The organism is Nocardia coffeae (assembly GCF_019890715.1).
In the GTDB taxonomy this organism is placed as follows: Bacteria; Actinomycetota; Actinomycetes; order Mycobacteriales; family Mycobacteriaceae; genus Nocardia; species Nocardia jiangxiensis.
Genome location: NZ_JAINZY010000012.1, coordinates 57,358 through 288,043 on the forward strand (window position 1 = coordinate 57,358; position 230,686 = coordinate 288,043).

Annotated in this window: 204 protein-coding genes, 1 tRNA gene and 1 pseudogene (2 of these 206 running past the window's edge); 62 read left to right on the forward strand and 144 right to left on the reverse strand. The window is 67.9% G+C overall.

The window, feature by feature from the left end:
• Together pheT and pheS are read right to left on the reverse strand one after the other, a co-directional pair.
• Positions 1-1,372: the 5' portion of a phenylalanine--tRNA ligase subunit beta gene (gene pheT / locus K7711_RS34100; RefSeq protein ID WP_222974716.1), read on the reverse strand. Its footprint begins 1,130 nt before the window's first position; the window shows 1,372 of its 2,502 coding nt (coding positions 1-1,372); it begins with the start codon at positions 1,370-1,372; the stop codon falls past the left edge of the window.
• A 74-nt stretch (positions 1,373-1,446) separates the two neighbouring features.
• Positions 1,447-2,595 (reverse strand): phenylalanine--tRNA ligase subunit alpha, encoded by a 1,149-nt coding sequence (gene pheS / locus K7711_RS34105; RefSeq protein WP_222974718.1) that lies wholly within the window; start codon positions 2,593-2,595, stop codon positions 1,447-1,449.
• Between the two features lie 182 nt (positions 2,596-2,777).
• Here pheS and hrpB point away from each other — a divergent pair, with 182 nt between their 5' ends.
• The gene (gene hrpB, locus K7711_RS34110; protein WP_222974719.1) at positions 2,778-5,255 is read left to right on the forward strand and encodes an ATP-dependent helicase HrpB; all 2,478 of its coding nucleotides are present in this window, start codon (positions 2,778-2,780) and stop codon (positions 5,253-5,255) included.
• Between the two features lie 66 nt (positions 5,256-5,321).
• Here hrpB and K7711_RS34115 read toward each other — a convergent pair whose 3' ends face one another.
• Together K7711_RS34115 and K7711_RS34120 are read right to left on the reverse strand one after the other, a co-directional pair.
• Positions 5,322-6,113, reverse strand: coding sequence for an N-formylglutamate amidohydrolase (locus K7711_RS34115; protein WP_222974721.1), 792 nt, complete (start codon positions 6,111-6,113; stop codon positions 5,322-5,324).
• Positions 6,114-6,180: 67 nt separating this feature from the next.
• Positions 6,181-6,744 carry a TetR family transcriptional regulator gene (locus tag K7711_RS34120; RefSeq protein ID WP_222974722.1) on the reverse strand — a complete coding sequence of 188 codons (564 nt, stop codon included), beginning with the start codon at positions 6,742-6,744 and terminating at the stop codon, positions 6,181-6,183.
• Positions 6,745-6,886: 142 nt separating this feature from the next.
• On the opposite strand from K7711_RS34120, the gene K7711_RS34125 reads away from it, so the two are divergent.
• Positions 6,887-7,762, forward strand: a complete 876-nt coding sequence (locus tag K7711_RS34125; RefSeq protein WP_222974724.1) for an SDR family oxidoreductase — start codon at positions 6,887-6,889, stop codon at positions 7,760-7,762.
• Positions 7,763-7,837: 75 nt separating this feature from the next.
• Here K7711_RS34125 and K7711_RS34130 read toward each other — a convergent pair whose 3' ends face one another.
• The 5 genes from K7711_RS34130 to infC all read right to left on the reverse strand — a co-directional run bounded on the left by K7711_RS34130 (position 7,838) and on the right by infC (position 10,663).
• Positions 7,838-8,065 (reverse strand): hypothetical protein, encoded by a 228-nt coding sequence (locus K7711_RS34130; RefSeq protein ID WP_235748212.1) that lies wholly within the window; start codon positions 8,063-8,065, stop codon positions 7,838-7,840.
• 257 nt (positions 8,066-8,322) lie between these two features.
• On the reverse strand, positions 8,323-9,198 hold the full coding sequence (locus K7711_RS34135) for a TrmH family RNA methyltransferase (protein WP_222974726.1): 876 nt from the start codon (positions 9,196-9,198) through the stop codon (positions 8,323-8,325).
• Between the two features lie 42 nt (positions 9,199-9,240).
• Positions 9,241-9,621, reverse strand: coding sequence for a 50S ribosomal protein L20 (rplT, locus tag K7711_RS34140; RefSeq protein ID WP_025348785.1), 381 nt, complete (start codon positions 9,619-9,621; stop codon positions 9,241-9,243).
• 88 nt (positions 9,622-9,709) lie between these two features.
• A complete protein-coding gene (gene rpmI, locus K7711_RS34145; RefSeq protein WP_040821367.1) occupies positions 9,710-9,904 on the reverse strand; it encodes a 50S ribosomal protein L35 in 195 nt (64 codons plus the stop codon).
• A 69-nt stretch (positions 9,905-9,973) separates the two neighbouring features.
• Positions 9,974-10,663, reverse strand: a complete 690-nt coding sequence (gene infC / locus K7711_RS34150) for a translation initiation factor IF-3 (protein WP_222975047.1) — start codon at positions 10,661-10,663, stop codon at positions 9,974-9,976.
• Between the two features lie 344 nt (positions 10,664-11,007).
• Between infC and K7711_RS34155 the strand changes: the two genes are divergently transcribed.
• The 3 genes from K7711_RS34155 to K7711_RS34165 all read left to right on the forward strand — a co-directional run bounded on the left by K7711_RS34155 (position 11,008) and on the right by K7711_RS34165 (position 13,011).
• Positions 11,008-11,355: a DUF1844 domain-containing protein gene (locus K7711_RS34155; RefSeq protein ID WP_040821554.1), complete on the forward strand. Its 348-nt coding sequence runs from the start codon at positions 11,008-11,010 to the stop codon at positions 11,353-11,355.
• Between the two features lie 124 nt (positions 11,356-11,479).
• Positions 11,480-11,704 carry a hypothetical protein gene (locus tag K7711_RS34160; RefSeq protein ID WP_222974727.1) on the forward strand — a complete coding sequence of 75 codons (225 nt, stop codon included), beginning with the start codon at positions 11,480-11,482 and terminating at the stop codon, positions 11,702-11,704.
• Positions 11,701-13,011, forward strand: a complete 1,311-nt coding sequence (locus K7711_RS34165; RefSeq protein WP_222974728.1) for a hypothetical protein — start codon at positions 11,701-11,703, stop codon at positions 13,009-13,011. Before K7711_RS34160 ends, K7711_RS34165 begins: the two co-directional genes overlap by 4 nt.
• Positions 13,012-13,060: 49 nt before the next feature.
• On the opposite strand, the gene uvrA is transcribed toward K7711_RS34165, so the two are convergent.
• Together uvrA and K7711_RS34175 are read right to left on the reverse strand one after the other, a co-directional pair.
• Positions 13,061-16,057 carry an excinuclease ABC subunit UvrA gene (gene uvrA / locus K7711_RS34170; RefSeq protein ID WP_222974729.1) on the reverse strand — a complete coding sequence of 999 codons (2,997 nt, stop codon included), beginning with the start codon at positions 16,055-16,057 and terminating at the stop codon, positions 13,061-13,063.
• Between the two features lie 177 nt (positions 16,058-16,234).
• Positions 16,235-17,377: a beta-ketoacyl synthase N-terminal-like domain-containing protein gene (locus K7711_RS34175; RefSeq protein ID WP_222974730.1), complete on the reverse strand. Its 1,143-nt coding sequence runs from the start codon at positions 17,375-17,377 to the stop codon at positions 16,235-16,237.
• A gap of 252 nt (positions 17,378-17,629) precedes the next feature.
• On the opposite strand from K7711_RS34175, the gene K7711_RS34180 reads away from it, so the two are divergent.
• Both K7711_RS34180 and K7711_RS34185 read left to right on the forward strand, forming a co-directional pair.
• The gene (locus K7711_RS34180) at positions 17,630-18,964 is read left to right on the forward strand and encodes a diguanylate cyclase domain-containing protein (protein ID WP_222974731.1); all 1,335 of its coding nucleotides are present in this window, start codon (positions 17,630-17,632) and stop codon (positions 18,962-18,964) included.
• Between the two features lie 116 nt (positions 18,965-19,080).
• A complete protein-coding gene (locus K7711_RS34185) occupies positions 19,081-21,381 on the forward strand; it encodes a HelD family protein (RefSeq protein ID WP_235748214.1) in 2,301 nt (766 codons plus the stop codon).
• Between the two features lie 84 nt (positions 21,382-21,465).
• Here the strand turns inward: K7711_RS34185 and K7711_RS34190 are convergent, their stop codons facing one another.
• On the reverse strand, positions 21,466-21,921 hold the full coding sequence (locus K7711_RS34190; protein WP_222974732.1) for a universal stress protein: 456 nt from the start codon (positions 21,919-21,921) through the stop codon (positions 21,466-21,468).
• 461 nt (positions 21,922-22,382) lie between these two features.
• On the reverse strand, positions 22,383-23,246 hold the full coding sequence (locus K7711_RS34195; RefSeq protein WP_308015077.1) for an AraC family transcriptional regulator: 864 nt from the start codon (positions 23,244-23,246) through the stop codon (positions 22,383-22,385).
• A gap of 77 nt (positions 23,247-23,323) precedes the next feature.
• On the opposite strand from K7711_RS34195, the gene K7711_RS34200 reads away from it, so the two are divergent.
• Positions 23,324-23,797 (forward strand): VOC family protein, encoded by a 474-nt coding sequence (locus K7711_RS34200; protein ID WP_222974734.1) that lies wholly within the window; start codon positions 23,324-23,326, stop codon positions 23,795-23,797.
• 182 nt (positions 23,798-23,979) lie between these two features.
• Here the strand turns inward: K7711_RS34200 and uvrB are convergent, their stop codons facing one another.
• Positions 23,980-26,151 (reverse strand): excinuclease ABC subunit UvrB, encoded by a 2,172-nt coding sequence (gene uvrB / locus K7711_RS34205; protein ID WP_222974735.1) that lies wholly within the window; start codon positions 26,149-26,151, stop codon positions 23,980-23,982.
• Between the two features lie 260 nt (positions 26,152-26,411).
• Here uvrB and K7711_RS34210 point away from each other — a divergent pair, with 260 nt between their 5' ends.
• Complete coding sequence (locus K7711_RS34210) at positions 26,412-27,020, forward strand: DUF402 domain-containing protein (RefSeq protein WP_235748215.1); 609 nt, start codon at positions 26,412-26,414, stop codon at positions 27,018-27,020.
• A gap of 45 nt (positions 27,021-27,065) precedes the next feature.
• A complete protein-coding gene (locus tag K7711_RS34215; protein ID WP_222974736.1) occupies positions 27,066-27,593 on the forward strand; it encodes a ribonuclease FAU-1 family protein in 528 nt (175 codons plus the stop codon).
• 3 nt (positions 27,594-27,596) lie between these two features.
• Here K7711_RS34215 and coaE read toward each other — a convergent pair whose 3' ends face one another.
• Complete coding sequence (gene coaE / locus K7711_RS34220; RefSeq protein ID WP_222974737.1) at positions 27,597-28,784, reverse strand: dephospho-CoA kinase; 1,188 nt, start codon at positions 28,782-28,784, stop codon at positions 27,597-27,599.
• Between the two features lie 308 nt (positions 28,785-29,092).
• Between coaE and K7711_RS34225 the strand changes: the two genes are divergently transcribed.
• Entirely contained in the window at positions 29,093-29,308 is a 216-nt protein-coding gene (locus tag K7711_RS34225) for a hypothetical protein (protein WP_222974739.1), read from the forward strand.
• A 110-nt stretch (positions 29,309-29,418) separates the two neighbouring features.
• Here K7711_RS34225 and K7711_RS34230 read toward each other — a convergent pair whose 3' ends face one another.
• Positions 29,419-30,948 (reverse strand): alkaline phosphatase family protein, encoded by a 1,530-nt coding sequence (locus K7711_RS34230; protein ID WP_222974741.1) that lies wholly within the window; start codon positions 30,946-30,948, stop codon positions 29,419-29,421.
• 203 nt (positions 30,949-31,151) lie between these two features.
• Here K7711_RS34230 and K7711_RS34235 point away from each other — a divergent pair, with 203 nt between their 5' ends.
• Positions 31,152-33,413 (forward strand): MMPL family transporter, encoded by a 2,262-nt coding sequence (locus K7711_RS34235; RefSeq protein ID WP_222974743.1) that lies wholly within the window; start codon positions 31,152-31,154, stop codon positions 33,411-33,413.
• On the opposite strand, the gene K7711_RS34240 is transcribed toward K7711_RS34235, so the two are convergent.
• Positions 33,359-33,991, reverse strand: a complete 633-nt coding sequence (locus tag K7711_RS34240; protein WP_222974745.1) for a TetR/AcrR family transcriptional regulator — start codon at positions 33,989-33,991, stop codon at positions 33,359-33,361. The two genes, K7711_RS34235 and K7711_RS34240, sit on opposite strands and share 55 nt — an antisense overlap.
• Positions 33,992-34,074: 83 nt before the next feature.
• Complete coding sequence (rpsA, locus tag K7711_RS34245; RefSeq protein ID WP_222974748.1) at positions 34,075-35,550, reverse strand: 30S ribosomal protein S1; 1,476 nt, start codon at positions 35,548-35,550, stop codon at positions 34,075-34,077.
• Positions 35,551-35,828: 278 nt separating this feature from the next.
• On the opposite strand from rpsA, the gene K7711_RS34250 reads away from it, so the two are divergent.
• Positions 35,829-36,707 (forward strand): class I SAM-dependent methyltransferase, encoded by an 879-nt coding sequence (locus tag K7711_RS34250; RefSeq protein WP_222974750.1) that lies wholly within the window; start codon positions 35,829-35,831, stop codon positions 36,705-36,707.
• 175 nt (positions 36,708-36,882) lie between these two features.
• On the opposite strand, the gene K7711_RS34255 is transcribed toward K7711_RS34250, so the two are convergent.
• The 4 genes from K7711_RS34255 to K7711_RS34270 form a co-directional block, all read right to left on the reverse strand.
• The gene (locus tag K7711_RS34255; RefSeq protein ID WP_222974752.1) at positions 36,883-37,644 is read right to left on the reverse strand and encodes a hypothetical protein; all 762 of its coding nucleotides are present in this window, start codon (positions 37,642-37,644) and stop codon (positions 36,883-36,885) included.
• Between the two features lie 202 nt (positions 37,645-37,846).
• On the reverse strand, positions 37,847-38,029 hold the full coding sequence (locus K7711_RS34260) for a type II toxin-antitoxin system antitoxin (protein ID WP_222974755.1): 183 nt from the start codon (positions 38,027-38,029) through the stop codon (positions 37,847-37,849).
• Complete coding sequence (locus K7711_RS34265; RefSeq protein ID WP_222974757.1) at positions 38,029-38,964, reverse strand: SPFH domain-containing protein; 936 nt, start codon at positions 38,962-38,964, stop codon at positions 38,029-38,031. Before K7711_RS34265 ends, K7711_RS34260 begins: the two co-directional genes overlap by 1 nt.
• 147 nt (positions 38,965-39,111) lie before the next feature.
• Positions 39,112-40,476, reverse strand: a complete 1,365-nt coding sequence (locus tag K7711_RS34270) for an FAD-binding oxidoreductase (RefSeq protein ID WP_222974759.1) — start codon at positions 40,474-40,476, stop codon at positions 39,112-39,114.
• 71 nt (positions 40,477-40,547) lie between these two features.
• On the opposite strand from K7711_RS34270, the gene K7711_RS34275 reads away from it, so the two are divergent.
• Positions 40,548-41,462, forward strand: coding sequence for a LysR family transcriptional regulator (locus K7711_RS34275; RefSeq protein WP_222974762.1), 915 nt, complete (start codon positions 40,548-40,550; stop codon positions 41,460-41,462).
• Here the strand turns inward: K7711_RS34275 and K7711_RS34280 are convergent.
• From K7711_RS34280 to K7711_RS34295, 4 genes are all read right to left on the reverse strand, one after another.
• A complete protein-coding gene (locus tag K7711_RS34280; RefSeq protein ID WP_222975053.1) occupies positions 41,459-42,211 on the reverse strand; it encodes an amino acid ABC transporter ATP-binding protein in 753 nt (250 codons plus the stop codon). The two genes, K7711_RS34275 and K7711_RS34280, sit on opposite strands and share 4 nt — an antisense overlap.
• A 41-nt stretch (positions 42,212-42,252) precedes the next feature.
• Complete coding sequence (locus K7711_RS34285; RefSeq protein ID WP_222974763.1) at positions 42,253-43,200, reverse strand: amino acid ABC transporter permease; 948 nt, start codon at positions 43,198-43,200, stop codon at positions 42,253-42,255.
• Between the two features lie 4 nt (positions 43,201-43,204).
• A complete protein-coding gene (locus K7711_RS34290; RefSeq protein WP_222974765.1) occupies positions 43,205-44,113 on the reverse strand; it encodes an ABC transporter substrate-binding protein in 909 nt (302 codons plus the stop codon).
• A gap of 149 nt (positions 44,114-44,262) precedes the next feature.
• Entirely contained in the window at positions 44,263-45,330 is a 1,068-nt protein-coding gene (locus K7711_RS34295) for an isocitrate/isopropylmalate dehydrogenase family protein (protein WP_222975055.1), read from the reverse strand.
• A 382-nt stretch (positions 45,331-45,712) separates the two neighbouring features.
• On the opposite strand from K7711_RS34295, the gene trxA reads away from it, so the two are divergent.
• The gene (trxA, locus tag K7711_RS34300) at positions 45,713-46,096 is read left to right on the forward strand and encodes a thioredoxin (protein ID WP_222974767.1); all 384 of its coding nucleotides are present in this window, start codon (positions 45,713-45,715) and stop codon (positions 46,094-46,096) included.
• Between the two features lie 67 nt (positions 46,097-46,163).
• On the opposite strand, the gene K7711_RS34305 is transcribed toward trxA, so the two are convergent.
• From K7711_RS34305 to K7711_RS34335, 8 genes and pseudogenes are all read right to left on the reverse strand, one after another.
• Positions 46,164-46,598, reverse strand: coding sequence for an alpha-isopropylmalate synthase regulatory domain-containing protein (locus K7711_RS34305; protein ID WP_222974768.1), 435 nt, complete (start codon positions 46,596-46,598; stop codon positions 46,164-46,166).
• Positions 46,599-47,277: 679 nt separating this feature from the next.
• Positions 47,278-50,013, reverse strand: coding sequence for a DNA polymerase I (gene polA, locus K7711_RS34310; RefSeq protein ID WP_222974770.1), 2,736 nt, complete (start codon positions 50,011-50,013; stop codon positions 47,278-47,280).
• 125 nt (positions 50,014-50,138) lie between these two features.
• Positions 50,139-50,834 (reverse strand): ABC transporter ATP-binding protein, encoded by a 696-nt coding sequence (locus K7711_RS47990; RefSeq protein WP_235748240.1) that lies wholly within the window; start codon positions 50,832-50,834, stop codon positions 50,139-50,141.
• A gap of 270 nt (positions 50,835-51,104) precedes the next feature.
• A pseudogene (locus K7711_RS49085) lies at positions 51,105-52,016 on the reverse strand (ABC transporter ATP-binding protein); the annotation flags it as partial.
• Positions 52,017-52,057: 41 nt separating this feature from the next.
• The gene (locus K7711_RS34320) at positions 52,058-53,293 is read right to left on the reverse strand and encodes a branched-chain amino acid ABC transporter permease (protein ID WP_222974774.1); all 1,236 of its coding nucleotides are present in this window, start codon (positions 53,291-53,293) and stop codon (positions 52,058-52,060) included.
• Entirely contained in the window at positions 53,290-54,324 is a 1,035-nt protein-coding gene (locus tag K7711_RS34325; protein ID WP_222974776.1) for a branched-chain amino acid ABC transporter permease, read from the reverse strand. The genes K7711_RS34320 and K7711_RS34325 overlap by 4 nt, the downstream gene beginning before the upstream one ends.
• 160 nt (positions 54,325-54,484) lie before the next feature.
• Positions 54,485-55,675: a branched-chain amino acid ABC transporter substrate-binding protein gene (locus K7711_RS34330; protein ID WP_235748241.1), complete on the reverse strand. Its 1,191-nt coding sequence runs from the start codon at positions 55,673-55,675 to the stop codon at positions 54,485-54,487.
• A gap of 237 nt (positions 55,676-55,912) precedes the next feature.
• On the reverse strand, positions 55,913-56,533 hold the full coding sequence (locus K7711_RS34335; protein WP_040821299.1) for an ANTAR domain-containing response regulator: 621 nt from the start codon (positions 56,531-56,533) through the stop codon (positions 55,913-55,915).
• A gap of 201 nt (positions 56,534-56,734) precedes the next feature.
• Here K7711_RS34335 and K7711_RS34340 point away from each other — a divergent pair.
• The 3 genes from K7711_RS34340 (at position 56,735) to K7711_RS34350 (ending at position 58,394) form a co-directional block, all read left to right on the forward strand.
• A tRNA-Leu gene (locus K7711_RS34340) sits at positions 56,735-56,821 on the forward strand.
• A 426-nt stretch (positions 56,822-57,247) separates the two neighbouring features.
• Positions 57,248-57,877, forward strand: a complete 630-nt coding sequence (locus K7711_RS34345; protein ID WP_222974778.1) for an arsenate reductase/protein-tyrosine-phosphatase family protein — start codon at positions 57,248-57,250, stop codon at positions 57,875-57,877.
• A gap of 154 nt (positions 57,878-58,031) precedes the next feature.
• The gene (locus K7711_RS34350; RefSeq protein ID WP_308015078.1) at positions 58,032-58,394 is read left to right on the forward strand and encodes a hypothetical protein; all 363 of its coding nucleotides are present in this window, start codon (positions 58,032-58,034) and stop codon (positions 58,392-58,394) included.
• A gap of 15 nt (positions 58,395-58,409) precedes the next feature.
• Here K7711_RS34350 and K7711_RS34355 read toward each other — a convergent pair whose 3' ends face one another.
• The 11 genes from K7711_RS34355 to K7711_RS34400 form a co-directional block, all read right to left on the reverse strand.
• Positions 58,410-59,306: an acyl-CoA thioesterase gene (locus tag K7711_RS34355; protein WP_235748217.1), complete on the reverse strand. Its 897-nt coding sequence runs from the start codon at positions 59,304-59,306 to the stop codon at positions 58,410-58,412.
• Position 59,307: 1 nt separating this feature from the next.
• Positions 59,308-60,729: a pyruvate kinase gene (gene pyk / locus K7711_RS34360; protein WP_083895567.1), complete on the reverse strand. Its 1,422-nt coding sequence runs from the start codon at positions 60,727-60,729 to the stop codon at positions 59,308-59,310.
• 81 nt (positions 60,730-60,810) lie between these two features.
• Positions 60,811-61,479 (reverse strand): amino acid ABC transporter permease, encoded by a 669-nt coding sequence (locus K7711_RS48000; RefSeq protein ID WP_235748218.1) that lies wholly within the window; start codon positions 61,477-61,479, stop codon positions 60,811-60,813.
• Between the two features lie 15 nt (positions 61,480-61,494).
• Positions 61,495-62,250, reverse strand: coding sequence for a transporter substrate-binding domain-containing protein (locus tag K7711_RS48005; protein WP_235748219.1), 756 nt, complete (start codon positions 62,248-62,250; stop codon positions 61,495-61,497).
• Between the two features lie 148 nt (positions 62,251-62,398).
• A complete protein-coding gene (locus K7711_RS34370; protein WP_308015079.1) occupies positions 62,399-62,899 on the reverse strand; it encodes a TM2 domain-containing protein in 501 nt (166 codons plus the stop codon).
• Between the two features lie 114 nt (positions 62,900-63,013).
• The gene (lgt, locus tag K7711_RS34375; protein WP_222975062.1) at positions 63,014-64,129 is read right to left on the reverse strand and encodes a prolipoprotein diacylglyceryl transferase; all 1,116 of its coding nucleotides are present in this window, start codon (positions 64,127-64,129) and stop codon (positions 63,014-63,016) included.
• A gap of 105 nt (positions 64,130-64,234) precedes the next feature.
• Complete coding sequence (trpA, locus tag K7711_RS34380) at positions 64,235-65,008, reverse strand: tryptophan synthase subunit alpha (RefSeq protein WP_222975064.1); 774 nt, start codon at positions 65,006-65,008, stop codon at positions 64,235-64,237.
• A 230-nt stretch (positions 65,009-65,238) separates the two neighbouring features.
• Positions 65,239-66,495, reverse strand: a complete 1,257-nt coding sequence (gene trpB / locus K7711_RS34385) for a tryptophan synthase subunit beta (RefSeq protein WP_222974782.1) — start codon at positions 66,493-66,495, stop codon at positions 65,239-65,241.
• Complete coding sequence (gene trpC, locus K7711_RS34390; RefSeq protein WP_040821282.1) at positions 66,492-67,316, reverse strand: indole-3-glycerol phosphate synthase TrpC; 825 nt, start codon at positions 67,314-67,316, stop codon at positions 66,492-66,494. Before trpC ends, trpB begins: the two co-directional genes overlap by 4 nt.
• 147 nt (positions 67,317-67,463) lie before the next feature.
• A complete protein-coding gene (locus K7711_RS34395) occupies positions 67,464-68,318 on the reverse strand; it encodes a Trp biosynthesis-associated membrane protein (RefSeq protein ID WP_222974784.1) in 855 nt (284 codons plus the stop codon).
• A gap of 1 nt (position 68,319) precedes the next feature.
• On the reverse strand, positions 68,320-69,891 hold the full coding sequence (locus K7711_RS34400; RefSeq protein ID WP_372460216.1) for an anthranilate synthase component I: 1,572 nt from the start codon (positions 69,889-69,891) through the stop codon (positions 68,320-68,322).
• A gap of 289 nt (positions 69,892-70,180) precedes the next feature.
• On the opposite strand from K7711_RS34400, the gene K7711_RS34405 reads away from it, so the two are divergent.
• From K7711_RS34405 to K7711_RS34415, 3 genes are all read left to right on the forward strand, one after another.
• Positions 70,181-70,489, forward strand: a complete 309-nt coding sequence (locus K7711_RS34405; protein ID WP_222974785.1) for a hypothetical protein — start codon at positions 70,181-70,183, stop codon at positions 70,487-70,489.
• 66 nt (positions 70,490-70,555) lie between these two features.
• The gene (locus K7711_RS34410; RefSeq protein WP_222974787.1) at positions 70,556-71,134 is read left to right on the forward strand and encodes a permease; all 579 of its coding nucleotides are present in this window, start codon (positions 70,556-70,558) and stop codon (positions 71,132-71,134) included.
• 145 nt (positions 71,135-71,279) lie between these two features.
• Positions 71,280-71,804 (forward strand): MarR family winged helix-turn-helix transcriptional regulator, encoded by a 525-nt coding sequence (locus tag K7711_RS34415; RefSeq protein ID WP_051192964.1) that lies wholly within the window; start codon positions 71,280-71,282, stop codon positions 71,802-71,804.
• On the opposite strand, the gene hisI is transcribed toward K7711_RS34415, so the two are convergent.
• Genes hisI through priA form a run of 4 tightly spaced genes read right to left on the reverse strand, consistent with a single transcriptional unit; the run spans position 71,795 to position 74,483 of the window.
• Complete coding sequence (gene hisI, locus K7711_RS34420) at positions 71,795-72,142, reverse strand: phosphoribosyl-AMP cyclohydrolase (RefSeq protein ID WP_040821516.1); 348 nt, start codon at positions 72,140-72,142, stop codon at positions 71,795-71,797. The two genes, K7711_RS34415 and hisI, sit on opposite strands and share 10 nt — an antisense overlap.
• 10 nt (positions 72,143-72,152) lie before the next feature.
• Complete coding sequence (gene hisF / locus K7711_RS34425; protein ID WP_222974789.1) at positions 72,153-72,926, reverse strand: imidazole glycerol phosphate synthase subunit HisF; 774 nt, start codon at positions 72,924-72,926, stop codon at positions 72,153-72,155.
• The gene (locus tag K7711_RS34430; protein ID WP_040821514.1) at positions 72,923-73,747 is read right to left on the reverse strand and encodes an inositol monophosphatase family protein; all 825 of its coding nucleotides are present in this window, start codon (positions 73,745-73,747) and stop codon (positions 72,923-72,925) included. Before K7711_RS34430 ends, hisF begins: the two co-directional genes overlap by 4 nt.
• Positions 73,748-73,751: 4 nt before the next feature.
• Positions 73,752-74,483 carry a bifunctional 1-(5-phosphoribosyl)-5-((5-phosphoribosylamino)methylideneamino)imidazole-4-carboxamide isomerase/phosphoribosylanthranilate isomerase PriA gene (gene priA, locus K7711_RS34435; protein ID WP_222974790.1) on the reverse strand — a complete coding sequence of 244 codons (732 nt, stop codon included), beginning with the start codon at positions 74,481-74,483 and terminating at the stop codon, positions 73,752-73,754.
• 290 nt (positions 74,484-74,773) lie between these two features.
• On the opposite strand from priA, the gene K7711_RS34440 reads away from it, so the two are divergent.
• Positions 74,774-75,286, forward strand: coding sequence for a hypothetical protein (locus K7711_RS34440; RefSeq protein WP_222974792.1), 513 nt, complete (start codon positions 74,774-74,776; stop codon positions 75,284-75,286).
• Positions 75,287-75,296: 10 nt separating this feature from the next.
• Here the strand turns inward: K7711_RS34440 and K7711_RS48645 are convergent, their stop codons facing one another.
• The 5 genes from K7711_RS48645 to hisD all read right to left on the reverse strand — a co-directional run bounded on the left by K7711_RS48645 (position 75,297) and on the right by hisD (position 79,382).
• Positions 75,297-75,419: a hypothetical protein gene (locus K7711_RS48645; RefSeq protein WP_268929580.1), complete on the reverse strand. Its 123-nt coding sequence runs from the start codon at positions 75,417-75,419 to the stop codon at positions 75,297-75,299.
• Positions 75,420-75,545: 126 nt separating this feature from the next.
• Positions 75,546-76,211, reverse strand: coding sequence for an imidazole glycerol phosphate synthase subunit HisH (gene hisH, locus K7711_RS34445; RefSeq protein WP_222974794.1), 666 nt, complete (start codon positions 76,209-76,211; stop codon positions 75,546-75,548).
• Entirely contained in the window at positions 76,208-76,852 is a 645-nt protein-coding gene (gene hisB / locus K7711_RS34450; protein WP_222975066.1) for an imidazoleglycerol-phosphate dehydratase HisB, read from the reverse strand. Before hisB ends, hisH begins: the two co-directional genes overlap by 4 nt.
• Positions 76,853-76,914: 62 nt before the next feature.
• Positions 76,915-78,039, reverse strand: coding sequence for a histidinol-phosphate transaminase (locus tag K7711_RS34455; RefSeq protein WP_222975068.1), 1,125 nt, complete (start codon positions 78,037-78,039; stop codon positions 76,915-76,917).
• 5 nt (positions 78,040-78,044) lie between these two features.
• Positions 78,045-79,382 carry a histidinol dehydrogenase gene (gene hisD, locus K7711_RS34460; protein WP_222974796.1) on the reverse strand — a complete coding sequence of 446 codons (1,338 nt, stop codon included), beginning with the start codon at positions 79,380-79,382 and terminating at the stop codon, positions 78,045-78,047.
• A 192-nt stretch (positions 79,383-79,574) separates the two neighbouring features.
• Here hisD and K7711_RS34465 point away from each other — a divergent pair, with 192 nt between their 5' ends.
• A complete protein-coding gene (locus tag K7711_RS34465; protein WP_222974798.1) occupies positions 79,575-79,976 on the forward strand; it encodes a PPOX class F420-dependent oxidoreductase in 402 nt (133 codons plus the stop codon).
• A 128-nt stretch (positions 79,977-80,104) separates the two neighbouring features.
• Here the strand turns inward: K7711_RS34465 and K7711_RS34470 are convergent, their stop codons facing one another.
• The gene (locus tag K7711_RS34470) at positions 80,105-80,692 is read right to left on the reverse strand and encodes a maleylpyruvate isomerase family mycothiol-dependent enzyme (protein WP_222975070.1); all 588 of its coding nucleotides are present in this window, start codon (positions 80,690-80,692) and stop codon (positions 80,105-80,107) included.
• A 104-nt stretch (positions 80,693-80,796) separates the two neighbouring features.
• Positions 80,797-82,353: a serine/threonine-protein kinase gene (locus K7711_RS34475; protein WP_222974800.1), complete on the reverse strand. Its 1,557-nt coding sequence runs from the start codon at positions 82,351-82,353 to the stop codon at positions 80,797-80,799.
• Between the two features lie 242 nt (positions 82,354-82,595).
• Here K7711_RS34475 and K7711_RS34480 point away from each other — a divergent pair, with 242 nt between their 5' ends.
• Positions 82,596-83,768: a winged helix DNA-binding domain-containing protein gene (locus K7711_RS34480; protein ID WP_222974801.1), complete on the forward strand. Its 1,173-nt coding sequence runs from the start codon at positions 82,596-82,598 to the stop codon at positions 83,766-83,768.
• A gap of 10 nt (positions 83,769-83,778) precedes the next feature.
• Here K7711_RS34480 and K7711_RS34485 read toward each other — a convergent pair whose 3' ends face one another.
• Positions 83,779-84,354, reverse strand: a complete 576-nt coding sequence (locus K7711_RS34485; protein WP_222974802.1) for a TetR/AcrR family transcriptional regulator — start codon at positions 84,352-84,354, stop codon at positions 83,779-83,781.
• A 93-nt stretch (positions 84,355-84,447) separates the two neighbouring features.
• Here K7711_RS34485 and K7711_RS34490 point away from each other — a divergent pair, with 93 nt between their 5' ends.
• On the forward strand, positions 84,448-85,173 hold the full coding sequence (locus K7711_RS34490) for a CPBP family intramembrane glutamic endopeptidase (RefSeq protein WP_222974803.1): 726 nt from the start codon (positions 84,448-84,450) through the stop codon (positions 85,171-85,173).
• 173 nt (positions 85,174-85,346) lie between these two features.
• Here the strand turns inward: K7711_RS34490 and nadC are convergent, their stop codons facing one another.
• The 3 genes from nadC to nadA are packed head-to-tail and all read right to left on the reverse strand — an operon-like array spanning position 85,347 to position 88,966.
• Positions 85,347-86,207, reverse strand: coding sequence for a carboxylating nicotinate-nucleotide diphosphorylase (nadC, locus tag K7711_RS34495; RefSeq protein WP_222974805.1), 861 nt, complete (start codon positions 86,205-86,207; stop codon positions 85,347-85,349).
• Between the two features lie 37 nt (positions 86,208-86,244).
• Positions 86,245-87,909, reverse strand: coding sequence for an L-aspartate oxidase (locus K7711_RS34500; RefSeq protein WP_222974807.1), 1,665 nt, complete (start codon positions 87,907-87,909; stop codon positions 86,245-86,247).
• A gap of 31 nt (positions 87,910-87,940) precedes the next feature.
• Entirely contained in the window at positions 87,941-88,966 is a 1,026-nt protein-coding gene (gene nadA / locus K7711_RS34505; protein ID WP_222974809.1) for a quinolinate synthase NadA, read from the reverse strand.
• Positions 88,967-89,044: 78 nt separating this feature from the next.
• Between nadA and K7711_RS34510 the strand changes: the two genes are divergently transcribed.
• Positions 89,045-89,803, forward strand: coding sequence for an NUDIX hydrolase (locus K7711_RS34510; RefSeq protein ID WP_308015080.1), 759 nt, complete (start codon positions 89,045-89,047; stop codon positions 89,801-89,803).
• A gap of 106 nt (positions 89,804-89,909) precedes the next feature.
• A complete protein-coding gene (locus K7711_RS34515) occupies positions 89,910-90,569 on the forward strand; it encodes a DedA family protein (RefSeq protein WP_222974813.1) in 660 nt (219 codons plus the stop codon).
• A gap of 24 nt (positions 90,570-90,593) precedes the next feature.
• Here the strand turns inward: K7711_RS34515 and K7711_RS34520 are convergent, their stop codons facing one another.
• The 3 genes from K7711_RS34520 to K7711_RS34530 form a co-directional block, all read right to left on the reverse strand.
• Complete coding sequence (locus tag K7711_RS34520; protein ID WP_222974814.1) at positions 90,594-91,790, reverse strand: dipeptidase; 1,197 nt, start codon at positions 91,788-91,790, stop codon at positions 90,594-90,596.
• Positions 91,791-91,995: 205 nt separating this feature from the next.
• Positions 91,996-92,178 carry a hypothetical protein gene (locus tag K7711_RS34525; RefSeq protein ID WP_222974816.1) on the reverse strand — a complete coding sequence of 61 codons (183 nt, stop codon included), beginning with the start codon at positions 92,176-92,178 and terminating at the stop codon, positions 91,996-91,998.
• Positions 92,179-92,289: 111 nt separating this feature from the next.
• Positions 92,290-93,249, reverse strand: coding sequence for a quinone oxidoreductase family protein (locus tag K7711_RS34530; protein WP_222974818.1), 960 nt, complete (start codon positions 93,247-93,249; stop codon positions 92,290-92,292).
• Between the two features lie 81 nt (positions 93,250-93,330).
• Here K7711_RS34530 and K7711_RS34535 point away from each other — a divergent pair, with 81 nt between their 5' ends.
• Positions 93,331-93,933, forward strand: a complete 603-nt coding sequence (locus K7711_RS34535; RefSeq protein ID WP_222974820.1) for a TetR/AcrR family transcriptional regulator C-terminal domain-containing protein — start codon at positions 93,331-93,333, stop codon at positions 93,931-93,933.
• A gap of 105 nt (positions 93,934-94,038) precedes the next feature.
• On the opposite strand, the gene K7711_RS34540 is transcribed toward K7711_RS34535, so the two are convergent.
• The 4 genes from K7711_RS34540 to bioB all read right to left on the reverse strand — a co-directional run bounded on the left by K7711_RS34540 (position 94,039) and on the right by bioB (position 100,367).
• On the reverse strand, positions 94,039-97,962 hold the full coding sequence (locus K7711_RS34540) for an nSTAND1 domain-containing NTPase (protein WP_222974822.1): 3,924 nt from the start codon (positions 97,960-97,962) through the stop codon (positions 94,039-94,041).
• A 379-nt stretch (positions 97,963-98,341) separates the two neighbouring features.
• Complete coding sequence (locus tag K7711_RS34545) at positions 98,342-99,031, reverse strand: DUF2567 domain-containing protein (protein ID WP_222974824.1); 690 nt, start codon at positions 99,029-99,031, stop codon at positions 98,342-98,344.
• Entirely contained in the window at positions 99,031-99,240 is a 210-nt protein-coding gene (gene bsaP, locus K7711_RS34550) for a biotin synthase auxiliary protein BsaP (protein ID WP_040821499.1), read from the reverse strand. Before bsaP ends, K7711_RS34545 begins: the two co-directional genes overlap by 1 nt.
• A gap of 107 nt (positions 99,241-99,347) precedes the next feature.
• Positions 99,348-100,367 (reverse strand): biotin synthase BioB, encoded by a 1,020-nt coding sequence (bioB, locus tag K7711_RS34555; protein WP_222974826.1) that lies wholly within the window; start codon positions 100,365-100,367, stop codon positions 99,348-99,350.
• 133 nt (positions 100,368-100,500) lie between these two features.
• Between bioB and K7711_RS34560 the strand changes: the two genes are divergently transcribed.
• Complete coding sequence (locus K7711_RS34560; RefSeq protein ID WP_222974828.1) at positions 100,501-101,103, forward strand: TetR/AcrR family transcriptional regulator C-terminal domain-containing protein; 603 nt, start codon at positions 100,501-100,503, stop codon at positions 101,101-101,103.
• Positions 101,104-101,189: 86 nt separating this feature from the next.
• Here K7711_RS34560 and bioD read toward each other — a convergent pair whose 3' ends face one another.
• The 3 genes from bioD to K7711_RS34575 form a co-directional block, all read right to left on the reverse strand.
• Entirely contained in the window at positions 101,190-101,873 is a 684-nt protein-coding gene (bioD, locus tag K7711_RS34565) for a dethiobiotin synthase (RefSeq protein ID WP_222974830.1), read from the reverse strand.
• A 32-nt stretch (positions 101,874-101,905) separates the two neighbouring features.
• On the reverse strand, positions 101,906-103,093 hold the full coding sequence (locus K7711_RS34570; protein WP_222974832.1) for an 8-amino-7-oxononanoate synthase: 1,188 nt from the start codon (positions 103,091-103,093) through the stop codon (positions 101,906-101,908).
• Positions 103,094-103,157: 64 nt separating this feature from the next.
• Positions 103,158-104,426 (reverse strand): adenosylmethionine--8-amino-7-oxononanoate transaminase, encoded by a 1,269-nt coding sequence (locus tag K7711_RS34575; protein ID WP_222974834.1) that lies wholly within the window; start codon positions 104,424-104,426, stop codon positions 103,158-103,160.
• A gap of 174 nt (positions 104,427-104,600) precedes the next feature.
• Here K7711_RS34575 and K7711_RS34580 point away from each other — a divergent pair, with 174 nt between their 5' ends.
• The 3 genes from K7711_RS34580 (at position 104,601) to treY (ending at position 110,273) form a co-directional block, all read left to right on the forward strand.
• Positions 104,601-105,539 carry a bifunctional helix-turn-helix transcriptional regulator/GNAT family N-acetyltransferase gene (locus tag K7711_RS34580; protein WP_222974836.1) on the forward strand — a complete coding sequence of 313 codons (939 nt, stop codon included), beginning with the start codon at positions 104,601-104,603 and terminating at the stop codon, positions 105,537-105,539.
• Between the two features lie 103 nt (positions 105,540-105,642).
• Positions 105,643-107,811 carry a glycogen debranching protein GlgX gene (gene glgX / locus K7711_RS34585; protein WP_222974838.1) on the forward strand — a complete coding sequence of 723 codons (2,169 nt, stop codon included), beginning with the start codon at positions 105,643-105,645 and terminating at the stop codon, positions 107,809-107,811.
• Between the two features lie 35 nt (positions 107,812-107,846).
• Complete coding sequence (gene treY / locus K7711_RS34590; RefSeq protein ID WP_222974841.1) at positions 107,847-110,273, forward strand: malto-oligosyltrehalose synthase; 2,427 nt, start codon at positions 107,847-107,849, stop codon at positions 110,271-110,273.
• A 248-nt stretch (positions 110,274-110,521) separates the two neighbouring features.
• Here the strand turns inward: treY and K7711_RS34595 are convergent, their stop codons facing one another.
• Positions 110,522-111,679: a T6SS phospholipase effector Tle1-like catalytic domain-containing protein gene (locus tag K7711_RS34595; protein ID WP_222974843.1), complete on the reverse strand. Its 1,158-nt coding sequence runs from the start codon at positions 111,677-111,679 to the stop codon at positions 110,522-110,524.
• Between the two features lie 233 nt (positions 111,680-111,912).
• On the opposite strand from K7711_RS34595, the gene dnaE reads away from it, so the two are divergent.
• Positions 111,913-115,458 carry a DNA polymerase III subunit alpha gene (dnaE, locus tag K7711_RS34600; RefSeq protein WP_308015081.1) on the forward strand — a complete coding sequence of 1,182 codons (3,546 nt, stop codon included), beginning with the start codon at positions 111,913-111,915 and terminating at the stop codon, positions 115,456-115,458.
• A 200-nt stretch (positions 115,459-115,658) separates the two neighbouring features.
• Here dnaE and K7711_RS34605 read toward each other — a convergent pair whose 3' ends face one another.
• Both K7711_RS34605 and K7711_RS34610 read right to left on the reverse strand, forming a co-directional pair.
• Entirely contained in the window at positions 115,659-116,606 is a 948-nt protein-coding gene (locus K7711_RS34605; RefSeq protein WP_308015082.1) for a LacI family DNA-binding transcriptional regulator, read from the reverse strand.
• A gap of 427 nt (positions 116,607-117,033) precedes the next feature.
• Complete coding sequence (locus K7711_RS34610) at positions 117,034-117,267, reverse strand: hypothetical protein (RefSeq protein ID WP_222974845.1); 234 nt, start codon at positions 117,265-117,267, stop codon at positions 117,034-117,036.
• A 172-nt stretch (positions 117,268-117,439) separates the two neighbouring features.
• Here K7711_RS34610 and ilvA point away from each other — a divergent pair, with 172 nt between their 5' ends.
• A complete protein-coding gene (gene ilvA / locus K7711_RS34615) occupies positions 117,440-118,795 on the forward strand; it encodes a threonine ammonia-lyase IlvA (RefSeq protein ID WP_222974846.1) in 1,356 nt (451 codons plus the stop codon).
• A gap of 251 nt (positions 118,796-119,046) precedes the next feature.
• On the opposite strand, the gene K7711_RS34620 is transcribed toward ilvA, so the two are convergent.
• Complete coding sequence (locus tag K7711_RS34620; RefSeq protein WP_222974848.1) at positions 119,047-120,297, reverse strand: serine hydrolase domain-containing protein; 1,251 nt, start codon at positions 120,295-120,297, stop codon at positions 119,047-119,049.
• A gap of 44 nt (positions 120,298-120,341) precedes the next feature.
• Here K7711_RS34620 and K7711_RS34625 point away from each other — a divergent pair, with 44 nt between their 5' ends.
• On the forward strand, positions 120,342-121,742 hold the full coding sequence (locus K7711_RS34625) for an alpha/beta hydrolase family protein (RefSeq protein WP_222974850.1): 1,401 nt from the start codon (positions 120,342-120,344) through the stop codon (positions 121,740-121,742).
• Positions 121,743-121,754: 12 nt separating this feature from the next.
• Here the strand turns inward: K7711_RS34625 and treZ are convergent, their stop codons facing one another.
• Positions 121,755-123,503 carry a malto-oligosyltrehalose trehalohydrolase gene (gene treZ, locus K7711_RS34630; protein WP_222974852.1) on the reverse strand — a complete coding sequence of 583 codons (1,749 nt, stop codon included), beginning with the start codon at positions 123,501-123,503 and terminating at the stop codon, positions 121,755-121,757.
• 301 nt (positions 123,504-123,804) lie between these two features.
• On the opposite strand from treZ, the gene K7711_RS34635 reads away from it, so the two are divergent.
• Positions 123,805-124,422 (forward strand): class I SAM-dependent methyltransferase, encoded by a 618-nt coding sequence (locus tag K7711_RS34635; protein ID WP_222974854.1) that lies wholly within the window; start codon positions 123,805-123,807, stop codon positions 124,420-124,422.
• Positions 124,423-124,432: 10 nt separating this feature from the next.
• Here the strand turns inward: K7711_RS34635 and K7711_RS34640 are convergent, their stop codons facing one another.
• Together K7711_RS34640 and K7711_RS34645 are read right to left on the reverse strand one after the other, a co-directional pair.
• Complete coding sequence (locus K7711_RS34640; RefSeq protein WP_222974855.1) at positions 124,433-125,128, reverse strand: response regulator; 696 nt, start codon at positions 125,126-125,128, stop codon at positions 124,433-124,435.
• Positions 125,125-126,867 carry a sensor histidine kinase gene (locus K7711_RS34645; RefSeq protein ID WP_235748220.1) on the reverse strand — a complete coding sequence of 581 codons (1,743 nt, stop codon included), beginning with the start codon at positions 126,865-126,867 and terminating at the stop codon, positions 125,125-125,127. The genes K7711_RS34640 and K7711_RS34645 overlap by 4 nt, the downstream gene beginning before the upstream one ends.
• 199 nt (positions 126,868-127,066) lie before the next feature.
• On the opposite strand from K7711_RS34645, the gene K7711_RS34650 reads away from it, so the two are divergent.
• The 3 genes from K7711_RS34650 to K7711_RS34660 are packed head-to-tail and all read left to right on the forward strand — an operon-like array spanning position 127,067 to position 129,800.
• Positions 127,067-127,873, forward strand: coding sequence for an ABC transporter ATP-binding protein (locus tag K7711_RS34650; protein ID WP_222974857.1), 807 nt, complete (start codon positions 127,067-127,069; stop codon positions 127,871-127,873).
• A complete protein-coding gene (locus K7711_RS48010) occupies positions 127,863-128,747 on the forward strand; it encodes an ABC transporter permease (RefSeq protein WP_222974859.1) in 885 nt (294 codons plus the stop codon). Before K7711_RS34650 ends, K7711_RS48010 begins: the two co-directional genes overlap by 11 nt.
• A 3-nt stretch (positions 128,748-128,750) precedes the next feature.
• Positions 128,751-129,800, forward strand: coding sequence for an ABC transporter substrate-binding protein (locus tag K7711_RS34660; protein WP_235748221.1), 1,050 nt, complete (start codon positions 128,751-128,753; stop codon positions 129,798-129,800).
• An 88-nt stretch (positions 129,801-129,888) separates the two neighbouring features.
• Here the strand turns inward: K7711_RS34660 and K7711_RS34665 are convergent, their stop codons facing one another.
• Together K7711_RS34665 and rarD are read right to left on the reverse strand one after the other, a co-directional pair.
• Entirely contained in the window at positions 129,889-130,287 is a 399-nt protein-coding gene (locus K7711_RS34665) for a VOC family protein (RefSeq protein WP_222975078.1), read from the reverse strand.
• Positions 130,288-130,406: 119 nt separating this feature from the next.
• Complete coding sequence (gene rarD, locus K7711_RS34670) at positions 130,407-131,315, reverse strand: EamA family transporter RarD (protein ID WP_372460217.1); 909 nt, start codon at positions 131,313-131,315, stop codon at positions 130,407-130,409.
• A gap of 221 nt (positions 131,316-131,536) precedes the next feature.
• Here rarD and K7711_RS34675 point away from each other — a divergent pair, with 221 nt between their 5' ends.
• A complete protein-coding gene (locus tag K7711_RS34675) occupies positions 131,537-131,950 on the forward strand; it encodes a group I truncated hemoglobin (protein WP_222974863.1) in 414 nt (137 codons plus the stop codon).
• A 275-nt stretch (positions 131,951-132,225) separates the two neighbouring features.
• Here the strand turns inward: K7711_RS34675 and K7711_RS34680 are convergent, their stop codons facing one another.
• A complete protein-coding gene (locus K7711_RS34680) occupies positions 132,226-132,801 on the reverse strand; it encodes a TetR/AcrR family transcriptional regulator (protein ID WP_222974865.1) in 576 nt (191 codons plus the stop codon).
• Positions 132,802-132,896: 95 nt separating this feature from the next.
• Between K7711_RS34680 and K7711_RS34685 the strand changes: the two genes are divergently transcribed.
• Positions 132,897-133,943 (forward strand): beta-ketoacyl-ACP synthase III, encoded by a 1,047-nt coding sequence (locus K7711_RS34685; protein WP_222974867.1) that lies wholly within the window; start codon positions 132,897-132,899, stop codon positions 133,941-133,943.
• Between the two features lie 11 nt (positions 133,944-133,954).
• Here K7711_RS34685 and K7711_RS34690 read toward each other — a convergent pair whose 3' ends face one another.
• The 5 genes from K7711_RS34690 to lspA form a co-directional block, all read right to left on the reverse strand.
• A complete protein-coding gene (locus K7711_RS34690) occupies positions 133,955-134,773 on the reverse strand; it encodes a PhzF family phenazine biosynthesis protein (protein WP_222974869.1) in 819 nt (272 codons plus the stop codon).
• 65 nt (positions 134,774-134,838) lie between these two features.
• Positions 134,839-137,262 carry an HAD-IC family P-type ATPase gene (locus tag K7711_RS34695; protein ID WP_222974871.1) on the reverse strand — a complete coding sequence of 808 codons (2,424 nt, stop codon included), beginning with the start codon at positions 137,260-137,262 and terminating at the stop codon, positions 134,839-134,841.
• A 159-nt stretch (positions 137,263-137,421) separates the two neighbouring features.
• Positions 137,422-138,129, reverse strand: coding sequence for a hypothetical protein (locus K7711_RS34700; protein ID WP_308015083.1), 708 nt, complete (start codon positions 138,127-138,129; stop codon positions 137,422-137,424).
• Positions 138,077-139,003, reverse strand: a complete 927-nt coding sequence (locus tag K7711_RS34705) for an RluA family pseudouridine synthase (protein ID WP_222974873.1) — start codon at positions 139,001-139,003, stop codon at positions 138,077-138,079. Before K7711_RS34705 ends, K7711_RS34700 begins: the two co-directional genes overlap by 53 nt.
• Positions 139,000-139,566 (reverse strand): signal peptidase II, encoded by a 567-nt coding sequence (gene lspA, locus K7711_RS34710; protein WP_372460218.1) that lies wholly within the window; start codon positions 139,564-139,566, stop codon positions 139,000-139,002. The genes K7711_RS34705 and lspA overlap by 4 nt, the downstream gene beginning before the upstream one ends.
• A 222-nt stretch (positions 139,567-139,788) precedes the next feature.
• On the opposite strand from lspA, the gene K7711_RS34715 reads away from it, so the two are divergent.
• From K7711_RS34715 to K7711_RS34725, 3 genes are all read left to right on the forward strand, one after another.
• On the forward strand, positions 139,789-140,739 hold the full coding sequence (locus tag K7711_RS34715) for a hypothetical protein (RefSeq protein ID WP_245567749.1): 951 nt from the start codon (positions 139,789-139,791) through the stop codon (positions 140,737-140,739).
• On the forward strand, positions 140,736-141,485 hold the full coding sequence (locus K7711_RS34720; RefSeq protein WP_222974877.1) for a sensor domain-containing protein: 750 nt from the start codon (positions 140,736-140,738) through the stop codon (positions 141,483-141,485). Before K7711_RS34715 ends, K7711_RS34720 begins: the two co-directional genes overlap by 4 nt.
• 205 nt (positions 141,486-141,690) lie before the next feature.
• On the forward strand, positions 141,691-141,867 hold the full coding sequence (locus K7711_RS34725; protein WP_222974879.1) for a hypothetical protein: 177 nt from the start codon (positions 141,691-141,693) through the stop codon (positions 141,865-141,867).
• Positions 141,868-141,938: 71 nt separating this feature from the next.
• On the opposite strand, the gene K7711_RS34730 is transcribed toward K7711_RS34725, so the two are convergent.
• The 3 genes from K7711_RS34730 to K7711_RS34740 all read right to left on the reverse strand — a co-directional run bounded on the left by K7711_RS34730 (position 141,939) and on the right by K7711_RS34740 (position 147,320).
• Complete coding sequence (locus K7711_RS34730) at positions 141,939-145,202, reverse strand: arabinosyltransferase domain-containing protein (protein ID WP_235748262.1); 3,264 nt, start codon at positions 145,200-145,202, stop codon at positions 141,939-141,941.
• A gap of 151 nt (positions 145,203-145,353) precedes the next feature.
• Positions 145,354-145,863, reverse strand: coding sequence for a WKL family lipoprotein (locus K7711_RS34735; RefSeq protein WP_222974884.1), 510 nt, complete (start codon positions 145,861-145,863; stop codon positions 145,354-145,356).
• A gap of 101 nt (positions 145,864-145,964) precedes the next feature.
• A complete protein-coding gene (locus tag K7711_RS34740; RefSeq protein ID WP_235748263.1) occupies positions 145,965-147,320 on the reverse strand; it encodes a DNA polymerase IV in 1,356 nt (451 codons plus the stop codon).
• Between the two features lie 257 nt (positions 147,321-147,577).
• Here K7711_RS34740 and K7711_RS34745 point away from each other — a divergent pair, with 257 nt between their 5' ends.
• Entirely contained in the window at positions 147,578-148,456 is an 879-nt protein-coding gene (locus K7711_RS34745; RefSeq protein ID WP_222974888.1) for a UTP--glucose-1-phosphate uridylyltransferase, read from the forward strand.
• An 18-nt stretch (positions 148,457-148,474) separates the two neighbouring features.
• Here the strand turns inward: K7711_RS34745 and K7711_RS34750 are convergent, their stop codons facing one another.
• The 4 genes from K7711_RS34750 to pruA all read right to left on the reverse strand — a co-directional run bounded on the left by K7711_RS34750 (position 148,475) and on the right by pruA (position 153,779).
• Positions 148,475-149,092, reverse strand: coding sequence for a C40 family peptidase (locus K7711_RS34750; protein WP_235748222.1), 618 nt, complete (start codon positions 149,090-149,092; stop codon positions 148,475-148,477).
• A 361-nt stretch (positions 149,093-149,453) separates the two neighbouring features.
• Positions 149,454-150,815 (reverse strand): MFS transporter, encoded by a 1,362-nt coding sequence (locus K7711_RS34755; protein WP_222974890.1) that lies wholly within the window; start codon positions 150,813-150,815, stop codon positions 149,454-149,456.
• Positions 150,816-151,086: 271 nt separating this feature from the next.
• Entirely contained in the window at positions 151,087-152,127 is a 1,041-nt protein-coding gene (locus K7711_RS34760; protein ID WP_222974892.1) for a proline dehydrogenase family protein, read from the reverse strand.
• Positions 152,124-153,779, reverse strand: coding sequence for an L-glutamate gamma-semialdehyde dehydrogenase (gene pruA / locus K7711_RS34765; RefSeq protein ID WP_222974894.1), 1,656 nt, complete (start codon positions 153,777-153,779; stop codon positions 152,124-152,126). The genes K7711_RS34760 and pruA overlap by 4 nt, the downstream gene beginning before the upstream one ends.
• A gap of 88 nt (positions 153,780-153,867) precedes the next feature.
• On the opposite strand from pruA, the gene K7711_RS34770 reads away from it, so the two are divergent.
• Entirely contained in the window at positions 153,868-155,535 is a 1,668-nt protein-coding gene (locus K7711_RS34770) for a PucR family transcriptional regulator (RefSeq protein WP_308015084.1), read from the forward strand.
• 19 nt (positions 155,536-155,554) lie between these two features.
• Here the strand turns inward: K7711_RS34770 and K7711_RS34775 are convergent, their stop codons facing one another.
• The 23 genes from K7711_RS34775 to K7711_RS34885 form a co-directional block, all read right to left on the reverse strand.
• Positions 155,555-156,118: a 3'-5' exonuclease gene (locus K7711_RS34775; RefSeq protein WP_222974898.1), complete on the reverse strand. Its 564-nt coding sequence runs from the start codon at positions 156,116-156,118 to the stop codon at positions 155,555-155,557.
• Between the two features lie 300 nt (positions 156,119-156,418).
• Positions 156,419-159,604 carry an isoleucine--tRNA ligase gene (ileS, locus tag K7711_RS34780; RefSeq protein WP_222974900.1) on the reverse strand — a complete coding sequence of 1,062 codons (3,186 nt, stop codon included), beginning with the start codon at positions 159,602-159,604 and terminating at the stop codon, positions 156,419-156,421.
• A 325-nt stretch (positions 159,605-159,929) separates the two neighbouring features.
• Positions 159,930-160,130: a hypothetical protein gene (locus K7711_RS34785; protein WP_040821458.1), complete on the reverse strand. Its 201-nt coding sequence runs from the start codon at positions 160,128-160,130 to the stop codon at positions 159,930-159,932.
• A 105-nt stretch (positions 160,131-160,235) separates the two neighbouring features.
• Entirely contained in the window at positions 160,236-161,072 is an 837-nt protein-coding gene (wag31, locus tag K7711_RS34790) for a DivIVA-like cell division protein Wag31 (protein WP_222974902.1), read from the reverse strand.
• A 73-nt stretch (positions 161,073-161,145) separates the two neighbouring features.
• Positions 161,146-161,448 carry a YggT family protein gene (locus tag K7711_RS34795; RefSeq protein WP_222975084.1) on the reverse strand — a complete coding sequence of 101 codons (303 nt, stop codon included), beginning with the start codon at positions 161,446-161,448 and terminating at the stop codon, positions 161,146-161,148.
• A 124-nt stretch (positions 161,449-161,572) separates the two neighbouring features.
• Entirely contained in the window at positions 161,573-162,355 is a 783-nt protein-coding gene (locus K7711_RS34800) for a cell division protein SepF (RefSeq protein ID WP_222974904.1), read from the reverse strand.
• Between the two features lie 183 nt (positions 162,356-162,538).
• Positions 162,539-163,291 (reverse strand): YggS family pyridoxal phosphate-dependent enzyme, encoded by a 753-nt coding sequence (locus K7711_RS34805; protein ID WP_222974906.1) that lies wholly within the window; start codon positions 163,289-163,291, stop codon positions 162,539-162,541.
• A 134-nt stretch (positions 163,292-163,425) separates the two neighbouring features.
• Positions 163,426-164,253 carry a peptidoglycan editing factor PgeF gene (gene pgeF / locus K7711_RS34810; RefSeq protein ID WP_222974908.1) on the reverse strand — a complete coding sequence of 276 codons (828 nt, stop codon included), beginning with the start codon at positions 164,251-164,253 and terminating at the stop codon, positions 163,426-163,428.
• Between the two features lie 121 nt (positions 164,254-164,374).
• Positions 164,375-165,601, reverse strand: coding sequence for a cell division protein FtsZ (gene ftsZ / locus K7711_RS34815; RefSeq protein ID WP_222974910.1), 1,227 nt, complete (start codon positions 165,599-165,601; stop codon positions 164,375-164,377).
• A 364-nt stretch (positions 165,602-165,965) separates the two neighbouring features.
• Positions 165,966-166,640, reverse strand: a complete 675-nt coding sequence (locus tag K7711_RS34820) for a cell division protein FtsQ/DivIB (RefSeq protein WP_083895572.1) — start codon at positions 166,638-166,640, stop codon at positions 165,966-165,968.
• A 5-nt stretch (positions 166,641-166,645) separates the two neighbouring features.
• The gene (gene murC, locus K7711_RS34825) at positions 166,646-168,151 is read right to left on the reverse strand and encodes a UDP-N-acetylmuramate--L-alanine ligase (RefSeq protein ID WP_174435026.1); all 1,506 of its coding nucleotides are present in this window, start codon (positions 168,149-168,151) and stop codon (positions 166,646-166,648) included.
• The gene (gene murG / locus K7711_RS34830; RefSeq protein ID WP_308015085.1) at positions 168,148-169,311 is read right to left on the reverse strand and encodes an undecaprenyldiphospho-muramoylpentapeptide beta-N-acetylglucosaminyltransferase; all 1,164 of its coding nucleotides are present in this window, start codon (positions 169,309-169,311) and stop codon (positions 168,148-168,150) included. Before murG ends, murC begins: the two co-directional genes overlap by 4 nt.
• Positions 169,308-170,726 (reverse strand): putative lipid II flippase FtsW, encoded by a 1,419-nt coding sequence (gene ftsW / locus K7711_RS34835; protein WP_308015086.1) that lies wholly within the window; start codon positions 170,724-170,726, stop codon positions 169,308-169,310. Before ftsW ends, murG begins: the two co-directional genes overlap by 4 nt.
• Positions 170,727-170,790: 64 nt before the next feature.
• Positions 170,791-172,239: a UDP-N-acetylmuramoyl-L-alanine--D-glutamate ligase gene (gene murD / locus K7711_RS34840; RefSeq protein WP_222975090.1), complete on the reverse strand. Its 1,449-nt coding sequence runs from the start codon at positions 172,237-172,239 to the stop codon at positions 170,791-170,793.
• A 49-nt stretch (positions 172,240-172,288) separates the two neighbouring features.
• Positions 172,289-173,365: a phospho-N-acetylmuramoyl-pentapeptide-transferase gene (gene mraY / locus K7711_RS34845; protein WP_040821139.1), complete on the reverse strand. Its 1,077-nt coding sequence runs from the start codon at positions 173,363-173,365 to the stop codon at positions 172,289-172,291.
• Positions 173,362-174,918 carry a UDP-N-acetylmuramoyl-tripeptide--D-alanyl-D-alanine ligase gene (locus K7711_RS34850; RefSeq protein WP_222974912.1) on the reverse strand — a complete coding sequence of 519 codons (1,557 nt, stop codon included), beginning with the start codon at positions 174,916-174,918 and terminating at the stop codon, positions 173,362-173,364. Before K7711_RS34850 ends, mraY begins: the two co-directional genes overlap by 4 nt.
• Entirely contained in the window at positions 174,915-176,606 is a 1,692-nt protein-coding gene (locus K7711_RS34855; protein ID WP_308015087.1) for a UDP-N-acetylmuramoyl-L-alanyl-D-glutamate--2,6-diaminopimelate ligase, read from the reverse strand. The genes K7711_RS34850 and K7711_RS34855 overlap by 4 nt, the downstream gene beginning before the upstream one ends.
• Positions 176,607-176,781: 175 nt before the next feature.
• The gene (locus K7711_RS34860) at positions 176,782-178,584 is read right to left on the reverse strand and encodes a peptidoglycan D,D-transpeptidase FtsI family protein (protein WP_222974914.1); all 1,803 of its coding nucleotides are present in this window, start codon (positions 178,582-178,584) and stop codon (positions 176,782-176,784) included.
• A 98-nt stretch (positions 178,585-178,682) separates the two neighbouring features.
• The gene (ftsL, locus tag K7711_RS34865) at positions 178,683-179,546 is read right to left on the reverse strand and encodes a cell division protein FtsL (protein WP_222974916.1); all 864 of its coding nucleotides are present in this window, start codon (positions 179,544-179,546) and stop codon (positions 178,683-178,685) included.
• Positions 179,547-179,583: 37 nt separating this feature from the next.
• The gene (gene rsmH / locus K7711_RS34870) at positions 179,584-180,567 is read right to left on the reverse strand and encodes a 16S rRNA (cytosine(1402)-N(4))-methyltransferase RsmH (RefSeq protein WP_235748267.1); all 984 of its coding nucleotides are present in this window, start codon (positions 180,565-180,567) and stop codon (positions 179,584-179,586) included.
• A 163-nt stretch (positions 180,568-180,730) separates the two neighbouring features.
• On the reverse strand, positions 180,731-181,162 hold the full coding sequence (gene mraZ / locus K7711_RS34875; RefSeq protein WP_040821130.1) for a division/cell wall cluster transcriptional repressor MraZ: 432 nt from the start codon (positions 181,160-181,162) through the stop codon (positions 180,731-180,733).
• A 443-nt stretch (positions 181,163-181,605) separates the two neighbouring features.
• A complete protein-coding gene (locus K7711_RS34880) occupies positions 181,606-182,028 on the reverse strand; it encodes an SCO2097 family morphological protein (protein WP_222974920.1) in 423 nt (140 codons plus the stop codon).
• Positions 182,029-182,151: 123 nt separating this feature from the next.
• Positions 182,152-182,583 carry an SAV_6107 family HEPN domain-containing protein gene (locus tag K7711_RS34885; protein ID WP_235748224.1) on the reverse strand — a complete coding sequence of 144 codons (432 nt, stop codon included), beginning with the start codon at positions 182,581-182,583 and terminating at the stop codon, positions 182,152-182,154.
• A gap of 176 nt (positions 182,584-182,759) precedes the next feature.
• On the opposite strand from K7711_RS34885, the gene K7711_RS34890 reads away from it, so the two are divergent.
• The 5 genes from K7711_RS34890 to K7711_RS34910 are packed head-to-tail and all read left to right on the forward strand — an operon-like array spanning position 182,760 to position 187,792.
• The gene (locus tag K7711_RS34890) at positions 182,760-183,416 is read left to right on the forward strand and encodes a GNAT family N-acetyltransferase (RefSeq protein ID WP_222974922.1); all 657 of its coding nucleotides are present in this window, start codon (positions 182,760-182,762) and stop codon (positions 183,414-183,416) included.
• Positions 183,413-184,975: a phytoene desaturase family protein gene (locus K7711_RS34895; protein ID WP_222974924.1), complete on the forward strand. Its 1,563-nt coding sequence runs from the start codon at positions 183,413-183,415 to the stop codon at positions 184,973-184,975. The genes K7711_RS34890 and K7711_RS34895 overlap by 4 nt, the downstream gene beginning before the upstream one ends.
• The gene (locus tag K7711_RS34900; protein WP_372460215.1) at positions 184,969-185,790 is read left to right on the forward strand and encodes a carotenoid biosynthesis protein; all 822 of its coding nucleotides are present in this window, start codon (positions 184,969-184,971) and stop codon (positions 185,788-185,790) included. Before K7711_RS34895 ends, K7711_RS34900 begins: the two co-directional genes overlap by 7 nt.
• 27 nt (positions 185,791-185,817) lie before the next feature.
• Complete coding sequence (locus tag K7711_RS34905; protein ID WP_222975097.1) at positions 185,818-186,555, forward strand: LppM family (lipo)protein; 738 nt, start codon at positions 185,818-185,820, stop codon at positions 186,553-186,555.
• 55 nt (positions 186,556-186,610) lie between these two features.
• Positions 186,611-187,792 carry a glycosyltransferase family 2 protein gene (locus K7711_RS34910; RefSeq protein ID WP_222974926.1) on the forward strand — a complete coding sequence of 394 codons (1,182 nt, stop codon included), beginning with the start codon at positions 186,611-186,613 and terminating at the stop codon, positions 187,790-187,792.
• Positions 187,793-187,968: 176 nt separating this feature from the next.
• On the opposite strand, the gene K7711_RS34915 is transcribed toward K7711_RS34910, so the two are convergent.
• Together K7711_RS34915 and K7711_RS34920 are read right to left on the reverse strand one after the other, a co-directional pair.
• Positions 187,969-188,691, reverse strand: coding sequence for a hypothetical protein (locus tag K7711_RS34915; protein ID WP_222974928.1), 723 nt, complete (start codon positions 188,689-188,691; stop codon positions 187,969-187,971).
• 102 nt (positions 188,692-188,793) lie between these two features.
• On the reverse strand, positions 188,794-189,789 hold the full coding sequence (locus tag K7711_RS34920) for a methylenetetrahydrofolate reductase (protein WP_222974930.1): 996 nt from the start codon (positions 189,787-189,789) through the stop codon (positions 188,794-188,796).
• Positions 189,790-189,899: 110 nt separating this feature from the next.
• On the opposite strand from K7711_RS34920, the gene K7711_RS34925 reads away from it, so the two are divergent.
• The 4 genes from K7711_RS34925 (at position 189,900) to K7711_RS34940 (ending at position 195,385) form a co-directional block, all read left to right on the forward strand.
• On the forward strand, positions 189,900-191,063 hold the full coding sequence (locus K7711_RS34925) for a polyprenyl synthetase family protein (RefSeq protein ID WP_222974932.1): 1,164 nt from the start codon (positions 189,900-189,902) through the stop codon (positions 191,061-191,063).
• Positions 191,060-192,652 (forward strand): phytoene desaturase family protein, encoded by a 1,593-nt coding sequence (gene crtI / locus K7711_RS34930; protein ID WP_222974933.1) that lies wholly within the window; start codon positions 191,060-191,062, stop codon positions 192,650-192,652. Before K7711_RS34925 ends, crtI begins: the two co-directional genes overlap by 4 nt.
• A gap of 130 nt (positions 192,653-192,782) precedes the next feature.
• Positions 192,783-194,444 carry an alpha-(1->6)-mannopyranosyltransferase A gene (locus K7711_RS34935; RefSeq protein WP_222974935.1) on the forward strand — a complete coding sequence of 554 codons (1,662 nt, stop codon included), beginning with the start codon at positions 192,783-192,785 and terminating at the stop codon, positions 194,442-194,444.
• A complete protein-coding gene (locus tag K7711_RS34940) occupies positions 194,441-195,385 on the forward strand; it encodes a phytoene/squalene synthase family protein (protein ID WP_222974937.1) in 945 nt (314 codons plus the stop codon). The genes K7711_RS34935 and K7711_RS34940 overlap by 4 nt, the downstream gene beginning before the upstream one ends.
• A gap of 11 nt (positions 195,386-195,396) precedes the next feature.
• Here K7711_RS34940 and K7711_RS34945 read toward each other — a convergent pair whose 3' ends face one another.
• A complete protein-coding gene (locus tag K7711_RS34945) occupies positions 195,397-195,765 on the reverse strand; it encodes an Rv2175c family DNA-binding protein (protein ID WP_222974939.1) in 369 nt (122 codons plus the stop codon).
• Between the two features lie 115 nt (positions 195,766-195,880).
• Here K7711_RS34945 and pknB point away from each other — a divergent pair, with 115 nt between their 5' ends.
• Positions 195,881-197,815 (forward strand): Stk1 family PASTA domain-containing Ser/Thr kinase, encoded by a 1,935-nt coding sequence (pknB, locus tag K7711_RS34950; RefSeq protein WP_222975099.1) that lies wholly within the window; start codon positions 195,881-195,883, stop codon positions 197,813-197,815.
• Here the strand turns inward: pknB and K7711_RS34955 are convergent.
• From K7711_RS34955 to K7711_RS34965, 3 genes are all read right to left on the reverse strand, one after another.
• Complete coding sequence (locus K7711_RS34955) at positions 197,790-198,290, reverse strand: hypothetical protein (protein WP_222974941.1); 501 nt, start codon at positions 198,288-198,290, stop codon at positions 197,790-197,792. The genes pknB and K7711_RS34955 overlap by 26 nt on opposite strands.
• Positions 198,291-198,435: 145 nt before the next feature.
• Complete coding sequence (locus K7711_RS34960; RefSeq protein ID WP_040821110.1) at positions 198,436-198,735, reverse strand: hypothetical protein; 300 nt, start codon at positions 198,733-198,735, stop codon at positions 198,436-198,438.
• Between the two features lie 26 nt (positions 198,736-198,761).
• Positions 198,762-200,147 (reverse strand): class II 3-deoxy-7-phosphoheptulonate synthase, encoded by a 1,386-nt coding sequence (locus K7711_RS34965; protein WP_222974942.1) that lies wholly within the window; start codon positions 200,145-200,147, stop codon positions 198,762-198,764.
• Between the two features lie 90 nt (positions 200,148-200,237).
• Between K7711_RS34965 and K7711_RS34970 the strand changes: the two genes are divergently transcribed.
• The gene (locus K7711_RS34970) at positions 200,238-200,726 is read left to right on the forward strand and encodes a polyadenylate-specific 3'-exoribonuclease AS (RefSeq protein WP_222974944.1); all 489 of its coding nucleotides are present in this window, start codon (positions 200,238-200,240) and stop codon (positions 200,724-200,726) included.
• 46 nt (positions 200,727-200,772) lie between these two features.
• Here the strand turns inward: K7711_RS34970 and K7711_RS34975 are convergent, their stop codons facing one another.
• From K7711_RS34975 to K7711_RS35020, 10 genes are all read right to left on the reverse strand, one after another.
• Positions 200,773-201,498: a lysophospholipid acyltransferase family protein gene (locus K7711_RS34975; RefSeq protein WP_222974946.1), complete on the reverse strand. Its 726-nt coding sequence runs from the start codon at positions 201,496-201,498 to the stop codon at positions 200,773-200,775.
• Positions 201,499-201,632: 134 nt separating this feature from the next.
• Positions 201,633-202,715 (reverse strand): ROK family protein, encoded by a 1,083-nt coding sequence (locus tag K7711_RS34980; protein WP_222974948.1) that lies wholly within the window; start codon positions 202,713-202,715, stop codon positions 201,633-201,635.
• Positions 202,712-203,272: a hypothetical protein gene (locus K7711_RS34985; RefSeq protein ID WP_222974950.1), complete on the reverse strand. Its 561-nt coding sequence runs from the start codon at positions 203,270-203,272 to the stop codon at positions 202,712-202,714. The genes K7711_RS34980 and K7711_RS34985 overlap by 4 nt, the downstream gene beginning before the upstream one ends.
• Positions 203,269-204,543: an ArsA family ATPase gene (locus tag K7711_RS34990; RefSeq protein WP_308015089.1), complete on the reverse strand. Its 1,275-nt coding sequence runs from the start codon at positions 204,541-204,543 to the stop codon at positions 203,269-203,271. Before K7711_RS34990 ends, K7711_RS34985 begins: the two co-directional genes overlap by 4 nt.
• A 74-nt stretch (positions 204,544-204,617) precedes the next feature.
• Entirely contained in the window at positions 204,618-205,055 is a 438-nt protein-coding gene (locus K7711_RS34995) for an SRPBCC family protein (protein WP_040821103.1), read from the reverse strand.
• Positions 205,056-205,101: 46 nt separating this feature from the next.
• A complete protein-coding gene (locus K7711_RS35000) occupies positions 205,102-205,500 on the reverse strand; it encodes a polyketide cyclase / dehydrase and lipid transport (RefSeq protein WP_222974952.1) in 399 nt (132 codons plus the stop codon).
• 10 nt (positions 205,501-205,510) lie between these two features.
• Positions 205,511-206,674, reverse strand: coding sequence for a glycosyltransferase family 4 protein (locus tag K7711_RS35005; protein ID WP_222974954.1), 1,164 nt, complete (start codon positions 206,672-206,674; stop codon positions 205,511-205,513).
• A 119-nt stretch (positions 206,675-206,793) separates the two neighbouring features.
• The gene (locus K7711_RS35010) at positions 206,794-207,801 is read right to left on the reverse strand and encodes a peptidase MA family metallohydrolase (RefSeq protein ID WP_222974956.1); all 1,008 of its coding nucleotides are present in this window, start codon (positions 207,799-207,801) and stop codon (positions 206,794-206,796) included.
• A 30-nt stretch (positions 207,802-207,831) separates the two neighbouring features.
• Positions 207,832-208,872, reverse strand: a complete 1,041-nt coding sequence (locus K7711_RS35015) for an NlpC/P60 family protein (RefSeq protein WP_308015090.1) — start codon at positions 208,870-208,872, stop codon at positions 207,832-207,834.
• Positions 208,873-209,029: 157 nt separating this feature from the next.
• Positions 209,030-209,614: a C40 family peptidase gene (locus K7711_RS35020; RefSeq protein ID WP_222974959.1), complete on the reverse strand. Its 585-nt coding sequence runs from the start codon at positions 209,612-209,614 to the stop codon at positions 209,030-209,032.
• A 540-nt stretch (positions 209,615-210,154) separates the two neighbouring features.
• Between K7711_RS35020 and K7711_RS35025 the strand changes: the two genes are divergently transcribed.
• Positions 210,155-211,966, forward strand: coding sequence for a DEDD exonuclease domain-containing protein (locus K7711_RS35025; RefSeq protein ID WP_222974961.1), 1,812 nt, complete (start codon positions 210,155-210,157; stop codon positions 211,964-211,966).
• A gap of 60 nt (positions 211,967-212,026) precedes the next feature.
• Positions 212,027-212,302: an Lrp/AsnC family transcriptional regulator gene (locus K7711_RS35030; protein WP_040821092.1), complete on the forward strand. Its 276-nt coding sequence runs from the start codon at positions 212,027-212,029 to the stop codon at positions 212,300-212,302.
• Between the two features lie 83 nt (positions 212,303-212,385).
• Here K7711_RS35030 and qcrB read toward each other — a convergent pair whose 3' ends face one another.
• The 4 genes from qcrB to ctaE are packed head-to-tail and all read right to left on the reverse strand — an operon-like array spanning position 212,386 to position 216,754.
• Entirely contained in the window at positions 212,386-214,017 is a 1,632-nt protein-coding gene (qcrB, locus tag K7711_RS35035) for a cytochrome bc1 complex cytochrome b subunit (protein WP_222974963.1), read from the reverse strand.
• A complete protein-coding gene (gene qcrA, locus K7711_RS35040) occupies positions 214,014-215,219 on the reverse strand; it encodes a cytochrome bc1 complex Rieske iron-sulfur subunit (RefSeq protein ID WP_268929582.1) in 1,206 nt (401 codons plus the stop codon). The genes qcrB and qcrA overlap by 4 nt, the downstream gene beginning before the upstream one ends.
• Positions 215,216-216,088: a cytochrome bc1 complex diheme cytochrome c subunit gene (gene qcrC, locus K7711_RS35045; protein ID WP_222974965.1), complete on the reverse strand. Its 873-nt coding sequence runs from the start codon at positions 216,086-216,088 to the stop codon at positions 215,216-215,218. The genes qcrA and qcrC overlap by 4 nt, the downstream gene beginning before the upstream one ends.
• Positions 216,089-216,142: 54 nt before the next feature.
• Positions 216,143-216,754 carry an aa3-type cytochrome oxidase subunit III gene (gene ctaE / locus K7711_RS35050; protein ID WP_222974967.1) on the reverse strand — a complete coding sequence of 204 codons (612 nt, stop codon included), beginning with the start codon at positions 216,752-216,754 and terminating at the stop codon, positions 216,143-216,145.
• 271 nt (positions 216,755-217,025) lie between these two features.
• Here ctaE and K7711_RS35055 point away from each other — a divergent pair, with 271 nt between their 5' ends.
• Both K7711_RS35055 and trpD read left to right on the forward strand, forming a co-directional pair.
• A complete protein-coding gene (locus K7711_RS35055) occupies positions 217,026-217,442 on the forward strand; it encodes a hypothetical protein (RefSeq protein WP_222974968.1) in 417 nt (138 codons plus the stop codon).
• 95 nt (positions 217,443-217,537) lie between these two features.
• On the forward strand, positions 217,538-218,593 hold the full coding sequence (trpD, locus tag K7711_RS35060; RefSeq protein WP_222974970.1) for an anthranilate phosphoribosyltransferase: 1,056 nt from the start codon (positions 217,538-217,540) through the stop codon (positions 218,591-218,593).
• A 107-nt stretch (positions 218,594-218,700) separates the two neighbouring features.
• On the opposite strand, the gene K7711_RS35065 is transcribed toward trpD, so the two are convergent.
• The gene (locus K7711_RS35065) at positions 218,701-222,573 is read right to left on the reverse strand and encodes an NACHT and WD repeat domain-containing protein (protein ID WP_222974972.1); all 3,873 of its coding nucleotides are present in this window, start codon (positions 222,571-222,573) and stop codon (positions 218,701-218,703) included.
• A gap of 339 nt (positions 222,574-222,912) precedes the next feature.
• Here K7711_RS35065 and K7711_RS35070 point away from each other — a divergent pair, with 339 nt between their 5' ends.
• The gene (locus K7711_RS35070) at positions 222,913-223,569 is read left to right on the forward strand and encodes a YdcF family protein (RefSeq protein ID WP_222974974.1); all 657 of its coding nucleotides are present in this window, start codon (positions 222,913-222,915) and stop codon (positions 223,567-223,569) included.
• Positions 223,570-223,580: 11 nt separating this feature from the next.
• Here the strand turns inward: K7711_RS35070 and K7711_RS35075 are convergent, their stop codons facing one another.
• From K7711_RS35075 to cysC, 8 genes are all read right to left on the reverse strand, one after another.
• Positions 223,581-224,033, reverse strand: coding sequence for a MaoC family dehydratase (locus K7711_RS35075; RefSeq protein WP_222974976.1), 453 nt, complete (start codon positions 224,031-224,033; stop codon positions 223,581-223,583).
• A gap of 43 nt (positions 224,034-224,076) precedes the next feature.
• Entirely contained in the window at positions 224,077-224,679 is a 603-nt protein-coding gene (locus tag K7711_RS35080; RefSeq protein ID WP_222974978.1) for a TetR/AcrR family transcriptional regulator, read from the reverse strand.
• Between the two features lie 9 nt (positions 224,680-224,688).
• Positions 224,689-225,867 carry an MFS transporter gene (locus K7711_RS35085; protein WP_222974981.1) on the reverse strand — a complete coding sequence of 393 codons (1,179 nt, stop codon included), beginning with the start codon at positions 225,865-225,867 and terminating at the stop codon, positions 224,689-224,691.
• A gap of 128 nt (positions 225,868-225,995) precedes the next feature.
• Positions 225,996-226,919 carry a hypothetical protein gene (locus K7711_RS35090; protein ID WP_222974983.1) on the reverse strand — a complete coding sequence of 308 codons (924 nt, stop codon included), beginning with the start codon at positions 226,917-226,919 and terminating at the stop codon, positions 225,996-225,998.
• Positions 226,920-227,068: 149 nt separating this feature from the next.
• The gene (locus K7711_RS35095; RefSeq protein WP_222974985.1) at positions 227,069-228,202 is read right to left on the reverse strand and encodes a sulfotransferase family protein; all 1,134 of its coding nucleotides are present in this window, start codon (positions 228,200-228,202) and stop codon (positions 227,069-227,071) included.
• A 13-nt stretch (positions 228,203-228,215) separates the two neighbouring features.
• Complete coding sequence (locus tag K7711_RS35100) at positions 228,216-229,010, reverse strand: SDR family oxidoreductase (RefSeq protein ID WP_372460219.1); 795 nt, start codon at positions 229,008-229,010, stop codon at positions 228,216-228,218.
• Between the two features lie 38 nt (positions 229,011-229,048).
• Positions 229,049-230,266 carry a hypothetical protein gene (locus K7711_RS35105; RefSeq protein ID WP_222974987.1) on the reverse strand — a complete coding sequence of 406 codons (1,218 nt, stop codon included), beginning with the start codon at positions 230,264-230,266 and terminating at the stop codon, positions 229,049-229,051.
• A gap of 42 nt (positions 230,267-230,308) precedes the next feature.
• On the reverse strand, positions 230,309-230,686 hold the 3' end of the coding sequence (cysC, locus tag K7711_RS35110) for an adenylyl-sulfate kinase (protein WP_222974989.1). Its footprint extends 1,455 nt past the window's final position; 378 of the gene's 1,833 nt are visible here — the last part of the coding sequence; its start codon lies off the right edge, out of view; its stop codon occupies positions 230,309-230,311.

Consider the following 230,686-nt stretch of genomic DNA (forward strand, 5'->3'; position numbering starts at 1 on the left):
GACCGTGCCCGCTCTCGCTGACGTCCACATCGACCGCGCAACCGATCTGCGACAGCCGGCGCGCGGCGGTTCCGGTCGGGTAGCTCACCCCGGCGGTGCGGTCGGGCAGGTCCAGATCCATCCGGATCGGCGCGGTGTCCGGCACCGGCAGCCGAACATCGGTCAGTGCGGATTCGACTGTGCCACCGGCGATCTCGGCCAGCAGCGCGGCCGCGCGGTCGAGCGCGGCGACGTTCACCTCGGGATCGACCACCCGCTCGTAGCGGCGGCCCGCCTCGGACACCACCTTGTGCCGCCGCGCGGTGCGGTAGACCGCGAGCGGATTCCAGGTGGCGGCCTCGAGCAGGATGTCGGTCGAGGCCGAACTCACCTCGGTCGACGCGCCGCCCATGATCCCGGCCAGCGACACCACACCCGAATCGTCGGCGATGACGGTGTCCGCACCATCCAACACCCGCTCGGTCTCGTCCAGGGTCCGCAGCGTCTCACCCTTGTTGGCGCGCCGGACGACCAGCGGCCCGGTGACTTTCGCGGCGTCGAAGGCGTGCAGCGGCTGGCCGAGTTCGAGCATCACGTAGTTGGTGACATCGACCGCGGGCGAGATGGGCCGCACTCCGGCCAGCAGCAGCCGCCGCTGCAACCACCACGGGCTCACCGCGGACGGATCGATGCCGGTGACCCGCCGCGCGGCGAAACGCGTACAGCCGGAATCGGGTTCGACCCGAATCGTCCACGCCTCGGCCTCGTCGCCGGGCAGGGTGCGCACCGCCGGGTCGGCGTATTCCAGATCGAAGCCGCAGGCGAGTTCGCGGGCCAGGCCGCGCACCGAGAAGCAGTAGCCGCGGTCGGGGGTGATGTTGAGTTCGATCACCGTATCGTCCAGGCCCAGCAGCTCGTTCGCGTCGGCGCCGGGCTCGGCGGTACCCGGTTCGAGCACCAGGATGCCTGAATGATCCTTGCCGATACCGAGTTCGGCGACCGAGCAGATCATGCCGTTGGACACATGCCCGTAGGTCTTGCGCGAGCTGATCGCGAATCCACCGGGCAGCACACCGCCGGGCAGCACCACGACGACCAGATCGCCGACCGCGAAATTCCGTGCACCGCAGACGATCTCCTGCAGCTCCGGCTTGCCCACCTCGACCTTGCAGAACCGGATCGGCTTCTTGAACTCGGTCAGCTCGGTGATCTCGGCGACGCGGCCCACCACCAGCGGATGGTCGATATCACCGGTGATCGGCTCGAGTTCGTCGAGCTCCTCGACCTCCAGACCGACCCGGACGAAGCCCGCATCGAGCTCCTCCGGCGTCACCGACCAGTCGGGGGTGGTGCGCTGCAGGATTTCCGTCAGCCAGGACTGCGCTACTCGCACTGGACTTTTCGCTTTCTCGTGTGCCCGCCTCTCGCGGGTTCGTATGGTGTGCGGGGTGTTGCGGACCTCGACGGTCAGGACTGGATGCCGAAGGGCAGCGTGAACCGCACGTCGCCCTCGACGATGTCGCGCATATCGGGAATACCGTTGCGGAACTGCAGGGTTCGTTCCAGGCCCATGCCGAAGGCGAAACCGCTGTACACCTCGGGGTCGATTCCGCTGGCGATCAGCACCTTCGGATTGACCATGCCGCAGCCGCCCCACTCGACCCAGCCGGCCCCGCCCTTCTTGTCCGGGAACCACACGTCCACCTCGGCCGAAGGTTCGGTGAACGGGAAGTAGTTGGGCCGCATACGAGTTCGCGTCTCGGGGCCGAACAGTGCCCGCGCGAACGCGTCCAGCGTGCCGCGCAGATGAGCCATGGTCAGGCCCTTGTCCACGGCCAGGCCCTCGACCTGGGAGAACACCGGAGTGTGCGTGGCGTCGAGCTCATCGGTGCGGAAGGTCCGGCCCGGACACACCACATAGATCGGCAGCTCGCGCGAAAGCAGCGAACGCACCTGCACCGGGGAGGTGTGAGTGCGCAGGACCTGACGTGAGCCCTCTGCGTCCGAGGCGTCAGGGCCGGAGGCGGTAGCGGAGCGTGACCCCGCAGGCCCAGCCTCGGGCGCCCAGGTGAAGCGCGCGACATGGAAGGTGTCCTGCATGGTGCGGGCGGGGTGGTCGGGCAGGAAGTTCAGCGCGTCGAAATTGAAGTGCTCGGTCTCGACCTCGGGCCCCTCGGCCACCTCCCAGCCCATGCCGACGAAGACATCGGCGACCTGCTCGGAGATGACGGTGATCGGATGCCGTGCGCCGACCGGGTCGCGACGGGCCGGCAGCGTCACGTCGATGGCCTCGGCGACCAGGACAGCCGCGTCGCGCTCGGCGAGCAGTTCGGCGCGGCGCGCCTCGAACGCCTGGCTCACCCGGGTACGCGCGACGTTGACGCGCTTACCGGCGTCAGCCTTGTCCTGCTTGGGCAGCGTGCCCAGCGATCGCTGCGCCAGCGAGATCGGCGACTTGCCGCTCATATGCTCGGTCTTCGCGGCCGCGAGCGCGTCCAGATCCGCGGCCGCGGCGAATGCCTTCTCCGCCGCCTCGGCCGCGGCGCTCAGCGATTCCTCGCTCAGTCCCGCCTGCGGTGCCGGATCCTGGTCGGCTCGTGCGTTGTCCTCGGCCACGATGGTTCGTCTCTCCCCTTGGTTCGGGTCTGTACTCACATGGGTCTGCACTGACATTGTTGCTGGTCGAATCGTAAGCGATGCGATCGGCCCGGTTCACCCGACTTTTCCGGCGACGACCAGGTGCGCATCGGACCCGCGATATGGCGTGCGCTGCCATCGGCCCGGCACACTGGTCGGCGATGGAATTGCCCGAACTTCCCGATCTGCCGGTCCGCGAGGTCCTCGACCGCATCGTCGAGACGCTGGCGCAGCGCGAGACCGCCGTCCTGGTCGCCCCACCGGGCACCGGAAAGACGACGCTGGTCCCGCTCGCGCTGGCCGCGGGGACGACCGGCCGGGTGCTGGTGGCCGAGCCGCGGCGCCTGGCCGCACGGGCCGCGGCCGCTCGAATGGCCGAACTGCTCGGCGAAACGGTGGGCCGGACGGTCGGATACTCGGTGCGCGGCGATCGGCGAGTGAGTGCGGGCACTCGCATCGAGGTGGTCACCTCCGGGTTGCTGGTGCGACGGTTGCAGAGCGATCCCGAACTCGCCGGGGTGGACGTGGTCGTCATGGACGAATGTCACGAACGTCATCTGGACGCGGATCTGCTGCTGGCCCTGCTGCTCGACGCACGGGCCGGGCTGCTGCCGGATCTGCGGGTGCTGGCCACCTCGGCCACCGTGGCCGCCGATCGGCTCGCGACGCTGCTCGGCGACGGCGAACCCGCACCCGTGCTCGAGGTGCGGGCGCGGACCTATCCGGTGGATATCGCCTACCTCCCCGCACTGCCGCGCGAACGAACCGAGGCACAGGTGGCCCGCGCCACCCGCGACGCGCTCGACGGGACCTCCGGTGACGTGCTGGTCTTCCTGCCCGGTGCGGCCGAGATCCGCCGAACCACCCAGTTGCTGTCCGATCTGCACGATGTCGACGTGCTCGCCCTGCACGGCAGGCTCTCGGTTGCCGGACAGGACGCCGCACTGCGCCCCGGCCCGCGCCGCCGGGTGGTCCTGTCCACGGCCGTCGCCGAATCCAGCCTGACGGTGCCGGGCGTGCGCGCGGTGGTGGATTCCGGACTCGCGCGGGTGCCGCGCATCGATCGCGGTCGCGGACTGTCCGGCCTTGCGACGGTTCGGGTTTCGGCGGCGGTCGCCGAACAACGTGCCGGTCGCGCCGGACGGCAGGCTCCCGGCCGGGCATGGCGCTGCTGGCCCGAACACGAGCACTCCACCCTGCCCGCCTATCCCGAACCGGAGATCCGCACCGCGGACCTGACCCGGCTGGCCCTGGAACTGGCCTGCTGGGGCACACCCGACGGGCGCGGCCTCGCATGGTGGGACGATCCGCCGCCCGGCGGACTGGCCGCGGGCCGAGAAGTGTTGCGCGCGTTGGGCGCGGTGGACGTGGACGGCACGGTGACCGACCGCGGGCGGGCGTTGTCCCGGGTGGGCCTGCATCCGCGGCTGGCCCGCGCCCTGTTGGACGGCGCGACCGCGGTCGGCGCGCGGACGGCAGCCGAGGTCGTCACGCTGCTCGACGATGAAACACTCACTCCCGCCATAGATCTCGTCGCCGCTCTGCGCACGCTGCGCCGGGAACGCCCGGACCGCTGGCGGCGTGAGGTCGAGCGGCTGACCCGGCTCGCGGGCGAGATTGCCCCCCAGCAGACCCGCGCCGGAGACAGGTCACCCGTGCAGGCCGATGATCCGGCGTTGATCGTCGCACTGGCCCAACCGGAACGTCTGGCGCGACGACGTAGCGCAGGCTCGGCAAGCTATCTCATGGCCAATGGCACGGCGGTGGCGTTGCCGCCCGGTTCCGGCCTCGGCGACGCGGAATGGCTCGCGGTCGCGGTGGCGACCCGGGATCCGGGCCGGGCCGAGGGGCGGATCCGCTCGGCCGCCGTCGCCGACGAGCAACTCGCCCGCGAGGCCGCGCCGAATCTGTGCACCCGCGATGACGAAGTGGACTGGGTCGACGGCGAGGTCGTCGCTCGGCGGATCGAGCGGCTCGGTGCGATCACCTTGTCGGAGCGACCTCTTCGCAATCCCGACCCGCACATGCTCAGCACGGCAGTATATTCCGGGCTCCGATCGGCCGGACTAGGCCTGTTGCACTGGAATTCGGACGCGACCGATCTGCGCGACCGCCTGGACTTCCTGCATCGCACCCTCGGCGCACCCTGGCCGCGCGTCGACGATGAGGCCCTGCTCACCGACCTCGACGCGTGGCTGAGCCCCGAACTGGCCACCGCCCGCCGCCGCGCCGATCTCGAGCGCATCGATGCCGGACAGGCGCTGCGCCGGCTACTGCCCTGGCCCGACGCGGCGCGACTGGACGAACTCGCACCCGACCGCATTCAGGTGCCCTCCGGCAGCCGGCTGCGACTGGACTATGCCGCCGATCCGCCGGTACTCGCGGTGAAGGTGCAGGAGGTCTTCGGCTGGACCGATACCCCGCGCCTCGCCGACGGGCGGGCGCCGATCCTGCTGCACCTGCTCTCACCGGCGCAGCGCCCGGTCGCGGTCACCGCCGATCTGGCTTCCTTCTGGCACACCGGCTGGCCGCAGGTCCGTGCCGACCTGCGCGGCCGCTACCCCAAACATTCCTGGCCCGAGGACCCCGGCACCGTCACGGCACATCGCGGCACGGCCCGCAACGCGCGCCGCACCTGACCCGTCCCTCGCCCTGGTGGGTCGAGTCGCATCGGACTTCGAATCCACGGTCGATCTCGCCCGCAATCAACTTGCAGCCCAACTGATCTCATCCAACAGATCGGTCAGCGCGGATACGAGCACAGGCAGACCCGCATGCGGATCTCCGCCCGGTTCGATCATGTAGGTGTCGCGACGAATCTCCACCATCAGCGCGGAGACGTCCGGACTCCGGCCGTAGTGCCGCAGCGGGACATAGGTTCCGGAGAACGGCGAGTTCACCTCGACCTCGAAGTCGGCGAACGCATTCCGGGCAGCCGCGAGCAGCCGGGCCGGAGTGTGGAAAGGGTCCGTCCCCAGACAGACCTGCGGGCGCGGCCCCGCACCGTGCAGTTCGTACGGCAGCGCCACGCTCGGATAGGAATGCAGGTCCACGGTGATCGCCTGTCCGGTGGCCGACACCCGGCTCTCCACGGCCTGGGTCATCGCCGCCGCGTAGGGCTCGTAATATCGTGCAAGTAAAGCCTTTTCGTGCTCCGGGTCTTCCCGCCGGAGTCGAGCGCCGTGGGACGTCCGGGTGTACACGGCCCCCATGCCGACCGCGCGCATCTCCTCCCGCTCATCCGGGAACCGTTCGGGATCCACCACCAGACGTGAGAGTTCGTTGACGAACAGCCACGGCCGCACCCCGGCTCGTGCCGCCGATTGTTCCGCGAGCATCGCGGTATGCGCGTCGGTCATCCGGGACAGTTCGGCCGACAACTCCACATCGTCCAGCAGGATGTGCGTACGCACCTGTGCCGGAATCACCCGTGAATCGTGCGGAACATGAATCAGCACGGGCGAATCCGCCGCGCCCGGAATCACTGTGTACCGCATCAGGGGAGTGTCGCTCGGACCGCCGGAAACCCCACGTCCGAACCTCCGACGCCACGCGGAGCCTCGATCATCTTCCGGCCGTGACCGTTTCGAGCACCTGCAATGCCTCGGTGACGAATTCGGTCAGTTCTCGATCCTCGGCCTGGATCCAGCGGGCGAACGCGATGCGGAACGCCGCGAGCCCGGCCTCGGCGGCCAGGCTGGCGGCGGGCTCGGTGACGCCTCGATCGCGCAGTGCGGACGCGGCAGTCGCGGCGAGGGAAGTGAGTTTGATCAGCTCGCGTTCCTGGAGCGAGGCGTTGGCGTCGATCACGATCTGCCGCTGCCGGGCGAAGTCCCGGCGCTGCGCGAACAGTTCGGCGAACGCCGTCAGTGCGGCGCCCATCGCCACCATCGGTGCAGCCGAATCAGGCTGTTCAGCAACAGTCTTCGAGATGAGTTCGTGCAGAGCCTCTTGCCCGCCGAACAACACCTCGCGTTTGTCGCCGTAGTGCCGGAAGAAGGTGCGCTCGGTGAGCCCGGCCCGTTCGGCGATCTCCGCCACCGTCGCCTGATCGAATCCACGCTCCAGATACAGCTCCAGCGCCGCCTGTGCCAGGCGGCCGCGCGCATCCGGTTCCCATCGAGCCATCTGTTCATGATAAGTGATGTCACCCACTGACTTCACATGATGACAGCGGCTGACATTACTGCTAAATTGATGTCATCAACTGACATCAGTACCCGAAGGGCGTCCCGGATGCCCGGACGGTTACACAGGAGGTGTTCATTCCATGCGTCTCTTCGTCACCGGTGCATCCGGATGGGTCGGATCCGCACTCGTTCCCGAACTGATCACCGCAGGTCACGAAGTCGTCGGCCTGGCCCGGTCGGACGCCTCGGCCGCAGCCCTGACTGCCGCGGGCGCCCAGGTGCAACGCGGCGATCTGCACGATCGGGACAGCCTGCGAGCGGGCGCCACGGCCGCCGACGGCGTCGTCCACCTGGCCTTCATCCACGATTTCACCCGGTTCGAGGAAAACCAGCGCATCGACCGCGAGGTGGTCGACCTGTTCGGCGACGCACTCGAGGGCTCGGACCGCCCGCTGGTCATCGCCTCCGGACTGGTCCCGCTCGACACCGGCAAGCCAGGGTCCACCAACGGCCCGATGATCCGCCACGCCACCGCCGCCGCGACGATCCAACTGGCCGACCGGGGGGTGCGCTCGGTGGTGCTCGGACTCCCGACCACCGTGCACGGTGAGGGCGACCACGGCTTCATCCGCCGCCTCGTCGACACCGCCAGGGAGAAGGGCGTTTCCGGCTACATCGACGACGGTGCGCACACCTGGCCCGCGACCCACCGGCTCGACGCCGCGCACCTGGCCCTCCTCGCGGTGGAGAAGGCCCCCGCCGGAACCGTCGTGCACGCACTCGCCGAACCGGGCATCCCGACCCGCGACATCGCCGAGGCCATCGCCCGCAAACTCGACATCCCCGCCGTCTCCATCCCCAGTGAGAAGGCCACCGACCACTTCGGCTGGCTGGCCGCCATGTGGGGCACGAGCATCACCGGAGACAGCGGTCCCACCCGCGAACTACTCGGCTGGGAGCCGACCCACCCCACACTGCTCGAGGACCTGGCCCAGCCCTACTACTTCGAGAACTGACCCGCACCCCATACCAATCCGGTCGGCTCCTGCGCAATCACGCACGGGCCGACCGGATTTCGCGTGCCGGATTGCTCATTTCCCGTCGGAAACCCCGCTGGACACCCGAACCACAACCTTGTCCTCGGTAACCTGCTGCACGGTCACCCCCACGCCCGAAGCCGACCGCGTCTGCCCGACCGGCACCGAAACCTCCTGCCCCGCCACCGACAACACCACCGTATCCCCGTTGACCGCAACAAGTTTCGCATCCACCCCCAACACACTCGCCTTGGCGCTCACCCCGCGGTCGAACGTGATCACACACCCGTCGACCTGACACTGACTGGTAGCACCACCCCCGGACACGGTGCACCCGACAACCCCCACCACAGCGGGCGCGGCAAACAGAGACATGATCAGCAACCGTCGAAAACGCACCCCGCGCAGTGTAGGGCACCCGCCGGTTTCGCCCGAGTTTTCCGGAATACGCACCGTACGAACCAGAGCCGCAGTCGATCACGAAATATCGGTGTGCGCATCCGAACCAGTTGCCCCGTAGTCCGGCCGACGACGATCGGTCAGCGGTGCTGGACTCGCGCGCCCGCGTAGAGGCAGATGGCCGCTGCGGCAGCGAGGTTCAGGCTTTCGGCGCGGCCGTGGATGGGGATGCGGATACGGTGGTCGGCGCGGGCGGCCACGGCGGGATCCAGGCCGTGCGCCTCGTTGCCGAACAGCCAGGCCACCGGGCCGGAAAGGATGTGCTCGGCGTCGTCGAGGTCGACCTCGCCGCGAGCCGTGGTGGCCAGGACGGTGATTCCGGCTTCGGACAGTGCGCCCAGGACCGCGTCGATATCGCGTTCGCGGGCCAGCGGGACGTGGAAAAGGCTTCCGGCGCAGGCTCGTACGCATTTGCCGTTGTGCGGGTCGACCGAATCACCGGCCAAGACCACGCCGTTCGCGCCGACGGCGTCCGCGACGCGGATCAGGGTGCCCGCATTACCCGGATCGGAGATCTCGACGGGCACCGCGAGCATCAACGGCCGGGGCGTCGGTGTGACCTCGCCGGGCGTACCGTCCGTGCCCTGCGCCGCCCGTCCGGTCTCCGCCGACCCGCTCACCGCACCCGGCGAAAGCACCTGCGCCAGCGGCACATCCACCTGACGGCAGACCGCGACCAGACCGGGCGGGGTGACCGTCTCGCCGAGCAGTTCGGCGGCGCGCTCGCTCACCAGCGTGGTCCGCACCCCGGTCGCGGCGGCTCCGGCCACCAGCTCGTGTTCACGTTCGGCGGCCCGGGGCGAGTAGAACAACTCGTCGATCCGGTCGGTATCCAGCGCTGCGGTAACCGAATTCGCGCCCTCGGCGAGGAACAGCCCGGTCTTGCGGCGATGTGCGCCGCGATGCAGCTTGACAGCGGAAACGACCCGCGGATTGCGCTCGGAGAGCGCGTCCACGGGTCGTTCCCGATGCTGAGTGGTCAAGTGCCGGTTGCCGAATCAGGCGGCCGGGGCGTTGACGTCCTCGGGCAGCGCGGCCTTGGCCACCGCGACCAGGCCGGCGAAGGCCTCGGCGTCGGAGACGGCCAGCTCGGCCAGGATCTTGCGGTCGACCTCGACACCCGCGGCCTTGAGGCCCTGGATGAAGCGGTTGTAGGTGATGTCGTTCAGCCGCGCCGCGGCATTGATGCGCGCGATCCACAGCTTGCGGAAGTCACCCTTGCGCGCGCGCCGGTCGCGGTAGGCGTAGGTGAGCGAGTGCAGCTGCTGTTCCTTGGCCTTGCGGTACAGGCGCGAACGCTGCCCGCGGTAACCCTTGGAAGCCTCGAGAACGGAACGGCGCTTCTTCTGAGCGTTGACGGCCCTTTTGACGCGTGCCACTGGTCAGTCCTTGTTAGATCGTGGGGCGCTCGCTGCGCCCGGAGGTGGTCGGTTGTTGGCGTCCGAGAAAACGGATCGCGAGGCTGACTCAGATACCGAGCAGCTTCTTGACGCGACGGACGTCGGCGGGCGCGACGGCCTCCGTGCCATCCAGACGACGAGTCCGGCGGCTGGACTTGTGCTCGAGCAGGTGGCGCCGGTTGGCCTGCTGGCGCAGCAGCTTGCCGCGACCGGACACCTTGAATCGCTTCGAGGCGCCGCTGTGGCTCTTCATCTTCGGCATGGATTCCTCAGTTCTGTCTCGTGCCGGTGGCAGCGGCGAACTAGCGCTGCCACCGGAGCTGTATCGGTTCTACTGCGGGTTCGCCGCTTGCGCCTCGGGCGCGGCCGCCGCGGTCTCCGGCGCGGCCGGACGCTGCTGCGCAGCGTTCGACTGCTGAGAAACCGTCTGCTGAGCCTTGGCCCGCGTCTTCGCGCCCTTGTGCGGCGCGAGGACCATCGTCATATTCCGGCCGTCCTGCTTGGCCGACGTCTCCACGAAACCCAGATCGGCCACATCGGCAGCCAGACGCTGCAACAGCCGGAACCCGAGCTCGGGCCGCGACTGCTCGCGACCGCGGAACATGATGGTGACCTTGACCTTCGACCCGGCTTCGAGGAAGCGCATCACGTGGCCGCGCTTGGTCGCGTAATCGTGGTCGTCGATCTTCGGGCGGAGCTTCTGCTCCTTGATCACTGTCTGGACCTGGTTCTTCCGGGACTCGCGCGCCTTCTGCGCGGTCTCGTACTTGAACTTGCCGTAGTCCATGATCTTGCACACCGGCGGGCGCGCGTCGGGCGCGACCTCGACCAGGTCGAGATCTGCCTCCATGGCGACGCGCAGTGCATCTTCAACACGCACGATCCCAACCTGCTCGCCACCCGGTCCGATGAGGCGGACCTCGGGTACGCGGATGCGATCGTTGATGCGGGTCTCAGTGCTGATGGGGCCTCCTAGGTCAAGCGGTGTCGTCCAACGACCGCGCTGTAATGGCAACCCCATATCCAACACGAAAGCCCCGTCACGGTATTTCACCGCCACGGGGCCCGATGTCGACCGGCCATCGATGCACACACTCGTCACATCGGCCGTGTACTGGGAAAACCAATACACGGAAACTCATCCATCACGATGAGTGACCGGACCGCTTTGCCTGGCGTGTCGGCCGGCAGGCGGTGGGAGTCGGGCTCCACTTACTGCCCCTTTACCGTGTGATCCGGCCATTCGGGCCGGAAAAGCACAGGTAGGGACGGTCGTTGCCGTACACCATAGCATCACGGGGCGGCGAACTCACAATCGGCGTCCCCGTGACCTGCGACGCCGTGGAAAGTGGGATGCTACCGGACATGAACGACGCCGCCCCGATCGAACCGGATGTGCGCGAACTGGCCGACATCCCCGCCGTCGAGGTGATCAGCCGGGCCGCGGTCATGCTGATGAGCTCGGCCGCCGAGAAGCTCGGCCTGGCCGATCCGGACCCGGACACCAGCCCCCGCCGCGACCTGGACGAGGCCCGCCGGGTGATCACCGCCCTTGCCGGTCTGATCACCTCCTCGGTGGAATACCTCGGCCCGCACGCCGGTCCCCTGCGCGAGGGATTGCAGTCGCTGCAGCGCGCATTCCGCGAATCCTCCGCACACCCCGACGAACCGGGCACAGGGCCCGGCGAGAAGTACACCGGCCCGGTCTACTGAACCGGGCAGTGACCACTATCACGCCGGGCGCGATGATTTCCGACAACGAAAGTGGTTGGTACTCCTATGATTCGTGTGCGCGTACATGGGTAATCCCGGGCCCAACGCGTAAATCAGGAGAAATATGAGTGCCAGAACCGATCTCGCGGCGGAATTGGACAGTCACGTCGCGGCTTTGGACGTCCTGTCCGAACAAGAGGCGGCCGACCTGCTGGGCCTGTTCCGCAACGCACGCCGGACCGAGACCACAGCGCTGAACGCGGCAATCGACGATATGGTCGGTGTGCTGCCCAAGCCGTTCCGCGGCGTGACCAAGCGAATCATGTTCGGAGACATCGCCGGACAATGACCAATCTGGTAACTCGCGCTCAGATCGTTCTCTTGGCTCGCACCCTGCACGTACCGCCGGAGCGGCTCACGCATCTGGAACGGCTCGGACCGGACCGGCTGCACGAACTCCAGGAACGCATGTCCCGCGTCATCTTCGACGACCACGGCGAAACCTTCCGGCGCATCAGCAGACTCGTACCGTTCATCCCATTGGGCGTCTCGATGCCGCTGATCCAGCGCATCGTGCCGCCGGCCATGACCGGCCGCGCCGCGGGAGCCGTCGGCGCCGACCACCCGAAGAAGGCCGCGGAGACGGTCGCGCTGCTGGGCACGTCGTACGCCACGGACTGTGTGCCCTACATCGATCCGGTGACCGTCGGGCACCTGGCCGACGGGGTGCCGCCCGAGCCGCTGGTCCAGGTCGTCAACGAGATTCTGCGTCGCGGCGACTACATCACGGTCGGGCCGTTCCTGGACTATGCGACGCCGACGTTGATCGAGGCGCTCGAACTGGGTGCGCGCGACGACGAGGGCCTGATCCACGCGACCGCGTACGCCTACTCCTCCGAGGCCGTCAGCGCCATCGTGCGGCAGCTGCTTTCCGGTCCGTCGCAACGGGTTCCGCGACTGGTCCGCACGGTTCTGGCCGGATCGCCCGAACTGCAGCGCGCGGGACTGTCGATCTTCGCGCGATGCGAGCCGGAGCTCGTCCGCGCCGTGGGCGAGATCCTGTTCTCGGTCGGCTCGCCGCCGGCCATCGGGAATCTGATCACCAACGCGATCCGGATCGGCTCGGTCCCGGACATGCTGACCTTCACCGGCAATCTGAGCCGCCAGGCGCTGGGGCGAATGGCCGGCAATCCGGTATTCGGCGATCAGGGCGTGATGGCGGCGATCGTCGCCTCGCTCAGCGGCCGCACCGAAGCGAACTACTGGCGCGGCTTCTTCGCGCTGGCGGCACGGACCAGCACCGAGATCCAGCAGCGGACCGTGCGGCTGCTCGCCGAACTGCCGGATGCGAACGTGGTGGATCTGCCGATGCGGGCCACTGAATCCGACGGCTGGCCGATGCTGCTGCAGCTCATCGCGATCGCCGATCCGGCTGTGCAGCATCGGTTCGGCACGGCCTGGGCCGCACTGTCGGCCGAACGACGGGCCGGATTGCAGTGGCACATCCACGAACACCACCTCGATGCCCGGCTCGCCGCGATCACCGAGGCCGCGCCGACCCTGTCGGTGGAGGAAGTGTTCTACAAGCGCCGCCAGGCGCGGCGGCATCTCGGTGCCGCCGGGACCGGGCCCGGCGACACCTGGAATCCCTGGTAGGAACTCGCGCCGGGGCGGCCCGACATGACCGCCCCGGGAGCGCGAACGCTCAGCGCAACGCGGCTGCCCTGCGCCGGGCCGCGGCGGCCTTCTTGGGATCCTTGTCCGCGGGCTTCTTCGCCGCGGTCGACGACTTCTTCACTGCGGCAGCCTTTTTCGACACCGTCTTGCGCGCCGGCGACTTCGGCGCGGGGAGGGCGAGCGTCTCCTTCAGGAACTGCCCGGTGTAGCTGTCGGCAACGGCCGCAACCTCTTCCGGAGTGCCCTCGGCGACCACGGTGCCGCCGCCCGAACCGCCTTCGGGGCCCATATCGATCACCCAGTCGGAGGTCTTGATGACGTCCAGGTTGTGTTCGATGACGATGACGGTGTTGCCCTTGTCGACCAGGCCGTTGATCACCTTCAGCAGTTTGCGGATGTCCTCGAAGTGCAGGCCCGTGGTCGGCTCGTCCAGGATGTAGACCGTGCGGCCGGTGGAACGCTTCTGCAATTCGGCGGACAGCTTCACACGCTGGGCCTCGCCGCCGGACAGCGTCGGGGCGCTCTGGCCCAGGCGGACGTATCCCAGCCCGACGTCGACCAGTGTCTTCAGATACCGGTGGATCGAGGTGACCGGCTCGAAGAATTCCGCGGCCTCCTCGATCGGCATATCGAGCACCTCGGCGATGGTCTTGCCCTTGTAGTGCACCTCGAGCGTCTCCCGGTTGTAGCGCGCGCCGTGGCACACCTCACACGGGACGTACACGTCGGGCAGGAAGTTCATCTCGATCTTCAAGGTGCCGTCACCCGAGCACGCCTCGCAGCGCCCGCCCTTGACGTTGAACGAGAACCGGCCCGGCTGATAGCCGCGCACCTTGGCCTCGGTGGTCGCGGCGAACAGCGTGCGGATCTTGTCGAACACGCCGGTGTAGGTGGCCGGATTCGAGCGCGGGGTGCGGCCGATCGGGGACTGGTCGACCTGGACCAGCTTGTCCAGGTGATCCAGCCCGTTGACGCGGGTGTGCCTGCCCGGCACCTGGCGCGCGCCGTTGAGCTTGTTCGCCAGAACCGTCGCCAGGATGTCGTTCACCAGGGTGGACTTACCCGATCCGGATACGCCCGTCACCGAGGTCAGCACGCCCAGCGGGAAGTCCACCTCGATGCCGCGCAGGTTGTGCTCGGTGGCGCCGACGACGGTGAGCTGCTTCTTCTTGTTCACCGGACGCCGCACCAGCGGTACTTCGATCTGCTCCCGGCCCGACAGATAGGCGCCGGTGAGGGAGTTGGAGTCGCTCAGCAGACCGGGATAGGGGCCGCTGTAGACCACCTGGCCGCCGTGCTCGCCGGCCAGCGGGCCGATGTCGACCACCCAGTCCGAGGCGTGGATGGTGTCCTCGTCGTGTTCGACGACGATCAGGGTATTGCCCAGATCCCTGAGCCGCGTGAGGGTTTCGATGAGGCGGCGGTTGTCGCGCTGATGCAGGCCGATCGAGGGCTCGTCCAGCACGTACAGCACGCCGACCAGACCCGAGCCGATCTGGGTGGCCAGCCGGATGCGTTGCGCCTCACCGCCGGACAGGGTCGCCGCGGCCCGTGAGAGCGTCAGATATTCCAGGCCGACGTCCAGCAGGAAGCCCAGGCGCGCCTGGATCTCCTTGAGCACCTGCCCGGCGATCGCCGCCTCACGCTCCCCCAGCCGCAGGCCGTTGAGGAATTTCGCGCAATCCCGGATGGACAGATCCGACACCTCGGCGATGGACCGGCGACCCTCGCCGGAATCCATTGTGACAGCGAGGATTTCGGGCCGGAGGCGGGCGCCGTTGCACACCGGGCACGGCACGTCGCGCATGTAGCCGTCGTAATGTTCCTTCATCTGCTCGGACTCGGTGTTCTCGAGCCGACGCTGCAGGAACGGCATCACGCCTTCGAAATCGGCGTAGTACGAACGCTTGCGGCCGTACCGGTTGGTGTAGGAGACGTGGACCTGATCGGAACTGCCCTCCAGCACCGCCTTGCGCGCCCGCACCGGCAGCTGATGCCACGGGGTGTCCATCGAAAAACCGATGGCCTCGGCCAGACCCGAGAGCAGTCGGGTGAAGTATTCGGCGGTCTGACCGCGCGACCAGGGTGCGATGGCGCCGTCGTTCAGACTGAGCTCGGTATCGGGCACGACCAGATCCGGATCGACCTCCTTGCGGATGCCCAGGCCGGTGCAGTCCGGGCAGGCGCCGTAGGGCGAGTTGAACGAGAACGAGCGTGGCTCGAGATCCTCGATGTCCAGCGGATGCGCATTGGGGCAGGCGAGCTTCTCGGAGAAGCGGCGCTCCCGATCGTGGGCGTGCTCATCGCGATCGACGAAGTCGAGTACCACGATGCCGTCGGCCAGGCGCAGCGCCGTCTCGATCGAATCGGTCAGGCGCTGTTTGGAACTCGGCTTCACCGCCAGGCGGTCGATGACCACCTCGATATCGTGCTTCTCCTGTTTCTTCAGCTTGGGCGGATCGGTCAGCGAATGCACCACCCCGTCCACGCGAACGCGCGAATAGCCCTGGGAATTCAGCTGATCGAACAGGTCGACGAATTCGCCCTTGCGGGTACGCACCACCGGGGCCAGCACCTGGAACCGGATGCCCTCCTCCATGGCGAGCACCTGATCGACGATCTGCTGCGGGGTCTGCTTGGCGATCAGCTCACCGCAGACCGGGCAGTGCGGGGTGCCCGCGCGCGCGTAGAGCAGACGCAGATAGTCGTGTACCTCGGTGATGGTGCCGACCGTGGAACGCGGATTGCGGTTGGTCGACTTCTGGTCGATCGAGACCGCGGGCGAGAGGCCCTCGATGAAGTCCACATCGGGCTTGTCCATCTGGCCGAGGAACTGGCGCGCGTACGCCGACAGCGACTCGACGTAACGACGCTGCCCCTCCGCGAAGATGGTGTCGAACGCGAGGCTCGACTTACCCGATCCGGACAATCCCGTGAAGACGATGAGACTGTCGCGCGGCAGGTCGATATCGACCCCTTTGAGATTGTGCTCCCGCGCTCCGCGCACCGTCAGGCGATCCGCCACAGGTCGTCCCTTCCCATTCGTATTCCGGCGTCCACTGGTACCCCGGCCGCCATGCTAGGCACACCCACCGACAAGTTTCGTCGAGCAGCGCACACCAGGCGCCCGGACCAGGGGATTTCGGTCATCCGCGGCGAACACCGCCACTCCCGCGACCGATCCACCCCAGCCTACTTGCCCTCAGATCGAGCCCAGGACGATCACCGAATTGTGCCCGCCCATGCCCAGCGACGTCTTGACGGTGACCCCGCCGGTGCACTCGGTCGGCCCGTCCAGCAGACGCGGATGCGCGGGCGCGACGATCGGCGGGGCCGGTACGACCCCGCGCTCGTAGGCCAGCGCGGCCACGGCGACCTCGACCCCGGCCGCCGCGCCCTGACAGTGACCGGTCAGCGGCTTGATCGAGTACAGCGCCGGACGGTCGTCGAAAATCGTTGCCAGAACGTCGGTTTCGGCTTCATCGCACTGGCGGGTGCCGGGGCCGTGCGCGTTGTAGTAGCGGACCTGATCGGGTCGTACCCCGGACACGTCCAGCGCCTGGCGGACACAGTCGAGGATCTGCTCGTGGGACGGATCGACCGACACCACGTGATAGCCGTCGTTGGACATCGCACCGCCCAGCACCCGGGCGTACGGCCGCTCGACATCGCGGGTGAGCACGAAGGCCGTGGACGCCTCCCCCATGCTGAAACCGCGGCTGCCCTGCTGGAACGGGCGGCAGGCATCGAGCGGTTCGGTATCACCGACCGCCGCGCCCAGCCCGACCATGTGCTCGAGCAGTTCGGGGCTCGCCGACAGATCGGTGTTCACGCACAACACGTCGTCGGCCATGCCCTGGGTGAGCCACAACTGCGCGGTGATCAGGGCGACGTTCGCCGAACTGCAGGCGGCCGAGACATCCATCGACGGGCCGTGGAAACCGAACTCCTGCGCCAGCATCGCGATCGGCGTCGAGGGCAGCAGCGACATGAATCCGCGCGAACGGCGATGCCCCTCGTCCACGAGATAGAAGTCCCGCCAGTTGCGGACGTCGCCGAGCACGATCGAATGCAGGATCCCGACGGTGCGGCCGGGCCGCCAGCCGCGGGCACGGGCATCGTCGATCGCCTCCCGAGCGGCATCCTGCACGGCCCGTCCGTAGCGGCTCGGACCGACCTCGGCATCGCCGCCCTCGGGAATCAGGGCAACCCAGGCGCGCTCATCACGCCCGGCCCCGTACCCTGGATGGAGCCGAGCGGCGGACTTCGCGCTGAGCAAACCACGCCACAAGGCCTCGCGACCCCAGCCGTAACCGGAGACGACGCCGATTCCGGCAATCGTCATATGATCTTGGTGTCTCGGGTTACAGCCTGGCATCGCCTCGCTCCTTCACCGGTTCGAGCAGAATAGCGAATACTCCGCCATCGCTGAGCAAACCCTTTGCCGTAAAACTGTCCGATCAATGCTCGAACGAATGCTCGAACTGTGACCGATCCGACAACGTCGGCGCTGCGATCTTCCACACGCCGACAGCAGGATGATCCCATGCTGAAATTGACATAGATAGTCTTTGATCAGGGGGTACGCGTGGCTGACATGAGCGACGAGAAAGGCGACGGCGCGGTAGACGCCGAGCAATTGGCACAAAGGTACCGGTCGCTGGTCGATCACAGCCCGGACGGTGTTGTCGTGCACGAGGGCGGCAAACTCGTTTACGCCAATCCGGCAATTGTTCGGTTACTTGGCGCGAATGCGGTCCGGGATATTCTCGGCCGCCCGGTGACCCAGTTCGTCGCACCGCGCGACATCGGGCCGATGCTCGCGCGGATCGCCCGCCTCAACGCCACCGGAGACGCCTCCGAACCCGCCGAGATGACCCTGATCCGGCTCGACGGAGGCACGGTCGACGTGGAAACCGTCTCGGTGCTGACCATCTGGCAGAAGCGCCGTGCGCATCAGGTGGTCATCCACGACCTCACCGCCCAGCGTCGCGCCGAGCACGCCCAACGTCGCGCCGAACAGCACTTCACCACCGTCGTCTCGCAACTGGAGGAAGGTGTGGTGGTGATCGATCGGGGCGGATGTATCGAGTCGATCAATCCGGCCGCGCTGCGGATCTTCGGGCACGCCGGCGGGGATCTGGTCGGCACCGCGATCGCAGCGCTGCCGCTGGCGCTGTTGGATCCCAACGGGCAGCCGCTCTCGGCGACCCGGCATCCGGTCGCGCGCACCCTCGCCACCGGCGAGACCATCGCGCGCTACGTCTTCGGGGTCGACCGTGCCGACGGGCAGCGCCGCTGGCTGTCCGGTTCGTCCCGGCTGCTCAATCCCGGTGATCCGGAATCGCCCGCCGTCTCGTCCTTCAACGACATCACCGAATTCCGTGCCAGCCGCAGACAGCTGGAATATCAGGCCACCCACGACCCGCTGACCGGTCTGGCGAATCGGTCGCTGGTGCTGTCCCGGCTGGCCGGGGCGTTGGGCACCAGCGAGGATCTGCCGGTCTCGACGGTGCTGTTCATCGATCTGGACGGATTCAAGTCCATCAACGACACCCTCGGTCACGCCATCGGCGATACCGTCCTGCAGATCGTGGCCCAGCGCCTGCAGCGCAGCCTGCGCCAGGACGACGTGGTCGGCCGCATCGGCGGTGACGAATTCCTGGTGCTGCTGTCGGGCGGCACGTTGCCGGTGGATCTGGACGGCCTGGTCACACGCCTGCGTCAGGCGATGGCCGAACCGATCATCGCGCGCGGACACCGCATCCACGTCGACGCATCGATCGGGGTCACACCGCTGCATCCGGGCGATACCCGCACGCCCGAGGCCGTGCTGCACGACGCCGACGTCGCGATGTACCAGGCCAAACCTGCCGCACATCACGAGGGTCCTGGCTCGATGCGCCGACCGAACAATACCCACGCCTCGTGAACTGGCGTTCACCTGCGGTTACAGCGAGTCACCCCGAGGCCAACTAGACTCGACAACTCTGTTTTCCCTTCGTACGCGGCCTCGCCCGGCCGACCGTGGTGACAAGGAGTTCCGTCTTGCCCGACCGCCTCACCGAGGATCTCCCGGCGACCGGCCACGCCGCCGAACTGGCACGCGAACAGACCAATCTGACAACGCTGTACGAGCGTCTGGACGCGATGCGCGAATACGCGCAGCGACGTTTGCGCACGGTGCTGCTGGAGACCGGCGGCACCCCGCAGGCCCGCAGCGAACGCGAATCGTTCACCCAGCTGTACAGCGAGGACCTGGCCAAATACGACGCCGCCGAGCACGGCCTGTGCTTCGGCCGGATCGATCTGTCGGCGGGCGTGGACGGCGACGCGGAACAGCGCTATATCGGCCGACTCGGCATCCTCGACGAGGACGACGACTACGCCACCCTGCTGCTGGACTGGCGCGCCCCGCTGGCGCGGCCGTTCTACCTGGCCACGACCGCCACTCCGGACGGCGTCACCCGGCGTCGGCACCTTCGCTCCCGCAATCGCCGGATCACCACGGTGACCGACGAATACCTGGACCTGGATCTGGCGCAGGCGGAGGGCGCGATCGAGTCCGATGCCGGAGTCGGCAGCGAGAGCGCCCTGCTGGCCGCGTTGAACGCGGCGCGCACCGGCCAGATGACCGACATCGTGGAGACCATCCAGAGCCAGCAGGACGCGATCATCCGGTCCGAGCACAAGAGCGTGCTGGTCGTGCAGGGCGGACCGGGTACCGGTAAAACGGCCGTCGCACTGCACCGCGCGGCATATCTGCTGTACACCTACCGCAAACAGCTGGACAAGGCCGGTGTCCTGATCATCGGCCCGAATTCGACCTTCCTGGACTACATCGGTCAGGTGCTGCCCTCACTGGGCGAGACCGGGGTGCTGCTGTCCACGATCGGCAACCTGTATCCGGGAGTGCAAGCGAGACTGGAGGATTCGCTGCGCGCGGGCGAGCTGAAGGGTTCGCTGGAGATGATCGATGTACTGAAGAAGGGCGTGCGCGACTGGCAGCAGACGCCGCCCGAGCCCATCCGGCTGACCTTCGACGGGTACGAGGTCATCCTGGACCGCAAGATCGTCAGCAAAGCGCGCGGACGGGCGCGTTCCTCACGGCGGCCGCACAATCTGGCCCGGCCGGTCTTCGCCGCCTCGGTGGTGGACGCACTCACCGATCAGCTCGCCCAGACCATGGGCAAGGACCTCACCGGTGGCCAGAATCTGCTGAGCCAGGCGGATCTGACCGAGATCCGCGACGAGATGCGCGCGGACGCCGAGATCCAGCGCGCGATCGCCGGGCTGTGGCCGATCCTGACACCGCAGGAGGTGCTGGCCGGTCTGTGGGCCGATCCGGCGCGCCTAGCTCGCGCCGCCGGCGGATTCTCGCCCGAGGATCGCAAGGAGCTGTTCCGTCCCGACGACGGTAATTTCAGCGCGGCCGACACGCCTCTGCTGGACGAACTCGCCGAACTGCTCGGTGTCGACGACGCGGAGGAACGCGAACGTTCCCGGCGTCGCTGGCGCGCCCAGCTGGCCGAGGCCCAGGACGCGCTGGACATCCTGACCGGTTCCGCCCCACAGGATCTGGAGGACGATCTCGACCCGGAGATCCTGATGGCCTACGACCTGATCGACGCCTCGCAGCTGGCCGAGCGACAGAACGTGCGCGCCCACCAGACCACCGCCGAACGCGCCGCCGGAGATCGCACCTGGACGTACGGGCACGTCATCGTCGATGAGGCACAGGAACTTTCGGAGATGGCGTGGCGAATGGTGATGCGGCGCATCCCGAATCGCTGGGTCACCATCGTGGGCGACGTCGCGCAGACCGGCGACCCGGCCGGCGCGTCGTCCTGGCAGCAGATGCTGGAACCCTATGTCGCCCAACGTTGGAAGCTCACCGAACTGACCGTCAACTACCGCACTCCCGCGGAAATCATGGCCGTGGCCGCGGATGTGCTGGCGGCCATCGACCCCGACGCCACCGTCCCCCGCTCGGTACGCGAATCGGGTTGTCCGCCCGAGGCGCGGCATGTCTCCCCCAGCGAATCGGTCGCCACGGTCGCCGAACTGGTGGCCGCCGAGGCCGACCGCCCTGGCATCACCGCGATCCTGGCCCCCCACGCTGTCCTCGGCGACTACACCGACCTGGCGAGCGACTCGGTCCGCGTCCTGACCGTCACCGAGGTGAAGGGCCTCGAATTCGACACGGTGATCCTGGTCGAACCCCAGGACATCCTCGACGAATCCCCCCGGGGCCTCAACGACCTCTACGTAGCCCTCACCCGAGCCACCCAGCACCTGTCGGTGGTCTACTCCGGCGAACTACCGGAAGTATTGGGCGCATTGAACTGAACAGAGCAGAGCGGCCGTGAACAGTACGGAACTGCTCACGGCCGCTCTGTTGCGACAGCGCCGCGCGGGTGAAGATCTACTACTTCATCGCACGGTGTGGACGATCAAGACGTCCGAGCGGGACTTGCGGGCGACGTCCGAGGGCACCGAGCCGAGCAGACGACCGGCGAGGGTGTTCAGGCCGCGGTTACCGACGACCAGCAGGTCGGCCTGCACCTGTTTCACCAGATCCAGCAGCGATTCGACGGGCTCGCCGACGATCGCCTTCTCCTGCACGTCGGTGGCACCCGCCGAGTGGGCCTTGTCCCGCGCGACGCGCAGGATCTCGTTCGTGGGCGCCGAGCCGTGGACCTGGTAGGCCTCGTCCTTGAGCACATCGCTCGCGGCGGCCACGTCGCGGTCGTCGGTCGGGTAGTAGGCACAGGCGACATACAGGGTCGCGCCCGAGGCCCCGGCCAGGGCAGCGGCCTTCTCCACGGCGACGTACGACGAGTCCGAGCCATCGGTACCGACGACAATGGACCGGTAGGCGGTGGTCATCTTTCCTCCAAACGTACAAGTGGTCGGATGCCGGCGCATGACGTCCACGACTGCGGGCGCCGCGCGGCAACTGCGCTAGACCATAACCGCTACCGAGTCGGAAAAATCCGAAATTGCATCACATCACATCCGCACGCCGTGTAGCGCATGCCACACATTCGCCGGTACCTTCCGCGAGGACCCGAACTACCAGCGCGGATCCGGACATCTCCGGCCGTCATGGCGACGTACGCCGCAATCGCGAACGGTCTTGCGGCCCTGGGATTCTCATCACAGTTGCGCTGTTCGGCGCGCCGCCTGGGCCCTACCGTAGGTATGCCCGGCGACCGCGGTTCCGGGCCGGGAGTGAACAGCATTTACCTGCTTCACCACGGCAGCTGGTAGTTCGCCCGGAAATCCCGGGTAATTGTCGTGAATTGCACCAAAGATTCGCCGTACTGCAGAAATGCGTCGCGCGACAGTCAAACCGCCGATCGCGCGTATTCCAGAGGCGCCATTCCCACCTCCAGGGCGAACTCGCGAGAGAAGTGAGCCTGATCGAAGTAGCCGAGGTCCAACGCCAGGGCCGCGAGATCCTCGGTGCGGCCGTCGGCGAGCAGTTGCGCGCCGTCCTGCAGACGATAGCGGCGCAGCACCCACTTCGGATTCGCGCCGACATAACGCCGGAACAGGCGTTGCAGGGTGCGGATCGGCACGCCGAAACGTTCGGCGACCTGATCGACGCGGAGCAGATCGCGGTCGGACTCCATGGCCGCGATCATCCGCAGCAGCAGCCGGTAGTTGTCGTCGACGACGGCCGTACGCGCCTGTTCGGCGAAGAAATCCTCGACCACATCACGACGCCGCTCGGCGGTGGGCACGGCGAGCACCCGCTCGGTCAACCCCTCCGCCTGCGGCAACACCTCGATGAGGTCGATCGCCGAATCGCGGAACGAGGCCACATCGAGCCCGGTGAACGCGCCGAAACCGCCGGGCCGGAACTTCACCGCGAAGGCCTCGCCCTCCTCGGCCAGCTCGCGGGTGAACTTCGTGGTGCACACCCCGTTGACGAAACCGCCGGTGCTCGCGGTCGTGCGTTCGAAGGTCAGATTGACGCTCGGGAACGGCAGCACCTCGGCCACGAAGGGCGGACAACCGCGCAGATCCCACCGCACCTCCCAGTACCACTCCACGAACCGGGACATCTGGGCACTCGCGGGCACCCTGGTCAACCGGCGGTGCCGAGCCTGCGTGCGGGGGTGCAGGATCCCCTTGGCGACCTCCGGCGGCGGAATCGGAACACGTTCCAGCGCGGGATCTTTCGCATCCCGACCGACGGCGTTCACCAGCATGCTCCGTTCACTCGGGCGAGCTGTCGCGTACTTACAAGATCCACTGCGGGCGAACCGGCAGAGTCGTGCCCATGACGAGCACCGTGAATCCGATCCCCGAGGGCTATCACTCCATCAACTGCTTCCTGGCCGTACCCGATGCCAATGCCGCGATCGAGTTCTACGGCGCGGTTTTCGGCGCGGAGGTGCTGAGCCGCAACGACCTTCCCGACGGCCAGGCCGCGCACGCCGAACTGAAGGTGGGCGATTCGACCTTCCAGATGGGTATGCCGATCCCCGCGGAGGGGGTGCTGGCTCCCGCGGCCGACTGGGTGCACACCAGCATCGTGCACTACTGCCCCGACGTGGACGCGGTCACGAAACTGGCCCGTCAGCACGGCGCCAAACGCGTCGGGGAACCGCAGACCTTCGTCACCGGCGACCGCTACGGCCTGGTCATGGACCCGTTCGGACATCGCTGGGTGGTCATGACCCGGGTCGAGGACATCTCGCGCGAGGAGGGCGAGCGCCGGGTGAACGAGTGGATGGCGAACCAGTCGAGCTGATCCGCCGCACCGGGCACAGCCCGCACCGCCATGGCGGACACCGGAACCCAGGCACACCTTCCCTGTGCGCACGACCGCGTGCACGTGTGCCTGGGCCCCGGACTCCGCCGGGACGGCGTGCCCCGCGACGACCGGAAATCCGGGCGATGCGGGAACCGAGCCGAAACCCAGTGGAACGGTACTCATTTCAACCCGGCCGCGTCCATTCCGCGTAGTTCCTTCTTCAGATCGGCGATCTCGTCGCGCAATCGACCGGCGAGCTCGAATTGCAGCTCACGTGCGGCGTTCATCATCTGGTCGGTCATCTCCTTCACCAGATCGGCCAGTTCGGCGCGCGGCATGGACTTGATGTCGCGCCCCTCGTAGACGCCCGCGCTGACCGCCCGGCCGGGTTCGCCCTGGGCACGACGGCCGCGGCTGGCGTTGCGGCCGGAACCGCCGATCTCGACCTCCGTCTCGTCGGCCTCGCGGTATACCTGGTCGAGGATGTCCGCGATCTTCTTGCGCAACGGTTTCGGGTCGATCCCGCGCTCCTCGTTGTAGGCGACCTGTTTGGCGCGACGCCGCTCGGTCTCCCCGATGGCGTTGCGCATCGAATCGGTGACCTTGTCGGCGTACATGTGCACCTCGCCCGAGACGTTGCGGGCCGCGCGGCCGATGGTCTGGATCAGGCTGGTGGTACTGCGCAGGAAGCCTTCCTTGTCGGCGTCCAGAATCGCCACCAGCGACACCTCGGGCAGGTCCAGGCCCTCGCGCAGCAGGTTGATGCCGACCAGGACGTCGTACTCCCCCAGGCGGAGCTGGCGCAGCAGTTCCACTCGACGCAGCGTATCGATCTCCGAGTGCAGATATCGCACCCGCACGCCGAGCCCGAGCAGATAGTCGGTGAGATCCTCGGACATCTTCTTGGTCAGGGTGGTGACCAGTACGCGTTCGTCGCGTTCGGCCCGCATCCGGATCTCGTGCACCAGGTCGTCGATCTGTCCCTTGGTCGGTTTGACCACGACGTGCGGATCCACCAGACCGGTCGGCCGGATGACCTGTTCGACGAACTCCCCGGAGGTCTGCCCGAGCTCATACGGGCCCGGGGTGGCCGACATGTAGACCGTCTGACCGATGCGATCGGCGAACTCCTCCCAGGTCAGCGGGCGGTTGTCCACCGCGGACGGTAGCCGGAAGCCGTATTCGACGAGGTTGCGCTTGCGCGACATATCGCCCTCGTACATGCTGCCGATCTGCGGGACGGTGTTGTGCGACTCATCGATGATGAGCAGGAAATCCTCGGGGAAGTAGTCGATCAGCGTGGCCGGGGCCGATCCGGCCGCGCGGCCGTCGATATGCCGCGAATAGTTCTCGATCCCCGAGCAGAAGCCGACCTGACGGATCATCTCCAGGTCGTACTGGGTGCGCATGCGCAGGCGCTGCGCCTCGAGCAGTTTGCCCTGACGCTCGAATTCGGCGAGGCGATGCTCGAGTTCGACCTCGATATCGGCCACGGCCCGCTCCATCCGCTCCGGACCGGCCACATAGTGCGTCGCGGGGAAGATCCGGACCATATCCACCTGCCGCACCACGTCACCGGTCAGCGGGTGCAGGTAGTAGAGCGCCTCGATCTCGTCACCGAAGAACTCGATCCGGATCGCGAGCTCCTCGTAGGACGGGATGATCTCGACCGTGTCGCCGCGCACCCGGAACGAGCCGCGGGTGAAGGACATGTCGTTGCGGGTGTACTGCACATCGACCAGCAGCCGCAGCAACCTGTCCCGGTCGACTTCGCCGCCGACCTCGAGCTGCACGGACCGGTCCAGATAGGACTGCGGCGTGCCCAGACCGTAGATGCAGGACACCGAGGCGACCACCACCACGTCGCGGCGAGACAGCAGACTCGACGTGGCCGAATGCCGCAGCCGCTCGACATCGTCGTTGATCGAGCTGTCCTTCTCGATATAGGTATCGGTCTGCGCGATGTACGCCTCGGGCTGGTAGTAGTCGTAGTACGAGACGAAGTACTCGACCGAGTTGTTCGGCAGCATCTCGCGCAACTCGTTGGCCAGCTGCGCGGCCAGGGTCTTGTTCGGCGCCATGACCAGCGTGGGACGCTGGGTGCGCTCGATCAGCCAGGCCGCCGTCGCGGATTTACCGGTGCCGGTGGCGCCCAGCAGGACCACATCGCGCTCCCCGGCCCCCAACCGGCGATCGAGCTCCTCGATCGCGGTGGGCTGATCGCCCGCGGGCCGGTGCTCGCTGATCACCTGGAACCGCCCGTCGGCCCGCTCGATCTCGCCGATGGGCCGGAACTCCGAATGCGCCAGCGGTGTGTTGCCCTCGGCGGGCAGCTCGGATGCGAAAGCCATGATTCACAGCGTAGGACCACCCACCGACAACATTCACCGCTCTATACGCGCGCCCGCGGGCCCGGCGCGCCCCGGCGGCCACCCCCGGCCACCTGGGAATGATCAACGAATGTCCGAAATGTCCGGTGCCGCAAGGAAGTTCGCCCTCGGTGCCGAATTCGTCACGACGCGCGAGAAGTGTGTTTACGCTCCCGCGCGGCAGGCAATCCCGGTGTACTGTCGACCCGGTTTCCCAGGCAGTTCCAGATAGGGGCAGTGCAATGACGAGTCTCAACCCATTGCGCAATGCAGCACGCAACCTGCTCTCCACCGTGCACACGCACGGCACGTCGCAGAATACGGGTCCTGCCGGTGCACCGGCGCGCACCGCGCGCAAACCGTCGATCGAGTACTTCGACATCGCCGACTGCACCAAGACCGACGCCCGCGGCTTCGTGCGCGCCGTGGAGAGCTATCACGCCGAGCCGTGGGGCCTGTACCTCGTGCGCGCGGCCGACACGCCCCCCGATCGGTTCACCGAGACCTGGTTGCTACCGGATCCCGCGGTGCGGATCACGATGAGTCACGCCAACAACGCACACGATCGCGATCCGATCTACCACGTCCACGTCGGCGAGTACACCCGCCTCGAGCCCAAGCGCTGGCGCGCGATCTACCACTACATCGATATCGTCTCGCGCAACGGCCACACCCCCGAACTTCACGGTCTGGACGACCTGTTCGCCGCGCACGACGCGGGTTACGTCGACGCCGCCGAGGCCCAGCGCATCATCGAACGCGCCAATTCGGTGGTCTCCGGCATCGTCGCGCACGACCGCCACGTCGAGCGCTGGCTCGGGTCCAAGGGGATAACCCTCACCTGGTTGTAGCGGGAATCCTGAACTACCGGGCGATGCCCGGTAGATTCTCAGGATATGACCCAGGTGCCAGCGGTTCATCTGCATCGACCCAAGGTCGAGTACTTCGATGTCGGCGAGCTCACCAACACCGACCCGAAGGGGTTCGTGCGGACCGTGGAGCGGTATCACGTCGAGCCTTGGGGTCTGTACATGGCCCGCACGGCCGACCATCCCGAATTCCACTACCTGGAGTCCTGGATCCTGCCCGCGGTGTCGTTGCGCGCCACCGTCTTTCACTACACCCCCGCACACCGCCGGGATCAGGACTACTACATCGATATCGGTGAATTCGCCGAGATCGAACCGGGCCGGTGGCGTTCGATCGACCACTATCTGGATCTCGTCGTGCGCACCGGCCGCGACGTGCGGCTGCTCGATGTGGACGAACTCCTCGCCGCGCACGCCGCCGGATATCTCGGTCCGGTCCAGGCGCAGCAGGCGATCGAGGTCGCCACGACCGCGATCGACGGCATCGCCCGGCACGGGCACGACTTCGGCAGCTGGATCGAAGAGTCCCAGGGCGTCACGCTGACCTGGCTGTAACGGTCAGCCCGCCTGCTCGGCCCAGGTCAGCACGCGGGGATAGACCTCGTCGAACCACGGGGTCTTCCCGTCGATGTACGCCGCGATCGCCGCGGCGCCGGTCAGCCCCGCCGCACTCGCCTCGGCCTTGCGCTTGACCGCCAAGTACTCCTCGCGCGCGGCGGGTTCGGCACGCAACCAGTCCCGGAAGGCGAGGGCGAAGCGCTGTCCGGGCCAGCCGTCCACCCGGATGTGCACATTGGCCGGTCGGCCCGGGTCGGCATTGCCGTGAATCCGTTTGGCCCACAGCGCCGGATCGGTACCCGCCTTCGGATCGTCGGTGAGATACGGACCGCGCGGAAACCCGGCGTCCTGCAACGCATCTCGAAGCCCGTCCGCGGTCTCCAGATCGGCCACGGTGATCTGGATGTCGACGATGTCCTTGGCGGGCAGTCCGGGCACGGCCGTCGAGCCGATGTGATCGATGCGCAGCGCGGCGGCGCCGCAGGCCAGGGCGAGCCGGGCGCTGATCCGCTGCGCCTGCGCGGGCCACGACGGATCCGCGGCGACCACCTGCACCGCACCGCGCTCGGGCAGGGTCCGGGTGCGCAGGTTGTGTTCGAACGGCACCAGCCGCTCGTCCCACAGCGCATTCACCTGCGGCGCCAGATCCTCCGGAACCCCCGAATTGTCCAGCAGCACATCGGCGACCGCTCGCCGCTGCTCGTCGGTCGCCTGGGCCTTGATCCGCGCCAACGCATCCTCGCGGGCGATCCCGCGGAACTCCTCGAGGCGGTGCACCCGCGTCTCCAGCGCCGCCTCGACCACGACGACCAGGTTGGTCATCGCCCCGAGCCCGTTCTCGACCAGCAGCGGAACGTCCTGCACCACGATGCCGTCCGCGGGCGCGGCGGCGATGATCTCGGCGGTGCGGGTACCGACCAGCGGATGGGTGATCGAGTTCAGCGTGCCCCGGGCCTCGTCGCTGGCGAATGCCTTGGCCGCCAGTGCCGGACGATCGAGACTGCCGTCGGCGGAGAGGATGTCGGCCCCGAACGCATCGACCAGCGCGGCCAATCCCGGGGTACCCGGTGCCACCACCTCGCGGGCGATCGCGTCGCTGTCGACCAGGACCGCGCCCCGCTCCACCAGCAGCCGCGCCACCGTCGACTTACCCGCTCCCATGCCTCCGGTGAGACCGATACGCAACATCGGACCAGTTTCGCATCCGGTCGGCGCGCCGACCCGCCCGCCCCGGTCCCGTCCGGCGGCGACATCGGCGCAAACAGGCCGATTACCCACACGGGCAACGTATTTCACGCGACCCCCGGTACATTTCCCATTCCGTGACGGCAGCGATATCAATCCGCAACTTTTTCCACCCGATACCGACCTGTGGTTCGAGAATTTCCGACACGCAAGGACACAAGTCGATCAAAATCGCCGATCACACACTTTCGTTCCGCTAATCTTTCGCCGCAGGCGATCCATGCCGCAGACGAGCAAGCGAAGGAACAGCATTGGGCATCCTGAAAATCCAGACGGGTCGCCACCGACTGGGCACGCCGGGCGGGGTGCACTGCCTCGAAATCCCCGCCGTCGCGACCGCATTGGCCGCATACCGCCGCACCTGGCTCACCGCACTGATCAATCCGGCCCGGCACAGCTGGGCGGCCATGCGACGCCGCACGACCCTGGCCGCGGTGCCCTGGGTACCCGCGACCGCGATCGGCTGACGAATCCGGCTCCTGCCGTTCACCTTCCCATTCACCACCGATGCCCGGCGCGCACTCGGCGCACGCCGGAACAATGATGGAAATACCGCCGCAATGGCGACCGCCGCGAATTACACCAGCCCGCTCGGCCGACGTCGAGTGCCCGGCTGCTGCGTGGGCATCGCATTGGGCGGCACCGGATAGGGAGCACCCTTGTCCTGCGTGCCCAGCGCGATATTCGGACCGCACTGCGCCAATGCCGCGGCCGTACGGGAATTCGGGTCGGAGATTCGCGGCCGAGCCTTGTTCGGTGCGGAGGCGAAATCGAAGGCCGAGGTCATATCGCCGACTGTCCGGCGACGCCAGGCCGTCAGGTTCGGTACGTCCACGCCGAAACGCCGCTCCAGCAAACGCAATTGGGAGGTGTGGTCGAAGGTCTGCGAGGCGACCAGCCCACCACGTGAGTACGGCGAGATGACCATGCACGGTACGCGGTAACCCAGGCCGATCGGCCCCGCGACGCCCTTGGCCGCGGGCACCCGCTTCAGATCGGCGGTCAGATACTCCCCCGCCGTGCCGGGCGGCGGCGTCGGCGGGGTCACGTGGTCGAAGAATCCGCCGTTCTCGTCGTAGCTGACGATCAGCGCGGTCTTCTCCCACACCCGCGGATTCGAGGTGAGGATGTCCAGCACCTGCATGATGCCGACCGCGCCGAATGCGGGCGGCAGCGCCGGATGCTCGCAGTTCATCAGCGCCGGGATCACCCAGGACACCGACGGCAGTGTGCCGGCGGCCACGTCGGCGGCGAACTCGTTCGGGAACGTCGGGGTCTTACCACGCCGCGCGAGTTCGGAATTCGGATCGGCGGCCTGTTTGAAGCAACCCAGCATGCCGTCCAGGAAGACCGAGGAGATCGGGCCGATGTCGCGGTTGTTGTACATCTTCCAGCTGACCCCCGCGTCGGAGAGGTTCTCCGGCATGGTGCGCCAGCTGTAGACGTTCTGCGGCAGGATCGTGGGCGTCTCCACCAGCGGGCCACCGGCCACGCCCTCGGGATCGATGTGCGCGGACATCCAGTACAGCCGGTTCGGATCGGTCGGGCCCAGAACCGAGCAGTGGTAGTGGTCGCAGATCGTGAACGCGTCGGCCAGTTCGTGATGGATCGGGATGTCCTCGCGGGTGTAGTAACCCATTGCGGCAGGACCGTTTCCGGCGCCGACGCTCGCGATCGACATCGGCATCCACCGGTCGTTGCGCCCGCCGTTCCAGGACTCGTGCATGCCGGGCCAACTGTGGTCCGGATCGTTGATGCACTCCCCGTCCAGGCTCGCGCCACGGGTGGTGTCGAGCCGGAACGGCAGGATGAATCCGTTCGCGGTCGGTCCGACGCCCGGCGCATAGCCGTGCTGCCGCCAGGCCGTCGACTTGTCACCGAAGCCCCGAACCCCGGACATCGTCCCGAAGTAGTGGTCGAACGAGCGGTTCTCCTGCATCAGCAGCACGATGTGCTCGATGTCGCCGAGCCCTCCCATACCGGCCGGATCGGCCGCGTACGCGCGCTCGATGATCGGATTCGCCAGCGAGGCCAGCGCCGCGACTCCGCCCGCCGCCATCGCCTTGGCCAGAAAGTCACGCCGATTGATGCCGTCGAACAGACCCATGCCGCCCAGAAACCTTCCGAATTGTGAAATTACACAGTTTCAATTCTGCCGATAACGCTATCCGACAACCTATCCCGTCGCCACGCCGCCCACGCACGCGATTCACCTCGGGATTCCTGACAGTCACTTGCATGTATCCCCGGCGGGTCCCTATGGTGGGACACACCTGATAGTGACTTTCAGGTATTCACCAGGGAGGGGCGATGACACATTCCGCCACGTCGGATCGGCCCGAGACGGCCACCACCGAACCCCGGCTCCGCGCTGCCGGGCGATGGGGCAGGTTCATCGCGCGCCATCACCGGATCGTCCTGTGCGCGTGGCTGCTGCTGGCCGTACTGTGCGGCGCGGGCTATCCGGCCCTGCACGAACGCCTCGGCGCACCGGACTACGCCCTGCCCGGATCGGCCTCACAGGCCGTTGACCACGTTGTCGCACAGCATTTCTCGCGAGCCGGGGTCGAGCAGGATCTGATCGTCTTCCACTCCGGTGGATACACCGCCGACGCCCCGGAGTTCCGAGCCGCGATCGACCGGACCCTGCCCGTGGTGCGCGGCGTGGCCGGAGTGGTGAGCGCGATCGGGCCGTTCGAGGGTTCGACGGCCATGCAGATATCCGCGGACCGGCACACCGCCTTCGCCGTGATCGGCATCGACGGATCGATGTCGGCGCGCAGCGAGGTCGCCCAGCACCTGCAGAATGCTGTTGCGGCCGTGTCGGATTCGACGGTGCGGATCTCGGTGACCGGATACTCCCCCGTCCAGGTGGATCTGATGCGGACCGAGACCGCCGACATGTCGCGCGCGGAGGCCATCGGCGTGCCCGTCGCCGCCGTATTGCTCGCCCTGGCACTCGGCGCGGTGACCGCGGCCATGATCCCGATCACGGCGACCGCGGCCGGGATCGCGCTCGCGGTCGGAATCCTGTTCGGGCTCACCGTATTTCTGAGCTTCGACTCACTCGTGCTGTCGGTGGCGACCATGATCGCCACGGGGACCGCGATCGATTACGCGATGTTCATCGTGAGCCGCTTCAACGAGGAGCTGACCCGGCGCGGCGTGCGCGGCCGACGCGAGCGCGAGGCGATCGGCCAGGCCGTCGGCATCGCCATGGACACCGCCGGGCGAACCATCCTGGCCTCGGGGCTGATCGTGGCGATCTCACTGTGTTCGCTGGTCGTGGTCGGCCTGCCCATGCTCAACGGTGTCGCAGCCGGGGTGCTCGCGGCGCTGTTCGCCACACTCACCAGCGCGTTCACCCTCCTCCCGGCCGCAATGGGACTGCTGGGACCGGCGATCAACCGCGGTGCGCTGCCTGCTCGGCTGCGCCCGGCCGAAACCCGGTCGGCGACGGCCTCCCGCGGCTGGGCACGGTGGGCGCATACGGTCATGCGCCGTCCCGTGCTGTTCGGGCTGACCGGTGTCGCGGTGCTGGCCGTGGCCGCGCTGCCGCTCACCGGATTGCGCTACGGCGTCGACATGGGCCTGCGGTCGGTGGCCGACCAGCCCTCCGGCCAGGCCACCCGGCTGGTGCAGGAGAACTTCGGGCCCGGCCTGCTCGCACCGATCGAGGTGGTCGCGAGCGGTCCGGACGATTCGGTGCTCACACCGGCCGGCCTGAGCGCTGCCGACACCTTCGTCGGCGCACTGTCCCGCGATCCGCGTATCGCGAAGGTGCTGTCCCAGCCGAGTGAGGGCAGGCTGCTCGCCGTCGTGGTGCCGCGAGAGTCGTTCGACTCCACCGCGGTTGCCGGGATCGTTTCCGATATCCGTTCCCGCGCAAAGGATGTCGACTCGGCGCAGATCCTGGTCGGCGGCACGACAGCCACCTTCGCCGACGTGTCCGCGCGGATCACCAGCCGATTCGGATGGGTGATCGCCCTGGTACTGATCGTCTCGCTGATCTTCCTGGTGATCGCGTTCCGCAGTATCGTGCTGGCGCTCAAGGCGATCGCGCTGAATCTGCTCGCGACCGGTGCGGCGCTGGGCCTGACCGTCCTGGTCTTCGAACACGGCGTCGGCGAATCCGTACTCGGTTTCCACAGCACCGGCTTTCTGCAGGTCTATCTGCCGATGCTGGTGTTCGCGGTGTTGTTCGGGTTGTCGATGGACTACGAGGTGTTCCTCATCCGCCGTATGCGCGAGGCGTGGGATCGCCACCCGGACAACGCATCCGCGGTCGCCGAGGGCCTGGAGCGCACCGCGCGCCCCATCACCGCGGCAGCGGCCATCATGGTGGCCGTCTTCGCCAGTTTCGTCACCGCCGATGTACTCGAACTGAAGCAGATCGGCTTCGCCCTCGCGGTGGCCATCGCCCTCGACGCGCTGATCGTGCGGCTGATCCTGGTCCCGGCGTTCATGCGACTGTTCGGACGCTGGAACTGGTGGCTGCCGCGGCTACCGGCACGCCGTCAACGGAAGATGGCCTCGACCGCATCGATGATAGAACCCACCGCATCCCGGTAGACGTCCCGCAACCGAGCCTGGAATCCCGTTGCGGCCCAATGATCCAGGGCCGCCGCACCTCCCCAGATCGCGGTCGCGGCGGCCAAGCGAACCCGCAGATCGTTGCGATCGCGGCCCGAGCGGTCCGCGAAGAGGATCCGGACCTCGTCCACCATCTCCCGCATCTGACGCATCTGGCCGTCCCGCACCTCGGCGATCGTGCGAACGTAGTGCAAACTGCGGCGCACCCGCTGCTCGGTGTCGTCGGTGACCAGCGCATCGACCACCGCCGGAACCAGGCTCCGGGCCAGGGTGATCAGGGCGGAAACCTCGAAGGTCGCACCTCCGCCCGCCGTCCGCAGCACGTCGAGCAGCTTGGGATCGGCCTCGTCGTAGAGGACCAGCATCTCCTTGGTGCCGAAATACCGGTAGACCGAACTGGGCGAGACGCCCGCCGCGGCGGCGACCCGCTCGACGGTCACCTCGCGATAACCGTTCTCGTCGAACAGATCCAGCGCAACCTGCTGGATACGGGTCATCGCCTCGTACTTCCGGCGCTCCCACAGGGTCGGTGCGGATTCCGCGGCAGACTCGGACATGTCATCGCCGAGAATACCGGGACGCCCCCGAAAACGGGCGAAGGCCCCGGTCGATGGACCGGGGCCTTCGTCGGATGCGCGAATTACGCGTTGCCGGACAGCTTCTCGCGCAGCGCGGCGAGCTGCGCGTCGCTGGCGAGCGAACCACCGGTCGACTCCGAAGAGGAGGACGACGACGACGCGTTCGACTGCGCGCCGCTCTCGGAGGAGTAGTTCGACGAACCACCGTTCGCGGCCTCGGCGGCGGCGTCGGCGGCCATCTTCTCCATCTGCGCGGTGTGCATCTTGTGACGACGCTCGGCCTCGGCGTAGCGGCCTTCCCACTCCTCGCGGACCTTGTCCGAACCCTCGAGCCATTCGTTGGTCTCGGGGTCGAAGCCCTCGGGGAAGATGTAGTTGCCCTGCTCGTCGTAGCTGTCGGCCATGCCGTACTTCGACGGGTCGAACTCGGCGTGGTAGTCCTCGTTCGCCTGCTTCAGCGACAGCGAGATCCGGCGACGCTCCAGGTCGATGTCGATGACCTTGACCATCGCGTCGTCGCCGACGGCGACAACCTGGTCCGGCACCTCGACGTGGCGCTCGGCCAGCTCGGAGATGTGCACCAGGCCCTCGATGCCCTCTTCGACGCGCACGAACGCACCGAACGGAACCAGCTTGGTGACCTTGCCGGGCACGATCTGGCCGATGGCGTGGGTGCGGGCGAACTGACGCCACGGGTCTTCCTGAGTCGCCTTGAGCGACAGCGAAACCCGCTCGCGGTCCAGGTCGACGTCGAGAACCTCGACGGTGACCTCCATGCCGACCTCGACAACCTCGGACGGGTGGTCGATGTGCTTCCAGGACAGCTCGGAGACGTGCACCAGACCGTCGACGCCGCCGAGATCGACGAACGCACCGAAGTTGACGATCGAGGACACGACGCCCTTGCGGACCTGGCCCTTCTGCAGCTGGTGCAGGAACTCGCTGCGGACCTCGGACTGGGTCTGCTCCAGCCAGGCGCGACGCGACAGAACGACGTTGTTGCGGTTCTTGTCCAGCTCGATGATCTTGGCCTCGATCTCCTTGCCGACGTACGGCTGCAGATCGCGGACCCGGCGCATCTCGACCAGCGACGCCGGCAGGAAGCCGCGCAGGCCGATGTCCAGGATCAGACCGCCCTTCACGACCTCGATGACGGTGCCCTTGACGGCCTCGTCCTTCTCCTTGAGCTCCTCGATCGTGCCCCACGCCCGCTCGTACTGCGCGCGCTTCTTCGACAGGATCAGGCGGCCTTCCTTGTCCTCCTTGGTGAGAACGAGGGCCTCGACCTCATCACCCACGGAAACGACCTCATTCGGGTCGACATCGTGTTTGATGGACAGTTCGCGGGAAGGGATGACGCCTTCGGTCTTGTAACCGATGTCGAGCAGAACCTCGTCGCGATCGACCTTGACGATGGTGCCTTCAACGATGTCTCCGTCGTTGAAGTACTTGATCGTCTTGTCGATGGCGGCGAGGAAGTCCTCGGCGGAGCCGATGTCGTTGACGGCTACCTGCGGCGAGGTGACGGTGGTGGGCATATGTTGGGTTGCTCCGGACGGATTGTGGTCGGTAGTGGACATTGGAACTTTCGGTTTCGCTGCTACTCACAGCCACGGGAACTACGTTGGACCTGCACAGCACATCGCCGCGACACAGCACAACGCTGTACTCATTACCTGGACTCACAGCTCACGAGTGACATCAGCAATCACGTACCAGGTACGCGAGCACTGAAGACACTCGCGGGAAACAGCGTACGCGACGTGCGTTGTACCAAGCAAACAAGGGTCCCCCGGTATGTCGATACCCTTCCATCATGCCTCGAGACCGCCCCGATTTCTCGCCCGAAGATCGCCACGCACAGGCCAACGCCCTGCTCGGCACCGCCGGAGTGAGCCGTACCCGCATCGATTCCGACGCCAGCGCTCGGGCGAGTCGGGCCTGGTGGGACGCCGATGCGGAGCAGTACCACGACGCACACGCCGACTTCCTGGGAGTGGACTCGCTGGACGGCGAATTCATCTGGTGCCCCGAGGGATTGCACGAGGGCGACTGGCATCTGCTCGGCGATATCGCGGGTAAGCGGATCCTGGAGATCGGCTGCGGATCGGCCCCGTGTTCGCGATGGCTGGCCGCGCACGGCGCCCGACCGGTCGGCCTGGACCTGTCCCGCGGGATGCTCGAACGTGGGCTGGCCGCGATGGCACGCGGTGGTCCGCGGGTGCCGTTGGTACAAGCCGGTGCGGAGGAGTTGCCGTTCGCCGACGAATCGTTCGATCTGGCGTGCTCGGCATTCGGCGCGGTGCCCTTCGTCGCCGATTCGGCGCGCGTCATGCGCGAGGTGGCGCGAGTGCTGCGACCGGGCGGGCGCTGGGTGTTCTCGGTCAACCATCCGATGCGCTGGATCTTCCCCGACGACCCGGGCCCGGACGGATTGCGCGCGACCATGCCGTATTTCGACCGCACCCCCTACGTGGAGGTCGACGACGAGGACAACCCGACCTACGTCGAACATCACCGCACGGTGGGCGACCGGGTTCGCGAGATCGTTGCGGCCGGACTCGTCCTGGTCGATCTGATCGAACCGGACTGGCCGGAGTGGCTCGACCGCGAATGGGGCCAGTGGAGCCCCCTTCGCGGCGAAATATTCCCCGGCACAGCCATTTTCGTTACTGCCCGACCCGCCTCTCCGTGACTTCAGCGTGTCGTTGGGTTCCTCGCGACTTTCGCTTCGCGCCGGCCGGTTGGGAGAGCAATCAGCTGTTGGGCGTGCCCTGGGAGTTACCCATGTTCTTGCTGAATCAGGCGTTGCGTTGCGCGAGGAAACAGCGTGAACGTTGTGGTGGTTGGTGTGGGTTTCGTTATGTCCCTCAGGCTTTGGGGATCGGCATTGTTTCCGGGGAGGCCGGTGCGGAGGCGATCGGCATCGCTTCGGTGGGGGCGCTTTCGCTCGGTGCGTCGGTCGTCATCGTCACACTCGAGCTGGAGCTGGAGCTGGAGCTGCTGCTCGCATCGGCTGTGCTCACGCTCGCGCTGACGGCGGACGGGCCGGTGAACGCGGGCAGGGCGGCGTAACGAGGGTCGATCTTGGCGGTACGGCTGGCGTGCACGATCCAGGCGCGGGCGCGGCTGAGGGCGTGATCGGGGAACATCGAGTCCCAGCGCATGTCGTCGGCGGCGTTGTAGGGCAGCTTGCCCCGGACGTCCGGTGCGTACGGGTGCGGCGGGAACATGTTCGGGAAGCCGACCTTGGGCACGACCGCCGCCTCCCGCGCGCCGGGCCGCCCGTTCTCCGGACACATGATCTTCAGGATCGCGCTGCAGGTGGCCTTGGGCACCACGATCCCGGCGGTGAATCCGAGACCGGATTCGCGGTCCGGCAACGGGAACTTCTCCAGCCGCAACAGCGCGGGCTGACCGTTCACCGTGATGGAGTGCGCCTCGAGCAGACAGCCGAACTCGGCCTGTAACTCGGTGAGCCGACGGCGCAGCCTGTCCTCGTCCTCGAGTGGCGCAGGCAGATCGGGCACCGCATCGATGTACGTCAGCGTGATGATGTCACGTGTCTTCGGATCCCCCCAGGTGTTCTGGTCGAGCTGTTGCAGTCCCCCGGTTTCGAACGAGATTGGCACGCGACCACGCTACCTATCCGTGATGTCCATGCATGTCCTGGGGCGTTTTGTGCTCAATACGTGACGTGTTGGTAACCAATCCTGGACAAAACCGACGTTTAGTTTGTTTCCTCCCCGGGCAGGTCGCGCCCCAATCGCGCGCATGCCGGTGGGCCGTGGTTCGCGAACCACGGCCCACCGGCTTCTTCGCACCCGTACCCGATCAGTTCTCGCCCGGCGCGGCGCGCGGTTTGGGCGATCGGCCCGCCTGCTCGAGGGCCTTTCGCAGCGCGTACTCGATCTGGGCGTTCACGCTGCGCAGATCGTCGGCCGCCCACTTGGCGATCGCCTCGTGGACGGCCGGATCGAGCCGCAGCAACACCTTCTTGGGCTCGCGCGCGACCATCAGGAGTACAGCGTCCCGGTGTTGACCACCGGCTGCGCGGCACGATCGCCGCACAGCACCACCAGCAGGTTCGACACCATCGAGGCCTTGCGTTCCTCGTCGAGCTCGACCATCCCCTCGTCGGACAACCGCTGCAGGGCCATGCCGACCATGCCCACCGCGCCGTCGACGATGCGGCTGCGCGCCGCGACCACCTGACTGGCCTGCTGACGCACCAGCATGGACTGGGCGATCTCCGGCGCGTAGGCCAGATGGGTGATCCGGGCCTCGAGGATGTCGATACCGGCCATCTCGGTGCGTTCACGCAGTTCGGCGGTCAGCTCCTCGGCGACCTCGGCGCCGTTGCGCAGGCTGGTGCGCGACGGGTCGGCAGCGGAAGCCTCGGCCGTCTGCGTGACCAGGTGCGAACCCGCATCGGGCGCGGCGTCGTACGGGTGCGTGGTCGCCAGATGCCGGACCGCGGTCTCGGACTGGGTGCGCACGTACTCCTCGTAGTCGTCGACCGAGAACGCCGCCTTGAAGCTGTCCACCACTCGATAGACGACCACTGCCGCGATCTCCACCGGATTGCCGTCCGAATCGTTGACCTTCAGCTTCTGCGTCTCGAAGTTGCGCACTCGCAACGAGATTCGCCGCTTGGCCGTCAGCGGCACCACCCAGAAGAATCCGGCATCGCTGACCGAGCCGATGTACTTCCCGAAGAACTGCAGCACCTTCGCCTCGTTCGGCCCGACGGTCGCCAGACCCGTCAGCCCGAGCACCGCCACGCCCAGCACGATGTACCCGATCACGGCGCCGGCACTCGCCTCGGCGCCACCGCCGTTCGCGGCCGATCCCGATGCGGTGATCCCGCCGATCAGCCCGGCCGCCCCCACGATCAGCAACACCACCAGCATCAAGAACCCGTTGACCCGAAAGGCCCGCCGCAACTCCATGACATCCTCCCAATATTGAAGTGATATCACTACAATAGCGTTCTGATGTCTCAACTGTCCAGTGGCGGCGACGCCCCGAATCACGGGGGCAGCACCGCCGGGCACGACATCTCCACGGTCACCGGGGCGGCGCAGCGCACCGATCGATCACGAACGATCCGGACGGATGTTGCGGTTGAAGCGGAACAGGTTGGCCGGGTCGAGATCGGACTTCAGCGCGGCCAGGCGGCGGTAGGTGGCGGGGGTGTAACCGGCGCGGGTCTGGGCCTCGCCGGCTCGATCGCCCGCACCGTAGAGGAAGGTGGGGCTGTGGCCGATGGCCCAGGAGGACAACGCTTTCGCGATCAGATCGTGGTGGTCGTCGACCGCGGTGCCGCCGGTGTCGGGTCCGGTGATGAATCGGGCGAGATATTCCGCGTCGCGATGATCGACCGCGACGTTCGCCGGCCCCGGACGGCGCAGCGCACCACCGAGATGGCGGATACCGGCGACCACCGGCACCGGGCTCGCCGGACCCGCGACATCCAGAAACGCCTGTGCCGCATCGGCGGTCAGCTCCGGCAGCAATGCGTTGGTCGCGGCGTAGGCGTGCGGGAAGGGCGGGTCGCTGTGGATCGTGTGGGTGTCGGTGTAGGGCATCACACGCAGGTCGTCGGTCAGGCGGGGGCCGATCGCGCGCAGCGGCGCGACGAGGCGTTCACCCTCGCTGCCCGAACCGGTGTACGCGATGTTGACGGTGGCAATGTACCTGCCGCGCAACGGTTCCGGGATCACCGGAAGATCGGGCATGGCCATCACGGTGATCGCCGAGGTCATCTCCTCGGGCAGATCCCAGGTCCACTGCCGCCATCCCTCGAGGGCCGGTTCCACGAGTCCGGTGTCGAAGATCAGCCGACCACCATAGACGGTGGTGATCGGGAAGAGTTCGACCTCGAGCGCGGTGACCACGCCGTAATTGCCGCCGGTGCCCAGGACCGCGCCGAACAGATCCTCACCCGGAGTGAGGCGGCGCAGTCGTCCGTCGGCGGTCACCAGTTCGATCGCCCGGACATGGTCGGCGGCATAGCCGAAGGTCCGAGCCAGGATGCCCAGGCCGCCGCCGAGGTGATAACCCACCACCCCGACACTCGGCGAGGATCCGTTCAACGGCGCGAGACCGTGTGCCACGGCCGCCTCGATCAGCGCCTCGGCCTGCACACCCGCACCCACCCGCGCGGTGCGAGCAGCCGGCTCGACGGTGATCTCCCGCATCCGCCGCGTACTGATCAGCACGCCGTCGTCGGCAGCCACCGACAGTCCGTGCCCGGTCGCCTGCACCGACACCGGAAGACCGTGCCGCGCAGCGTATTCCACCGCACTGCGGACATCCTCGGCGTGCAGTGCGCCGACCACCAGGGCCGGCCGGTGGGCGTAGGCGGTCTGAAAGCCCGCGACCTCCTCGTCGTATCCGGGTGTGCCCGGACGGAACAGCGGGCCGGTGACTTCGGGAAGTTCGGGAAGCCTGTTCGTCATATTTGGAACTCTGCCCGCGCCCGAATCAGAAGTACAACAGATAGTTTTTCTCGAAGATATAATTATCAGTTATGGAACTGCGACAGCTGCGTTACTTCGTCACCGTGGTCGAGGAGGCCAACTTCACCCGGGCCGCGGCTCGCCTGCACCTGACCCAGCCCGGTCTGTCCGCCCAGATCCGGCAGTTGGAGAAGGAGGTCGGCCAACCACTGCTGGACCGGTCCGGCCGGTCGATCACCCCGACCGCGACCGGCGCCGCGGTCCTGCCCCATGCGCGCGCGGCATTACAAGCGGCACAGCAGATTTCGCACACCGTGGACGAATTCACCGGCCTGCTGCGCGGTCACGTCCGGATCGGGCTCATCTCCGGCGCGGCGCTCGGCGAGGTGGACATCGCCGCGGTGCTCACGACCTTCCACCGCGATCATCCGCAGGTCGGGATCAGCCTCACCGAGGACACCTCCGAACGCATGCTCGCCGCGGTGGTGCGCGGAGATCTCGATATCGCGCTGATCGCGTCGACCGGCGCGGAACCGGATCCCGGCCTGGGTATGGACATCGTGTTCGACACCCGGATCAACGCCGCCGTCGCCGCCGACGACCGGGAATTCGGCTCCCGGACAACACTTTCGGACCTGCGCGACCGGCCGCTGATCTGCCTGTCCCGCGGCACCGGCATCCGCGGCGTCCTCGAACGTGCCTGTGCTGCGGCAGGTTTCGAACCACGCGTCGAATTCGAGGCCGCCGCACCACCGCTGCTGGTCCGTCTCGCCGCCGGTGGTCTCGGCGTCGCCGTGGTCCCCGATCTCACCCCCGAACACGCGGCGGCCGAGGGCGTCCGCATGGTCGAGATCGAACCCGAACTACGCGGCCGCCTCGCCCTCACCTGGCGCGCGGACCGACCGGCCGCGCCCGCCGCGAAAGTGCTGCTCGGTCAACTCCGCATCGCACTCGCTCCGCGCGCGGCCATCCGCACGCCGAGCTAGAGGATCCGGGACAGGAACGCCTTGGTGCGCTCGTGCTGCGGATCGGACAGCACGCTGCGCGGGTTGCCCGACTCCACGACGACTCCGCCGTCCATGAACACTAGCTGATCGGCGACCTCGCGGGCGAAACCCATCTCGTGGGTGACCACCACCATGGTCATACCCGAGGCGGCCAGCTCGCGCATCACGCCCAGTACCTCACCGACCAGTTCGGGATCCAGCGCCGAGGTCGGCTCGTCGAACAGCATCAGCTTGGGGTCCATCGCCAGTGCCCGCGCGATCGCGACACGCTGCTGCTGACCGCCCGACAGCTGCGCCGGATACGAATCGGCCTTGTCCGCCAACCCGACCCGGTCCAGCAGTTCCTTGGCACGAGTGATCGCCTGGGCCTTGCGGATCTTCTTCACCTGCGTCGGCGCCTCGATGACGTTCTCCAGGGCCGTGCGGTGCGGGAACAGGTTGAAATGCTGGAACACCATGCCGATATCGCGCCGCTGGCGCGCGGCCTCCCGCGGATGCAGCTCGTAGAGCCGTCCACCCTTCTCGCGATAGCCGACCAGATCGCCGTCGACGTACAGCCTTCCGGCATTGACCTGCTCGAGGTGGTTGATGCAGCGCAGGAAGGTGGATTTGCCCGAGCCCGACGGGCCGATCAGGCACATCACCTCCCCGCGCACCACTTCCAGCGAGATGCCCTTGAGCACCTGCAGGGTGCCGAAGTTCTTGCACACCTGCTGGGCGCTGATCATCGAGGCACTCTGGGTTCCGGCGGAATCAGTTGCGGCGGAGGTCATTTGGCCACCTCTCCCAGAGTGGTCGTCTCGGCCATCGCACGCAGCTGACGAGCGGTCAGCCGCCGGGTCACCCCACGCGAGTAGTACCGCTCGAGGTAGTACTGCCCGATCATCAGCACACTGGTGATCGCCAGATACCAGGTCGCGGCGACCAGCAGCAGCGGCACCGGCTTGAAGTTGACGCTCGAGATGTCGTGCGCCCGGCCGTACAGATCGGTGGTGAGCGGAATGGCCGTCACCAGCGACGTGGTCTTGAGCATGCTGATCAGCTCGTTACCCGTCGGCGGGATGATCACCCGCATCGCCTGCGGCAGTACGGTCCGCCACATGGTCCGCGACCAGGACATGCCCAGCGCGTACGAGGCCTCCCGCTGCCCCTCGTCCACGGAATTGATTCCCGCGCGCACGATCTCGGCCATGTAGGCCGACTCGTTCAGGCCGAGGCCGATCATCGCGAACAGGAAGGGCGCCTGCCACTGCTGCACGTTCCAGTGCGTGAAATGCGGTCCGCCGAACGGGATTCCGAGCTCGATAACCTTGTACAGCGACGGGAACAGGCCCCAGAAGAGCAATTGCACGTAGACCGGCGTCCCGCGGAAGATCCACAGGTAGCCCCACGACACCGAGCGCAGTACGGGATTCGGCGACAACCGCATCACCGCCAGGGTGACGCCCAGTACCACGCCGATCACCATCGCCAGCACGGTCAACTCGAGCGTGACCAGCGCGCCCTCGGTGATCCGTACGTCGAACAGGTAGTCGCGGTAGGTGCTCCACTGGTAGCCGTCGTTGGTGGCCGCGCCGTAGATGAACAGTGCGAGCAGGATCGCGATGACGATCGCGGCCACCCACCGGCCCGGCCGCCGCAGCGGCACCGCCTTGATCGGTGCGGGCTCGGTGACTGCCCCGGCGGCGTGCGTGTTGTCCGGGTCCGGTGAACTCACCAGCTCAGCCCTTGGCGCCGTTGATGACCGACTTGGTGATCACACCCTGTTCGACGCCCCAGTTCTGGGAGATCTTGCGATAGTCACCGGAGTCCATCAGATGCTGCACCGCGGCCTGCAGGACCGGGCCCAGCGGGGAGCCCTTGGCCACCGGCCAGCCGTACGGCGCGGAGGCGAAGATCGGACCGTCCGTCTCGATCTTGCCCTCGTTCTGCTTGACCGCGTAGGCGGTCACCGGCGAATCCGCCGAGAAGGCGTCCACCTGGCCCAGCACCAGCGCGTTCGCCGCGGCGGCCTGATCGTCGAAGGCGACGATATCGATCTTGGCCTTACCGGCGTCGGTGCACGCCTTGCTCTTGGCCGGGAGTTCGTCGGTCTGCTGCACGGTGGTGCGCTCGACCGCGACCTTCTTACCGCAGGCGTTGTTCGGGTCGATGGACGCGCCCTTCTGCTGGGCCCACTGGCTGCCCGCGGAGAAGTAGTCGACGAAATCGACCGACTTCTCACGATCGGTGTTGTCGGTGAACGAGGACATGCCCAGGTCGTAGGTGCCCGCCTGGATGCTGGGAATGATCTTCTCGAAATCGGCCTGCTGATAGTCGGCCTTCAGCCCCAGCGTGGTGGCCACCGCATCCATCAGATCCACATCGAAACCGACGATCTTGCCCGACGAAGGATCGCGGAACTCGTTGGGCGAGTAGGGGATATTGACCCCGACCACGAGTTTGCCTGCCTGCTTGACCTTCTCGGGCACCTGCGCCGCCAGGGCGTCGACCTTGCTGACCTGAACCTTGGCCACCGCCGGGGTGGTGCTCTCGGTGTTCTTGGTACAGCCCGTCAGCAGCAATGCACCGCCGGCGACAACACATGCGGCTCGCAGAATGTACCCGCGAGCTCCGGATCGAACAGACACAGCAGCCCTCCATGTTTGGGTGAGCGATAACACGACATCGCCCGCCGTTCGAAATGTATGCGATTCGGACCGACTGTGCCGGTCGGTTACCGAAGGTTAATCCTCGCCGGGTGCGGCGAGTACCCATACACGCCGAATCCGGGACCCTATCACCAGCGATGCACGCGCGCCCGGACCTGCTCGGTGAACTCGCTGGTGGAGGCGAGCCCGCCCAGATCGGCCGTCGCGATACCGGCCTCGAAGACGGCCGCCACCGCGCGTTCGATACGTTCACCCGCATGCGTGAAGGTCGGATCCGCGCGATGGGATCCCAACCAGCGCAACAACATTGCCGTAGACAGTTGCAGCGCCGCCGGATTCGCGCGGTTGCGTCCGGCTAGCACCGGCGCCGCACCGTGCACGGCCTGGGCCATCGCCTGGGTGCGTGAACAGTTCAGCGAGGCGGCGGTGCCGAGCGATGCACCGAGTTCGGCGGCCAGATCGGACAGGATGTCGCCGAACAGGTTCTCGGTGACCAGCACGTCGTAATCACCCGGCGCGCGCACCAGATGGGCGGCGGCCGCGTCGACGTGCTCGTCGTCCACTCGCAGGTCCGGATAGCCCGCGGCCACCTCGTAGCACACGTCGCGGAACAGTCCCATCGTCATGGGCAGCACATTGGCCTTGTGCACGATGGTCAGATGTCTGCGGCGGGCCGAGGCCAGCGCACATGCCTCGTGCGCGATCCGCGTACATGCCTCGCGCGTGATCACACCCACCGACATCGCCACGTCGGGCGTCGGCCGGAACTCGCCCGAACCGGCGAACATATTGCGATCGGCGTAGAAACCCTCGGTGTTCTCCCGCACGATCACCAGATCCGTCTCCGGCGCGACCGCCCGCACCCCGGGGAACGCCCGCGCGGGACGGATGTTCGCGAACAGGCCGAACCGCTTGCGGATCGCCCCGCCCGGTGGTGCGAATGTGCGGAATTCCGGTGCGTACGAGGCATTGTCGTGCGGACCGAGAATCCATCCGTCCAACTCTGCGAGCGCGTGGAGCGTCACCAACGGCAGCGGATCGTTGAACTCATCGATCGCACCCTGCCCCATCGGCAGCCGCACCCACTCCGCCGCCGGAGCCCCCGCCGCCGCCAACGCCTCGTCGGCCACCTCCCGGGCAGCCCGCACCACCTCCGGCCCGATACCGTCCCCGTCGATCAACCCCAGCCGAACCATCTCCGAAGTCACCACCCCATCCTCGACGCCCACCCGCCCCCGGCAACACCCGGGTCACCCCTCCCCACTCTCAGGCAACCCACCGGCAAGCAGTGATCGGCACCCACCCGCCCGCAAGCGTGCAATAGGTCACCCTCACGCGATAGCGTGCAACTGCGGCGCGAGCCGCCCCCGCAACGATTGATCTCGTGAGCACATGGGTAACTCCCCGGGAACGCCCGAAACCCAACCACGCTCCCAACCGCCGGACCGACGCCCAACACTTCGAGGCACCCAACGACACGCTGAATTCCCGGGGAGGCGGGACCGCATTCCCGGGGAGGCGGAACAGCCGGGGCATGGTTTTGCGTTGTAATGGGCGATACCAACAGGAGAGGACCCCATGGCCACCCAGACATTGACCGCTCAGAACTTCGATGAGGTCGTCACCGGAAACGACGTCGTACTCGTCGATTTCTGGGCCGACTGGTGCGGACCGTGTAAGCAGTTCGCGCCGACTTACGACAAGTCCTCGGACAAGCACCCCGACGTGGTGCACGGCAAGGTCGACACCGAGGCCGAGCAGAGCCTGGCCGCTGCGGCCAACATCCGCTCGATCCCGACGATCATGGCGTTCCGCGAAGGCGTGCTGGTGTTCGCACAGCCCGGAGCGCTGCCCCCGGACGCCCTCGAGGATCTGGTGACCCAGGTGAAGGAGCTCGACATGGACGACGTTCGCAAGCAGATCGCCGAACAGGCCGAACAGGGCGCCGACCAGGCCGAGTAAGACTCGACCCATCGCACGCATCTCGCCCCCGCCGCGTCGTACGCGGCGGGGGCGAGTGCTGTGGGTATCAGTTGGCGAACGAGTTGATGCCCGAAAGCATCGCTCGCACAGAGGATTCCGCGCCGTCGTCGGCGAGGGCGGCGCCCCAGCCACGGCGACCGTTGACCTCGCAACGGACGAAAGTCGCTATGCCCGAAGCGGTTTGCCGCTGGTGGAACTGCAGGATCTCGACCGGATAACCCTCGTCGTAGAGGGCCGAGGTGAGTGCGGCCACCGGGTTGCCCGCGGACACCACGGTCCGCAGGTGGCCGTTGAATTCGAGTGTGGCGGTGTAGGTTGCCGAGGCATGTCGCTGCCCGGCCGGTATCCATTCGCCGAGCTTGACCGGGCCTGCGAGGTCGCAGTACCGCTCGTGGAACTCGGCGGGGGTCAGGCCGTCGCTCTCGGCGCGCAGGGCGCGAGGGGCGGCAGTGATGAAGGCAGTGTCGATGGTCAGTGTCATGATGACTAGGTCTTCCCGAGGCGTGTCGTGTCCGATTGACAGAGGGGACCAGCTCAGTAATTAGGTTCTACGGCCGCAGCGAGGGGCCGGTCCGAATCAGACCCCGCTACGGCGGAGAACTACGAGAAGTCGACCGGTAGCCACCATCGCGGTCAGCGGCATTAGCGCCACGCGGTCGCGGTCGGCGACATTGCGAGCGGCGCTGTGGCTAGCGGCGGGATTCGGCACGATTCGAGAATATGGACTGTCACGGCCGATAGCAACCACATCGGCGCGGAACCGATGGGTAACTTCGTCACAATCGTCCGTAAACAGCGAACCAACGGCCGACGATGCGCTCAGCAACCCGATCGACGAGCGGAAATCAGCGCTTGCACGCCCAGCGGGACACATGGGCAATCTTCAGGCAATCAGATTCTTATGTCCGTTTCGCCGGGATTCAGCGCCCTGATCCGGCCTCGGACCGGGCACGGTCACCGCCGCCGGATGACGTTCTCAGCCTTCTCGAAGGTCGCTATCATCCGCCCGTAAGGCGGGCGACGCACGATAGATCTGGTAACGAGCCATACCGGAACGGGCCCACCGGCCCGACCGGATCCGGCGCCGCGATGCGCCGACCGACTCCGTGGCCGCCGGGCGTCCCCCTCATCCGACCGGCGGCCACGGTTTTTCTTCGTCGCTAGTGCGCGGCGGCATCCCAGCTGCGCCCGACTCCCACCGAGACCTCGAGCGGCACCGACAGCTCGATCGCCTTCGACATATGTTCGCGCGCAAGGGCTTCCAGCTGCTCGCGCTCGCCCGGGGCGACTTCGAAGAGCAGTTCGTCGTGGATCTGCAGCAGCGTGCGCGAGGCGAGTCCGGCCTCCTGCACCGCATGCTGCACGTTGATCATCGCGACCTTGATGATGTCGGCGGCGGTGCCCTGGATGGGCGCGTTGAGCGCCATGCGCTCGGCCGCCTCGCGACGCTGGCGGTTGCTCGAATCCAGATCGGGCAGATAGCGGCGACGACCGAACAGCGTCTCGGTGTACCCGACCTTGCGGGCCTGCTCGACCGCCTCGTGCAGATAGTCGCGAATCGCGCCGAACCGGGAGAAGTACACCTCCATCTGCGCCTTGGCCTCCTCGGCGCTGATCTTGAGCTGCTGGGACAACCCGTAGGCCGACAATCCGTAGGCCAGGCCGTAGGACATCGCCTTGATCCGGCGGCGCAGCTCCGGGTTCACCTCGGTGATCGGGATGTCGAAGGCCTTGGAGGCGACGAAATTGTGCAGATCCTCCCCCGAGTTGAACGCCTCGATCAGGCCCTCGTCCTTGGACAGGTGCGCCATGATCCGCATCTCGATCTGGCTGTAGTCCGCGGTCATCAGCGACTCGCAGCCGGGCCCGACGACGAAGGTGTCGCGGATGCGACGGCCGGTATCGGTGCGGATCGGGATGTTCTGCAGATTCGGCTCGGTCGAGGACAACCGGCCCGTCGCGGCGATGGTCTGGTTGAACGTGGTGTGGATGCGGCCGTCGTCGGCGACCGATTTGAGCAGGCCGTCGACGGTCACCTTCAGCCGGGTCGCATCGCGGTGCGCGAGCAGATGCTCCAGGAAGGGATGCTGGGTCTTCTCGAACAGCGACTCGAGCGCATCGGCGTCGGTGGTGTATCCGGTCTTGGTGCGCTTGGTCTTGGGCATCTCGAGCTCGTCGAACAGCACCACCTGCAACTGCTTGGGCGAGCCGAGGTTGATCTGCTTGCCGATCACCCCGTAGGCCGCGCTCGCGGCATCGGCGACGCGATCGGCGAATTCGGATTGCAGCTGCTCGAGTTCGGCGACGTCGACGCCGATACCGGCCTCCTCCAGTTCGGCCAGCACCCCCAGCAGCGGCAGCTCCATCTCGGTGAGCAGCCTGGTGGACTCGATGCGCTCCAACTCGACGCCCAGCGCCTCGGCCAGATCGGCCACCGCGCGGGCACGCAGGATCTCGGCCTGGGCCAGTTCGGCGTCGACCGAACCCTCCTCGTCGAGCAGGGACAGCTGTGGCTGCTCGTCCGATTCCACGCGCAGCTCGCGCGAGAGATAACGCAGCGACAAATCGTCCAGATTGAAGGTGCGCTGGCCGGGGCGGACCAGATAGGCGGCCAGCGCAGTGTCGCTGGCCAGTCCGGCCAGCCGCCAGCCACGCCCGCGCAGCGCGTGCTTGGCGGCCTTGGCCTCGTGCACGGCCTTGGGGATCGCCGGATCGGCCAGCCATGCGCCCAGCGCCGCCTCGTCCTCGGGCGTCAGCCCTACCGCGTCGAAATAGCCGCCCTCGCCGTCGGCGGCGGAGATCGCGATCGCGGTGACGTCACCGTTCACCGGAGTTCCGGTGCCGACTACCGAAATACCATGGCGCACACCGGCTTTGGCATGCTCGGCCAGCCAGTCGGCAGCCCCGCCGGGCTCGACGGCCCCGCCGCTGATCTCGAATCCGCCGTCGGCCTCGGGCTCGGGCGCCGCGAGGGTGTCGAACAGCCGATCGCGCAGCACCCGGAATTCCAGATCGTCGAACAGGCGGTGGATCCGGTCCCGATCCCACGGCTGCTGAGCCAGCTGATCGGGGGTGTACGGCAGCGCGACGTCCTTGACCATCTCGGTGAGCTGGCGGTTGAGCACGACGCTGGACAGGTTGGCGCGCAACGCATCACCCACCTTGCCCTTCACCTGATCGACACGTTCCACCAGGGTGTTCAGATCGCCGTATTCGCGCACCCACTTGGCGGCGGTCTTCTCCCCGACGCCCGGAATACCGGGCAGATTGTCGCTCGGGTCGCCGCGCAGGGCCGCGAAGTCCGGATACTGGGCCGGGGTCAGGCCGTACTTCTCCTGCACCGCCTCGGGGGTGAACCGGGTGAGTTCGGAAACGCCCTTCTTCGGGTACAGGACCGTGACGTCGTCGGTCACCAACTGGAGCGAATCCCGGTCGCCCGTGACGATCAGCACCCGGAAACCCTGCGGCACGGCCTGGGTGGTGAGGGTCGCGATCACATCGTCGGCCTCGTAGCCGTCGATCGCCATCACCGGAATGCCCAGTGCGCCCAGGACCTCCTGGGTGATCTCCACCTGGCCGCGGAACTCGTCGGGCGTCTGGGCGCGATTGGCCTTGTACTCCGGATACGCCTCGGTGCGGAAGGTCTTGCGGCTGACGTCGAACGCGGCGGCCACGTGGGTGGGCTTCTCGTCGCGCAACAGGTTGATGAGCATGGCGGTGAACCCGTACACCGCATTGGTGGTCTGCCCGGTGATCGTCTTGAAGTTGTCCGCGGGCAGGGCGAAGAACGCGCGATAGGCCAGCGAATGCCCGTCCAGCAACAACAGGGTCGGCCGCTCGCCTTCGGTGGCTGCGGGCACGGTGCTCGGGCGCTGATCGCTGGTGGCTGAAGTCACGGCACAGAGTCTAGGGACAGGCACCGACAAGCGTTGCCGGACCTCCGCGGATCCCGCGCGCCGCGACCGGATGAGGCGGTTCGTCGGGATCCGGCCGCGCATCGCACGGCCGGATCCCGCACCGGTTACGCGACGCCCAGATACGCCGATTTGACCGCCGGATCGGTCAGCAGCGCGCGGCCGCCGCCGGTCTTGGTGATCTCACCGGTCTCCAGGATGTAGGCGCGGTGACTGCGGGTCAGCGCCTGCTGTGCGTTCTGCTCGACCAGCAGTACGGTCGTGCCGTTGGCGTTGATCTCGCTGATGATCCGGAAGATCTGCTGGATCACCATGGGAGCCAGACCCATGGACGGCTCGTCCAGCAACAGCAGCTTCGGCCGGGCCATCAGCGCGCGGCCGATCGCCAGCATCTGCTGCTCACCGCCGGACATGGTGCCGCCCACCTGTTTCCGGCGTTCGGCCAGCCGCGGGAACAACTCGAACACCCGCTCGAGGGTCTGCCCGTACTCCGCCCGCTGCTTGAACGGCCGTGCGTGACAACCCATGTCGAGGTTCTCCTGCACGGTCATGCCCGGGAACACCCCGCGGCCCTCGGGGGCCTGGATCAGACCCTCGACCACCCGCTCGTGCGCCCGCATCCGGCTGACGTCCTTGCCCGCGAACGTGATCCGCCCGCGCCCCAGGGGCAGCAGCCCGGACAGCGCGCGCATGGTGGTGGTCTTGCCCGCACCGTTCGCGCCCAGCAGGGTCACCAGCTCACCCTCCGCGACCTGCAACGAAATACCGTGCAGCGCTTGGATTCTGCCGTAGCTGACGACCATGTCCTCGACCACGAGCAGCGGTTCGGAGCCGCCCTGCCCGGGACCGCCGGTGGTCAGCGCGGCGGGTGACACCGCGCCGGATCCGCTCGCCGCGCGCTCGGATCCGGTGCTCTCGGGGACCCGGAACGGCACATCGGGATCCGCGCCGGCGGCATCCGCCGGACGGTGATCCTCCTCCCGGTAGACCGGCAGCACCGCGGTATCGGCCACCGCGGCCGGATTCACGAATACCGAGGATTCGGATTCGGCGGCGGCATCGGCCAATTCCGCCGCCGCCTCCTCGTCCGGCACACCCAGATAGGCCGCGATCACCGCCGGATCGTCGCGGATCTGCTCGGGCAGCGCGTCGGCGATCTTGCGCCCGAACTCCAGCACCACGATCCGGTCGGTGACACCCATGACCAGCCGCATATCGTGCTCGATCAGCAGCACCGTGAACCCGTCGTCACGGATCTTGCGGATCAGATCCATCAGCGCGGACTTCTCGCTCGGATTGAATCCGGCCGCGGGCTCGTCCAGGCACAGCAGCTTCGGCTCGGTCGCCAGCGCGCGGGCGATCTCCAGCCGGCGCTGATCGCCGTAGGACAGGTTGCGCGCCTTCTCCACCGCCCGCGGCGCGATGCCGACGAACTCCAGCAGCGCCATACCGCGTTCGATCGCGTCGCGCTCCTCGCGACGATGCCGCGCGGACCGGAACACCGCACCGGGTACCGAGGTGTGGTGCCGGGCGTCGGTGCCGACGACCACGTTCTCCAGCGCCGTCATCTCCCCGAACAACCGGATGTTCTGGAAGGTCCGGGCGATGCCCAGCCGGGTGATCTGATTGCGCTTGGTCTTGGTCAGCGGCTTGCCGTCGAAGAACACCGTGCCCGCCGACGGCCGGTACACACCGGTGATGGCGTTGAAGCAGGTCGTCTTTCCCGCGCCGTTGGGCCCGATGAGTCCGAGGATCTCGCCGCGGCGAATCTCGAAACTCACCGCGTCCAGTGCCGTCAGACCACCGAACCGCATGGTCAGCCCGTCGGTGCGCAGCAGCGGCTCGCCGACCGCCGTCTCGATTTCCCGGTGTGGTGCAACGACTTCCGCGACGACCTGGGTATCGGCCAGTTCCGGGAGCACGGCGCCGACATCGACGACACCGGCCGCACCCACCTCCTGTTCCTTGGCATATCCCGCCGACATGTCCTCGTTGTCGAACAGCGCGCCACCCGCACCCGGCCCGGTCATGCGCCCGCTCCCGTCGCCTCGGCGGCCTGCGCAGGCCGCCGCACCGCTCGATACACCTGCCTGGAATAGGCGAGCAATTTCTGCCGCGCCGGGAACAGCCCCTGCGGACGGAAGATCATCACCACCACCAGCGTGAGACCGAAGAACAGATATTTGAAGTCGCCCAACGACTGTCCCGCCACGTTCACCGACATGAACCGGTTCGGCAGGTACACGATCAGGAACGCGCCGACGATCACGCCGAGTTTGTTGCCCTGACCGCCCAGCACCACCGCGCACAGGAACAGCATCGAGTTGATGACGTTGAATCCGGTCGGATTGATGAACTGCACCTGACCGGCGTACAGCGCGCCGGACAGGCCGCCGACCGCCGCGCCGATGGTGAACGCCCACAGCTTGAATTTGAAGGTGGGCACGCCCATGATCTCCGCGGCGTCCTCGTCCTCGCGGATCGCGACCCAGGCGCGGCCGACGCGGCTGCGCTCCAGATTGCCGACCAGGATCAGCACCACGACCACCAGCAGCATGCCGATCCAGAACCACCAGACCCCGGAATTCGCGCGGTCCAGCAGATTCCCGGAATTCCGATCGCCGAGGTTACCCGACGAGAAATAGCCGCCGGTATGGGTTTTCGACTCGCCCAGGTGCGGATACGCGATGCCCGCCAGGCCGAGGCTGCCGTTGGTGACCCCGCCCAGGTTGTCGGCGAGCAATCGGACGATCTCACCGAATCCGAGGGTCACGATCGCCAGGTAGTCACCGCGCAGCCGCAGCGTCGGGGTGCCCAGAATCAGGCCGGAGGCCGCGGTCGCCAGGATCGCCAGCGGCACGCACAGCAGCCACGCCCATTTCGAGTCGAAGACACCGGAATTCGAATGGAACGGGCTGTTCGGACTGGTCAGGATGCCGACCGTATACGCACCGACCGCGTAGAAGCCGACATAGCCCAGATCCAGCAGACCGGTCTGGCCGACCACGACGTTCAGGCCGATCGCGATGAGCGCGTACATCGCGAACTGCGCCATCACCCCGCCGAAACTCGTACCCGGGGTGTTGATCAGCGGCGGCGGGAACAGCGCGATCAGCCCGAGCACGATGACCGCCGGCACGCCGAACGCCCATTGCGCGGGCCGGGACAACCCGCCCCACCAGCCGCGAATCGCATCACCCACACCGCGCGGACGCTGTTGCGGCGCAGTGGAAGTCACCGGAACTTTCGTAGCCTCACTCATACCCGGGCCTTTCCGAGACTCTCACCCAGAATGCCCGTGGGACGGAGCATCAGCACCGCCACCAGCACCACGAACGCGACCACGTCACGCCACTGGGTACCGAACAGGATCTGGCCGTAATCCTCGGCCAGGCCCAGCAGCAGACCACCCAGCAGCGCGCCGCGCAGGTTGCCGATACCGCCGAGCACCGCGGCGCTGAACGCCTTGACGCCCAGGATGAATCCGCCGTTGAAGACGATTCCCTGCGGCACCTTCAAGGTGTAGAGCGTCGCGGCGGCACCGGCCAGCAGACCGCCGATCAGGAAGGTCAGCATGATGACCCGCTCGCGCGAGACGCCCATCAGCGTCGCGGTGTCGGGGTCCTGGGCGACCGCGCGGATGGCGCGGCCGAATCTGGTCCGGTTGATCAGGATCTCGGTGAGCGCGGCCAGTGCGACCGCGGCCAGCACGATCACGATCGCCACATTCGTCACCGACGCTCCGAACAAGGAGAATTCCTGTTTGGGTTCGACGAGTTTGATCGGCTGCTGCGGATTGGTACCGCCCAGCCCGGACACGATTTTCGGCAGTACGTAGTGCACGAACTCCTGCAGCACGAAGGACATGCCGATCGCGGTGATCAGGAAGATCAGCGGTTTGGCGCCGCGTTTGCGCAGCGGCCGGTAGGCCACCCGCTCCAGGCCGACGGCGGTCGCACCGGACACCGCCATACCGATCAGCATCGCCACCAGCAGGTAGACGATCGTCAGCAGGACACCCTGGGAGTAGACATTCCCACTGGCGGAGAATCCCAGCAGCTCCAATCCGACATACTGTCCGAACATGCCGAGCATGAAGACCTCGGAATGGGCGAAGTTGATCAGCCGCAATACGCCGTAGACCAGGGTGTAGCCGACGGCCACAAGCGCGTAGATCGCGCCGTAGCTCAATCCGTCGACGGTGAGCTGCCAGAACTGGTCGACCACCCCGGAAATGTTGAAATCAATGGTCCCGGCATACAGCGCGGGATCCGCCAATACGGTTACAGACATTCGACACTCTCGTCATCGTGGGAAACAGCGTGCCCGGGTCCCGATGCGGACCGCCGGAGCGGAGATCACGGGTGCCCCCAGCCAAGGTGATGGAAGGGGCGTGCACCGGGACGATGGGTTCGCCTTCCGGTGCACGCTGTTGCCGATACGGGGTAGGTCCCTACTTGACCTGGTACATCCAGATCAAGGCGTTCGACAATTCACCCGTGCTGTCCCACTTGTAGTGCCGAGCCAGGCCCTGGCCGTCGTAGTTGCGCACGTAATCGAGCACCTCGGGGCGAGTGACCTTGCCCGCGTCGATCGCCTTCAGCACGATCGTGGTCAGGTCGTACGCCTCGACCGAGTACACGCCCGGCTCCTGGTTGTTCAGGGCCTTGTAGGCGGTGGCGAAGGTGTCCGGCGCCGGACCACAGGGGCAGGACAGCAGCGCGCCCTTGCTGGAGTCACCGGCCTGCTTGACGAACTGCGGGTCGTTGGTGCCGTCGTCGGAGACGAAGGTCGCGCTCACCCCGGCCGAGTGCAGCTGCTCCACCAGCGGAGCCGCCTCGGCGTAGTACCCGGAGTAGAAGATCGCGTCCGGCTTGGCGGAGGACAGCTTCGAGACCGTCGCGGAGAAGTCCTTGTCACCGGTCTTCACCTGGGCCGCGCAGGATTCGTCGGCCGAGGAGCCGAGCGCGGCGATGACCGACTTGGCAAGGCCCACACCGTAATCGGAGTCGTCCTGCACCACGCAGATCTTCTTGAACCCGCCCGCGCCGGTCAGATAATGCGCGACCGAGGGACCCTGCAGATCGTCGTTGGCCAGGCCGCGGAAGAAGGTCTTCCAGCCGTTCTTGGTCAGCGAGGCGTTGGTGGCCGAGGAGGTCAGCGCCGGAAGTCCGGCGTCGCTGATGATCTGGCCGGTCGCCTTGGTCTCACCGGAGAACGCCGGACCGATCAGCGCGGTCACCGACTGATCGCTGATCACCGTCGGGATGACCTGGCTGGCCTTCTGCGGATCACCCTCGGTGTCGAAGGGCTTGAGCTGCACCTGGCAGTCCGGGTTGGCCTTGTTGTGCTGCTGGACAGCGAGTTTCACGCCATCCTCGATGTTGATGCCGAGCGCGGAATTCGCCCCCGTGAGCGCACCCGCCATCGCGATCGCCGTGGTGGGCGCGCACTTGGCCTTGCCGTCACCCGCGGGATCGGCGGCCTGGGCCGTACCGGTCTGGGTCACCGCCTTGCCCTGGCTATCGATCTGCACCAGCGACTTGATCGACAGACCGGTTCCGCTCCCGCCACCGGCGCTGTTCGACGTCGATTTGCTGCTGCAACCGGCTACGGCCAGCACGGCCGCCGCCCCGATCACCAACGCACCGCGAACCACACGAGTCCGCGTGGTGCTCCGCGTTATTGAACCAAGCACGATTCACCTCTATGTTCCTCGATCCCCCGGGGTTGCCGAGAGGGCCGACCATGTCGGCCAAGCTCAGAACATAGCGTTGTGACGTTAGCTCCGCATCACATTCGGGCCATCGGTCCTACTTCGATCCCGAATATTCGTCACGATCGCGTTACCACTGTGTTAATGGTGGCAAATGCATCGCTACTACGACTTGGGGGCGAGGTTCTCCAAAACCACCTCGGCAACCGCCTTCATCGTCGTGCGGCGGTCCATCGCGGTCCGCTGTATCCACTTGAATGCCTGCGGCTCCGACAGACCCTGCGTCTGCATCAGCACACCCTTGGCACGCTCGACGAGTTTGCGCGTCTCGAGCCGCTCGGACAGGCTCGCGACCTCGCTCTCGAGTGCGGTGATCTCGTGGAAACGGCTGGCCGCCAGCTCGATCGCCGGTACCAGATCGGATTTGGTGAACGGTTTCACCAGGTAGGCCATCGCACCCGCGTCCCGGGCCCGCTCGACCAGGTCGCGCTGACTGAATGCGGTCAGGATCACAACGGGTGCAACACGATTGGTCGCGATCTCCGCCGCGGCGTCGATGCCGTCGCGCCGCGGCATCTTCACATCCATGATCACCAGATCCGGTCGCAGCTCCCCGGCCAGATCGACCGCCTGCTGACCATCGCCCGCCTCGCCGACGACCTGATAGCCCTCCTCGGTGAGCATCTCCACCAGGTCCATCCGGATGAGCGCCTCGTCCTCGGCCACGACCACACGCTTGGCGGCGGTCGCCCCATCCTTCTTCGCGCCCCCTGTTGACGTTCCCATAGACAGACCCCTCGTATTCCGATGCCGACACCCGATGCTCCGATGCGGTCCGACGCCGCCCTCGACGGACCGCACGCATCCGAGTTCCCTGAAGCGTACCGTTCGACACCGTCGAGAACCCACCTACCCAGCATGAACCGGGGCAGTATCACACCGATTCGGTTCCCGGGAGGGTCACCGGCTATGATTTGCACCCGGTGCGCCGAGTTGGCGGAACAGGCAGACGCGACGGTCTCAAAAACCGTTGTCCGAAAGGACGTGTGGGTTCGAGTCCCACACTCGGCACCAGATAAGCCTCCCCCTTCTCGGTCGGCTCCCCCATTCTCTCGCGCGGATCTGTCCGAATATCCGGATCCGGTCGTCATCCATCCGGGCATACGAGTCGTACTTCCCGCGCGGCGGGATCGACACCATGTACGACGATATGACCACTCCGACCGGGTCGCACCGACGGCGACGATGCGCGGACGACTGTTCTCCCCCGCGGACGCGTCGAGAGCGCGACCCCGAAAGCCGACCCGGCGGTCGAAGAAACGACACATCATACCGAAGATTCCGGACGGAATTGATTTACCGATTTCCGGGCCGTTCAGCGACTCGCAGGCAAACGGCTCACGCGCGACTCGCTACACGGAAATGAACATCTGGCGACAATGGCTGTTTTCCGCTATTGCCGTCTTCTCGTCGCGCCCGTGGACGCATACCGTACCTGCCATGCATGTCCTGTTCGTCTGCACCGGCAATGTGTGCCGCTCGGTGATCGCCGAACGCCTCACCCGCGCGCTGGCGGACGAACACGGACTGTACGACGAACTGACCGCGGAGAGCGCCGGAACCCGGGCATTGGTCGGATTCGGTGTGGAACCGCTTGCGGCACAGACGATCACCGGACTCGGCGCGAATGCGAGCGGCTTCCGCGCCCGCCGCCTCAAACCGGAGATGGTCGACCGCGCCGATCTGGTCCTGGCCATGACCGAACAGATTCGCGACGATATCGTCGCGCACGTCCCCGGCGCCCGGCCGCGCACCTTCACACTGCTGCAGGCGTACCGCATCGCCAAGGTCAGCGGCGCTCGCACCGTCGCCGAGATGGACCGCGCCCGTAACGATCTGGCACTGGTGGGCCGGGAGAACATCGCCGATCCGGTGGGCCTGTCCCCGGAGAAATACTGCGAGGTCGGCGACCGGATCGCCGAAAATCTCGCGCCGCTGCTGCTGTGGCTGTGCATGCCGGCCGGGCACGCCACCGACGACCGCGGCCGCCCGCATCTGGTGGTCCTGCCCGGTGGACGGCGGGACGTACCGCCGGTGACCGACACCACTCGAATCGGCCGACAGGCCTGAGGAATTCGCGCCGACGCTCCAGGCGACGGAGGTGTCCTCCCCATTTCCTGTGGGAGCGACTACACTGCCGGGCGAATGGCTCCGCCAAAGGTTCGACACAAGAACAGGACTCGACATGCCGAAACGCATTTCGGATGTTTCACTCCATGTTTACGTGACACCCGAAACCCTCGATCGTGTCGTGGCCACCGTCCGCAAGGTGGTCGACGAACACGTGGCCGATCGCGATCTGTTCGCGTGGCGATTCACTCTGCCGGTCGATGCCGATCAGCCGACCCACGCGGTACTGGAAACCCAATGGCGACTGGATAATCCGGACGAGGACCCCGGCGACAGACGCACCTACGAGATCGCCCTGAGCCTGGTCGGTGACGCGAAGCTGCTCACCGAGACCAACCTGGCCCAGTTGGAGCGCCGCCTGATGCTGTGCATCTCCGCACAGGACGCGGTCCCCTACGAGATCCACACCCTCCACCGGGAGAGCTTCGACCTCGAAGAGAACCGCGAACTGATCTAGTACTCCCCGGAGGGCTCAGCGCCTGGCCGGGAAGTGCCGGATGACGCCCTCTTGGACAACTGTCGCCAGCAATTCGCCTGCGCGAGAATAGAAATGCCCCATCGCCAGGCCGCGCTGCCCGGCGGCGACGGGCGACTGGGTCGCGTACAGGGCCCACTCGTCGAAGCGGAACGGGCGGTGGAACCAGATCGAGTGGTTCACCGTCGCCGCGACGATCCGGTCGAAGCCCCAGGACAAGCCGTGCGTGGTGATGATCGAATCCAGCACCGTGGTGTCCGACGAATAACCCAGCGCCGCAACGTGAATCAGCGGATCCTCGGGCAGGGTGCCGTCGGCCTTCATCCACACGCGGTTGTGGTTGAGGGTTTCACCGGTGCCCTTGAGGATCCACGCCGGGTCGTTGGTATACCGCATATCGATCGGATGCGGAGCCTGGACGAACATCTGCAGCCGGTCCTCGAGTCCCTCGAAGGACTCCTCGACCCGGGGCAGACCGTCCGGATCGGGCACCTGCGGCTGCGGAGTGGCGTGCTCGAGGCCCTTGCCGTAGTCCTGGAAGGCCGCCAGCATGACGAACAGCTCCTGATCGTCCTGATAGGCGGTGACGGTGCGATTGGCGAAGGCGCGGCCGTCCCGGTGACGTTCCACCCGGTACTCGATCGCCTTCTTCACATCGCCGCCGCGCACGAAATGCGCGTTGACCGCGTGCACCGGACGCCCGGGGCCGACGGTACGGCCGGCGGCGATGATCGCCTGCGCGACCAGCTGCCCGCCGAAGGTCCGGCTCCACACCTTCTCCGGGTGCTGCCCGAGGAACGTGTCCTCACCGGTCTGCTCCAGGTCGAGCAGACCGAGCAGCACCTCCAGATCGCCTGTTCCCGTAGACACCGACTCGCCCAGTGACGCGCTCAACTCAGTGGTCCTCCTCGCCTATCCGATGCACGTGAATCAGGTTGGTGGAACCGATGGTTCCCGGCGGGGAGCCGGCCACGATGACCACCAGATCGCCCTTGGCGTACCGATTCAGCGACAGCAGTTCCTTGTCGACCTGACCGATCATCTCATCGGTCGTGCGCACGGTCGGCACGATGAACGTCTCCACGCCCCAGCTCAGCGAGAGCTGGCTGCGCACCTCCGGCAGCGGGGTGAACGCCAGCAGCGGCAGCGGGGTGTGCAGCCGGGCCAGGCGGCGCACGGTGTCACCGGACTGGGTGAACGCGACCAGCGCCTTCGCGTTGAGCCGCTCGCCGATGTCGCGGGCGCCGTAGGAGATGACACCGCGCTTGGTGCGCGGCACGTGCGTCAACGGCGGTACCCGCGTGGAGGTTTCGGATTCCACGGCGTGCACGATGCGTGCCATCGTGCGGACCGTCTCGATCGGGTATTCGCCGACCGAGGTCTCGCCCGAGAGCATCACCGCGTCCGCACCGTCCAGCACCGCGTTGGCGACATCGGAGGCCTCGGCGCGGGTCGGGCGGGAGTTGGTGATCATCGACTCCAGCATCTGGGTCGCCACGATCACCGGTTTGGCGTTCTCCCTTGCCATCTGGATCGCGCGCTTCTGCACCAGCGGCACCTGCTCGAGCGGCAACTCCACGCCCAGATCGCCGCGGGCGACCATGATCGCGTCGAAGGCCAGCACGATCGCCTCGAGGTTGTCGATCGCCTCGGGCTTCTCCAGTTTGCCGATCACCGGCACCCGGCGGCCGACGCGATCCATCACGTCGTGCACCAGTTCCACATCCGCCGGGGAGCGCACGAACGACAGCGCGATGAAGTCCACGCCCAGCTTCAGCGCGAACTCCAGATCGGCAATGTCCTTGTCCGACAAGGCCGGCACCGAAACATCCATACCGGGCAGCGACACGCCCTTGTTGTTCGACACCGGGCCGCCCTCGGTCACCCGGCACACGACGTCGTCGCCCTCGACGCGCAGTACGGTCAGCCCGACCTTGCCGTCGTCGACCAGCAGCCGGTCGCCCGCCTTGGCGTCGGCGGCCAGTTCCTTGTAGGTGGTGGAGACCCGGTCGTGGGTGCCCTCCACGTCCTCGACGGTGATGCGCACCTCCTCACCGGTGGCCCACATCGTCCGGCCGTCAGTGAACCGGCCGAGCCGGATCTTGGGGCCTTGTAGATCGGCGAGGATGCCGACGGCGCGACCCAGGTGATCCGCGGCCTTCCGCACCTTCTCGTAGTTCTCAGCGTGATCGGCGTGTTCGCCGTGACTGAAATTAAGCCGGGCCACGTCCATGCCGCTTTCGACAAGTTCGCGGATCCGGTCCTCGGAGGCTGTGGCCGGCCCGAGGGTGCATACAATCTTTGTCCGTCGCATCACGGCTCGAGCCTAGTCCTGCTCGATGCGCTTCGCCGAGTGGGCATACCCTTCGCTATCAATAGGGCGAGCCTATTGTGCGGCTCACCCCACGAGATGTCTGGCCAGCCGGGTCTCGACACGAGTTTGCGCAAATCCGAGCACCAGACAGATCACCCAGTAATAGACGGCGGCCACACCGTAGAGCGCGAAGAAATCGAAGGTCGGAGCAGCCGCCAATTGCGCCACCCGCAACAGTTCGGTTACCAGAATCGTGGATGCCAGCGAGGTGTCCTTCACCAACGAGATGAGGGTATTGGACAACGGCGGCACCGCGATTCGCGCGGCCTGCGGCAGCACGATCAACCGCAGCGTCTGCGGATAGGACAACCCGAGCGCCTCCGCGGCCTCCCACTGCCCGCGTGCCACCGACAGGATGGCCGCCCGAATCACCTCTGCGGCATAGCCACCCACGTTCAGACTGAACGCGATCACCGCCGCCGGAAACGGATCGATGACGATGTTCAACTCGGGCAGCGCGTAGAAGACGATGAACAGCTGCACCAGCAAGGGCGTGCCGCGGATGATCGAAATATAGAACCGTGCCACCGCGGCGACCGGGCGCACCGACGACATCCGGGCCAGCGCCACGAACAACGCGAGGACCAGGCCGATACCGAAGCTGATCGCCGTCAGCGGCAACGTCTTGGTGACCGTCGCGACGAGCATCGGCTCGAGATTGTGACGGATCAGCTCCCAGGTCGGGGAGTCCATGGATCGGCAACCGACCTATCTGCTGACGTCGGAGCCGAAGTATTTCACGGAGATCCGGGCCAGCGTGCCGTCCGCGCGCAACTGGTTCAGCGCGTCGTCGATCCGGCCGATCAGCGCCCCGGAATCCTTGCGGGCGGCGAAGGCCTGCTTACTGGTGTCGCTGGTCTTGGCCGCGACCTGCACGGCGGTGTCGCCGGTCTTCTTCGTGTACTCACCCACCGCGAGAGTGTCGTTGACCGTGGCGTCCACGCGGCCCTGTTTCAACAGCTGGATCGCCTGCACGAAACCCTCCACGGCCTCGACCTTGCAGCCCGCCGCGGCGGCCACCTGACTCCAGTTGCTCGTCGAGGACTGGGCGCAGGTCTTACCGCGCAGATCGGGCAGCCCGTGCACCGAGTGATCGTCGGCGCGGGTGACGATGACGCCTTCCGAAGTGGTGTACGGCTTGGACAGGGCGTACTTCTGCTGCCGATCCGGATTCACCGTCACCTGGTTGGCGACCAGGTCGAATCGCTTGGACGTCAGCCCGGCGAAGATCGAATCCCAAGGGGTCTGGGTGAATTCGACCTTCTTACCCAGCTTGCCGGCCACGGCCTGCGCGACCTCGATGTCGTATCCGGTGAGCTTGCCATCGCTGCCCTGATAGCTGAACGGCGCGTAGGTGCCCTCGGTCCCGACCTTCAGTACGTTCGGATCGCTGCTGCTGCACCCGGCGGATGTCCCGACGATGGCAGCGAGCGCGAGCACGGCGGCGAACAGCTTGCGGCGCAATGGATTACCTCTCCAGCAGACAGGTCTCCTCTCCTCGGGCCCGAGGAGAGGAGAACCGGCACAGACTACGGTATGCGCGCACGTCGTCCGGAGGATTTCGCTCGCGATGAGCCGAATTCCCGCGAGGTATCGCCGCTCGCCGGCGCCGTCAGCTTTCCTGTAGCGGGCGGCCGTACGGGTCGGGGACGTTGCCGATGAAGATCATGATCGCGTCGATGAGTGGCCAGATGCCACCCAGACCGCAGGTGAAGATGGTGACCAGCAGCTGTGCGACGGCAATCCCGTTGTAGCCCAGGTAGAACCGGCCGGCTCCGAAGCCGCCGAGGAACAGTTGCAGCAGGCCCGCCACCAACTTCGACTTGTCCGAGTAGGGCATGCCGTACATGTCGCGGCCGAACGGCGCCTGGGGATCCATCCCGGGCTGGCCGTACGGACCGGCCGGATAGCCGGCTTGCGGGTACCCGCCCGGCTGCTGCGCGTACACCTGCTGGTTGTACGGGTTGGACTGGCCGTAGGCGTCCTGCGGCTGACCGTACGCGTCCTGCGGACCGTACTGCGGTTGGCCGTACGGCTGCCCGCCCATACCCGGGCCCGTACCCGGTGCGCCGTACTGCGGCCCATAGCCAGGCTGCTGATAGGGGTCGGTCACTGCCGCACCCCGCTGTGCTCGATCATCCTGTCCTCCTCGTCCGCGGGGCGCACCACGCCACCCCACCTCACCCCGTCCCGCCGCATCGTGGCGGATCGGATATCGCTGCCGGTCCTACTCGGCGGATTTCGACGGTGTCCCCGTCGACTCCGCCGCGGCGGACACCGTCGACTCGTCATCGTCGGCGGCGTCGTTTTCGCTACCGGAGGTTTGCTCGTCCGTCCCGGATTCCTCCGACGAGTCCTCGGGCTCAGCGTGCTCCGGTTTCTCGCTCGACGCATCCGATTTCCCGGGGTTCTCGTCGGAACCCTGCGCCGACTCCGCGCCGTGCGTGCGCAGAGCGCCGAACTGCCAGGGCCACGGGCGTTTCCCGCCGGGCTGCAATGCCTCGGCGGCCTCTCGGCCCTTGGTTGCGAGCAGGAAATAGGCGATGGCGCAGACGAATACGATCGTCGAGGTGAACGAGTTGATCCGGATGCCAAAGATGTGCGTGGCGTCGTCGTCGCGCAGCAACTCGACCCAGAACCTGCCGAAGGTGTAGACCGCGACGTACAGCGCGAACAGCCGCCCGTGACCGATCCGCCAGCGCCGGTCCGCCCAGATCAGCAGCACCACCCCGATCAGGTTCCACACCAGCTCGTACAGGAAGGTCGGCTGCACGATGCGCTGGACGACGCCGGTGGACACACCGTTCATCATGTCCAGCTGGCCGTTGTGGTCGAAGCGCAGGTAGATCTCCAGGCCCCACGGCTTGGTGGTGTCGTGGCCGTACAGTTCCTGGTTGAAGTAGTTGCCCAACCGGCCGATCGCCTGCGCCAGCAGAATGCCGGGCGCGATCGCATCGCCGAAGGCGGGCAACGGAATTCGGTAGACCCGGCAACCGATCCAGGCGCCGACGCCGCCCAGCAGCACCGCGCCCCAGATGCCCAGGCCGCCGTCCCAGACCTTCAGCGCGTCCCAGGGATCCTTGCCGGTGTCGAAGTACCGGTACCAGTCGGTGCACACGTGGTACAGCCGCCCGCCGACCAGACCGAACGGCACCGCGAACATCGCCACGTCCAGCACCGCGCCCGCGCGGCCGCCGCGCTGCTGCCAGCGCCGCTCACCCCACCAGATCGCGGCGATGATGCCGATGATGATGCACAACGCGTACGCCCGCAGCGGTAACGGGCCCAGATTCCAGACCCCACGCGGCGGACTCGGAATATAGGCCAGCACGGAGCCGTGCATGGCACTGTCGACAACACTCTCGGCCAGGACTCGGTAGGTCACGCGCCCCACCGTAACGGAAACCACTCGCGCCGCATTCGGCGCGGTCGGCCGGACATCGGCGAACTAGGAGGCGACGGCCGCCGAACGCACGCCCTCGGCCAGTTCCGTGGTCAACGCCCGGACCTCGGCCAGCCCCTGACCAGCGGCGGTGACCAGGGCCGAGCCGACGATCACACCGTCGGCGTAGGCGGCGATCTCCGCGGCCTGCGCACCGCTGCGCACACCCAGGCCGACGCCGATCGCGATATCGGAGTGCGACCGGATCCGCGCGCACAACTCCGGCGCCATCGAGGACACCGCGGCGCGCGCACCGGTCACGCCCATCGTCGAGGCGGCGTAGACGAATCCGCTGCTGGCCTCGATGGTCTTGACCAGGCGCTCCTCGGTAGAGGACGGCGCGACCAGGAAGATCCGGTCCAGGCCGTGCGCCCGGGAGGCAGCGAACCAGTCGTCGGCCTCCTCCGGAATCAGATTCGGGGTGATGATGCCCAGGCCGCCCACGGCGGCCAGATCACGCGAGAACCGGTCGACGCCGTATTGCAGCACCGGATTCCAGTACGTCATCACCACGGCCTTGCCACCGGCCCGGGTGATCGCCTCGACCACGGCGAACACGTCCCGCACCCGTACTCCGCCGCGCAACGCCTGGTCGGCGGCGGCTTGGATGGTGGGTCCGTCCATCACCGGATCGGAGTACGCGACACCGACTTCGATGACGTCGCAACCGGATTCGACCATTGCGGTGCAGGCGGCGATGGAACCTGCCAGATCCGGGTAACCGGCGGGCAGATAACCGATCAGCGCGGCCCGGTCCTCCTCGCGGCACGCCGCGAACATCTCGGCCAACCGGCTCACTTCTGCTCCTCCTGCATGGTCATCGCGCGTCCTCGTCGAACAGGCCGAACCACTTCGCGGCGGCGCTCCTCAAAGCCACTGCCATGTCCTTGTCGCCGCAACCCGCAATCATGGTCATCACACGTCCTCATCGAACAGGCCGAACCACTTCGCGGCGGCGCTCCTCAAAGCCACTGCCATGTCCTTGTCGCCGCAACCCGCAATCATGGTCATCACACGTCCTCATCGAACAGGCCGAACCACTTCGCGGCGGTGTCCATGTCCTTGTCGCCGCGGCCGGACAGGTTCACCAGGATGACCGATCCCTCGCCCAGCTCACGTCCCAGGGTCAGCGCGCCCGCCACGGCGTGCGCGGACTCGACCGCCGGGATGATGCCCTCGCGGCGGGACAGCAGCAGCAGCGCGTCCATCGCCTCGGTATCGGTGATCGGCCGGTATTCCGCACGGCCGATGTCCTTGAGGTAGGCGTGCTCCGGGCCGACGCCCGGATAGTCCAGACCCGCGGAGATCGAGTGCGACTCGATCGTCTGCCCGTCCTCGTCCTGCAGCAGATACGAGTACGCGCCCTGGAACGCGCCCGGTGTACCACCGGTGAACGTGGCTGCGTGCCTTCCGGTTTCGACACCGTCACCCGCGGCCTCGTAACCGATCAGGCGCACGCCCGGGTCGTCGATGAAGGGATGGAAGATGCCGATCGCATTGGATCCACCGCCCACGCACGCCGCGACCGCATCGGGCAGCCGCCCGGCCTGCGCCTGGATCTGCGCCCGCGCCTCGAGCCCGACCACGCGCTGGAAATCGCGCACCAGCAGGGGGAACGGGTGCGGGCCCGCGGCGGTGCCGAAGGCGTAATAGGTGTCGTCCGCATTGGTGACCCAGTCGCGCAACGCCTCGTTGATCGCGCCCTTGAGGGTCTGCGAACCGGTGGTCACCGAGACGACCTTCGTGCCCAGCAGCCGCATCCGGGCGACGTTGAGCGCCTGGCGGGCGGTGTCCACCGCACCCATGTAGACCACGCAGTCCAGGCCCAGCAGAGCGCACGCGGTCGCGGTGGCGACACCGTGCTGACCCGCGCCGGTCTCGGCGATGACCCGGGTCTTGCCCATCCGCTGGGCGAGCAGGGCCTGGCCCAGCACGTTGTTGATCTTGTGCGAGCCGGTGTGGTTCAGATCCTCGCGCTTGAGGAAGATGCGCGCTCCGCCGGCGTACTCGGCCAGACGCCGGCATTCGAACAGCGGCGAGGGACGTCCGGCGTAGTCGCGCTGCAACCGGTCCAGTTCCCCGAGGAAGTCCGGGTCGACGCGGCACTTGTCGTACTGGGCGGTGACCTCCTCGATCACCGCCATCAACGCCTCGGGCACATGCCGCCCGCCGTAGACGCCGAAATGGCCGCCCGCATCGGGTTCGTGGCTGCGCTGGGTCACACCCTCGCTGGCCTGCGGCAGCACCGGCTCCTGCGTCCGGGTCATCGGGCCGCACCCCGGCGCAGCGGGCGCGGGCAGGACGGGTGGGTTCCGGCGGTCGCCAGCTCGGACACCGCCGCACGCGGATCACCGCTGGTCACCAGGCTCTCGCCGACCAGCACGGCATCCGCGCCCGCACCGGCGTAGGCCAGCAGGTCCGCGGTACCGCTGATACCGGACTCCGCGACGCGGATGACCTCGGTGGGCAGGCCGGGCGCGATCCGCGCGAACACGTCGCGATCCACCTCGAGCGTCTTGAGGTTCCGCGCGTTCACACCGATGACCGAGGCTCCCGCCTCCAGGGCCCGATCGGCCTCCACTTCGGTGTGCACCTCGACCAGCGCGGTCATACCCAGCGATTCGGTGCGATCGATGAGCGAGGACAGCACGTCCTGCTCCAGGGCCGCGACGATCAGCAGGATCACGTCCGCACCGTGTGCGCGCGCCTCGTGGATCTGGTAGGGACCGACGACGAAATCCTTGCGCAGGATGGGCAGGTCGACGACCGCGCGCACCGCGTCGAGGTCGTCCAGCGAGCCGTTGAACCGGCGCCGCTCGGTGAGCACGCTGATGATCCGCGCGCCGCCGTCCTCGTACGACTTCGCCAGACTGGCGGGGTCCGGGATGTCGGCCAGATCACCCTTGGAGGGGCTGGACCGCTTCACCTCGGCGATCACTCCGACACCGTCCTGGTGCAGCGCGGCGAGCGCGTTGCGTGGGGACGGGGCCGCCGCGGCGGCCTTCTTGACGGCCTGGAAATCCAGGTGGGCTTCCCGTGCGGCCACATCCGCGCGGACCCCGTCGAGAATCGAGTCGAGTACCGTCATCTGGCTCGAATCCTTTCTGGGGAGACGGAGTTGATGCCTGAGAATCCCCCCAGGCCGTTGTCTCTCACCGAACTTGATAAAGAGTAAATGGCTATGTTCGCGACGCCGACGGCGGGGTGTTCCGCGTCGCACCTGGGCGGATATGACTCACCGGTCACGTTCGGCCCCGTCGTCGGTGGGGTCGGCCCCGGCGTCCAGCGCATCCCACAGGACACGCTCGGACAACGGCTCCTTCGAGGCGGAACCCGCTTGCGGCGCACCGGATTCCGTAGTCCCGGCCGATGCTTGCCCAGAGTTCGCCGACGACGGTTCCGCGACGTTGCCGCGCTGCCGCGCGACCTGCTCGGCAGCGGCCGCCCGCCGGAACACCGGATTATCGTATTTGCCCGACAGTCTGGCCGTGGCCTCGGGCATCCGCGCGAGCAGGACGCCCGCGGCGAAGGCCAGCAGCGCGCCGACCAGACTCAGCACTGCCGGAAACGCCGCGGTGGTGACGTGGTCCACGTGCGCGCGAGCAGGTAGCTGAGCCAGCGTTGCGGCCCGTTCGGCGGTCTTGCCGTGATGGGTCAGCAACGCGAATCCGGGGACCGCGGCCACCGCGGCGAGCAGGGCGACCACCACCCCGACCAGCCGCCGCAGCCACCCTCGCGTCGCGAAGACGGCCGCCACACCGGCCAGCAGCACCAGCGCCACCGGGGTCAGCGCGCCGAACCACACACCGCCGTCGAGCCGATGCGTCGCCGGTTCGGTGAGCCCGTCGGAGGACGAGATCGTCACCCACGTCATCCGCGACGCGCCCCACAGCGCGGCGGCGGCCAGCACCAGCAGCACCACCGGCCCGATCGGATTCTTCCGACGGGCAGGCGCTTCGGGCTGCCCGGGGACGTCCTCGGGCGCAAGCGCGCGCTCGGCGCCGACGCTCGGAACCTGGTCATCGGCCGGTGCGGCGTGGTCCTGGGGGGTCGAATCCGGCTGGGCCGGTTGGGATTCCGGAGAACTCATCTCAGCCCGCCGAATCCTGGTCCGGGGTGAAGGCGCGAACCGTGCGGGCGGCCGCGACGGCGTTGAGCACCGCCATCGCCTTGTTGCGCGACTCGGTGTCCTCATATTCGGGTTCGGAGTCCGCGACGATGCCACCACCGGCCTGTACATAGGCGATGCCGTCCTTGAGCACCGCGGTGCGGATGGCGATGGCGGTGTCGGCGTCACCGGCGAAGTCGAGATATCCCACCACTCCGGCGTACACCCCGCGACGCGTCGGCTCCAACTCCTCGATCAACTCCATCGCCCGCACCTTGGGCGCACCGGACAACGTGCCCGCCGGGAAGCACGCCTGCACCGCGTCCAGGGCGATCCGGCCCTCGGCCAGTTGCGCGGAGACGGTCGAGACCAGATGCATGACGTGGCTGTACCGCTCGACGTGGCGATAGTCGGTCACACGCACCGTGCCGGGGCGGCAGACCCGGCCCAGATCGTTGCGGCCCAGGTCGACGAGCATGAGGTGCTCGGCATTCTCCTTCTCGTCGACCAGCAGATCCTTCTCGAGCAGCACATCCTCCTCGGGGGTGGCCCCGCGCCACCGGGTGCCCGCGATCGGATGGGTGGTCGCGATGCCGTCCTTGACGGTCACCAGCGATTCCGGGCTCGAACCCACGATGGAGAACGCGGTGTCGCCGGACGCGTCCGGAACGTGCATCAGATACATGTACGGACTCGGATTCGACGCCCGCAGCATCCGGTACAGATCCAGCGGGCTGCCGTCGTAGTCCATCTCGAATCGCTGCGAGAGCACCACCTGGAACGCCTCGCCGGCCTCGATCTCCTTGACCAGCCGCCGCACACCCGCGTGGTGTTCCTCGCTGCTGCGCTGCCGCCGGTACTCCGGTTCGGGCCGGTCGAACACCGAAACCGTGGACTCGGCCGGTGCGGCCAGGGCAACGGTCATCCGGTCCAGCCGGGCGACCGCGTCGTCGTACGCCTCGTCGACGCGCTCGTCGGTGCCGTTCCAATTGACGGCGTTGGCGATGAGCGTGATCGCGCCCTCGTGGTGGTCGAAGGCGGCCAGATCCGTGGCCAGCAGCATCACCATCTCCGGGACGTGCAGATCGTCCTGGGCCAGCGAGGGCAGCCGTTCGATCCGGCGCACGATGTCGTAGCCGAGATAGCCGACCAGTCCGCCGGTCAGCGGCGGCAGATCCGGGAACCGCTCGGTGCGCAGCAGCTCGAGCGTGTCCCGCAGCGCGTGCAGCGGATCACCGCCGGACGGGGCGTCGGCGGGGGTCGCGCCGTACCACGCGGCCTCGCCGTCCACGACCGTCAGCGCGGCCCGGCTGCCCGCGCCGATGAACGACCATCGCGACCACGATCGCCCGTTCTCCGCCGACTCGAGCAGGAACGTGCCCGCCCGGTCGCCGGCCAGCTTGCGATAGGCCGAGAGTGGAGTTTCCGAGTCCGCCAGCACCTTTCGAGTCACCGGTACCACACGGTGCTCGGCCGCGAGCGCACGGAAGTGTTCGCGGGTGGTGGTGGTCGAGGTCCCCGGACGATCGGTTGCGCCGTGCATACCGCCCATCATTTCAGGAACGGGCAACCGAGATTCCCGCGGCCCACACCAGCATGCCCGGTTCGCACCATGCGAGGGCGTTCCGGGCGTTACCCTTACCATCGCCGTTCGCGGCCGGACGAGGTCATCGGCGGCGGATGCGCCGAGCCCCCACCCCACCAAGCCCGCTGGGCGAGTTCTTCCGGGCGGGCCATCGTTTCACCAGCAGCTAGACCAGCTATCAGTTCAAGCCCTCCGCGGGCGCGAGTTCGATCAGCGCGGCGCGGCGGGACACCCGAGCAAGAGCGGAGTTCATACACCGATGTACCCCTCGCAACCGATCGCACCGGAGGTACCCCGATACCCGGCGCAGCCGCTGGGCGGTACGCCCGGCCAGGCACCTCGGATGATGCCGCGCGGCCCGCAGACGACCGGGCCCCGGTCCGACGCCCTGGCCTCCTTCGTCACCTATGTGAAGGCTCTGGAGAGCCTGGACCGCCGCAAATTCCCGGACGAGTACGCCGAGCACGCCGATCGCATCAAGGAACTCAGGCCGTTCCTGAAGGCGCACGGCATCCTGGACGTCATGCAGATCAAGAATCCGGAAGTGGCCACGCTGCTCGGGGTCTGACCGGCTTTTCGGTACCGGGCGTGTGCCGCGCCCGGTACTTCGGCAAATTCCGCCTACGCTGGTCACATGACCTCGCAAAGTGCGGAGCAATCATCCAGCACCAATACGTGGCGAAATCGGATCATCGGTATTGTCGCCGTGATCGTGGCGCTGGTCGTCGCCTATTTCATTCTGGCCTCCTTCATCCCGCGCTGGTGGGCGCAGCGCATCGCGACCATGTCCGGGCACGGCAGTTTCGCCAAGGGCATCTGGTCGGGCCTGGGATTGGGCTTCTTCTGCACGGTCATCCCGCTGTTCCTGCTGATGGGCGTCGTCACGGTCTGGCGGCGCAAGGGCGGGCGATTCCTGGCCGGATGCGCGGCCGTGCTGGCACTGGTCCTGGCCCTGCCGAATCTGATGACGCTGACCATCGTCTGGGGCGGCAGCAGCGCCGCACATGCCGGGGAGCGCGTACTGGACGTGCAGGCGCCGGGCTTTCGCGGCGCATCGTTGATCGGGGCCATCGTCGCCGCCGTGCTCTTTCTGCTCGCACTGTTCCTGCGGATGCGCGGGCGGTGGCGCACGCGCCACGCCGGGCGGCACCGTAAGGATTCCAGCACGCCGCCACCTCCCGCTCAGCCCGCTGACGTGGAACGCAACGGGTGAGAGATGTCACGTCATTCACAACACCCGTGACCATCGAGCGAAATCATGGCAAACTACGTGTCTGCAGGTGACCGTGGATTGACCATTCAAGACCAACCAGTATCGCAAACCAGATCACGTCACTTGGCTGTAAGAAAGGCTCGAAGTGACGAAGTGGCTGAACCCCACCGAACAGCGAGCGTGGCGAATCCTGGTCGCGCTCACGACCCGGCTGCCCGCCGCCATGGATACGCAGATGCAGCGTGAATCCGGCGTCACCCACTTCGAGTACTTCGTCCTCGAGCTACTGGCCGCCGAACCCGAACGCCGACTTCAGCTCAGCGAACTGGCCTCCAGAGCAAACGCTTCGCTATCTCGCCTGTCCCATGTGGTGACCAAATTGGAGCGGCTCGGCTGGGCCAAGCGCGAGATGTCCACCGGCCGTCGCGGCGCGGACGCGGTACTGACCGAAACCGGCTATCTGAAGGTGCAGCAGGCCACCCCCGGCTATCTCGAGGCCGTGCGCGGACTGGTCCTGGACGGCCTCGACGAGCAGCAGACCGAACAGCTCGCCGAACTCGGCGAGGCGATGGTCGCGCAACTCGAGGAGGGGCTCACCCGGGGGCTGGGGCGCACCGACGGCCGATCCACCGTCACCGAGGACGCCGAACCCGGATCAGCTCAGCCCTGATCGGTCAGCAGCACGTCCGAATCCCAGCAGGTGTGCGTGCCGGTGTGACAGGCCGCGCCCTCCTGGTCGACGATCAGCAGCAGAGTGTCACCATCGCAGTCCAGACGCACCTCGTGCACGTACTGAGTGTGCCCGGAGGTCTCGCCCTTGACCCAGTACTGCTGCCGGGAGCGCGAATAGTAAGTGGCTTTGCGCGTCGCCAGGGTGCGGGCCAGGGCCTCGTCGTCCATCCACGCCATCATCAGCACGTCACCGCTGCCGCGCTCCTGCGCGACGGCGGCGACCAATCCGGCCTCGTTGCGTTTGAGGCGGGCGGCGATGGCGGGATCCAGACTCACGCCGTCCACGCTAGCGGACCGTGATTCCCTCGCCGCGCATGGCGTCCTTGACCTGCGTGATGGTCAGGTCACCGAAATGGAACACGCTCGCGGCCAACACCGCGTCGGCGCCCGCTCGCACCGCCGGGGCGAAATCCTCGACCTTGCCCGCACCGCCGCTGGCGATGACCGGCACCGAGACCGCCGCCCGCACCGCACGCAGCATCCGCAGATCGAAACCCGCCTTGGTGCCGTCGGCATCCATCGAATTCAGCAGGATCTCCCCGACGCCCAGTTCGGCGCCGCGCACGGCCCATTCGACCGCGTCGATTCCGGTTCCCCGCTTGCCGCCGTGCGTGGTGACCTCCCAGCCCGAGGGCGTGGGCTCGGTGTCTTCGGGCACCGTCCGGGCATCCACGGACAGCACGATGCACTGCGAGCCGAACCGCTCGGACATCTGCCGCAGGATCTCCGGATTCGCGATGGCGGCGGTGTTCACCGACACCTTGTCCGCACCGGCGCGCAGCAGCCGATCCACATCGGCCACGGTGCGCACACCGCCGCCGACGGTCAGCGGGATGAAGATCTGCTCGGCGGTGCGGGTCACCACGTCGATCATGGTGCCGCGATCGCCGGTGGAGGCGGTGACGTCCAGGAAGGTCAGTTCGTCCGCGCCCTGGGCGTCGTAGGCGGCGGCCAGTTCCACCGGATCGCCCGCGTCACGCAGGTTCTCGAAGTTCACGCCCTTCACGACGCGTCCGGCGTCGACGTCCAGGCACGGGATCACGCGCACGGCCAGTGTCATCGGTTCGTCTCCCCTGCGGCCTCGTCGACCGCGGTATTGATCATCTCCAGCAATTCCTCGTGGACGCCGGGCGCGGCCGCGAGCACCGATCCCGAGGTGATGGTCCACGGTTCGCCGCGCAGATCGGTCACCACTCCCCCAGCGGCACGCACCAGCGCGACCCCGGCGGCGTTGTCCCACGGATGATGTCCGAACACGACCGCGCCACCCAGTACCCCGGATGCGGTGAAGGCCAGGTCGATTCCAGTGGAACCGTGCATGCGCACCCGGCCGGACAACCGGCTCAGCGCGCCCAGCAGGTCGAAGCGGAACCGGCCCGGAATGCGCCCGCGCGAATCCACATTGAACGCGCCGAAACCGATCATGGCGTCGGCGAGAGTCCCGGAGGCCAAGGGCGGCAGCGGTTTCCCGTCCAGCAGGAGCGGACCGTCGACCGCGGCGGCATAGCGGCGCCCCAGCAGCGGCAGCCAGGTCAGGCCCAGCACCGGCGTACCGTCGTGCACCAGCGACAACAGGATGCCCGAGAGCGGGTGTCCCGCAGAGTAGTTGAACGTGCCGTCGATCGGATCGAGTACCCACGCGGTGCCCGATTCGAGGGACGGGCCGCCGAATTCCTCGCCGTGCACACCGATTCCGGTGCGTTCGAGCAACACGTCGGACAGGGTTCGCTCGAGTTCCAGATCCAGTGCGGTGGCGAAATCGCCGCGCCCCTTCTCGACCGCGCTGGGCGCGCCGAGCCCCTGGACGAAACGTGGTGCGGCCGAATCCAATATCTCGCTCGCGACGGCGAGCAGCGCCTGACTGTCCGGTTGTGCGGTCATCACCTCAGCGCACCGCGTCCAACGCCTCGGGCAGGGTGAATCGCCCGGCGTACAAGGCTTTTCCGACGATCGCCCCTTCGACGCCCTCGGGTACCAGCCCCGCGATGGCACGCAGATCGTCCAGTGTGGACACGCCGCCGGAGGCGACCACCGGAGCCTCGGTGGCCTGGCAGACCTCGCGCAGCAGATCCAGATTCGGCCCGGTCAGAGTGCCGTCCTTGGTGACGTCGGTGACGACGTAGCGCGAACAGCCGTCGCGCTCGAGCCGTTCGAGCACCTCCCACAGGTCGCCGCCGTCGCTGACCCAGCCGCGACCGCGCAGCCGGTATTCGCCCTCGGTCAGCCGCACGTCCAGGCCGACGGCGATCCGGTCGCCGTATTCGCCGATCGCGCGGGCCGCCCACGCCGGATCCTCCAGCGCGGCCGTGCCCAGATTCACCCGGGCGCATCCGGTCGCCAGGACCGCCTTCAACGACTCGTCGTCGCGGATGCCGCCGGACAGTTCGACCTTCACATCGAGTTCGCCGACCACCTGGGCGATCAGGTCCCGGTTGGAGCCGCGCCCGAAGGCGGCGTCCAGGTCGACCAGATGGACCCATTCGGCGCCGGCGGTCTGCCAGGCCAGTGCGGCCTCGCGCGGCGATCCGTAACTCGTTTCACTGCCCGCCTCCCCCTGGACCAGGCGAACGGCCTCACCATTGGCGACATCGACGGCGGGAAGCAGCACAAGATTCACGGCAGTAGCCTACTGGGCAACCGTGCTGCTCCGGGCTCCGGGCCGGACCCGCCGCAGGCCCAGGGGTGTCGACCGGACTTCGAGCGCGATCGGGCACGGCCCGTGCGACGGCGCAGCACCCACCTCGTCGCGGCGGCGCACCGCGAGTTCGACGACACGCCCGCGAGCCGAACTGGACCGCTGATCAGGTTTGCCGCGCCGCTCGTTGGGCAATATGAAATGGGCGCGTGTCATTGCACGGGGGCGAGGACACGGGTTCGCAAACATTGTCGAGCAACAAGGGGTGCGGTATGTCCCGGAGAACGCTGCGACACAGGGGCCTGCCACGACCGGCCACCGGAATCGGCATGGTCGCACTGGCCGCATCGGGCATCAGCGTGATCCCCGTGAGCGGTCTGCTGGCCGGCCCCGCCGCCGCCGATCCGACCGATCCGGCGCAGATGGCCGCCTGCGAATTCGGCCGCCAGCTCACGACCTACACGTTCACCGATTACGACGCCTACAACCAGCGCGTCCTGGACAACTCCACCGGCACGTTCCACGCGGATTTCCAGAACTCCAGCGCGGACCGGCGCAATCGGGTGGTCGGGTCACACACCACCTCCGACGTGCTGTCGGTGGAGTGCAGCACCCAGACCGCCGACCCCGGCCACGCGCAGATGGTGGTGTCGGTGGACCACACCACCCGCAGCGACGCGACCTTCGGTATCCCCCGCCCTGGACGCACGGTGATGCACGTGAGCCTGGACAACGTCGGCGGCCGCTGGCTGGCCGAACGCGTCGACCCGGTGCCGCCGGACTGAGCCGGATCCGCTAACTGGATCCGGCCGCCGCCGACCCGGACGCCGAACCGCTCAGCAGCGGAATCCCCGCCGAGCCGGTGTTGATGTACCCCAGCCACATCGGCAGGTCGAATGCCGTGGCCAGCGCGTTCACGATGTCACCGCGTCCGTGCCGGAATTGCTCTCGAGCTCGCTCACAGCAGTCCCTTTCGCCGCATGGTCCCGACCGGGTTCGACCCTAACCGCAATTCCTCGGCCAACCTACGACCCGGACCGTGGACTACAGCGAGTTCACCCAGTTGCGCAGCAGTAGCGCACCGGCGTCGCCGGATTTCTCCGGATGGAACTGGGTCGCGCTGAGCGGGCCGTTCTCGACCGCGGCCAGGAACGGTCCGCCGTGTTCGGCCCAGGTGAGCTTCGCGGCGGGAATCGCGGTGTCCGCGTCGTTCCAGGCCCACTTCTGCGCGGCGTAGGAGTGCACGAAGTAGAACCGGGTCCGCTCGTCCATTCCCGCGAACAGCACGCTGTCCGCGGGGGTGCGCACGGTGTTCCAGCCCATGTGCGGCAGGACCGGCGCGGGCAGCTGCTCCACCGTGCCGGGCCACTCCGCGCAGCCCTCGGTCTCCACGCCGAATTCCACGCCGCGCTCGAACAGGATCTGCATGCCGACGCAGATACCCAGCACCGGACGCCCGCCCGCGAGACGTTTGCCGATGATGCGTTCACCGCGCACCGCTCGCAGTCCGGCCATACACGCGGCGAACGCTCCCACGCCGGGAACCACCAAACCGTCGGCGGCCAAGGCGATTTCGGGATCGGCCGTGACGGTGACCTCGGCGCCTGCGCGGATCAGCGCGCGGTTGGCCGAATGCAGGTTGCCCGAGCCGTAGTCCAACAGCGCGACACTGGGCGCGGCGCCTGCCGAGCGCCCCGGAGATACCGTCACAGCGTCCCCTTCGTCGAGGGCACACCGCTGACCCGCGCGTCGAATTCGACCGCGGCACGCAATGCCCGTGCCACAGCCTTGAATTCGGCCTCGGTGACGTGATGCTGGTCGCGGCCGTAGAGCACCCGCACGTGCAGTGCGATGCGTGCGTTGAGTGCGATGGATTCGAACACGTGCCGATTCAGCACGGTGGAGTACGGCGCGCCGGGACGCAGCGCAGAACCCGCCGAACCGGAGCTCGCCGAACCGGGAATGATCGTGTGCAGCAGGTGATCCGGCTCGCCGGTGTGCACGCAGTAGGGCCGCCCGGACACGTCCACGACCGCATGCGCCAGCGTCTCGTCCATCGGGATGAACGCGTCGCCGAAGCGGCGGATGCCCTTCTTGTCGCCCAGCGCCTGGCCCAGCGCCTGCCCGAGCACGATCGCGGTGTCCTCGACGGTGTGATGCGCCTCGATCTCGATATCACCCTCCGAACGCACGGTCAGATCGAAACTGGCGTGCGCGCCGAGTGCGGTCAGCATGTGGTCGTAGAAGGGGACGCCCGTGGAGATCTCGGTGCGGCCGGTTCCGTCGAGATCCAACTCGACGACGATGCTGGACTCCTTGGTGGTGCGCTCCACCCGCGCAGTTCGGTGCATACTCGCTCTCGCCTCGGGACTGGTCTCGGCCGACGTGTCGGCGGCCGTATCGGTGTTCGCGGTCACGGGATCACCCGCTCGGTGGCCGCCAGAAGCTCACTGACGCGCAGGAATTCGTCGTTCTCGGCGGTGAGGCCGATGGTGACGCGCAGATGCCCGGGAATGCCGACGTCGCGAATCAGCACGCCCTCGTCCAGGTACCGTTGCCAGGCGCGCGGCGCATCAGCGAAGGGGCCGAACAGCAGGAAGTTGGCATCGCTCGGCGCGACCCGGAATCCCATCTGCCCCAGGGCTTTCGCGACCCGATCGCGCTGCACCGCCAATTCCGCAACGCTGGCGAGGGTTTCGTCGGCGTGCCGCAGGGCCGCCCGCGCGGCCGCCTGCGTGACCACGGACAGGTGATACGGCAGGCGTACCAGCAACATCGCGTCGATCACCGCGGGTGCGGCAGCCATGTAGCCGAGGCGGCCACCGGCGAAGGCGAACGCCTTGGACATCGTCCGGCTGACCACCAGCTCGGCCGGGAACCGATCGATCAGCTCGATCGCGCTGGGGGCATCGGAGAATTCGGCGTACGCCTCGTCGACGATGACGATGCCCGGCGCCGCCTCGAGGATCCGGACCAGATCCGCCTGGGCGATGCTGTGCCCGGTCGGGTTGTTCGGACTCGTCACGAACACCACATCGGGACGACGCTCGGCGATGTGCGCGATCGCGTAGTCGATGTCCAGGGTGAAATCGGCGTCGCGCCTGGCCGCCACCCATTCGGTGTCGATGCCCTCGGAGATGATCGGGTGCATCGAATACGACGGCACGAAACCCATTGCGCTGCGGCCGGCTCCGCCGAATGCCTGCAACAGTTGCTGCAGCACCTCGTTGGAACCGTTGGCGGCCCACACGTTCGACACGTCCAGGGCGACGCCGGTCTGCCGGGTCAGGTAGGCGGCCAGATCGGTGCGCAGCGCGATCGCGTCGCGGTCCGGGTAGCGATGCAGATCCGCCGCGGCGGCCCGGATCGATTCGGCGACGTCCTCGACCAGCGCCCGGCTCGGCGGATGTGGATTCTCGTTGGTGTTCAGTTGCACCGGCACGGTCAACTGCGGTGCGCCGTAGGGGGATTTACCACGCAGGTTCTCCCGCAGCGGCAGATCGTCCAGGGATATCGCCGACCCCGGGATATTCGCCACACTCGTCACGACAGAGCCTCGAATCGAGCCTGCACGGCCTGACCGTGCGCGGGCAGATCCTCGGCCTTCGACAGCGCGACCACATGGCCCGCAACATCTTTCAGCGCCGCCTCGGAGTACTCCACGACGTGGATGCCGCGCAGGAAGGTCTGCACGCTCAATCCCGAGGAGTGCCGGGCGCATCCGGCCGTCGGCAGGACGTGATTGGATCCGGCGCAGTAGTCGCCCAGGCTCACCGGTGACCACGCGCCGACGAAAATCGCTCCGGCACTGCGTACTCGGGCCGCCACCGCGGCGGCGTCGGCGGTCTGGATCTCGAGGTGTTCGGCGGCGTAGGCGTCCACCACGCGCAGACCCTGAGCGATGTCGTCGACCAGGACGATGCCGGACTGCTTGCCCGACAACGCCTCCGCCACCCGGTGGTGGTGTTTGACGACGTCGAGCTGCGCGTTCACCGCCGCCTCGACGGCATCCGCCAGTGCGGCGCTGTCGGTGACCAGCACACTCGCGGCCAGGACGTCGTGTTCGGCCTGGCTGATCAGATCGGCGGCCACGTGCACCGGATCGGCGGTCGCGTCGGCCAGGACGGCGATCTCGGTGGGGCCGGCCTCGGCATCGATGCCGACCAGGCCGCGGCACAGGCGTTTTGCCGCGGTGACGTAGATGTTGCCGGGGCCGGTGATCATGTCGACGGGCTCGAGCGCGGATCCGGTGGTGTCGGTGCCGCCGTAGGACAGCAGTGCGACCGCCTGAGCGCCGCCCACGGCCCAGACCTCCTGCACGCCCAGCAGTTTCGCCGCGGCCAGGATGGTCGGATGCGGCAGCCCGCCGAACTGTGCCTGGGGCGGCGAGGCCACCACGAGCGAGCCGACCCCGGCCGCCTGGGCGGGCACCACGTTCATCACGACGCTGGAGGGGTACACCGCGTTGCCGCCGGGCACGTACAGCCCGACGCGCTCGACCGGAACCCAGCGCTCGGTGACGGTGCCGCCCGGCACCACCTCGGTCGTGGTGTCGGTGCGACGTTGATCGGCGTGCACCTTGCGGGTCCGCTCGATGGCGACCTCCAGCGCGGCGCGCACGGCCGGGTCCAGTTCGGTCAGCGCCCGGTCCAGCTCGTCGGCGGGCACCCGGATCGAAGCGGGCACAACCCCGTCGAACTTCTCGCTGAACTCCTGGGCCGCCTCGACGCCCCGATCGCGGATCGCCTCCACGACCGGCCGGACATGATGCAGCACCGAGTCGACGTCGACTCCCCCTCGCGGCAGCGCGGTGCGCAGCTCGCCGGCGGTGGGAGTACGACCGCGCAGATCGACGCGGGCGAGCTCGATGCGGGATGTCATAGCGGTGTGGAATCCTTGTCTGTGCTGGTCATCACACCCGAGGCAGGATGGCCCCGGACCACATACCAGACTATCGGGTCCGCGCCGCGAGCCATCCGCCGCCCGACCGGGTGCTTCGGTACGGGCATAGTCGAGCGTCCTTCGTGGTTCGATCCGGACGTACACCGAACACCGACGAAGGAACGAGGCACGATGGTCGAAATCCCCGCGAAGGCCCGCGACCTGCTGGAGCGGCCCATTTTCGCGAGCCTGGGCACCACCCGGCCCGACGGAGCGCCGCAGGTCAACCCGATGTGGTTCGTCTGGGACGGCGACCTGATCTGGTTCACCCACACCAACGCCCGGCAGAAGTTCCGGAATCTCGCCGCCGAGCCGCGGGTTTCGGTCTCGATCTTCGATCCGGACAAGCCGTACCGGTACATCGAGGTCCGCGGGGTGGTCGACCACATCGACCCCGACCCGGAGGGCTCGCTCTACACCAGCCTGTCCCAGCGCTACGGCGGCGGGCCGATCGTGCCACCCGATGCGCAGGACCGCGTGAAGTTGGCGATCCGCCCGACGCACGTGTCGGGATACGCCGTCACCCGGGACTGAGCATTCGCCGGGTGCCGGGCTCCGCACCGTGCGGCGGCCCGGCACCCCGCCGTCATCGCGATGATGAATTACGTTCGGCTGCAACTATTCTCGATGAGCCCCGCGCACGATGCGCGGCTGCGGGCGGTTCACCCGTGACGCAGGCGCAGGATCGGCACTCCGTCGCCGGTCAGATCGTCCAGGGCGGCGGTTCGCCCGACCATCGCCAGGGCCAGCGCCTCGCCCGGACCACTGACCTCGGGACCCACGCCGCGCGACCACTCCACATCGGTCGCGACGAATCGTATGCCGCTGGTGTACCGGCCGGGGCGGGCGAACGGATCCGGATGGGCCAGCACCGCACGCAGGCGCTCGGGCGGCACGGTGCGTTGATATCCGAGGGGGCGGCGAATGTCCTGCTGGTGGACGAACATATCGGCCAGGCCGACCTTCGGGACCAACCGCGTGATGTGTTCGCGGTTGTGCTCGAGCTTGTCCAACAGTTCCTCGATGGACAAAGCCTTCGTCCGATCGACCAGTGTGTTGTTCACCCGGTCCGGGGAGAAGCGGCAGCGCACGCCCGCCATCGCGTACTCCGGCAACGGAATCGCGTCATACAACAGATGCCCCACCACATCGCGCACCCGCCACCCCGCGCACAGCGACGGCGACTCCCACTCCTCGTCGCTCAGCGAACGCAGCAGCGCGACCAGTTCGGCGCGCTCCTCTCTGAGCATCTGCCGTATATCCACAGTGGAAGGCTAACCGGGACAACGAATGCGGCAAACCCTAGGGTGCGCGATTGCGCCATCGGGCGTATTCGCGACACGCCCGATACCGCTCAGGACTTCGTATCGCTGTCGATGAGCAGTTTGCCGCTGCTGCCGACGACCACGCGCAGCGACACCGACCGGGAATGTCCGGCATTGGTGACGTTGCCGACGGACATGTCGACCGATCCGTCCGCGTTGGCGCCGTCGCCGGACCCGGAGACCGAACTCCACTTGGTCACCGGATTCTGCGTCCAGTAGTTCTCGAAGGCAGACTCGCTGCCGTAGACCTGCTGAGCGGCCGGAGTCAACATGTTCCACGCGCTGCTGGGGCTGCCGTCGCTGCCGACCAGGGCGTTGTAGAAGTTCTGGATCAAGGTTGCCGCGGAACCCACGCTGGCCTTACCCGCACTCTTGGTCTGGCCGAGCGATGCACCGGAAGGCGCGGTGGTCTGCGCCGCGGCACTGGTCGGAGTCGAATTCGCCTCTGCGGACGGGGATTTCGGCGGCGAACCGCCGAACAGCAGGTACAGCGCGACACCGACGATCACCAGGCCCGCCACGAAACCGCCGACGAACAGCAGGGTCCGGCGGTTGCCCGGCTCCTCCGGCGCGGGAGTCTGCACGGGATGCGAACGGGTCGGGTGGCCGTTGGATCGGGCCGGGCGCACGGGCGGCAGGCTCGGCTCCGACGGGGGCTCCTGCGCCATCATCTCCGCAGTGGAGATCTCGGCCTGCTCGGCACGGCGGTCCAGGGTGCGGGTGGCCTGACGACGCGAGGCGGGTCGGTGCGTGGCCAGCATGCGGGTCGGCACGGCGTCATCGGCCATATCGGCGAATTCGGCCAGCTGATCGCGGACCTCGACCATGCTCGGCCGGTCCTCGGGCTCGAAGCTGAGCAGATCCAGCAGCAGGTCGGTGAGCTGCCCGGCGTTGCGGGGCTGGCTGAGCTGGCCGTTGGCCGCCGCGTACAGCAGCGCCAGCGGGTTGGGGTTGCTGCCGTAGGGCGGCTCACCCTCGAGGGCGTGGAAAAGCGTTGCGCCCAAGGCGAAGACATCGGCGGCCGGCGTCGGGTCGGTGCCGCGCGCCACCTCGGGGGCGAGGTAGGCGGCGGTGCCGGAGATCAGCCCGGTCGCGGTCAGCGCGACATCACCCTTGGCCTTGGAGATGCCGAAGTCGGTGATCTTGACGGTGCCGTTCTCCCCGAGCAGCACGTTGCCCGGCTTGACGTCGCGGTGCACGATCCCGGCGCGATGTGCGGCCACCAGGGCCGAGGCCACCTGCTCGCCGATCCGCGCTACCTGATCCAGCGGAAGGACGCCCTGCGAGGACAGCACCATCGCCAGACTCTGCGACTGCAGGTACTCCATCACCAGGCAGGGATCGCCCTCGTGGTCGGTGATGTCGAAGACCACGATCGCGTTGGGGTGCTGGAATCGGGCCGCGTTACGCGCCTCGCGCGAGGCGCGCGCCCGCACGATCTCCTTCTCACCCGGAGGCAGACTGGGCTGGGTGAGGATCTGCTTGATCGCCACCGACCGTTCGAGCCGCTCGTCGACGGCGCGCCACACGACGCCTGTGCCGCCGCTACCGATCCGCTCGACCAGGCGGTAATGCCCTGCGATCACTTGGCCGGTTTCGATGGCACTACTCCGAATTCTCCGCGATCCATGACTTACCTCGCGCAGTCACCTACGCGTGTTCCCGCACGAGTGTAGCGGGCCGTGCGGACGACGCCGACGCCGGAGCGTGATCGGGGAGAAATATGTGGAACCGCTGTGCAATACGCAGGAGATCATCGCGCAACCGAAACGAGATCATCGGCGTCCCTGTCGTGGATTTCACAGATCCGCGCCGCTAGTATTCGCCCATGCGTTCGATCGATGCCGCACAGCGGCGGGCACGCCTGGCCGTTCGGCACCGGCTCACCGCGGCGGCCCGGGTGGACGACGCCGCCGCGATCACCCGTTCACTGGTGGTACTGCACGCCACCGATCCCGCGACGGTCTTCCTATCGATCGCCGCGCGCAGCCGCGAGCTGGAGCCCGCGCAGATCGAGAAGGCCCTGTACACCGACCGGACCCTGCTGCGGATGCTGGCGATGCGCCGCACCATGTTCGTCGCGCCGATCGACCTGGTGCCCGCGCTACAGGCTTCGTGCGCCGACGCACAGGCGGTCAAGCAGCGCCGGACCTACGCGCGTCATCTCGAACAGGTCGTCGACGGGGATATCGACGCCTGGCTCGCGGAGGTGGAAGAGCAAACTCATCGCGAACTCCTGGCTCGCGGCAGCGCGACCGGTGCACAACTCGGTGCGGCGGTGCCGCGACTGCGCACGCAGGTCGACACCGCACCCGGCAAGCCGTATTCCAAGCCCACCGCCATCACCACCTGGGTTCTGCTCATCTTGGGGTGTGAGGGCCGGATCGTGCGCGGCCGCCCCAACGGCAGTTGGGGCAGCACCCAGTACGTCTGGGAGCCGATCGAATCCTGGTTGCCCGCAGGAGTTCCCGCGCTGTCCGCGGATGCCGCACGCGCCGAACTCGTGCGCCGCTGGCTGCACGCATTCGGCCCCGCGCCGGTCGCGGATCTGAAGTGGTGGACCGGCTGGACGCTCGGCGAGGTTCGAAAGACCTTGGCGCAGCTCGATATCGTCGAGATCGACCTCGACGGCGGCACCGGCGTGCTGCTCGCCGAGGATCTCGACCCGGTCCCCGAACCCGAGCCGGGCCCGGCGCTGCTGCCCGCGCTCGACCCGACGCCGATGGGCTGGCAGGAACGCGAATGGTTCCTCGGCCCGCACCGCACGGCACTTTTCGACGGCAACGGCAATGTCGGCCCGACCGTCTGGTGGGGCGGGCGCGTCGTCGGCGGCTGGGCCCAGCGCTCCAGCGGCGAGGTCGTCTGGCGCGCGCTGGAGGACATCGGCCGCGAGGCGACCGAGAGCATTGCCGCGGAGGCTGCCCGCATCGAGGGGTGGTACGGCGATGTCCGCGCGATCCCCCGGTTCCGGACGCCTCTCGAACGCGAACTCACCGGGTAGTCAAGGGAATTCAGCTCACGATGTGGTCGGCGAACCAGCGCATCGCCGTTCGCGCCGCTGCCGCGTCGACGCGGTCCGGGAACAGGAACATGTCGAGGTTCAGCCCGTCGACCAGGGTGAGTACGCGCACGACGTGAGCCGCCACGTCCTGCGCCGCGATATGCCCCTGACCGGCGAGCACGTCCAGCCAGCCGTGCAACGCCGCGCGTGAGGCCTCGCGCCCGACCGCGAGGATCTGCGCGACGCCCGCATCGCCACCGAGGGCCGCCCTGACCAGCTCGGCCCAGCTGGTCAGCGCCGGAATCTGCTCGGCGGGCCGGGGGAGGAACTGGACCAGGCAGTCGTACAGGCGGTCGGCCGGATCGCGAGTGTCGTCGGCGATGTCGAGATCGGACAGGACGCTGGTGACCACCCGGCTCGCGACGGCCTGATAGAGGTCCGCCTGGGAGGGGAAGTAGTGCCGCAACGTGCTCGCACCGACACCCGCCGCAGAGGCGACCGATCGGACGCTCAACACTCCGACGCCGTGCTCGGACGTCAGCCGCAGGGCTGCGGCGAGGATTTCCTCCCGCCTGCTCGTATTCACGAAAGCGAGACTAGCACAGTGTGCTAGCACGGTGTACGGTTCATCGCACTAGCACACTGTGCTAATGCCGTAACGCCGATCAGGGAGCATCGAATGAACGAGACCGCCCGCACCGCTCCGGCCGAGATGCCGACCGAGACGTCGCACGCCGGACCGCGTCCCGGCCGACCCGAGATCGTGGCCGGACTCGCCGCCTACGGGGTCCTCTACGCGGGGGTGATCTGCTATCTGACGCACGCGAACCTGCCGGGCGCCGCATCGGGAGTCGTGGAATTCTCGCTCTCCGCGGCGATGGGCCTGGGCGCGTTCGCGGTCGCCGCCCTGCTGCGAATCCGCAGGCTCGCACCGTTCGGCGTGCGGCGCGCCAGCGGACGATCGCTCCTGGCCGCCATCGGATTCGGCGTCCTGGCCTACCTGTTGTCGGCGATCGTCTCGCTGCTCTACCAGACCCTCACCGGCGACCACCGGAACATCCAGACCGGTTACCACTCCGCCGCGGCGGGCGGCATGCTCTGGTACCTCGCGACGGCCGTCACCGGATTCGTCGCCACCCCGATCGGTGAGGAATTCCTGTTCCGCGGTGTCCTGGCCAATGCCCTGAGCCGTTACGGAGCCTGGATCAGCGTCCTGGTCAGCGCCACGATCTTCGCCCTCGCGCACGGCATCAACCCTGTGCTGCCCGTGGCGTTCGTGGTCGGCGTGATCAACGCCCTGCTGCTGCGCCGCACGGGTTCGGTGTGGCCGGGCGTCGTCGTGCACGGCGTCAACAACGGCTTGGCCATATCGCTCCCGGTGCTCGCCGCGTTGGCAACCAACTGACCGTCACCGGCGCACGCCTGCGCCCGGGTCGTGGCAGCAACGACTGCGGGCAACCCGGCTTCCCCTACCGCGAGGGCATCAGCGTCAACGACCACCCACCGTTGTCGGGCCGACTCGCACATCTGCGTTCACCGCAGCGGGCGAAAGCTCGAATCCTCCCGCACGGGATCCAGCTACATATCCAGGCCGAGGTCGAGCACGCGGACCGAGTGGGTGAGTGCGCCGACGGCGAGGTAGTCCACGCCGGTACCGGCGTATTCGGCGGCCATGTCGAGCGAAAGTCCGCCCGAGGATTCGAGTTTCGTGCGTGGGGCCCGAGTGTTGCGGCGCTGCACGGCGGCCTGGGTGGCCCACAGCGGGAAGTTGTCCAGCAGAACCAGTTCCACGTCGTGCGCTAGGACGGCATCGAGTTGTTCGAGGGTGTCCACCTCGACCTCGCAGGTGATGCCGGGCGCCAGCGCGCGCACCGCCTGCAGGGCTGCTACCACCGATCCGGCGGCCACCACGTGGTTGTCCTTGATCAGCGCGGCATCGCCCAGACCCATCCGGTGGTTGACCCCGCCACCGGCGCGCACCGCGTACTTCTGCAGAGAACGCATGCCCGGCAGGGTCTTGCGGCTGTCGCGGATACGGCAATCGGTGCCCGCGACCGCGTCCACCCAGGCGGCCGTCGCGGTGGCGATGCCGGACAGGTGGGTCACCAGATTGAGCATCGTGCGCTCGGCGGTGAGCAAGCCGCGGGTCGGGGCGAGCAAGCTCAGCACGGCGTCACCGGGGGCGACCCGGGTGCCGTCGGGCACCCGGTCGGTGACCTCGTAGTTCCCCGCGCCGATCACCTCGTCCAGCACCAGCAGCCCGACATCGATTCCGGCGACGGTGCCCGGCTGCCGCGAGGCCATCGCCGCCTTCACCACGGCCTGCTCGGGAACCGTTGCGGCCGTGGTGATATCGGGTCCGTACCGCAGGTCCTCATCCAGCGCGGTACGGATCAGGGTGCGGATCTCGTTACGATCGAGTCCGGGATCCAAGCTCATCGGTCCACTCCTGCATTCGTCTCGTTCGGTCGCGGTCTCACGACGCCCTCGGCACCGGCGCACCCCACTCGGTGTCGTGCTCGGCGCCGGTGGTGATCAGCTGCGGCCGCCCGTCCGGGCCCAGTCGCACCGGAACGCTGCGGCCCAGGTCGTCCCGGGTTTCGGGGTGATCGGACCGGGTATGGCAGCCGCGGGTCTCGGTGCGCGCACTCGCGGCCAGGAGCATGACGCGGGCGGTGAGCGTCAACGCCGCGTCCTCGATGTCGGGGATCACACCGCCGACGTCCTGTGCCCGCTCCGGGTCGTCCGGAGCCTCGGGAGGATTCGCGGACAGGGCGCGTGCCCCGCCGTTGCGATCGTTGAGCAGGTGTAGCAGCCGCAGCACCGCCCCGCGCAGGCCGTCGCCGTCGCGCACCACACCCGTGCTCTCGGTCATCAACTCCTGCAACAACTTCCGGTCCGCGCGCGGGAACTCCCAGTCGCCGATCTCGCCGACGCGTCCGGGTTCGTCGAGCCGCTCCGCGGCCGCGGCACCGGCCCGCTCCCCCACGACCAGGCCCTCGAGCAGGCTGTTGGAGGCCAGCCGATTCGCCCCGTGCAGGCCGGTGCGCGCGACCTCGCCCGCGGCGTAGAGACCGGGAACCGTTGTGCGGCCATGGGTGTCGGTGAGGATCCCGCCGCACTGGTAGTGCGCGGCCGGGGCGACCGGGATCAGATCCGCGGTCGGATCGATTCCGGCCGCCAGACACGAGGCCGTGATGGTCGGAAACCGTTGCGGGAAGCCCTCGATCGCGCGGGCGTCGAGGAAGACGTGATCGGTTCCCAGCGCGCGCAGCCGGGCCGCGATCGCCCGGGAGACCACATCGCGGGGGGCGAGATCACCCCGCGGATGCACTCCGTCGGTCACCGAATCTCCCTCGGAATCCACCAGTTTCGCACCCTCGCCGCGTACGGCCTCGCTGATCAGCGGCCGGCGGCCCAGTCCGCCCGGGGTGAACAGCACGGTCGGATGGAACTGGACGAATTCCAGGTCCGCGACGGTCGCACCGGCCCGCAGGGCCAGCGCTATCCCGTCGGCGGTGGCCCCGGGCGGGTTGGTGCTGCAGGCGTACAGCTGTCCCAGACCGCCGGTGGCCAGCAGTACCGCGGGTGCGTGCACGACGCCGAAACCCTTGTCCGACACCGCGACAACGCCCTGAACTCCGCGCGGTCCGGTGATGATCCGCACCGCGGCGGCGCCGAACAGCACCGGCAGGCCGGCCGCGTTCAGCGCCCGCTGCACCTCCGCGCCGGTGGCGTCGCCCCCGGCGTGGATGATGCGCCGAGTGCTGTGCCCGCCCTCGCGGGTGCGCGACACCTCGCCGTCCCGGCCGAGATCGAAGACCGCACCCAGATCGGTCAGCGCCGCGACCGCGCCGCGACCGCCTTCGACGATCGATCGCACCGCCGCGGGATCGCACAGTCCCACACCGGCCACGACCGTGTCCTCGACATGGGAATCCACCGAATCCCCGTGCGGCGCGACGACGGCGATGCCGCCCTGCGCGTACTGCGTGGAGGTATCCGCCGGCCCGCCCTTGCTCAGGATGAGCACCCGCAGTCCGCGCAGCGAGGCGGTGCGCGCCGCGGTCAGACCCGCGACGCCGCCGCCGATCACCACCAGATCCGCCTCGTCCTCCCACCGGATCACCGGGGCGCTCATCGCGGTTCACCACATCCGGGATCGGGAATTGTCACTCCCCACCACCGGAATTACCGATCGCGATCATGCGCAGCACCGAATCACGTCCCGCCGCAGCGGTTTCCGGATCGACGTGCACCTCGTCGCGATTCTCGGTCAGGCAGCGCAGCAGCGCGGCCGGGGTGATCATCTTCATGTACTTGCAGGAGGCGCGATCGTTCACGGCCTGGAAGTCGATGCCGGGCGCGGCCTTGCGCAACTGGTGCAGCATGCCGATCTCGGTGGCGACCAGCACCTCGCGCGAGGTCGCGGCCTTCGCGGCATCGATCATGCCGCCGGTGGACAGGATGTGCACCCGCTCGGCCGGGAAGGCGCCCTCGCCCGCGAGGTACAACGCCGATGTGGCGCAACCGCATTCGGGGTGCACGAACAGTTCGGCGTCGGGGTGGGTGCGCGCCTGCTCGGTCAGCTCGTCACCGTTGATGCCCGCGTGCACATGGCACTCGCCCGCCCAGATGTGCATGTTCTCCCGGCCGGTCACCCGCTTGACGTGCGCGCCGAGGAACTGGTCGGGCAGGAACAGCACCTCGCGGTCGGGGTCGATGGAGGCGACCACGTCGACGGCGTTGGACGAGGTGCAGCAGATGTCGGTGAGCGCCTTCACCGCGGCGGTGGTGTTCACGTACGAAACCACCAGCGCCCCAGGGTGTTCGGCCTTCCATTCGCGTAGCTCGTCCGCGGAGATGGAGTCGGCCAGCGAGCAGCCCGCGCGCTGGTCCGGGATCAGCACGGTCTTGTCCGGGCTCAGGATCTTGGCGGTCTCGGCCATGAAGTGCACCCCACAGAACGCGATCGTGTCCTCGGGGGCCTCGGCGGCGATGCGGGACAGTGCCAGCGAGTCGCCGACGTGGTCGGCGACGTCCTGGATCTCGGGCAGCTGGTAGTTGTGCGCCAGGATCGTCGCATTGCGCTCGCGTGCGAGTCGCTTGATCTCCGCCGCCCACTCCGGGGTCGCCTCGACACCCGTGAACCCCGACGGACCGTCCGTGACGCGCCCGGTCAACGTCATAGTCGCCATGGCATGGCTCCTTCTCTTCTGCGACCGGCGTCTCCGCCGATTTCGCATCCAACCGGTTTTCGACTTATAATCGAAAACGTGCCCCATAGTAGCACCATTCACGAATCGCTCACCGCAGTGTTCCAAGTTCGTCGCTTCCGCGACACCGTCACCGCAGGTCAGCACAGCAACGAGCCGGTCGACCCCGACGCGGCCCGATCGGCATCCGGCTGGCACACCGAACTGGGCGTGCTGCTGTGGCAGCGGGCGATGGAACCGCAGACCGGCACCTGGTCACTGCCGGGCGGACGGTTGCGCGACGACGAGGATCTGGATTTCTCGGCCCGCCGCCAGCTCGCGGAGAAGGTCGACGTGCGCGAGGTGTCCCATCTCGAGCAGGTCTGGGTGTTCAGCGATCCGCACCGGGTGCCGCCGCCGCGGCGCATCGCCTCGGCCTATCTCGGGCTGGTACCGCTGACCGCCGACCCGCAGCTGCCGGACGACACCCGCTGGTATCCGGTCTCGGCCCTACCTGCGATGTCCTTCGATCACGGCACCGTCGCCCGGCACGCCCGCACCCGGCTGGCCGCGAAGCTGTCCTACACCAATATCGCCTTCGCCCTTGCCCCGTCGCGCTTCACCATGTCCACCCTGCGCAAAATCTATTGCGCGGCATTGGGATACGACGTCGACACGACGAACCTGCAACGAGTCCTGACCCGCCGCAAGGTGATCACCCCGACCGGCGCCACCTCCACCCCTGGTAAATCCGGCGGCCGCCCCGCCGCTCTCTACCGCTTCTCGGACGACGGCCTGCGCGTCACCGACGAGTTCGCCGCGCTCCGCCCGCCCACCTGAGCAAACCCCGGCGGGACGACCGGGCAACCTCCGGGCGATGGCGCAGCTATCAGCGCCCGGCCGCGGGACACGCTGTGCTCTCCGATAGCCGGGTACCGTTGCCGACATGAACTCGCTGATGCAGCGGATCCTCGAGATCGCACCGGTATGGGTCTACCTGACCGTGGGACTGCTGGTGTTCGCCGAGGACGCGATCTTCATCGGTTTCGTCATCCCGGGCGAGACCGCGGCGGTGCTCGGCGGGGTCGCGGCCAGTCAGGGCCATGTGCAGCTGTGGGCGATGATTCTGCTGGTGGTGCTGGCCGCCATCGTCGGAGACAGCGTGGGGTACGAGGTCGGCAAGCATTTCGGCACACGGCTGCTGGGGATGTCCATGCTGGATCGCTATCGGGGACGACTCGATCGCGCTCAGGAGTTCCTGGCCCACCGCGGTGGCTGGGCGGTGTTCCTGGGCCGGTTCACGGCATTCTTCCGCGCGGTCATGCCCGCGCTGGTCGGCACCTCCCGCATGCCCTACGGCCGATTCCTGGCCTACAACGCCACCGGCGGCATCGTCTGGGGCACGACCTTCGTCGTACTCGGATATCTCGCCGGGCAGTCCTACGAGAAGCTCGCCTCGACCGTGGGCCGCGGTATGACCATCGCGGTCGTGGTCATCGTGGTCGTCGGCCTGATCGTGTGGAAGGTGCGCGAACGCCGCCACGCCAAGGTGATCGAGGCCGAGTACGAGACCGCGCACGGGGAGAACGCGCCGGAACCGCACTGAGTGCGTTCGACCGCGAGTACTTGCTCAGTCGTTTCCGTCCAGCTGATCGATGGTCGCGATCGACGGCGCCCGGGTGCGCCGCAACTCGCGGGCGACGTCCTCGGCATCATGTAGGACCCGAACGGCGTTGTGCCAGGTGAGTTTTCCCAGATCGGACGTGGACCAGCCGCGCCCCAGGAGTTCGGCGATCAGATTCGGATATCCGGAAACATCGTCCAGACCCGCTGTGACGAAAGCGATTCCGTCGAAATCGCCGCCGAGGCCGACATGATCCACCCCGGCCGCCTCCCGCACATGATCGACGTGATCGGCCACATCGGCGACCGTGGGCACCGGCCGCGGATTCGCGGCCTCGAACGTCCGCTGGCAGGCCATCGCGGCCGGACCGGTGTCGAGCGGATGGAAGCCGTGCTCACGCATATTCGCATCGGCGTCCACCACCCAGCGCGTCGCGGCGGGCAGGACGAACTGCGGAACGAAGGTCACCATCGCCACACCGCCGTTGGCGGACAACGACTTCAGCACGTCGTCGGGAATGTTGCGCGGGTGATCGCACAGCGCCCGCGCTGAGGAATGCGAGAAGATCACCGGCGCTCGCGACACCGCGAGCGCCGCGCGCATGGTGTCGTCCGAGACGTGCGACAGATCCACCAGCATGCCGAGCCGGTTCATCTCCCGGACGACCTCCTCGCCGAATCGGGTGAGCCCGTTCGCCTTCGGCTCGTCGGTGGCCGAATCCGCCCACGGCACATTGTCGTTGTGGGTCAGCGTCAGATAGCGCACGCCCAGCAGATACAGCGACCGCAAGGTGGCCAGCGAGCAGTCGATACTGTGCCCGCCCTCGGCTCCCATGAGCGAGGCGATCCTGCCCTGCGCCCGTGCGGCCGCCATATCGTCCGCGCCGAACGCCGCCCGCAGCCGATCCGGGTACCGCGCGATCAACGCCCGCACGAAATCAACCTGCTCGAGCGTCGCACTGACCGCCCGGTCCCCCGCCAGACTCGACGGCACGTACACCGACCAGAACTGCGCACCGACCCCACCGTCGCGCAACCTGTTCAGATCGGTGTGCAGAGTTCCGGACAGGTCCCCCGCCAGATCCAGCGCATCCAGGTCGTAGCGCACATGCGAGCGCATCGCCCACGGCAGATCATTGTGCCCGTCCACCACCGGTGCGTCCCGAAGCGCAGCACGAGCACGATCGAACAGATCAGCGGTCATCCATCAGTTCTATACCTCCCCCATCCCCCGACCTGCCGATCTCGGGCGGACACGCGGACGAACCAGCCGAGGCCGGGTTCCCCCATCCGATCGAAGCTCTCTGCACCGGTAGGACTGCCAGTCCGAGGTCGAGCGGCTCAACTCCTGCACGCACGGTCGACGCCATCGAAAACCCCGATGCCGAGCCCGCGGCACCTGACGGTCGTCACTCGGCATCCCGCTTGCGGTGCTTGGAGGTGCGACGGTAGGTCCGCTTGTTCGCAATCGGTTGTGCGGCATTGGATCTGCGCAGCTCGTGGCGGGCACGCCAGGCGGTGAGGTCGGCGCGTTCGGCGGGGCGTTCGGTCGATCGGTCCGCCGGGCGGGCACGATCCTGCGTGTGGTTCATCGCCGACCTCCTTTCCATTCGTCGTCGGCTGTTCGTCGGCCACGGTAACCGTCAACCAACGGGACGGCTACCGAATTTCCTGCGGGACAGCGGGTTCGGCGACTGTTCCCCTCAGGGCTGCACGACGAGGCGTTTGCCTCGGGGTGCGGGGTGTTGCCACGCGGATTCGATCTCACCGAGCGTGACCGGCTCGACGTCGAAGGTGAGTTCGCCGGTGGTGGCCCATCCGACGACCTGTCGGTAGGAGGCGCCGATGGATTGCCGGTCCGCGCCCTTGCCCGCGCCGTAGATCTCGACGCCGGAGGTGCGCATGCTTGCGGCCGGCAGGGTGATCGCGGGACCGGCCGATTCCCCGGCCTGGATCAGCCGGGTCGGTGCGGCGAGGGTGAAGGACTCGGGAACGAGGGTGCGCAGCAGGAGTTCGGTGGGTCGGCCCCAGAGGAAGTCCAGCACGACGTCATACCCGTCCGGGGCGGCCCGGGTGAACGCGGCGCACAGCTCCGCATCGGAGACGGCCGTGTTGATCACCGCGTCGGCGCCGAGCGCGGCCACCTCGCTCAACGCCTGATCGTCTCGGCCGGTGGCCACGATCCGCCCCGCGCCCAGCAGCCGGGCCACCTTCACCGCGAGCCGTCCCGCGACGCCGGTCGCCCCCTGGATCAACACCGTCTCCCCGGCGGTGAGCCCGGCGGCGGTGCGCAGGCACATCGCGGGCATGGCCGAGGCCAGCGTGACCGCGGCCACCGGATCGAGTCCCTCGGGTATCGGGGCCAGATTGCCGGTGGTCACGACCGTGCGCTCCGCGAGCGCGCCGTAGGGCGGCACCGGATTCGCGAATCCGACCAGAGTGCCGTCCGGCAGTGCGCCGACGCCGTCGAATCCCGGAATCATCGGCAGCCGGGCCACATACGCATTCGAGGCGTAGTGCTGCCCGGCCGCGATCATCTTGTCCACATTCTCGACCGCGACCGCCCTGACCTCGAGCACGACCTCGCCCTCCCCGGCGACCGGATCGGCGAAGTCCTCGTACTTCGGAACGCCGCCGACCTCGTGCAATACCGCTGCCTTCATGATGCCTCCACCGACTCTCTAACACCGTTAGAGAGTCGACTCTAACACTGATAGAGTGATTGCGACAGAGAGGTTGTGCGAATGGCATTGAACAGGCAGCGGGTCGTCGAGGAGGCCGTGGCACTGCTGGACGAGAACGGCTTGGACGGCGTGAGCCTGCGCAAACTCGCCCAGCGGCTCGGCGTGCAGGCGCCGACGTTGTACTGGCACATTCGCAACAAGGCCGCGCTGATCACCGCCCTCGCCGAGGCCATCCTGACCGAGGAATTCGCCGACCTGCGCCCACCGGATCCGGCCGAGCCCTGGCAGCGATGGCTGACCGAACTGGCCACCCGCCTGCGCCGCGCCCTGCTCGCCCACCCCGACGGCGCTCGCGTGATCTCCGCGGCCCAGCTCTCCACGCGGATGAACCGCATTTCCGAGGTCGCCATGAAAACCCTCGTGGATCAAGATATTCCGTTGCGCGAGGCACGGTTGCGAGTGCTCGCCGTGGAGCGGTTCACCGTCGGTCACGTGCTCGAGGAACAGTCCCCCCGACCCGACGAGGACGCGCTGCGCGACTTCGACGCCGACGCCTTCGCCGCACAGCACCCCACGGTCATCGCCGGAATCAGTGAATATTTCCAGGATGGCCGGACGGTGGACGATCTCTTTCAGGACACCTTGCGCCTGATCATCGAGTGATGGTCCCGAGATCCACTGGCGTGCAACGGCATTCGACGGATCGATGCCCGCCGGACGAGCCGGCGGGCACGACGATCGGTGAATATCTCCGTCCGAGAACCGAACTCACCGGCACGGCGGGCGGTACGGCAGGTCCGGGAGGTGCTCTCGCCACACCTCGGGTGTCAGCGTCGTCCGGGTGATGTCACAGATTCTGGCGACGGCGGAATCGGTATCCAAGTCCCACAGCCGAGCTCGTCCGTCCGCGCCGGTGCCGACCAGGTGGTGTCCGTCGGGCAGGAATGTCACCGGTCCCGGGCGAGCGGTGGCGGCACTGATGAGCGCGTGGCGGGTTCCCGTCGGGTGTCGACGGTCGGTCAGATTCCACAATCGCGCCGTGCCGATGACGTCCACAGAGATGAGCTGGTTCCCGGAATCCACTGCCAGCCAACCGATGTACGCATCGTGACCGGCCAGCGGCGGTCCGCTGAGTACAGGTTTGCGCGGATCGGTCGTATCCCAGACATGTATCGACTCGTCATCGGCCGTACCCATGAGCGCACGACCGTCCGGTGTGAAACGCAACTTGATCCCGGACACGGCCTGCCCGGCCTCCAGCTGCGCCACGCGGGTCGAAGATGAGGAACCGGATGTGTCCCAGATATCCACAGTTCCGCTGAAATCACCGATCGCGAGATATCGGTTCCCCGGCAGGAATCGACCAGCCATCACGAAGGTACCGGTAATGACAGGCCCCGCGGTCGGCACCGGATGTGCACGATCGGCAATATCCCAGACCTGGAACTGGCCATGGTCCGAGCCTGTGGCGAGCGGCTGCCCGCCGAGGAACAATGAGCGGGAGTCCGAACTGAACGACGCCGCCGTGTACATGTATCCGCTCTTCTCGATCGTGGCCAGCGGCTGGATTCCCCCCGACCCCGACAGATCGTAGAGTCGAAAATCGCCCGACGACGGGAAGAGGGCAAGGGTCCTTCCATCGGGGCTGATCTGCGGCTGCACTCCGGAATCCGCTTCCCCGGTCTCGATTCGGCCGATTCGATGCGCGGACATCGCCGCATCGATCCGCCAGACCTCGATGGCCGAACCATCGCTGACCGCAACAACATTCGACTCCGCTGCCAGAACATTTCCCTGCGGCAACTGCCGCAGTACGGATTCGGGCCGAGACCAGAGCCTGATCAATCCGTCCTGTCCCGCGGCCATTATCGCGTGGCCGTCCGGAGCGAACACGATCGAATCGACGAACCCCTTCGCTCCTGCGAGCGGCGCCGCGGCGGCAACCGGTTGCGTGGGATGGTTCAGGTCCCACAGCATGACCTGGCCATTGGAACCCACCGCAGCCAAAGTGCGGCCGTCTCCACTGAACACGAGCGGCGAACCGACGAAATCCTGGGCGCCGGTGATCGGTCGGCCGATTCGCTGCGGATCGCCCGGCACGGACACGTCCCACAGCGCGATCGAATCGTCGGCCAAGGTCGCGACGGTTCGGCCGTCCGGACTCAGACTCACGGTGTGCGAGCTGTCCGTGATCCGGTCGATGAGTGTCGCGTGGCCGAAATGGTCATCGAGCTGCCACAGTTGCACGCCGTCGTCGCTCGTGAGTACCAATCGGTGGAAGTCCGCACTGAGAGCGATCGAACGGACCGTGTCGTTCGAGACCGGCGGACCGAGCAGCCGGGGCTGCCGCGGATCGGTGATATCCCAGAATTCGATGCCACCGCTCTTACCCGGGACGACGAGCGTTCGACCGTCCGGGGCGAAGGCGATTCTATCGACGAAACCTGCCGGTATCAGGTCCCCGATGCGCGTGGGACGCACTGGATTGCGGACATCCCACAGTGCGACACCGTGATGCGCACCCAGCACCGCCAGCGTCGTCCCGTCCGGACTGAAAGCCAGAGCGCCACCGACATTGGGGGGTTCGGTCAGGGGTTGCCCGATCGGACGAGGATTTCGAGGGTCCGACGTATCCCACAGTCGAACGGACTGATCGCTTCCGACCGATGCCAGCACTCGGCCATCCGGACGCAGTGCCGTTCCGGTGATGGCGCCCTGCTGGGCCGCCAGCTCACTGGCCAGTGGCGTCCCCTCCGAATTCACCAGTCGCGCCCGCACTTCCGGATCTCCCGGACGTAGCCGATTCGCCATCAGGTCCAGCTGCGCGGACAGCGAAGGATCACTCGTCTCGACCCGATCTGCTTCGGCCAGAACCGAATTGAATATCGCACTGTCCCGCTGCTCGGATGCCTTGCGGCTCTGCAGGAATGCGACGCCCGCCAATGCGACCGACACCACCGTCAACAGGACCAACGCCGAGCGGCGGACCTGCGAACGTCGCCGGGCACGCCGCCGCGCCGTCTCGGATGCGGCCAGGAATTCCTCCGCGCCCGGACCGAGTGGGCCCTTGCGGGCGTGTTCGCCCACGGTGGCCAGCCGCGCACCTCGGTAGAGCAGCGACGGATCGCGGCCGTGTTCGATCCAGTCGGCGGCATCGACCTGTAGCCGTTGCCGTTCCAGGTAGCCGACACGATCCGCATCGATCCACGACCGCAGGCGAGGCCAGGCGTCCAGGACGATCTCGTGCGTGAGATACGCGATATCGGCCTCGAGCGTGATCAGCCGGGTTCGGGCCAGGGCATCCAGCGCCGCGTCCGCGGCATCCACTGTCTGCCTGAGCAATTCGGCGCGCGAGACCTTGCGGCGGGTGTCGCGGGAATCGTCACCGACCGCGACCAGACCCAGCAGTACCTGCTTGCCGACCCCCTGCTGGAAGTCCGTGAGTTGAGCCCACGCCTTCTCCGCGGTGGCCGAGACCGAGCCGAGAACCCCACCGGCCGAACGATATCCGTCGATGGTCAGACGTGAACCCTCCCGGCGCTGCCAGACCGCCTCCATCACGTGCGAGACCAGCGGCAGCGCACCGGGATCGTAGCTTCGGCGGTCCCCTCCGCCGCCGAGCCCGCACAGTTCGCTGATCACCAGTTCGTCCAGGCCGGATTCCAGTTTGTACCCCGCCACCTCCGCGGGTTTGGTGAGCGCCTCGGCCAGTTCGTCCAGGCGCATCGGGCCGAGGAGATAGCTGCGGTGTTTGAGCGCGTCCTCCAGCACCGGCTCGTCCAGGCAGCGCGCGTAGAAATCGGCCCGGACTGCCAGAACCACTGCGGTCGTATCGGATTCACCGCGAATGGCGAGGTTCTCGAGTATCGACAGGAACGTCTCGCGACGGAATTCGTCGCGGCACAGCGTGAACAGTTCCTCCAGTTGATCGACCACGAGCAGACGGCGTCGACCCCGACCCCACTGCTCCAGTGCCGACGCGATGGGATCCGCTGTATCCGAGTCCGTCTCACCCGGATCGTTCCCACCACTGTCGGTGATCGCGCTCAGCAGCGCGGCCACCGGATCGTCGCCCGGCGTCATCGTGGCAACTGCCCACTCCCGCACCGGATCTGCCAGCGCGGGAATCAGACCCGCCTGCAACAGCGAGGATTTGCCCGCCCCCGATGCGCCGACCAGCAGCACCATCCCGCCGTCGCCGGATTCCGTCGTGGTGCGGACCAGCTCGGCCAGTTCGGTGGTCGGCCGGGTGCGCCCGAAGAACACCTCGGCGTCCTCGGCCCGATACGCCGACAATCCCAGATACGGGCAGACCACATCCGCCGCGTCGGAATTGGGATCCCATTCGTTGGACGCGGTCCACAGCCGCTGCCACTCCCGAACATCCAGCAGTGCCGGACGCACCGGACGGCTGGACTTGCGCGCCTCGTCGATCAACGTCAGCAACACCGGCAGCAGCGTCTCGAATTTGGCCGGAACATTCCGCCCGGCCTTCCAATCGCTGATCCGCTGCACCGGAACCCCACCCGGCTGCCCCGACGCACGGGCGGCCCGCATCCGCGCACCGGAGGCCGCCGCGACCCGCCGCAACGTCGGATTCCCCGCCGCCTCGAACAACTCCACGAACCGTTCCGAGAACTGCGTCCTCGGTGAGGGACGCAACCGCCCCCGCCCTGCCGACCCCGAATCCATGTGTCCTCCTACACATCCCAGCACTCGCTCGAACTGTAGGCAGCCTGTCCCCGAATCCGCTCGCACGGTCGCCGTGATCGACGAACCCGCAGGCCGGACGGGGTGATCGCAGTTCCGGACCGGACACCTTCGACTCGACGAATCACCGATCCACCGCGAAACGGACCCTGCCGCAGCGCCGGAGCACTTCCAGGGCCTCGCCGTGGTGAACCAGGCACTGACACCTGACGACGCCATCGGCCGGGTGGAATTCTCACCGCCGTGGGATCTGTGCCCCCGACCGGGAGACTCGTCCATCGTCTCGTGTCATCGGTCGACACCAGCGGCTTACCATGCGCCGCGGACCGCAAGGATTCGGAGATGGCCGCTGATCAGTGATTCAGCGGGAGTCGGCGCCCTCGAAGGGGCCGGTCTGGCCCAGTGAGATGCCATTCGCCACCGGCGTCCCGTAGGGACCGTAGGAGATCTCGGAGGTGTAGGCGGGATACACGGGGCCCACTCCGAGGTCTTCGGAGGTGCTCAAAGCGGCGACCAGGAGGATCACCAGGGCCGCGAACAACGGTTGGACCAGCACGACCGTCCACGCTCCGGCGGAGAGGTCCGAGTGGATCCAGTGCTCGACGAGGTTGCGCCAGCCATCGACCGTGGGCGGCATGGCGACGATGGTGTGCAGCGGCGGATTCGACGAGTGCGGATGCATCCAGCGGGCGACCAGTTCACCGAACCAGGACATCAGTTCCGCGCCGACGAGTGAGGCGAACAGCAAGGCGCACTGCATGATCGGGCCGCGCACCCGGCGCAGCCGCCACACCGCGGCGGCGGTCAGCACACCGACCACCATCGCGACGCACACGAACAGAGCCATCGCGTCGAAACGGTGCGCGCTCTCCCCCGTCAGCGCCGCACCGCGGCCGGGCTGCACGACGACGACGCGTTCGGTCGGGGCGAGCACCGCCCAGACCACGCCGCCGATCGCGCTGACCAGCAGCACCGCGAGTACCACTGCGAGCGCGGCGCGCACTTCACGCCGCCGCGAGGCGGGCGGTCCGGCGACACCCTGCTGGACCATCAGCGACGATCCAGGGATTTCGAATCGACCACGCCGTGCCGGGAACACTTGGCCCACCAGCCCTCGGGGTGCACCTGCACGATCATCCGGCGTCCGCACTGCTCACAGAACCGCGGCGGCTCGAGGCCCAGCGCGGCTGCCGCGGGGACCGGATCATCCAGGCCCGCGACGATTCGCTTACCCGTGAACGGGTTGTAGCGCTCTTCCATATCGACGACCACTTCTGCGAAAACCCCTCGATGAAGTGCAGCGGTAGGGCTGCTCGACAATACCTTCACCGTACCGGCGGTCCGCGCCCGGCTCGGTCACGGCGCGATCAGAGAGTTTCGTTGAGCGCCTTGATCGGCATCTTCAGCTCACCCAGCAGGTCCAGGTCGGCCTCGGCGGGACGGCCCAGCGTGGTCAGGTAGTTGCCGACGATGACGGCGTTGATGCCGCCGAGGATGCCCTGCTTGGCGCCCAGATCACCGAGGGTGATCTCCCGGCCGCCCGCGAAACGCAGGATGGTGCGCGGCAACGCGAGCCGGAAGGCGGCCACGGCCTTGAGCGCCTCGGCCGCGGGCAGCACCTCGAGATCCCCGAACGGGGTGCCCGGACGCGGGTTCAGGAAGTTCAGCGGCACCTCGTCGGGCTCGAGTTCGGCCAGCTGCGCGGCGAACTCGGCACGCTGCTCGATGGTCTCACCCATGCCGAGGATGCCGCCGCAGCACACCTCCATACCGGCCTCGCGCACCATGCGCAGGGTGCCCCAGCGCTCCTCCCAGGTGTGCGTGGTGACCACGTTCGGGAAGTGCGACTTTGAGGTTTCCAGGTTGTGGTTGTAGCGGTGCACGCCCATCGCGGCGAGCTGGTCGACCTGCTCCTGGTTGAGCATGCCCAGCGAGCAGGCGACCTGGATGTCGACCTCGTTGCGGATGGCCTCGACGCCGGCCGCGACCTGCGCCATCAGCCGCTCGTCCGGGCCGCGCACGGCCGCGACGATGCAGAATTCGGTCGCGCCGGTCTTGGCGGTCTGCTTGGCGGCCTCGACCAGCGAGGGGATATCCAGCCAGGCCGCACGCACGGGCGACTGGAACAGGCCCGACTGCGAGCAGAAGTGGCAGTCCTCGGGACAGCCGCCGGTCTTGAGCGAGATGATGCCCTCGACCTCGACCTCGGGACCGCACCAGCGCATCCGCACCTCGTGCGCCAGGCCCAGCAGCTCCTCGAGCCGATCATCCCCGAGCCGCAGCACCTCGACGGTCTGCTCCTGGGTGAGTCCGACGCCGCGCTCGAGCACCTGCTCGCGAGCGGTCGCCAGAATATCGACGTCGGTCTTGACGGGTGCCTGGGTCACAGCACGAATCCCTTCTTCTGGCCGGGGCGGCCGCGCAACGTGAACAATGTACTTGAACGGTGTTCAGGCTAAGGTACCTGCAGACAGGAAGTCAAAGCTCGTAAAAAAGAAGGTCGTCAGAAAGGGCCACCCCGTGCAGTTGCACCGCACCGACGTCGTCGACGGAGCCGTCGCCATACTCGACCAGTACGGACTGGCCGATCTGACGATGCGCCGGCTGGCGACCTCCCTGCACGTCCAACCCGGGGCGCTGTACTGGCACTTCCCCAACAAACAGGCCCTGCTCGGCGCGGTGGCCGATCGGATTCTCGCGCCGATGGAGGACACGGTCGATGCGGACGACTGGTCCGGACAGGTCACCGAACTCGCCCATCGGCTGCGCTCGTGCCTGCTGGCCTACCGCGATGGGGCCGAGGTGGTCTCGGCCACCTACGCCTCCCGCCTGACCACCAGCAAGGGCCGGGAACGGTTGGCCGGGGCGCTGATTCGCGGCGGGATGACTCGCGAAGAGGCCGATCAGGCCGCCTACACACTGCTGTACTACGTGCTGGGCGGGACGGTGGACGAGCAGTCGCGCATGCAGATGGATTCGGCGGGCGCGCTGGCCGAGGAGTCCTCGCCGGTGCACGAATCACTCACCGACGGCGAAACACCCAGTGCCACCGATCGTTTCGATTTCGGTCTGCAATTGTTCCTCGGCGGTGTGCGGCACCTGCTGGGCAGCCGGGTGCGCTGAGCACCGGCCCGGCGGCGATCAGGCCGAGGGCCTTAGCTCGGACCCGGCGAAGCGAACCGACTCGATGCGGCCACCCTCGGTGACGATCACGCTGTGAGATAGCGCTGCGTCCACGCGGGCTCGAACCAGCCCGGGGCGGACTTCGCGAAACGTTCCGGAGTCCAGCGGCCCGCACCCTCCGGAATGCTGCCGACCAGGTCCACACCGGTGACCGCGGGCAGATCGGCACGGTTGCAGTCGGAGGCCAGATCCGGTGCGACGGGCCAGGATCCGATGACCAGACCCGCGCAGGGCACGCCCGCGGCGGACAACGCACGGGTGGTCAGCTCACTGTGATTGAGGGTGCCCAGGCCCGCGGCGGCGACCACCAGCACGGGCGCGTTCATCTTCTGGGCCAGATCCAGCACCGTGAAATCGCCCATCCGGACCAGCAGTCCGCCCGCACCCTCCACCAGCGTCAGATCGGCGTCGGCGAGCGACTCCACGCCCGCGACCGTCTCGGTCAGGGTCAGCAGCGGACTGCCGCAGCGACGGGCGGCGGTGTCGGGGGCGAGCGGGTCCGGATAGCGGGCCAATTCCAGTGTGCGCGTGACACCGGCGAGCCTGCCGACCTCGGCGAGATCGCCTGGCTCGCCCGGCTGCACACCGGTCTGGGCCGGTTTGCAGACCGCCACCGAACGTCCGGCCGAGCGCGCCGCGGCCGCCAGCGCCGCGGTGACGATCGTCTTGCCGACATCGGTCGACGTGCCGGTCACGATCAGAACACTCACGAGATCCTCACTCCTACAGCAGGAAACAACGTTTACGACGCGGACGCGGACACACCGGCGGGTTGCGGCTCCCGATCCAGCGTTCCGGCGCGCGCCTGCGCCAGCACCTCGCCGAGAACCGTTGCGATGGTATCCATCTCGGCATCGGTGAGATCCGCGCGCGCGGTCAGCCGCAGCCGCGAGGTGCCCTCGGGCACCGACGGCGGGCGGAAGCATCCGACGTTCAGTCCGCGCTCCCGGCATTCACAGGCGGCGTCGTAGGCGACCTGCGCCCGACCGAGCACCACCGACACCACGGCCGAATCCGGCTGCGACACACCGGCGATACGCGCGATCTGCGCCGCGCGGGTCAGCACGCGCCCGCCCATCTCCGGATCCCGGCGCAACAGTCCCAGTGCCGCGCGCGCCGCGCCGACGGCCGCCGGGGCCAGACCGGTATCGAAGATGAACGTGCGCGCCGAATCGATCAGATGCGCCCGCACGCGCTCGCTGGACAGCACCGCACCACCTTGCGCGGCAAGGGCTTTGGACAGTGTCGCGGTGACGATCAGATCGGGCAGCCCGGCCAGGCCCACCTCGTGCACCAGCCCGCGCCCGCCCTCGCCGCGCACGCCGATACCGTGCGCCTCGTCGACGATCAGCACCGCGCCGTTGGCGCTGACCACGCGATGCAGATCGGTCAGCGGCGCGAGATCACCGTCGGCACTGAACACCGAATCGGTGAGCACCAGCGCCCGCTCCTCGGTGCGCTCGGCCAGCAGGCGATCCACCGCGTCGACGTCACAGTGCGGGGCGATCTCGACCCGGGCCCGGGAGAGGCGGCAGGCGTCGACCAGCGAGGCGTGGCTGCCCGCATCGGACACCACCAGGGATCCGCGCCCGGCCAGTGCCGTGACCACCCCGAGGTTGGCGGCGTATCCGGTGGCGAACACCAATCCCGCCTCCGCGCCGACGAATTCGGCCAGTTCGGCCTCGAATTCCTCGTGCGCGGTCGTCGTCCCGGTCACCAACCGCGACCCGGTCGACCCGGTTCCCCAGGTGCGCACGGCATCGACCGCGGCGGCGATCACCTCGGGATGCCGGGACAGCCCCAGATAGTCGTTGGAGGCCAGATCGATCGCCGCGGACCGCGGCCGGCGCGCCCGCAGTTCCCGCCGCAGTCCGGCACTCACCCGCGCGGTGGCCCGCTCGTCCAACCAGCTCAACGGATCGCTACTCACAGGAGAGAAGCATACTTGAACGCCGTTCAGGAGCAAGGCTGGGTATGTTTCGGCTCGAACGCACTCAGCTCGCGGCGGCGGCGACCACGCCCGCGGTGATGCGCGCGATATCGTCCGGACTGCTGATGAACGGCGGCATCGTGTAGACGAGGTTGCGGAAGGGCCGCAGCCAGACCCCGGCATCCACGGCGGCGTGCGTGGCCTTGCGCATATCGACCGGATGATCGAGTTCCACGACGCCGATCGCGCCCTGCACCCGGACCTCCACCACGCCCGGAACTTCTTGCGCCGCAGCCAATCCGGCGGTCAGCCGGGCCTCGATCCCGGCGACCTCGCCGTACCAGTCGCGCGAGAGCAGCAGTTCGATCGAGGCGACCGCGACCGCGCAGGCCAGCGGGTTGCCCATGAAGGTCGGCCCGTGCATGAGCCCGCCGTGCCCGGCGCTGATCGTCTCGGCGATCCGCGAGGTGCACAGGGTCGCGGCCAGCGTCAGATATCCGCCGGTGAGGGCCTTGCCGACGCACATGACGTCGGGGCGCACGCCGACCCTTTCCGCGGCGAAGAACGTGCCGGTGCGGCCGAATCCGGTGGCGATCTCGTCGAACACCAGCAGGATGCCGTGTTCGTCGCAGAGGCGGCGCAGGTCGTTCAGATAGTCCGGGTGATGAAAACGCATACCGCCCGCGCCCTGCACGATCGGTTCCACGATCACCGCGGCGGTCTCGTCCGCGTGTTCGGCCAGCAGACGTTCCAGTTCGCGGACGTACTGCGGCTCGTATTCCTTCGGCGGGACGGGGGCGAAGATCTGCTCGCTGAGCACATCGGTCCACAGCGAATGCATGCCGCCCTCGGGATCGCACACGCTCATCGGGGTGAAGGTGTCGCCGTGGTAGCCGCCGCGCCAGGTGAACAGCCGCCGCTTGCCCGGCTTGCCCAGCGCCCGCCAGTACTGCAGGCACATCTTGGCGGCCACCTCGACCGACACCGAACCCGAGTCGCACAGGAAGACCTTGTCCAGCCCGTCAGGGGTGTGCTCGACCAGCAACTGACACAGTCGCGCCGCGGGTTCGTGGGTCAGGCCGCCGAACATGACGTGACTCATCCGCTGTGCCTGTTCGGTCAGCGCCGCGTCCAGCACCGGATGCCGGTAACCGTGCACCGCGGCCCACCAGGAGCTCATCCCGTCGACCAACTCGCGGCCGTCGGCCAGGGTGAGTTTGGTTCCGGCGGCGGAGGCGACGACCAGCGGTTCGGTCGGAGCCGGGAAACCGCCGTAGGGATGCCAGACGTGTGCGGCGTCCAGCGCGGTGATCTCGTCGGGGGTCAGTGCCACGGCAATCCTTCACGAAGGCGTCCTTGAACGTCGTTCAAGTTACCATCGGCGACCCACTCCCCCGCATCTGCATGCGAAAACCGGTTCATACACGAAGGTCGCAGAGCTATCTTTTGACGGAGTCAAAGAATATTCTGACCGAGTCAAGGATCAGCGAACCGGAAGCGGAGCCTCATGAACACCGTCAGCACGAGTGCCGAAGTCGCCGCCGAGCACATCGATGCCGTCCGCGAATTCAATCGCCGCTACACCCGATTGATCGGCGTCCTGCACGAACACCTCGTCGATACCGACTACTCGCTGACCGAAGCGCGAATCCTGTTCGAACTGGCCCACTCCGAAACCGCGGACGTGGTCGAACTGCGCCGGAGCCTGGACCTGGATCCCGGTTATCTGAGCCGCATCCTGGCCCGTTTCGCACAGGACGGACTCGTCGGACGACGACGCAGCGATCAGGACGCGCGACGCCAGCAGGTGCAGCTCACCGACCGGGGCCGCGCGGTCTTCGCCGATCTGGACGAGCGCTCCAGCCGCGGCGTCGCCGACCTGCTCGCGGACCATCCCGCCGCCGACCACACTCGCCTGGTCGAGGCCATGCACACCATCGAGGCGATTCTGGACGGGCACGAGGCACCGGTGCGCGTCCGCGAGCCCCGCCCCGGGGACTACGGCTGGGTGATCGCCAGAAACGCCGCCCTCTACGCCGCCGAATACGGCTGGGACGGCAGCTACGAAACCCTCGTCGCGCGGATCGTGACCGGGTTCCTGGAGTCACACGACCCGCACACCGAGCACGCCTGGATCGCCGAATCCGGCGGCGAACGGCTCGGCGCGGTGTTCTGCATGCACGAGGACGACGACACCGCCCGGCTGCGGTTGCTCCTGGTGGAACCGTCCGCACGCGGTCGGGGCGTGGGTACCGCACTGGTCCGGCACTGCCTCGAGTTCGCCACCGCCGCCGGATACCGCGAGATGGTGCTGTGGACCAACGACGTGCTGACCTCGGCCCGGCACATCTATCAGCGGGCCGGATTCGAACTCGCCGAGTCCGAACCGCACCACAGCTTCGGCAAGGATCTGCTCGGGCAGACCTGGCGGCGCGCACTGCGCTGAGCACCGCGCGGCGTGATTGCGCCACCGCCCGAGATGCGTGCAATGCCACATCTCGCGGCCCACCCGCACCGGGTACCCAGCGACGCCCATTACTGTCGAAGGCATGGTTGCACCCGACGCACTCGGTGAGGTCGCGCCGCTCGGCGTCTGGCCGGGCACCGCGTACCCGTTGGGAGCCACCTACGACGGAGCCGGAACCAACTTCTCCCTCTTCTCCGAGGTCGCCGAGCGGGTGGAATTGTGCCTGATCGGACGGGACGGCGCGGAGGTCCGCATCCCGCTCGAGGAAGTCGACGGCTACGTCTGGCACGCGTACGTGCCCACGATCGGCCCCGGGCAACGCTACGGCTTCCGGGTGCACGGTCCGTTCGAACCCGAGCGCGGGCTGCGCTGCGATCCGAGCAAACTGTTGCTGGACCCGTACGGCAAGGCGTTCACGGGCGAGTTCGGCAACGATCCGTCGCTCTACACGCCGGGCCGGGACTCGCTGGGGCACACCATGACCGGCGTGGTGATCAACCCGTACTTCGACTGGGCCGACGACCGCGCGCCGCGGCGGCCCTACCACGAGACGGTCATCTACGAAGCGCACGTCAAGGGGATGACGATGACGCATCCGCAGGTGCCGCCCGAACTGCGCGGAACCTATGCCGGGATGGCGCATCCGGCGATCGTCGATCATCTCGTCGGACTGGGCGTCACCGCGGTCGAGCTGATGCCGGTGCACCAGTTCGTGCACGACCGCCTACTGCTGGACAAGGGGCTGCGAAACTACTGGGGGTACAACAGTTTCGGCTATCTGGCCCCGCATCACGAATACGCCGCCGATCCGCGCGCCGGGGCAGCGGTCACCGAATTCAAGGCCATGGTGCGGGCACTGCACGCCGGGGGGATCGAAGTGATTCTCGACGTGGTCTACAACCACACCGGTGAAGGCAATCACCTGGGACCGACCCTGTGCCTGCGCGGCATCGACAACGCCGCGTACTACCGTCTGGCACAGGATGATCCGCAGCACTACGTCGACTACACCGGCACCGGCAACAGCCTCAACGTGCGTCATCCGCACACCTTGCAGCTGATCATGGATTCGCTGCGCTACTGGGTGCTGGAGATGCACGTGGACGGATTCCGCTTCGACCTGGCCGCCACCCTGGCCCGCGAACTGCACGACGTCGACCGGCTGTCCACCTTCTTCGATCTGGTGCAGCAGGATCCGGTGGTCAGTCAGGTCAAACTCATCGCCGAACCCTGGGACGTCGGCGAGGGCGGCTATCAGGTCGGCAACTTCCCGAGTCTGTGGACCGAGTGGAACGGCAAATACCGTGACACCGTGCGAGATTACTGGCGCGGTGAACCGGCGACGCTGGGCGAGTTCGCCTCTCGGCTGACCGGCTCGTCGGATCTGTACGAGGCCACCGGCCGCCGCCCCGGGGCCAGTATCAACTTCGTCACCGCGCACGACGGGTTCACGCTCCGGGATCTGGTGTCGTACAACGACAAACACAATCAGGACAACGGCGAGGACAATCGCGACGGCGAGAACTACAACCGATCCTGGAACTGCGGCGTGGAGGGTCCGACCGACGACCCCGGAGTCCTGGCGCTGCGAGATCGCCAGACGCGCAACATGATCGCCACCCTCGCACTCTCACAGGGCACCCCGATGCTGCTGCACGGCGACGAGATGGGCCGCACCCAGCTCGGCAACAACAACGCCTACTGCCAGGACTCCGCGCTGTCCTGGGTGGATTGGTCTCTGGCGCAGAAGAACTCGGACCTGCTGCGGTTCACCCGCGCCGCCCTGGCACTGCGCACCGAGCATCCGGTGTTCCGCCGCCGCCGCTTCTTCGACGGCCGACCCGGCGCGGACGACGACCGCGACGGTCGCCTGGACGCCCCCGACATCGCCTGGCTCACCCCCTCCGGAGCCGAGATGACCGCCGCGGACTGGGATTCCGGATTCGGTCGCACGCTGGCGGTCTTCCTGAACGGCTCGCGGATCAACGAGCCGGGACCGCGCGGCGAGCGCATCCGGGACGATTCGTTCCTGCTGTGTTTCAACGCCCACGACTCCCCCATCGAGTTCACCCTGCCGGGACCGGATTTCGGCACCCGGTGGTCGGTGGCCCTGGATTGTTCGACCCCCACCGGACACGCACCGATCGACTACGACACGCCGGCCGTGGTCGAGGTGCCCGACCGTTGTCTGCTGGTATTGCGCCGGACCGACCGGCACGATGCGCAGGAGCCGACGTGGGCGAGGATGTAGGGCCGCACGCACGCCATGATGAGATCAAGACAGAGATGACAGAATTCGCTTCCACCGAGTCCCACACCACACCGGTGCTCCGGCAGACGAACGTCCGCAGCACCTATCGGTTGCAACTGCGACCGGATGCGTTGACCTTCGCCGATGCCCGTGCGATCGCGGAATACCTCCAGCAACTGGGCATCTCGCATCTGTATCTGTCCCCGGTCATGAGTGCGATGCGCGGTTCCGCACACGGCTACGATGTCACCGATCCGACGACGGTGTCCGCCGCACTGGGCGGCCCGTCCGGGCTCAAAGCCCTGTCGGACGAGTTGCGCAGCCGCGGAATGGGTTTGATCGTCGATCTGGTGCCGAACCACGTCGGGGTGAGCGATCCGCGACAGAACCCGTGGTGGTGGGACGTGCTGTGCCACGGCCGCAAATCCCAGTTCGCCCACTTCTTCGACATCGACTGGTCTCCGAGCAACGGCGCGGGCGGTCGCCTCGCGTTGCCGGTGCTGCAGAACGAGAACGATCCGGCCGCACTGACCGTCGATCGCAGCGGCCCGGAACCGATGCTGGCACTGCACGATCTGCGCTTCCCCATCGCCCCGGGCACCGACGGGGAGAACGCGCTGCGGATCCACGACAAGCAGCACTACCGCCTGGTCAGCTGGAAGGCCGGGATCTGCACCTACCGCCGGTTCTTCTCGGTGTCGAGCCTGGCGGCGATCCGGCAGGAGGATCCGGCGGTCTTCGAGATCACCCACCGCGAACTGTCCGCCTGGTGTGAACACGATGTGATCGACGGTGTGCGCGTGGATCATCCGGACGGTCTGGCCCATCCCGCGGCCTATCTGGCCCGCCTGCGACGGCTGATCGGCCCGCATCGGCTGCTGATGGTGGAGAAGGTGCTCTCCAATCGCGAGCCGCTCGACGCGATGCTGCCCATCGACGGCACCACCGGCTACGACGCACTGGCGGACCTGGGCGGGGTGCTGATCGATGCGGACGGCGAGAAGGCTCTCACCGAGCTGTCACGCAAGTACTGCGGGCACGGCAGCAACGGCGCGTGGATCGGCAACAACGAACATCGCATCAAACGCGCCGTGGCCGAGACGATGCTGGTGCCCGAGATCCGCAGGCTCGTCGCCGCGATCAAGCGCGACGCGGGAGTCAGCGGCATCGACACCGTGCCGATCAGCGATATGGCGCTGACCAACGCCACCATCGAGGTGCTCTCGTTCATGCCGGTGTACCGCACCGACTACGCACCGCTGGCGGGGATGATCACCGCGGTGGTCCAGAAGGTGTGCAAACGCAACAGCGAGTTGACCGCACCGCTGTCGGTGCTGGTCACCGCGCTGGCGGCGAACGGCGAGGCGGCCGTGCGGCTGCATCAGGTGTGCGGGGCGGTGACCGCCAAGGCGGTCGAGGACACCATGTACTACCAGGGCGCGCGACTGGTCTCGCTGCAGGAGGTGGGCGGCAATCCGGCCCGGTTCGGCCGGTCGGTGCTGGAGTTCCATCTCGCCAATTCCGAACGCGCCCAACGCTGGCCCGCCACGATGACGACGCTGAGCACGCACGACACCAAACGCGGCGAGGACGTGCGCGCCCGGATCGGGGTGCTGTCCCAGGCCGCGGAGCTGTGGGCCGAATCGGTGCCCCGCTGGTTCGAGAACACTCCGCCGCCGGACGAGGCGACGGCGCTGTTCCTGCTGCAGAACATGTTCGGCATGTGGCCCAACGACGGGCGGCCCGCCGCGACGGTCGCGGGCCTGCGCGAGCGGCTGCATCTGTTCGCGGAGAAAGCGGCTCGCGAAGCAGGCACCAAAACCTCCTGGGAGGAACCGGATCTCGAATTCGAGTCCGCGCTGCACCAGTGGATCGACGCGGTGATCGACGGCCAGGTCGGCGGCGGACTGTCGGAGACGGTGATCAAGCTCGCACCGCACGCGTGGTCGGATGCGTTGTCGCAGAAGCTGCTTCAGCTCTGCGGCCCCGGCATCCCGGACATCTACCAGGGTTGTGAACTCTGGGAGGATTCACTCGTCGATCCGGACAACCGTCGCCCGGTCGATTTCGGTCATCGCCTCTCGATGCTGCAATCGCTCACCGGCACACCGGAATTGGATTCCAGCGGCGCGGCCAAGATGTGGATCGTGGCCTACGCGCTGTGGCTGCGGCGCGAACGTCCCGAATGCTTCGTCGGCGGGGCGTACACGCCGCTGTTCGCCGCGGGCGACCGCGCCGGACATCTGATCGCCTACGCCCGCGGCCGGGTGGACGAGCCGCCGCAGGTGATCGTGGCCGCCACCCGCCACAGCGTCCGGCTGAACGAAACCGGCTGGGGCGATGCGGCATTGGACCTACCGCCGGGCACCTGGACCGATCGCCTCACCGGGCACACCTTCACCACGCGCGTTCGCTTGGAGAAGCTGTTCACCCGGCTACCGGTAGCGCTGCTGGTGCGGTAATTTTGGCCTCCGCTTCGCTCCGGCGGGTTTTCGGCGCTGTAAGGCTCGTCGTTCAGCCCTCGAGACTCGGCCTTCGGCCATGCGCTTCGAGGGCTGAACCACGAGCCCGCGCCGAAAACCCTTGGGGTGTTCTTATTGAGCCTTTCGCTTCGCGGGCGATTTCCAGCGAACGGAGACGCTTCGCCGTCCGGGCACGTTGCGCGGCGCTTTAGTGGTGAGACATCTCATCGATCGGGGTGGTGTCGTCGTCAGGCCGGGACCTGTTCCTGCCCGGCGGGACTCGGTGTGGCAGTGGGATTTCCGGTGTGCTCGACGGGGATGTGGTCACCGCACTCCTGCCCCCAGCGCTGCACGTTCGGGGGGTCGTATTCCGTATGCGGTTTCGCGCAGGAGGCCAGGTACACGCGCTTGTCCTCGGGTGCGGCCAGCCGACGCCAGGCATCCCGGTAGAACCGCGGATTGCGTGGATTGAACAGCCGTCCGATCAGGTTGGTGAACCGGTAGCCGACGGTCAGGTTGTTACTCGGATGTACCGGCCCGGTGGCGGTTTCGCCGCGCTCGAAGATCTTGGCCAGCAGGTCGTCGTCGAATTCCAGACCCTGTTCGCGCGCCTCGCGCACCATCCACCGCAACGTCCGGTCCGAGAGCCGGCTGTCGGGCATTCCACCGCCGATATCGGTGTGGCAGCCCTCGAACCACACCTGCTTGACCCGATCGGGCCGCTGCTGGGTGACCCCGGCCTCGTCGGTGACCTCCCACAGGCAGGGCTCATAGATGCGTCGCCGCTCGTCGACGGCCAGTGCTTGACGCGCGGTGTGCACGCCCGGCGACAGCCGCAGATCGTGGAATCGATAGCGCCACGAGGTGATTCCGGGAACGCCCATCGCGCCGACGGTGTCGAAGACGCCGACGAACTTGACCGGCACCGGACTGTGGCAGTACCGGGAGCGGAACTCGGCCCACTCGGGCGGATCCGCGTCGTCCGGATGTTCCTTGCGCTGCCGGAAGATCCGCATCGCCTCCGGATACCGGCCGTCGATCATCGCCTCGGCGGTCAGCAGACCGATCCGGTTGATCAGACCGGTGAGACTGCGGGCGATGTAGGCGCCGCGGCTGAATCCGAAGACGAAGATCTCGTCACCGGGTTCCCAGTTCAGCACCAACTGCCAGTACATGGTGGACAGCCCCGCGTCCAGACCGAGGCCGAACGCACCGCCGAGGTATTTGTCGAGAAGGTACCCGCGCGAGCCGGGCCCATCGGTGTAGAACACCCGCTGCCCGACCGAACCCCCGGCTTCCGCCGTGATGTCCAACCGGAGCGATTCCGCGATCTTGACGACGTTGGACACCAACGGATTGCTCGCCGATCCCCAGGTGCCGTCACAGCACACAACCAGACGTTTCATAACTGGATCCTCCCGCCCCACGCATAAGCCTTGCGCGCGTAGCGAACTACCCGAATCGTCCCGGGGATCTCGCGCACACGCACATCATTCCCCCAAAACCCCTGCCGTACACACTGGTTTTCGGCATCGGGCACGCGTATCCGACACGACCGCACTGCTATCACATGCCCTTTCCCGCGGACCCTCGACCACCTCCGGCGATTCCTGTCGTACCCGGGGCATAATCTCTACCCGTGTCAGCCTCGGGATTCGTTCACCTCCACAACCACACCGAGTACTCGATGCTCGACGGCGCGGCGAAGATAACGCCCCTGTTCAAGGAGGCCGAGCGGCTCGGCATGACCGCCGTCGGCATGACCGACCACGGCAACATGTTCGGCGCCTCGGAGTTCTACAACTCGGCCAAGAAGCAGGGCATCAAGCCGATCATCGGCATCGAGGCGTACATCGCGCCCGAGTCGCGGTTCAACACCAAACGTGTCCAGTGGGGTGATCCGAGCCAGAAGGGTGACGACGTCTCGGGTTCGGGCGCCTACACCCACATGACGATGGTCGCGGAGAACGCGACCGGTCTGCGCAACCTGTTCAAGCTCTCCTCGCTGGCCTCGATCGAGGGTCAGCTCGGCAAGTGGTCGCGTATGGACGCGGAGATCATCGCCGAGCACGCCGAGGGCATCATCGCCACCACCGGCTGCCCCTCGGGCGAGGTGCAGACCCGGCTGCGCCTGGGCCACGAGCGCGAGGCGCTGGAGGCCGCCGCCAAATGGCAGGAGATCTTCGGTAAGGAGAACTTCTTCCTCGAGGTGATGGACCACGGCCTGTCCATCGAGACGCGGGTGCGCCAGGGCCTGCTCGAGGTCGGCCGGAAGCTGGACATTCCCGCGCTGGCCACCAACGACTGCCACTACGTGCACGAGACCGACTCCACCAACCACGAAGCGCTGCTGTGCATTCAGACCGGCAAGACGCTCTCGGACCCGACCCGCTTCAAATTCGACGGCAGCGGCTACTACCTCAAGTCCGCCGACGAAATGCGCGCGATCTGGGACGCCGAGGTGCCCGGCGCCTGCGACAACACGGTGTGGATCGGCGAGCGGGTGCAGTCCTACGACGACGTGTGGACACACCGCGACCGGATGCCGATCTTCCCGGTGCCCGAGGGGCACGATCAGGCCAGCTGGCTGCGTGAGGAAGTGCGCCGCGGTCTGGATCGCCGCTTTCCGGGTGGCCCGCCGCAGAAGTACATCGATCAGGTCGAATACGAGATCGGCGTCATCCTGGAGATGGGCTTCCCGGCCTACTTCCTGGTCGTCGGCGACTTGATCAACCACGCGCGCGACGTCGGCATCCGCGTCGGCCCCGGCCGTGGTTCCGCGGCGGGTTCGCTGGTCGCCTTCGCGCTGGGCATCACCAATATCGACCCGCTGCCGCACGGTCTGCTGTTCGAGCGGTTCCTGAACCCCGAGCGCGTGTCGATGCCCGATATCGATATCGACTTCGACGATCGCCGCCGCGGTGAGATGGTGCGCTACGCCTCGGAGAAGTGGGGCACCGACCGCGTCGCCCAGGTCATCACCTTCGGCACCATCAAAACCAAGGCCGCGCTGAAGGATTCGGCCCGAGTCCTGCACGGTCAGCCCGGTTTCGCGATCGCCGACCAGATCACCAAGGCGCTGCCGCCGCCGATCATGGCCAAGGACATCTCGGTCTCGGGCATCACCGATCCCGAGCACGAGCGGTACAAGGAAGCCGCCGAGGTCCGCACCCTGATCGAGACCAATCCGGAGATCGCCAAGATCTATCAGACGGCCAAGGGACTCGAGGGCCTGATCCGCAACGCAGGCGTGCACGCCTGCGCGGTCATCATGTCCTCCGAGCCGCTCACCGACGCGATCCCGGTGTGGAAGCGCGCGCAGGACGGCGCCATCATCACCGGCTGGGACTACCCGTCGTGTGAGGCCATCGGCCTGCTGAAGATGGACTTCCTGGGCCTGCGCAACCTCACGGTGATCGGTGACGCGCTGGACAACATCAAGGCCAACCGCGGCGTCGAACTCGACATGGACAATCTGCCGCTGGACGATCCCGCCACCTTCGAATTGCTGTCGCGCGGCGACACTCTCGGCGTGTTCCAGCTCGATGGTGGGCCCATGCGAGATCTGCTGCGCCGCATGCAGCCCACCGCGTTCGAGGACATCGTGGCGGTCGGCGCGCTGTACCGCCCCGGCCCGATGGGCATGAACGCGCACAACGACTACGCCGACCGCAAGAACGACCGGCAAGAGGTCAAGCCGATCCATCCGGAGCTCGAGGAGCCGCTGAAGGACATCCTGGGTGAGACCTTCGGCCTGATCGTCTATCAAGAGCAGATCATGCACGTCGCGCAGAAGGTGGCCGGATACTCGCTCGGCCGAGCGGACATTCTGCGCCGCGCGATGGGTAAGAAGAAGGCCGAGGTCCTCGAGGCGGAGTTCGAGGGCTTCGAGAAGGGCATGCTGGAGAACGGATTCTCCAAGGCCTCGATCAAGGCGCTGTGGGACACCATCCTCCCGTTCGCCGGATACGCGTTCAACAAATCGCACGCCGCCGCCTACGGCCTGGTGTCGTACTGGACCGCGTATCTGAAGGCGAACTATCCGGCCGAATACATGGCCGCCCTGCTCACCAGCGTCGGCGACGACAAGGACAAGGCCGCGGTCTACCTGTCCGACTGCCGTCGCCTCGGGATCACGGTGCTGCCGCCGGATGTGAACGAGTCCGAGCACAACTTCGCCTCGGTCGGCGCGGATATCCGGTTCGGGCTGGGTGCGGTGCGCAACGTCGGCGCGAACGTGGTGGCCTCGATCATCGCCGCCCGCAAGGAGAAGTCGAAGTACACCGACTTCTCCGATTACCTGAACAAGATCGACACCGTCGCCTGCACCAAGAAGGTCACCGAATCCCTCATCAAGGCAGGCGCTTTCGACTCGCTCGATCATCCCCGCAAGGGGCTGCTGCTGGTGCACTCCGATGCCATCGACGCGGTGATGTCCACCAAGAAGGCCGAGGCGATCGGCCAGTTCGACCTGTTCGGCGGGCTGGACGACGGTGACGAATCGATGGCCTCGGTCTTCGATGTGAAGGTGCCCGACGAGGAGTGGGAGTCCAAGCACAAGCTCGCGCTGGAGCGGGAGATGCTGGGGCTGTACGTGTCCGGGCATCCGCTCAACGGTGTCGAGCACGTCCTCGCGGCACAGGCGGATACGCCGATTCCGGCGATTCTGCAGGGCGATGTCAAGGACGGCGCGCAGGTCACCATCGGCGGCATCCTGGCCTCGGTGAACCGCCGCGTCAACAAGAACGGCCTGCCCTGGGCCTCGGCCCAGCTCGAGGATCTCACCGGTGGGATCGAGGTGCTGTTCTTCCCGCAGTCCTATTCGGTGTACGGCATGGACATCGTCGACGACGCCGTGGTGCTGGTCAAGGCCCGCGTCTCGGTCCGCGACGACCGGGTCTCCCTGATCGCCAACGATCTGGTGGTACCTGATCTGTCCGCGATCGGCGTGGAGAAACCCCTCGCCGTCACCATCCCGACCCGCCTGTGCACCCCGGACAAGGTCAGCGCCCTCAAGCGCGTGCTGTCCAGCCACCCCGGCACCGCCGACGTCCACATCCGCCACGTCGGATCCCGGGAGAAGACAACCCTGCTCAAGGTCGCCGACAACCTGCGCGTCTCCCCGTCCTCCGCCCTCATGGGCGACCTGAAGGCGCTGCTCGGCCCGGGGTGCCTGGCCGGTTAGCCGATGGATCCGACGACAGAGCCTCCGCATCCGACCGATGGATGCGGTGGCTCTGTCGCTTCAGCGCAGCTGTGTGCGGATGCACCGGGACGGCTCGGTCGACAGGAGACCTAGTGCGGCGGCGGGGCGGTGCTTTCGCGAACGACGATGGTGGGCACGACCGGGGGCGGTTCGGGGACGTCGGTGTCGGATTCGAGGAGTTAGAGCAGCAGTTGCATGCTGCGGCGGCCTACCTCGTCGAAGTCCTGGCGCATGGTGGTCAGCGGCGGGGTCAGGTAGGCGGCTTCGGGGATGTCGTCGAAGCCGACGACCGAAACGTCCTCCGGGACACGGATACCGCGTTCGGCGAAGGCGCGCAGCAGGCCCAGGGCCATCTGGTCGTTGGCCGCGAAGACCGCGGTGACCCCGGTCTGGGCGGCCAGCACCACGCCCGCCTCGTAGCCCGAGCGGGCGCTCCAGTCGCCGCCGATCAGCGGTGGGATCTCCGCGCCGGCCGCCTCCAGGGCGCGCCGCCAGCCCTCGGCACGATCGCGCGCCTCGAGCCAACCGGCCGGGCCGGAGACGTGCCAGACCGTGCGATGTCCCAGGTCCAGCAGGTGCTGCACGGCCAGCCGGGTGCCCTCGAACTGGTCCACCGCCGCCGCGGGGAGTCCGGCGTCCTGTCCGGCCTCGACCGCGACGACGACCAGCTGGCGGGGCATCGAGTGCAAGGCGGCCGCGGTGGTCTGCTGCGGCGCGATGACGATCACCCCGTCCACTCCCTGATCGGCGAGGGTGTTGACCGCCGCCAGCACACTGGGCCGGTCCACGGTCTCCAGGGTGGCGATGCTGACGCCGTAACCCGCTGCGCGCGCGGCTCTTTCGATACCCAGCATCATCGACGCGGGACCGAAGAGCACGGTGTCGAAGGTGACCACGCCCAGCACCTTGGAACGGCGGCTGACCAGGCCACGGGCCATCGCATTGGGGCGATAGCCCAGCGCTTCGACGGCGGCCAGGACGCGTTCGCGCGTCTCGGCGCGCACCTGAGGGCTGTCGTTCAGCACCCGCGAGACGGTCTGATGTGACACACCGGCCAGTTTGGCCACATCCGTCATCACCGCCGGACGGCCTGCCTTTCCCGGGGGGCGCCCGTTCCGGTCTCTCACATCCCCACCTTCCGTGCCGGACTACCGGCGTCGATCCATGATTCAGGTTAGCGCCCGCGCCTGCCGCACCGACCGGCTGCCCGTGACGAGGCGAATCACTCTGCGCCTCAAGCGATACCGGTGGCGGCGTAGCTCGCGTCGTTGCGGAGCCGGATTCCGGACAGGACAATGTTAACGATCACACGGCCGGAATTCGGGGATCCGGACCGGCGAGCTCGAACACGAACCGGAAGCGACTGCCGCCCAAGACATCCCGTCGTACATCTCGACACACCGGGGCGCATTTTCAACATCAACAGCGTTTCGTCGAGAGACGCGGCTTCGTTACGCACGGAGAGAAAAGTCTGGAAACCTCACGCCGGACATGCCCCACCGCGTAGCATCCGCCGGTACCGACGACGTACCGCGCGGGCCGGGATGCGGAGAGTCAGCGAGCCGGACGGTTCGAGCGAACGACGACGGCCGCGATCCAGCGCGCTGCGGCGACCGTGGCGGCGGTAAGGACGGCAACCTGCGGCGACCCGGTGACCAGTGCCAACACGAGACCGGCCACTACCCCCAGGGCCAGCGCCTCGAGCTTGTACAGCGGCCACTGCGAGCCGGCGATGTCGACCTTCCGGACACCGCGGGCGACGGTCTGCGGGGGGTTCACCACGGTCATCTTGTCAGGGTACACGGATTACCAAGTTCGGGCTACCGAACTTTTCTTTCCAGGGTTGCCGGAGACCGACGAGGTCATCGCCGGGACCGGCGGTTATCGAGCTACCTACCCGGCCGATGCGGGGACGGCGGGCGCACGCGACCCTCCGTCGCGGCCCGGATAGCATGTTCGGGTGTCCCAACCGCTTGATATCGCAGAAAAGCTGACCGGTCCGCTGCCCGAACTGAGCGCGGACGAGATCGACGCGGCCGCCAAGCGAATTTCGGACATTATCGAGCCGACCCCACTACAGCGGATCGAACGGCTCTCGGCGCTGACGGGTGCGGAGGTCTACGTCAAGCGCGAGGACCTCACGGCCGTGCGCTCCTACAAACTCCGCGGCGCATACAACCTGATCGTGCAGCTCACCGACGCCGAACGAGCAGCCGGGGTGGTGACGGCCAGCGCCGGAAACCATGCCCAGGGCGTCGCGTTCGCCTGCCGGGCGATGGGCATCGCCGGGCGCATCTACGTGCCGACCACGACGCCGAAGCAGAAACGCGACCGGATCCGGGCGCACGGCGGCGAATTCGTAGAACTGCACGCCATCGGCGACACGTTCGACGCCGCGGCCGCCGCGGCCGCCGCGGATGTGGCCCGCACGGGCGCGACGATGGTGCCGCCCTTCGACGATCCCCGCACCGCCGCCGGACAGGGCACCATCGCCGCCGAGATCCTCGAACAGCTCGGCCGCGCACCGGATCTGGTGATCATTCCGGTCGGCGGCGGCGGCTGCCTCGCCGGGATCGGCACCTACCTGCGCGAACGCTCCCCCGCGACCGCCATTCTCGCGGTGGAACCGGCGGGAGCCGCCTCCATGACCGCCGCACTGGTGGCCGGAGGACCGGTGACACTGCCCGAGGTCGACCCGTTCGTCGACGGTGCGGCGGTGCGACGGATCGGCGATCTGCCCTACGCCGCGGTCTCCGCCTTCGGCGGCCGGGTCATCTCGCACGCCTCCCTGCCCCTGCTGACCGCGACCGAATCCCCCAGGGGCGCGGGCTCTTTCCGCATGATGCTGGTGGACGAGGGCGCGATCTGCACGGCCATGCTGGAGCTGTACCAGAACGAGGGCATCATCGCCGAACCCGCCGGCGCGTTGTCGGTGGCCGGCCTGGCCGAGATCGGCGTCACGCCGGGTTCGACCGTGGTGTGCCTGATTTCGGGCGGCAACAACGACGTCTCGCGCTACGGCGAGGTCATCGAGCGATCGCTCGTACATCAGGGCCTGAAGCACTATTTCCTGGTGGACTTTCCGCAGGAGCCGGGTGCGCTGCGCCGATTCCTGGACCAGGTCCTGGGCCCGGACGACGACATCACCCTGTTCGAATACGTCAAGCGCAACAACCGGGAGACCGGCGCCGCACTGGTCGGCGTCCAACTCGGCTCCCCCGACGGTCTGCACTCCCTGCTCGAGCGCATGCACGCCTCCCCGCTACAGTGCGAACGCCTCGATCCCGGCTCGCCCGCGTACCGCTATCTCACCTAGCCCCGCGCCCGGAAAGCGGGCGTGCGGTGTGATCGAAAGGTATTGCCCGAGTTGATGTGCCGGGAGGACACCAGGCGGTGTCCTCCCGGCCATCGGGAAAAGCCGTGCGCGCACGCTCAGCGCATATCGCGGGGGCCGGCTCCGAAACGTCCGCGGGTAGTCGTCGTCGGAGTCGACGCGGACCTGCCCGGGAGTGCAGTAGTAGACGCGAACCGGATGGATGACCGGCAGACGCCCGCCCGCAACGCGGGTCAGGCGGCGCCCAACGACTCGCCGAAGTCCCCGAGCGGCGGAACCGCGCGGGCGCCGCGCACGACCAGCGGGAGGATCCAGCTCGAAGCGATCTGGTCCCAGGCGAACCGGCTTCCGTCCAGGCGGTTGTGCACGAACCCGACGGACAGGCCCTGACGCGGCTCGGCCCAGCCGAACGATCCGCCCAGGCCGATGTGACCGAATCCGGCGCGCGATCCGGTGGTCGGCATCGAGTGGTAGCCCAGATGCCACATCATCGGCATGTAGAACAGCGTGCGGTCCAGACGGTAGGTCTCCACCTGACGCAGCGCGCGCACGGTGCGCGCGGACAGGTATCTGCGGCCGCCGATCATGCCGTCACCGAGCGCGCCGTACAGCGTGGCCAGTGCGGACGCGGTGCATACACCGTTGCCCGCACCCATCTCGGTGTCGAGGATCGGCGGCTCCACACCCTCCAGGATGGTCTCCACACCCGGCAGGAACAGTGATCGCGTGGCCGCACCGAGGGTGCCGGGAATCCCGTAGGCGTGGCCGAAGAACATCGCGCCCAGCGGTGCGCGCACCGCCGACAACCGCGAACCGGTCAGTGCCGCGACGGTTGTCGGCGAGCCCTGCGGAGGGCGGCCGAGATGGATACCGTCGATGCCGAGCGGTTCGGCGACCTCGATGCGGAAGAGTTCGGCCATGCTGCGGCCGGTGATCGCGCGAGCCAGCCCGGCCAGCAACCAGCCGAAGGTGAGCGCGTGATACGCCGGGACGCCCAGCAGCCGGTCGGGCGAGGCCGCGGCCAGCCGCTGTTCCATCAGCTCGTGGTCGAGCACATCGTCGGCCCCGACCGCTATCGACGGCAGGGCGGAGAGTCCGGCGCGGTGGGTCAGCAAGCGCCGCACCGTGATTCGTTCTTTTCCGGCGACGCCGAAATCCGGCCAGTACTCGGCGACGGGTGCGTCGTAGTCCAGCAGGCCGCGATCGGCGAGCCGGTGCACGACCGTGGCGGCGACTCCCTTGGTGGCGGAGAAAACGATGGCGCCGGTATCGCGTGACCAATCGGTGCCGGGCGATGCCTGCCCGGTCCAGATGTCCACGAGCGGTTCGCCGTGCCGCATGACCGTGAGACTGCCTCCCGCACCGGGGCGGCCGCCCACGAAAGTCGCGAAGGCGCGCACCAGCGGTGCGAATCCGGCGACCGCGGATCCACGCACCCCTTCGGGCATGGCCGCGAGGCCGGAAGAGAAAGCGTCGTTGCTCACATCTCCACGGTACGGGTGTCCGGTTCGTCCGGCTACGCTGAGTTATGCGATTGTTGCGGGTCCTGGGCCTGATTCTGCTGATCATCGCGGCCGCGGACGGCGCACCGCAGGCTCGTCGCCCCACTCCGGAGGAGACCGAGGATCCCGTGGCGGGCGACTGGACCGGGGCGCTCGAGATTCCCGGGCAGCCGCTCGCGCTGGGCGTCACCTTCGACGACGACAGCGCGACGCTCTCGATTCCGGCGCAGAGCCTGTTCGCGCACCCGCTCGCCCAGGTGCATGCCTCGCCGGAGAAGGTCGCCTTCGTCATTCCCGGCCTGCCCGGCACGCCCGCCTTCCAAGGTCACTACGACGCCGCGCGTTCGATGATCACCGGGACGTTCACCCAATCCGGCCACGACCTGCCGCTGACGCTGCACCGCGGCACGGTCCCGGTGCCGCCGCGTCCGCAGGAACCGGCCCCGCCGTGGCCCTACCGCTCCACGGATGTGACGTACCGCAGCGGCGACATCGCCATCGCCGGAACGCTCACACTCCCGTCGGCACCCGGTCCGCATCCGGCGGTGATTCTGCTCAACGGCAGCGGGAAGAACGACCGGAACGAGGAAGTGTTCGGGCACAAACCTTTTCTGCTGCTGGCCGATACGCTGACCCGGGCCGGATATGCGGTGCTGCGCACCGACAAGCGCGGCGTCGGCGGCACCGGCGGTGTATTGGCCGACGCCACCTACAACGATCTGGCCGGGGACGTCGTCGCGGGAGTGGATTTCCTGCGTTCGCAGCGGGACATCGACCCCGATCTCATCGGATTGCTCGGGCACAGCGAAGGCGGCTTCCTCGCGCCGCTGGTCGCCGCGGAGCCGCGGAACCGGATCGCATTCATGATCACCATGGCCGGTCCGGCGGCCTCCGGTAAGGAGGTCCTGCTCGCGCAGAATCGCGCGTTGCTCGCCGTCCGCAACGCATCCGCGGACGAGGTCGCCGCGCAGATCGGCTTCGTGGACACCCTCACCACACTCCTGCTCGACGGCGATCCGGACCGGGCCAGGCAGTACGCCATCGAACACAACGCCGCCCTCCCGCCGGAGCAACGCCAGCCCGAATCCGCCGTAGAACGGATCGTCAACGCGAACTTCGCCTCGTTCGTGGGCTGCGACCCGGCTGCGGCTCTGCGAGCCCTGCGCATGCCCGTGCTGGCGTTCTACGGTTCGATGGATCTGCAGGTTCCGGTCGATCAGAACGCGCCGTTGGCGCGGACTCTCCTGGCCGCGGACCCCGATGCCGACGTGCACGTCTTCGACGGCCTCAACCACCTCATGCAGCCCGCGACCACGGGCAGTCCGAACGAATACGGGCAGATCGAGATCACCATCGCCCCGGAGGTTCTGGCATACGTCACCGACTGGCTCGGCCGGCGCGTCCCGCCGGTGATCACAGGCCGGTAGCGGGCCCGTCGTTCATCTCGGGATCACTGTCCGGGCGGGTACCCCAGCCAGGAGTGCGAACGAGTGCACGGGAAGCGTTGTGTGCGAATCGGTTTGCTGTACGGGATCCCAGACCAGTAGAGGGTCGCCGGTGATCGGCAGCTGCACCGAGCGCTCGGACAGGTTGCAGGCGAGGTGGATGCCGTTGCGGTGCACGATGATCCAGCGTTCGGTCTCGTCGTACTCGACGGTGAGGCGGTCCAGCCGGGGGTCGGCGAGGCCCGGCTGGGTCCGGCGCAGGGTCAGTAGTGCGCGGTAGCAGGTCAGCAGGCGGGTATGGGTGGGTTTCTCCGGCTCGGACCAGTCCAGTTTCGAGCGGTGGAAGGTGGCCGGGTCCTGCGGGTCGGGGATATCCGCCGCAGGCCAGCCGTGATCGGCGAACTCGGCGACACGACCTTCGGCGACCGCGGCAGCCAACTCCGGCTCGGGGTGAGAGGTGAAGTACTGGAATGGAGTTCGCGCGCCCCACTCCTCCCCCATGAACAGCATCGGGGTATACGGCGAGGTCAGGATCAGAGCCGCTTGCACCGCGAGCCGACCGTCTGTGAGATAGGCCGACGGGCGATCGCCGAGGGCTCGATTACCGATCTGGTCGTGCGTGCAGGTGTACCCCAGCAGGGCGCTGCCCGGTAGGGTTCGCGTGTCCAACGGTCGGCCGTGGGTTCTGCCACGGAAGCTGGAATATGTTGCGGCGTGGAAGAATCCGTTCCGCAGGGTGTCCGCCAGACAGCGCATCGATCCGAAATCTGCGTAATATCCCTGCCTTTCACCCGATACAGCGGCGTGCACGGCGTGGTGCAGATCGTCGTTCCACTGGCCGTGCAGACCGAAACCGCCTGCCGCACACGGGGTTATCAGGCGCGGATCGTTCAGATCGCTCTCCGCGATCAAAGTCAGCGGGCGACCGAGCCGGGCGGACAACGCGGCGGTCTCGGTGGCCAACTCTTCCAGCAGCCCGATCGCGCGATGGTCCGCCAGGGCGTGCACCGCATCCAATCGCAGTGCGTCGATGTGGAATTCATCGAACCAGCGCAGCGCGTTACCGATGATGTAGCGGCGCACCTCGTCCGAATCGGGCCCGTCCAGATTCAGGCGCTGTCCCCACGTGTTCGATTCCGCGCCGAGATACGGCCCGAACCTCGGCAGGTAGTTGCCCGATGGACCGAGATGGTTGTAGACGACGTCCAATGCAACCGCCAAACCTCTTCCGTGGCAGGCATTCACGAATCGTTGCAGTCCGTCCGGGCCACCGTAGGGCTCGTGCACCGCGTACCACAACACACCGTCGTATCCCCAGTTCCACACCCCGTTGAAGGCGTTCACCGGCATCAATTCGACAGTCGTCACCCCCAGCTCCACCAGATGCCCCAGCCGCTCGATCGCCGCGTCGAACGTCCCCTCCGGCGTGAACGTCCCGATATGCAGCTCGTAGAACACCGATCCCGCCAATTGCCTTCCAGCCCAACCGGAATCGGTCCAGCCCACCGGATCCGGAACATACCGGGCCGATCGACCGTGCACCCCGTCCGGCTGCCGCGGCGATCGCGGATCCGGCAACACCACCGAATCATCGTCGAGCAGAAATCCGTACCGCGCCCCCACCCCCGCATCGACCTCCCCCGACCACCACCCACCCGGGTCGGCCCGCATCGGATGAATCACCCCGTCCACCTCGACGCGCACCCGCCCCGCCCCCGGCGCCCACACCTCGAACCGACTCACACCCTCACCTCTCCCAATTGCTTCGCCAGGCCGGACGCGCGCTCGACCGCGTATGCGGAGCCGCTCATCGTCGGACAACCGCCGCACCACTCGCACTCGCGGACCGCCATCATGCTTCGGATATTCGCTTGGTCATGAACACGCTCAACGGATCGGGCCGATAGTCGCCGAACGGCTCGCACGGCGCGAATCGTCGATGCGGATCTCCACCAGCCTCACGGTACCGAGGCTGGACGCGGATCTGGCAGTTGTCCGCCGCAAGATCGCAACTCAGGGCGGCGGATGGTGGCAGAGTCGAGGTATGGGTATCTACAGCGAACGGGTGCTGCCGCGGATCGTCGATGTGGCGTGTGGGCGGGCGCAGCACGATGGGCTTCGCCGGCGGACGGTGGCGGGGCTGCGCGGGCGGGTCGTGGAGATCGGGTTCGGGTCCGGGCGCAATGTGCCGTTCTATCCCGAGGCGGTGGAATCGGTGAGCGCGGTGGAACCGGCCGATCTGGGGTGGCGCCTGGCGAAGGAGCGGCTGGCCGCGGCGACCGTGCCGGTGCAGCGGGCCGGGCTGGACGGGCAGTCACTGCCGTTCGCGGACAACAGTTTCGACACGGCGCTGTCGACGTGGACCATGTGCACGATTCCGGATGTCGATGCGGCGCTTGCGGAATTGCGCCGGGTGCTGGTGCCGGGCGGGACGCTGCACTTCGTGGAGCACGGACTCGCGCCGGACGCCCCGGTACAGACCTGGCAGCATCGCCTGGATCCGGTGCAGCGCACGCTGTTCGGGGGATGTCATCTGGACCGTGATATTCGCGGCACGCTCGAACGCGCCGGATTCGAGATCCAGGACATCGACTGCTTCTACGAACAGCCGGGGCCGAAATTCCTTGCCGCACTGAGCCTCGGGGTCGCCGCATCGGCATGACCGCACTCCGTCACGGCCCTGCGACACCACCGCTCACCGCGACGTACTCCTGTTCCGGCCGACCGGTGCTGCCGTAGCGCAACTGCATACGCAGTGCGCCGACGCCCACCAACGTGGCCAGATAGCGTTGCGCGGTCGCACGGGAGACACCGGTCGCGGCCGAGACCTCCGCCGCGGACAGCGCCTCGGGCGAATCCCGCACGGCTCGCAACACCAGATCCTTCGTCGGCGAGCCTGAAACGGCGGCGGATCCGGATGAATTCGCGCCGGACGGGCCCGCAGGCCGCAACGCCTCGAGGGCCGCATCGATGTCCCGTGGCGTGACCACGGGCACCGACAGCAGCTTGCGATACCGCGCGTATCCGGCCAGGCGCGAGGCCAGCGCGGCATGATCGAACGGTTTCACCAGATAGGCCAGCGCGCCCGCGGACAATGCCGCCCGAACGGTTTCGGACTCGGTGGCCGCGGTGAGCATCATTGCGTCACAGGAGATCTCCCGCACCAGATCGACCCCGGAACCGTCGGGTAGGTACACATCGACCAGCGTCAGATCGTAGTGCGCCGCCGCGATTGCGGACCGGGCCTGCGCCAGGCTGTGCACCGTGGCCCCGACCGTGAAACCCGGTAGCGCCGAGACGATTCCGGCATGCAGATTCGCCACCCGGAAATCGTCGTCGACAACCAGGACCCGCAGTTCGGTACTCATGCCGTGCCTGTCTCCTCCAGTACCCCGGGCAACCGGGCGATGAATTCCGCTCCGCGCAGCGCACTGTCGCCGCCGCCCGGACTGGCCAGCACCAGATCCCCGCCGAGCGCCCGCGCCACCTGCCGCGACAGCGCCAGCCCCACACCGCGCCCGCCCGGCGCCCCGTTGTCCGGACGTGTCGAAACCCCCTCGGTGAAAATCGAATCCACCAGTTCGACGGGAACGCCCGCGCCGCTGTCCACGACGGTGATGTGCAGCGTCGAGCCCTCCTGCACGAGTTCCACCTCCACCTGCCCGGACAGGGCCGTAGCAGCCGGCGCAGCAGCGGGACCGGGGCTGTTCTCCCGAATCGGCTGCACCCGTTCGCCGTCGGCGCGATCGTCCAGCCGCGCCGCCTCGATGGCATTGTCGAGCAGATTGCCCAGAATCGTCGTGACATCCACGGGCACAGCGAGATTCGCATCGACCCAGGTATTGGGTCCCAGTCGCAGTCCCACCCCGCTCTCGCGGGCGTGGGCGGCCTTGGCGGCCAGGAATGCCTGCAGATACGGGTCACGCAGGGCGTCCACACCCGCGAGCGCCGCACCGAGCGGTCCCGAGCCGAGCAGCTCCTCGATGTACTGCGCGGCCTCCTCCGGGCGGCCGCCGTGCAGCAGCCCGTTGAGCAGGTGCAGGCGGTTGGCGAACTCGTGCCGCTGGGCTCGCAGCACCGTACTCATGGACCGCACCGCATCGAGTTGGCGGGTCAGCGATTCGACATCGGTGCGGTCCCGCACGCTCAGCACCGCGCCCAGCGCACGCCCCTCACGGCTGACGGTGCGCGCGGTGACGACGAGCAGCCGGTCCCCGACCGCCGCGGGCACCGGACTCGCCCGAGCCGCCCGGAACACCTCGACGACCCGCGGCGTCAGCCCGATCTCGTCGACGCTGACTCCCGGCGCGCCGTCGATGCCGAGCAGCCGCCGCGCCTCGTCGTTGACAACCGTCGTGCGCCACTGGGTATCGACCGCGACCACCCCTTCGCCGATACCGTGCAGCACCGCCGCCTGCTCACGTACCAGGTCCGCGAGCTCCGGCGGCTGCAGGCCCAGGGTGAGTTCGTGCCAGCGCCGCGCCAGCAGCAGCGATCCGATGACACCCGCGAACAGCGCCACCCCGGCGAGCAGACCCGCGCGCTGCAGATCCCGCAGCAACTGATCGTGCACGGCCGCGGTGGAGATGCCGACGCTCACCTCTCCCACGACCTTGGTCGCATCAGGTTGCAGCACAGGCACTTTCGCCCGCACCGACTCTCCGAGCGTGCCGCGCTCCTGGATCACCACCTCCGCGCCGCGCAATGCCGCCGAAGGATCGGTGCTCACCATCTCCCCGAGCCGGTCGCGGGTGGGATGCGCCAACCGGATCCCCGTGTCATCGGTGACGACCACATACAGCGCACCGGTCCGCGTCCTGGTGTCCTCCGCGATCCGCTCGAGCCGCCCCCTGGCCAACTCGCCATCGGATACCGGCCCGCGCGGCGCCGCAGCCGACGAGTAACTGTTCACCTCGTCCCGAACCGCCGGATCCGCCGCCACGGTACGCGCGATCGCCAGCGCACGCTGTCCGTACTCCCCGGACAACCGCTGCTCACTCACATACGCGAACACGGCGAACGCGATACCGAGCGTCAGCGCGACGAGCACTACTTGCAGTAACACGATCTGCGTCCGCAACCGCACGCCGCGGCCGAACACGAACATCGCCCACGTTCTATCACCTCGAGCAAAACGAGCACAAGCGGCGAAGCAGCGACCCGGTCACCTCGAGCAGAACGAGCAGAACGCGGATATTGCAGGTTAGGCGGATTGTGCGCACAACCGGGCAGATGTGACCCGGCACACTTTATGGTCGGTCGGCGGTCGCACGTCAGGTGCGGCGAGAGTGTTTCAGGAGTAGGCCATGACCAACCCTGTCATCGAGTTCCGGGGCGCGACGAAGCGCTTTCCCGGGACCGGCGGTGGTATCCACACGGCGGTGCGCAATCTGCACTTCACCGTGGACCCGGGCGAATTCGTCGCCGTGGTCGGACCGACCGGCTGCGGCAAATCGACCACGCTGTCGCTGGTGTCCGGGCTCGAGCGCACCTCGGCGGGACGAACCCTGGTGCGCGGCAAGGACGTCGATGGAATTCCCGAGGGCATCGGGTACATGTTCCAGCAGGATGCGGTGCTGCCGTGGCGCACGGTCCTGGACAACGTCGCGTTCGGGCCGCGGCTGCGCGGCACGTCGAAATCGCGGGCCCGGGAACAGGCTTCGCAATGGGTCCGCACGGTCGGGCTGGCCGGATTCGAGAAGTACTACCCGCATCAGCTCTCCGGCGGTATGCGCAAACGCGTCGCACTGGCCCAGACCCTGGTGAACGATCCCGAGATCATCCTCATGGACGAGCCGTTCAGCGCCCTGGACGTGCAGACCCGCCAGCTCATGCAGGACGAGTTGCTGCGCGTGTGGTCCGGCACCGGTGCCGCGGTGATATTCGTGACCCACGATCTGGAGGAGGCCATCGCCCTGGCCGACCGGGTGGTGGTGATGACCGCGAGCCCCGCGACGGTCTGCGGTGACTACCGGGTCGACCTGGCGCGTCCGCGCAATGTCGAGGAGGTCCGGCTGACCGACGAGTTCCGCACGCTGTATTCCGAGATCTGGGGCACGCTGCGCGATCAGGTCGAGGCCGCCCGCACGAAGGGAGCCGACCGTGTCGCTTGAGATCACCGCAACCGACTCGCCGACAGGTGAATTCGAGGCCGAGTCCGAGGAGCAGATCCTGGCCGCGGCCCGTCGCCGCGCCCTGCGGTCGCGCCTGCGCACCTGGGGTCTGCGCATCGCGATCATCGTGCTGTGGCTGGGCGCGTGGCAGCTGACCGCCACACTGTGGATCGACCCGTTCTTCTACTCCAAACCGTCGCTGATCTGGGACCGGCTGGTCGAATGGTTCAGCAGCGGAACACAGTTCGGCTCGATCTGGCTGCAGATCCTCACCACCGTCCAGGAGGCCGTGGTCGGCTTCGTGATCGGCGCGGTCGCCGGTGTGGTGCTCGGTGTGCTGCTGGGACGCAGCCGGTACTGGGCCGAGGTCGCCTCGCCGTTCATCAAGGCGCTCAACGCGGTTCCGCGCATCGTGCTGGCCTCGCTGTTCATCATCTGGTTCGGGCTGGGACTGGAGTCCAAGGTCGCCACGGTCGTCGTGCTGACCTTCTTCGCGGTCTTCTTCAACGCCTTCACCGGCGCGCGCGAGGTGGACGGCAACGTCATCGACAACGCCCGCATCCTCGGCGCGAGCCGCTGGCAGGTGCTGTCGCAGATCGTGCTCCCCAGCGCGACCACCTGGATTCTGTCCAGCCTGCACACCGCCTTCGGATTCGCCCTGATCGGCGCGGTGGTCGGCGAGTACGCGGGTGCGAGCAAGGGTCTGGGTCTGTTGATCTCCAACGCGCAGAACACCTTCGACTCCGCGGGCATCTACGCGGGCATGATCATCATCACCGTGGTGGCGCTGGTGGCCGAGTGGGCGATCGGAATCGCCGAGGGCCGATTGCTGAAATGGCGTCCGTCACAGGCACAGTCGGCGCACGAGGTGTGAGAGATGAAATATCGCAAGCACATCGCGGTGGCGATGCTCGCCGTCTGCTCCCTGCTGCTGGTGACCGGATGCCGTGATTCGCGGGTCATCCCCACCAAGAACGGCCGACCGCAGATCACCATCATGATCGGCGGCATCGACAAGGTGATCTACCTGCCCGCGATGCTGGCCCAGCGGCTGAACTACTTCGCGGACAACGACATCGACGTGCGACTGCTGGACCAGCAGTCCGGCGCGACCGCGGAGACCACGCTGCTGACCGGGGACGTGCAGGCGGTGGTCGGCTTCTACGACCACACCATCGATCTGCAGTCCAAGGATCAGTGCCTGCGCACGGTGGCCCAACTCTCCGACGTGCCGGGCGAGGTCGAACTGGTCGCGAAGGCGCAGAGCGGAAAGATCAACTCGCCCAGGGACTTCGCCGGAAAGAAGCTGGGCATCACCTCATTGGGTTCGTCCACCGACTTCATCACCCAGGCCCTGGCCGGCCAGGCCGGTCTCGGAACCTCCCAGTACGACCGGGTGAAAGTCGGTGCGGGACAGACGTTCATCGCCGGAATGAATCACGGCGGCATCGATGCGGGCATGACCACCGATCCGACGGTCGCACAGATGGTGCAGGCCGGAACCGCCCGGGTGATGCTGGACATGCGCACCGAAGCGGGCACCCGCGCGGCACTGGGCGGGCTGTATCCGGCCTCGTCGCTGTACATGCGCTGCGACACCGTGCAGTCGCATCCGGAGATCGTGCAGAAGCTGGTGAACGCCTTCGTGCAGACGCTGCGCTGGATCAAGACGCACACCCCGGAGCAGATCGCGGCGAAGATGCCTCCGCAGTACGCCGCGGGCGGCAAGGACCTGTACGTCCGGTCCATTCACGATTCGATCGGCATGTTCAACGGCGACGGCCTGATGAAATCCGAAGGCGCGCAGAACGTCCTGAAGATCCTGGGCCAGTACTCGGCGAATGTGAAACCGGTGCGCGACCGCATCGATCTGGCAAGGACGTACACCAACGAGTTCGCCGGCCGGGTGCCCGCGGGCACCTCGTAACCCGGTCGCGGGCCGCACCACGGATGAGGGGTGGTGCGGCCCGCACCGAACTCGCCGATCACACTGTCCGGCAAGGACTCCGGCCGGATTACGCTTCGGGCCAGCCGCCGTACGGGACGGTCAGGAATTCCAGCGCATGGCCGTTGGGGTCGCGGAAGTACACGCCCCGGCCGCCGTCGTTGTGGTTGATCTCGCCCTCGTGCTGCGCGTGCGGATCGGCCCAGTACCGCAGGCCCCGCTCCTGAATCCGCGCGAAACCCGCGTCGAAGTCCTCCTCGGAGACCAGGAAGGCATAGTGCATGGTCGGGATCTCCCCCACCGCGGGCGAATCGAGCGCGAAGTCGAAAGTGACGCCGTTATCGACCGTGACGGGCAGAAACGGACCGTATTGTTTCCCGATCTCGAGCCCCAGCATGTCGGCCCAGAACCGGGCGCTCGCGGCCGCGTCGTGACAGGCGACGATGGTGTGGTTGAAGTGGATGGACAGTGGTCACTCCCCTCGATCGTGACGACCCCGACCCCGGACCGGTGCGAGTCGGCCTACGGGAGCATCGCCACACTTCGAAACTAGTCCCGAGCACCGAACATCCGCAACGAACGATGGCTCTACCGCGCGGGAACCTTGGTGCGGCGTCTGCGTAGCGCATCAGCGGTGAACACCACCAGCGCGAGCCAGATCAACCCGAATCCGGCCCACCGCGAGGCGGGCATCGGCTCGTGCCCGACCAGCACACCCCAGGCCATTTGTAGTGCGGGAGTGAGGTATTGGAGCAGGCCCATGGTCGACAGCGGCGTCCGGGAAGCGGCGAGCGCGAACAGCAGCAACGGAATCAGGGTGACCGGACCGGCCGCGACGAGCAGTGCCGAATGTCCGAGGCCGTGACCGAAGGCCGCATGTCCGGTGACGCCGAGCACGACCACGGCGATCAGTGCGAACGGCGCGGACACCAGCCCCTCCGCGGCGACACTGCGCAGCGGGTCCAGCCGGATCACCTTCTTGACCAGGCCGTAGGTGGCGAACGAGCAGGCCAGGACCAACGCGATCACCGGCGGGCGGCCGTAGTCGACGGTCAGCACCAGCACCGCCAGCACACCCAGCGCGAGTGCGACCCACTGCGGCCAGGCCAGCCGCTCGCGGAACAACACCACCCCGAACAGCACGGTCACCAGCGGATTGATGAAGTAGCCGAGGGCGCATTCCACCACGTGCCCGGAGGTGACGCCGTAGACGTACACACCCCAGTTGATCGCGATGGCGACCGCGGCCACCGCCGCGAGTTGCCAGGTCCGCCGATCGATCTCGAACAGTTCGCGGATCCGCCCCGCCAGCAGCAGGATGATCAGCACCACCACCAGCGTCCACAGGATGCGTTCGACCAGGATCTCGACCGGGTTGGTGAACTCCAGCAATCCGAAGAATGCCGGGAACGACCCCCACAGGATGTAGGCGGTAGCGCCGAACACCGCGCCGCCACTGCCCCACCGCGCCCGTCGGCTGCTGGATTCGGACTCCACCGCTATCTCGGACGATCGCACGCGCACGCCGGAACGGTACTTCCGTACGGTAATAGTGTCTAGCGGATAATGGCCGTAGCACCGGGGCGTCATAGCAGAGACGAACCTCACAACCCGCGGGCAGCGCGAGTGAGGGTGCGGCAATTCGCTTGCCATGCACGGTAATCGGCCCGCGACAGCGGACTAACCGACCGGCAACAGCTCGCTGATGTCCTTGGAACATGCGAATTCCCTCACTCTTCAAATCGAAGAACACCACTCCGGAAGAACCGACCATCTACGCGAAGATCGGCGGACACGAGGCGCTCGAGACGGTCGTCGAGGACTTCTACGTCCGAGTCCTCGCCGACGACGAACTGAAGGACTTCTTCACCGGCACCAACATGTCCCGCCTCAAGGGCCGCCAGGTCGAATTCTTCGCCGCCGCCCTCGGTGGACCCGACCCGTACACGGGTGCGCCGATGAAGCAGGTGCACCAGGGCCGCGGCATCATGATGAAGCACTTCAACTTGGTCGCCGGCCACCTGACCGATTCGCTGAAGGCAGCGGGCGTACCGGACGACATCGTCGCCCAGATCATCGGCGCCGTCGCTCCCCTGGCCGACGACATCGCCTCCGACGCGGCCACCGCCTGACCGTCCGGGCAACCTGGTCGGCACAGCCCCCGACCATTCACGAATCGGAGCGAAGCGGAGGCCGCAACTCAGTTCGGACCCGAGCTACACCAGCTCACCGTTGCGGACACTTCACACCCCGTTCCGCCAAATTCGAACAACGCCCACCTGTTCGCGGCCCGTCTCGCCGCTCGGACGCGTGGCGGGTGCGAGGAACGAGTGCCCGACACGGGGCCGAGCGGCGAGACTCCAGGGGCCGCGAACCGCCGGAGCGAAGCGGAGGCCGAAGATACAGCTCAGCTCAGGTGGTGTCGCAGCAGGATGGACATTTGGGTGCGAACCTCGTCGAAGGGGTGGCTGGACTTGAGTGCGCGGCTCTGCACGATGGCGCCCTCGATCGTGGACAGCAGCATCCCCGCCACCGAGCAGGCGGTGGCCTGCTCCATCCCCCTGGCAACCATCCCGTCCGCGAGCCGGGCGGTCCATTCGGCGAACGCCTGTCCGGCCGTGGACTGGACGGCGGGATTCATCTCGTCCAGCGCGGCGGCCATCATGAACGATCCGGCGCGGTAGTCGCTGACTTCGAGCGGACCGCGCCAGAACGCGAGCAGCTCGTCGAGCCAGCGTTCGGCCGAGGACGCGGACTCCAATGCGTCGGCCATCTTCGCGACGTGTGAATACACCACGCGCGCAACGATTCTCGCGGCCGCCTCGACCAGCTCCCCCTTCCCCTCGGGGAAGTGCTGGTACAGCGAGTTGCGTGAGGCGTTACTGCGTTTGAGCAGCTCGCTCAGGCCGGCCGCGTGCACGCCGTGCTCCTGCACCGTGGAGATGGTGCTGGCGATCAACCGAGCGCGCGGTCCCGCTGCCATGGGATCTCCCTCCTACCCTTGCCTGAACCGATCGGTTCATGTTAGACCTTTTCTCTGCATGGACCGAATGGTTCACACAGAGAGTAAGGATCCGCATGCCCGCGCTCATCGCCACCGCCGCACCGAACGCCCATGCCGCACCTCTGGGCATCGGCGTCTACCGGCCGCGCCGGGTCGTCCCCAATGCCGAGATCGTCGACCGCATCGACTCCTCCGACGAATGGATCCGATCCCGATCCGGGATCGCCGCACGGCACTGGGCCGAACCCGACGAGACCATCGTCACGATGAGTACCGCGGCCGCCCGGCAGGCGCTGGCCGCCGCGAATCTGACCGCCGACCAGGTGGACGCGGTCGTCCTCGCGACCTCCTCGCAGATGGTGCTGGGCCCCTCCGCGGGTGCGGTGGTCGCCACCGAACTGGGCATGCACAACGCCGCCGCGTTCGACATCTCCGCCGGGTGCGCCGGATTCTGTTACGCCCTGGCCAATGCGGCGAATCTGGTGCGCGCGGGTCAGGCCCGCAACGTGCTGGTGATCGGCGTCGAACGCCTGTCGGACCTGCTCGATCCCACCGATCGCACCTGCGCGTTCATCTTCGCCGACGGCGCGGGCGCGGTCGTGGTCGGACCCGCCGAATCGGAGGGCATCGGCCCGGTGGCCTGGGGTTCGGACGGCAGCCAGACCGCGGCGATCAAGCAGGACAAGGACTTTCAGGAATACTTCGCCGAGGTCGCGGCCGCCGAGGCAAGTGGGGGCACCTCGCAGCGCCCCTACATCCGGATGAACGGCACCGCGGTGTTCCGATGGGCGGTCACCTTCCTGGACAAGGCATGTCGCGATGCGCTGAACAATGCCGGGGTCACCGTCGAGGATCTGGACGCCTTCGTCCCGCACCAGGCCAACAGCCGCATCACCGACGCACTGGTCAAGGCGTTGGGTATGCCCGAGCGCGTCGCGGTCGCCCGGGACATCGCCGAAACCGGGAACACCAGCGCCGCATCCATTCCGATGGCGATGGAACAGCTGCTGCGCTCGGGCGAGGCGAAACCCGGTGACACCGCGCTGCTGCTGGGCTTCGGCGCGGGCCTGGCATACGCCGGACAGGTCGTGCGGCTCCCCGCGATCGCCGAGCAGGACTGAGCCCCGCCGGCTCACCCCGGCAGCCGCACCACGCCGTCCAGATATCGCCGGCATCGTCCGGCCAGCAGGACGCGATCGCCGTCGAGCCGACAGCGCAGCGCACCACCGCGGCGGGACAGCTGCCGCGCGGTCAACGTCGCGCGCCCGAGCTCGGCGGCCCACAGCGGGGTGAGCTGGGCGTGCGCGGACCCGGTGACCGGATCCTCGAGGATACCGGCGCCGGGAGCGAACATCCGCGAGACGAAGTCGGCCGAATCGCCGCGTGCGGTGAGCACCGCCCCGCGTTCGAGTTTCGGAAACGCCGCGAAATTCGGGCGGGCCTCGCGCACTTCGCGTTCGGTGGCCACGACCAGTACCTCGTCCTGACCACTGAGCGCGCGCACCGGACGCACTCCCAGTGCGGCCACCAGCTCGGGATCCGGTATCACGTCCAGGGATTCGACCGCGGGCAGGTCCAGGATCAGTTCGTCGTCGTCCGTGCGATCCACCGCGAGCCAGCCGCTGCGGGTGAAGAACTGCACCCGGTCCGCACCGGGATGGATGTCCTCGACCAGATGCGCCGCGGTGGCCAGCGTCGCGTGACCGCACATGTCCACCTCCCTGCCGGGGGTGAACCAGCGCAGGTGGTAGGCGGGCCCGATACCCGGCGGCTCACCGGCCTCCGGCGGCAGAGCCGAAGTGTAGAAGGCGGTTTCGGCGAGATTGTTCTCCTCGGCGAGTTGTTGCAGCAGCTCGTCGGGCAGCCAGGCGAGCAACGGCATCACCGCCGCGGGATTACCCGTGAACGGTGCGTCGGCGAACGCGTCGATCTGATGCAGCAACACCTCCATACAGCCGAAGGTACCCGTGTCGAATACCGAGCGACACAATTCGATCCACGACGCGCCGTTCCGGCTCAGCCGTTCCGGTCACCGTGTTCGGCCAGCAGCCGCCCGGCCACCCCGGTCGGGGCGGCACTGAACCACCAGGCCAATTCGACCAGCACGATGCCGATCAGCCCGCACACCACCGCCGCTCCGGTCAGCGCGGTATCGGACGGATCGAGTTTGAAGAAGTGCCGGGTGAACGGCACGCTGAACAGAATCAGGTAGCCCGCAACGGATCCGGCGATCAGCACGATCTTCCACCACGCCCACGGCCGGGCCACGATCGCCAGCACCCACACCGCGATGATCAGCAACGTGATCAGCGCGGTCGTGCTCGCGTGCACCTTCTGGGTCTCGGTCTGCCCGGCCCCCTGGTACGCGATCAGGTAGGCGATGAACGTCATCACGCCGATCACCACCCCGGACGGCACCGCCAGGCGCAACACCCGCGGCACGAAACCCGTTCGCGCCCTTTCGTTGTTGGGCGCGAGCGACAGGATGAACGCGGGAATGCCGATAGTGAACCAGGCCGCGATGGTGACGTGCCGCGGCAGGAACGGATACGGCATCGGGTCGTAATGGAATATCTGCGAGCCGATTCCGGCCACGCCGACCAGGAAGGCGAGCAGCACCGAGTACACCGTCTTGGTGAGGAACAGATTCGAGACCCGCTCGATGTTGCCGATCACCCGGCGTCCCTCGGCCACGACGTAGGGCAGCGTGGAGAACTTGTTGTCCAGCAACACGATCTGCGCCACCGCGCGGGTGGCGGGACTGCCCGCGCCCATCGCGACGCCGATGTCCGCATCCTTGAGCGCGAGGACGTCGTTGACGCCGTCGCCGGTCATCGCGACGGTGTGCCCGCGGGACTGCAGGGCCGAGACCATGGCCCGCTTCTGATCCGGGCGCACGCGGCCGAAGGTGGTGTGCTCTTCCACCACGTCGGCCACATCCTCACGGCGAGTGGGCAATTCACGCGCGTCGACCGGATCCTGCCCGCCGGGCAGGCCCAGCGAGGCAGCCACCGCGCCCACCGACACCGCATTGTCGCCGGAGATCACCTTGATCGAGACGTTCTGCCCGGCAAAGTATTCCAGCGTCTCGCGAGCGTCCGGGCGAACCTTCTGCTCGAGTATCACCAGCGCTCGCGGAGTGACCGTACCGGGCGCGCCGGGCGCGTCCACCGGACGATCGCTCTCGGCCAACAGCAGTACCCGCTGGCCCGTGGCGCCGATCTCCTGCGCGGTCGCGGCGGCCGCGGAGTCCGGGGCCAGCAGCACATCGGGTGCGCCGAGCAGCCAGTTCCCGTACTCACCATAGGAGCTTCCGCTCCACTTCTTGGCCGAGGAGAACGGCGCGACCGCGGTCTGCTGCCACACGGGCGCGTCCGGGCAGCCCTCCGCGATGGCCACGACGCTGGCGTTGGGGCGTGGATCGTCGGCGGCCATGGCCGCGAGCGCCGCGCGCAGCCGCTCGGCCGGAGCATCGCCCAACGCGCGGATCTCGGCCAGGCGCATACCGTTCTCGGTGAGGGTTCCGGTCTTGTCGGCGCACACCACGTCCACCCGGGCCAGTCCCTCGATCGCGGGCAGCTCCTGCACCAGGCATCTGCGCTGCCCGAGCCGGACCACGCCGACCGCGAACGCGATCGAGGTCATCAGCACCAGCCCCTCGGGCACCATCGGCACCAGTGCGGCGACCATGCCGTTGAGTGCCGAGCGCCAGGATTCGTGACTGGAGAACAGCTGGTTGTAGATCGTCACCAGACCCGCCGGAATCAACAGGTAGGTGATGACTTTCAGAATCGTGTTGATCCCGTTGCGCAGCTCCGAGTTCACCAGCGTGAACTTGCTGGCCTCGGCCGCCAGCTGTGCGGCATAGGCGTCCCGGCCGACCTTGGTCGCCCGGTAGGCGCCCGACCCGGACACCACGAAACTGCCCGACAACACCTGATCGCCCACGCCCTTGCCGATCGCGTCGGCCTCACCGGTCAGCAGCGACTCGTCGATCTCCAGCTGCGAGCACTCCTGCACCTGGCCGTCCACGACGATCTGATCACCGGGCCCCAACTCGATCAGATCGTCCAGCACCACCTCCCCCGGCGCGACCGCCCGCGCCACCCCCTCGCGCCGCACCACCGGCTGTGCCTGCCCCACGATCGCCAGCTTGTCCAGCGTCCGCTTGGCCCGCAGCTCCTGCACGATGCCCACCACGCTGTTGGCCACGATCAACAGCCCGAACATCCCGTCGATCAGCGATCCGGTGGCCAGCACCAGCACGAACAGCACGGCCAGAATCGCGTTGATCCGCGTGAAGACGTTCGCCCGCACGATGTCGGCGACCGACCGCCCGGTCCGATCCGGCAGATCGTTCGTCTGCCCGACCCGAACCCGCTGCTCCACCTCGGCCCTGCTCAACCCGCCAGCCCGAACCACCCGCTCGACACTCGCCATGCGCACCAGCCTAGAACGCCCACCGGCCGCGACCTCGAAAGCTGGACCGTTGCTGCACGCCGTATCGAGCCCGGCGTCCCAACGGACATGCGCTATGCCACCCGGATGATGCCGCAGGCCGGCCTGGTCGGACTCGTCGACGGCAGGCTGTCGCGGGCGTCAGCGGGCGGGGACCGGGCCGTCGTCGGGGCCGGGGACGGCGGTGTCGGTTTGCTCGGGGAGCAGGGGGATCACCGCGAAGGCTCCGGCGGCGGCGTCGGGGGGCAGGGCCTGGACCGCGCGGATGTTCGGGCGTGTGGTGAGGGTGCGAAGCTGGTTCAGGGTGCCGCGGACGATCAGGTCCGCCGCGCAGGCGCAGCCCGCGTGCAGGCGGGCGGCCATGACCGCGGTGCTTCGGGCGGTGCGGTCGTCGAAGGATTGGGAGGCGTCCAGGACACCGGCCGCGGCGCGGGCCGAATCGATGACGGCCGCGTCGTCGTCGGGAGTGGGGACGGTGATCGGCGAGGTGTAGACGTGGTTGATCGGGACGTGGTAGATGACCCGCGCGACTCGCAGGCCCGCAACCGATTTCGGAATGTCCCGGGGAACGACGGCGGCGGTCAGGGCCACCAGTGCCCAGTGCTCGTCGGTGTCCTCGTCGCCCTGCAGTGAATCACGGGCCCTGGCAAGGTAATCCGTGACGGCCTCGCCCGAATCCGGTCCCAGACGGTCGGTTCCGATCACCGAGGCCCGGGGCGGGTACGCCCAGCCCAGCACCAGGATCAGCAGCACCAGAGCGACTGCGACACCGGCGAATCCGGCGATGTGTAACCGCTCACGCATGGCGCAGGATGTCCAGCGCATGCTCCAGGTCGGCCGGATACTCACTGGTGATCTCCACCCAGCGTCCGTCGGCGGGGTGCGCGAAGCCGAGCGCACGCGCATGCAGCCATTGCCGCTCCAGGCCCAGCCGCTGCGCCAGCCGTGGGTCCGCGCCGTAGGTCAGATCACCGCAGCAAGGATGCCGGATCGCGGAGAAGTGCACCCGAATCTGGTGTGTGCGACCAGTTTCCAGATGGATGTCGAGCAGACTGGCCGCCTGGAACGCCTCGACCGTGTCGTAGTGGGTGACGCTCGGACGCCCGTCCGCGGTGACCGCGAACTTCCAGTCGTTGCCGCGCGCCCGGCCGATCGGCGCATCGATGGTGCCGCTGGAGGGATCCGGATGTCCCTGTACCAGTGCGTGATAACGCTTGTCGACGGTGCGCTGTTTGAACGCCCGCTTCAGCACGGTGTACGCGTGCTCGGACTGGGCCACCACCATCACCCCGGACGTGCCCACGTCCAGCCGGTGCACGATGCCCTGCCGCTCGTGCGCGCCGGAGGTGGAGATCCGGTACCCCATCGCGGCCAGCCCGCCGACCACTGTCGGCCCGGACCAGCCGACCCCGGTGTGCGCGGCCACCCCGACCGGTTTGTCGACCGCGACGACGTCGTCGTCGGCGTAGAGGATCTTCATCCCCTCCACCGGCGTGGCCTCGACCGTCAACTCGCGTTTGGGTTCGGGAAACTCCACCTCGAGCCAGGCGCCACCGGCGAGCCGGTCGGATTTCCCCGCGGGCGAGCCGTCGATCTGCACCGCGCCCTCCTCGGCGAGCGAGGCCACAGCCGTCCGGGACAGCCCCAGCAGCCGGGACAACCCGGCATCGACCCGCAGCCCGTCCAGGCCGTCGGGCACCGGCATGGCACGCGTCTCCCTCATTCCCGATCACCGTCTTCGGCGCGACGTGAGTGGGTGCCGTCCGGTTCGAATCCGAAGACGGTCAGCGCGACCAGCAGAATCGCCCCGCACACGATCGAGGAGTCGGCCACGTTGAACACCGGCCACCAGCGCGTCACCGAGATGAAATCGACCACATGTCCCTGCAACGGCCCGGGTGCGCGGAACAGCCGGTCGATCAGATTGCCGACCGCGCCGCCGAGCACCAGCCCGAGCCCGATCGCCCAGCTCACCGACCGCAGCGACCGCCCGATCCGGATCACCCCGACCACGACGGCCGCGGCGATCAACGTCAGCAGCCAGGTCATCCCGGTGGCCATCGAGAACGCGGCGCCCGGGTTACGCACCAGGGTCAGCCGCACGACATCGCCGATGATCGAAATCGGCTCGCCCGGTGTCATTTTCGCGACGACCAGGGCCTTGGTCCCCAGATCCAGCAGAAAGGCCACGCCCGCGATCACCAGCAACACCGGCAGCGTGCGCCGCGCAAGCACAGCGGGTTCCTCGTCCGCGCCGGAGTCGGACTCCGGCGCGGATTCGGTCACACCGTCCGGCTCCGCACCCCCCGCGGCCACCTGTCGATCGCCCTCGGCGGCGATATCCCGGGGTGGCTCCTCGTGCTCGTCGGTGTGCTGCTCGCGCGGCCGGTCGATACTCACAGCCCCCATCATTCCCTATCGCGATTGCGCCCCTGTCGCTCGGCAGGGCAGCGGACTCGGCGGCGGCGTCAAAGCAGATTTTCAGGTACCGGTCGTAACCTGTCTGGCGTGACGGTGTTGTCTTCTCACTCTCGCACGGCCGTGCGGTCCGCCCGTCCGGGCGTATTACTCATGGTGCTCGCGGTCGCGCTGTCGACCATGGGCGTCGGCTGCAGCGACGTCACCGAGACCCGCAGCGAGGCCGAGATCGAGCCGCCGACCCTGGACAAGGAGGTCACCATGCCGATCGCGGCGGTGGTGACCACGGTGGTCAAACCGGGTGCGCAACCGCACGAGCTGCTGCGGCGCTCGTTCGCCGTGGGCAACGCCCAGCAGGTGACCCTGCACACCGTGCACCACATCGAACAGCAGATGAACGATCAGGTCCCGCACGATTTCTCCCCGCCGACGGTCACCATCCCGCTCACCGCGCAGACCGGCCGGGACGGGGTCGACCTGACGCTCGGCAACCCCACGTCCTCCGATCCCCGCCTGGCCGAACAACTCCAGTCGGCGGACGGCTCGCACGCGGGTTTCGAGATGAGCGATGTGGGCGCGATCACCTCCCTGCGGATGGCGCCCAAGCCGGAAACCCCCGACGCCGCCTGCGCGGCCCTGGAACAGGCTTTCTACCAGGCGGTCTACCAGTCGATCGCGTTCCCCGTGGATCCGGTCGGCGTGGGCGCGGTGTGGACCGTGCACCAGCAGGTGACCAGCGGCGTCCCGCTCGATCAGGTGACCACCGCGACGCTCACCAAGCGCGAGGGTGATCTGCTCACCATTCAACTGGACGTCACCCAGACGCCCAAGGCCAAGGTGTGGTCGCTGCCCAGCAACGCGGGCAATCTGGACATCGTCGACTACGCGATGCACGGCACCGGCACCATCACCGTGGATCTCGGTCTGCCACTGCCAGTTTCGGGATCGGTCACGGTCGCGGGCCGCCAGTCCTACCGGGATCCGCACAGTGCGATCCTGCTGCATCAGAACATCAGCACACAGGTGCAGTGGGGCCGGTGAGCGGAATCGACGCGATGCCCGCGGCACGCCGGACGTGGACCGGCCGCGCCCTGCTCGCGGCCGTGGCGGTATTCGCCGCGGGATGCAGCTCACAGCACGGCGGTTCCGCGCTACCGCCGGTGAGCCCGGCGCCCGCACCCTCCTCGGTGACCGCGGCCCCGCTCACCGATTCGGCGGCCTTGCAGGCCAAGCTGTTGTCCGGGACCGATATTCCGCCCGACTACCAGGCGCTCGACGACGGCTCGGGCGGCGGTGGCGCACCGACCACGACCGCGCCGGACCGATCACACACCGATCCGGCCGCCTGCGCGAAGGTGCTCGACGCGGTGAATGATCAGGTGCCGGGCGCGAGCGCCCATGGGGCGGTGCACTATTCGACGGCCGGCTTCGACAGTATCGATATCGATGCGGCCAGCTATCCGAGTGCCAAGGCGGCCGAGGCGTTCGGCGCGGTGCAGGATCTGCTGCACCGATGCGGATCCTATTCGGGCACCGATGCCGACGGCACCTCGGTCAGCTATCAGGTCGGCGGACTGGACGAGCCCCGCGCCGGGGACGCCTCGGTCTCCTTCCAGGTACGCACCAGCAGCCAGGGCCTGACGCTGTATTCCGCGGCGACGGTCGCCCTGGTCGGCAGCACGGTCGTACAGATCGCGCGAGCCGGTCAGAAACCGGTCGACCCGGCCGCGCTGCGCTCGATCACCGGCACCCAGATCCAGCGTCTGCAGGGCATCTCCGGCCCGTAGGAATCTCCGGCAATAAATCGGATGCGCGCCACGGCGGTTCGTTGTTACCGTCGTCGCCATGTGGTTCGCACTGTTCTCCTGAGCGTGTTCTCGCTCGTGCCCGCACCGTTCCGGCCCAGGGTGCAGCTTCTGTCGCAGTCCGGCATTCCATCCAGGCCGGCGGTCCGTCATGCGATGAGTCGGCCACGAACCCCTAGGAGGCGCCATGCCCGCGCAATCCCCACTCCGCCACTCCGATACCACCGCTCCCGCGCCCATGTCGCGACGTGAACGTCGCGGTAAACGCACCGAGCAACAGTCGATCCCGGGCTTCAAGCTCCCTGCCCAGGGGTCACAGAACACTCCGCCCGCGCGCAAGCACAACAACTACCGCCGCGGCTGAAGTCGCCGCACCCGCGCCGGCCGGTTCGCCACACCGGCAACCTGCCCGGCACGGGTGCGGCTCGGGCGGTCTCACCAGGCCGTATTGATATGCCCCGGAGTCCACATGCCGCCGTGCGTGTCCTGCGTGACCGTGGGCGTGGCCCGGACCGCGGACGGATCGATCGGGGTCAGCCGCTGCAATTCGCCCCAGTCCTCACGCCAGCCGTCCTTCAGGTAGGTGGCCAGGGTGCTCGAGCGCTGCAACTGCTGGCTCCAGCCGAGCGGGCCGCCACCGTCGTGGCTCTCCCACAGGTTGGTGTCGTGCGCGCCGCCGCGGTCGGGCAGAATGCGCCAGCCCGGAACCTGGGCGATGCCGTCCTTGTGGTCGTACGGACGCTGGCACGGGAACTGCAGGCCCACCGCCCAATCCAGCAGCACCGGCTGCGAGGATCCGATCAGCTCGTTCAGCGTGACCGTGTGCGGCACCCGGGGCGGAGTCAGCGCGATCCACTGCCCCGGATCCAGGCTGTGCACACTGGCCACGATGCGAATCACATCGGCCTGCGCCGGAATCTGATCCATCGGCACGCGCAGGTTGCGCCACGACGGCGCGGGTCCGATATCGATCGGCGTCAGCCGTCCGAGCGGATGCGCGCTCGTGGCCGAATCGCTCGTACCGTATTCGACCTCCACCGGCTCCCCCGGTGTGATCACGCCGTCCTTGTCCGCCGAGCGGATGCGCCCGGCTGCGGCGATGGCGACGATGCCGCTGCGCTCGCCCGCGGCCGGCAGGCGATACCAGCCGGTGGTCAGATCCGACGGTGCCGTCTGCCCGGACGTGCCCAGCTCCGGCGTGGTCGCCGAGTTCAGGCCGAAAGGCAGTGGCGCACCGCCGGTTTGGGTGCCCACATCACCACCGGGCTTGGTGTTGAAGGTATTCGTGCTGGCGAGACTGCTCGCCGCGGCGGGTTGACCGTCCGGGCTCAGGTCGCCGATCCCGTTCGGCACGAATCCCGTTGCGCCATTGGCGAATGCGCTGAACCGGTTGCCCGTCAGCGGCGGCAACATGGAGGCGTTGGGGTCCGGCTCCACCAGCACGTGGTCGGCCAGACCACACGGCTTGCCCAGTACCGCATTCACATTCGAGGCGGCCAGGGAGAAGCCCGGATACTGCGCCACCGCGCCCTTCGCGAACGAAGCCACCTCGAACAGCACCAGGATCGCCGCCGCCACGGTCAGTGGCGGGATCTTCGCCAGTTTCCAGGCGTGCGGCGAAATCCGGTGCGGGGTACCGGGTTCCGGCGCTCGCACATGCCACCACGCCGCCAGCAGCAGGCACAGGGCCGCGATGCCGACGAACAGCTTCTCGATCAGGAAACCGTGCACCGACGGCGCCTTGTCGTTCCACGGAATCCCGAAACTCGAGACGTACCACCACTGGTTGATGCTGGTGAACACCTGCGCCAGGATCAACGACACCACCGCGGCGAACAACGCCCGGTTCCGCGGCGAGCGCAACACCCGCGGGCCGACCGCGACCGCGGTGAGCGCCGCGACCGATCCGGCCAGCCCGGCGTACACGCCGTCGTGGTGGGTGAACTTCGTCGGCGAGAGCGCCAGCAACAGCATCGCGCCGAAGGTCAGGCCCAGCAGCCGCTTGGTCGGCCCGGGTGTGGTGAACGGAATCCGTCCGCCCTTGCGCAACAACACGAATGCGCACACCAGCAGGCCCAGCCACATCGCGACGATGCCGAAGCGACGCCCGATCGACCCGTCGGCGTTGGGCATGAACAGCCACTGATAACTCAGATATTCGTCGTACCAGGGCGACGCCGGTCCGGCGATCTGATGCACCCGATTCGTCTCGAACATGTCCGACAGCGGCAGCACCGAGAAGGCCACCGCGACGATCAGCGTTCCGGCCCCGGCCAGCGGCGCGAGCACGGCGCCGTACGCGCGGATCCACGCCCACACCGTGACCTTCGCCCCGTGCGCGGCCCCGGCCAGTGCGCGAGCCCGCGTCGCGCCGAACCGCCACACCGGTCGCAGCCCGGCCAGCAGCGGCGCGAAGCAGATCAGGCCCGAGGGGTTCGCGGTGCACGCGAAGGCCGCGACGATGATCGCCAGTGCGAAGGGCAGCAACCGCCGCACCGCGATCGCCCGCTCCACCAGACACCAGGTGAGCAGAACACTCACCGCGACAACGGGTTCCGGACGCAACCCGTTGTTGAAGGGCAGCCAGACCGCCAGGAAACCCAACGCACCGGTCCAGCGCACCACCCGGTCGTGCCGCACGGCCGCGCCGAACCGCGGAATCACCTCCCGGCTGATCAGCAACCAGGACAGCACCCCGGCCAGCAGCGTGGGCAGCCGCATCCACGGACTCGCCGTGCTCAGCTCGGACATCCGCGCCAGCAGATCGAACCACGGTGTGCCGACCGGAGTTTCGGGCACACCCCAGTATCGGAAGTAGTTGGCCATATAGCCCGACACCAGCGAGACCCGGGCCATGCCGAACTGGTACCCGTCGTCGGAGGTGGTCGACCCGATGAAGTACCAGACCGCCAGCGTCGCGAAGACGACGCCGTCGACCAGGCCGAAGGTCCGCCAGCGCTGGGCCAGCACCCGCCGGACCCGGCGTCCGTCCAGCGTGTCGAGCCGATAGAGCGCGACCAGCGCGATCAGCGTGCACACGATCGCCAGAATCGTCGCCGCGCGCTTGGCGAAGGTCGGCACGACCGAGAACCGGCTGTCCACCTGCGCGGTGACCTTCGCACCCGCGGTGGTCTTCAGATCGCTGAAGATCCCGACCAACTGCGGACGCAAATCACCGTTCAGTGTCACAGGATTCACCGTCGAACCGGTGAGAGTGGCTGTGGCCGAAGACATGTCGGCATGCACGGTGAACGCGCAGTCACCGAGCCGGTTCAGCGGAACGCTCAGCAACGATTGGTTGCGCAGCACCGCCTCGAACTGCGCGGGTTGTCCGGCGCGAGCCGGATTCACCCGTGCGACAAAGCCGTAACGATCCAGGTCGGGTGCACCGGCAGGCATGGTCGAGGTGACCACACCGCCGTGCGGGGCCAATTGTTTCAGCGCGCCACAGGGAATCGACGCATCGAACGTCAGCGGTGCGTAACCGACCAGCGGCGCGGTGATGCCGCGCGGCGAATCCTGTTGTGGCCAAGACAGAGTGGTGTGATCCACCCGCACCGGCAGCAGCGGTACGGCGATAGCGAACAACGCTGCGAGCAGACCTGCGATGAAGGCCACCGGTGTGGCCCACTGCCTGCCGGATCGTGCCGCGGTACCGGGTTGTTCGCGTGCCGCGGGCGCCTCATCCGCCCGCACCATCGTGTCTGTCACGGAGGCAGATGTTAGCGTGACCGCTTCGTAACCGGCGAAATCGCTTGACGATTCTCAGTCTGCGCTTAGACTCCACGATCGCGAAACAACCGGGGGCCGGTATCCGCACGGATACCGGCCCCACGGCCGACGCCTTCGCTCAGCTGCAGGCGGGCGAGGTCTGGTTCAGGTTCTGCAAACCACTGCACGCCCACTGCTTCTGCAGCTTCCACTTGCCGTCCTGCGCGACGAACGGCACGGTCGCCACGTTGTTCTGGCCGCCGTTGACCGAGAAGTTCGCGTTCGCGGTCAGGGTCGGCCCGCCCAGGTAGCTGACGGAGGTCACCGAGATCTTGGCGTTGTTCTGCTTGTAGGCCGTGATGAGCTTGTTGATCATCTCCGGGTCCTTCTGCAGGGCCGTCGCGCCGTCCTCCAGATACTGCACCTTCTGCGAGGAGGGCACGCTCGCGTCCAGCGTCTGGGACAGTTCCTGGTTCAGCTGGGCCACCGTCGGAACCGCCGGATAGTTGCTGCTGGTCGCGGCCGCAGCCGTCGTTGTCTTGGCCTTGGAGCTCGAGTGCTTGTCACCGCTACCGCAGGCCGACATGCCGAGCGCGGCCACCACGGCCAATGCGGCAACCGCGACGCGTCCAGTCCTCTGAAGCTTCAATGCTCGTCCTTTACCTTCGAGTTGGGTCTCTTGCGTGCTCTGTGACAACTACCACCCGACCGGTGAGGTTGCACGAGTGGCCTCACGCTACCCGCAGACTTTCAAAGAAGACTAAGGAGTGGATCGGCCGGACCCAGATCCGGATCGTCGGCGGCGAAGGTGTGCGCCGGACCCGCACCGGTCGAGCGAGTCTCGAAACGCACTGTGACACGGCCGTGCCCGCTACCCTGCACCCAGCCGTGGCCGTGTTCGCGATGGGTCACATCCCGTCCGGGATAGAAATATTCGGTGGTGTACGAGCGCGTCGCAGGCGGCACCGGCGCGTCGGACGTGCCCGGGATATCGGTGGCCAGCGTGACCGTCGGCTCCGGTGCGACGAATTCGTCCAGTTCGGCGCTCTCGCGCGGCTCGGTCGCCTGGTCCAGTTCCGGGAACAGCGACTCCTGCCGCACCGCCGACAGCCCGCCGAAGCCGACGCCGACCAGGCGAATCGGCCCGATCCGGGCCGGATCGAGCGCCGAGCGCAGGGCGGCGGCGGTGAGCGTGGCCGGATCCTCGGTCGCGTACGGCAGGGTGAACGAGCGCGTCACGATGCTCATATCGGCCTTCTTGAGTTTGAGCACCACGGTGCGCGCGGCCCGGCCGTCGCGGATCAGCCGGCGGTGCGCGGCAGCGGCCATCTCCTCGATCGCCGGACGCAACTGGCCGAGGGTGGCGATATCGCTCTCGTAGGTGGTCTCGGCGCTGATCTGTTTGGCCTCGGCCCGCTCGGCGACCGGGCGATCGTCCAGTCCGCGGGCAAGGCGGTGCAGTGCCGCGCCCACGCTACCGCCCAGCAGCGAGACCGCCTCCGATTCCGGCAGTGCCGCGAACGCGCCGACGGTCTCGATGCCGACCGACCGCAACCGGCTCTGCGCCACCGGCCCCACGCCCCACAACTTGCGCACCGGCAGCGCGGCGAGCAGCTCCTGCTGTTCGCGCGGCGAAATCACCCGCACCCCATCGGGTTTGGCCAGCCCCGAAGCAATCTTGGCGAGTTGTTTGCCGGTGCCCGCGCCGACCGAGGCGACCAGCCCGGTGCGCTCACGCACCAACGCCCGCAACGACTCACAGAACTCCAGCACCTCCCCCGCGGTGGTGCCGACCAGTTCGACGGGCTCGCCGAACGCCTCGTCGAAGGACAACGTCTCGAGTACCGGAATCCGCGAACGCAACGTCTCGAAGACCTGTCCGCTCACCTCGCCGTACACCACCCCGCGCGGCGGCACCACCACCGCGGTCACCCCGACCAGCCGCCGCGCCTGATGCATCGGCATCGCCGAGCGCGCCCCGAAAACCCGTGCCTCGTAACTGGCTCCGGCCACCACGCCGCGCGCGCCGGTTCCCCCGACCAGCACCGGACGGCCCCGCAGCGTGGGCCGGGTGAGCTGCTCGACCGAGGCGAAAAAGGCATCCATATCGATGTGCAGCACCCAGCGCCGCGCCACCGGCTCGGAATCTGCCCGAATATCCGGCGCGCCCGCGAGATTGCTGCCCGATTCCTGCACCGATGTCCGGGGCCCACGCTGCCCACCAGCCACTCCGACGACCCCGGAAGATACCGGTTGACCTGGCAAAAGCCGTGTCGTAGCCGGGTCGGAGTCGGTGGTCATACCGGGAAATCTACGCTCGGCTACCGACATGTTCGGGCGTGCCCGTATGTGATGATCGGATCATGACTATCCGCAAGGCCGTGATCCCCGCCGCCGGCATCGGCTCGCGCCTGCTGCCGCTGACGAAGGCGATCCCGAAGGAGATGCTTCCGGTCGGTGACAAACCGGTCATCGAGCACACCGTGCGTGAGCTGGTGGCCTCCGGTATCACCGACATCACTATCGTGGTGAGCGCCGGAAAGTCGTTGATACAGGACCACTTCCGCCCCAATCCGGCATTGGTGGCCCAGCTTCGCGCCGACGGCAAGTCCGCCTACGCCGACGCCGTGGAGGAGGTCGGCGAACTCGGCCGCCTCGGCCACATCACCTACCTCGACCAGCACGGTCCCTACGGGAACGGCACCCCGGTCCTGAACGCCGCGCGCAATCTGGGCGAGGAGCCCATGCTGGTGCTCTGGCCGGACGACGTGTTCGTCGCCGAGGTGCCACGCGCCCAGCAGCTGATCGACGCGTACAACAAGACCAGATCGCCGGTCCTGGCGCTGATGCCGATGGAACCCGGCGATTCGGTGCGCTACGGCGTCCCGGTCGTCGAGGAGACCTTCGACAATGGGCTGATGCGGATCACCGGACTGGTGGAGAAGCCCAAGCCCGAGGACGCGCCGTCGACGTTCGCCGCGGTCGGCGGTTACGTGGTCACCCCGGGCATCATCGAGGAACTCGACAAGCAGGTGGCCCAGTGGTATTCGCATCGCACCGGTGAGGTTTACCTCACCGATGCGATCAACGCGTTCGCCGGTGCGAATGCCGCTTACGGCCAGGTGATCCGCGGTCGCTGGTACGACACCGGCAATCCCGCGGACTACCTGACCGCGCAGTTCGCCACGGCCCTGAACCACCCGCAGTACGGTCCGCTGCTGCGCCAGCTCGTCACCGAATGATCCGCGCGATCCGCCGGCTCAGAAGAAGCGGCGGATCGCGTAGATCTTGAACTGGCTCAACGGCGAGTACACCACGCCCACGCCGTAGTCGTAGGCGTTGAGCACGGCGCCGTTGCCGACGTACAGGCCCTCGTGCGAGCCGTCGGCGTTGAGCACCACGACATCGCCCGGCTGAATTGCGCTCAGCGGCACCGGGCTGCCCGCGCGCGCCTGCTGCCAGGTGGTGCGCGGTAGGAAGATGCCGACCCAGCGGTACGCCCACTGCACCAGGCCGGAGCAGTCGTAGGCGTTCGGCCCGGTCGCGCCCCACTGGTAGGGCTTGCCGGTCTGGGACTTCGCGATGGCCAGCGCCACCATCGCTCGTGGACTGGCCAGCGGAAGGTTCGCCGAACCGCTGGCGCTGCCGGAGCCCGAACCCGTCCCGGAACCGGACGATGCGCTGCCCGAACCTCCCGCGACCGGGTCCGAGGCGCTGCCGGATTCGGCGCTGCCGCTGTTCGCGACAACAGGTATGCCCGGATCCGCGCCGGCGATCCCCGCCGGAACGGTCTCGGCTACTGCGCCCGCGACCAGGAATCCCATCAGTGCCCCGGTCAGCAGGCGGGTGAATCTGCCACGCGATGCCTTACTTGACATGGTCTCGCCCTTCGGTGTGCAGACACCACCGAGGCCAGTGCCCCGGCGACCGATCGGCACAGACGAAGAACTCTCGGATGACCGCTTCCCCACGGGCATCTCGGCCGGGACCACATGCCTGGCAGTGCATTCTTCTCAGCTGGAGGTCGAACTGGAGAGATATCGGTGAGAGCGCGAAGCTCAACTAGAGCATCAGGGTTGCCCCGACATAGCTGTTGTACCGTATGTCCCATCAATCACACAAGACCTCCCCTGTAACGACCTTCGGGGATTTCATGCCGAAACGGATTGATCTGCGGCAATGCGGGTACTCGTCGGCGGGTGCGCGTGTCGCGAAGACCGGGAGGGTAGTTCGCTGGAACTACACTTCGCTCAGTTCCCGATGTCGTGTCTCGGGCAGAGCCAGCAGCGACAGCAGCGAGATCACCGCCATGGCGGCCATGAAGAACCCCACCGCGCCCGTACCGCGGGTCTGGCCGAGTTGCGCGACGATGAGCGGAGCCGCCCCACCGCCCAGGACGCCGCCGAGGTTGTAGGCGATTCCGGCCCCCGAATACCGCACATCGGTGCCGAAGAGTTCGGGCAGATAGGCGCCCAGCGGTCCCCAGCCGATACCCATGCACAGCAGCGCGCCGGACAGGGCGACCGCGATGAGGATCGGGTTGCGGGTGTTCAGCAGCGGGAACATCACCAGGGACCACACCAGACTGAAGACCGCCCCGCCCAGCAGCAGCCTGCGCCGGCCGAGCCGATCGGACTGCTGTGCCACGACGAAGGTGGCCACGCCGAGCACCGTGACCGCGATCAATGTCAGGCCGAGCATCGTATTCCGTGGCACACCAAGGGTTTTCGTGGTGTAGGTGAGGCAGTATGTGGAGGCCGTGTAGAACATCACGTACACCACCACGATGGCGCCCGCACCCAGCAGCAACTGTTTGGGATAGCGCCGGATCACCTCGAGCGTCGGCACCCGCACCGCGTGTTCGGTCGCCAGGAATTTCGCGAATGCCGGAGTTTCGGCCACCCGCAACCGGATTCGCAGCCCGACGGCCACCAGGACGAAGGACAGCAGGAACGGCACCCGCCAGCCCCAGGATTCGAACGCACCCTTCGGAAGCCATTCCGACAGCGCCCAATACACCGCGGTCGCGGCGAAGAAGCCGATGGGCGAACCCATCTGGGGCGCGGCCGCGTACAGTCCGCGCTTGCCCTTCGGCGCGTACTCGGTGGAAAGCAGTGCCGCGCCGCCCCATTCGCCGCCCAGGCCGATTCCCTGCAGCACTCGCAGCACGACCAGCAGGATCGGCGCCGCCACACCGATACTCGAATATCCGGGCAGCAATCCGACGAAGGCCGTGGACAGTCCCATCAGCAGCAGTGAGACCACCAGCGTGGCCTTGCGGCCGATGCGATCACCGAAGTGCCCGAAGACGATCGCGCCCACCGGACGGGCGATGAATCCGATGGCGAAGGTGGCCAGCGAGGCCAGCGTGCCCGCGACCGGTGACAGCGCTGGGAAGAACAGTTTGTTCAGCACCAGCGCCGCGGCCGTGCCGTAGATGTAGTAGTCGTAGAACTCGATCGCGGTGCCGATGAAGCTGGCGATCGCGATGGTCCGGCCCGACCCCTTGCCCGGGGTGTCGACCTCCGATGCGACGGATGGCGTGGCGGGAGCGGGGCTCTCGCCAGAAGGCCGCGGGGCGGCGGGCGCTGAATCGTTCACGGTCTTCCCTCATCGCATCGGTCGAACCGCGCCATGGTACGCGAGTGCCGCCCAGCAGCCGGGATGCGGTTACGTGAGCCGCTCGGCGGATGCACCAGTTGGCGTCACTAGGGGAAACATCCGCCGAGCAGCATTGCACTTCCCCGCCGATCGGGCTGGGGAAGACCATCGAGGTCGCCGGTTCAGCTCCCCCCTCATGGGAGCCGACCCAGTGTTCCTTACCTCGTCACGAACTGTATCACCATATGCCATCTTTCAGTGGTACATACCACTATTTAACGGTCCAGTAATATTGCCCACGGGCTTCGGGCATCGCGGAACGCAGGAAGAACAGCAGGTTCGCCGGTCGCTCGGCGAGCCTGCGCACGAAGTAGCCGTACCACTGTTCACCGAACGGGACGTACACCCGCAGATGCTGTCCCAGGCCGGTCAGCCGCTCCTGTTCGGCGGGGCGGATCCCGTACAGCATCTGGAACTCGAAGTCCGCGCACCCGCGCGAGGCGGCCGTCGCCAGCAGTGCGGCGGCTTCGATCATGGCCGGATCGTGCGTGGCCACCATCGGATATCCCTTGCCCCGCATGAGAATACGAAGACAGCGCAGATACGACGCGTCGACCTCGCGCTTGCGCCGGAAGGCCACCGACTCCGGTTCGTCGTAAGCCCCTTTGCACAGCCTGATCCGGGCGCCCTCCTGCGCGAACGCCTCGCAATCCGCCTCGGTCCGACGCAGATACCCCTGCAGCACGGTGCCCACCGTCTCGGGATGCTCGTGCCGCAGCGCGCGCACGATCGCCAGCCTCGAATCGGTGGTGGCATGATCCTCGGCGTCCACCGTCATCCAGATCCCCTCTGCCGCAGCGGCTTCGGCGATCACCCGCGCATTGCGCAGCGCCACGGCGTGACCGTCCTCGCCGAGAACCAGTCCGAGCGCGGACAGCTTCACCGAGATCTCCAGCGGCCGTGGCGCATCCGCGGATCCCTGCGGAAGCTGCGCCAGGGCCTCGAGCAGGAGCAGGTACTCCTGCACCACCTGCTCGGCCCGTTCGGGGTCGACGGTGTCCTCGCCGAGATAGTCGATCGTGACGAAGCGGTTCTGCCGCAACAGCTCTCGCACCGTCTGCAGCGCCATATCCCGAGAGTCGCCCGCGACGAACCGGTCGACGATCCGCTTGGTCACCGGCATCCGGGTGAGGCCGCGTTCGGCACGGGCCGACCGCGCCGCGGCCAGCAGAGCCGGGCGCAGGGGATTGCCGAGCACGAGTGCCGGACGGTGCGCCGCGGAGTCGGCCGGGCGGGTGAATTCGGCGCTCATTTCACCTCCCCGGATTCGACGGCCTGATGCGGATATTCGTGCGAGGTCGCCGCGACGAAGGTCTCCTTGAGCGAACGGGGGGAGGCCCACCGCAGCAGATTGAGCGGAGATCCGGCCTTGTCGTCCGTACCCGAGGCGCGGGCGCCACCGAAGGGCTGCTGACCGACCACCGCACCGGTCGGCTTGTCGTTGACGTAGAAGTTCCCGGCCGCGAAACGCAGTGCGGCGCCCGCCTTCTCGATCGCGTAGCGATCCTGGGCGATGACCGCCCCGGTCAGCGCGTAGGGCGAACCCGAATCGACCACGTCCAGCACGTCCTCGAACGCACCGGGTCGCGCGTCGTCGTAGACGTGCACCGCCAGGATCGGGCCGAAATACTCGGTGCGGAACGCCTCGTCACCCGGATCGTCGCCGAGCAGCAGAGTCGGGGCGACGAAATAACCGACGCTGTCGTCACACGTGCCGCCCGCCGCGACGGTCAGGCTCGCGGTCGACTTCGCGCGCTCGAGCACACCCGCGAGCCGGTCGAAGGCCCGCCGATCAATCACCGCGCCACCGAAATTCGTGAAATCGGTGACGTCGCCGTACCGCAGCGCGCTCACCTTGTCGATCAGCTCCGCGCCCATGCGGGCCCACACCGAGCGCGGCACGAACGCCCGCGAGGCCGCCGAGCACTTCTGTCCCTGGTACTCGAACGAGCCGCGGATCAGCGCGGTGGTCAGCACATCCGGATCGGCCGAGGAGTGCGCGAGCACGAAATCCTTGCCGCCGGTCTCCCCGACCAGCCGCGGATAGCCGCGATACCGGTCGATCCGCTTGCCCACCTCCTGCCACAGGTGCTGGAAGGTGCGCGTGGAGCCGGTGAAATGAATGCCCGCCAGCCCCGGATCGGCCAGCAGCACATCGGACACCTCGGGCCCGTTGCCGTGCACCAGATTGATCACACCGGGCGGCAGTCCGGCCGCCTCGAGCAGCCGCATCGTGTGATAGGCCGCCACCGCCTGGGTCGGCGAGGGCTTCCAGATCACGGTATTGCCCATCAGGGCCGGTGCGGTGGGCAGATTGCCCGCGATCGCGCTGAAGTTGAACGGGGTGATCGCGTAGACGAACCCCTCCAGCGGGCGGTAGTCGGTGCGGTTCCACACCCCCGGTGAGGAGATCGGCTGACCGGCCAGGATCTCCCGGGCGAAATGCACATTGAAGCGCCAGAAGTCGACCAGTTCGCAGGGCGCGTCGATCTCGGCCTGGTAGCAGGTCTTGGATTGGCCGAGCATCGTCGCGGCGGCGATCTGCTCACGCCAGGGTCCGGCGAGCAGGTCGGCCGCGCGCAGGAAGATCGCGGCGCGCTCGTCGAAAGGTAGTGCACGCCAGGCGGATGCGGCGGCGGTCGCGGCGGCCACGGCCTCGCGGGCCTCGTCCGCCTCGGCCAGGTGCAGGGTGCCCAGCACCGCCTCGTGCCGGTGCGGCTGCACCACATTCACCGCGGCTCCGGTGCCAGGGCGGTGTATGCCGTCGATCACGTGGCAGATCTCGGTGGGATCAGCGGCCAGCTCGTGGAGAGCGGCGCGCAGACGTGCGCGTTCGGGGGTGCCGGGCGCATAGGAGTGCACGGGTTCGTTGGTCGGTGCGGGGACCGTGGTGATCGCGTCCATAGCAGGAAATAAACACTGAACCGACCGCCTGCCCCTTGTTCGTTCGGATGAATTGCGGGACTTGTTTTAGTCGGATTGAATGAAGAGTGTGAACCAGTTCATACCACTCCCGGAACTGCTGTCAGCACTGACCAGCTCGGTCGTCACGCTGGTGGACGCGCCCGAGGGCGAGGACGTGGTCGTCGGATCGGTGGCCTTCCTGGATCTGGACGATCCGAACCCCGAAGCGGCGCCCGCCCAGCCGCTGCCGGAACTCTATCTGCAGGTCGGGGTGTCGAACGCCGATGCGGTGCACTGGCTGCGCGAACTGGTCCGGCACTGTCCGGCGCAGTATCGCCCGCGCGCGGTGTTCTCCAAGGGAGCCGACGAACTGCGCGAGGCCGCCCGCGAGGCCGGGCTGGCGCTGGTGGCGGTGCATCCGCAGGCCCGCTGGGAGATGGTGCACGCGCTCGTCGGGCGGATCATCGGACAGGGCGGCGGACCGCTGACCGTGACCTCCGCGCCCGTGCTGGACACCGATCTGTTCGGCCTCGCGGCGTCGGTGGCCGAATCCACGCACGGACTGGTCACCATCGAGGACGACCAGTCCCGGGTGCTGGCCTATTCGGCGGACAGCAGCGCCTGCGCCGATGCGGTGCGGCGGCTGTCGGTGCTGGGCCGCCAGGGACCGCCGGGATATCTGCACTGGCTGCAGCGCGAGGGCATCTTCGATCGGTTGCGCAATACCGGTGACACCGTGGAGGTTCCGGCGCAGCAGGAGTGGGAGACCAAGCGCCGCATAGCCATCGGCATCCGCGAGCCGGGTGCACCGGGTATCCGCCCGCGCACGGTACTGGGCACGATCTGGGTGCAGGAGGGCGCCGAGCCGCTGCACTCGGACAGTCCGCGGGTGCTGCGCGGGGCGGCTTCGATCGCCGCACGGGTCATCTGGCGCACCCGGCACGCGCCGACCACCGATGCACTGCTGGTCCAGCGCCTGTTCGGCGCGCACGGCGGCGACGTCGACGTGGCCGCCTTCGCCGAAACCTTCGGGGTCGCGGCGGACGGGCGAGCCGCCGTGGTCGGCTTCGCCCGGCACACCGACGAACAGGAACCGGCCCAGCGCGCACAGGAGGCCGTCCACCGCGGCGCGGTGACACTTCGCCTGCACGCCAGCGCCTTTCGTCAGGACTGCCTCACCACGCTGATCGGCGATCGGCTGTATGTACTTTTCCCCGAACATCATTCGGCCGATCGGGTGACCTCGTGGACCAGGCAGGTGATCGAGCAGCTCGCCGAACGATCCGGATTGCGGCTGCGCGCGGCCATCGCCTCGCCCGTGGACGGACTGGCCGATGCCGCGCGCGCCCGCGCCGAGGTCGACCGGGTCCTGGACCGCACCGCCGACCTGACCGACGCGGATACCGTCACCACCCTGGCCCGCTCGCGCACCACGGTCCTGCTCGCCGAGATCCTCACCCTGATCGGCGATCAGCCCCAGCTACGCGACCCCCGCCTGGACACCCTGGTGGACTACGACGCGAAGTACTCCGCCGATCTGCTCGCGAGCCTGGATGCCTACCTGACCCGCCACGGCGACGTCCGCACGGCCGCAACGGATCTCAGCATCCACCCGAACACCCTGCGTTACCGGGTCCGCCGCGCCACCCAGCTGATGGGCCTGGATCTGGACTGCGCCCCCGACCGCCTCCTGCTGGAAATCCAACTCGCGGTGCACCGCCTGTCCGCGCCACCTCCGGCCGAAACCCGGCACTGAGCCGCACCGGAAAGCGTCACTACCCACTACTAGCGGGCCACCGCCCGCGCCGGGACATGTCGATGATCAGCGCGGCGATATTCCACGCGTCGTCACCGCCGCGATGATGCGTCCCTTCCAAGGGCAGCCCCGCGACCTGCAACGCCGCATCCATCCCGAAACGTTTCGAGGTGTCGCGCGATTCGGCGAACATCCGCTTGGCATTGGTGTGCCGATCACCGAATGGATACCTCACACCGGTTGCGGCACACTGCCTTTCGAACTGCCGTCGGTCGTAGTCCCCCCAGCTGGCCCACGCCCGCTCGCTCGCCCGATACCGCTGCCCCAACAGCGCACACGCACTCGCGAAATCCACCCCCGCCGCAACCTGCTCGGGCGTGAGAGTGGTCAGCCGCGTACAGAATTCACTCACCGAGGACCGCGCGGGCCGCACCAGAATACTGTCCCGCCCCACCCGCTCGAGCGTCCGCATATCCAGCACGCACACCCCGACCTCGATGATCTCGCTGGGCTGCCCATCGGGACTCGCCCCCTCCCAGCACGTGGCCTCCACATCCACGACATTGAGCAACCGATCGTCCATACCAGCAGGCTACCCAGCCCCACCCCTACCGACCAGCAGTTATCCGACAATCGGAGCGTTCCCCGTGATCCGGCGGTTCGCATTCCGACCTGCCGCTACTCACCATGGCCACACAGGCCGCCGAATCATCCCGACCTTGCGGACAGGGCCTCCGAACGCCCCGCAACGGTGGTGCCGAGCACTGCCTACGGACAGCTCGAGCGAACTTCATCGGTGATCAGAACACCGAGACCCGATGCGTCCGTGCAGATCCCACGATCCACACGGACGCAGCCACCGGTCGGACGACGCCCAGTGCGCTCAGGCCTTGGCGACCGACACCCGCACCCCGCCGACGATCTCGGCCGCATCCTGGCCCGCATCACCGAATGTGAGTGTGGTGGCGAGGATTTCACCGGCGATCAGGTCGCGGTGGGTGTGAGCCCACTCGGCGCGATCGGCGGGCACGTCCAGGACCACGGTGATCCGGTCCGAGACGTCCAGGCCCAGCGATTTACGCGTCTCCTGCAGGTCGCGGATGAGGTCGCGAGCCCAGCCCTCGGCCTCGAGTTCCTCGGTCACCTCCGAATTCAGCACCACCAGACCGGAATTGCCGGGCAGGGCGGCGGTGGATTCGGGTTCCGCGGCGACCAGGCGCTGGGTGTACTCCTCGGGCAGCAACTCCACCCCGGCCGCGGTGACCACCCCGTCGGGGCTCTCGGACCACTCCCCGGCCTTGACCGCCTTGATCACCGTCTGCACCTGCTTGCCCAGGCGCGGACCGGCGGCGCGGGCGTTCACGACCAGCTCGAAACGGCCGTGCGCGGCGACGTCGGCGGTCAGGTCGACCCGCTTGACGTTCACCTCGTCGGCGACGATATCGGTGAACGGCCGCAACCGCTCCGCGTCGGCCGCCGCGATGGTCAGCTCCGACAGCGGCAACCGCACCCGCAGGTTCTGCGCCTTGCGCAGGCTCAGCACCGTCGAGCACACCGTCCGCACCTCGTCCATGGCCGACACCAGCTCGGTGTCCGCGGGCAGATCTCCCGCCTCGGGCCAGTCCGTCAGATGCACCGAGCGACCACCGGTCAGCCCGCGCCAGATCACCTCCGACACCAGCGGCAGCAGTGGCGCGGCCAGCCGGGTGGTCACCTCGAGCACCGTGTGCAGGGTGTCGATCGCGTCGTTGTCCTCCTCCCAGAACCGCGAACGCGACCGGCGCACATACCAGTTGGTGAGCGCGTCGGCGAAACCGCGCAGCTCGTCACAGGCCCCGGCGATGTCGTAGACGTCCAGCGCCTCGGTGATCACGTCGCGAGTGCGCGCCAGCTTGGCCAGGATGTACCGATCCAGCACATTCGACGAATCGGTTCGCCAGCTCCCCGGCTTGGAGGCGTACAGCTGCAGGAAGGTCCAGGCGTTCCACAGCGGCCGCAGCGCATGGCTCACGCCCTCGCGGATACCGCGCTCGGTGACGATGAGGTTGCCGCCGCGCAGGATCGGCGAACTCATCAGGAACCAGCGCATGGCATCGGAGCCGTCGCGGTCGAACACCTCGTTGACGTTCGGGTAGTTGCCCTTGGACTTGGACATCTTCAGGCCGTCGTCACCGAGCACGATGCCGTGCGCCGCAACGGTCTTGAACGCCGGCCGATCGAACAGCGCGGTCGCGAGCACGTGCATCTGGTAGAACCAGCCGCGGGTCTGGCCGATGTACTCGACGATGAAGTCGGCCGGGTTGTGGCCCGGCTGCTCGCCATCGGGCACAGCGCCGTCGAACCATTCCTTGTTCTCGAACGGGTAGTGCACCTGCGCGAACGGCATGGATCCGGAGTCGAACCAGCAGTCGAGCACCTCCGGCACCCGGCGCATCGTCGACCTGCCCGTCGGATCGTCCGGGTTGGGCCGGGTCAGCTCGTCGATGCCGGGCCGATGCAGATCGTCCGGACGCACCCCGAAGTCGCGCTCGAGTTCGTCCAGCGAGCCGTAGACGTCGATGCGCGGGTAGTCCGGATCGTCCGACAGCCACACCGGGATCGGGCTGCCCCAGTATCGGTTGCGGCTGATGTTCCAATCCCGGGCGCCCTCGAGCCACTTGCCGAACTGCCCGTCGCGGATGTGCTCGGGCACCCAGGTGATCTGCCGATTCAGCTCCACCATCCGGTCCCGGAATTCGGTGACCGCCACGAACCAGGACGGCACCGCCATGTAGATCAGTGGCTGCCCGGAGCGCCAGCTGTGCGGATAGGAGTGCTCGATCGTCTCGTGCCGCAACAGCTTTCCGGACGCCTTGAGATCCTTGATGATCACCGGATTGGCGTCGAACACCATCATGCCCTCGTACGGCGGCACCATCGAGGTGAACCGCCCGCCCGGATCCAGCGGCTGCACCAGCTCGATCCCGTGGGCGGAGGCCACGTCCATATCCTCCTCACCGAACGCGGGCGCGAGATGCACGATCCCGGTGCCGGATTCGGTGGTGACGTAGTCCGCGGTCAGCACGCGATGCGCGTTCGGGTGGCCCACGAAGAATTCGAACGGCGGCTCGTACCGCAGATCGGCCAGGGCCGCACCGGCGTACTCGCCGAGCACCTCGGGTTCCGCGCCGAGTTCGCGGGCGTACTGCGAAACCCGCTCGGCGGCGAGCAGATAGCGCTTGTCGTCCTGCCCGCGCACCTGGACGTAGGTCACGTCCGGATGCACCGCGATCGCCAAGTTGGACGGCAGCGTCCACGGAGTGGTGGTCCAGATCAGCGCGTTGGCGCCGTCCAGATCGCGCAGCGGATGATCCTCGGGCACCCGCAGCCGCATGTCCACGGTGACGGCCGGGTCCTGCCGCATCTTGTAGGCGTCGTCGAGCCGGGTCTCCTGATTCGACAGCGGCGTCTGCTCGTACCAGCTGTACGGCAGCACCCGGAATCCCTGGTACACCAACCCCTTGTCGTACAAGGTTTTGAATGCCCACATCACCGACTCCATGAAGTCGATATCGAGGGTCTTGTAGTCGTTGTCGAAATCGACCCACCGTGCCTGACGGGTCACATAATCGCGCCACTCACCGGTGTAGCGCAGCACAGAGGATTTGACAGCGGCATTGAATTCCGCAAGGCCCATCTGTTCGATCTGTGATTTGTCCGTGATACCGAGTTGCTTCTCCGCCTCGAGTTCCGCAGGCAGCCCGTGACAGTCCCAACCGAATCGGCGATCGACCTTCTTGCCGCGCATCGTCTGAAAACGCGGGACCAAATCCTTGACGTACCCGGTCAGCAGATGACCGTAGTGTGGCAAACCGTTGGCGAACGGCGGACCGTCGTAGAAGATGAACTCCGCACGGTCCGAACGGTTGTCGATGCTGGCGCGGAAGGTGTCGTCGGCGGCCCAGTAGTCCAGGACGCGCTGCTCCAGCTCCGGGAAGGAAACCTGTCCCCCGGCGCCCAGATCGACGCGTGGATAGGTGTCCCGGACATCGCTGGGCTCTGCCTTGCGGGGGGTTGTCTCGTCCGCCATGTCGGGACGTCTCTCCTCGTGCCGTATGCGCCGTGGGCGCAATCCATGGGCACGGGGACGAATATCGGCGCCGGTGCGCCGAGACCGCGGTACCACCCCGCTTGCCCGGCGCACTGGTGATAGCACCGGACCTCTCGTTGTGAGCTGTGACGGGCTCACCCGTTCGGTTCTACTGAGCGTCGCAGCTCACGAGGCCGCGTAGCCGTTCTTCCGAAGGCTCCCCGGTGATTGCCGGATCAGTGCCGTAGTTACAGGTTTGATTGTAGCCACTACGGTCAAAACTATTTCCGACCGCGGTTGAGTTCGCATCGAGCGGCTACATCGCTCACCGTTTGACGTGTCGGCCTGGACGCGTCTGGGTGTCATCGTCGGAGTCGCGCATCGACAGGGCACTCACCAGCAGCAGAACCGCGCCGATGACGCACACCACAATGCATCCCCAGGCCCACACCACCGAACCGGTGGTCAGTGCGGCGACCAGGAGGCCGAATCCGATAGCCGCGAGAACAAGTGTCAGGACGAGCATGGTCACCCCCTAGGCGGGCCTACTGGCTCGACGAACTTCCGACCACGACCGCGGCTGCGCGTACCGAACCCGAGCTGCCGGGAGCGGCGGACAGCCGAAGCGAAATTACTTGCCGCCCTTGGCGAATGACGCAGAGGCATGGTTGTTGTTGGCGCCATCGAAGGCCTCACCACCGTCGACCGGTACCGCCGAACCGCGGTTCTCGAGTTCTTCGAGCTGGGACTCCAGGTAGGACTTCAACCGCACCCGGTACTCGCGCTCGAACGTCTTGAGCTGCTCGATGCGGCTCTCGAGCACGCTGCGCTGCTGGGTGATGGTGGCCATGATCTCGGTGTGCTTGCGCTCGGCGTCGGCCTGCAGGGCGTCGGCCTTCTCCTTGGCCTGGCGCAGCTGGTTGTCCGAACGGCTCTGCGCGTCGGACAACAAGGTCTCGGCCTTCTGCCGAGCCTCGGAGACCATGCCGTCGGAGCGGGTCCGCGCCTCGGTGACCAGTCGCTCGGAGTTAGCCCGCGCGTTGGACAGCAACGTCTCGGCCTCGGTCTTGGCATCGGTGGTGAGCCGGTCGGCCATCTCCTGGGCCAGGCTCAGCACCTTGGCGGCCTGCAGGTTGGCATCCGCGGCGCCGGGATCCTTGACCGGCACGGGCGCGGCGACCGGCATGGGGGCCGGCGGCGGCACCGGAACGGGCTTGGGCGGTTCCGGTTGCGGCGGAGCAGGTTTCACCGCCTGCGGCATCGGGCGGGGGGCCGCCTTGGCATCGGACAGCTCGGCATCCAGCTCGGCAACCCGCTGGCGCAGATCCGCGTTCTCCTCGATCAGACGTGAGAGCTCCTGCTCGACCAGATCGAGGAAGGCATCGACCTCGTCCTCGTTGTAGCCGCGCTTCCCGATCGGCGGTTTGCTGAACGCGACGTTGTGCACATCGGCTGGGGTCAGCGGCATGGAAGGATCCCTTCACGCTTCGTACGGAGGTCTAGCGGTAGATCTTGCAAGCTATTCTTCACGACCCATTCTGTCACACCGGCGCGTGCGCCTGCCCGAGCCCGCCCGTGACCGTCATCAAGATGAACACGATGAATATCAACACCATAATCGACAGATCCAGCCGAATTCCCCCCAAGTTGACCGGAGGTATCAGCCGCCTCAGCAGTTTCACCGGAGGGTCGGTGATCGTGAAGATCACCTCGAGCCCGATGACGACCGCGCCGCGCGGGCGCCAGTCCCGGGCGATGCTGCGGATGAACTCGACGATGATCCTGCCGATGAGCAGCAACCAGAAGACGAACAGCAGGTAGTTCAACACACTGAACAGGGCCACCCCGCCCACTCTGCCTCAGATTCGGTGTCCTGCAAACTCCCCGCGCCGTCTCGAGGCGGCGCGGCTTCCCCCGCGCGTCGCGCACCGGCCGGTGACGGCCACGGCACGACGTCCGATTCGAGCGTTATTTCTGGTTGTAGAAACCGGTTTCGGCGATGCGCCGGCGCTCCTCGGCCGATACGTCGACATCCGCCGGTGAGAGCAGGAACACCTTCGTGGCGACCTTGTCGAACGAACCGCGCAGCGCGAACGCCAGGCCCGCGGCGAAGTCGACCAGGCGCCGGGCGTCGGCGTTGCTCATCTCCACCAGATCCATGATCACCGGTGTGCCGTCGCGGAACCGCTCGCCGATGATGGCCGCCTCGGTGAAGGTGCGCGGCCGCAGAGTCGTGATCTTGGACAACGGGCCTCCGTCCTCGAAGACCGGCGAGCGGCGCGGAGCCGGCTCGAAACGAGCGCGCTCCTCCAGCCGCCGCTCTTCCATCCTCCGCTCGACCTCCGGGTCGACCGCCAGCGCGCCGTGTGTGGTACCGCGGATCATCGACGGTCCGCTACCGAGGCCGCGCGAGCGCCCCGATGGCGCGGACTCGATTCGGGTGGGCCGGCGAGACTCGTATCGATCGTCGGAATAACCGTCGTCGGCGAATTCGCTACGCCGCGACACGGTGTACCCGGGCTGATACGGCGCCTTGTAGGCGGGCTCGGGGTAACTCTGCTCGGACTCGTAGCGATCGTCGTCGAAACGCGAACGCCCCCCGCCGTCGTAGCGAGACTCGGAGAACTCCCGCGACCGACGCGCGGGCCGATCCTCGATCCCCCGAGGCCCGCGATCATCGACGTAGTCGTCTTCGTACTCTTCGAGCGGCACCATGCCGAAGTACGCCTTGAACCTGTGCAGCGTGCTCATTCTCCCACCTCGCTGACGCCTCCCCGCACGAGCACGCTCGTGACTGCCTTGACGACTCGCTCGCTGCGCTCGCTCATCCTGGTCGACCTTCCTACGGCCCCGGTTGACCTGGGGTGTTGAAGTCTTGCTCAATCCTCGCAGTCTCAAGCATATGTTTCGAATGTGACTGATGAGGTTTGTTTGCTATCCCGAGGTTATCGGTCGAGCGCCCATCAAGGCAGTACCGACACGCACACAGGTGGACCCGTGTCGAATCGCCGCCTCGAGGTCTCCCGACATGCCTGCGGACAGCTCGGTCCCCGTGGGATGTTGCGCTAGAAATCGGACCTGCATCTCGGCCAGCCGAGCGAACTCGGCATCCGGATCCGAATCCAGCGGCGGAATCGCCATCAGGCCCGCGAGCTGCAGATTCTCCAGACCCGCAACATGATCGGCGAGTGCGGGCAAATCGTCCGGGGCGATGCCGCCGCGGCCCGGATCGCGATCGAGGCCGACCTGGAGCAGAACCCGCAGCGGCCCCCCGCGAACATCGGCCTCCCGGGCGGCCCGCACACCCGCGTCAAGAGCCGTTGCCAGGCGGGCGCTGTCCACCGAATGGACCGTATGGGCCCATCGGGCAACGGCTTTGGCCTTGTTTCGTTGCAGGCGGCCGATCATGTGCCATTCGACACCGGGCAGATCGGCCAGTTCGGCCGCCTTGGCGGTCGCCTCCTGCTCGCGGGATTCGCCGAATTCACGCCGTCCCAGCCCGTGCAGAATCGCCACGTCCGAGGCCGGAAAGAACTTCGTGACCGGCAGCAATCGCACCTGCGCCGGATCACGCCCGGCCGCACGGCAGGCCGCATCGATACGTCCGAGCAACCCGGCCAGCGCGGTCGACAGCTCGGCTGTCCGCGTGCCGGATTCCGTAGTGGCCCTATCGAATTCGCCGATCATGATTCCTCTCCCTCGAATGCGATTCCTATCACGATCCGTTCGGGCGTGTCCCGTCAATTTTCGGACACCGTGTCCGCATCGGCCCGCACTGCACCCTCGGGTACGTCCTGCGACGTACCCGAGCGGCGGCCGGATCAGGCCGGAGAATCCGCGGGCTCGCGCCAGATGACCCCGGCGATGCGACCGGTCGGCGCACCACGACGATGACTGAACAGCGTGGCGTCCTCGATCGTGCAGCGCGGATCGACCGCGACCCCGCCGACCCCCGCCGCCTCGAGCTGACGGCGAACTCCGGCGCGCAGATCCAGGCCCGGAGTGCCCTGCGCGGTGGTGGTGGCGCTACCGGGCAGATGGGCCTCGACGTCCGCGCGCATCGCGGCGGGCACCTCGTACCGTGCGCCGCTCGCGGCCGGGCCGAGGAATGCGCCGATGCGTTCGGGCTGCGCGCCGACCGAGATCATCGCCTCCAGCACCCGCGGCACGATTCCGATCCGCGCACCGACCCGGCCGGCGTGGACCGCGGCGATCACCCCGGCCTCGTCATCGGACAGCAGGATCGGCACGCAGTCCGCGGTCAGCACCACCAGTGCGAGTTCCGGGACGGTGGTCACCAGCGCATCGGTCACCGGCACCGGCTCCGCCTGCGGCCCGTCCACGATCGTCACGGTGCGGCTGTGCACCTGTTCCATCCAGACGAGCCGCTCCGGCGCCAGCCCGATCCCCTCCGCCAGCCGAACCCGATTGCGCCGCACCGCCTCCGGATCATCACCGACATGATCACCCAGATTGAACGAGTCGTACGGCGCGCGGGAGAAGCCACCGGCACGGGTCGTGGTGACCCGGCGAGTCCTCCCCCGCCTCTCCGCGACTTCAGCGTGCAGCGAGCTGCCCGAAGACTCATGCGTCGGGCCGACGGTTCGGGAAACCGGTTGGATTCTGGACGTTCCCGACGAGTTACCCATGTGCACCCGAGATCAGTTGTTGCGTTGGCATACACCTGAGATTAGTAGCCCTCCTCCGAGAGGGGCGGACACGGGAGCGCCCGCTCCCCTGTGGGGGGCGGGCGCTTGTCGGAGAGGCAGCCTACCGGCGCATGAACGAGGGCACGTCGACGTCGTCGTCGGTGTCCTCGTCGGGCGGCTGGATGTGGCTGCGGGAGTTGTGCGCAACCGTGGGTTCGACGGCCGGGCGGGGCTCATAGGAGGGGGCGGGGCCCCGGGAGACAGGGGTCGCGGGAGGAGGTGCCGGGTCCGCGGTACGGCTCGGGAAATCGGTGCCGCGGGAGTGCGTCTGGCCGACCTCTCCGGCACGCGCCGAACCGATCGTGGAGCGGGTGACCGGCGCGTCCAAGCGACGGGTCGGTGCGCCGCTGTCGAATCCGGCCGCGATCACCGTGACGCGCACCTCGTCGCCGAGCGAATCGTCGATGACCGTACCGAAGATGATGTTCGCCTCGATGTGCGCGGCTTCCTGTACCAGCGAAGCGGCCTCGTTGATCTCGAACAGGCCCAGATCGGACCCGCCCGCGATCGAGAGCAGCACGCCGTGCGCGCCGTCCATCGACGCCTCCAGCAGCGGCGAGTTGATCGCCGCCTCGGCCGCCTTCACCGAACGGCCCTCACCGCGTGAGGAGCCGATGCCCATCAGGGCCGATCCGGCCCCGGACATCACGCTCTTGACGTCGGCGAAGTCGACGTTGATCAGACCCGGGGTGGTGATCAGATCGGTGATGCCCTGAACACCGTTGAGCAGCACCTCATCCGCGGAGCGGAAGGCGTCCATCAGACTGACCGCCGCGTCGCCCAGCTGCAGCAGCCGGTCGTTCGGGATGACGATCAGCGTGTCGCAGGACTCGCGCAACGCCTGTATTCCGGCCTCGGCCTGGTTGCTGCGCCGCTTGCCCTCGAAGGAGAACGGGCGCGTCACCACACCTATGGTCAGGGCGCCGAGTTTGCGGGCGATGCTGGCCACCACCGGCGCGCCGCCGGTTCCGGTGCCGCCGCCCTCACCGGCGGTGACGAAGACCATGTCGGCGCCCTTGAGCACCTCTTCGATCTCGTCCTTGTGATCCTCGGCGGCCTTGCGGCCCACCTCCGGGTCCGCACCGGCGCCGAGGCCGCGGGTGAGCTCACGCCCGACGTCGAGCTTGACGTCCGCATCACTCATCAGCAGCGCCTGCGCGTCGGTATTGACGGCGATGAACTCGACTCCCTTGAGTCCCTGTTCGATCATTCGGTTGACGGCGTTCACGCCGCCGCCGCCGATACCGACGACCTTGATCACTGCAAGGTAGTTGTGCGGGGGCGTCATGGGCTCTCGCCTTCCTTCGATCTAAAGCCTGTCGTTTGTGGATTCCCGGCAGAGCGCCGAGCCGCGGATGGTTTCGATCCGGCTAACCCGGGCTCCCGCCCGAGCAAACCCTCAACCTCAACCATAGGGTTGGCGTTATGTCAAGTATCCGACTGCTGCGGAACGCTATTCGTACCCGCCGCAATCCGCGCGCAGGCGCGCCGACGCGAGAACCAGAATCTTGTGCGATCCGTCTCGTCCGAGCCCGCCCCGCATCGTATCGCGAACAGCCGCTCCAGGCAGGGGGAATCGTCACCGGCGGCCCCGGCGAATCGACGCGCATCGTGACACGCACCGAAAACACCAACGGCACAACGGGTATCACTCACCTTACCGTGACCAGATCCGGAGTCGAAACGTCGTATACCTGTCCGGGCCGAGTCAGCACCGGCACGACCACCTCCGCCTTGCGCGCGGAGTCGGCCGCACCGCCCCACAGCACGGTGCGCCCATCTCGCAGTTTCAGCTCGATATCCGAAACCGACCGCGCCACAACCTCACCCACTTGACCCCGCAACCCCTGCGATGCCGCAGTGAGCACTGTCACCGCCGCACGAGTGACCGGGTCGCTATCGCCCGGCCGGCTCGTGGTCAGTTTCGGCACGCCGGGAGGCGGTGGCTCGATGGCGAATTCGACGCCGTCCGCGTCCAGCAGATGCGGCCCCTGCGGAGAATCGAAGTACAGCACCGCGGTGCGCTCCTCGACCGTCACCCGGACCGTCGCGGGGAACACCCGCCGCACCCGCACCGAATGCACCTTCGGGATCGCCGCCGCCCGATGCGCGATCTCATCGGTGTTCAGGCGCAGGATCGACACGCCCTCGGGCACCTGCAACGCGTCCCGCACCTGCTTCTCCGGCACCGTCTCCAGCCCATCGATCGTGACGGTCCGCACCGCCAGCAGCGGCGTGAACCACGCCACCACGGCCAGTACGACCACGACCCCGGCAACCGCCAAGGCCCACAGGGCCATTCGGCGGGACGGCGGTCGCAGACGCATCGTGATCATCGTCCGGTGGGCGGGCGCACCCGCAATCCGTCGAGGATCTGCCCGCCGAGCATCGTCACATCGCCCGCGCCCATCGTGATCACCACATCACCCGGCCGCGCCAGTCCGGCCGCCTGACGGCCCACCCGCGACATATCCGGTTGGTAGTGCACGGGTTTGGAGACCGACTGGGCCACCAGGGCGCCGTTGACGCCCGGCAGCGGCTTCTCCCGCGCGCCGAACACGTCCAGCACGACGACCTCGTCCGCGACATCCAGGGCCGCGCCGAACTCGGTCGCGAATGTCGCAGTGCGGCTGTACAAATGGGGCTGGAACACCACGATCACCCGGCCCTGTCGCGAACGCGCGCCGTCGGCGGCCTCCTGCCGGACCAGTTCGGACGCCGCGCCCAGTACCGCACGGACCTCGGTCGGATGGTGCGCGTAGTCGTCGAACACCCGCACGCCGTTCTCCCGGCCGACGAACTGGAATCGCCGATGCACCCCGCCGAAACCCTCGAGTCCCTGCAGGACCTCGCCGAGATCGGCGCCCGCGTCCCGCGCGGCCAACAGGGCGGCCAGCGCGTTGAGCGCCATGTGCCGTCCGGGCACCGACAGCCGCAGCGTGCGCGGGGCGGACTCGTCGGCCAGCCGAAAGGTAGCCACTCCGCCCACGTCGCGCGGCTCCCAGGACAGCAGCCGCACCCCGACCGGAACCGGAGCGTCGGCCAGATCGCCGGAGCCGTAACCCAGTACGCGGATATCGAGTTCGTCGGAACGGGCCACAACCCGCTCGGCCAGCGCTCGCGAACCCGGATCGTCCAGGCAGACCACCAGCAGCCCGCCGGGGGTGAGCCGATCCACGAAGTCGTCGAAGACCTGGACGTACGCCTCGTCGGTGCCGAAGAAATCCAGGTGGTCCGATTCGATGTTGGTGACCACCGCGACGTCCGGATCGTATTGCAGCAGTGAGCCGTCCGACTCGTCCGCCTCGGCCACGAAATAGCCGCCGGTGCCGTGATGGGCGTTGGTGCCCGCCTCGTTCAGCTCGCCGCCCACGGCGAAGGACGGATCGAATCCGCAGTGCTGCAACGACACCACGAGCATCGAGGTCGTGGAGGTCTTGCCGTGCGTCCCGGACACCAGCAGCGTGTGATGGCCGTGCATGAGTTCGGCCAGGACGGCCGGGCGCAGCAGCACCGGCACCCCGCGCCGCTTTGCCTCGACCAGTTCGGGATTGGTCTTCGGGATGGCCGCGTATGTGGTGACCACCGCGCTGGGCCCGCCGGGCAGCAGATCCAGCGCCCCGGCATCGTGCCCGATGCGGACCTGCGCGCCCCGGGCCCGCAGCGCGAGCACACCGCGGCTCTCCTTGGCGTCGGAGCCGGAGACCGATCCGCCGCGGGCGAGCAGGATCCGGGCGATCCCGGACATCCCGGCTCCGCCGATACCGACCATGTGCACCCGCTGCAGTAACGGCGGTAGCTCGGCCGCCACCACGGTCGTGTCCTGCTCGTCGGTCATCGCCCGGCCACCTCCACCACGATCCGCGCCACCGCGTCTGCGGCGTCCCGATGCCCGGCTCCCGCGGCGGCCGCGGACATCTGCGACAGCCGCACCGGGTCGGTGAGCAGCGGAATCACCTCATCCATCACATATTTCGCGGTCAACTCCGCGTCGGCGACGATCCGGCCGCCGCCCTGCGCCACGATCGGACGCGCGTTGAGCTCCTGCTCACCGTTACCGTGCGGCAGGGGCACGTAGAACGCGGGCAACCCGACCGCCGACACCTCGGCGACGGTCATCGCGCCCGACCGGCACACCGCCGCGTCGGCCGCCGCATAGGCCAGATCCATCCGCGAGACGTACGGCACCGCAACATATCTCGCCTTGTCATCAGGCCCCGACTGCTCCGCGATCTGCAAGGTGTTCTTCGGACCGTGCGCGTGCAGCACCGAGATCCCGGCAGCCAGCAACTGCGGCGCGGCGGCCGAGACCGCCTCGTTGAGCGTGCGCGCACCCTGCGAACCGCCGAACACCAGCAGCACCGGCCCGTCGGCGGGTAAGCCGAAATGCTCGCGCGCCTGTGCGCGCAGACCCGCCCGGTCCATCGTCGCGATCGACTCGCGCACCGGAATCCCGACGATCTCCGCATCCGCGCGCCCCGAGGCCCGCACACCCGAATTCGCCACCGCGGCCAGCACGCGCGCGGCCCGGCGCGCGCCGACCTTGTTCGCGATACCCGCCTTCACATTCGCCTCGTGCACCACCACCGGCACCGACCGGCGACCGCGCAACCCGCGCCCGGCCGCCAGATAGGCGGGCAGCGCCACGTATCCGCCGAATCCGATGATCACGTCGGCCTCGGTCGCATCGATCACCGCCCGGCTGCGCGCGATCGCGGCCCGCACCCGGCCCGGCAGCCGCAGCAGATCCGCGGTCGGCTTGCGCGGCAACGGAACCGGCGGAATCAACTCGAGCGGATAGCCGCGTTCGGGCACCAGGGTCGTCTCGAGTCCGCGCTGGGTGCCCAGAGCGGTGATCCGGATGTTCGGATCGAGGCGGCGCAACGCGTCCGCGACCGCCATGGCCGGTTCGATATGACCGGCGGTGCCACCGCCCGCGACGATCACCGAAAGCGCCCGTCCCCCGATATCGGGCCCGACGCCGTCGCTACTGGTCACCTGGACTTACCCCGTTCTCTCGCATGTGTCGTCCGATAGCTGGGCTCCCAGGCCCGCGTGGTCCGCAGCGATGCGGTGCCGCGGCGTTCGCGCCGGGCAGAATCCGAATCTACCCGTCGGCGAGCCGGTGGCAATTCGCGCCGCGACGGCGAGGTCCGGGATCCGCCGCGCGGGCGCGAGGCCGCGTTGCGCGAGGGCGGGTACATCTCCGGCTTCGGCAGCCGCAGCAGCCGGCTGAACCGGCCGTCCTGTCCGGCGTGCAGGGCCGCGACTGCCTCGGGCTCGTGCCGTGCGGCGCTGGCGATGATGCCGAACATCAGCAGGGTGATCGCCAGCGAGGAACCGCCCGCCGAGACCAGCGGCAGCTGCAGACCGGTCACCGGCAGCAGACCCACCACATAGCCGATGTTGATCAGCGCCTGACCGGTGATCCAGGTCGTCGCGGTGGCGACCAGCAGCCGCAGGAACGGATCCGCCGAACGGCTCGCGATCCGCAGACCGGTGTAGACGAACAGCGCGAACAGGCCCAGCACCAGGGCACAGCCGAGAAATCCGAGCTCCTCGCCGATGATGGCGAAGATGAAGTCGTTGTGCGCGTTGGGCAGATAACTCCACTTGGCCCGGCTCTGCCCGAGCCCGCGACCCCAGATCCCGCCGTCGGCGAGGGAGAACATCGCCTGACGCGCCTGATATCCGATGCCCTGCGGATCGTCACCGGGGTTGAAGAACGCGCGCATGCGATCCGAGCGGTACCCGGCCGTCATTGCCAGCACCAGCGCCGCCACCACACCGGAGGCACCGATCGCGACGAACAACCGGACCGGCAACCCGCCGAACCACAGCAGCGCCACCAGGATGATGCCCACCGCGATCGTGGTCGACAGGTTCGGCTCCAGCACGATCAGCAGACAGCACAGCAGCCCCGCCGGAACCAGCGGCATCAGAATCTCTTTGTACCCGGCATTCTCCGCGCGACGGGTGGCCAGCAGATGCGCACCCCAGATGATCAGGGTGACCTTGACGATCTCCGAGGGCTGCACGTGGACGAACCCGATGTCGAACCAGCGCCGCGAACCCTGCGCCTGCGAGCCGATGCCCGGAATCAGCACCAGCACCAGCGCGAGCACCGACACCGCGAACATCGGGAAGGACAGTCGGCGCAAGGTGCGGAAGGGAATTCGCAACGCGAGATAGAACAGCACCGCACCCAGCACGGCGAACAGCAACTGCTGGATGAACAGCGAATAGGCCGAACCGTCGTCGGCGTACGACTCCACGCTCGACGCCGAGAGCACCATCACCAGACCGAGCACGGTGAGCAGCGTGGCGATCGTGACGACCAGGTGGAACGAGGCGAGCGGACGCGCCAGCCAGGCACCGAACCACGTACCCGAACCCTTGCGCGCCTTGGTCACCGGGCCTCCCAGAGCGCGGCGCGCCCGGGGCCCGCCGCACGGATCACCGCCGCGTCACATCTGCTCACGAAGGGCTCCCGATATCTCCTTCGTCCAGCGCCTGCACCGCGGCGACGAAACTTCGTCCCCGGTGGGTGTAGTCGGCGAACATGTCCAGCGACGCCGCCGCCGGGGCGAGCAGCACCGTGTCACCGTTGGTGGCGTATCCGGCGGCGATGCGCACGGCCCGCGCCATGACCGCGTCCGCCCCATCTATCTCGGACGTGAGTTCCGCACCCATCCCAGCATCGTCACCCGAACCGAGCTCGACGACCGGGACATCGGGGGCGTGTCGCGCCAATGCCGCGGCGATGACCGGGGCATCCTTGCCCAGCAGCACCACCGCGACGAGCCGTTCGGCCACCTCCTCGACCAGATCGTCCACGTGTGCACCCTTGAGCAGCCCCCCGGCGATCCAGACGACCTGGGCGTGCGCCTGGATCGAGGACCTGGCCGCATGCGGATTGGTGGCCTTGGAGTCGTCGACGAACTCCACGCCCGACAGCTCGCGCACCGAGGCGGCGCGATGCGGACCCACCTTGTGCTCCTGCAGGCCCTCCTTGACGAATTGTGGTGCGACGTCGATGGATCGGGTCAGCGCGGCCGCGGCCAGCGCGTCGGCCACGCCCGCCGGACCGGGCGGGCTGATATCGCGCACCTCGGCCAGGATGGCCGCCTTGGTGAACGCGCGATCGAGCAGTTTGCCGTCCACGACGCCGAGTTCACCGTCGGCCGGGACGCCGACGCGGAAGCCGACCGTGCGCCGGGCCCGGGATTTGCGCGCGAGCGCCGCGGCGACCGGATCGTCCAGGCCGACGACGCCGACCCGGCCCATCAGCGCCCGCGACTTCGCGGCCGCGTACGCGTCCAGGCCGCCGTGCCAATCCAGGTGATCCTCGGCCACGTTCAGCACCACACCCGCCTCCGGACGCACCGAGGGCGCCCAGTGCAGCTGGAAGGAGGACAGCTCCACCGCCAGCACCTGCGGTCCCGGGGTGCGCCGCAGCGCGTCCAGAATGGGCAGGCCGATATTGCCGCAGGCGACGCTGGCGACTCCGGCCGCGCGCAGGATCGCGTGCGTCATCTGGGTGGTGGTGGTCTTGCCGTTGGTTCCGGTGATCACCAACCATTTGCGCACCGGCCCGTACAGCCGCGCCTGATCGACCCACCAGGCGAATTCGACGTCGCCCCAGACCGGCACGCCCTCGGCGACCGCGGTGGCCAGCACCGGCGAGTCCGGCCGCCAGCCCGGACTGGTGATCACCAGCGCGAACCGGTCCAGCCCGCCGGGCTCGAGCAGACTCTCCCCGGTGGCGGTGTCCAGGCCCAGTTCGGCCGCCTCGGCCATCGCCTTCGCACCGGCGTCGGTGACCACCGGGGTCGCGCCGATATCGCGCAGCGGATCGATCAGTGAGCGACCCGATATTCCCCAACCGGCCACGAGAACATCACGGCCACGCAGGAATTCGAGCATGGGGCCCGGCGATCGCAGGGCCCGCGGAGTGTGTTCGACCATTGCTGCTTTACCCGACCTGAGAGAGGTATTCGCTGTAGAACAAGCCAAGTCCGATCGCCGACGCTATGCCCGCGAGTAACCAGAACCGAATGATCACCGTAGTCTCGGCCCATTTGCTGAGTTCGAAGTGGTGGTGGAACGGCGCCATCTTGAACAGTCGGTTGCGAGTCGTGCGATAGACCGCGACCTGCAGGACGACCGACGTGGTCTCGGCGACGAACAGCGCGCCGATCACGATCATCAGCAGTTCGGTACGCGACAGCAGCGACAGCCCGGCGATCAGCCCGCCGAGGGCCAGCGAACCGGTGTCGCCCATGAAGATCTTCGCCGGAGCCGCGTTCCACCACAGGAACCCGATGCACGCGGCCGCACCCGCGGCGCAGATCAGCGCCAGGTCCAGCGGGTCGCGCACGTTGTAGCAGCCCGCTTCGGCGTGCACCGAGCACGCGTTGCGGTACTGCCAGAAGGTGATGATCACGTAGGCGCCCAGCACCAGGCTCATCGACCCCGCGGCCAGACCGTCCAGACCGTCGGTGAGGTTCACCGCGTTCGACCAGGCGACCACCACCAGACAGACGAAGGCCAGGAAGATGATCACCCCCATCGAGACAGTGGTGATGTCGCGGACGTAGGACAGGTGCCGGCTCGCCGGTGTCTGCTTGTTCGCCCCCGGGAACTGCAGCGCGAGCACACCGAACACCACGGCCGCGGAAAGCTGTCCGATGTACTTGCCCGCCGCGGTGAGACCGAGGTTGCGGCCCTTGCGCAGTTTGATGAAGTCATCGATGAATCCGACCCCGCCCAGTGCGGTGGTCAGCGCCAGCACCAGCAGGCCCGACACCGTCGGCCCCTCGGCGCGATAGCCGATGCCGATCAGGTGCGAACCCCAGTATCCGGCCCACAGTCCTGCCAGGATCGCGACGCCGCCCATCGTCGGAGTGCCGCGCTTGGCCTGATGGCTGGCCGGTCCGTCGATCCGGATCTCCTGACCGAAGCCGCGTTTGGCGAACATCCGGATCAGCAACGGCGTCAACAGGATCGACACCGCCAGTGCGATCGCCGCCGCGAAAAGAATCTGCCTCATCGGCCCGCTTCCGTGTCCACAGGAGGCACTTCCGAGCCCTCCGTACCGGCGCCGGGCGCTGCGATGCCCGGCGCGAGATGCTCTGCCACCGCCCACAATCCGACGGAGTTGGATGCTTTGACCAGCACCACGTCGTCGGCCGCGAGCTCCTCGTCGAGCACCTCGAGTGCGGCGGCGATATCGGGGACCAGGATCGACTCCTCACCCCAGGAGCCCTCCATGACCGCCCCCTGATGCAATGCGTGCGAGGGCCGTCCGGTGCCGACCACGATGAGCCGGTCCACGTCCAGCCGGACCGCCAGACGGCCGATGCGATCGTGTTCGACCACCGAATCCGCACCCAGCTCGGCCATTTCGCCGAGCACCGCCCAGCTGCGCCGCTTCCCGCCGGGACCGCCGTGCGCACCGGCACGGGCCATGGTCACCAGCGCCTTGAGCGCGGCGCGCACCGAATCCGGATTGGCGTTGTAGGAGTCGTTGACGACGGTGACGCCGTCCGGGCGGGTGCGCACATCCATCCGATGCTTGGAAGCCGCCCGCGCACTCGACAGCGACCGCGCGACCGTCTCGAGGTCCGCACCGCATTCGAGGGCGACCGCGGCCGCGGACAGTGCGTTGGCGACCTGATGCTCGCCGTGCACCGACAGATGCACCGGCACCTCGGAACCATTGGCGCGCAACGTGAACCGGGCGCGTGCGGACTCGTCGAGCTGAACGTCCAGCGCACGCACATCCGCGCTCTCGGACTGCCCGGCGGTCACCACCCGCCCCACGGTGCGCGTGGCCATGGCCGCCACATTCGGATCGTCGGCATTGAGCACCGCCACCCCCGAGGGCGCCAGCGCCTCCACCAACTCGCCCTTGGCCTGCGCGATCGCCGCACGGCTGCCGAATTCACCCAGATGCGCGGTGCCGACGTTGAGCACCACCGCGATCGATGGAGGCGCGATCTCGGTGAGCGCCTTGATATGTCCGGGCCCGCGCGCGGACAGTTCCAGCACCAGGAAACGAGTGCCGGCATCGGCGCGCAACGCCGTCCACGGGAAACCGAGTTCGTTGTTGAACGACTCCGGCGGCGCGACCACCGTCCCGAGCGGGGCCAGCACCTGAGCCAGCAGATCCTTTGTCGAGGTCTTGCCGGAGGAACCGGTGACGCCGACGACGGTCAGCTCACCGCTCGCGGCCAGGCGATCCACGCTCGCGCGGGCCAGTTTGGCCAGCGCGGCGAGCACCGCGGCCGCCGAGCCGTCCGTATCGTGCGCCAGCACGTACGCCGAACCGCCGTCGGCCTGCTGCCCGGCCGGACTGACCACCACGGCGGGCACCCCGACCGGCCGCGCCGCCAGCACCGCGACCGCACCGGCGGCCACCGCACCGGCCGCATAGTCGTGCCCGTCGACCCGCGCACCCGGCAGCGCCAGGAACAGATCTCCGGAATTGATTCGGCGCGAATCGAATTCGACCGCACCGGTCACCGTCACCGCGGGATCGGGAACATCGTGCAGCGTGCCGCCGACGATCTCCGCGATCTCCCGCAGGGTCATCTCGATCATGAAACCGTCAGGTCCTTGTCATCGGGCGCCGATCGCCGGCAGAGGGCCTCCGCCAGCACCTCGCGGTCATCGAACGGATACTTCACACCCGCAATCTCCTGCCCTGTCTCATGCCCCTTACCGGCCACCAGCACCACATCGCCGGACCGCGCCCAGTCCACCGCCGCGGTGATGGCCGCCGCGCGGTCACCGATCTCGGTGACCTCACCGCGTTCGGTCTCGGCCATACCGAACGCCCCGGCGCCGATCGCCGCGCGAATCGTCGCGGGATCCTCACTGCGTGGATTGTCGTCGGTGATGATCACCAGTTCCGCACCGCGTGCGGCGGTCGCGCCCATCAGCGGGCGCTTGCCGGGGTCACGGTCACCGCCCGCACCGACCACCACGGCCAGCCGACCGCTCGAACCCTTCAGATATTCGCGCAGTGTCGCGATGACCGACTCGACCGCGGCCGGTTTGTGCGCGTAGTCGACCACGGCCAGGAAATCCTGCCCACGATCCACCCGCTGCATCCGGCCCGGCACGTCGACCTCGGCCAGCGCCCGCCCGGCGACCCGGGCGTCCACGCCCGCCGCCGCGCACACCGCGATCGCGAGCAGGCCGTTGGCGATGTTGTAGCGGCCCGGAAGACGCAGCCGCACACCGACTTCCACAACCTCGGCCGACTCGGCGGCCGGACGCGCATCGTCGGACCGACCGCCCGGACCGACGGCGGTGAACTGCTGTTCGCCACCGTCCAGCGTGCTCGCGGCGACCGCGGTCCAATCCGGTTCGGCACCGTCACCGGCGGGACCGGAGCCGGTCGACACCCTCACCACCGGGGCGCGCCCGCCCACCTCGCGGGCCAGACGCCGACCCCAGGCGTCGTCCACACAGATCACGCAGGTCTGCGCGGCCACCGACCGGGACGACGAGGCGGGCCCATCCACCGACACCGGATCCGGGACGAACAGTTTGCGTTTGGCGGCGTAGTAGTCCTCGAAATCGGCGTGGAAGTCCAGATGATCCTGGGACAGATTCGTGAACGCGCCCACCGCGAATCGCACACCGTCCACCCGGCCCAGGGCGAGCGCGTGGCTGGACACCTCCATCACCACCGCCTGCACGCCCTGCTCGACCATCAGCGCGAACATCGCGTGCAGTTGCGGGGCTTCGGGCGTGGTGAGCGCACTGGGCACCCGCTGCCCGCCGATCCGGGTCTCGATGGTGCCGATCAGCGCCGTGCGCAGTCCGGCCGCGACCAGACCCGCCTCGACCAGATAGGAGGTGGTGGTCTTGCCCGAGGTGCCGGTGATGCCCAGCACCTGCAACCGCTGCGACGGGTTGCCGTAGATCGACGCGGACAGCTCGCCCAGTACCGAACGCGGATTCTCGTGCACCAGTACGGGCACGGAGAGTGCGCCGATCGATTCGGCGCCGGCGGCGTCGGTGAGCACCGCGACCGCGCCGCGTTCCACGGCGTCGGCGGCGAACCGGGCGCCGTGCGCATGCGCACCGGCGAGTCCGGCGAACAGATCACCCGGCTGCACCGCGTTCGAGCGTTGCTCGATACCGGTGATCACGACCCCGGCGAGCTCATCGGCGCCGACGCCGGAAAGGCGCGCGTCCGTGAGCTCGACGACCGTCTGCAGCTCCGTCGACGGCGGGACCGCCGGACGCAGCACCTGCGGGCTGGGCTGCACGGGCACGAGGCTCCTCTCAGTCACAATGCGGCTCTGCTCGGCAAATCCGCCGTGGACGGGTTTCGGATCGACGAGTCAGGGTACCGACGCCGGATCACAGCCGGGCAACGCGGCTGGGTATTGCGTGGGTCCCCGTGCATGATATTGGCCCGCCGATCCGGACCCGACACCGCCCGGCTGTTCACATCGCCTGCAGCACAAGCTCTTTCGCCGGGGGCGAGGGCGGCACCCGGTCACGCTGCAGCGCCCACGACGCGATGTTGTGGAACAGCGGGGCCGCGGACTGCCCGCCGCTGCCGTCGGAGCTGCGCACGGGCGCGTCCAGCATGATGCCGATGACGTAGCGCGGATTGTCCGCCGGCGCCATTCCGGCGAACGTGATCCAGTAGCGACTCTCGGAGTAGCAGTGGCAGGCGGAATCGATCTGCTGCGCGGTGCCGGTCTTACCGGCGACCTGGTAGCCCGCGATCGCCGCGGGCGTACCGGTGCCCTGCTGATACCCCATCGGATCCTTCTGCACGATGGACTGGAACATCTGCCGCAACGTCTGCGCGGTCTTGGCGCTCACCACCCGGACGCCGTCGGGCTGCTTCTCCTGCGTGGCGCTGCCACCCGGTCCGGTCCCGGACTTCACGATGCGCGGCGGAATTCGCACGCCGTCGTTGGCGATGGCCTGATACATCCCGGTCATCTGCAACAGCGTCATCGACAGACCCTGTCCGATGGGCAGATTCGCGAAGGTGGAACCGGACCACTGATCGCGCGGCGGGATCCGGCCGGCACTCTCGCCGGGCAGGCCGACGCCGGTGCGCTGACCGAGCCCGAACCGCTTCAACATGTCCGCATAGCGGTCCTCGCCGATCTTCTGCGCCAGCATCAGGGTGCCGACGTTCGAGGACTTGCCGAAGATTCCGGTGGTCGTATACGGCATCACGCCGTGCGACCAGGCATCGTGCACGGTGACCCCGCCCATCTCGATGCTGCCCGGCACCTGATGCACCTCGTCCGGCGTGGTCAGGCCGTATTCGATGGCCGCGGAGGCGTCGACGATCTTGTTCACCGAACCCGGTTCGAAGGCGTCGGTGACAGCCGGATTGCCCAGATTGGCCGAACCCCAGAACTGCGGTCCCTTGGCGGGATCGAAGGTGTTGTCGTTGGCCATCGCCAGCACCTGCGCGGTGTGTGCGTCCAGCACCACGACCGAGGCGTCCTTCGCACCGGACATGTCCTTGGCCTGCTGCACCTGCTGCTGCACGTAGTACTGCAGATCCGAATCGAGGGTGAGCTCCACGTCGGTGCCGTTCACCGCGGGATGGCGATTGCGTTCGCTGCCCGGGATCATCGCCCCGTCCGAACCCTGATCGTAAGTGTGTGATCCGTCGGTGCCCGCCAGACTCGAATCCAGCGCGGACTCGAGGCCGATCTGCCCGTGTCCGTCCCAACCGGTCGCGCCGATGATGTTGGCGGCCAGCGAACCGCCGGGGTAGACCGGCTTGTCGTGCCGTTCCTTGCCGACCTCGGGGAATTCGTCGGTGATCTCGGTGGCGATCCGGGGATCGACATCCCGCACGAGATAGACGAACGAGTCCTTGCTCTTCAGGTTGCTCAGCAGATCCTGCTCCGAGGGAGCGTCCTTGCCGATCTTGTCGTGGATGGCCTTGGCGATGGCCTTCAACCGCGTGTCGGGATCGGGCGCCTTGGGACTCTTGGCATGCGCCTCGGCGAGTTCCTTGCGCACGACGACCGGCTGGAAGGTCAGCCACTGGGTGGCGACGGTGAAGGCCAGCGCCTTGCCGTTCCGATCGGTGATCGAACCGCGCAGCGCGTAGTCCACCTTGTGCACGGTGCGCTGCGTCGCCGCCTCGGCCGAGAGCTTCGGTGCGGAAACCGTTTGGATCCACAGCAATTGGAGCGCGACGACCAGCAGGGCCACCAGCATGACGATCCGGCCGGTGCCGAACCGTAATCGCGAGGAGGAATCCATCCCGGCCCCGCCGCGGGCTCCAGCGGTCCGTCGCGGCCGCGCCGCGCGCGTGGTGCGACGGCCCGAGGGGGTGCGACCGCGGCCGCGTGCACCCGGGCTCACTGCCCGCCCCCGGGCGCCGGAACCGGCGTCACGGCGGGCGCGGCCGGATTCGGTACCGGCACAGTCTGATCGACGCGGGCTGCGGGAGCCGGAGTCGGCGCGGGCCGCGCTGCCGTCGCGGGCGCGGGAGCAGTGGCAGGGGTCGTCGGAGCCGCGGCCGGGTTCTGAGCCGGAGCCGGGGTCTGGGTCGCGGCCGGTGCCGACGGGGTCGGACCGGTGGTCGGCTGCGCCGGACCGTGCGCGGAGTTCCCGTCGGCCGGGTTCTGATTCGGCAACGCCGTCACCGGAACGATCCGTTCCCCTTGTGCCTGAGCCGGATTCGGAGTCGGCGCGGCAGGGGTGGTGTTCAGCGGCGGGGCCGGCGGGCCCAGCTGCGCGGTCTCCTTACCGATCACCGTGACCGCGCCGTTCGGCGCGACGATCAGGCGCGCGGGATCCTTGGCCGGGATCATGCCCAGCTCACGCGCCCGGGTCGCCAATTCCGGCGCGGCATCGGCCGCGGCCACCTGACGCTGCAGCTCGGCCTGCTCGTCGGAGAGTTGCTGGTTGATCTGGCGCGCGTCGCTGAGCTGGTAGCTGTCCTCGGCCGACCGCGTGGTCAGCAGCAGCGTGCACATCAGGCCGCAGCCCAACAGCACCAGAATGGCCACCACGAACGGGATTCGGCCGCTCATCACCGAGCGCCCCGGCAGCGGCGGCAGAACCGGACCGCCCCCGACGCGATTGCGGCGCCGGGCGTAGGCCCGCTTGGCCGCACCCGATGTCACGTGTTCGGGATCGTGCACCCGGCTCGGCGCGTTCCGCCGCTCCGTGGTCTTCCCGCCACGTCGTGGTGCGTCCACCCGTGTCCGCACGCTCATAGTCCCGCCTCCCCTACCGTTCGCACGTCGCCCGAACTCATCGCGACGCCTGAATTCGTTCCGCCGCGCGCATCCGGACCGGCGCCGCGCGCGGGTTGTCCTCGATCTCGGCGGCCGTGGCCTTCTCCGCACCACGGGTCAGCACCTTGAATTCCGGTCCCATACCGGGTAATTCGACCGGCAGGTCCATCGGTGTGCGCGAGGTCGATCGCTCCGCGAGAACATGTTTGACCACTTTGTCCTCCAGCGATTGATAGGACATGACCACGATGCGGCCACCGATCTCGAGCGCGTCCAGGGCCGCGGGCACCGCGGCCTCGAGCGATTCCAGCTCCCGGTTGACCTCGATCCGCAACGCCTGGAACGTGCGTTTGGCCGGATGCCCGCCGGTACGCCGGGTCGCGGCCGGGATCGCGGCGTAGAGCAGTTCCACCAGCTCGGCGCTGGTGGTGAAGGGTCGCTGCGCCCGCCGCCGGACGATCTCGCTCGCGATGCGGCCCGCGAAACGTTCCTCCCCGTAGACCTTCAGCACCCGGGCCAGCTCACCGTGGCTGTAGGTGTTGAGCACGTCGGCGGCGGTCGGGCCGGTGGTCGGATCCATCCGCATGTCCAGCGGCGCGTCGACCGAATAGGCGAAACCTCGGTCGGCCTCGTCCAATTGCATCGAGGACACGCCCAGATCCATCAGAATCGCTCGCACGGAATCGGTTTCGGCCAGACCTGCCTCGTGCAGCGCCGCGGCGATGCCGTCATATCTGGTGTGTACCAGCGTGATTCGATCCTCGAACGGCGCCAGCCGCGCGGCGGCCAGCCTCAGTGCCTCGGTGTCACGATCCAATCCGATGAGCCGAATCGAGGGATAGGTACGCAGGAAGTGCTCGGAATGACCGCCCAGACCGAGTGTGGCATCGACCATGACACCGCCGGATTGCAGTGCGGGACCGAGGATTTCGTCCGAACGACGGAGCAGGACCGGAACATGGCGGGGTGTGTGATCGGCAAGATCCACCTCGACCTCCAGATCCTCCTCGCCCCTGTCGCGGCGTCGCTGTGCGCATCGAACTCACTAGGTCGGACGGCCAATGTCCCGGGGTCTCTGACCGAAGCACGGCACCTGGCGTTGGGGAAGTACGTCAGGGTCCGTGTCGGGCAGAGGCCGCAGGACACTCGCCTCGCTCGCGGGGTTAGAAGATTCCGCCCAGCGACTCGTCTCTGGCCATCGAGTAGTCCTCCTCGTTCTCGGCGAGGTAGGACTCCCACGCCTGCTTGTCCCAAATTTCGAGGAAGTCGACCGAGCCGATCACCACGCAGTCCTTGGACAGGCTCGCGTAGCGGCGGTGTTCGACCGACAACGTGATGCGCCCCTGGGCATCGGGACGCTGCTCGTCCGTGGACGCCGCCAGGGCCCGGACGAAAGCCCGTGCCTGCGGATTGCTCCGGGACGCCGCGGCGGCTCGCCGCGCCAGCGCGGTGAACTCCTCCTTCGGATACACGGCAAGGCTGTGGTCCTGCCCTTTCGTGACCATCAACCCTCCCGCCAGTTCGTCCCGAAACTTCGCGGGCAACGTGAGTCGCCCTTTGTCGTCCAGGCGAGGCGTGTAGGTACCGAGAAACACTTCTCGACACCTCCCGCGTGATCACCCCGTCTGGTTGGTCTCCGCTCGTGCGCGCTCCACATTACCCCACTTTCCCCCACTTTCAATCGAAAGCCGCAGCGATCTCACGGCCGGCGTACCGGATTCCGCTGGTCACACCAGCTATCGGGCCGGTGGGGAGATTTTTCCGAGATACACGACACGCGAGCACGATTGAACGCATGACCCGAAAACCGCCAGCAAACCCCCTGAACGCATCTGCTATAACTGCACGAAACGCGACCGGCGCGAGCGCGGGTGGGGCGAGGTGGGGAATCGTGTGGGGCGAGGTGGGGATCCGGCCGCGGCGTCGCGCGAACCCTGGGAAAAGAAAGACACGCCGCACAACGTGCGGCGTGTCGTGTTATCCGCCCTTGATAGGGCGCAGCGCAAAACCCGGATCCGTCAAACGGATCCGGGCCTTGTCAGTTGTCCTGTTCGAACCGGCGCCTGAACCGATCCTCCATGCGGGCGGAGAAACCGCCGCCCTGCTTGCGCTGCTTGCCGCGGCCGGCCGTGGGCCCGCCGCCCTGCTGGGCCTCTTCGCCGCGGCGACCGCCGCCCGACGCGCCCGAGCTACCCAGGAGCAGCAGCACTCCGGCGCCGAACATCACGATGAAGCCGAACAGGCTGATGATGGGGAAGCCGCCTGGCTTGACTGGCAGGGCGATACCCGCGATCAGCAGGCAGAGGCCGAGGACGAAGAGTGCGGCCGACTGGAATCTACGTCTGCCCGTAGCAGAACGAAGACGTCCGCCTCGGACGGTCGAGGCGAACTTGGGATCCTCAGCATAGAGCGCGCTCTCGATCTGTTCGAGCATGCGCTGCTCGTGCTCGGAGAGTGGCACGGTACCTCCCCCGGCACTAGGTGTGGTGGTCGCCTCCGGGTAGGCGACGGACAGCCGACCTTGGCGGCTCTCTGTCACCATGATACGAGTTCGATCAGCGCGGTACCACCTACTCGCCGATGTTCACGCCGAGCCGTCGGCCAGCCAGCCGGTGATCGGCCGCATCCGGGCCGCTGCGCTGATCGAATCCTCCACGTCGTGCAGGAATGCCCCTACCCGGGAAACGAACTCGTCGGCCACCTGAGCATCGACCGGACGGTCCAGCCCGGCCTCGATGGCCGCGCGGGTCTCGGAGAAGGAGCTGAAATAGTCCGACCACATCACGAATTCCGGTGCGGCCTGCTGCATCAGCACCCACGCATTGCGCGAGCGGGCCCGCGGCGCGCGGTCGGCCCCGGTCAGCGCGAGCACCGCCCCCGCCCCGCGCAGGGCCGCCAGATATGCGGTGCGGAATCGCTCACGCGAATCGGGCTCGGCCGCGGCCTGCAGCAGCAGCCCGTCGGCACGGTCCAGCAGACCGCCCGCTCGCCCCGGATGCTCCATCCGACCTGCCATCACGGCACCTCCCTACCGTCGTACACCCTGATTAGCGCGGTACATCGCCGACCACGCGAACCGAACAGATATTCGAACGTTTCAATGAGTGTGAATATAGAGACGACCACCGACAAACTTTCGCGCTCGCGCTCGCGGCGAGCGCCCGGGCCGAACGAGAGCCGCGCCGACCGGATATGACAGCCGCCAGACTTCCTCACGCACCCGCCCCCGTCGTCATCGACCTCTCGGCCGCCGCGCTGCGCTCCCGGCTGCACGACGCACTGGCCGTCTACGTCGCGGCGATGGACTATCCCCGCGGCACCGAATACCACCGCGCACCGATGTGGACCGAGCACACCGCCCGGCCGGGCTGGCAGGCCGTGGCCGCCGTGGTCCCCGACGAGACCGGCCGGTTCGACCTGCGCAGCGCGCCCATCGTGGGCATCGCCTACGGCTATCACGGTGCGCCGCACCAGTGGTGGCATCAGCAGGTGCACAACGGAATGCGCCGCTCGGGGTGGACCGAATACGCCGCCCGCGATCTGCTCGCGGACTATTTCGAACTGACCGAACTCCATGTGCATCCCAGCGCGCAGGGCCACGGCCTGGGCGAGATGCTGCTGACCCGGCTGCTGCGCAGCCGCCCCGAACGCGCGACGCTGCTGTCCACCCCCGAGGTGGATCGCGAGGCCAACCGCGCCTGGCGGCTGTACCGCCGACAGGGATTCACCGACGTGGTAAGGCATTTCGTCTTCTCCGGCGACACCCGGCGCTTCGCGGTGCTGGGCCGTCCGCTGCCGCTGCAGAGCCCGCCGATCGCCGAACCGCCCGTGCCGGGCCCGCGGCCGTGACGGTCCTGGTCCTCGGTTCGGGCCACAACGCGCTGGTCGCGGCCTGCTATCTGGCGCGGGCGGGCGAGCAGGTGGAGGTGCTCGAACGCGACGAGGTACCCGGCGGCGCGGTCTCGACCGTGGAGCGGTTCCCGGGACATCTGGTCGATCGCGGCTCCTCGGCGCACATCATGATCCGGCACACCGGGATCATCGAGGAGCTCGGGCTCGACCGGTTCGGGCTGCGCTACATCGACTGCGATCCCTGGGGTTTCGCACCCGCACCGCCCGGAACCGATCTCGCCCCGATCGTGTTCCACCGCGACCTGGACCGCACCTGCGCGGCCATCGCGGTGGCCTGCGGCGCCCGCGACGCGGACGCGTACCGCCGTTTCGTGCGGGTGTGGGGACCGCGCGCGCAGCGGGTGATGCGCGCGTTCGCCGGGCCGCCCGGACCCGGGCGGCTGCTGCGCTCGTTCTGGGGTCTGGACGCTCGGGCGGGCGGCAGCGCGCTGTCGCGGGAATTCCTGCAATCCGGAGATGCGCTGCTGGACAGCCTCTTCGACGACGAGCGGCTCAAGGCGGCGCTGGCCTGGTTCGGTGCGCAGTCCGGACCGCCGATGTCCGAACCGGGCACCGCGCCGATGGTCGGATTCGCCGCGCTCATGCACACGCTGCCGCCCGGTCGCGCGGTCGGCGGAAGCGGCGCTCTGACAACGGCTCTGGCCGCGCGGCTGCGCTCCGACGGCGGGGTGCTGACCTGTGGTGACGCGGTCACCGAACTGCGCCGTGACGGCACCGGCTGGCGGGTCCGCACGGCCTCGGGCCGAGAGCTGTTCGCGCGCACCGTGATCGCGGGCACGCACATCCTGACCACATTGGATCTGCTGCAGCGCGGCGGATTCGACGCCGGGGCGCTCGACGACTGGCGGCGGCGCATCCGGGTCGGGCCGGGGATCGGCATGGTGGTGCGGGTCGCCGCGAACGCACTCCCCTGCTATCCGGGTGCGACGGCCGACGACTCGGCCCGCGGACTGCAACTGCTCACCACCGATCGGCGGCAACTGCGTCTGGCACACGGTGCGGCGCTGGCCGGGGAGCTGCCGCCGCGGCCGGTGGTGCTGGCGATGAGCTTCAGCGCACTCGATCCGAGTATCGCCCCGGCCGGACAGCATCAGCTCTCGCTGTGGGCGCAGTGGCACCCGCGGCACCTGGCCGACGGGAGCGACTGGAGTGCGCACGCCGAACGCGAGGGTGACCGCATCATCGCCGAACTCGACGCGGCCGCACCGGGTTTCGCCGACACCGTGCTGGACCGGTTCGTGCAGACCCCGGCCGATCTGGAGCGCGAACTCGGCCTGATCGGCGGCAATGTCATGCATGTGGAGATGTCGCTGGACCAGATGTTCTTCTGGCGGCCGCTGCCGGAGCTGTCCGGACAGCGCGTGCCGGATGCTCCCGGGGTCTATCTGACCGGGGCCTCGACCCATCCCGGCGGGGGCGTCTCGGGAGCCAGCGGGCGCAGCGCCGCCCGGCTGGCGCTGCGGGATCTGCGTCGTCCGCGGTTGCGCCGGTGGTGAATCCGCGGACGGTCCGCGCCGCGCTGCGCTGGGCGCCCGCGATCACGGCCGTACTGCTGATCCTCACCCAGATCAGCTATCCGCTGACCACGGGCATCGGGCGGGACCTGGTGACCGCGGCCGTGGTACTGCTGTCCGCGCTGACCGCACTCACGCACGCCTGGGCCACCCGCGGTCCGCGCTGGGCCGCCGGACTGCTGCTGATCGTGTCCGGACTCGGACTGGCCGCCGAGATCGTGGGCGTGGCAACGGGATTCCCCTTCGGCTGCTACACCTACGCACAGCACCGGCTCGGTCCCGAACTGGCCGGTGTGCCGCTGCTCGTGCCGCTGGCCTGGACCGGCGGGGTGTATCCGGTCTGGATCGTGGCCGGACTGCTGTGTCGGCCGGGAAAACCCCGGGCCCGGACACGTATCCCGCTGACCGCACTGGGCGCGGTCGGCTGGGATCTGTTCCTGGACCCGCAGATGGTGTCCGCCGGACAGTGGTCCTGGTGCTCGCCGCTGCCCGGACTGCCGGGCACACCACACATCCCGGTGACGAACTATCTGGGCTGGTTCGCCGTCGCGCTGCTGATGGCAGCGCTTCTGGAGGCGCTGGACCGCCGCGACGCCCCGGCGGACCGCAGGGTCGCTGTCCCGGTCGTGGTCTTCCTGTGGACCTGGCTGGGCTCCACCCTCGCCCACGCGGTCTTCCTGGGCCTGCCCGCCTCGGCCGGGTACGGATTCCTCGGACTCGGCCTGCTCGGCATTCCGCTGCTGTACACCTCGGCCCGTCGCATGCCGGTCCGCTCGGCGGGCCATGGCACGATGTGACCCGTGCAGCCGAGTCCGACACCACCGATGCCCGACGTCACGAGCGCACCCCCGCGCCGCGGCACGAAGCCCCCGACGCGCCGTCGCGCCTGGTCGGCGCTATTACTGCTGGCCATGCTGCTGCCGTTGCTGGCCGGCTGCCTGCGGGTCCAGGTCTCGATGGGCGTGTCCTCCAACGACCGCGTGTCCGGCCATATCGTCGTCGCGGTGGTCCCGGCCAACGACAAGGACAAAGGGCCGCAACTGAAGGTGCCCGGTCCGCTGGCCGGCAAGGTCCGCGTCCAGTCGTACAGCCAGGACGGCTACGTGGGCAGTCAGGTGTATTTCGACGATCTGACCTTCGGGGAGATCGGCGAGCTCGGCGGTCTGTCCGATCAGACGCAGGGCATGTTCACCCTGCAGTTCGTCCGGACCGGCGATCTGGTGACGCTCAACGGCCGCGCGGACCTGAAGTCGGTGCCGCCCCAGGGGTCGGACATCCAGTTCACCATCGCGTTCCCGGCCCGGGTGGCCACCACCAACGGCACCCGCGACGGCGATTCGGTGGTGTCCTGGAAGCTGCCCGCCGGTGATGAGAGCACGGTGCACGCCGAGGCCAGCTACGCCGATCCGAACACCCGCTCGTTCGCCGGGTGGGCCGGGATCGTCGGCGGTATCACCCTCGCCGTCGCCGCGCTGGTCGCCGTCATCGCGTACCTGAGCCGGAACCCGACCCCGAACTACGTCTCCCGGCTGCGCGAGCCGCGCACGCGGGAGAAGGTCTGACCCGCAGGAGACGATCGGGCGGAGCGACTGCGGAAACCCGCGAGAACGGAAGCGTATGAGAAGCACTCTGGTGAGACGAGCGGTGGTCGCCGGGACGGCCGTGTCAGCGGCGGGCTGTGCCCTGACGGTGCTGAACCGGCTCACCGTGCGACGGCTCGGAGTGGTGGGCCCGCCGGTGATCGAACCGGTGACCGTCTGCGTCCCGGCGCGGGACGAGGCTGTGCGACTGCCGGGCCTGATCGCTGATCTGCGTGGCCAGCACGGAGTTTCGCGGATGCGGGTGCTGATCATGGACGACAGCTCCGGGGACGGCACCTATGCCGCGGCGGTCGCGGCGACCGGGGACGACGAGCGTTTCACCATCGTCACCGCACAGAGCGAGCCGCGGCCCGGTTGGACCGGAAAATCCTCCGCCTGCGCCCGGCTGGCCGAGATCGCCTGGGCCAGTGCGGATTCCGATGAACCGCCCGCGGGGGCGCTGATCTTCCTCGATGCCGACGTCCGGATCGGCGCGGGTGCGATCGCCGCCGCGGTCGGCGAATTGCGCCGCACCGGTGCGGGATTGGTGTCGCCCTGGCCGCGCCAGCTGGCCGGATCGTTCGCCGAGACGCTGGTCCAGCCACTGCTGTGCTGGTCGTGGGCCGCGACGCTGCCGGTGCGCCTGGCCGGGCGCAGTCTGCGCCCCTCCACCGCGGTGTCCTGCGGGCAGTTCCTGGCCTTCGACGCGGCCGCCTACCGCGCGGCGGGCGGCCATGCCGCGGTGGCCACGCACGTCACCGAGGATCTCGCGCTGGCGCGAGCGGTACGGCGCACCGGGCGGCGCACCGTCCTGGTTTCCGCGGGCCGCATCGCGAACACCCGGATGTACCGGGGCGCAACCGAACTCGACACCGGATACACGCGGTGGCTGTGGTCGGCGTACGGCTCCGCGGCAGGCAGTGCCGCGGTCGGCGCGACGGCCGTGCTGGCCTACTGGGTCCCGCCCCTGGCGGCACTGTTCGGCCGGGGCGTGACCCGTCGCGTCGGGCTGGTCGGCTACGCCTGCGCCGTCGCGAGCCGCCTGGCCGCCCGCTCCCTGGAATCCGGTGGGACACTGGCCCTCCCGGACGTCCCGGCGGCACTGGCCCATCCCCTCTCGGTGGCGGCGTACCTACGGCTGTCCATCCGCTCTCATCGGCTGCACCGATCAGGCGGCCTGACCTGGAAGGGGCGCGCGGTCGCCGAACGCGTCAGCTGATCTCGATGAATCCGGTTGCCCGCTGGAATGTTCGAGCCCTCACGCGGACCCGGTGCGGAACGACGAACCCGCGGCCGATCGGTGCAGCCGCGTGGTCCGCACGCCGGGTCTGCTGCTTCTCGGATTCGATTGCCCGCCCGGCTGATTCGACATTCGGGCGGGCTCGGCGAATCGGCTCAGGCGACTCGGGTGACGCCGACGGTCGGCAGGAACAGGCAGGTCCGGTCCCCGTTGTGCACAGTGCCGAAGACCGCGGCCAGGACGGTTCCCGAGCCGGTGTCGACCGGAACCGCACGCACTCCGCCCGACGGTAGTGCGGTGCCCAGGAAGTTCTCGATGGCCTGCTGGGCGAGCGGGCGCATCGCCGGAGCCACCTGCGGCGGGACCATCGATGCGGCCACAGCGGCCACCGATCCCATCGGGGTCATGCCGCTGCGCCCGGTGTTGGCGTTGAACCAGGCCACCTGCATCCCGGAGGTGTCGGTGCTGTCGGGGCCGAGTCCGTAGGGCACGAAGGCGAACATCGTGTGCCCGGCCTTGACCGCGGACAGATCCTCCCCGGGCATGCTCACCGTGGTCTTCGGCCACGGGCCGGGCACCGCGCCGGCGATCGCCGGGACCAGGCCCAGCGTGCTGCCGTTCGCGCAGAACGCCGAGGCCGAGGGGTACAGGAACGGATCCATCCCGAACTGCTGCAATCCCTCGATCGCCCGGTGATAGGCGCCCAGCGCATCGGTCTGCGCGATGGCGCCGTGCCAGGCAGTGGTCACCGCCGACGCGGCGGCGGCCGCGGACGGGCCCGGTGGCGCCGCCGACGCGGCGGTGAAACCGGTGCAGGCCAGCGCGGCGGATACTCCCACCACACCGGCGACGCGGACGAGATTGCGCAATACGGCCATCGGCACTCTCCTAGTCGTCACGGGTCCCGGTTCCTCACGGGTGCGCGTGATCGTACGCGCCGGATCAGCACATCAACCGCTAATCCGGCCGCGAAACGCCGACTAGGCTTCGACCGGTGTCGGGGCCACGGTGTATCCGAGATTGGTGAGCACCTCGGTGGTGGCCTTGGCGAAGTTCAGCGTGATGAAATGCAGGCACGGCGCACCTTCGGCAATCAACCGCTGACCGATCTCGGTGGCGATCTCGATACCGACCTCGCGCACCGCGTCGCGGTTGGCCTCGGGGTCGTTGCCCGCGGCCCGCTCCAACCGGGCCATCAGCGCGGGCGGCACGGGACGACCGGAGAGTTCCTCGGCGCGCTGCACGGTCCGCAACGAGGTGATCGGCATCAACTCCGGGATGATCGGCTTGTCACCCTGTACCGGATCGCACGCGCTCACCCGCTCCCGCAGACGCAGATAGTGGTCCACGTCGAAGAACATCTGCGTGATCGAATATTCCGCGCCCGCACGGAGTTTCGCGCACAGGTAGCGGGTGTCGTGGTCCAGGTCCGGCGACCGGTGATGGCCCTGCGGGAAGGAGGCCACCCCGACGTGGAAGTCGCCCAGATCGCGCACCATCCGCACGAGTTCCTCGGCGTATTCGACGCCCTCGGGGTGCCGTTGCCACTCCCCCAGCGGATCACCGGGCGGGTCGCCGCGCAGCACCAGCAGATTGCGGATCCCGGCGTCGGCGTACACGCCCACGATCGAGCGCAGTTCGGCGACGCTGTGCGCGACGGCGGTCAGATGCGCGACCGTGAGCAGTGTCGTCTCCTGCGCCAGTTCCCCGGTGACCCGCGCGGTGCGGTCGCGGGTCGAGCCGCCCGCGCCGTAGGTCATCGAGACGAAGGCGGGATGCATGCGTTCGAATTCACGTGCCGCACGCCACAGTCGAGCCTCCGCGGCCGAATCGCGCGGCGGGTTGAACTCCACCGAGAACGGGATGCTGCCGTCGGGACGCGGCCCCAGCCGACCCACGACGGACGGAGTTCCGGAAACCTGCGGCGGGCGGGGTCGGCCTGGGGTCGAGCGTCCCCGTACGTTGTCGAAACTCACCGGACCAGTCTAGTGGGACGCCCCCGGCCCGACGGGACCGTCCGCCGCGACCGGGGCAGAAGCGGACGCAGTATCGTTCCCATCCAGGGACGCCCGCGCGTCCGAACCATATGCGTCAGCGTTTTTCATCGGTGCTGTCGCGGCAAGTCACCTGGGAGGTTCCGTTGTCGGCCGATACCTCGACACGTCCGGGTCCGGCAGCGGATGCGGCCGGGCTGGTCGGCGCCGTCGCCGAGGCGCTGAATCGGTTCTTCGCCACGCGCCGCGAGATCGTCGCCCAGCTGGGCCCGGTCTTCGTCGATGCGAGCGAGGCGCTGCAGGACTTCGTGCTGCGCGGCGGCAAACGCACCCGTCCGGCCTTCGCCTGGACGGGCTGGCTGGGCGCGGGCGGCGATCCGGACGGCCCGCAGGCCACGGCGGTGCTGCATGCCTGCGCGGCGCTGGAACTGGTACAGGCGTGCGCGCTGATCCACGACGACATCATCGATTCCTCGCGCACCCGGCGCGGCTTCCCGACCGTGCACGTGGATTTCGAACGTCGGCACACCGCGCGCGAATGGGGCGGTGACGCAGGACATTTCGGTATCAGCGTCGGCATCCTGATCGGCGATCTGGCTCTGGCGTGGGCCGACGACATGGTCGCCGCGGCCCGGCTCGACCCGGCCGCGCGGGCCCGGTTCACCCCGGTCTGGGCGGCGATGCGCACCGAGGTGCTGGGCGGGCAGCTGCTGGACATCCACGGCGAGGCGGGCGAGGACGACTCGGTGGAGTCGGCGATGCGGGTCAACCGGTACAAGACCGCCTCCTACACGATCGAGCGGCCGCTGCACCTGGGTGCGGCCCTGGCCGACGCCGATCCGGCGCTGATCACGGCCTACCGCACCTTCGGCACCGATATCGGCCTGGCCTTCCAGCTGCGGGACGATCTGCTCGGCGTCTTCGGCGATCCCGCGGTGACCGGTAAACCCTCCGGCGACGATCTGCGCGAGGGCAAGCGCACCGTGCTGATCGCCGAGGCGCTGCGCCGTGCCGACGCCACCGACCCGGCCGCGGCAGCGTTGCTGCGCAACCGGCTGGGCACCGACCTGACCTCGGACGAGGTGGGCAGGTTGCGCGAGGTCATCACCGGACTGGGCGCGGTCCAGGACGTGGAGCGCCGCATCGACGACCTCACCGATCGCGGTCTGGCGGCGCTGGCCGGATGTTCGGCGACGCCGGAGGCCAAGCGGCGGCTCGAGGCGATGGCCTTGGCCGCCACCCGACGCGTCGCATGAGGACCGTCACCGGACGCACCGACCGCGTCATCGTGGTCGGCGCGGGCTTGTCCGGGTTGTCCGCGGCCCTGCATCTCACCGGCGCCGGGCGCACGGTCACCCTGCTCGAGCGGGCGGATCATCCCGGCGGACGGGTCGGGGTGTATCGCGGGCCGGATTACGAGATCGATTCCGGGGCAACGGTTCTCACGGTTCCCGAACTCATCGACGAGGCGCTGGGCGCGGTCGGGGCCGACAGCGCGTCCCGGGGTCTGCGCATCCATCGGCTCGCCCCGGCCTATCGGGCGCGGTTCGCCGACGAATCGGTCATCTCGGTGTTCTCCGATCCGGACGAGATGGCCGCCGAAGTGGCTCGCGCGTGCGGGCCGGACGAGGTCGCCCGGTATCGGCGGCTGCGAGCCTGGCTGGCCCGGATCTACGGGGCGGCCTACGGCGAGTTCATGGATACCAACTTCGATTCCCCGCTCGACATGGTCACCATCGGCCGCAAACGGGCGGCATTGCTCGAGCTGGTGCGCGCGGGCGCGTTCGGGCGGCTCGGCCCGCGGGTCGGTCGGACCCTGCGCGATGAGCGGCTGGCCCGGCTGTTCACCTTCCAGGCCCTGTACGCCGGGATGGCTCCCGCGCAGGCGCTCGGGGTGTACGGGTCGATCCCGCACATGGACACCTGCCTGGGCGTGTACTTCCCCGAGGGCGGGATGCGCGCGGTGACCGCGGCTCTGGCCGGTGCGTTCACCGATGCGGGCGGGCGGCTCGAACTGGGCGTCGAGGTGACCGGAATCGACTACCGCGACGGGCGCGCACACCGGGTGCGCACCGCCGCGGGGACCTACGACTGCGATGCGGTGGTGCTCACCGCCGATCTCGGCTCGCTGCCCCGGTTCGGAATCCCCCGTCGGCGGCCGCTGCGCGCCGCCCCCTCGGCGGTCGTCGCGCACGGCACGGTTCCGGCCGAGGTCGCGGCGCGATGGCCGGTGCAGGCCCATCACACCATCGAATTCGGTCGTGCCTGGGACCGGACGTTCACCGAGATCGCCGCGCGACGCGGCCGAGGCCGGACGATGAGCGATCCGTCGCTGCTGCTGACCCGGCCCGCGCTCAGCGATCCCGGGCTGTTCATCGAGCGTGACACCCGCCACGAGCCGTTCTCACTGCTGGCACCCTGCCCGAATCTGGTTGCCGCGCCATTGGATTGGCCCCGCCTGGGCCCGGCCTACCTGCGCGAGCTGCTGGGCGTGCTGGAGCGGCGCGGATATCACGGCATCGCCGAACACTTCACCGTCGACCATCTGGACACGCCGCGGACCTGGGCCGATCAGGGCATGATCGCCGGAACCCCGTTCTCCGCGGCCCATCTGTTCCGGCAGACCGGCCCGTTCCGCACCAGGAACCTGCCGCGTTCGGCCGAGAACGTCGTCCTGGCCGGTTGCGGCACCACACCGGGTGTCGGCGTGCCGACGACGCTGCTGTCGGGAAAGCTGGCCGCACAGCGGATCACCGGTCGCAGCGGACCGGATGCGGGCTCATTCCCGGCCGAGCGCGCGCACCGAACCGGATCGGCGAGGGCCGCGACGAGCATTGCCGGGTGAGTTACCGGCATGCCGACATACAATGCGTGCCGACCGGCGCGATAGTGTTCCCGACAGAACTATTAAACTGGCCCGCGACCTACTGACCGCGGTTCCGACCGCACGTGATTCCCGGGGGGAACGACGACCTATGCCGACCCCCGAACCATCGACCGCCACCGCGGAACCCATCGCCACCACCGCGGCCCCGGAAACCGAGGCCGCGGCGATACCGCACACCCTGCGCTGGTGGCTGCGTTTCGCCGGTGAATTCCTGCGCAGCCCGGAGGGGCATGCCGCGTTCCTGGGTTTCTGGGGTTCGCTGATGATCACCCTCGGCGGCCTCGGCGCGGGTGCGGTGCGCCGCAACGATCCGCTGCTGGAATCCGCGCACCTGTCCTGGCTGCGCTTCGGTCACGGATACACGCTGGCGACGATCGTCGTGTGGCTGGGCGTGCTATCGATGATCGTGGCGTGGGTCCGGTTGGGCCGCATCACGATCGGCTTCGGCGGCGGTGTTCGGCTGATCTCGGGTCTGCGCAACGGCACCGACCCGGACAGCCCGGTGACACTCAACGAGCTGCGCGCGATCGTGGGCATCTGGATCTTCCCGCTGCTGTTCGCGGTGCCGATGTTCAGCCAGGACGTCTACTCCTACCTGGCCCAGGGCGCGCTGCTGCGGGACGGATTCGATCCGTACAAGGTGGGCCCCGTGGCCAATCCCGGCGTCCTGCTGGACAACGTGAGCCCGGTGTGGACCACCACCACCGCGCCCTACGGCCCGATCTTCCTGCTGCTGGGCAAGTGGATCACCACCATCACCGGCGCCAACGTCGTGGCCGGGACCTGGGCCATGCGGCTGGTGATGCTGCCCGGTCTGGCCCTGATGATGTGGGCGGTGCCGCATCTGACCAAACACCTCGGCGGTAAGCCGACGGTCGCGCTGTGGCTGGCGGTGCTCAATCCGCTGGTGCTGATCCACCTGATCGGCGGCGTGCACAACGAGATGCTGATGGTCGGGTTGATGGCCGCCGGTATCGCGCTGGTGCTCGAGCGGCATCACGTCGCGGGCATCGTGGTGGTCGCGATCGGGGTGGCGATCAAGGCGACCGCGGGCGTGGCACTGCCGTTCCTGGTGTGGATCTGGATGATTCACGAACGTGAACGCCGGGCGGCGAAGAACGAGGGCCCGCTACCGCATCCGATCTGGACGTTCGCGAAGATCGGCGGACTGGGTGTTTCGGTGTTCGCGGTGGTGTTCGTCGCCGCGTCGGCCGCGGCCGGGGTGGGCATCGGCTGGCTGACCGCGCTGTCCGGTTCGAAGAAGATCATCAACTGGCTGTCGCTGCCGACGATCATGGCGCACATCGTCACCTGGTTCACGCCCTGGGCGCTCGAGCCGGTGCTGTTCTGGACCAGGTCGATCTGTGCCGTCGCACTGGTGTTGGCGCTGGCCTGGACGTGGTGGCGGTTCAAACTCACCGAGCGCCAGGCCGTACTGGGCATCCTGATCGCCTTCGTCGCGATCGTCGTGCTGTCCCCGGCGGCGTTGCCCTGGTACTACTCGTGGCCGCTGGCGCTGGCCGCCGGATTCGCGATGTCGACGATGACGCTCATGGTGCTGGTCGGGCTGTGTACGTGGTTGATGTTGGTGTTCGAACCCGGCGGGGCCATCGGGTTGTACAACTTCTGGTATGTCGCGGCGGCAACGTTCGCCGCGGTGGTGGCGGCATTGTCGCTGCGCACGGTCGATCCGCTGCGACTGCGCGCAGGCTCCGGTAAACCCACCGGCAGCATCTCGCCACCGCGATGACGACGGTCGCCGCCGCGCGGGTCACGAGCGGGGAGCTGTCCGACGCCTACCAGCACTGCCGGGATATCGCCGCCGCACACGGCCGCACGTATTTCCTGGCGACCCGGCTGCTGTCCACCGAACGACGTCCGGCAGTGCACGCGCTGTACGCGTTCGCCCGGACGGTGGACGATATCGTCGATCGCGAGACCGTGGCGGGCACAACCGATTCCGCTACGGCGGTGGACCGTCTGGACCGGATCGAGGAGCAGTTGCGCGCCCGGCTCGACGACCGCGGCCCGTTCGATCCGGATCCGGTGCTCGCGGCCGTCGCCGATACGATCACCCGCTATCAGATTGCGCCGCAGCACTTCCGGGTCTTCCTCGCGGCCATGCGGATGGATGTGCCCGGCAGTGCGCAATTCCGGAACAGATACCGCACGATGACCGAATTACGCGACTACATGCGTGGTTCCGCGGCCGCGATCGGCCTGCAGTTGCTGCCGGTCCTGGGCACGGTCGTGCCGGTGGCCGAGGCCGAACCGGCCGCGGCGGCGCTGGGCGAGGCGTTCCAGCTGACCAACTTCCTGCGCGACGTCGGTGAGGATCTCGACCGCGACCGGATCTACCTGCCGTCCACCGAACTGGCCGCGTTCGGCGTCGACGAGGACCTGCTGCGGCACTGCCGCCGCACCGGCCACACCGACCACCGCCTACGCCGCGCGCTGGCCCATCTGATCGCCGCCAACCGAGCCCTGTACCGCACCGCCGCCCCGGGCATCGAGTTGCTCCACCCACGCGTCCGCCCGGCCATCCGCACCGCCGCGGTGCTGTACGCGGGAATCCTGGATGAGGTGGAGCACGCCGACTACGAGATCTTCACCCGTCGCGCGGTGGTGCCCCGACATCGCCGCCTGCGCGTCGCGGCACGACACCTCCCCGCCGCGATCACCGGTCGCTGATCCGACTCCCCTCAGAAGGGGTCGGCTGCGGCCCTGCGGATGACTTCCCGGGCCAGGGGGCCGTGGAGGGCGTCGATGGGGCGGCCGGGGAGGGATTCGTCGTCGCGGTAGATCCATTCCAGGATCTCCTCGTCGGTGTATTTCGCATCACGCATGACGGTGATCAGGCCGGTCAGGTGTTTGGCGATCTCTCCGGTGGAGTCGAAGAAGTCATCGGGGATGCCCGGGATGCCGCCGCGGCGGACCGCGATGATCTGGTGATCTCGCAGCATCTGATGCACTCTGGTCACGGCCATACCCAGTTGCTCGGCCACATCGGGCAGAGCGAGCAGGGTCACGGACTCCGGCAGCACGTCATCGCTGCATGGAAATGCGCTCACGCCGACAACGGTAGTCTGCGGTTCTCGCCTATACGATCGGTGGTGCCGCCATCGGGGTGGCACAGCGAGAGGTGAGAGCTTTGCGAAGGGCGGAGGACAGCAGTTGATCGGCCAGATGCTGGACGGGCGCTACCGCATCGATGCGCCGATCGCCCGGGGTGGCATGTCGATGGTGTTCCGCGGGGTGGACACGCGCCTGGACCGACCGGTCGCGATCAAGGTGATGGATCCGAAGTTCGCCGGGGACCCGCAGTTCCTGAGCCGCTTCGAGTTCGAGGCGCGCGCGGTGGCCAAACTCAAACACCCCTCCCTGGTCGCGGTGTACGACCAGGGCGTCGACGGTGAACATCCGTTCCTGATCATGGAATTGGTCGAGGGCGGCACGCTGCGCGAACTCCTGCGTGAGCGCGGCCCGATGCCCCCGCACGCGGTGGCCGCGGTCGCCGAACCGGTGCTGGCCGCGATCGGGGTGGCGCATCGCGCGGGGCTGGTGCATCGCGACGTGAAACCCGAGAACGTCCTGATCTCCGACGCCGGTGAGGTCAAGATCGCCGACTTCGGCCTGGTGCGCGCGGTGGCGGGATCGAATATGACCTCCTCGAGCGTCATCCTGGGCACCGCGGCGTACCTGTCCCCCGAACAGGTCGCCAACGGCAACGCCGATGCCCGCAGCGACGTGTACTCCTTCGGCGTCCTGATCTTCGAGATGCTCACCGGCAGAACGCCGTTCACCGGTGACACCTCGCTGTCGATCGCCTATCAGCGGGTGGAGAAGGACGTCCCGAATCCCAGCCGGTTCATCGAGGGCGTGCCCGCGGAGTTCGACGAGCTGGTCGCGCGGGCCACCGCCCGCGAGCCCGCCCACCGATTCGCCGACGCCACCGAGATGGCCGCGGAGCTGCGCGGCATCGTGCGGGAGCTGGATCTGCCCGCCTACCGGGTTCCCGCACCGCGCGAATCGGCCGAGCACCAGTCCGCCCGCTATCGCGCGGTCACCCCGCAGCGTCCGGCCCCGGCCGAACCGGCAACCACCCGGCTCGCCGCCGGACCGGCCGTCTCCCCGCACACCCGCGTGCTGACCACCTCGCATTCGCGGGCCGAGCCGACGGGCTACATCGCACCGCCCGAACCGCGCGAGCCCTACTACCCCGAATACGACGACGATCGCAGCCGGTCCCGGCGGCGGGTGCTGATCTGGGCGGCGGTCGTGGTGGCGCTGGCTCTGATTCTCGGCGTCGGCGGCTGGTATCTGGGGGTCGAGCGCTATTCGGCGGTCCCGGCGATCGCGGGTATGGACACCGCCGCCGCGACCACCGCGCTACAGCAGGCCGGATTCTCCACCACGCAGCGGAACAAGGCCTCGGACACCATCCCGGTCGGCGGCGTGGTCGGCACGGATCCGTCCGCTGGGGCGCGGGTGCTCAAGGGGTCGACGGTCGCGGTCCTGGTGTCCAGCGGCAAGCCGCAGGTGCCGCGGTTCAACTCCGGCGCGGATGTGCAGTCGGTCGAACAGTCCATCCGCGATCAGGGCCTGACCCCGGTGGACAGCGGCGAGATCGCCAGTACCGCGCCGAAAGGTTCCGTGGCGCAATTGGATCCGGCGCCGGGTACGTTGCTGCCCTCGGGCGCCGAGGTGAAGGTGTTCCGCAGCAAGGGATCCGTTCGGGTCACCCTGCCCGATGTGAGCGGCAAGAGTGTCGACGAGGCCAAGGCGGCGCTGCAGAGTGTGGGAATCACCGTGCAGGACACCAAGACCCAGTTCGATGCGCGAGTGAAGGCCGATCAGGTGATCGGCACCGATCCGGCTGCCGGCACCACCGCGCTGTCGGGCAGTTCGGTGACGCTGATCGTGTCGAATTCGGTGCAGGTGCCCGACGTGGTGGGCAAGAGTGCGAGCCAGGCCCGCACGGAATTGGAGAATCTGGGCTTCAAGGTCGTGCTGAATCAGGTGTTCAGCACCGATCGCGGCACGGTCCGCGTGCAGACGCCGTTCGGCGGAACCAATGTGGCGCCGGGCAGCACGATCACCTTGACTGTTCTGCCGTTCTGATCGGCGCGCCGACACTCGCACCGGCCAGCAGGTCCGAGCGGCTGATGCCGAGCCGGTCGGCCGCCAGATCGATGGCCTGCCCGAGCACTTCCTGCGAGCTGATTCCGACGACCTGGGACTGTTCGCGTCGTGTGTCGCCGCGCGCCACCCGGATCCGGCACCGCCAGATGCCGCCGCCGTGATCGATCTCCGGTCGTTCGATGACCACCGAGACCGTGAGTCCGTCGATGATCGTCTCGTGGGTGACCAGTTCGGTGGTGGCCGGAACCGATCGTTTTCCCACACCGGTCGGAAGCTGGGCCCGCCGACGCACGGCATAGCGTCGACCCATTCCTGAAAGCAATTCACCAGTTACCGGCATTGCGCGCATCGGGTCCTCCCACTGCATTTCCCGCTTTTTGTCGCCGAAGCGACGAACCAATACGGAAAACCTAACGCACCAGTCCCTATCCAGCAACAGTTCAGCAAATATCACCGGCCTGTGACTGTGACCACAACACATCGGCACAACGAAAGACTCAGGGACACAACAAAATCAGTGAATCAGACCGAATGTGACGCCGATGTGACCAGCAAACATCCGGCCGAAGAATGGATACCGATCGGTGACAACGGACCGTTCAGGCAACCGCGAGCAACGGGGCTCCGGTCTCCGGATCATTGATGGCGACGACGGTGTCGGTGGTGAACACATCCACCGACACCCCTCCGATACTCGGGCTGATATTCGTCGTCACCTGCGCCGAAACCGCGGCCGGATCGTAACCCCAGGAAATGTTGAAGATCAGCAGGCGACTGCCGTCGCGCAAGACCACCTCCGAGGGGATCCCGTCCCGGTCCCGGTCACGCAGCAACCGCAGGATGGTGCGATCGGCGGGATCCACCCGCAGTACACCCGCCCCACGGAATACGACGTTCACCGCTGCTCGCCCCTCCTCGCCGGCGATCAGCGCAGCATCTCGGCGACGAGGAAGGCCAGCTCCAGCGACTGCTGCGTATTCAGGCGCGGATCGCAGGCCGTCTCGTAGCGATCCTCCAGATCCAGATCGGAGATGTCCTGCGCGCCCCCGAGACATTCGGTGACGTTCTCGCCGGTCAGCTCGATGTGCAGACCGCCGGGATGGGTGCCCAGCGCGCGATGCACCTCGAAGAATCCCTGCACCTCGTCCACGATCCGATCGAAGTGCCGGGTCTTGTACCCGGTCGAGGATTCGTGGGTGTTGCCGTGCATCGGATCGCACTGCCAGATCACCTGATGACCGGTCGCCTGCACCTTCTCGATGATCGGCGGCAGCACATCGCGCACCTTGTGATTGCTCATCCGGGCCACCAGCGTCAACCGGCCGGGTTCGTTGTTCGGATCGAGCCGCTCGACATATTCCACCGCCTGATCCGGGGTGGTGCCGGGACCGATCTTGAGCCCGATCGGATTGGCCAGCAGTTCCGCGAACGCGATATGCGCGCCGTCCAGCTGACGGGTGCGTTCACCGATCCACAGGAAATGCGCCGACAGGTCGTACAGCACCGGATCACCGGCGGCGTTGTACGCCAGGCGCAGCATGGCGCGCTCGTAGTCGAGCACCAGCGCCTCGTGGCTGGCGTAGATCTTGGCCGCCTGCAGACTCGGATCCTGCACCCGGCAGGCGGTCATGAAGCGCAGACCGCGGTCGATCTCCTCGGCCAGCTGCTCGTACCGGGCGCCGGCCGGGGACTGCGCGACGAAATCGCGATTCCAGTCGTGCACCTTGTGCAGATCGGCCATACCCGCGCCGGTCAGCGCGCGCACCAGATTCATCGCCGCGCTGGCGTTGGCGTAGGCGCGCACCAGACGCGACGGATCGTGTTCGCGCAGTCCGGGTTCCGCGACGAGCGAATTCACCATGTCGCCGCGGTAGGACTTGAGGCCCTTGGCGTCGGTGTCGGCCGAGCGCGGCTTGGCGTACTGCCCCGCGATGCGGGCCACCTTCACCACCGGCAGACTCGCGCCGTAGGTCAGCACCACGGCCATCTGCAGCAATGTGCGGATATTGCCGCGAATGTGTGGTTCGGTGTTGTCCGCGAACGTCTCCGCGCAATCGCCGCCCTGCATCAGGAACGCCTCACCGCGCGCCACCTCGGCGAGGTGCGAACGCAATTCCTCGACCTCAGCGGGGACACAGATCGGCGGGACGCTCTCCAGGACGGTACGCATCCGCTCGGCCTCTTCGAGGTCCCAGGACGGCTGCTGCAGGGCGGTGCGGGCCAATGCGTCGTCGAGCCGACGACGCATTTCCGCGGGAAGCGGAGGCAACTCCGGCAAGCGATCGATGGGTACGTCGACGGTCCAGTTCACCAGACAAGAATAGATTCGGCCGCGAACTCGTGCGAACTCGGAGGTGGGGCAGCTCGCGATCGCGTGGCGAACACGCCGTAACCTCGACCGGTGCGCTACTTCTACGACTCGGAATTCATCGAGGACGGCACCACCATCGACCTGGTCTCGATCGGCGTCGTCTGCGAGGACGGACGTGAGTACTACGCGGTCTCCAGCGAATTCGATGCGGCCAAGGCAGGCCCGTGGGTGCGGCGCAACGTGCTGCCCAAACTGCCCGCCCCGTCCTCCCCGCTGTGGCGCACCCGCCGGCAGATCCGCGACGACATCTACCGCTTCCTGATCCCGCGCACCGGTGTCGAACCGGAGCTGTGGGCCTGGGTCGGCGCCTACGATCACGTGGCGCTGTGCCAGCTGTGGGGTTCGATGGTCGATCTGCCCAACACCATGCCTCGCTACACCAACGAACTGCGTCAGCACTGGGACATGGCCGGACGTCCGCCGCTGCCGCCGATTCCCACGGACGCGCACGACGCCCTCGCCGACGCCCGGCACAATCTGGCCAAATTCGAGGCGATAGAAAAAGCGCGCCGCATGTGATGCGACGCGCTGTGTTCGGGATTTCCGGGTGCCCGGATGAACCTGCCTATCCGGCAATCGATTCGGGCACCCGATCAGCCTCGGGACGGCTGCCCGAGGGCACGCCCTTCTTCAGGCTGGCCGCGTAGACGTCCACGTACTCGCGCCCGGACATCCGCATCAGCTCGTACATGATCTCGTCGGTGACCGCGCGTTCGACGAAACGGTTGCCGCCCATGCCCTCGTAGCGAGAGAAGTCGATCGGCTTGCCGAACTTCACGCTGACCTTGCGCATCCGCCAACGGAACGGTCCGGGCGGGCAGACCTCGTCGGTGCCGATCAGCGCCACCGGAATCACCGGGACGCCGGTCTCCAGCGCCAGGCGCGCGACACCGGTCTTGCCCTTGTACAGCCGCCCGTCGGGTGAGCGGGTGCCTTCGGGGTACAGCCCGACCACGCGGCCCTCGTCCAGCAGTTTGCGCGCGGTGTTCAGCGCGCTCTCCGCGGCGTCGGCCCCGCTGCGATCGATCGGGTACTGCCCTGTGCCGGAGAAGAAGAACTTCTGCAGGCGGCCCTTGATGCCCGGGGAGGTGAAGTATTCGGCCTTGGCCAGATAGGTGATCCGCCGCGGACTCAGCAGCGGCGTGAACAGCCAGTCGGTGAACGACAGGTGATTGCCCGCGAGGATCACCGGTCCGTCTGCCGGAATGTTCTCCACACCTTCGACCGTCGGCCGATTGAATAGATGCATGAACGGCCCCGGGAACACGTACTTCAGCAGCCAGTAGAACATTGCGTCCTTTCACCCCAGTCGGATTTCCGGGACCGGCGTCGTCGCGGGCACCACAGTCCGATGCCGACTCTACCGCCGGTGATGAGTTGTGACCAAGTTCGCAAGATGCATTTCACACCACCGGAACACGGTGGTCAGCGGCGGGCCCCCGCCCGGCCACCCGGAGCGGTCTCCCGGGCGGTCGAACGTGTCGACTTGCGCGCCGCCGACGACTTCGCGCGATCCGCACCGACCGCCGTCGGGCCCGCGCTCAGGGCCGTGCGAGCCAGTTCGGCGGCCCCGATCATGCCCGCGCCCTCACCCAGCTGGGTGGTGCGGATGCGAGCCAGCGGCCGATGGCGGGCCCCGGTGATCGCGGCCGCGTAGTGCTCGCGGGCCTCGTCGAGAAACAGTGGGGCGGAAGAGCTCACCCCGCCCGCGATGACCACCAGATCCGGATCGAAGATATCGCTCACGAAGGCCAGGCCCAGGCCCAGCCAGCGCGCGAAATCCGCCATCACCTCGAGTGCGACCGGATCACCGTCCTGCGCGGCGCCGGCGACCCGGCGTCCGGTCAGCGAGCCCGCATCCCGGGACACCTCCCGCGCCAGAATCGTCGAGCGGGTCGGGTCGATCGCCAGCCGCTCGATGGCGGTGTCCACCAAGGCCGTTCCGCTGCAGTACCGCTCCCAGCAGCCGCGTTTGCCGCACGGGCAGGCACGGCCGTTCGGGACGACCTGTAGATGTCCCAATTCCGGTGCCACGCCGAAACTTCCGCGATACAGCTCGCCTCCGACCAGCAGCGCCGCGCCGATTCCGGTTCCGATCGCCACCAGCACCCCGTTGTGCGCACCGGCCGCCGCGCCGAACCGGTATTCGGCCCACATCGCGGCGTTGGCATCGTGTTCCAGGATGACCGGCAGCTCGAGCCGCTCGGACAACCGGCTCGCCACCGGCGAGTCCTGCCACGGCAGATGCGGGGCGAAACGCACCGAAGCCCGTGTCTCGTCGACGAATCCGGCCACCGCGAGTCCGACCGCGCCGATCCGGTGCCGCCCGCACAGTTCGCGCACGGCGCGCTCGAGGCCGTCCTCGAGTGCGTGTTCCGAATGCGGGGTCGGGGCCTGCACGGTGTCGAGCACCTCACCCGCGCCGTCGACGACCGACGCGCGAATGTTGGTGCCGCCGACATCGATTCCGACGGTGAGGGGCCGTTCCCGCCCGATGCGCGTGGTCATACCTTGATCTGCACCGGGATCGAGATGTACCGGCGCCTGCCCTCGGCCGATGTGGTCGAGTTCGCTCGTACATCGGATTCGGCTGCGCCGGAACGCGTTTCGGCATCGTGCGGGGCAGCCGAGGAACTCCGGCCGCCGGGGACCGGCGCGTCCGGATCGAACGGGCTCGCCGGTTCGTCCGGCGAGTCATGCTCCGGCACACCGGCCTTCGGCACGTCACCGGCGGCCGCGGGATCCTCGGCCGCATCCGTGTCGGTCGGCATGACGGGTTCGACCGGCACACCGGCCAGCGCCTCGCGCAACACCGTCACGATGGCGGTGCCGTGCGCGGCCAGGGAGGCGACCACGTCGTGGTGTTCGCCGCGCGCCAACGCCGCCGCAGCACACAACGGGCACCAGCTGCATCCGGTCCATTCGGCGCCGCCGTCGGCGGACGCCCGGCGCAGCACCGGTTCAACCCGCTCCAGCAGCACCTCGGCCAGCAGCCGGAGTTCCTCGGCTAGTTCACCGATGTGCGCGTCGTGCTCGGGACCGTGCGGTTCCCGGTAGTCGTTCATCGCGGCCATACCTCGGGGTCGGGGCGAAAGCGCACGACCAGCAGGCCGCCGTCCAGCTCGGCGCCGTCGACGGTGCATCGTCGCAGCACCGGGGCCAGCCGCAGCCGCCGCCGGATGCCGTCCGCTCCCACGATCAAATCGTCCTCCACTCGTCCCAGTCGCAGCGTCGCCGGGTCCACCACGGGCAACGCCAGCCGCAGCGCGTACACCGACTGCAGGCCGCTTCCCGACTCGAGCCGAACCTGCGGCTCGCCGGGGCGCGTGCCTCGGGCCGCCGCGTCGTCGCCAAGCATAGGGTCTGCGGCGACTCCTGCCCGATTACCACGCGTTTCGGCAGCAAGCGCCGCCAGCGGCTCCGCGCCGACCGGCTCGGACCCGCTGTGATGGGCGATCCGCACCGGCAGATCCGGGATGCGACGGCGCAGATCGGCGATGACGGCGAGTTGTTCGGCGCGTCGCTCGGCGTACCAGCGCACCGCCGGATGCTCGGACGGCTCCGCATCCGGCAGCGGCGGGAGCACCTTGTTCACCAGCACCTCGTCCAGGCGCAGATCCAGCAGCGCCGCAGCCGAACGCACCCGCACCGATTCGGCCACCGCGACCCGTTCGGCGACGGTGATCAGCCGCATCCCCGTGCGGGTCCGGTCGGCGAGCAGATCGCGCACCCGGGTGACCGCACCGGCGATCCGCTCGGCGGTCACGGCCACGATCGCCCGCCGCAGATCCCGCCCGCCCGCACTCATGGCACGGGCGTGGGCGGGCCAGATCCGGTCCAGATAACCCAGCAGGGAACTCGGACCGGTGACGATGCGCAACATATCCGCCGTCGGCGGGCAGTCCACCACGATGACGTCCCAGTCGCCCTCGTCGGCGAACCGGGCGATCTCGCTGAGCATCAGCAATTCCTGCACACCCGGCAGACCGGTCAGCTCGGCCGGATCCAGCGACCCCAGATCCAGCCCGTGCTCGTGCCCCGCACCGCCCAGCAGGCGCACCACCTCGCGGAACCGATCCTCCAGCAGCGCAAGGGAATCCACCTCGATGACGTCCAGACCGGGCAGCACGCAGGTCACCCCGGCGACACTCCCGGGATCGTGCGGGAACCGATGGCTCAGCGCATCGCCGAGCGAATGCGCCTGATCCAGCGAGGCCAGCAGGACACACTCCCCCGCCGCGCGATACGCCATCGCCGTGGCACAGGCCAGCGTCGTCTTGCCGACGCCGCCCTTGCCCGCGAACAGTTCCAGCCGAGTCCCCCGCGACCCACCCACCGAGGACTCCTGCTCGGAGCCCACGGGGTCAGGCGCGGACTCGGCCGGGAAATCCGCGGAGGGCGCTGATCCGGTCAGTCCTCGACCCGTTTCTTGAGTTCCTTGAGCGCGGTATCGGTGATGACCTTCTCCGCCTTGCGCTTGAACATGCCGATCATCGGGATGGTCAGATCCACGGTCAGCTCGTAGACGACCTGGGTGGTGCCGTCGGGCTGATCGATCAGCTCGTAGGTGCCGTCCTGGGCCTTCTGCAGATCACCGCTGGAAAGCTGCCAGCTCACTGCCTTGCCGTCCGGGCGCCAGGTGTAGGACAGCACATAGGTGTCCTTGACGACGCCCGCGTCCAAGACGAACCGTGCGGTCCTGGCCCGGCCGTCGGCGAATGTGTCCAGGATTTCCACCGAACGCGCCGCCGCGACCCACTCCGGGTACGACTCCAGATCGGCGATGACGGCCATCACCCGATCCGACGGTGCATCGATGATGATCGACCTCTGGGTCCGGTCGGCCATGACTGACAGCGTTTCCTTTCCGGCGTGCGGTGCGGGAGAACAGGATTCAGGAGGTGATCAGGTCGGCCGATGCGTGCGCCGGGGGTTCACCGGCCGCGCGTCCGGCCTCGAGGCGGGCCTTGATCTCGAACGACATCTTCTTACCGGCGACCCGTCGAGACCGGTTGGCCGCGACCAGATCACGCCCGGCCGAGGAGGTCGGTTCGGCGTGCAGGAAGTAGTGCAGGATGACCCCGTCCAGCGACGGCTCCAGCCACACCTCCATGGTTCCGGTCAGCGCACCGCTCACTGTCCAGCGGATTCCCTTGTCGGCCCGGTCCTCTCGCACCTCGAGGGTGAGGTCGGGCCACCAGCGCCGCCAGCGGCCGCGGTCGGCCAGAACCTCGCCGACCGCGCTTCCGGGGGCTGCGACGAAGGTTTGATCCGCCACCTGGATGCTGCTCATGCGCCTGAGCCTAACCCAACCGATCCGCACCGCTCGATCGCACGTTCCCGTCCAGCAGTACGCGCAGCCGAGCGCCGAGGGCATCCCAGCGCCACTGGGTGCTCACCCACTCCCGCCCGGCCGCGCCCATACTCGCCGCCGCGTCGCGATCGGACAGGATCTCCACGATCGCCTCGCCGATCTGCGCGATCGACCGCCCGTCCACGACCCGTCCGGTCCGGCCCTCCTGCACGGTTTCCGGTGCGCCGCCGGAATTTCCGGCCACCACCGGAACGCCGGTCGCCGAGGCTTCCAGATAGACGATGCCCAGTCCCTCGACGTCCAGTCCCGCGCCGCGGGTGCGGCACGGCATGGCGAACACGTCGGCGATCGTGTGATGGGCGGCCAGCTCGGCCGAGGGCACCCGGCCGGTGAACACCACCTGATCGGACAGGTCCATCGCCTGCACGAGCCCGCGCAACTTCTCCTCGTACGGGCCGCCGCCGGCGATCACCAGCATCGCGCCGTCCACGCGATCCTTGATCTCGTGCATCGCCATGATCAGCATGTCCTGGCCCTTGCGCGGGACCAGACGGGACAGGCACAGGATCGTCGGCCGCTCACCCAGTCCATAGCGGGCGCGAAGTTCGCTGCGCGCGCCCGGATCCGGGCGGAAAACCTCGCTGTTCACCCCGGGCGGCAGATATTCCAGGGCCGACCGCGCACCGAAGGCCGCCGCGAAACGCCGCCGCGTGTACTTGCTGACATAGGTGATCGTGTCGGTGGTGTCGCCGATCGCGCGCAGCGCCTGCCGCGCGCCCGGCAGCATCGACCAGCCCACCTCGTGGCCGTGTGTGCTGGCCACGATGCGCTCGGCACCGGCGCGGCGCAGCAGCGGCGACATCAACGCCAGCGGCGCGGCCGCACCGAACCAGACCGTGTCGCACCGCTCGTCGCGCAGCAGTTTGGCGGCGCGCCGCAGTACCAGCGGGGTGGGCACCATCAGCGTGGTGGGATGACGCACGACCTGGAACGGTTGTTCGGCGTCGAAGCGCAGATGCGAATCCCCGCGCCACCGCGGCGCGTACACGACCAGCTCATCCGGCGGCAGCTGCGTGGCCAGCGCATGCACGTAGGACTGGATACCGCCCGGTCTCGGTGGGAAATCGTTCGTTACCAGCAGGGTGCGCGCCATGCGGGCAGTCTATTGACGGGTGCGCCTGCCGTGCGGTCCGGGCTCTGCTGCGGTGAGAAGGGTTGCGCCGCACCCGCATCCCCGAGCCCGCCGATCCCGGCAACCGGGCGTTCGCGGGGTCAGGCGCTCGCGCGGGCCTTGATCCAGTCACGCCAGCGGGCGACGAAGTCGGAATGATCGATGCCCAAGGTGCTGTGCAGTGCGGTGTCCAAGGCGGGCGCGTCCTGTGGTCCGGTGGCCAGGTGGCGGTAGAGCTCGACCAGCTTCGGTTCACCGAACCGCGCGGCGACGTAGGCGTTGGCGGACCAGCCCTGCTCGTAGGCGAGTTCGGCGTCGTTGCCCGGAGTCGGAGCGAAGGCCTCGTCCGCGGGCAGATCGGCGGGTAGCGCACCGGTGCGGGCCTTCGCGATCAGGGTGGGGGCGAGCTGGGCGAACGTCTGGCCCGAACCGCGATGCGCGGAGTACTCGGCGAAACCCTCCAGCACCCACTGCGGGGAGCCGTCCGCGGTGACCGCGCGGGCGGCGACATGGGTGAGCTCGTGCCGCAACGTCTCACGCAGACCTTCCGGGCCCAGACGACGGCCCGCCGCGGCACTGAACACGATGCGCTGACCGGTCGGCTGCGCGGGCGGGACGAACGGATCCGACACCGAAGCCGCAGCGATCTGATCGGAGACCTCGCCGGTCTGGTGGGTCAGCGCGGCGAATTCGGCCGGATCCGAGGCCACCGCGATCACCGCGTCCCGGGCCCAGTCGGTGCCCCACAGCTGGGTCACCGCCGCGACCGCCGCGCCCACGTCACCGGCCAGGGCGTCCACGTCGTCGCGCTGATAGGGATGGCCGAGCACCACCGACAGGCGGCCGTCGGCGGCGCAGACCTGCCGGGTGACCACGGGTGCGTACGACTCCATCGACCGGCGTAGCTCGGGCAGCTGCGGATCGGCCGGAGCCGAGGGCACGGCCGCATCCGCGGTCGCGGGCACCGGCCGCACGTGCAGCGCCGATTTCGGTAGTAGCACCAGTGCACCGCCGACCGCGGTCAACGCGACCACCATCGCGACCGTCGCGACGAACTCGAACCGCCGCTTGGCCGCCAACCAGTTTCGAACCCGAGTCAACGCAGTCATATCAGCACGCTCGCGCTCACCTCGTTGTGATTAGGGCATCCCGATCCAGTACCGCCGTGCCCCGTAGAAGGGGAACGACCCCATCGGCGCCACCTTCACCGGGACGCCGAAAGTCGAAGCGTGCAAGATGAGTCCGTTACCCGCGTAGATCCCCACGTGCGAGGCATCGGAGTAGAAGAACACCACGTCGCCGGGTTGCAGCTGATCGTGCTGCACCGGGGTGCCGACCGTGGCCTGTTGCTGACTGGTGCGCGGCAGATTGATGCCGACATGGTGGAAAGCCCACTGCACCAGACCCGAGCAGTCGAACTGATCCGGACCGGTCGCGCCCCAGACGTAGGGATCGCCGACCCGGGTCATCCCCGCGGCCAGCGCGCTGGTGCCGCTGCCGGGGACCAGACCGCGCAGCAGCGCTTCGCGATCGAAGCCCGGCGGGAACAGCGATCCGGCCAGGGAGCTCTTGTCGCCCGCGGACAGCGCACCCCAGGCCTGGATGACCTGAGCGATCGCACCTTGCAGGTCCGCGCGCTTCTTCTCCAGATCCGTGCGCACCGTATCGGCCTTCTGCGCGGCGGTGTGGGCGACGTCGGATGCCTTGTGCGCGGTGGACTGTGCCGCCGTGGCCGCATTGGTCGCCTTCGTGAACTGGGCGAGTTGCTCACTGGTCTGCGCCTGCAACACATCCAGTGTGGACATCTGATCCAGCAGTTGCTGCGGCGAATCACTGGCCAGCACCGAGAACATCCGGTTGGTGCGTGCGCCCATGTAGGCGGCCATCGCCGTACGGTCCACGGCCGGTTGATATTTGCGCACCTCGGCCTGGGCGGCGTCGACCACCTGATTGGCCTGGGCGAGCTTGGCATCGGCAGTGCGTTCGATGCCCATCTTCGCGTCGAGATCCTGCTGCGCGCCCAGGGCCTGCTGATTGAGCTGTTCGGATTGATGGGACAGATCGATCAGCTTCTGGACGGCATCGCTGGCGCTGGTCGGCGGGGCGACCGGTTCCGCGAAGGCACCGCCACCGGCGCCCGCGCCGAACACCAACGCGCCCACCGCCAATGACCCGCCCACCAGGCGTCTGGTTCGTCTGTTCCGATAGTGCGCGGTCACTGCCTGCAGGGCCCCATTCCGTGTTCCGGACTAGTCATCACGAAGGTCTCGATCAGGTTACGGAATCCCGGCCCACGATGTCCAGCACAGCACAAAACGATCACGGTCTTTTCGGTGGTCAGTAACGTCGCACACCGGCGATGGGCATCGCGTGCAGGGGCGCGACCTTGACGGGCTGACCGTAGGTGGACGCGTGCACGATGTTGCCGTTGCCGACGTAGATGCCCGAATGGCTACCGCCGTAATAGGACACGACGTCGCCGGGCTGCAGATCGTTCAGGCCGACGGGAGCCCCGGCGGAGAGCTGCGCGTAGCTGGTGCGGGGCAGATCGCGACCGGCCTGCGCGTAGGACCACTTCACCAGACCCGAGCAGTCGAAGGCGTTCGGGCCCGCGGCGCCGTAGACGTAGGGGTCGCCGACCCGGGACAGGGCCGCGTTCGCCGCGCGCTGCCCGACCGTTTCGACCGGGGCGGGCGTCGGGGTGATGCCGGGGATGACCACACCCGGCGGAATCACGTTCGGCGGGATGGCGCCCTTCGGGATCGCGCCGATGACCTGATCGGGCACCTCGACGTTGCCGATCCCCGGAATGGTGACCGGCGCAGCCGTGGCGGGCGCGATGGACAGCAGCAGAGCGCTGAGGGTGGCAGCGCCGACGGCTCCGGCCGCAACGGCCCGGTGGGCGTGTCGCTTGATCGCCATGATGCGGTGACTCCTCATCTGCCCCGCGACGCCGCACCGGGTGGTGCGTCGAGCTCCGCGAGGTCTCGACAAGATTACGAACGGATAACGGTCCGTTGTAAAGCCGCAGACACGGCCAGCAGAGGTCGGCAACTTTTACGAGCACGAATTCCTGGGAGATATGTCACACCAATCACGAAACCATAACAACCCGAGGTGACCTGCGATTTCCCGGGAGCACATCAGCGTGCCGAAGCGATCTCTCGAAAGAGGGTTTCAGATCGCCCCGATCGGGAAATCAGCATGTGGGCAGTGTGTTCGCAGCACGTACTCAACCGTACGGTCCGCATGCGATCGGCCCCGGACGCGCGCGCTCGCGTATCGCTCGCCAAGCCTCCTGGAATTTCGGCCGACTGATTCGCAAAACGAATCATTGTGACCCTGGCCACATTTATGTGTTTCACCCTGAAACAGACCGCATGTATCGGGTAGTGCGGCGAGATATCGGCGGCATCGACCGCATCGGCGATTCCTGTCGTACCCAGTCGATACGCTGCCGCCGTGTCCCCTCCCGCGCCGCGCCCGGCCCAGCTGGCCTTCGACGACCTGGACACTCCGCTGTACGACATCACCTTCGTCGTGGTGGATCTGGAAACCACCGGGACCAGCCCGGAAGGCGACGCCATCACCGAGATCGGCGCGGTAAAAGTGCGCGGCGGTGAGGTGCTGGGCGAATTCGCCACCCTGGTCGACCCGGGTCGCGCGATCCCGCCGCAGATCATGCAGATCACCGGGATCACCACCGCGATGGTCTGCACCGCGCCGCGGATCGAGGCGGTGCTGCCGGGATTCCTGGAATTCGCGGCCGGGTCGGTTCTCGTCGCGCACAACGCCCGGTTCGACATCGGCTTCCTCAAGGCCGCCACGGCCCGGTGCGCGACCGCCTGGCCCGGCTTCCAGGTCCTGTGCACGGTGCAACTGGCCCGGCGGATCCTGCCGCGCGACGAGGCGCCCACCGTGCGCCTGTCGGCACTGGCCGAGTTGTTCGGCGCGCAGACCCGCCCCACCCACCGCGCGCTCGACGACGCCCGCGCCACCGTCGATGTCCTGCACGCGTTGATCGGCCGGGTCGGCAATCTCGGCGTGCACAGCCTGACCGAACTGGCCGACTATCTGCCCGCGGTGACCAAGCGGCAGCGCTCCAAACGTTTCCTCGCCGCCGATCTGCCGGCCGTGCCCGGGGTGTATCTGTTCCGCGGGCCCTCGGACGAAGTCCTCTATGTGGGGACGGCGGTGAATCTGCGTCGCCGGGTCCGCACGTACTTCACCGGATCGGAGACCCGGCCGCGCATGCGGGAGATGGTCGCCCTCGCGACGCGGGTCGAGCACGTCCCGTGCGCGCACGGACTCGAGGCCGGTGTGCGCGAGCTACGGTTGCTCGTCGCGCACACCCCGCCCTACAACCGACGCTCGAAATTCCCGCAACGCGCCTGGTGGATCACCCTGACCGAGGAGCCCTTCCCGCGCTTCGCCATCACCCGCACGCCGACCCGGGATACTCTGGGGCCGTTCGGATCCCGCGCCGCCGCGACCGAGATCGCCGCCACCCTCGCCGAGTACTGCGGCCTGCGCACCTGCACCACCCGCATCCCCCGCACCGGCCGGCACGGCGCGCACTGCCCACCGGCCACGGTCGGCGGCTGTCCGGCGGGCCGGTCCGGGATCCTCACCGCCGCAACCGAATACGCACCGACGGCGCAATCGGTACGCGACCTGTTCGACGGCCGCTCGGATCTGCCGCTGCACGCCATGCGCGAACGTCTCGAAACCTGTTCCGACGCCGAGAATTTCGAGGTCGCCGCCCGAGTGCGCGATCGCACCGTCGCGGTCGTGCGCGCCCTGCGCCGCACCCAGCGGCTCGCGGCACTGGCCCGCATCGCCGAACTCGTGGCCGCGCGCCGCGGCGAGGCGGGCGGATGGGATTTCGCCGTGATCCGCTACGGGCGTCTGGCCGCCGCCGGATCCGCGGCCCGCGGCGTCCCGCCGATGCCGGTGGTCGACGGTCTCGTCGCGGCCGCGGAAACCGTCGTCCCCACCCGCCTCGACGGCACCAGCACACCCGCTGCCACACTGCCCGGCACCGATTCCGCCGACGAGCGATCTCATCCCCCGCTGCGCGGCGCGCCACCGGAAGAGACCGCACTCATCGTCACGTGGCTGGCACAACCCGGCACCCGCATCGTCCGGACCAGCGACGGCTACGCCGAACCGCGCCTGGGCGCAGGCCCCTGGCTGACCTGGGTCGAACGCGCCGAGACCGCCGCCCGCACCGAATCGGCCGGGCGCGACTATCTCACCGGCACCGAATCCTGACACCCCACCGGTCCGCCCTCTTCCCGCAGGTCCGGAGCACACCCCATCTAGACTCACTGCATGATTACCGCGATCGTATTGATCCACGCCGACGCCGCCCGCATCCCCGAAACGGCGCAGGCGCTGGCGGATCTGGAAGGTGTGGCCGAGGTGTACTCGTGCGCGGGCGATGTGGACCTGATCGCGGTGGTGCGGGTGCGCGATCACGAACAGATCGCCGAGGTGGTCACCGGGCACGTCAACAAGACCGCGGGCGTGCTGCGCACGACCACACACATCGCGTTCAAATCCTATTCGCGCGCCGAGGTCGAGGCCGGATTCTCGATCGGCGAATGAACCCGCCCCGGCCGCCGAGTCACACCTGAAAAAAGCAAAGGCCCCGAACCGTTTCCGGTTCGGGGCCTTGCTGGTGAGCGAACTCAGTGGCCGTGCTCGTCCTCGCCGCCGCCCGCGTTCTGATCCTGGTACTCGGCCAGGATCTCGAGCTGCTTGTGGTGCTGCTCGTTGTCGTAGGTGGTCTGCTCGGCGGCCTGTCCGGCCGGATCGGCCCGCAGGAACGAACCGGCGCCGGGCTTACCGGCCCAACCCAGCTTGTTCATCTTCTTCGGCACCGTCGCGCCCTGGTACTCCAGCGGGATCGGGTGGCCGTGACCGTCGACCGGACCCAGCGGCTGGTGCACCTCGATGTACTCACCGTGCGGCAGACGCTTGATGACGCCGGTCTCGATACCGTGCTCGAGCACCGCGCGGTCGGCGCGCTGCAGACCCAGGCACATCCGGTACGCCAGGAAGTAGGCGATCGGCGGCGCGGTCAGCAGACCGATGCGGAAGATCCACGTCGTCGCGTTCAGCGAGATGTCGAACTTCAGCGCGATGATGTCGTTGACGCACGCCAGGGTCAGCACCAGGTAGAACGCCAGGGCCATCGCACCGATCGCGGTGCGCACCGGCACGTCGCGCGGACGCTGCAGCAGGTTGTGGTGCACGCCGTCACCGGTCAGGCGCTTCTCGATCCACGGGTAGGCGATCAGCACCATGAACACCAGGCCCATGAGCAGGGCCACCCAGACCGGAGCCGGAATGGTGTACCGGCCCAGATACAGCTCCCACGGCGGCATCAGACGAGCCAGACCGTCGGTCCACATCATGTAGAAGTCCGGCTGCGAACCCGCCGAGACCTGGGACGGGTTGTACGGACCCAGGTTCCAGATCGGGTTGATCTGCAGGACGCCACCCATGATCGAGACGATGCCCAGGGTGAACATGAAGAACGCGCCCTGGTCCGCCGCGAACACCGGGACGATGCGCGCACCGACGACGTTCTTCTCGGTGCGGCCCGGTCCGGGGAACTGGGTGTGCTTCTGGTACCACACCAACGCCACGTGCGCCGCGATCAACGCCAGCATGATGCCCGGGAACAGCAGCACGTGCGCGATGAACAGACGCGGGATGATGATCGTGCCCGGGAAATCACCGCCGAAGATCAGCCAGTGCATCCAGGTGCCGATCACCGGAATACCCATCGTGATACCGCCGAACGCGGCGCGCAGGCCGGTACCCGAGAGCAGGTCGTCCGGCAGCGAGTAACCGAAGAAGCCCTCGAACATCGCCAGGATCAGCAGCAGCGAACCGATCACCCAGTTCGCCTCGCGCGGCTTGCGGAACGCACCGGTGAAGAAGATGCGCAGCAGGTGGATGATGATCGAGCAGGCGAACAGCAGCGCCGCCCAGTGGTGCACCTGGCGGACGAACAGACCGCCGCGCACCTCGAAGGTGATGTCCAGCGCCGACTCGAACGCCCGCGACATGGACACGCCGCGCAGCGGCTGGTACGAGCCGTTGTAGACGACCTCGGTCATCGACGGATCGAAGAACAGCGTCAGGTAGATACCCGACAGCAGCAGGATGATGAACGCGTACAACGCGATCTCACCGAGCAGGAACGACCAGTGGGTCGGGAAGACCTTGTTGATCGAGCGCTTGACGAATGCGGCAGCGCGGTACCGCTCGTCCATCTCGTTGGCCTGTGCGGCCGCTTTTCCAGGACTCATGAACGACGCTCCCAGTAGGCCGGGCCGAGCGGCTCGATGAAGTCGCCGTTGGCGACCAGGTAGCCCTCGGAGTTGACGGTGATCGGCAGCTGCGGCAGGGCTCGCGCGGCAGGGCCGAAGATCGGCTTACCCCAGTGGAGGGCGTCGAACTGCGACTGGTGGCACGGGCACAGGATGCGGCTGTCCTGCTGCTCGAACAGCGAGGTCGGGCAGCCCAGGTGGGTGCAGATCTTCGAGTAGGCCCAGTAGTCGCCGAAGTTGAAGCTCTCCTGGCCCCGGCGCTTGACGGCCCTGGCAGCGTCCTCGGGACGGAAGCGGATCAGCATGACCGCGTTGCGGACGCCGCGCAGCGACTGGAGGGTCTCCTCGGCGTTACCGCGCCACTCCTCTTTCCAGGGGAACACCGTCTCCATGCCGCCGGCGTCGAGATCCTCGGCACGCACCAGCACGATGTCCTCGGGACGTCCGGTGTCCTTGCGCAGGAAGACGGTCTGACCGGCGTAGTCCGGCGTCCAGCCGGACACCCACAGCGGCGACTTCTTGCCCTGCGCCCACGGGTTCTTGATCAGACCGCCGACGAAGACGAACAGCGCGCCCACGCCCAGCACGCCCAGGCCCAGGCCCGCGGTGCGGGTGATCAGCTTGCGGCGGGCCAGGGTGGAGGTGTCCAGCGCATCGCCCAGCTGGGCGGCGAGGGTACGACGTTCCACCTCGTCCGAGGGGCCGTCGTGCCGGGTCTGGATGGCGATCTCCGGCGGGATGAATTTCTTGCGGATCAGCACCATGGCCACGCCGACGGCCAGCACCGCGATACCCAGCAGCAGGCCGTACAGCGGAGTGGTCAGCGAGTAGATGCCCGCGCCGGACTCGTCGCGGCCCTTGTACCGCCACGGCCAGAACAGGAAGACCCCGATCAGTGCGATACCGGCGAGCGTCGACACGACGAACCAGAACGCCACCTGACGCTCGGCCCGCTTCTCCGCGCGTGTGCCCGGAACCGGCCAGCGCGGAGCGCGGTAGGCGACATCGACGCCGTCCCGCCTGGTGCCGAGTTCGACCAGCTCGTCGCGAGACATCGCGTCGAGCTGCTCCTCGGTCGGGTTCAGATCATCGTGGGAACTCGCGGAACTGCCATCGGCACCTGTTTTGACGGCACCGCCGTCGTCCGGCCGACCCATGTCGTCGTTCTCCTTGTCTGTCATGAGCGGGATCCGATCCACATCGCCGCACCGACCACACCGACGATGCCGATGATCCACATGGCCAGACCCTCGGTCGCGGGACCGAAGCCGCCGAGACCGTAGCCGCCCTCGGGGTCGGACTTGGTGCGGTTCTTGATGTACGCGATGATGTCGCGCTTCTCGTCCGGGGTCAGCTGCCGGTCGGAGAACTTCGGCATGTTCTGCGGGCCCGACAGCATCGCGGTGTAGATCTGCTGTTCGCTGGCCGGGCTCAGCGGCGGGGCGAACTTGCCGGAGGACAGCGCGCCGCCCTTACCGGTGAAGTTGTGGCAGGACGCGCAGTTCATCCGGAACAGCTCACCGCCGACGCCGAGGTCGGCGCCCTTGGTCAGCGATTCCTGGGCGATCGAGCCGTCCGGGTCGCGAACCACCGACGGACCGCCGCCGTTGGACGCGATGTAGGCCATCAGCGCGTCGGTCTGCGTCTCGTCGAACTTCGACTCCTTGCGCACGATCTGCGCGGAGTTCGACGGCGCGGGCATCCGACCGCTGGAAACCTGGAAGTAGACCGCGGCCGAGCCGACGCCGATCAGGCTGGGGCCGCGATCCTGCACACCCTGCAGGTTCGCGCCGTGGCAGGTGATGCAGGAAGTGTCGTAGAGCTGCTTGCCCTGACGAATCAGGGCGGACTGATCCTCGTCCGCGGTGGCGACCTGCGCGTGCGGGGTCAGTGCCGAGGCAGCGAAGCCGGCTCCTACCAGAGCCATCAGAAGAACCAACCCGCCGGCCAGCTTCCGGCGCATCCGGCGCTGCTTGCGGGTCTTGGTGGCCTGCGCGTTCCCGGCCCCGCTGTGGGGCTCTTCAGGCACTGACGGGGGAGATGAACTCATCTGTGTCCCTTTTGGAGTAGACGGAACCGACTGATGCTCTTGTTGGGCGCCGGGCTAGCGGACGAAGTAGATCGTGGCGAACAACCCGATCCAGACGATGTCGACGAAGTGCCAGTAGTAGGAGACGACGATCGCCGCGGTGGCCTGCGCCGGAGTGAACTTGGAGACCTTCGTGCGGATCAGCAGGAAGATGAACGCGATGAGACCGCCGATGACGTGCAGACCGTGGAAGCCGGTGGTGATGAAGAACACCGAGCCATAGACGCTGCTGGAGATCGAGGTGCCCTCGCTGTAGAGGCCGTGGTACTCCGTGGCCTGGCCGCAGACGAAGAACAGACCCATGATGAAGGTCACGACGTACCAGCGCCGCAGTCCGAACACGTCGCCCTTCTCCGCGGCGAACACCCCCATCTGGCAGGTGAACGAGGAGGCGATCAGCACGGCCGTCACCGGTACCGCGAGCTTCATGTCGAGCTCGGTCGGCTCCGGCGGCCAGTTGCCGTGGGCCTGCGCGCGGGCGACGAAATACATGGCGAAGAGGCCGGCGAAGAACATCAGCTCGCTCGACAGCCAGATGATGGTTCCGACGCTGACCATGTTGGGCCGGTTCAGCGAGTGCACACGCTGGGTTATGGCCGATCCTGGTGTCCCTACTGCGGTCGTCACGCCGGTAAGTATGACTCGCCGTAGTACGACGGGAGTACTCGGGTGCGAATCTTGCTGTCCGATGTCGGAATTCGTAGGGCATTACGACCTCTCCCAGCGACTTCGGCGTGTTCGGCAAGAGAGTCGATCTTGCCTGGTCGCAGCATGTTCCGAGGGTGCGTAAGGTACCCGGGTCGGCCCGTCGCGCCTCGCGCGGGCGCGATTTCTGTGGTGATGTTCCGGACGGGCGCGGCGTCGCCGAAAACGGACGATTACGGGTACGGAGGTCGGTATGGGATGGCGGTCGGCATGGCAGCGCTGGACCGGTCGCGGGGGTGCTGCGCGATGGGATCCGGAGCGCACAGATCTGGTGGTCGTGGTGTCGAGTTTCGATGACGCGGAGTCCTGTTCGGCCGCGCTGGAGCGGGCCGCGCGACACTGGGCTCCCGACGTTCCGGCGATGCTGCGGCATCATCTGCGTATCCCGGCCGAACAGGTGGCGGCGGTGACCGCGCTGGCCGCGCAGGACGGCTACTCCCCCGCCGAACCCGGTGAGACGAGCCCGGCGACAGCGGATCTGCTTTTGCAGCGAGTGCAGATACTCGATGCCCTGCACTGTTCGCAGGAACGTTCGCGCATGGCGAGTCTGGCGCAACGTCACGACGGCACCGCCGTGGGCTGGGATGCCCTGCAGCCGCCACGGTCCTGATTCGTCAGGGCAACCGCGCGGAGAAATGACTCGACACATCCCATTAGGCTGATTGTCCGGTAGCCGGGATGCGGCACTTGCGACAGGAGAGGTTGATGAGCGCGCGCAGCTGGCCCCAGATTCTCGGGGCCCTCACCGACGGGGTCGATCTGACCACGGAGGACACCGCGTGGGCGATCGATGAGATCTTCTCCGACAACGCCACTCAGGCCCAGATCGCGGCGTTCGGCGTCGCGATGAAGATGAAGGGCCCGACGCCGTCGGAGTTGGCGGGTCTGGCCGACGCCATGCTCGGGCTGTCCCGGCGGGTGCCGATCGAGGGTCCGGCGATCGATATCGTCGGCACCGGCGGAGATCGGTCGGGCACGGTCAACATCTCGACGATGTCCTCGATCGTGGTGTCCGCGGCCGGAGTTCCGGTGGTCAAGCACGGCAACCGGGCGGCCTCCTCCAAGAGTGGCGGCGCGGACGTGCTCGAGGCGCTGGGGGTGAAGATCGCGCTGGGCCCGAAATCGGTGGCGCGGTGTGTGCGCGAGGTCGGCATCGGTTTCTGTTTCGCCCCGATATTCCATTCCGGCCTGCGGTTCGCCGGACGCGCCCGCGCCGAGATCGGCATCCCGACCGTCTACAACGTGCTCGGTCCGCTGACCAATCCGGCCCAGCCGCAGGCCGGACTGATCGGCTGCGCCTTCCCGGACCTGGTCGGCGTGATCGCCGGGGCCTTCGCCGGACGTGAGAAGAACGCCCTGGTGGTGCGCGGGAACGACGGTCTGGACGAGATCACCACCGCCGACACCACCGACGTCTGGGTGGTCACCGGGGGCAGCGTCTCGGAGACGACCGTCGACCCGACGCGGCTGGGTATCGAGCGGGTTCCGCCCGAAGCCCTGCGGGGTGGCGACGCCCAGGTCAACGCCGCCATCGCCCGCGAGATGTTCGCCGGGGCCCCCGGTGCGGTCCGCGACGCGGTGCTGCTGAACTCCGCGGCCGCGATCGTGGCGTACGAGCTGACTCCCGAGTCGGCGGGGGGCGATATTCACGACGCGCTGGCCGCGTCGCTCGATCGGGTCGCGCAGGCCGTCGACGGTGGTGCGGCCACGAAGCTGCTGGAGCGTTGGGCGGCGTTGAGCAACGAGCTCGGCGACGACTGATCGCGCGATCCCGCGTCACGCGAGGTCGCCGCACGAGCCTCGGCTCATCTCCTGCCGCAGGGCCTCGGTTCATCCCCTACGGATGCCCGAGGCCCCCGATTCGCTCCTTACGCCTGCTTTTCGCATGCGGCCCGGTACGGCACTCCGGGTAGGTACCGCCGCCACACATCGGCGGTCAGCGCTCCCTTCGAGTCCTGGCGGATTCGGTGCGCGACACGATCGGGATTGAGGTCCCACCAACGGATTTCGCCACGTGCGTTGGTCCCGACGAGGTGGCTGCCGTCCGGCGCGAACGCGAGGTTCCAGCCGAACCTCGAATCCGTCGGCGGAATGATCGAGCCGCCCAGTGGGGTGGGATGTGCGGGGTCGGTGAAATCCCAGAGCCGGATCGCCATATCCGCACCGACCGTCATGAAACGATCACCACGAGGATCGAAGACGACCCGATCGATCGGTGTCCCCACCCCACCGACGAGACCACCGAGCGCCCGTGCGTGCGTGGGATCGTGCACATCCCAGAACCGCACCGTGTGCGCTACCGAATCGGTGACGGCCAGGGTCCGGCCATCCGGCGCGAACAACGACCGGGCATTGGGCTGCCCGGACTCGAACTGTCCCGAGAGCATGGGCCGGTTCGGATCGCTCGTGTCCCACAGCTGGATTCGTCCACGGATACCGGTGACCGCCAGCTGACGTCCATCGAGCCGGAACTCGAGGGTCTGGACGGATTGTCCGGTGGCGGGGTTGGGTATCTGCCCGGCCGCTCGAGGCCGGGACCGATCCGAGATGTCCCACAGCTGCTCGTACATCGAGTACGGCGGGTACGTCACGACCAGGCGACCGTCCGGACTCACGGTCACCGGCCCTCCCTTGCCCGGAAACGTCCCCGCGACCCGCGGATGTTCCGGATCGACGACGTCGACCAGTTGCAGCACCGACTCCGCACCGTCCTCGCGGAAGACCAACTCCGTGCGTCCGTCGGGTATCGGCTGCTCCTGCGTGATCTGCTCGCGGGGATGTTCGATCACTCCGCGCGAGTGCAGTGCGTTCTCGTGGATGTCCCAGACATTGCCGGTCGCTTGCAGGGTGTGCCCATCGCGACCGAAGACAGGCAGCGTCGGGAAGCCGGTCGGTGCGAGGACCGTCGAGGGCGGCAATGTCCAGAGCACCGGCCCGCCACTACCCGCAGTGACCAGGTCCTGACCGACCGGGGCGAACGCCACTGACCAGACCAGGTCCGCACCTCGGCTCAGGACGATATCGGTGGGCACCGGATCGGCCGGGTCGGTCAGGTGCACCAGGCGCATCGCTCTGTCCGACCGCACCACGGCGAGTGTGCATTCCGCATCGAGCGTCGGGCTTTCGGCGGAGTTCAGCCCGCTGGCCGGAGGCGTCAGCCGACGCGGACGACCCGGGTCCTCGATGTCCCACATCTGTAGACCCGAGGTCGTCGGGTCGGCACTCTGCAGCGCCAGTGTCCGGCCATCGGGACACAGTGCAATGGGTTCTGCCGCGCCCCCCGATCCGACGGTTCCGAGCGGTTGCGGCACAGTCGGGTCGGCCACATCCCACACATGGACGCCGTCGTCACCCTGAACCGCCAGAACAGGTTTGGATCGCCCGAAAACCACTTCGGCAAAGGAGGTTTCAGCAGGAATCGAGCCCAACTGCACCGGTCGCGTGGGATCGTCCACGTTCCACAGCACGACCGTGCCTCGGGTGTGCACGGCGAGCGTCCGCCCGGTCGGCGCGAATGCCATGGTCCCAGCGGAATCCCATCGGGCGCCCGTCTGCCGTGGATGGGCCGGATCGCCGACATCCCAGAGCTCGATGTTCTGCGTCGTGCCGAGACTGTTCGTGACGGCCAGCATCCGACCATCCGGAGCAAATTCGATCCGGCCCGGACTCCCGATCGAAATCCGGCCCAGCACACGCGGATTCCGGCGATCCGCGATGTCCCACATCGTCACCCGCCCCGACAACCCGACCGCGGCGACGACCCGGCCGTCCGGCCGATAGGTGATGTACTGCCCTGGTTCACCGCCCGGCAGCGGCGTACCGACCGCCAGATTCTGCGACGCCAGCACCTGTGCCCGAGCCGTCGGATCATTCGGCCGCATCCGATACGCCGCGACCGACAACTGAGCCGACAACGACGGATCCGTACTCTGCATCCGCTCGGCCTGCGCGAGCACAGCGGCCAACCGAGCGTCATCCCGCTGCCGCGCATTGGTATTGCTCTCCCACCGCGCCTGCACCGCCAGCACCACCACGACGACGCACAACAACGCCACCACCGCCCGCACCGCCATCGCATTCCGCCGCTGCCGACGCCGCGCCGCCTGCGAGGCAGACAGGAATTCGTCCGCGACGGGAGCCAGCGAACCGCCCGCCGCGTGTTCGGCAACGGACTCCAGCCGCGCACCCCGATACAGCAGCGAGGGATCCCGGCCCTGCGCGGCCCAGTCGGCGGCATCGGTGTGCAGCCGTTGACGTTCCAGCGAGCCGACCCGATCCTCATCCAGCCAGGTACGCAGGCGCGGCCAGGCGTCCAGGACGATTTCGTGTGTGAGATAAGCGGTTTCGGCGTCCAGGGTGATCAGCCGGGTGCGCGCCAGCGCCTCCAGCGCGGCGTCGGCCGCCTCGATCGCCCGGCGGGTCAGCTCCTCCCGGGACACCCGCCGACGGGTGTCCCGCGAATCCCGGCCGACGGTGATCAATCCGAGCAGGACCTGTTTGGCGGCTGCCTGCTGGAATTCGCTCAGACCGGTCCAGGCTCGTTCGGCGGTCGCCGACACCGAACCGACGACGCCGCCGGCCGCACGGTATCCCTCGATGGTCAGCCGCCTACCCGAGCGCCGCTCCCACGCGGCCGTCATGACGTGCGACAGCAGCGGCAGTGCGCCCGGATCGTAGGCGTGGCGCTGTTCGGCGTGCCCGATCCCGCACAGTTCGGTGATGACCAGTTCCTCGAGGCCGGGTTCCAGTTCACAGCCGAGCATTTCGGCCGGACGGGTGACCGCCTCGGCCAGTTCGTCCAGGCGCATCGGCCCGAGCAGATAACTGCGATGTTTGAGCGCGTCCTCGAGCACGGGATGGTCCAGGCAGGCGGCGTAGAAGTCGGCGCGGACCGCGAGGACGACCGCCACCGGATCGGTGTCGTCGCGAATCGCCAGATGTTCCAGGGCAGCCAGGAATCGGTCGCGTTGGGTTTCGTCGTGGCACTGGGTGAACACCTCCTCGGCCTGATCGATCACCAGCAGCCGCCGGTCCGCACCGGCCCAGTGCGCCAACGCTTCCGCGACGGCGGCCTCGTCGGGGTCCGCGTCCCCCGCGTATCCGATCGCGCCCAGCAGTGCCGTCAGCGGCCGGGCGCCGGGCGTGAGGATCACACTGTCCCGGCCGTCCTCGGCCAGTTGCGGGGCCACGCCGGCCGCCAGCAGCGAGGACTTTCCCGCCCCGGACGCACCGACCAGCACGACGATGCCGCCGTCCCCTTCGGCCGTGGCACGCACGAGCCCGGCCAGTTCGGCGGTCGGGCGGGTACGTCCGAAGAACAGCGCGGCGTCCTCACGGCGGTAGGCCGACAGCCCCGGATACGGACAGGGCAGTTGCGGATCGGCATCGGCCGTCCAGGCGACCGCCGCCTCCCAGATGCGCTGCCATTCCCGCACATCCAGTAACGCGGGCGGTACCGGATCGCAGGATTTGCGCGCCTGCTCGATCAAGGTCAGCAGCACCGGAACCAGCGCGTCGAATTTGGCGGGCACATTGCGTCCCGCTCGCCAGTCGCTGATCCGCTGGGCGGAAACCCCGCCACCCTGTCCCTTGGCGCGGGCGGCCCGCATCCGCGCACCGGCGGTTGTGGCGACGCGTTTGAGCGTCGGATTCCCGGCGGCCTCGTAGAGTTCCGCGAAGCGATTCGCGAAGACCGTCCGAGGTGTCTGCGGCACTCGTATGCCGTTGTCGGCCGTACTCATTGGCCCCCTCCGATTCCTCGCCGTCGAGCGACTCGACGGCTCGGCCCACGGTAGGCGAACCGGACATCACGTCATCGGTGATCCGCGGTGGATTGCCTGGTCGGTCCGGCCGACCGATGTTCCGGACCGGAGCCGACACGCGCGGCTTCGCCCCCGCACGGCCGAATCACCCACGTTGCCGGAGCAAGTCACCACACGGTCTGGGAACCTGCACAGATTTGTCTCGCGTCTTTCGGAATTCGGCGTGTATTTCCGTCATAGGCGGGGAGTCCGCGGGTTCCGGGGTGATCATCGAAAGGCATTGATCACCCTGCTGCGGCAAATCCCCCGGGAGGTCCGATGTTCATCAGGTTCCGTTCCAGCCCACGCCCCCGCCGACACACCGTCGCGGCCACACGGGTGGTACTTTTCGCCACCGCCGCGACCGCGATCTTCGGAGCCGCCGGGCCCGCGGCCGCCGACCCCGTCCCCCCGAATCCGCTCGCGCACTTCCCCACCGATCTACTCGCGGCATTGCACCCCACCGCGATTCAGCTGCCGGGACTGCCGCTGACCGCCGGATACGGCACCGACACCGCCATCGTGATTCTCGGCTACGGCCTGCAACCGGACGGCAGGATGCGGCCCGAGCTGATCGAGCGGCTCCAGGCCGGATACGTGCAGGCGATCCTCGCGCCCGCGGCGCCGGTGATCGTCACCGGCGGCAATCCACACAACGGCGTCACCGAGGCGCAGGCGATGGCCGGATGGCTGATCGCGCACGGCATCCCGGCAGGTCGCATCCACGCCGAGACGAAGGCCGAGACGACCGTGCAGAACGCGCGGTACTCCCACCATGTGATGGATTCGATCGGTGCGCGCAGCGCGGTCGTGGTCACCTCCTCGAACCACGTCGGCCGCGCCGTCGGCGATTTCGTCAGCGCGGGTGTGCCGGTGATCGGCACCCTCACCCCGGATCAGGCTCCGCTGCGGGTGATTCCTTTCATGCCGCGCTAGCGGTCCCGGGATCAGGACAGGTAACGAGCGATGCTCTGAGCGATACAGGCCGGCTTGTCCGCACCCTCGAGTTCGATGGTGACGGTGCGTTCGGCCTGGATGCCGCCGGGAATCTCACGCACCGAGTCCAGGGTGACGCGGGCGCGGATGCGCCCGCCCACCGGAACCGGGGTGATGAACCGGACCTTGTTGAGCCCGTAGTTGATTCCCATCCGGATCCCACCGACGGTGGTCGCCTGGTTCATCAGCGGCACCGACAGCGACAGGGTCAGGAATCCGTGCGCGATGGGCCCGCCGAACGGCCCCTTCGCCGCCTTCTCCGGATCCACGTGGATCCACTGGTGATCGCCGGTGGCGTCGGCGAAGGTGTCCACACGCTGCTGATCGATCGTCATCCAGTCGCTGACACCGATCTCGGTGCCCACAGCGGCGGTGAACTCTTCCAGATTCGCGAACTCGGTCATTATCAAGCGCTCCTTCGGTTCTCGCCGACCACGTTAACCTTTCTCACGATCTGCCCGGTGCGCGGGCGAGCGCCGCATCCAGCAGCGTCTCGGCCGCCGCGCGGGCATCGGCCCCCGCGGCGCCGTCACCGTCGATCTGGGTGACCACGGTGGACCCCTCGACGAGCAGGAGCAACTGCCGGGCCAGCGGTGCGGGATCGGCCACACCGGCCTCGGTCAGCAACTGCTGCAACAGCTTCCGATATCGCATGAGGTGACCGCGGGTGATGTCCCGGGCACCGTCCCCGCCGCGGCTGTCCGCGGCGTAGTTGACCACCGCGCAGCCGCGGAAACCCTGTTCGGCGAACCAGCGCGTCAGCAGGTCGAACAACGCCGTCACCCGGTCGCGGCCCGCGGGCACCTCGGCCAGCCCCGCGGCCAGCCAGGCGTGGATGCGATCGCTGCGTTCGCGCACCACCGCTTCGGCGAGTCCCTCCTTGGACTCGAAGTACCGGTAGATGGTCAGGGGCGAGGCGTTGGCCGCCGACGCGATCTCGCGCATGCCCACCGCGGCGAGACTGCGCTCGTAGAACAGCCGCGCGGCCACGTCCAGCACCCGGGCGCGGGTGGCATCGGGATCGATCGTCTCTCCGGCCCTGACCGGCATCGGATCACCTCATTTTCGTATCTCCGGCACGAGTGCGGCAGCCTGGACCGGTCTGCGCAGCAGGGTACTCGCGAGCACCGCGGCCCCGATCCCCAGGACCGCCGCCACCACGAAGGCGGTGCGATATCCCGCGCCGACCGCGAGCAGACCGCCCACCGGCCCGGCCACCATGATGCCGAGATCCCAGCACGAGGTCACCGCCCCGACCGCCGCACCCGGACGCAGCGGCCCGGTGCGGCGCAGCGTGATCGCCACCGTCGCCGGATACATCAGCGCGAGCCCGGCTCCGGCGAGCACCGCCCCGGTCAGCACGGCCGGTTCGGTCCGGATCAGTCCGGCCAGCAACAGTCCCGCGGATTCCACGGTGAGTGAACATGTCGCGATACCGACCCCGCCGAGGCGATCGACCAGCGGACTCCCCGCGAATCGCGTGATCAGAAAGGCGACGGCGAACAGCGACAGCACCGCCCCCGCACCCCCGCCGTGCAGGCTGCGCAGATACAGCACGGCCAGCGCGGAGATCGTCCCGTACCCGTAGGCCGCGAGCCCGAACACCAAGCCGGGCAGTCCGATTCCCGCAGGCACCAGATCCGCGAGACGCCACCACACGCCGGCCCCGGACGCACCGGGCACGCCGCGCGGGGTGGCCGCGGTCAGGCCCGCCGAAGCCGCTCCGAGTGCGACCACGACCCACCACACCCCGCGATATCCGGCGGCCGAATCCACCGCCCCGGCCAGCGCGGGCCCCGCGGACAATCCGCCCCACATCGATAGTCCGAACCATCCCGCCATCCGCCCGCGCCGATCCGGCTCCGTCCCCGCGAGTACCCACGGCAGCGCCCCGGAGAACAATGCGGCCTCCCCCGCCCCCATCACCAGCCGCGACCCCAGCAGCACCGCCGCATCGGGCGCGATCAGATGTCCGACCCCACCGATCGCGGTCAGTATCCCGCCGAGCAGCACCACCGGCCGGGCCCACCCGTTATCGGCCGCGCCCCCGGCGAAGGGCCGTCCGATCGCGGTGGCCAGAAACGCGATTCCCACAGCGGTCGCACTCAACACGGCCCCGCCGTCGAGCCGCCGCGCCACGAACGTGGGCATCTCCTGCACGGTCGCCCCCAGCGCCAGATACCCCGCCAACACCGCCAGCCAGAGCCGGATCAGGGGAACCTTCGTCCGCGCAACCATATTCAGAAGATAACTATCGTTACCATCTTGAGTCAACGGTGAGCGACGCCCGCACAGGCCGAATACCGCTCAACGCCAGAAATATTGGATGCTCGCTTGCCACGGCAGCCGCGAGGACCGATCCGGGATCAGTGCGGGAACTGCACCAGGACGCGCATACCGGCGGGCTCCAGAAGTACGACGGTGGGGATGAGCTCCGAGCCGCAGTCGTGCGGTTCGCGGACCAGATCGGCGAGGGTGCCCGCGGCATCGGTATCGGCACGGGCGAAGTAGAGATGGTCCTCGCACGGGAAGGCCGCGACGAAACGATCACCGCCGATCAGACCGGCCACTCGATCGGTGAAGCCCGGCAGCGCCAGCGCGGCGGCGGGCATGTGGCGGGAGTCGATACCCTGGAAATGCACGACCCGGTCGCGGGCGGTCTCGCCGCGCAGCACCGTGCGCAGGCCCTCGCCCAGGTTCGCATTCGCCTCCGCGAGCACGTCCTCGAACGTGAAACCCGCGTCCTGAACCTGCTTTTCGAGCACCCAGTGCATGCCGAGCGAACCCTGCGGCGTCGGCGCGACACCCGCGACCACGACGTACAGCTGCCCGGGAATCAACGTACTGGAGGCCATCAGCGGCGGCGGCTCCGCCGTGGTGCGCAACATCGGAATCATCAGCGGCTCGTCCGAACCGGCCTCGCGGTCGGTACGATTCGCGCGTCGGCGCTCCTCCTGTTCGAGCTGCCGCTCGGCCTCCTGCCGCGCCTGCTCGGCCACTGCCAGGGCCTGATCCCAGCCGTCCGGTTCGGGCCGGGTGAAGGCCGCGGAGACCTCCCGCAGGTTCGGGAAGTTCTTCCGCAGGAAGCTCTCGTCGGCCTCGGTGGGCGCCCAGTCCGAGGCGATGCCGGTGACCGACTCGGCGGTCATCCCGTGCTGGCGGATCACCGTCCGCCAGGCCTGCCGATACCCGTCCTCCACCAGTACCGGAACGGTCGTATCGGCCATCTTCCCGGACTCGCCGTACCGGAAGATGACGATATTGACCTCGTCACGCACAGCCTCACTCACCACAATGTCCTCCGGCCCCGAATCCGCCCACAACAAAGGCGATTTCGGAACTTAGGCGATATGCGCTGGACACGCCAAAACGATCATCGCCGGTGGGCGGGTCGCGCCGGCGCGGACCACCCGGGTCCGCGCCGCGCCGACCCCCCGGATCAGCCCGGGAAGTGCGCCCTGACCTGATCCTCGGTGAGCCCGTAGTCGGCCAGCTCGTACCGGTGCGCGGGTTTGCGGTCCCCGCTGCGGCTCTCCTGGTCCAGGGCGGTCATGGCCGCCCGCGCGGCATCGGTGAATTCGATGCCGAACCGCCGGTAGATCGACTCGATCGTGCCGAGCGGATCCGCCCGCAGATCGGCGAAGTCGACGTCGATGAACTGCGCCGCGTCGTACCGTTCCCGCGCGGCGGTGAACTCGCGCAGCCCGCGCGACCACAGCTCCAGCTGCGATTCACCGATCCGCTTGCCGGAGAACGTGTTCGACCAGCCTTTGGTGGCGTGTTCGGACAGGCTGCAGGAGGAGGCCAGCACGGTCACCGGATCGCGGTGGGTCTGGATGATCAGCGCATCCGGGTACACCTTCAGCAGCGCGTCCAGGGCGAACAGGTGGCTGGGATTCTTCAGGATCCAGCGGCGCTCGTCACCGAGGCCGATCAGCTGCAGATTCTCGCGATGCCGGACGTAGGCGTTGGTCCAGTCCTGCCGTTGCAGCCACTGCGAATAGGTCGGCAGCCAGGCCAGACTCTCGTAGGCGATGGATTTCGCGGTCTGCCGCAACAGCTGCCAGCACTCCTCCACCTCGGCGGCGGACATGTAGTGCAGGCCCATGAACTCCGGATTCTCCACGTGATGCTGCGCGAATCCGGCATCGATCTGCTGGAAGATCGGGTTCTGCGACCAGGTCTCGCGCGGCGGGCGCGGCTGCGGATACTCGCTCAGCCACATCTCGAGCGCCTGATGTCCCGGATCGGCGGCGAGCAGCCGATGCAGTGCGGTCGTGCCGGTGCGCGGCAGCCCGGTCACGAATATCGGCCTGGTGACCGGGGTTTCGACGTATTCGGGATGCGCCTTCCAAGACGCTTCGCTCAACGCGCGGGCAACCAGTGCCCCGCGCAGGAAGTAGCGATTCATCTTGCTGCCGAGTTCGGTCAGCTCGGCATCGCGCTGATACGACTCCAGCAGGACGCCCAGCGCCTCGGTGTAGTCGTCGGCCCCGAAATCGGTGAGCCCGCAGGCTTTCGTCGCCGAGGCGTGCAGATCCTCGATCGTGCCGACGTCGGTACGTAGGGTCATGTGTTCGATTCCTTCAGGAGTGGTATTCGCCGCAGTTGACGTCGAGGGTCTGGCCGGTGACGGCGCTGGACCAGTCGGAGGCGAAGAACACCACGGCGCGGGCGATTTCGTCGGGTTCGGGCAGTCGCTTCAGATCCGAGCGGCTCGCGGTCTGCTCGTACACCTGCTCGGCGGTGATGCCGTATTTCTTCGCGACCTCGCCGAAATACCATTTCAGCTGATCGCTCCAGATATAGCCGGGTGCGACGGTGTTGATGCGAATTCCCTTGTCCCCCAGCTCGGTCGCCAGAGTCTGCGACATCGCCAGCAGTGCCGCCTTGGCGACTTTGTAACTGCCGTACCGGGGTTCGGAATGGCGCAGCACCATCGAATTGATCATCACCACCGAACCCTTGGATTTGGCCAGCTCGTCGGTGAATGCCTTGGTCACCCGCAGTCCGCCCAGCACGGTGAGTTCCACGCTGTCACGAATCTGCTGAAAGTCGGTGCGTTCCAGCGGTTTCATCGAAGGCACCGAGAACGCGTTGTTCACCAGCGCGTCCACCCGGCCGAAGGTGTCGACCGTGCGGGTGATCAGATTCGCGACCGCGGCGTCGTCGGTGATATCGGTCGGCACGCTCAAGGTCGTGCCGCCCGCGGCCTCGACCTCCGCCGCCACCTCGGCCAACCGCGATTCGGTCCGAGCAGCCAGGACGATCTTCGCGCCCTGTGCCGCGGCCTGCAAGCAGATGGACCGCCCCAGTCCCGGCCCCACGCCGCTGACCACGACCACCTTATCGGCGAGCAGCATGCTGTGTCCGATGGGCATGACCGGGTTGCGCTCCGCTGCCTCCGACGCTGACCCGGTCATGCCGGCATCCTGTCCGCGAACGCCCGCTGACGCTCGGCAATCCTTGCCCGCCAACCACTCTCGTCGACCTTGTTGGTCTCGTAGTGCGGCAGGTGAGCGGCGACCTCGTCCAGTGCGAGCAGCTGCACGGTGGGACCGTCGGCGGCGGTCATCGCCCGATCGACCCGCTGCCAGCGGAACTGCAGGATGCCGCGCCGGCGTCCGGTGGTCTCCAGCCAGTTGGCGATGCCGGGATTGCCCGCCGACACCACCATGCGGATCATGCCGTCCGGATCCACCTGTGCCTGAGCGCTGTTCAGGCTGGTCTGATGGTTCACGTAATCCAGCGAGATGTACCAGCGACTGCCGAGCTGGAAACCCTGATAGGGCGCATCGGATTTCGGCACCGTGATCAGCAGCGCCTGATCCTCGGCCAGATCGAAATGGCCGACCGAGGAGAACTGCGTGCTCAGCCCGCCTGGGGTGAGCCGGGGTTCGGTCAGCGTATTGACCGGCAGGTCCAGATAGAACCACTTCGGGAAGTTGAACCAGGTGTGGATGCGCTGCACCAACTGCCGTGCCGCTGCCCGGTAGCGTTTGCGCAACTTCTCCGGATCCGCTGCGAGAGGGGCGGTTCCGATGGTGTCCACGCGCTCGATGCGAATGGTCCCCTTGCGCTCGTTCGCCCAGTCGCCGTAGACCTCGCGCACCGCCAACATCGACGCGCCCTCGCCTAGCACGAAGTAGTTCGGTCCCGGATCGTCCTTGGGCGGGCCGAATCGCAACCGGTAGCCGCCGTCCTCGTCGATCTGCAGGCGGCGGTCGTCGAACGCGTCGTCGCCGTTGGGCACATCGCTGGCGGTGTAATCGCCCTTCAGCACCTGGAAACTCAGATCCACGGTGCTGCCGCGGGTTCCGGTGAGCAGATATTCCGCGCCGGGCTCGACATTCGCGTGGTAATAGAGCGTATCCGGATTGTCCAGGCCCATCTTGGTGTACGGGCCGGTCGAGGTGACGAACTGCGGATGGCTCGTACCGTGCACCCCCGACAACTGCAGTACCGCGGCGATACTCCCGGCGAGATATTCGTACCCCTCGGCGAGATCTGCTTCGCTGTCGATGAAATCGGCGGCGGCCACCAATCTTTCGGCCTCGGCGATCGCGGCCTGGAACGGCTCGGTCAGCGATGGTTCGGGGGTGGCCGGCGTATTCGCCGCTGCGGGTGGGTTGTCCATTCGATTCCTGATTCGTCGGAAATGGTTTACGTTGTGCCGCTGCTACGGTCGCAGCGATTCGAGAATTCGGGTGGCGACCTCGGCCGGTGTGCCGTCCTCGGGAGTGATGACGACATCGGCGTGTTCGGGGCGCTCGTACGGCGAGTCGATTCCGGTGAAGTCGCGAATCTCCCCGGCCCGCGCCCGCGCATACAGTCCCTTGGGATCGCGGCGCTCGCACAGTTCCAGAGGCGTGTCGACGAAGATCTCACCGAACGGCAGCCCCCGGTCCGCATGCACCTGCCGGGCCTGCTCGCGCTGTTCGGCGAACGGGCTGATCAGCGAAACGATCACCACCACACCGGCATCGGCGAACAGGGCGGCGACTTCGGCGACGCGCCGGATGTTCTCCCGGCGGTCCGAATCGGAGAAACCCAGATC

Coding starts and splice junctions, on each gene's coding strand:
- K7711_RS34175 (WP_222974730.1), bottom strand. CDS start 17,377: ATGACGATTGCCGGAATCGGCGTCGTCTCCGGTTACGGCTGGGGTCGC.
- K7711_RS34915 (WP_222974928.1), bottom strand. CDS start 188,691: ATGGCCGTATTGCGCAATCTCGTCCGCGTCGCCGGTGTGGTGGGAGTA.
- K7711_RS34230 (WP_222974741.1), bottom strand. CDS start 30,948: ATGGGTCTGTTCGACGGCATCAATCGGCGTGACTTTCTGGCCAAGGCG.
- K7711_RS35065 (WP_222974972.1), bottom strand. CDS start 222,573: ATGAGTACGGCCGACAACGGCATACGAGTGCCGCAGACACCTCGGACG.
- K7711_RS34345 (WP_222974778.1), top strand. CDS start 57,248: ATGCATGTCCTGTTCGTCTGCACCGGCAATGTGTGCCGCTCGGTGATC.
- K7711_RS34395 (WP_222974784.1), bottom strand. CDS start 68,318: ATGAGTTCTCCGGAATCCCAACCGGCCCAGCCGGATTCGACCCCCCAG.
- K7711_RS34515 (WP_222974813.1), top strand. CDS start 89,910: ATGAACTCGCTGATGCAGCGGATCCTCGAGATCGCACCGGTATGGGTC.
- trpA (WP_222975064.1), bottom strand. CDS start 65,008: ATGTTCGCGGCGTGCCGCGAGGAGGACCGGGCCGCGCTGATCGGTTAT.
- K7711_RS34695 (WP_222974871.1), bottom strand. CDS start 137,262: ATGGCGAGTGTCGAGCGGGTGGTTCGGGCTGGCGGGTTGAGCAGGGCC.
- K7711_RS34675 (WP_222974863.1), top strand. CDS start 131,537: ATGCGAATTCCCTCACTCTTCAAATCGAAGAACACCACTCCGGAAGAA.
- K7711_RS34525 (WP_222974816.1), bottom strand. CDS start 92,178: ATGAACCACACGCAGGATCGTGCCCGCCCGGCGGACCGATCGACCGAA.
- mraY (WP_040821139.1), bottom strand. CDS start 173,365: ATGAGGCAGATTCTTTTCGCGGCGGCGATCGCACTGGCGGTGTCGATC.
- K7711_RS34785 (WP_040821458.1), bottom strand. CDS start 160,130: ATGCTCGTCCTGACACTTGTTCTCGCGGCTATCGGATTCGGCCTCCTG.
- K7711_RS34295 (WP_222975055.1), bottom strand. CDS start 45,330: ATGGTTCGGCTGGGGTTGATCGACGGGGACGGTATCGGGCCGGAGGTG.
- K7711_RS34635 (WP_222974854.1), top strand. CDS start 123,805: ATGGGTATCTACAGCGAACGGGTGCTGCCGCGGATCGTCGATGTGGCG.
- K7711_RS34280 (WP_222975053.1), bottom strand. CDS start 42,211: ATGATCAGCGCCCAGCAGGTGTGCAAGAACTTCGGCACCCTGCAGGTG.
- K7711_RS34935 (WP_222974935.1), top strand. CDS start 192,783: ATGCCGACCCCCGAACCATCGACCGCCACCGCGGAACCCATCGCCACC.
- qcrC (WP_222974965.1), bottom strand. CDS start 216,088: ATGAGTTCATCTCCCCCGTCAGTGCCTGAAGAGCCCCACAGCGGGGCC.
- nadC (WP_222974805.1), bottom strand. CDS start 86,207: ATGAGCTTGGATCCCGGACTCGATCGTAACGAGATCCGCACCCTGATC.
- K7711_RS34680 (WP_222974865.1), bottom strand. CDS start 132,801: ATGGCAGCGGGACCGCGCGCTCGGTTGATCGCCAGCACCATCTCCACG.
- lgt (WP_222975062.1), bottom strand. CDS start 64,129: ATGCACGGCTCCGTGCTGGCCTATATTCCGAGTCCGCCGCGTGGGGTC.
- K7711_RS35105 (WP_222974987.1), bottom strand. CDS start 230,266: ATGGACAACCCACCCGCAGCGGCGAATACGCCGGCCACCCCCGAACCA.
- K7711_RS34850 (WP_222974912.1), bottom strand. CDS start 174,918: ATGATCGAGATGACCCTGCGGGAGATCGCGGAGATCGTCGGCGGCACG.
- K7711_RS34685 (WP_222974867.1), top strand. CDS start 132,897: ATGCCCGCGCTCATCGCCACCGCCGCACCGAACGCCCATGCCGCACCT.
- qcrA (WP_268929582.1), bottom strand. CDS start 215,219: ATGACAGACAAGGAGAACGACGACATGGGTCGGCCGGACGACGGCGGT.
- K7711_RS34240 (WP_222974745.1), bottom strand. CDS start 33,991: ATGTCCGAGTCTGCCGCGGAATCCGCACCGACCCTGTGGGAGCGCCGG.
- K7711_RS34980 (WP_222974948.1), bottom strand. CDS start 202,715: ATGACCACGCGCATCGGGCGGGAACGGCCCCTCACCGTCGGAATCGAT.
- K7711_RS35100 (WP_372460219.1), bottom strand. CDS start 229,010: ATGCCCATCGGACACAGCATGCTGCTCGCCGATAAGGTGGTCGTGGTC.
- hisD (WP_222974796.1), bottom strand. CDS start 79,382: ATGACATCCCGCATCGAGCTCGCCCGCGTCGATCTGCGCGGTCGTACT.
- K7711_RS34400 (WP_372460216.1), bottom strand. CDS start 69,891: ATGATGGGCGGTATGCACGGCGCAACCGATCGTCCGGGGACCTCGACC.
- K7711_RS34305 (WP_222974768.1), bottom strand. CDS start 46,598: ATGACACTGACCATCGACACTGCCTTCATCACTGCCGCCCCTCGCGCC.
- wag31 (WP_222974902.1), bottom strand. CDS start 161,072: ATGCCGCTGACCCCAGCCGATGTGCACAACGTCGCGTTCAGCAAACCG.
- ileS (WP_222974900.1), bottom strand. CDS start 159,604: ATGGCGGACGAGACAACCCCCCGCAAGGCAGAGCCCAGCGATGTCCGG.
- K7711_RS34705 (WP_222974873.1), bottom strand. CDS start 139,003: ATGAGGGAGACGCGTGCCATGCCGGTGCCCGACGGCCTGGACGGGCTG.
- K7711_RS34325 (WP_222974776.1), bottom strand. CDS start 54,324: ATGTCTGTAACCGTATTGGCGGATCCCGCGCTGTATGCCGGGACCATT.
- K7711_RS35095 (WP_222974985.1), bottom strand. CDS start 228,202: ATGACCCTACGTACCGACGTCGGCACGATCGAGGATCTGCACGCCTCG.
- K7711_RS34910 (WP_222974926.1), top strand. CDS start 186,611: ATGAGAAGCACTCTGGTGAGACGAGCGGTGGTCGCCGGGACGGCCGTG.
- rpmI (WP_040821367.1), bottom strand. CDS start 9,904: ATGCCGAAGATGAAGAGCCACAGCGGCGCCTCGAAGCGATTCAAGGTG.
- K7711_RS34925 (WP_222974932.1), top strand. CDS start 189,900: ATGCGTCAGCGTTTTTCATCGGTGCTGTCGCGGCAAGTCACCTGGGAG.
- K7711_RS34120 (WP_222974722.1), bottom strand. CDS start 6,744: ATGGCTCGATGGGAACCGGATGCGCGCGGCCGCCTGGCACAGGCGGCG.
- K7711_RS34480 (WP_222974801.1), top strand. CDS start 82,596: ATGCGTTCGATCGATGCCGCACAGCGGCGGGCACGCCTGGCCGTTCGG.
- K7711_RS34160 (WP_222974727.1), top strand. CDS start 11,480: ATGAGTGCCAGAACCGATCTCGCGGCGGAATTGGACAGTCACGTCGCG.
- K7711_RS34540 (WP_222974822.1), bottom strand. CDS start 97,962: ATGGATTCGGGGTCGGCAGGGCGGGGGCGGTTGCGTCCCTCACCGAGG.
- K7711_RS34975 (WP_222974946.1), bottom strand. CDS start 201,498: ATGTTCTACTGGCTGCTGAAGTACGTGTTCCCGGGGCCGTTCATGCAT.
- K7711_RS34885 (WP_235748224.1), bottom strand. CDS start 182,583: ATGGCAGGTCGGATGGAGCATCCGGGGCGAGCGGGCGGTCTGCTGGAC.
- K7711_RS34640 (WP_222974855.1), bottom strand. CDS start 125,128: ATGAGTACCGAACTGCGGGTCCTGGTTGTCGACGACGATTTCCGGGTG.
- trxA (WP_222974767.1), top strand. CDS start 45,713: ATGGCCACCCAGACATTGACCGCTCAGAACTTCGATGAGGTCGTCACC.
- K7711_RS34520 (WP_222974814.1), bottom strand. CDS start 91,790: ATGACCGCTGATCTGTTCGATCGTGCTCGTGCTGCGCTTCGGGACGCA.
- uvrB (WP_222974735.1), bottom strand. CDS start 26,151: ATGGCTTTCGCATCCGAGCTGCCCGCCGAGGGCAACACACCGCTGGCG.
- K7711_RS34530 (WP_222974818.1), bottom strand. CDS start 93,249: ATGAAGGCAGCGGTATTGCACGAGGTCGGCGGCGTTCCGAAGTACGAG.
- ftsL (WP_222974916.1), bottom strand. CDS start 179,546: ATGAGCGTGCGGACACGGGTGGACGCACCACGACGTGGCGGGAAGACC.
- K7711_RS34985 (WP_222974950.1), bottom strand. CDS start 203,272: ATGAACGACTACCGGGAACCGCACGGTCCCGAGCACGACGCGCACATC.
- K7711_RS34750 (WP_235748222.1), bottom strand. CDS start 149,092: ATGTCAAGTAAGGCATCGCGTGGCAGATTCACCCGCCTGCTGACCGGG.
- bsaP (WP_040821499.1), bottom strand. CDS start 99,240: ATGGAAGAGCGCTACAACCCGTTCACGGGTAAGCGAATCGTCGCGGGC.
- K7711_RS34270 (WP_222974759.1), bottom strand. CDS start 40,476: ATGACGAACAGGCTTCCCGAACTTCCCGAAGTCACCGGCCCGCTGTTC.
- qcrB (WP_222974963.1), bottom strand. CDS start 214,017: ATGAGTCCTGGAAAAGCGGCCGCACAGGCCAACGAGATGGACGAGCGG.
- K7711_RS34820 (WP_083895572.1), bottom strand. CDS start 166,640: ATGCGTCTGCGACCGCCGTCCCGCCGAATGGCCCTGTGGGCCTTGGCG.
- hrpB (WP_222974719.1), top strand. CDS start 2,778: ATGGAATTGCCCGAACTTCCCGATCTGCCGGTCCGCGAGGTCCTCGAC.
- K7711_RS34610 (WP_222974845.1), bottom strand. CDS start 117,267: ATGACCGTGGTGAACCCCCCGCAGACCGTCGCCCGCGGTGTCCGGAAG.
- K7711_RS34275 (WP_222974762.1), top strand. CDS start 40,548: ATGGAACTGCGACAGCTGCGTTACTTCGTCACCGTGGTCGAGGAGGCC.
- nadA (WP_222974809.1), bottom strand. CDS start 88,966: ATGGCGACTATGACGTTGACCGGGCGCGTCACGGACGGTCCGTCGGGG.
- K7711_RS34740 (WP_235748263.1), bottom strand. CDS start 147,320: ATGGATGCCTTTTTCGCCTCGGTCGAGCAGCTCACCCGGCCCACGCTG.
- K7711_RS34725 (WP_222974879.1), top strand. CDS start 141,691: ATGCCCGCGCAATCCCCACTCCGCCACTCCGATACCACCGCTCCCGCG.
- pgeF (WP_222974908.1), bottom strand. CDS start 164,253: ATGGGTAACTCGTCGGGAACGTCCAGAATCCAACCGGTTTCCCGAACC.
- K7711_RS35000 (WP_222974952.1), bottom strand. CDS start 205,500: ATGAGCAGCATCCAGGTGGCGGATCAAACCTTCGTCGCAGCCCCCGGA.
- K7711_RS34660 (WP_235748221.1), top strand. CDS start 128,751: ATGAAATATCGCAAGCACATCGCGGTGGCGATGCTCGCCGTCTGCTCC.
- murC (WP_174435026.1), bottom strand. CDS start 168,151: ATGACCGACGAGCAGGACACGACCGTGGTGGCGGCCGAGCTACCGCCG.
- K7711_RS35030 (WP_040821092.1), top strand. CDS start 212,027: ATGATTACCGCGATCGTATTGATCCACGCCGACGCCGCCCGCATCCCC.
- trpC (WP_040821282.1), bottom strand. CDS start 67,316: ATGACGGTACTCGACTCGATTCTCGACGGGGTCCGCGCGGATGTGGCC.
- K7711_RS34200 (WP_222974734.1), top strand. CDS start 23,324: ATGACGAGCACCGTGAATCCGATCCCCGAGGGCTATCACTCCATCAAC.
- murD (WP_222975090.1), bottom strand. CDS start 172,239: ATGCTCGAATTCCTGCGTGGCCGTGATGTTCTCGTGGCCGGTTGGGGA.
- K7711_RS34730 (WP_235748262.1), bottom strand. CDS start 145,202: ATGGTGCGGGCGGATGAGGCGCCCGCGGCACGCGAACAACCCGGTACC.
- K7711_RS34215 (WP_222974736.1), top strand. CDS start 27,066: ATGACCCAGGTGCCAGCGGTTCATCTGCATCGACCCAAGGTCGAGTAC.
- K7711_RS34645 (WP_235748220.1), bottom strand. CDS start 126,867: ATGTTCGTGTTCGGCCGCGGCGTGCGGTTGCGGACGCAGATCGTGTTA.
- K7711_RS34650 (WP_222974857.1), top strand. CDS start 127,067: ATGACCAACCCTGTCATCGAGTTCCGGGGCGCGACGAAGCGCTTTCCC.
- K7711_RS34940 (WP_222974937.1), top strand. CDS start 194,441: ATGACGACGGTCGCCGCCGCGCGGGTCACGAGCGGGGAGCTGTCCGAC.
- K7711_RS35075 (WP_222974976.1), bottom strand. CDS start 224,033: ATGACCGAGTTCGCGAATCTGGAAGAGTTCACCGCCGCTGTGGGCACC.
- ftsZ (WP_222974910.1), bottom strand. CDS start 165,601: ATGACGCCCCCGCACAACTACCTTGCAGTGATCAAGGTCGTCGGTATC.
- K7711_RS34470 (WP_222975070.1), bottom strand. CDS start 80,692: ATGCTCAGAGAGGAGCGCGCCGAACTGGTCGCGCTGCTGCGTTCGCTG.
- K7711_RS34890 (WP_222974922.1), top strand. CDS start 182,760: ATGACAGCCGCCAGACTTCCTCACGCACCCGCCCCCGTCGTCATCGAC.
- K7711_RS34210 (WP_235748215.1), top strand. CDS start 26,412: ATGACGAGTCTCAACCCATTGCGCAATGCAGCACGCAACCTGCTCTCC.
- K7711_RS34410 (WP_222974787.1), top strand. CDS start 70,556: ATGACCTCGCAAAGTGCGGAGCAATCATCCAGCACCAATACGTGGCGA.
- K7711_RS34745 (WP_222974888.1), top strand. CDS start 147,578: ATGACTATCCGCAAGGCCGTGATCCCCGCCGCCGGCATCGGCTCGCGC.
- K7711_RS34490 (WP_222974803.1), top strand. CDS start 84,448: ATGAACGAGACCGCCCGCACCGCTCCGGCCGAGATGCCGACCGAGACG.
- pruA (WP_222974894.1), bottom strand. CDS start 153,779: ATGGACGCGATCACCACGGTCCCCGCACCGACCAACGAACCCGTGCAC.
- K7711_RS34500 (WP_222974807.1), bottom strand. CDS start 87,909: ATGAGCGCCCCGGTGATCCGGTGGGAGGACGAGGCGGATCTGGTGGTG.
- K7711_RS34690 (WP_222974869.1), bottom strand. CDS start 134,773: ATGGAGGTGTTGCTGCATCAGATCGACGCGTTCGCCGACGCACCGTTC.
- crtI (WP_222974933.1), top strand. CDS start 191,060: ATGAGGACCGTCACCGGACGCACCGACCGCGTCATCGTGGTCGGCGCG.
- K7711_RS35020 (WP_222974959.1), bottom strand. CDS start 209,614: ATGGCGATCAAGCGACACGCCCACCGGGCCGTTGCGGCCGGAGCCGTC.
- K7711_RS34580 (WP_222974836.1), top strand. CDS start 104,601: ATGAACACCGTCAGCACGAGTGCCGAAGTCGCCGCCGAGCACATCGAT.
- treY (WP_222974841.1), top strand. CDS start 107,847: ATGACAGAATTCGCTTCCACCGAGTCCCACACCACACCGGTGCTCCGG.
- K7711_RS34465 (WP_222974798.1), top strand. CDS start 79,575: ATGGTCGAAATCCCCGCGAAGGCCCGCGACCTGCTGGAGCGGCCCATT.
- K7711_RS35055 (WP_222974968.1), top strand. CDS start 217,026: ATGGGATGGCGGTCGGCATGGCAGCGCTGGACCGGTCGCGGGGGTGCT.
- K7711_RS34115 (WP_222974721.1), bottom strand. CDS start 6,113: ATGCGGTACACAGTGATTCCGGGCGCGGCGGATTCGCCCGTGCTGATT.
- rpsA (WP_222974748.1), bottom strand. CDS start 35,550: ATGCCCACCACCGTCACCTCGCCGCAGGTAGCCGTCAACGACATCGGC.
- K7711_RS34165 (WP_222974728.1), top strand. CDS start 11,701: ATGACCAATCTGGTAACTCGCGCTCAGATCGTTCTCTTGGCTCGCACC.
- K7711_RS34190 (WP_222974732.1), bottom strand. CDS start 21,921: ATGACCACCGCCTACCGGTCCATTGTCGTCGGTACCGATGGCTCGGAC.
- K7711_RS47990 (WP_235748240.1), bottom strand. CDS start 50,834: ATGGTCGTCAGCTACGGCAGAATCCAAGCGCTGCACGGTATTTCGTTG.
- K7711_RS34545 (WP_222974824.1), bottom strand. CDS start 99,031: ATGGTCCAGCAGGGTGTCGCCGGACCGCCCGCCTCGCGGCGGCGTGAA.
- K7711_RS34905 (WP_222975097.1), top strand. CDS start 185,818: ATGCCCGACGTCACGAGCGCACCCCCGCGCCGCGGCACGAAGCCCCCG.
- pknB (WP_222975099.1), top strand. CDS start 195,881: ATGCTGGACGGGCGCTACCGCATCGATGCGCCGATCGCCCGGGGTGGC.
- K7711_RS34260 (WP_222974755.1), bottom strand. CDS start 38,029: ATGGTCGCGCGCGAGCCCAAGAAGGTGTTGCTGCGGCTCGATCCGGCC.
- hisF (WP_222974789.1), bottom strand. CDS start 72,926: ATGACACTGGCCGTGCGCGTGATCCCGTGCCTGGACGTCGACGCCGGA.
- K7711_RS34995 (WP_040821103.1), bottom strand. CDS start 205,055: ATGGCCGACCGGACCCAGAGGTCGATCATCATCGATGCACCGTCGGAT.
- K7711_RS34430 (WP_040821514.1), bottom strand. CDS start 73,747: ATGACCGCACAACCGGACAGTCAGGCGCTGCTCGCCGTCGCGAGCGAG.
- K7711_RS35085 (WP_222974981.1), bottom strand. CDS start 225,867: ATGGTTGCGCGGACGAAGGTTCCCCTGATCCGGCTCTGGCTGGCGGTG.
- K7711_RS34250 (WP_222974750.1), top strand. CDS start 35,829: ATGCCTCGAGACCGCCCCGATTTCTCGCCCGAAGATCGCCACGCACAG.
- glgX (WP_222974838.1), top strand. CDS start 105,643: ATGGTTGCACCCGACGCACTCGGTGAGGTCGCGCCGCTCGGCGTCTGG.
- trpD (WP_222974970.1), top strand. CDS start 217,538: ATGAGCGCGCGCAGCTGGCCCCAGATTCTCGGGGCCCTCACCGACGGG.
- K7711_RS34760 (WP_222974892.1), bottom strand. CDS start 152,127: ATGAGCGCCGAATTCACCCGCCCGGCCGACTCCGCGGCGCACCGTCCG.
- K7711_RS48000 (WP_235748218.1), bottom strand. CDS start 61,479: ATGGACTCCCCGACCTGGGAGCTGATCCGTCACAATCTCGAGCCGATG.
- K7711_RS35005 (WP_222974954.1), bottom strand. CDS start 206,674: ATGGCGCGCACCCTGCTGGTAACGAACGATTTCCCACCGAGACCGGGC.
- K7711_RS34535 (WP_222974820.1), top strand. CDS start 93,331: ATGGCATTGAACAGGCAGCGGGTCGTCGAGGAGGCCGTGGCACTGCTG.
- K7711_RS34125 (WP_222974724.1), top strand. CDS start 6,887: ATGCGTCTCTTCGTCACCGGTGCATCCGGATGGGTCGGATCCGCACTC.
- K7711_RS35070 (WP_222974974.1), top strand. CDS start 222,913: ATGTTCATCAGGTTCCGTTCCAGCCCACGCCCCCGCCGACACACCGTC.
- K7711_RS34800 (WP_222974904.1), bottom strand. CDS start 162,355: ATGAGCACGCTGCACAGGTTCAAGGCGTACTTCGGCATGGTGCCGCTC.
- trpB (WP_222974782.1), bottom strand. CDS start 66,495: ATGACCCGGACGCAGGAGCCGGTGCTGCCGCAGGCCAGCGAGGGTGTG.
- K7711_RS34155 (WP_040821554.1), top strand. CDS start 11,008: ATGAACGACGCCGCCCCGATCGAACCGGATGTGCGCGAACTGGCCGAC.
- K7711_RS34860 (WP_222974914.1), bottom strand. CDS start 178,584: ATGGATTCCTCCTCGCGATTACGGTTCGGCACCGGCCGGATCGTCATG.
- K7711_RS35010 (WP_222974956.1), bottom strand. CDS start 207,801: ATGACTGCGTTGACTCGGGTTCGAAACTGGTTGGCGGCCAAGCGGCGG.
- K7711_RS34440 (WP_222974792.1), top strand. CDS start 74,774: ATGTCCCGGAGAACGCTGCGACACAGGGGCCTGCCACGACCGGCCACC.
- K7711_RS34625 (WP_222974850.1), top strand. CDS start 120,342: ATGCGATTGTTGCGGGTCCTGGGCCTGATTCTGCTGATCATCGCGGCC.
- K7711_RS34595 (WP_222974843.1), bottom strand. CDS start 111,679: ATGAAACGTCTGGTTGTGTGCTGTGACGGCACCTGGGGATCGGCGAGC.
- hisB (WP_222975066.1), bottom strand. CDS start 76,852: ATGCACCGAACTGCGCGGGTGGAGCGCACCACCAAGGAGTCCAGCATC.
- K7711_RS34335 (WP_040821299.1), bottom strand. CDS start 56,533: ATGGGAACGTCAACAGGGGGCGCGAAGAAGGATGGGGCGACCGCCGCC.
- K7711_RS34180 (WP_222974731.1), top strand. CDS start 17,630: ATGAGCGACGAGAAAGGCGACGGCGCGGTAGACGCCGAGCAATTGGCA.
- K7711_RS34405 (WP_222974785.1), top strand. CDS start 70,181: ATGTACCCCTCGCAACCGATCGCACCGGAGGTACCCCGATACCCGGCG.
- K7711_RS34775 (WP_222974898.1), bottom strand. CDS start 156,118: ATGGACGATCGGTTGCTCAATGTCGTGGATGTGGAGGCCACGTGCTGG.
- coaE (WP_222974737.1), bottom strand. CDS start 28,784: ATGTTGCGTATCGGTCTCACCGGAGGCATGGGAGCGGGTAAGTCGACG.
- K7711_RS34235 (WP_222974743.1), top strand. CDS start 31,152: ATGACACATTCCGCCACGTCGGATCGGCCCGAGACGGCCACCACCGAA.
- infC (WP_222975047.1), bottom strand. CDS start 10,663: ATGGGGTTGCCATTACAGCGCGGTCGTTGGACGACACCGCTTGACCTA.
- K7711_RS34320 (WP_222974774.1), bottom strand. CDS start 53,293: ATGAGTGAGGCTACGAAAGTTCCGGTGACTTCCACTGCGCCGCAACAG.
- K7711_RS35080 (WP_222974978.1), bottom strand. CDS start 224,679: ATGCCGGTCAGGGCCGGAGAGACGATCGATCCCGATGCCACCCGCGCC.
- K7711_RS34265 (WP_222974757.1), bottom strand. CDS start 38,964: ATGGAGTTGCGGCGGGCCTTTCGGGTCAACGGGTTCTTGATGCTGGTG.
- K7711_RS34805 (WP_222974906.1), bottom strand. CDS start 163,291: ATGATCGGCGAATTCGATAGGGCCACTACGGAATCCGGCACGCGGACA.